Here is a 222441-nt window from a genome sequence, read left to right on the forward strand (position 1 = left end):
TGCTATCAGCGCGGTCGTTCTCAGCGGTGATCGCCAGCCGAGATGCCCGAGCAGATCGGCAAGCCTGGAGGCGGCCGAAAGGAGGAAGCCGGGAAGAATGGGGCTGAAGATCGGGGCCGGGTGCCCCTGCCACCTCCGCACGGCCGCGACGAGATCCGGAAAGCTGCGCGTCTCGTGTTCCGTAAGGTCGGCGATCGTTCCCGAAGGCACCTCGCCCCTCGCCGCGGCGACGACGGCCGCGGCGACGTCTCCGACATAGACCGTCTGGAGTCTTCCGTCCGGTAGTGCCTTGGGCAGGATCAAGGGCAGGGCGGCGGTGGCGCGAAGCAAAGCGGTTCCGCCATATGCATCTTCAGAAAACACAAGTGCAGGACGCAGGATGACCCAGTTCGCGGCCTGACCTGAAACGATCTCGTCGCCGCGGGCCTTGCCGCGGAAGAACTCGGTCGACGCGTTGGCCGACACCCCCGCAGCCGAAATCTGGATGATCAGGAGTGGCATTCCCGCGGCGGCAGCGACGAGTCTGGCGACGGACGTCACGTGAATGGCCTCCAGATCGTCCCGAGCGCCATCCTGCAGGGCGCCCGATGCGTTAACGACCACATCGACCCCAGAGAACAGGGCGCGCCATTCATCGGTCTCGACCGTCGGAATGTCCCGGATTACCCGCTTGGCGGAAGGAGCCGCCGCCATGGCAGCTTCCCTTGATCGCCCGATCCCTGTGACATCGAAGCCGGCATCGGCCAATGCCCGCATGCACGAGGACCCGATCAGCCCATATCCACCAAGAACAACTGCCTTGCGCATCATCGTCCGACCTGAAGCCCCTGGCGACGTGTCTAATCCAAACCGGGGCGGGATGACCACTGGCACCCAAAATGTTCCCGAAGTGGATCTCGCTTTCCCTCTGTCCAGCATGCGGTCCGTTCCCGGCCGAGCGTCTGCCGCTGCGATCGACGGGGCAGACCCGCATCCGCGGCGGGCGGATACCCGGGCGATGATGTTGGAGGGGGCGGCGCTGGATATACGAACCTCGGACGGTCGACGTGCGCTTTTCGCGCTCAACGGGTCGTGGAGGCAGCGCGCGAGACTTCAGAGTGCCGCACCAAGGTCCGGGAAGGAGCCCGGTCCCGCCGGTACAATGGACGTGAAAAGCAAGACGCGCCGGGTTTGCGCCGGCGCGTCTTGTTTTTTGTCAGCCTTTTAGCCGTCGAAGTTCACTTCTTCCATCAGCTTCAGCGCCTCGGGCCGTGACTTCGCGACATCCATGAGGTTGAGGCTGTCCGGGGTGAACTCGCCCCAGCTTGCGACCACTTCCGACCGCGCCACGCCCGGCTTGACCGGGAATTCGTGGTTGAGCTCGGCATAGATCTTCTGCGCCTCGTCGGAGGACAGGAACTCCATCAGCTTCAGCGCCGCGTCGTGGTTCGGCGCCGACTTGGTCATCGCCACGCCGGAGACGTTCATGTGGGTGCCTGCGCCCTCGAAGGTGGGGTAGACGATGCGCACCGAGTTGGCCCATTCGACCTGCTCGGGATCGTTCAGCATCGCGCCCATGTAGTAGGTATTGCCGAGCGAGATGTCGCACTCGCCGGCCCAGATCGACTTGACCTGCGCGCGGTCGTTGCCCTCGGGCTTGTGCGTGAGGTTGGCGCGCAGCCCCGTGGCCCATTCCTTCGCCGCCTCGGGCCCGTGATGCTCGATCATCGCCGCCATGAGTGCGAGGTTGTAGTCATGCGTTCCGGGGCGGGTACAGATCCGGCCCTTCCATTTCGGGTCGGCGAGATCCTCGTAGGTCGTCACCTCGCCATCGGCCACGCGCTCCTTCGAGGCATAGACGATGCGGGCGCGGGTGGTGAGCCCGAACCACTGGTTGTCGGGGTCGCGGAACTCGGCCGGGATGTTGGCGGCGAGCACTTCGGAGGCGACCGGTTGGGTCACGCCCGCCTCGACCACCTGCGAGAGCTTGGCGATGTCGACAGTCATCACGAGGTCGGCCGGGCTGCGGTCGCCCTCGCTCGACAGCCGCTCGACCAGGCCCTTGTCGATATGGGCGACATTGACGGCGATGCCGGTCTCGGCGGTGAAGGCGTCGAAGAGCGGTTGCACCAGCTCCGGCTGGCGCGACGAGTAGACATTGACCTCTTCGGCGAGCGCGGGTGCAGCGAGAGCGGCGAGCGAAAGGGCGAAAAGCGGTGTCCGCAGGGACATAGTCGACTCCTTTGGTCAGATATTCTGACGCCCTTATTCCCGACCTGCCGGGATGCGTCAATACCTGATTAAACTGGTCGTCTATTTGGTCGCAGGCGTCATTCCCGGCGCTTTCAGCCGCGAGCGGCGGCTTCGATCGCGGCGACGTCGATCCTGGTCATCGTCATCATCGCGTCGAAGGCACGCTTCGCGGTGTCGCCGCCCGCCGCAAGCGCCTCGGTCAGCACGCGCGGCGTGATCTGCCACGAGATCCCCCACCGGTCCTTGCACCAGCCGCAGGCGCTTTCCTGCCCGCCATTGCCGATGATCGCGTTCCAATAGTGGTCGGTTTCCGCCTGGTCGTCGGTGGCGACCTGGAAGGAGAAGGCTTCGGAGTGGCGGAAGACAGGGCCGCCATTGAGGCCGAGGCAGGGGAGGCCGAGGACCGTGAACGCGACGGTCAGGACGTCGCCCGCCTTGCCCGAGGGATAGTCGGAGGGCGCGCGAAAGATGGCGTCGACCGAGCTTTCGGGGAATGTCGCCGCGTAGAAGCGGGCGGCATCCTCCGCGTCGCTGTCGTACCAGAGGCAGATCGTGGTCTTGGCGGTTGGCATCTGCGCCCCCCATGCTCGCGTGCTCTGGCTCGGGGGCCGGAAGCGCCGGCACCGCCCCGTGCCTGGATCAACGATACCGGCTCTGCCCATCGTACCGCAAGCGATCGCCGAGGCCGGGGGCGGCCGCGAGAGCCTTCGGACGGCCGGCTATTTCGCCGCCTTCTCCAGTCGCTTCGCCTCGTCCCAGAGTGCGTCCATCTCGGCGAGGTCGGACTCCTCGGGCCGCTTGCCTCGGTGGGCGAGCGCGGATTCGATCGAGGCGAAGCGCCGGGTGAACTTGGCGTTGGCGGCCCGGAGCGCCGCCTCCGGGTCGATCCTGAGATGCCGCGCGAGGTTGGCGATGACGAAGAGAAGATCGCCGAACTCCTCGAAGATCTCGGTCTCCGTCATCGTGGCGCGGGCCTCCTGCAGTTCGCGCGCCTCCTCGGTGATCTTGTCGACGACCTCTGCGGTCGAGGGCCAGTCGAAGCCGACGCGCGCGGCGCGGTTTTGAAGCTTCACCGCCCGCGTCAGCGCCGGCAGCCCCATCGCGATACCGTCGAGCGTGCCGCGCGCCTTGGCCCCCGCGCGTTCAGCCGCCTTCATCCGTTCCCAGTCGCGGGTCTGGTCCTCGGCGCTCTTGTCGCGGCTCTCGTCGCCGAAGACATGGGGGTGGCGCGCGACCATCTTGTCGGAGATCGCGCGGACCACCTCGGCGAACCCGAAATGCCCGGCCTCGGAGGCCATCTGCGCGTGATAGACCGTCTGGAGCAGCAGGTCGCCCAACTCGCCCCGCAACTCGCCCCAGGCCTCGCGCTCGATCGCGTCGGCGACCTCGTAGGCCTCCTCGATCGTGTAGGGCGCGATGGTCGCGAAATCCTGCTCGATGTCCCAGGGACAGCCGGTCGCGGGATCCCTGAGCCGCGCCATGATCTCCAGAAGCCGCGGCAGCCCGCCCTCGGGGTCGTGTATCAGACGGTCCGAGGCGTGGCGGTCGAGGGTCATTGCGTGCTCCGGGATTTTGCGGTCATCTGAGGCGCAGTATTCGCAATAGCGCCCGAGAGTCCACATGGCCGTCCTCAACCGCATCGCCGCCTACGCCCCCGAGATGGCGGAATGGCGCCGCCATCTGCACCGCCACCCGGAGCTGCGCTTCGCCTGTCACAAGACCGCGGCCTTCGTCGCCGCGAAGCTGCGCGAGTTCGGCGTCGACGAGATCCACGAGGGGATCGCCGAGACCGGGATCGTCGCCCTGATCGACGGTCAGGGCGAGGGGCCGGTGATCGGCCTCCGCGCCGACATGGACGCCCTGCCGATCACCGAGGCGACCGGCGTCGAACACGCCTCAGAAGTGCCCGGCGTCATGCATGCCTGCGGCCATGACGGCCATACCGCGATGCTCCTCGGCGCGGCCAGGTACCTCGCCGAGACCCGCCGCTTCCGCGGCCGCGTCGCGCTGATCTTCCAGCCCGCCGAGGAGGATGGCGGCGGCGGCGAGGTCATGGTGAAGGAGGGCATCCTCGAACGCTTCGGCATCGGCGAGGTCTACGCGCTCCACAACACGCCGACCGTTCCGCTCGGCCATTTCGTGACCACGCCGGGCCCGATCATGGCCTCGGTCGATACCGCCCGCGTCACCCTGACCGGAAGGGGCGGCCACGGCGCCTATCCGCACGAGTGCGTCGATCCGGTCCCTGCGCTGGTCGGCATGGTCGGCGCGCTGCAGACCATCGCCAGCCGCAACATCGATCCCCTGGACGAGGTCGTGGTCTCGGTGACCGAGATCCATGCCGGCACCGCCTCGAACATCATCCCCGAGACCGCCTTCTTCGGCGCGACGATCCGCAGCTTCCGGCCCGAGGTGCGGGCCCGGATCCAGCAGCGGTTCGAGGAGATCGTCGCCGGCCATGCCGCCGCCTATGGCGTGCAGGCCGAGATCGACTACGAACTCGGCTACCCCGCGACCGTGAACGCCTCCGACCAGACCGCCTTCGCGGTCGAGACCGCCCGCGACGTGTCGGGCGCCGCGGCGGTCGAGGCCGAGGGCGGACGCGAGATGGGGGCGGAGGATTTCTCCTACCTCCTCGAAAAGCGCCCCGGCTGCTACCTCTTCCTCGGCCAGGGCAAGGGGGCGGGGCTGCACCACCCGGCCTACGAGTTCAACGACGAGGCCGCCCCCTATGGCGCGAGTTTCTTCGCCCGGCTCGTGGAGCGCGCCCAGCCGCTCGGGTAGATCTTCCGGCTTTCATATCGCGCCGTAACGATATGAAAATTATATGAAATACCTTACACCAAGACAGCGGCGCCGCACCTTCGGGTTTCGACATGTCCGTGATTTGATCAAATTATCTTGACAAATCGGCTGGTCTCGGCTCGATATGGGGCACCCGGATCGGCGACATCTCCGGCCCCGAACGATGTCCGAAACTTCACGGAGATGGTTCCATGGCATTGGCAGATGCAAAGACCCAGGTCGATCTGGCCTTCACCAGCGAGACGCGGCGCGGGCTCGCGTATGAAAACGTGTTCGGCGGCGCGACGAGCTTCCTTCGGCGGCGCTACAGCAAGGACCTGACCGGCGTCGACCTCGCGATCACCGGGGTGCCGTTCGATCAGGCGGTGACCAACCGCACCGGCACGAGGTTCGGGCCGCGCGCGGTGCGCGAGGCGTCCGCCCTCCAGCCCTGCGATCCACCCTATGGCTGGGGCTACTCGCCCCTGGACGAGTTCGACATCGTCGATTACGGCGACCTCGCCTTCGATTATGCCAAGGTCTCGGCCTTCCCCGACACGCTCACCGAGCACATCCGCGGCATCCTCGCGGCCGGCGCGGGCAGCGTGACGCTCGGCGGCGACCACTACATCACCTTCCCGATCCTGAAGGCCTATGCCGAAAAGTTCGGACCGATTTCGCTGCTCCATTTCGACGCCCATTCCGACACCTGGGTCGACGAGGATTTCGAGCGGATCGACCACGGCACGATGTTCTACAAGGCGATCAAGTCCGGCATCGTCGATCCGAAGACCAGCGTCCAGGTCGGCATTCGCACCCATAACGACGACTTCATGGGCGTGAACGTGATCGACGCGCGCGAGGTGCACGAGACCGGTGCCGCCGCGGTCGCTCGGAAAATCAAGGGGTTGATCGGCGACCGACCGACCTATCTCACCTTCGACATCGACTGCCTCGACCCGGCCTTCGCGCCCGGCACCGGCACCCCGGTCTGGGGCGGGCTCGCCTCGTGGCAGGTCGCGGCGATCCTGCGTGACCTCGCCGGCATCAATCTCGTCGGCGGCGATGTCGTCGAGGTATCGCCCGCCTACGACACCACGGGCGCCACCGCGATCGCCGGCGCCCATGTCGCGCACGAACTGATCTGCCTCTACTGCTGGCAGAAGCGCAAGGGGTGAGGCCGGCGCTCCTCCTCTTGGCGCTTCTCGTCGGAGCGGGGCTGGCGTGGATCCGCCTCGCCCCCTCCGATCCGGCGCGCTGGCACGTCGATCCGGCCGTACCCGGCGAACCGGACGGCGCGCGCGCCACCCTGTCCCTGCCGGGCCAGGGCCCCGCCGAGACCCTGGCACGGCTCGACGCCATCGCGCGCGCCGCCGCGCGCACGGTACGCCTCGCCGGCAGCCCGGAGGAGGGCCGCATCACCTGGATCACACGGTCTGCCGTTTTCGGCTTTCCGGACTACACGACGGCGCAGGCGGTCCGGAACGGCGCCGATGTCGATCTCACGCTCCACGCCCGCCAGCGCTTCGGCCGCCGCGATTTCGGCGTCAACGCCGCCCGGCTCCGGGACTGGACCGCGGCGTTAACGACCCCTTAGGGTCGTGATGAATTTCCGGGACCCGCCGGCCCCTGCAGCCCGACGCCCCGTCGGCCCCGCGTACCCACCCCGTGCAGCAGGCGTACACACAGCGTACCGACGCGGCCCGCCGCCCCGCCTTCTTCATTGCCGAAATACCCCACGGGGGTCCGGGGGTGTGAAACCCCCGGCCTCTCCCCCCTTGACCGCCGCCCGGACAAGAGCGAAACCGCGACGATGGTACCCTTGGACAAGCTCGCCCAGATCACCCGCCGCTTCGATTTCCTCGAAGCCAAGCTCTCGGCCGGCGCCGCGCCCGCCGAGATCGCCCAGCTCAGCCGCGAGTATTCAGAGCTGAAACCGGTCGCGGCCGAGATCGCCGCCTACCGCCAGGCGCTCGACGATCTCGACGAGGCCGAGGCGATGCTCGCCGACCCCGAGATGCGCGCCCTCGCCGAGGACGAGATCCACCGGCTCAAGGCCCGGATCCCCGAGATGGAGGGAAGGCTCCGCATCGCGCTCCTGCCGAAGGATGCCGCCGATGCCCGCCCCGCGATCCTCGAGATCCGGCCCGGGACGGGGGGCGAGGAGGCCGCGCTCTTCGCCGGCGATCTCCTCCGGATGTACCAGAAACACGCCGAGGCGCAGGGCTGGCGCTTCGAGCTTCTCGAACTCAGCGAGACCGAGCTTGGCGGCGTCAGGGAGGCGATGGCGAGGATCGAGGGCGAGGGGGTCTTCGCCCGGCTCAAGTACGAATCCGGCGTCCACCGGGTCCAGCGCGTGCCGGAAACGGAATCGGGCGGACGCATCCACACCTCGGCCGCCACCGTCGCGGTCCTGCCCGAGGCCGAGGAGGTCGATATCGAGATCCCGGCCTCCGACATCCGCATCGACACTATGCGCTCCTCCGGCGCCGGCGGCCAGCATGTCAACACCACCGATTCCGCGGTCCGGATCACCCACCTGCCGACCGGCATCGTCGTCACCTCGTCGGAAAAGTCCCAGCACCAGAACCGCGCCAACGCGATGGCGGTGCTGCGCGCCCGGCTCTACGATCTCGAACGCGGCCGCGCGGACGATGCCCGCGCCGCCGAGCGCAAGGCGCAGGTCGGCTCCGGCGACCGCTCCGAGCGGATCCGCACCTACAATTTCCCGCAAGGCCGGCTGACCGATCACCGCATCAACCTCACGCTCTACCGGCTCGACCAGGTGATGCAGGGCGACCTGACCGAGATCATCGACGCGCTCACCGCCGAGGACCAGGCGGCGAAGCTTGCGGAGATGGAGGCGTGAGACGCCTCGTTCTCGGGCCTGCGGCCCTGAACATCGGCGGCGGGGCCCGCCGGTGACCGGTGCGGAACTGCTCGCCGCCGCCGTGCGGCGGCTCGGCGCGGCGGGGATCGAGGGCGCGCCGCGCGATGCCCGCCGGCTCCTCGCACATGCGCTCGGCGTCGCGCCGGAGCGGGTGAGCCTCATCCTGCCCGACCCTGTCGGCCCGGCCGCGCGCGCCGCCTTCGAGGCGGCCGTCGCGCGGCGGATCGCCCGAGAGCCGGTGAGCCAGATCACCGGCGGGCGCGATTTCTACGGACGGCGCTTCCGGGTCACGCGCGACACGCTCGACCCGCGGCCCGAGACCGAGGCGCTGATCGCGGCGGCGCTGGAGCGACGTTTCGGCACGGTCCTCGACCTCGGCACCGGAACCGGCTGCATCCTTCTGACGCTTCTGGCGGAACGGCCGGAGGCCGAGGGGCTCGGCGCCGATCTGAGCCCGGCCGCGCTCGATGTCGCGCGCGGCAATGCCGCGGCGCTTGGGCTCGAGGCGCGCGCCCGGTTCCTGCGGTCGGACTGGTTCGCCAGCATCGAGGGGCGCTTCGACCTGATCGTCTCGAACCCGCCCTACATCGCCGCGGACGAGATGGCCGGGCTGGCCCCGGAGGTGCGCGACTGGGAGCCGCACCTGGCGCTCACGCCGGGCGGCGACGGGCTCGACGCCTACCGTGCGATCGCGGACGGCGCGGCGGCGCATCTTGTGCCTGGGGGGACGGTCATCCTCGAAATCGGCGCGACCCAGGGCCCGTCGGTCGCGGAACTCTTTGAGGCTGCGGGATTCGCAAGGGTGGTGATCCTTCCCGATCTCGATGGCCGCGACCGGATCGTGGTGGCCGAAACGTGACAACCGGGTGGTTTTTGCGCTAAGATTGCCGCGGTGACAGGGGAAATCCGCCGGCGCTGCGAGATTCCGCTTGCCGACGCCCTCGCATCATGCATTAAGGGAACCGTGACGGGTGGAGCGATTGGCGCCGCCCGGACCGCTTCGCCCAGCACGTTGAGGAACCGCAGGCCGCAGTCGGACAGATCCGGCAGAGGACGCGGAACCGGGCAAGCCCGCTCACAAGCCCTTTGGCTCGGACAGACGAAAGCACATGAGATCATCCAAATCCCGTTCGCGTTCGAAATCGAACCGTCAACGCTCGCTCGGTAACATCGTCAACCGGGTCTTCGATTCCTCCGGTCCGGAGGGCAAGGTGCGCGGCACCCCGCAGCAGATCATCGACAAGTACCTTACTCTGGCACGAGACGCGCAGCTCTCGAACGATCGCGTGGCCGAGCAGAACTTCCTCCAGCATGCCGAGCACTACACGCGCATGCTGGGCGAGGCGCAGCGCGAGATGAGCCGCGAGCAGGAGCAGCGCCAACAGCAGCCCGGCGAGGGCGGCAACGGTCCGGCCCAGCCCGGGCAGGGGCAGGGCGGCAATGGCGGCGAGCGCCAGAACCAGCGGTCGCGCTACGAGGAGCGCAACGGCCGCGATTCGGGTGAGTTCCGCTCGGGGCCGATGCCCACGGCGCGCGACGAGGCCGAGGATGACGGCCCGGGGCTGGTCGAGACGCCGGAATCGAGCGTCCGCGCGATGCCGTCGGCGACGATGATGCCGGAGATGCCGCAGCCGGCCGAGGAGCCCGCTCCGGCGGCCGAGAAGAAGACCGGCCGCGGGTCGCGCGGGCCGCGCAAGCCGCGCGAGAAGCGCGCCGCCGAGCCCAAGGCGAAGGACGACACGCCGGGCGACGATTCTCCCGCCGACGCGGCCGAATAAACTTCATCCCCGGCAGATTTTCAGACGGCCCGGCCCCCAGGTCCGGGCCGTTTGAGTCAGTGCTCAGCCTTGCGCGAGCAGCCGTGCGAGGCGGCAGAAGGCCTCGAGCGATATCTCCTCGGCTCGCGCGGTGGGCGCGATCCCGGCGGCTTCTAGCCTTGCCTCGATCCCGGGCGCCACCGATTTCAGGCTGGCCCGGAGCATCTTGCGGCGCTGGTTGAAGCCGGCCGCGACGATCCGGTTGAGGATCTTCGGATCGGCCGGGAAGCGGGGCGCGGGCAGCGCGGTGAGGTGGACGACGGCCGAGTGGATCTTCGGCGGCGGGGTGAAGGCCTCGGGCGGCAGCGTCATCACGATGCGGGCGTCGGTGAGCCACTGGGCGAGGAGCGCGAGCCGGCCGTAGGCCTTGGAGCCGGGCTGGGCGACGATCCGCTCGGCCACTTCCTTCTGGAACATCAGCGTCAGGCTGTCCCAGACTGGCGGCCAGGCGGGCGGAGTGAGCCAGCGGGTCAGAAGCTCGGTGCCGACGTTGTAGGGCAGGTTGGCGACGATGCGGATCGGCGGCGTGAGATGGGCGAGCGGGTCGATCTCGAGTGCGTCTGCATTGATGACCTCGAGCCGGCCGGGATAGGCGGCAGAGATCTCGGCCAGCGCGGGCAGGCAGCGGGCATCCTTCTCGACGGCAAGCACGCGGCGTGCGCCCTCGGCGAGGAGGCCCCGGGTAAGACCGCCGGGACCGGGGCCGACCTCGAGCACGTCGCATTTCGACAGATCGCCGGCGCAGCGGGCGATCTTGGCGGTCAGGTTGAGGTCCAGAAGGAAGTTCTGGCCGAGGTTCTTCTTGGCCGCGATCCCGTGCGTGGCGATCACCTCTCGGAGCGGCGGCAGGCCGTCTAGTGCCGCCATGTGTCGTTCCCTCCGGCTTTCGGGGTGCGATTTTTCGGCGAAAAATCGGTGAATTTTCGTAGAAAATTCGGGGTCTGCTGGAGCGGTCTCATGCGCGGTCTGCCTGACGGGCGCAGGCCATCTCCCGCGCGAGTTTCAACGCGGCGATCAGGCTTGCCGGGTCGGCGACGCCCTGTCCGGCGATGTCGAAGGCGGTGCCGTGATCGGGCGAGGTGCGGATGAACGGCAGGCCGAGGGTCACGTTGACGCCGCCGGCGAAGTCGAGCGTCTTGATCGGGATCAGCGCCTGGTCGTGGTACATGCAGATCGCGGCATCGTAGCGGGCCCGTGCGGCGGGGTGGAACATCGTATCGGCCGGCAGGGGGCCGGCGATCGCCATGCCTTCGGCGCGCAGGCGCTCGAGAACCGGGGCGATCACCCGTGTTTCCTCGTCGCCCATCGCGCCGCCCTCGCCGGCATGGGGGTTGAGCCCCGCGACGGCCAGCCGAGGCGCCGAGAGGCCGAAATCGCGGATCAGGCCGGCATGAGTGATGCGGATCGCGTCTTCGAGAAGGGCCGGCGTGAGGCGGGCGGGAACGTCCGAGAGCGGGATATGGATCGTCGCGGGCACGACGCGCAGATCGGGGCAGGCGAGCATCATCACCACGCGCGCGCCGCCGGCGAGATCGGCGAGATATTCGGTATGGCCGGGAAAGGCGAAGCCCGCGCCGTCCTTCAGCGCCTTCTTGTGGATCGGCGCGGTGCAGAGTGCCGCCGCCTCGCCGCGCGTGACCAGCCTTACCGCGCGGGCGATCACCTCGATCACAGCAGGGGCATTGGCGGGCCGGGGTGCGCCCGGGGGCGCGGCCTCGGGGAAGGCATGCGCAAGGACCGGCAGCCGGTCGGCGGGCACGGCCATTGCTTCGGCCGGGTGCGCGATCTCCTCGATGCTGGAGCCCCGCGGCAGGTGCGCCGGATCGCCGATCCAGAAGAGCGGCAGTGCGGATCCGAGCGCGGCCCGCGCCTTGACGGCGATCTCGGGGCCGATGCCGGAGGGCTCGCCGCAGCTCAAGGCGATGGGCAGATCCTGCATCCGGAGTGCGTCACGGCCGCTGGATGATCGCGGCCGACCGCAGTTCGGCGAGATAGCCGTCGGCAAGATTGCCGAGGCGCTGGCTGGTCAGTTCCTCGCGCATCTGGGCGCGGCTCGGGCCGGAGCCGAAGCCGAGATCGGGATCGATGGCCGGGGCACCTTCGGGCGCGGTCGCCGCAGGGTCGGCGACCGGGGCGCCGCCTTCGGCGATGGTCGCGTCACGGTTGCAGAGCATCAGGAAGACCTGCGCGTTGCCACGGGTGAGCGCGGTCGAGACCTCGTTCCTGTCGAGACCGGCAAGCGCCGCCGCGATGTCCGCGGGAACCTGGCCGATCGGCCGCGTCTCGCGGATCAGCTGGGTAGCGGGCGCGCCGCGGAGCACGCGGTAGAGGTCGTCGCAGGTGTCGGCGCTCGCGCGGATCCGCGCGGCCTCGGCCTGGGCGGCGGCGGTGCCGGCGCCGGGGATCAGGTACTGCGCGTAATCGACCGTGACATTTCCCGGCTTGACCTCGCCGCCCTCGTTGATGCCGCGCATGCGGAAGATCGCGATGGCGTCGCCGAGCGGGATCGGCGGGCTCACCTGGCCCTGGGCGAGGCCCGCCACGGCCGGGCGGACCTGCGCGGGCAGGTTGGTCAGGGGGATCCAGCCGATCTGGCCGCCCCGGTCGCGCGAGGGCGCGGCGGAGTGGGCGCGGGCGGCGCGGGCGAAATCGGCTTCCGAACGGATCGTCTCGGAAAGCTCGGTCGCGAGGCGGCGCATCTCGTAGGAGGTGTCCGGGCGGACCGGCAGCAGGATCTCGGACAGGAGCACGCGCGGGCCGGCGCCGCGTCCGGCCTCGACCGAGAGCGCGCGGTCGATCTCGGCTTCGGAGATGACGATCCCGGGGCCGAAGCGGGCACGCACCACCTCGCGCCAGGCAAGGCCGGAGTACACGAAGTCGCGGAACGTCTCGGGCGCGATTCCGCCCTGGCCGATCGCCCTCACGAACTCCTCGGCGCTGAGATTGGCGCGGGCGGCGAACTCGGTCATGCCGGCGGCGATCTGCTCCTCGGTCAGGGTGATGTCGGCGGCCTCGGCGGCCTGGCTGCGAAGCCGGTCGTCGATCAGGCCCTTCTCGGCCTCAACGGCCGGGTCTCCGGGCGCGCGCAGGAGCTGCAGGAAGCGGGTCCTCTGCTCGAGTTCGTACCGGGTGATCGCGGCGTCGTTGACGATCACGACCGTCGAGAACCGGCTGCCCTGAGCCAGTGCCGGCAGCGCCGTGGCCGCCGCGAGGGCGAGAGAGAGGAGGAGGGTGAAGCGCATAGTCTGTCGTCCGTCTGCTCTGTTCTTCGTTTCGATTTCCGTCCCGCGGTACTCAGTAGGTGCAACTGCGGCGATAGCGCCGCCCGTCGTTGCCGGTCCCGAAACCGTTCATGACCACCGAGACGTTGAAATCCGTGCTGGGGGTCACAGTAGTCGAGGACGTGAACCGACGCGAGAGCGAAAGATCGATCGTGGCGCATTCGCTGCGGTAGGTCAGGCCGAACCCGGCGCGTACCGCGCTCGCGGCCTCGAAGTCGTAGCGCCCCGAGACCCGGCCGCGCCAGTTTCGGCTGACATCCCAGCGGGCATTCATCAGGAGTTCCGAACTCGGCGAGGGACGGCCCTCGACGGGATCTTCGACAAGCCAGAGGTAGCTGGCCGCAAAGGAATAGCGGTCGCGCGCATAGGCGATGCCGAGCTCGTCGAGGCTGAAATCCAACCCGTCGTCGAAGAGCGCGCGGTTGACCAGGGTCAGGCCCTGTCCGGAGTCGACCCGGGCCGAGACGAGCCAATCCGACACCGCCCCGTCGAGGCCGCTTCCCGGCGTGAACTGGCCGAGATCCTCGGCCCGGAAGATTCGGCCGGCGGTCACGCCCGTCGACCAGCCGCCGGGCGCGTGGCGGGTCCAGCTGAGCCCGACATTGAGCCGCGTGCCGAGCTCGTGCCGGTCGGCGCCCGGGAAGCGGTTGAAGCCGAAGAGGTTGCCCTCGTCGAAGGCGACGACCTGGCTGTCCTCGTTTGGCACGTCCTCGGTCGTGTTCGGGCTCCAGACCAGCTGGGCCACCGGTTCGAGCACATGGCTCGCCCCGCGGTCCTCGTAGCGGACCCAGGGCCAGCGGAGCTCGACCGCGGCGGCCGGAGTGAAACGGGCCACGGTGCCCGGATAACTCGCATCCTGGCTGATCGCGTAGATATCGCCCGTGGCCTGGAGCCCGGTCGAGACGACCATGCCGTTGGCAAGGATCCAGTTGCGGCGCCAGTCGCCCTGGAGCGTTGCGCGCGCGACGTCGCGGCCGTCCGTGACGCCGTCGCCATTGGCGTCGATGTCGATATTGGAACTGCGGCGCAGGGAGTGGGTCTGGACGGTGATCTGGCCCTCGCCGCCGAGCTGGCTGGGGGCGAAGCGGCGCTTCAACGTCACGTCGCCGACCCAAGTCGGCAGCACCGAATTGTCGTCGCCCGAGCGGATCGACCAGTAGCGGAAGAGGCGCGCGTCGATGTGTTCGTTGCGCTGCGTCCGGGTCACCGCGACGCCGCTCCTGAGCCGGTCGGTATCGCTCTTGTCGTAGTCGAGCAGGTAGGCGTCATCTGTCACGCCCTGCAGCGTGAAGTCGAGCCGGAAGTCGCGCGGCAGCCGGAACTGGCCCTCGGCGAAGAGATAGCCGCGGGTCTCGTTGGGCCGGATGTCGTCGTCGGTCAGGGCGCCGTTGAACTCGATGGTCCCGGAGCGGAACGCCTCGCGGTAGCGGAATTCCAGCGTCCGGGTCCGGTTGACCGAGAGATAGGGCGTGAACGTGATGTCGCGGCTGTCGCCGAGCGGCAGGAAATAGGGCAGCTTGAAGCCGAAGCCGAGTTTCGACGTCGTGCGGAAGCGCGGAATCAGGAAGCCGGGCGCGCGGTCGAGGGTCGGGTCGGGCATCCTGAGGCGCGGCGTGTAGAAGACCGGCACGCCGGAGACGCGGAACTGCGCGTGCTGATAGTAGAGCATGCGCTTCTCGCGGTCGTGGATCACCCGGCGGGCGCGGATCTCCCAGAGCGGCACGGGATTGGTCGGGCAGACCTGGCACGAGGAGGCGACGACCTTGTCGAAGGCGGTGTAGCGGCCGCCGCCCGTGCGCCGCAGTTCGACGGCGGCGAGCTGGAGCTGCTGGTCGAGCATCATCCGCGCGCTTCGGAGCACACCCTCGGTCAGGTCGCGCGACATCTCGCCGGAATCGGCGAGTGCCACCGCGCCCTGGCCGTCGATCAGCGTGATCGGGCCGGTGATGCGGATCTGGTCGCCGGTGCTGTCGTAGACGATCTTTTCCGCGGTGAGCCGGGCGCCCTTGTAGAGCACCTCGACAGCGCCCTCGGCGGTGAGCGTGTTGTCGCCGGTAAGGTAGACCCGGTCGGCGACCAGGGTGGCCGCGGCCTGCGCCTCATCCTGCGCGGCGGCGGGAAAAGCGAGCAGAAGCGCCGCGACAAAGCCTGCGAATAGGCGCATCAGCCGTCCTCCAGATGCAGCACGAGGCTCAGCGACAGGAGGGCCGCCGCGAGCGGCGGGCTCCAGGCGGCGAGCGCGACCGGGATCTGGCCGTTCTCGCCGAGGACCTGGGCGAAGTTGCGCAGGAGAAAGATCGCGAAGCCCGAGATGATCGCCATGAGCACCATCATCCCGGTGCGGCCCGAGCGGGCGTGGCGCATCGTGAAGCCGGCGCCGACAAGCACCATCGCGACGAGCAGGAGCGGCAGCGCGAGCTCCATCTGCAGCCAGACATTGTGCTTGCGCGCCGAGAAGCCGGCGCGTTCGAGGCTGTCGATGAACGCCGGCAGTTCCCAGATCGGGATCGTCGAGGGCGCGCCGAAGCTTTCACGGATCTGGTCGGCGGTGAGATCGGAGGCGAGGCGGAAGACCTCGTAATAGGTTGCGTCGCGTTCGGGATTGGCGCCGAGCATGAAGTGCCACCGCTTGGCCTCCTTCAGGAGCCATGCGCCGTCGCTCAGCGTCGCTTCCGCCGCGTCGATCCGCGAGACCGGGCCGCTTTCGGGTGCGAAGGTTGTGAACGAGGCGCCGTAAAGCGTGGTGCCGTCGGAATTGGCGCGCGCGGCGCGGATCACGGTCTGGCCATCGGGGCCGCCCTGGCGGAGCCAGAGACCTTCGCGGGACACCGACAGCACGTTCTCTTCTCCGTGCTTGTAGCGGCTCGACTTCGCCTCGTACTGCTTTGCGGTGCCCGCGACGATCGGGTTCAGCACCGTGACGGCGATGGCGCCGATGACCAGCGCGGCGACGAGCGGCGCCCCCAGCATGCTCAGCGCCGAGCGGCCGGAGGCGCGGATGACCACCAGTTCGGAGGACCGCGCCAGCGCGAGGAAAAGCGCGATCGCGGCGAGGATCACCGTCATGGGAAGGATCCGGTAGGCCGATTGCGGCGTGTTCAAGAGCGCGAGTTCGGCCGTGGCGGCGAGGCTGAGGCCCTGGTCGGCGAAGCGGCGGATCTCCTCGACCATGTCGATCAGGAAGAGTACCGCGAAGAAGCCGGCGAAGACCATGAGGAACATGGTGAAGAAGCGCCTGGCGATGTAGAGCGACAGGATCATGACGCCACCGCCCCGACGAGATCGTGCCGCACCCGCCGGCTCCGCCCCGAGATCGACAGGAGTGCTGCGGAGGCCGCAAGCCCGGCAAGGATCGGCAGGTAGACGACCGGCCAGAGCTCGGGGTCGCGGGTGGCCATGTTGGTGGCGCCGTTTACGAGGAACTGCACGCCGATCAGCAGGAACACCGCGACCACGATCTGGCGCCAGAGCCCGAAGCGGCTGTAGCCGCCAGTCAGGAGCGTCGAAAACCCGATCAGCGCGGCCACGACGGCGAGGAACGGCTGCGACAGCCGCTCGTGCCCGGCGAAAAGCATCGCGTTCCGGCTCGCGCCGATCCGCTCGGCCATCTCGGGATCGGGCCAGAGCAGCGTCGCGGTCGAGACCTCGTCCACGGTGGGCCGGCCTTCGCCCGGCCGGCCGATCAGCGCGCCGATGTCGTAGGAGTAGTTCTCGAACCGCGTCAGCGCGAGCGTCTTGGTCTGCGTGTCGAGCGTCTGGATCATCCCGTCGAACATCACCAGTTTCGGTCCGGTCTCGGTCCGGACCAGGAGTGCGCGTTCGGCGGTATAGGCGGTGCGCTCGTCGGGCGTGCGCATGTCCGAGAGGTAGAGGTCGAGCAGCTCTCCGCTCGGGGTGATCTCGCGGATATAGGAGGTGATCTGCGGCGCGGGATGCAGGAAGTCGCCGTCGCCGAGGAACCGCGCGGCGACGTTCTCGGCGATCTCGGCGCGCCGCTCGGCGAGCTTGGCCCGGCTCGCGGGGACCAGCGCATGGACGAGGACCGCCATCATCAACCCGACGACGAGACCGAAATAGAGCACCGGCCGCGCGAGGCGGAAGGGCGAGAAGCCGGTCGCCTGCATCACCACGAGTTCGCTTTCCGACGAGAGCCGGTTGGTGACATAGACCGAGGCGATGAAGGCCGCGACCGGTAGGACGAGGCGGATCACGTTCGGCAGCGTGAGCGCGGTGAATTCGAGAAAGACCCAAGCCGACTGGCCGTCGGCGATCAGCTGGTCGAAGAGCAGAACTGCCCGGTTGACCCAGTAGACCGCCACCAGCACGAGCGCGAAGAAGCCGAAAAGCATCGTCAGCTGCGACAGCATGTATCTGTCGAATCTGGACACTTCTTCTTCTCCCGTCTTCTGTGCGCCCATCCCTAACCGAAACCTCAGGGCGGGAAAACTCCTATCTGGCCAAGCACCGGAGCCGCCTGTAGGGTCCGGCAAAACCACGCCGGAGATCCCAGATGAGCGCACCCGTCGCCGTGACCTTTACCGCCACCGATTTCGATGCCCTGACCGCGGCCACCGGCCGGATCGCGGTGATCCTCGCGCCCGATACGCGGCCCGGAACGGTCGCGCGCCGGCTCGACCGGCAGATGAAGGGGGCGATCACCCGCGCGATGGACGGCAAGGCTTGGGGCAAGCTCAAGCCCGGCGAGGCGATGGACCTCGGTTACCCGGCCGGGCTTCAGGCCGAGGCGGTGCAGCTCGTCAAGCTCGCCCGCCGCGCCACGGTCGCCGAGGCGCGCAAGGCCGGAGCCGCGATTGGCAAAGAGCTTGGCGAGGGGGGCGTGACGGTGCTTGCCGCGAACCATCCGCGCGCCGCCGAGATCGCGCTCGGCCTTGCGCTTCGGGGCTACGAGTTCGCCGAGTACCGTACCGCCGAGAAGCCCGCGAAGGGCGCGGCGGTGGTCATGGCCGACAAGCCCGAGGATGCCGGGGCCGCCTTCGCGCCGATGGCGGCGGTGGCCGAGGGCGTCTGCTTCACCCGCGATCTCGTCAACGAGCCCGCCAACGTGCTGACCACCAGCGATTTCGCCGACCGGCTGGCGGCGATGAAGAAGCTCGGCCTCGCGGTCGAGGTGCTGGAGGAGAAGGATCTCGAAAAGCTCGGGATGCGGGCGCTTCTGGGCGTGGGGCAGGGGTCGGAGAGCCCCTCCAAGGTCGTCGTCATGCAATGGCACGGCGGCAAGAAGGGCGAGGCGCCCTTCGCGCTCGTCGGCAAGGGCGTGGTGTTCGACACCGGTGGCATCTCGATCAAGCCCGCGGCCGGCATGGAAGAGATGACGATGGACATGGGCGGCGCCGGTGTCGTCGCCGGGGTGATGCGGACGCTCGCGCTGAGGAAGGCCAAGGCCAATGTCGTCGGCCTCGTCGGGCTCGTCGAGAACATGCCCGACGGCAAGGCGCAGCGGCCGGGCGATATCGTCAAGTCGATGAAGGGCGACACGATCGAGGTGATCAACACCGATGCCGAGGGGCGGCTCGTGCTGGCCGACGTGCTCTGGTACGCGCAGGAGCGGTTCAAGCCGACCGGCATGATCAACCTCGCGACGCTGACGGGCGCGATCATCATCGGGCTCGGCCACGAGAACGCGGGCGTGTTCTCGAACGACGACAAGCTCTGCGCGGCGTTCCTGAAGGCGGCGGAGGCCGAGGGCGAGGGCGCCTGGCGGATGCCGATGGGGCCGGCCTATGACGAGCTGATCAAGTCGCGGCTCGCCGATATCAAGAACACCGGCGGGCGGCCCGCGGGCTCGATCACCGCGGCGCAGTTCCTGCGCCGCTTCGTCAAGGACGAGACGCCCTGGTGCCATCTCGACATCGCCGGGGTGGCGCTGCCGCCGAAGGAGACCGTGCTCGCGCCGAAAGGGGCGTCGGGCTGGGGCGTCATGGCGCTCGACCGGCTGGTCAGGGACATGCTGGAAGGCTGATGGGCAACGCGCTCTTCTACCACCTGACGCGGTCGCCCTTGGAGGCGACGCTGCCGATGCTCCTGGCGAAGTCGCTGCAGGCGGGCTGGCATGTGGTGGTGCGGGCGCGCGCGGCGGAGCGGCTCGACTGGCTCGACCAGAAGCTCTGGCTCGGCGGCGAGGAGAGCTTCCTGCCGCACGGGATCGCCGGGGGGCCGCATGACGCTTTGCAGCCGGTGCTGCTGACCGACGGGCAGGAGGCGCCGAACGGCGCGCAGTGCCTGATGGCGGTCGATGGTGCCGAGGTCGGGCCGGAGGAGTGCCGCGCGCTGGAGCGGGTCTGCGTGATCTTCGACGGCAACGACCCGGCGGCGGTCGAGCGCGCGCGTGGCCAGTGGAAGGCGCTTACCGGAGCCGGCGTTCCGGCGCAGTACTGGAGCGAGGAGAGCGGCCGCTGGCAGAAGAAGGCCGAGAGCGGCTGAGGCCGGCGGTTACGCGGTGCGGAACTCGACGATCCGTTTTTCCGACCGGCCAAGCCCGCGCAGCCGTTTTCTGAGCAGGATGGCCGAGACGCGCAGGCGGCGGAGCTTGTAGCGGAGCCAGGTGCCGGCCGAGTCCACCTTCGGTCGCGGCGCGTTCGAAATCGAGGTCTGGGCAATCTCGGGCGTGATGCCCTCGTACTGAGGCAGGAATATCGCCTGCATCGCGCAGGCCGGCTCGACCTGGTACATGCGCAGTCCGACGGTCAGATTGATGGCGGCATCCGCCGGCGGCAGGAGACCGGGCAAGCTCGCGAGCAGCCGCCGCGCGCCGGCGGGCCAGAGCAGGTACGCCGCGGCGCCGGCCGTGTCGCGATACACTTCCGCGAGCGTGTGGCCCGTCGCGCCGATGGCCTGGCGCCGGCCGAGGAGCTTGGGGAGGGTGAAGGTCTCGAGCGTCACGCAGTCGAGATCGGATCTGTGCTTCAGCACGTCAAGCACGGCGGCGGTGGCGGGCACAAGCACCGCGTCGTCCTCGAGGATGAGCCGTGGCGCGGTGCCGGCGGCCACCTCGGTCCAGGCCTGCCGGTGGCTCAGGGTGCAGGCGATCTCGCTCGCCCTGAGCGGCCGGCACCACGCGCGTCGCAGCGTCGCGAGATCGGCGGCCGGCAACCCGGCGGCGTTCACGGCATCGAGGAACCGGTGCGGAAGCCCGAGCCGGGCCAGCTGCGCCGACTGCATCGCGCGCCGGGCGGAAGCGGAGCGCAGGCTGATGATGAGAGTTTCGACGGTCAAAGGCTGCGTCCCCTTGCGCCCCCGTGCGGGACTTGCGTCCGGGCCATATAGGCTTAGCGCGCGGCAGTCCAGTCAGCGCCGAAGGATCATCCGGTCGCCGGAGAAGGTGACCTCGTGGCGGCTGAGATAGCTCATGCCGAGAAGCGAGGTGTTCAGCTCGCCGCCATTGACGACGGCGGGCACGTTGGCGTCGCTCACGCCGCCGATCGCCAGCGTGTCGAGCCGCACTGGCGCCGTCGCGACGCGGCCGTTCGCGGTCATCGCGGTGCCGAAGTAGTTCAGGCCCTCAGGGTCGAGCCCCGCCCGCGCCGCGTCGCGCCGGGTGAGCACGATGTCGGTGGCGCCGGTGTCGACGACGAAGCGGACCGTCACGCCGTTCACCTCCGCCAAGAGGTAGAAATGCCCGTCCGCGGCCGCCGGAACCTCGATACTGTCGCCGCGGATCACCGCCTCGGCGGGGCGGGTCGAGCGGCGAATGTCGTCCCAGAGCCCGGCGACGGCGACCGCGCCGAGGAAGATCAGCCCCCAGATCGCGGCCTGCTGCGCGACCTTGCCGAGCTGCCGGCGGTTGGCCATCAGGAAATAGCCGGCGATCACGGCAAGCAGGAGCCCGAGGTAGACGAGGCGCGGTACGTCGCCCGTGTCCATCGTTCAGACCATCCCGGTTTCCCGCACGCCGTCGATGACGAACTGGACCGAGAGCGCGGCGAGGAGCATGCCGAGGAGCCGGGTGATCACCACGGTCCCGGTGCGGCCGAGCAGCCGCTCGAGCGGCGGTGAGGCGAGGAAGAAGAGGAAGGTGACCGCGAGCATCGCGAACATCAGGCCGAGCACCGTCAGCGTACCCTGCCAGCCGCCGCCCGACTGTCCCATAAGGAGGATCATCGTGGCGATCGCGCCGGGCCCGGCGATCAGCGGCGTCGCGAGCGGGAAGACCGAGGGATCGTGATGCGGGTCAGGGTGCTGGCCCTCGCGCCGCTGGGTGCGGCGTTCGAACAGCATGTCGAGCGCGGTCAGGAACAGCAGGATCCCCCCTGCGATGCGGAAGGCCGACATCGAGATGCCGATGAAGCCGAGGATCGATTCGCCGAAGAGGCCGAAGAGCGTCAGGAGGACGCCCGCGATCAGGCAGGCGCGGAGCCCGAGCCGGCGCCGGTGGTCGGCATCCATGCCCTGCGTGAGCGCGATGAACATCGGCACCAGCCCCGGCGGGTCGATGACGACGAAGAGCGTGGCGAAGGCCGTGATCAGGAACGCGGTATCCATGCACAAGCCTTAGGGCCGGGCAGGCCCCGCGGCAAGGGCTCAGACCGTTTCGGCCGCGTCGAGCCGTTCGGCCGCCGCCATCCAAAGCGCCTCGGCGCGGGCGGTCGCCTCCTCGATCTCGGCGAACTTGCGGTTCCAGCCTTCAAGCTCCTGGATGCGGGCATCCTCGTAGAGCGCCGGATCGGCCAGCTTCACGGCCAGACGCTCGCGCATCTCGGCGAGCTTTTCGAGCCGCTCCTCGCATTTTCGGACCTCGGCCTTCAGCGCCAGGACCGCGTCGCGCGACGCAGCGCGCGCCGGCTTCGCTTTCGCCTTATCGGCGGGCTTCTGGGCATCGTCGCCGGCCAGAAGCTCGCGCCGGTAGCTGTCGAGATCGCCGTCATAGGGCGCCACCGCGCCGCCCTTTACGAGCCAGAGCCGGTCGGCGACGAGGCCGAGAAGGTGCATGTCGTGGGAGACGAGGATCACCGCGCCGGAATATTCGGTCAGCGCCTCGACCAGCGCCTCGCGGCTCTCGATGTCGAGGTGGTTGGTCGGCTCGTCGAGGATCAGGAGATGCGGCGCGTCGAGCGTGGCCAAGAGGAGCGAGAGCCGCGCCTTCTGGCCGCCCGAGAGGCGGCCGACCACGGTCTCGGCCTGGTCGGCGCCCAAGCCGAAACCGGCGAGCCGGGCGCGCAGGCGCGGCTGGCCCTCCTCGGGGCGGAGCCTCTGGATGTGCTGCAGGGGCGTCTCGTCGAGATGCAGCTCGTCGACCTGGTGCTGGGCGAAATAGCCGATCCGGAGCTTCGAGGAGCGCACGACCTTGCCGTCGCACGGTTGAAGTTTGCCTGCCAGCAGCTTGGAAAGCGTGGACTTTCCCTCGCCGTTGCGACCCAGAAGTGCGATCCGGTCGTCCTGGTCGATGCGCAGGGACAGGCGGCGCAGCACCGGCGGGCCGTCATAGCCGACGGAGGTGCCCTCCATGGTGATGATCGGCGGCGAGAGCTGTTCGGGCTCGGGGAAGGTGAAGACCACCTTCTTTGCCTCCTCGGGGGCGAGGATCGGCGTCATCTTCTCGAGCATCTTGACCCGGCTCTGGGCCTGCACCGCCTTCGAGGCCTTGGCCTTGAAGCGGTCGACGAAGCTTTGCAGATGCGCGCGGCGCGCGTCCTGCTTCTTGGCCTCGGCGGCCTGCACGGCCCGCAGGGCGGCACGCTGGCGGGCGAACTGGTCGTAGGGGCCCGACCAGAACGTGAGCTTGCGGTTTTCCAGGTGCAGGATCGCGCCGACGGCACGGTTCAGGAGCCCGCGGTCGTGGCTGATGATGATGACGGTATGGGGGTACTTCGCGAGGTAGCTTTCCAGCCAGAGCGCGCCCTCGAGGTCGAGGTAGTTGGTCGGTTCGTCGAGGAGCAGAAGGTCGGGCTGGGCGAAGAGCACCCCCGCGAGCGCCACCCGCATCCGCCAGCCGCCGGAGAAGTCCGAGCAGGGCCGGCGCTGGTCGTCATTGTCGAAACCGAGCCCTTTCAGGATCGCGCTCGCCCGCGCCTCGGCCGACCAGGCGTCGATATCGGCGAGCCGGGCCTGGATCTCGGCGATGCGGTGCGGGTCGGTCGCGGTCTCGGCTTCGGCCATCAGGCCCGCGCGTTCGGTGTCGGCGCCGAGCACGGTGTCGAGGAGCGAGGTCGAGGACGAGGGCACCTCCTGCGCCACGCCGCCGATCTTCGCACGGGACGGCAGCGCGATCTCGCCGCCTTCAAGCGCGAGCTCGCCCCGGATCAGCCGGAAGAGCGTGGTCTTGCCGGTGCCGTTGGCACCCACGAGACCGACCTTGTGGCCGGCCGGAATCGTCGCCGAGGCGCCCTCGAACAGGGGGCGGCCTTCGACGGAATAGGTGATGTCGGCGATCCTGAGCATGGGCGCCGCCATAGCAGAGCCGTCCGGCCGCTGGAAGCGCCCTGCCTTCATCTTGCTGCAAATATCCCCGCCGGAGGCATCCGCATCCGACGGCCGCGCCACCTTTTCATTCGTGAAGACCCATGCTAGCAGGCGCGCGGATCATCCGACGCGCGGCAACACGCCCGGCGTCCCCCAATCAGAAGGCACATCCCATGGCGATCGAACGCACGCTGTCCATCATCAAACCCGACGCGACCAACCGCAACCTGACCGGCAAGATCAACGCCAAGTTCGAGGACGCGGGCCTCCGCATCGTCGCGCAGAAGCGCATCAAGCTCTCGATGGAGCAGGCCGGCAAGTTCTACGAAGTCCACAAGGAACGCCCCTTCTACGGCGAACTGTGCGAGTTCATGGCCTCGGCCCCGGTCGTGGTGCAGGTGCTCGAGGGCGAGAACGCGATCGCGAAGAACCGCGAAGTGATGGGCGCCACCAACCCCGCCAATGCCGACGCTGGCACGATCCGCAAGGAATTCGCGCTCTCGGTGGGCGAGAACTCGGTTCACGGCTCGGATGCGGCCGAAACCGCGGCGCAGGAAATCGCTTTCTTCTTCTCGGGTCTCGAACTCGTCGGCTGACGAAAATTCTTCAAGAATTTTCGGACGATTTTTTCTCAAAAATCGTCTCAGCGCGGGTGGAGAAGCCCGATCTCATCGAGGACCGCTTCCAGCCGGGAGCGGTCCTTTTCCTTGGAGGGCGTCGACTCGGCCTCGGCCTTGAGCGCGTCGAACGCCGCGCGGAGCGCCTGTTTCTCGGCGCCCTGGCAGTTGTTCCAGGGCCTTCCCTGAAGGCCCATGACCAGAACGTAATATCCGATGAAATGGGGGCGCGTTCCCGATTGCAGCAGCCTCAGGTAGGCGGCGTCGGCGCCCATCGCCTCGATCTCCTCTGCCGAGCCGATGCCGGCGCGGGCGAAGGCCGCCTCGGAGGCGGGGCCGAGATTGGGGATGGCGGAGACGGGACGGGGCATCGGGGCTCCTCGGTCGGGGCCCCGAGACTAGCGGTGCGGGCAAGCGGCCCGCAAGGGCTCAGATCGAGGCCCAGTCGGTGAAGATCGTGGCGCCCATCTGGCCGGAGGTACGCTCACCTTCCGACTGTTGCTGTTGCCGCGAGACCGGCTGTTCGGCGCTCTGCTGGCGGGCCTGGGGTTTGCCGATGGATGCCTGCTCCGGCCGCTCCTGGCCCGCGTCCATCTGCCTGGGATATTCCATATCTTCGTTCCTTGCAGCGCGGCCCGGGGGCCGCATTCGGTAGCCTGTCCTCATGCCATGCCAACACGTCGCGGTGGCTTTGGCGCGGCGCAGATATGGTCGCTATCTGGCACCGTCAAGTTGATTCTGCGCCTCTTCGGCCGCCACGCCTAGCCGCAGCGCGGAAAGCCGCCGAACTACGGGTCATTTCGGCAACAGTCGCTGTGACCGAAGTGTGACGATTTCCGATACGGAAACGGCTTCGGGCGCGCTGCGGGTGCCGCCCTCAACTCTCGATTGCGGGTGAGCCGCGCGGCGCAAGCCCTTCGGATTCCTCGGCAAAGCCGGGCGGTCAGGCCCGGAAGGCGGCGGCGAAAGGCTCGGGCAGGTCGAACTCGGCCAGCGCGCGGGCGCGGGCCTCGGCGGACATCTTGCGGGCGGTCTTGGCGACGATGCGTTCGAGCTCGTCCGCGTCGCGGCCCCCGGCGAAGGGGGCGAAATACCAGCGCAGGAAGGTGAAGCAGATCACGTCCTCGAGTGCCTGCACCTCGGCGTCACGCTTGATTCCCTCCTTGCGCAGCATGGTGCCCACCCGCGCGATCGCGGCGGCGTCATAACCCGCTTCGGCCATGATCTCGCCGACGCGGGTCGCATGGAAGGCAGCGAGGTCGCGGCGCCAGGTCAGGTAGCCCTCGCGGCCCTCGGGATAGCTTGCCCGCGGCGAGGTCCAGCGCTCGATATGCTGGCCGCGCGCTGCGATCCTGAGCTCGTCGGAGGCGTCGGGGAAGAGCCGGTCGAGTTCCGCCGTCATGCGCTCGCCGTAGAGCCGGGCGGCGGGCGCGCCCTCCGACCGGTCGGGGTCGGCGTCATTGGCTGCGTCGATGGCGGCGAGAGTGCGGGCGAGGCGGGTCATGGGCATCCTTTGCGTCGGTCGGTCGGGCGGGCGCACGGTGCATCGGGGGCGATGCGGCGTCAAGGCGAGCGATCGGGCGGCGAATGGCCTAGCGATACCCCGGTTTTGCCCCATTCCGGACCCATTCCGCCGGTTTACTGGTAATTGATCACGAATCCCGGGGCAATGCATGTACGCGACCGATACCGACAGCGCCGCTAGGCCGAGCGTTCTCACGCCCGTCGTCTTCACCGGCACCATCTTCCTCAGCGCTTCGCTCTTGTTCTTCGTCCAGCCGCTCTTTGCCAAGATCGTGCTGCCGCAGATCGGCGGCGCGCCGGCGGTCTGGACGACGGCGATGCTGTTCTTCCAGACGGTGCTGATCGGCGGCTATCTCTATGCGCATCTGGTGGCGCGGCACCTGCCGGTCCGGGCGCAGCTGGTGCTGCATCTGCTTTTATGGGCGGGCGCGCTGGTATTCCTGCCGCTCGCGATCCCCGAGGGCTGGCAATACGATGCCGGGCGGCCGGCGGTCTGGCAGACGCTGATGCTCTTCGGCCTTGGCGTGGGGGTGCCCTTCGCGGTTCTATCGGCCAACGCGCCGCTTCTGCAATCGTGGTATGCACGCAGCGACGGGCCGTCGGCCGAGGACCCGTATTTCCTCTATGGCGCGAGCAATCTCGGCTCGCTCGTGGCGCTTCTGGCCTTTCCGCTGGTGGCCGAGCCGCTGTTCGGCGCGACCGAGATCGGGCGGGGATGGGCGGCGGGCTTCGGTCTTCTGGGCGCGTTCCTGCTGGCCTCTGGGCTTCTGGCTGCGCGAGGGCGCGACTTCGTCACACATGCCGAGGCGTCGGTGCGCGAGGCGCGGCCCTCGGCGGCGACGATCGGGCGCTGGGTGCTTCTTGCCTTCGTGCCTTCGTCGATGATGCTGGCGGTGACGACCAAGATCTCGACCGATGTCGGGGCGATCCCGCTCGTCTGGGTGATCCCGCTCGCGCTCTACCTGCTCAGCTTCGTGGTGACCTTCACGCGCCGGTCCTTCCTGAGCCCGGTCATGTTGCGCGTCGCCTATCTCGGCGCGCTCGGCTGGCTCGGCGCGCTCTTCACCGGGCTGGCGGGGGCGCATCTCGACTTCTGGCGCATGGGCCTTCTGATCCTCAGCTTCTTCGTCGTGGCGCTTTTCGCGCATCAGAAACTGTACGCGGCGCGGCCTTCGGGAGCGCATCTGACGCTGTTCTATCTGGTCATGTCGGTGGGCGGAGCCCTTGGCGGGCTTTTCAACTCGGTCCTGGCGCCGGTCGTCTTCAAGAGTCTCGCCGAGGGCGGCGTGACGACGCTTCTGGCGACGACGCTGGTGCTCAGCGCCGAGATGCGGCTGACGCGGCCGCTGATCCGCAGGGGGCTGATCGCCGGGGTGCTGGCGGCGCTGCCGGTCGTGATCGCGGCGCGGGTCGTGCTGATCGACGACTGGCTGGTGCTGAAGCTGATCATGTTCGCGATGGCCGCCTTCGCCGCGATCGCCTTGCGCAGGACACTCCCGGCGGCGGCGCTGGCGGCGGGGCTTGTCATGGTGTCGGGAACTTATGTCCTTCCCGATGGCTACGGCTTTCGCGACCGGAGCTTCTTCGGCACCCATCGGGTGACCGACCAGGCCGGGATGCGGATGTACACCAACGGCACCACGCTCCACGGCGCCGAGCGGCTGACCGATTACGGAGCGGCCCGGCCGGAGCCGCAGTACTACTACCACCCGAACGGCCCGATGGCGCAGGTCCTGACCTCGGAGGCGGGGCTCGAGGCCGGGCGCGTCGGCATCGTCGGTCTCGGGGTGGGTGCGCTCGCCTGCTACCGGCAGGCGGGGCAGGACTGGCATTTCTACGAGATCGACCGCGTCGTCGACGATATCGCGCGCAATCCCGCGTTGTTCACCTTCATGTCGAGCTGCGCGGCTGACGCGCCCACCCATCTTGGCGATGCGCGCATGGTGCTCGCGGGGCAGGAGGGGCTGGTCTACGACATCCTGATCATCGACGCCTACGGGTCGGACGCGGTGCCGATGCATCTGACGACGCATGAGGCGATGCAGCTCTACCTCGACCGGCTCGCTCCGGACGGGCTTCTGGTCTACCACATCTCGAACCGCTACTACGCGATCGAGCGCCCCCTGTCGCGGAGCGCCGAGGCGCTGGGACTCGAGGCGCGGATCCAGGACTATGAGGGCAATGAGGAGGTCGATCCTGGCGACAGCGGCTCCCGCGTCGTGCTTCTGTCGCGGAGCGAACGCGCGCTCGGCCCGCTCGCGCGGGACGAAAGATGGCAGCCTTTGGCTTCCGATGGCGGGCGCGTCTGGACCGACGATTTCGCCAACCTGCTGACGATCTTGAAATAGGCCCGGCCGGGACGGCCGGGCCCGCGGAGGATCAGATATCCACCTCGACCCGGCCGATGGCGCGCGAGCAGCAGGCGAGGACGTAGCCGGCCTCGATGTCCTCTTCGCTGATTCCGCCGTTGTGGACCATGTGGACCTGGCCCGAGCGGGTCTTGACCTTGCAGGTGCCGCAGACGCCGAAATTGCAGCCCGAGGGAATGTTGAGCCCCGAGGACTTGGCGACCGCGAGGATCGTGTCGGTCTCGGCGCAGGTCGCGGTGATCTCGGAGCCGGTGAAGACGATCTCGGCCTTCGCGGTCTCCTGCGGCACCACGTCTTCGGGGATCTCGATGTCCTCGACCCGGAGCACCGGGGCCTGGAACGTCTCCTGGTGGTAGCGCGACATGTCGTAGCCGAGCGAATGCAGCATGTCGCGCACCGACTGCATGAAGCCTTCGGGCCCGCAGCAATAGACGTCGCGGTCGAGGTAGTCGGGCGTCATGAGGCCCAGCATCAGCTGGTTGAAGTGGCCGCGATAGCCGGTCCAGACCTCGTAGGGGTCCTCCTCGGCCGCGACGAAGTGGAGCCGCAGGCCCCGCACCCGGCCCGCCATGTATTCCAGCCGCTTGCGGAAGATCAGATCGGAGGGCCGGTTGGCGCATTGCACGAAGCTGATGTCGGGCTCCTCGCCGCGTTCCCACAGGAAGGTGGCCATCGACATCATCGGGGTGACGCCGGAGCCCGCCGAGATGAAGACGTACTTGCCGTTCGGCTGGCGCGGCAGGTGGAAGACGCCGCCCGGTCCCTTGACGTTGAGCCGCATCCCCGGAACGAGGTTCTCGACGAGCCAGCGCGAGCCCTCGCTGTCGGGCTGCGCCTTCACGGTGATCGAGAGATAGACGTTCGAGGTCGGGCTCGAGGAGATCGTATAGGTCCGGTAGATCGGCCCGCCCTTGACCGGCAGCTCAAGCGTGATGAACTGCCCGGCGCGGAACAGGAAGGTGGCGCCCGAGGGCGGACGGAAGACGAAGGTCTTCACGTTCGGCGCCTCGGGGACGACCATCACGCATTCCAGGGGTTCGCTGTCGGACCAGAGCGGCGTGTCCTCGCGTGGCATCGGGATCATGGCGATTACTCCGCCGCCATGATCTTGCGGCCGACGAGCCGGTTCTGCAGCGTCGCGACGTACCAGTCGATGAACTGGATCACGCCGCTTTCCTGAAGCTCGGAATAGGGGCCGGGCTCATAGGCGGGCGAATTGATGCCGAGCTGGTTCTGCTCGACCACGATGCGGTCCTCGTCGTTGGTCGCTTCCCAGACCTCGGTCAGGCGCTGGATGTCGTAGTCCTCGCCCTCGACCGCGTCCTTGTGGACGAGCCAGGTCGTGGTCACCTGCGTCTCGGTCGGGCTGACCGGCAGGACGCGGAAGTTCAGGACGTGGTCCGAGAGGAAGTGGTTCCAGGTGTTGGGGTAGTGGAAGAAGAGGAGCGAGCCCGCGTTGGCGAAGGGCATCTCGGGCAGCATCTTCTTCACCGCCGCCTTGCCGTCCATCGTGTAGCTCACCGCGTCGCCGACGAAGGGGATGCGGACGAGGCGCCACTGTTCGTTGGGGTCGATGATGTATTTCGAGGGCAGGCCGGCCGCCTCGCAGCGCGCGACATGGGCCGCGCCGGCGGGCGAGGAGACGGAGTCATCGGCGCCGACGAGGTTCGGGTCGTCGTTGAAGGTGCGGCAGAGCGCCGGGTGCGAGCCCGAGCAGTGGTAGCATTCGCGGTTGTTCTCGAGCACGAGCTTCCAGTTGCCGTTCTCGACAATCGTCGACTGGAACGCGACCTTGAGGTCGGACAGCGTGTGCTTGGCGGTGTATCGGTCGGCCTCGGCCTTCACGGGCGCGAAGTCGGGCGCGGTCTCGGCGAGGCAGATGAAGATCATGCCGGCGGCCATGTCGCAATGGACCGGCTTCAGCCCGTGCTTGGAGGCGTCGAAGTCCTTGCCCATGTCGCGCGCCCAGAGGAGGCGGCCGTCAAGCTCGTAGGTCCACTGGTGGTAGGGGCAGACGAGTTTCGGGTTCGAGCCCTTGGCGGTCTGGCAGATCCGGCTGCCGCGGTGGCGGCAGGAATTGTGGAAGGCGCGGACGACGTTGTCGTTGCCGCGCACGACGATCACCGAATAGTCGCCGATCTGGACGGTAACGTAGTTGCCGGGCTTGGCGATCTCGGGCGCGGAGGCGACATAGACCCAGTCGCGGGTCCAGATCAGCCGCATGTCGGCGTCGTAGACCTCGGGGGCGGTGTAGAAGTCACGGCCAAGCGAGGTCTTCGGGCGGCGCGAGAGAAGCTGCGAGAGGATGTCGGAATCGCGAAGCATGGGCGGGGTCCTTGAGGCGGCCGGCGGCCGTGGGTGAATGCCGGGCGCTTATGAGCCGAAAACGACAGGGGTGGAGCGTCGAAAGCGACATTTTGCCACCTATAATTGACGCTGTGGAAACGGGCGCCGCCGCGCCGCCCCGTACGGCCGGTGCGGCGGCCACGCCACACTTTTGCGCGATCTGGTTTCCGTGCCGTCGATTTGCCGCTAAGGAGGGCGATGAACGGACTAAGGCCTGTGCTGCCTCGCGGGGGCGGACGGCCGACGGAGATACGGAATATGACCCCTTTCGCCATTGCCGGCGTGCAGATGCATGTCAGCGCGCTCAACTCCAACGTCGAAGGCATGATCCATCGCCTCGATATCCTGATGGCGCGTTTTCCCTGGACCCAGATGGTGCTCTTCTCGGAGCTGGCGCCTTACGGGCCGCTGCCGCGCTTCGCGCAGCCCTTCGAGAACGAGGCGCTCGACCAGTTCCGCGCCGCCGCCCGGCGCCACAAGGTCTGGCTGATCCCCGGCTCGATGTTCGAGAAGACCGAGGACGGGCGGATCTACAACACCTCCGCCGTCATCGACCCGACGGGCCATGTGGTCAGCCGCTACCGCAAGATGTTCCCGTTCCGGCCTTATGAATCGGAAGTCGAGGCCGGAACCGAGTTCTGCGTCTTCGACGTGCCCGAGGTCGGCCGCTTCGGGCTCTCGATCTGCTACGACATCTGGTTCCCGGAGACGACGCGCCAGCTCACCTCGGCCGGGGTCGAGGTGCTGTTGCACCCGGTCCTGACCGGCACCACCGACCGCGATGCGGAACTGGCGATCGCGCGGGCCACGGCGGCGCAGTTCCAGTGCTACGTCATCGACGTGAACGGCCTCAGCGCCGGCGGGGTGGGGCGCTCGCTCATCGTCGATCCGGCGGCGACGGTGCTGCACCAGTCCGGGGGGCAGGAGGACATGTTCCCGATCGAGGTCGATCTCTCCTATGTCCGGCGCCAGCGCGAGACCGGAATCAAGGGGCTCGGCCAGGTGCTGAAGAGCTTCCGCGACCGCTCGGCGGAGTTCTCGGTCTATGACCGGACCAGCGGCGCGGATGCGTATCTCAAGACCCTCGGGCCGCTGGAGATGCCGCGCCAGGGGTCGCGGCTGGGGCTGGAATTACCGGTTGTGAGCGCTCACGCAATGTCGCATGCTGTTCACAATCTGGCCTTCCATTCGGCGAGATCGGATGAGGAGGACCTTCCGCCACCACTGGCGGACAAATCAGCGAGCGGCTGATCGCTCGGGTCTGCCGGGCATCCGCTGACCCGTAAATCCTCGGCCGCCGTATAAAACGGGGACGAGGCCATGCAATCGGTCAACGACTACTATTCGGCGATCCAGCTCCGCTCGGACCGGTGGAGCGCATTGCGCGCGGCGACTGCCGCGCTGGCGCGTGACCCCTCGGGCCGCAAGGCGGACGCCCAGCGCAAGGAGGTCGAACGGCTCTTCGACGCGCTGGCGCTGGTCGAGACCTACTGGGCCTTTCCGGGCGTGCAGGCTTTCGACCACCTGCGCCGGCAGTTCGAGCACGGCAATCTTGACGATCTCGCCTTCGGCACCCATCGCGCGGCGCGGGCGCTGACCACCGGCGCCTATCGCCGCCGCCACATCCCCTTGGACCGCGACAGCGCCGATGCAGAGGATCACGAGGACGAGGCCATGCTCTCGCCCGAGGCGCGGGCGCTGGCGCGGCCCTATTTCGAAGTGATGATCGTCGACGATCTGAACGAGCATCAGGAACGCTGGCTGAGGAACAACGTTCAGCGGATGCGGCGGCCTGAGGATCCGTTCATCTACGAGACCGTCGTGGTCCCAAGCCTCGAGGACGCGCTGATCGGCATCCTCTTCAACCACAACGTCCAGGCGGTGGTGGTGCGGCCCGGCCTCTCGCTGAAGTCGAAGACCGAGCTGCCGATCCTGAAACGCTATCTCAACCGCGCCGGCGGGGCGGAGGGGATCGAGGCGCTGAAGGCCGAGGATTACGGGCCGGAGCTTTGCCGGCTGATCGCCAAGGTGCGGCCCGAGCTTGACGCCTATCTCGTCACCGAACGTTCGGTCGAGGAGATCGCCGGGCTCGATCTCGGCATCTGCCGGCGGGTGTTCTACAATCAGGAGGACTTCCTCGAACTGCATCTCAACATCCTCCGGGGCGTGCAGTCGCGCTACAAGACGCCGTTCTTCACCGCGCTCGTGGAGTATTCCAAGCAGCCGACGGGCGTCTTCCACGCCATGCCGATCTCTCGCGGCAAGTCGATCTCGCGATCGCACTGGATCCAGGACATGGGGGCGTTCTACGGGCCGAACATATTCCTCGCCGAGACCTCGGCGACGAGCGGCGGGCTCGACAGCCTCCTGGAACCGCACGGGCCGATCAAGAAGGCGCAGGAACTCGCCGCGCGGGCCTTCGGTGCGAAACAGACCTTCTTTGCCACGAACGGCACCTCGACCTGCAACAAGATCGTGGTGCAGGCGCTGATGCGGCCGGGCGATATCGTGCTGATCGACCGCGACTGCCACAAGTCGCACCATTACGGCATGGTGCTCGCGGGCGCGCAGGTCGTCTATCTCGACAGCTATCCCCTGAACGAATACTCGATGTACGGCGCGGTGCCGCTGAAGGAGATCAAGCACCAGCTTTTGAAGCTGAAGGCGGCGGGCAAGCTCGACCGGGTCCGGATGCTTCTCCTGACCAACTGCACCTTCGACGGCGTGGTCTACAACGTCGAGCGGGTGATGGAGGAATGCCTCGCCATCAAACCCGACCTGATCTTCCTCTGGGACGAGGCCTGGTTCGCCTTCGCCCGCTTCGGCCCGACCTACCGCCAGCGCACCGCGATGAACGCCGCCAACCATCTGCGCGAGCGGCTGCGGAGCCCCGAACAGGCCAAGGCCTGGGAAAAGCAGCAGGAAAAGCTGAAGGACGCCGACGAGGCGACGCTTCTGAAGACCCGGCTCGTGGCGCCGCCGGATGCGCGGGTGCGGGCCTATGCGACCCAGTCGACACACAAGACGCTGACCTCGCTCCGTCAGGGCTCGATGATCCATGTCAACGACCAGGACTTCAAGGGCGAGGTCGAGCAGAGCTTCCGCGAAGCCTACATGACCCATACCTCCACGAGCCCGAACTACCAGATCATCGCCTCGCTCGACGTCGGCCGGCGGCAGGTGGAACTGGAAGGGTTCGAATTCGTCCAGCGGCAGGTCGAGGCGGCGATGTCGATGCGCAAGGCGATCGCGACCCATCCCTTGCTGCAGAAGTATTTCAAGGTGCTGGCGGCGGGCGACATGATCCCGGCCGAGTACCGCGAGAGCGGGGTCGAGAGCTATTACGATCCCCATCAGGGCTGGACCGATATCTGGGAATGCTGGGAGAAGGACGAGTTCGTGCTCGACGCGACGCGGGTGACGCTCGCGGTGGGCGGGACCGGCTGGGACGGTGACACGTTCAAGACCAAGATCCTGATGGACAAGTACGGGATCCAGATCAACAAGACCTCGCGCAACACGGTCCTCTTCATGACCAATATTGGCACGACGCGGTCCTCGGTCGCCTATCTCATCGAGGTGCTGGTCGAGATCGCCAACGAGCTCGACGAGCGGCTCGACGATGCCTCGAAGATGGAGCGGCTGGCCTTCGAGCACCGGGTCAAGGCGCTGATGGTGGACCTGCCGCCCTTGCCGGACTTCTCGCGCTTCCACGACGCCTTCCGCAGCGATCAGAGCACCACCGAGGGCGACATCCGCACCGCCTTCTTCCTCAGCTACGACGAGAACAACTGCGACTATCTCGCGCTTGACGGCTCGATCCGGCAGGCGATGAAATCGGGGCGCGAGGTGGTCTCGGCCTCGTTCATCATCCCCTATCCGCCGGGCTTTCCGATCCTGGTGCCGGGGCAGGTGGTCAGCGAGGAGATCCTCGCCTTCATGCGCGCGCTCGACGTCAACGAGATCCACGGCTACTGGCCCGACCTCGGGCTTCGCGTTTTCACCGAGGAGGCGCTCGACAATCTGGTGAAGAACAAGCTGCCGAAAGCGGCGGAATAAACAGGGGAGAGACAGATGGCGACCAGAGAACTGCAGAACATTTCCGAGATCCGCCGGCATTTCCATCGCAACGAGGATCCGGTCTATTTTATCTCGGCGACCAATTTCAACCTGCTGGGCATCGACGAATGGTGCAAGAATTTCAAATACATATGCTATATCGACTGCTATGACGGCCGCCATCCGAACGTCTTCTGCCCCTCCGAGCAGCCACATGCCGAGTTCCAGTCGATCGAGGAGATCAACAACTACCTTCTGCAGCACAAGGAGGTGATCGACCTCATCAAGCGGCGCGGCGGCAAGCCGAAGTTCGTCTTCCTGATGTTCGACGAGGAGACCGAGCGGCTGTCGAAGGAGCTTGGCGCCGAGGTCTGGTTCCCGAAGGCGAAGCTGCGAACGAAATGCGACAACAAGATCGAGACGGTCAGGATCGGCAACAAGGCCGGGGTGCCGTCGGTCCCGAACACGCTTTCCGAGGTCAAAAGCTACGAGCATCTGAAGAAGATCTGCGACAAGGCCGGGCTCGGCCATGACCTCGTGCTGCAATCGGCCTTCGGCGATAGCGGCCACACCACCTTCTTCATCAAGTCCGAGGCCGATTTCCGCCGCCACGAGCACGAGATCGTCGGCGAGGGCGAGATCAAGATCATGAAGCGGATCGACTGCCGCGGCTCGGCGATCGAGGCCTGTGCGACGAAGGAGGGCACGATCGTCGGGCCCCTGATGACGGAACTCGTGGGCTTCAAGGAACTGACCCCCTATCGCGGCGGCTGGTGCGGCAACGAGATCTTCTCCACCGCCTTCCCGCCGAAGACCCGGCAGCGGGCGCGGGAGCTAACGTTCCAGTTCGGCGAGCAGCTTCGGAAGGAGGGCTATCGCGGCTATTTCGAGCTCGATTTCCTCATCGACAAGAAGACCGGCGAGATCTGGCTCGGCGAACTCAACCCGCGCATCACCGGCGCCTCGTCGATGACCAACCACGCGGCCTTCGCCCATGCCGACGCGCCCTTGTTCCTGTTCCACCTCCTGGAGTTCTCGAAGAAGAAGTTCCACCTCGACGTCGAGGCGCTGAATGCCCGCTGGGCCGATGCCGAGATGATCGACTCCTGGTCCCAGATGGTGATCAAGCATACCGACGACACGGTCGACATCGTCACCCATGCGCCGCAGACCGGGATCTACCGGATGCTGGAGGACGGCCGCGTCGTCTATGACCGCTTCGACTATCACCGCCGCGCGGTCGAGAGCGAGAACGAGGCCTTCTTCCTCCGGATCCTGCGTCCGGGCGACTATCGCTACGAGGGCGCCGACCTCGGCATCCTCGTCACGCGCGGCCGCTCGATGACCAACGGGTTCAAGCTCAACGAACGGGCGAAGAAGTGGATCCACGGCATCAAGCAGGGCTTCGCCGCCAAGCCGTTCGAAGCGGTGCAGGCGGGGCCGGCCTTCGCCGATCCGGCCTTCAAGATCATGTAGCGCCGGCCCGGACGGGCCGGCCCTCCCGGTATGGACTTTCTCTGGCGCGCCATCGACGAGACCGAGCCCGGCCCGAAATGGGCCGCGCTCTTTCACGAGTATTGGCCCGACTACCATCGCTGGTGGCTGCGGGAGGGCGAGGAGCCGCGCCCGCCCTACTGGGAGAGTAAACAGGCGCTAAAGGAGCACATGCCGGAGCTCTTGCCGCTCTACGAGCGGCTCTGCGAGCTGGCCGGCGGCGGAGACCATGCGGCGCGGTTCCTGTCGTTCTGGAGGCCGCCGCCCTACCTTTCGGGCTGTTCGCAGGCGATCTGGCCGGGGCGCGAGCCGGTCCTGGTCCGGAATTACGACTACAGCCCGCGCGCCTTCGACCGGCTCATGCTCCGGACCGGCTGGCTTGGCCGCACGGTGCTCGGCACAAGCGACGGGCTCTGGGGGCTCGTCGACGGCATGAACGATGCCGGGCTCGCGGTCTCGCTCACCTTCGGCGGGCGGCGGATCGTCGGCGAGGGTTTCGGCGTGCCGCTGATCCTGCGCTATGTGCTCCAGACCTGCGAGACCGCCGAGGAGGCGGGCAGGGTGCTCGCCCGCGTGCCGACGCATATGAGCTACAACGTCACCGTGCTCGACGCCAAGCGCCGCTTCCTCACCGCGCTGATGGCGCCCGACCGGCCGGCGCAGATCACCCATGCGGCGGTGGCCACCAACCATCAGAAGACCGTGGAATGGATGAGCCACGCCCGGATGACCGCGACCGTGCAGCGCGAGCGGTTCCTCCTGCAAAGGCTCACGCTCCATGTCGAGCCGCAGGAGAAGTTCATCTCGGCCTTCCTGCGCCCGCCGCTCTACTCGACCGCCTATTCGCTCGGCTTCGGCACGCTTTACACGGCGGTCTACCGGCCGCGGCTCGGCCAGATGGAACTGCGCTGGCCGCAGGCGTCCTGGGCCTTCGACATAAAGGAGTTCGTCGAGGATGCACGCGCGATCTACACGCCGGATCACGGCTACCGGGTGATCTGACGGGGCCGCGCGTTTTCGCGGGTTTGCGAGGCTTCGACGTTCCTGAATTGGCAGGTGGGCCATTTCAATTGTGGGGGCTTAGGCCATTTTCCATCGCCAATGAGATACGCAAAGTCGATCTCCGCCGCATAAAGGTTCTTCGGTATTCTTCACCCCACAATTTTGTCAGGTGGGACCGGTACCTTGACCCCGCAATTGTCGATCCAAAAGAGCGCAAAATGGTTTCCAGCCACAGGCTCTGGAGGTTCGGCTGACCAATCAATTGCCGCTTCGCGCGCGAATAAAATATACCGACCGCGACCAATTAACTTATCCCACAAGCCGGGTTGCTTTATTCCGATTCGGGTATTCCCATAAATCTCATCCGGGATACGCCCTTCCGAAATAATGCCGCAGCAATCGGGAAACGCAGTCCGATACTGCACTGCGTGTGGGAATGAGCCGATTTCGCTCTCGGGGCCGCGCAACTCGCGCGCGTCATCCTTAAAGGCAGGTGAAAAAGTGGTCGGGAACAACCCCTCTATCGCGCGATCAAGGAGCACCGACTTGTGAGGGAACAACGGCCCGCCCCGGAGGCAAATACCCACGCCGCTCGCGGCTCCCGAGGCCATGTACACACCTGCGGTAGCGGCGCCCGCCAACAGCACTGCACGCGACAGTTTGCGCCCGCTATCCATCTTGCGCCTCAGTCGGTCCTGCATCAACCCTCACTCGGCCACCCCTCCGCCTCCGAAGTGGCCCGCGTCGCGCCCATCTTCTCCATCATCTCGATCTCCACAAGTGCGCCGATATGGGGGGAAGGCGCAACTCGCCTTCCTTCACCGCCAAGCGGAATTTGGCGATAACGCGGCCGGTCTTGGCGCGGCCGGGCGCGCCGCTCATTGGTTCTCAACCGAATGCCCGGCGTGTGGCGTCGAGGGTGGTGCCGAGCAGGTGGTCGGCGGCCTCCTGGTTCTCGGCCTCGGCGTAGCAGCGGAACTCCGGGGCGTTGCCGGAGGGGCGCAGATGCGCGCCCTGAAAATACTTTCTGGCCCACGAAACCGGGCGGAGCCCCCATGTCGGGGCGCACGATCCGGTTGCCACCGCTGTCAAATTCCATCTGATCTAATACCCTTTGTGAAATCGCTACTGCGGCATGTACGCGCTACTGCTGCGGCTTCGGTTCGCTGAAATGCAGCCCACTTAACACGGCCGCCTGCAGTCTCTCGGCGAAGGTGTCGGAGATGTACGTGCCCTGCCCAAACTTGTCGTGCCAGGCGTGATGGTTCCCGATCGCATCAACGGAGAAAACGACGGAGAACGGCTCACCTTTCACTGGTTCGAAGAACCCTCGCTCGTTGCGCGGGTAGGTCAGCGTGGGGTGATAGGTATCCAGCCGGTTGCAGATGTTCAGCCAGTAGCGGTCGCCGACCTTCTCGTCCTTGATGAAGATCTCCATCGGAAAGAACTGATGCACGCCGGGCTCCAGCTCCTCGAGGATGTCCTTGAAGGTCTGGTTGACGAGCAGGCAGCTCGTATAGCTGTCCACATCGAGCAGCGGGAAGATATCGAGGCCGCGGCCGATCCGCTGCAGTTTGGTCGGCATGTGGTCGGGCTTCATCGGGCGGCCGCTTTTCAGGCCACGCCGGGTGATCAGCCCCCCCCCATCCGGCGTCGGATCGACGATCTCGACTTTGTCGATATCCCCGTCCAGCGCCTTGTAGCCGGGTTGCGAGCCGAGATAGTCGGTGACGTATTTGCCGCCCGAGATGTGATAGACCATTCCTTCAACCTTTCGCTCTTCCGCGCCCTCTGCCCGGACGCCGCCGCCCAACATCGCGGCCGTCGCCCCGACCGCCACCGCCCTGCGGGTCATCAGCCCGGTCATGTCATTGCTCCGGCCCGCCCGCCTTCTCGGCCCCCATCTTCTTCAGCACCTCGGCGTCCACGAGGCGCGTCACGATCGGATGGAGCCTCAGATTCCCTTTCTTCGCCATCTGCTTGGCATTGGCGATGACCCGGCCCGTCGTTTCGCGGTTCCGCGCGATGATGTCGAGAAGCCGGTTGACGCTGCCCGGCTGCCACTCCTCAAGGTTGCGGCGCATAGGGAAGGCGCCTGACTTGATCCGGCCGCGGATGGGGCGCTTCGGCGGCGCGGGGGGCGCGCCGGGTGGCGTTCATTCGCGCTCAACCAAGGGCGCGGCGCGTGGCGTCGAGGGTGGTGCCGAGCAGGTGGTCGGCGGCCTCCTGGTCCTCGGCCTCGGCGTAGCAGCGGAACTCCGGGGCGTTGCCGGAGGGGCGCAGATGCGCGACGGCGCCGTTCGCGAAGGTCACGCGCAGCCCGTCGGTGCGGTCGATCGCGGCCTCCGGTCCGGCGGCGGCGAAGAACCGGGCGCGGGCCGCGGGGTCGTCGGCGAGGCGCTGGATGAGCGCCTGGCCCTGCGCCGGGGCGATTCCGGCGAGCCGGTCGCTCGCGGTGCGGCGGCCGGGCAGTTCGGCGACGAGGGCGGAGAGCGGGAGCCGGCGCCGCGCCGCCTCGGCCAGCGGCACGAGGATCGGCAGAACCGCGTCGCGGGTCATCAGGGGCGCGATCCGCCCCGCCGGGGTCTCGGCGGTGTAGCCGAGGAGGAAGCCGCCGTTGGCCTCGAAGCCCGCGACCCGGGGGCCGGGCCGCGCCATAGCCTCGGCCATCGCGGCGATGACATGGGGCGAGCCGATCCGGGTGCGGCGGGTGCGCGCGAAGCGGCCCGAGGTCTCGATCAGCGAGTTCGAGGTGACCGGCGTCACGACGATGTCGGCGCCGAGCGCCGCGGCGGTTAGCGTGCCGAGGATGTCGCCCGGGATGACTTGTCCGGCCGCGTCGGCGACGAGCGGGCGGTCGCCGTCGCCGTCGGTGGAGACGATCGCGTCGAGCCCAAGCGTCTCGGCCCAGCCGGCGAGGCGCGCCGCGGTGCAAGTGTCGATCGCCTCGGTGTCGAGCGGCACGAAGGTCGTGCTGCGGCCGAGCGGCACGACCTCGGCCCCGAGCGCGGCGAGGAGCCCGGCGAGGAGGTCGCGGGCGACCGAGCTGTGCTCGTAGAGGCCGAGGCTCAGGCCGGCGAGCGCGTCGGGAGCGAAGGCGGATCCGTAGCGGGCGAGATAGCCGGTGCCGGCGGCCGCGTCGGTCTCGGGGCAGGCGGGGCGCAAGGGCGGCGGCGGGCGCAGGGCGGCGCGGATCGCGGTCTCGTCGGCCTTGGTGATCTCGCCCCGCGCGGTGAAGAACTTGAGCCCGTTGCGGTCGGCGGGGATGTGGCTGCCGGTGACCATTATCGCCGGAACGCCGGCCGACATGGCGGCAAGCGCCAGTGCCGGCGTCGGCAACGCGCCGCAGTCGCGGACCGCTACGCCGAGACTCGCCGCGCCGGCCGCGACCGCAGCGGAGATGCGCGGCGAAGAGGGGCGCAGGTCGCGCGCGAGCATCAGAAGCCCGCTATGCGGCACCGCCTGGAGAAAGGCGCGCGCATTGGCGGCACAGATCGCGTCCGTCAGGTCCGCCACCGGCCCGCGGAGTCCGCTGGTGCCAAAACCGATGGTCATAGCCGTCCCACCTCGCCATCCATCCCAGAGTCCCCCGAAAGCGTTCCCACGTCAAGGTAAAGGAAAAATTAAGAAATTCGCTTCAAGTCTTGGAAAAGGCGCTTGGTGCCTGCGGTTGCGGAAAGGACGCGGGAATGGCCACGAGACGTTGGAGCGGGCGGGCGGCGCGCGCAAGCTGCCGCGGAGCGGTACGGTGATGGACGGCGGGTTCGAGGGCTTCGCCGACGCGCGGCAGGCGATCATTCCGGTGGTGCTCTGTGGCGGCACCGGGACGCGGCTCTGGCCGGTATCGCGCGCCGGCATGGCCAAGCAGCTTCTGGCGATGCAGGACGGCGAGACGCTGTTGCAGATCACGCTCCGGCGGGTCATGGGCCCCGGCTTCGCCGCACCCGTGGTCGTCGGCTCGGCACCCCAGCGGTTCACCTTGCGCGATCAGGTCGAAGGGATCGTGCCCGGCGCGCGGATCGTGGTGGAGCCGGAGCGGCGCGACACGCTGGCGGCGGTGCTGCTCGCGGCGGCGCTCATCGCCCGCGAGGATCCGGATGCGGTCGTGGCGGTCGTTCCCTCGGACCATCTGGTCCGCGACGGGGAGGCGTTTCGCAGCGCGGTCGCGCTGGCGGCGGCGCGGGTGCGGGAGGCGGGCGTCGCGGTGATCGGTATCGTGCCGGACGCGCCCTCTACCGCTTACGGCTATGTGCGGCCCGGTCATGCGAGCGGGCCGGGCTGCTTTTCGGTCGCGCGGTTCGTCGAGAAGCCCGAGGAGCCGCTCGCGCGGCGTCTCATCGCCGAGGGCTGCCTGTGGAACGCCGGCATCTTCTGCTTCCGCGCCGGCTGGCTGGTCGCGGCGATGGAGACGGTCGATCCGCAGGCGGTGGCGGCGGTCGGGGGCGCGGTCGACGGACTTCGCCGCGAGCACGGGTTCCTCGTGCCGGGGCCGGGCTTCGCCGATATCCGCGCGATCTCCTTCGACCACGGGTTCATGGAGCGCACGCGGGATGCCCATGTGGTGCCGGCCGGGTTCCGCTGGTCCGATCTTGGCGACTGGAACGCGGTCTGGGCGGCGGCCGACAAGGACGGCGACGGCAATGCGATCCGCGGCGCGGGGCTTGCCATCGACGCGCGCGGCAACATGATCCATTCCGAGGGGCGGCTGGTCTGCGCGCTCGGTGTCGAGGGGCTCGCGATCGTCGAGACGCCGGACGCGGTCATGGTCGCGCCGCGCGAGCGGGCGCAGGACGTGAAGGCGCTGGTCGGCGCGCTGGCCGAGCGGCGGCGGCCGGAGGCGACGGAGCACGCCCGCACCCACCGGCCCTGGGGCTGGTTCCAGACCACCGATCTCGGCGAAAGGTTCCGCGTCAAGCGCATCGTGGTGAAGCCGGGCGCGATGCTCAGCCTGCAGCGCCACCGCCACCGGGCCGAGCACTGGGTCGTGGTGCGTGGCACCGCCGAGGTCACGCTCGACGGCAAGGTCTCGATCCTGCGCGAGAACGAGAGCACCTATGTCGCCATCGGCGCGGTGCACCGGCTCGCGAACCGGACGGAGGGGCTGCTCGAACTGATCGAGGTCCAGACCGGCGACTATCTCGGCGAGGACGATATCGAGCGCATGGAGGATGCGTTCGGGCGGGTCTGAGTCCAGCGGCGAGGGCTGCCGGGACCGGAGTGCCCGGCGCGGATCAAGACGGAAACGTTGATTTTTCGCGTGTTCCGGGTGATCATCCTTTGAGGTTCCGGTGCGCGGGGACGTGCATCGGTGGGTAACGGGTGAGCGGAACGCGGGGTTAAACATGGGTGTCGGCCACAAGATCGAAGCCGGGAATGCGGGCTGGACCTTCGACGGCAAGACCGCCGACACTTTCGTCGAGCATATCCGCCAGTCGGTTCCGCTCTACGAGGAGGGGCATGACCTCGTCTGCCAGCTCAGCGACTTCTTCGTCTCCGACGTCTCGACCTGTTACGAGATCGGCACCTCGACGGGCGAGCTTCTGAAGAAGCTCGCGGTGCACAACCAGGCCAAGACCGGGGCCAAGTGGATCGGCATCGACCCGGTCGGGCCGATGATAGACAAGGCGCGAAACCATTGCGCCGGGATCGCGAATATCGAGCTGCTGCACGAGGATGCGCGGCTCTTCGACTACCAGAAGGCGGATCTGATCGTGTCCTACTACACGATGCAGTTCATCCCGCCGCGCGACCGCCAGCAGCTCATCGACAAGCTCTACGAGGCGCTGCACTGGGGCGGGGCGCTGATCATGTTCGAGAAGGTCCGCGCGCCGGATGCGCGGTTCCAGGACATCGTCACCACGCTCTATGCCGACTTCAAGCTGCGCAACGGCTTTTCCGGCGACGAGATCGTCTCGAAGACGCGCAGCCTGAAGGGCATTCTGGAGCCGTTCTCGACGCAGGGAAACCTCGACCTGATGACGCGGGCGGGGTTCGTCGACATCACCACGGTGCAGAAATATCTCTGCTTCGAAGGATTCCTCGCGATCAAGTGACGGGTGAGGCGGGCCGGTCCGGACCGTCGCCTGCTAATCCGTCCGTTTGGCCGCGAGGTCGCGGTAAAGCTGCTCGAACTTGCGGTGGATGAAGTCGGGCGTGAACCGGTCCTCGCGGCTGCGTTCGAGGGCGGCGGCTGACATTTCGGCGCGCAAGGCGGGATCGCCGGCGAGCCGCAGGATCTCGCTGGCGCAGGCCGCCACGTCGCCGACCGGGACGACGGCGCCGACATCGGCGTCCACGAGTTCGCTGACACCGCCCGTATCGGTGGCGATTACCGGAACGCCGGCGCGGAACGCCTCGACGATCGAGATCGGCAGCGCCTCCCAGCGCGAGGTCAGGAGATAGATATCCGCCGCGCGGAGATAGAGGTAGGGCCGGTGCGTCGCGCCGATGAAGCTCAAATAGCCATCGACCCCGTTTGCGCGCGCCGCGGCCCTGATCTCTTCCAGCAGGGGACCATCGCCCGCCACGACGAAGCAGACGTCGTCGCGTTGCTTGGCCACCTCCTTCGCGACCTCTATGAGGATGTCGAGGCCCTTCTGGTAGGAGGCGCGCGAAAGCGAGAGGACGAGCAGCCCGCCATCGGTGCCGAGGAGATCGCGGCGCAGCGCGGCGACCTCTTCGGCGTCGGTCTCGGGGGCGGGCTTGACGCCGAGGCCGACGACGCGGAGCCGGTCGGCGGGAATGCCGCCGATCTCGTGGAGCTGTCCGGCGCAAAGGTGGCTGGGCGTGACCACGACATCGGCGCCGAGGCGGCTGATGCGGCCGAAGCTGCGGATACGCTCGGGTTCTGAGCCGTGATAGGTGACCACGACCGGAATCCCGGTGCCGATCGCGGCGAGGCTGGTGACGAGGGCCGGCGCGCTTTCGTGGCAATGGATCACGTCCACCGGATGGGCGCGAAGCAGGCGCCGCAGGCGCGGGACGCAGCTCAGGAGGTTGCGCATCCGCGCCGGAACCGAGCCGCCCAGGGCGGAGACCCCGGCCAGCGGCAGCGCGTGGAACTGGTCATCCTTGCCGGCGTCGAGCAGGGCACCGGGCTCGCCGGCGAAATGCACGGTATGGCCCGCGTCGCGCAGCCAGTGCGAAAGGTCGATGACATGCCGGGCTATGCCGCCGACGCCGAACTGGGTGCAGATCTGCAGGATCCGCATCGGCCGGGCGGTTCGCGCCGGTCCGGTCACGGCGCTTTCGTGCCGCCCGGACGCGTGGCCGCCTGGTCGGCATCCGCGGCCTTGACGGCGCGGACCATGACCAGAAGCTCGAAGTCCGGGTCGTTGTGGTCGAGCTCCTCGGGATCGAGCTCGCGCGCGGCGAGGCCGTGGAGCGAGGCGATCGTGGTCAGGACGTTGCCGTAGGGCTCGACCGCGATGTTCTCGCGGCCGAAGACGTCGCCGAAGAGGCGGCGGCTCGACTGGGTGGTGAAGTGCCAGTACTCGCCCCAGTCGTCTACGCCCTCGCGCCGGGCGACCTTGGTGATGCCGTGCGAGGTGGCGAGCACGACCCCGCCGGGCTTGAGAATCCGGTGCAGTGTCGCGATCGCCTTGTCGGCCTCGAAGATCATCTGAAGCGTCTGAGTGATGACGATGCAGTCGAACGTGTTGTCCGCGATGTGCGGCGCGTCGCAGAGATCGGCGACGATGGTGGCCTTCGGATTGCCCTCGACGTAGTTCAGCACGTCGCTCCGCGTGACCTTCGCGCCCCCGAACTTCTCGGTATAGAGCGGCTCGCCCATCTCGAGCACGCGGCCTTGGATGTCGGCCTCGTGGCGCTTGAGGAAATGTTCGATGTAATAGCGTTCGACCGAGATCAGGTCTCGGTCGATGCCGAAGATCGGGCTGATGGGTGTGAGCCGCCGAAGGCCGCCGAAATCCACCGTGCCGACCGGCACCGATTGCAGCTTGAGCAGGCGCTGCTGTTTCCGGATCCATTTGCGCAGGTCGTCAGGGAGAAGCTTTGTTGCAACGCCCCGAACAATACCCGCCAGCTGCGCGCCAATGATCACTGTGAACCCTTTCGCTGCGCCTTATAAGGGTCTAGCCGTGCTTGATCTTTTCTGTCAAGCGCGGCGGTCGGGATGGCGGCTGCGCAGGTAGTCCGCCGTCGCGGCGAGGCCTCGCGCGAGGTCGTGGTCGGGCGCGTAGCCGAGCCGGGCGCGGGCATGGTCGATGCGACAGCGGCCGCGCCCGGTCATCTCGTCGAGCAGGTGGTGGCCGGGATACATCACGCCGTCGCGGTCCAGCCTTTGGCGCAGCGCTCCGGCCAGCGCCTCGAACCGGCGTTGACCGATCAGGCGGCGGGCGCGGGCGCTGATCCGGGCGGCGAGCGGCGGCGCGGCCTCGGGGCCGGCGGGAGCAGGGCGCGGGCCGAGGCGGGCGCGCAGCTCGGCCTCTGGCGCGCGGCGCAGCTCGCCCCTGCCGAGGATCGCGGCATAGCCCTCGATCAGCGCCGACCAGGCGAAGGGCTCGGGCCCCGAGACGATGAACCGCTCGCGCCCGAGGTCGGGCAGGGCGGCGGCGCGCAAGGCGGCCTGCACGACGTCGTCGACGAAGACGCCGTTGCAGAGGCCCTCGGGCTCGGGCACCACGACGGCGCCCCGCGCGAGGGCGGCGGCGAAACCGTCGGTCCAGAGCGTCGAGCCGGGTCCGTAGACGATGGTCGGCTGCAGGATCGCGGCGGGCAGCTTGCCGGCGAGGAGGCGCCGCTCCATCGCGATCTTGACCGCGCGGTAGCCGCTGCCGCCGGGGCCGCCCCAGGGGCTGGTCTCGTCGAGGTCGCGGCCGGGCCAGCCGTCATAGACGACGATCGAGCTTGCGTGGACAATCCGGCCGACCCCGGCGCGGGCCGCGGCCTCGGCGAGAAGTTCGAAGGCCGCGAGGTTGGCGGCGGGGGCGGCGCGGAGGTCATAGGCGAAGTGGAGGAGCACCTCCTGCCCGGCGAGTGCGGCGGCGAGGTCCGTCCCCGGTGCGAGGCTGCCCGAAAGGACCTGGATCCCGGGCGGCAGGCCCCGCGCGGAGGCGCGGGTGCGGGCGAGGACGGTGACCGATGCGCCGGCACTGGCGAGTGCCGGGACCAGCCGGCGCCCGATAAAGCCGGAGGCGCCGGTCACGAAGACCCGGCGCCCCCTCAGCGCATCGCGCCATCCCGTTTCCTGCACGCTTCGCCCTCCGTGATGCTTCCGGTTGACGATAACGGCCGGCGGGGCGATTGCAAACGCCCCGACGGGTGAGTGGTCAGCCGCGGCCCTTCCAGGGCACGAGCCAGCGTTCGGCCATCCGCATCAGGATGTCGATGCCGTAGCCGATGATGCCGATCAGGATGATCCCCATCACGACGATGTCGGTGAGCTGGAACTTCGAGGCGGCGATGATCATCATGCCGGCGCCCTTCTGCGCGGCGACAAGCTCGGCCGCGACCACGGTGCCCCAGCAGACCCCCATCGCCACCCGCGCGCCGGTGAAGATGTCGGGCAGCGAGTTCGGGATGATGACGTGGCGCATGATCTGCGCCTTGGTGGCGCCGAGCGAATAGGCGGCGTGGATCTTGGAGATCCGTACCCCCGAGACGCCGGAGCGCGCGGCGATGGTCATGATCCACAAGGCGGCGAGGAACAGGAGAACAATCTTGCCGGTCTCCCAGATGCCGAACCAGATGATCACGAGCGGGATCAGCGCCAAGGGCGGCACCGGACGCATGAACTCCACGATCGGGTCGAACCAGCCGCGGAACCAGCTCGACAGGCCCATCGCGTAGCCGAGGGGAATGCCGACGATCGAGCCGAGGATGAAGCCGCCGAGCACCCGCATCAGCGAGGCGCCGAGATGGCCCCAGAGCGAGGTGTTCTGGTAGCCCTTGGACGCGATCTCGGCGAGGCGGGAGGCCACGGCCTCGGGCGAGGGCATCCAGATAGGTTCCATCTGCCAGCCCTTATCGGGCTCGAAGTTGATTGATCCCTTCGAGGTCAGCGTCACCTTGCCGTTGGCGACGGTTGCGGGCACTTCGGGCGCGACCGGCTTGCCGTCGATCGCGGTGATGGTGAAGCCGTCCTCGGAGCCGCCCTCGTCGTTCGAGGCGGGCCGAAGAAGCGTGCTGCGCCAGGCCTGCATCGCCGCGCTGTCGTCCTTGGCAAAACCGGTGCCGGGCGCGACCTCCGGTGCCGCGGGTTTCTGGCCGCCCTCGTGGACGAGCACCGTGACGGTGGCGTCGTCGGTCTCGCCGGCGGCATTGGTCGCGGTGTAGGTGAAGGAGGTCTCGCCCATGAACGGGCCGGGGACGTGGAACGGCACCAGTTTCGAGCCGGTGAAGGCGCCCCAGATCAGGAAGATCGTGAGCACCGAGATGACCGAGGCCACGCGGTCGGGCGTGATCGCGCTTTCGTCGCCGAAGGTCACGGTCTTGAGGCTGGTGTAGTCGTGCCGCCCCTCGCGGTGCTTGCGGATGAAGCGCACGACGAAATAGGCGGCGGTGAAGAGCGCGACGTAGAAGATGAGGACGGTCATGCCGCGGTCTCCGATCGGCCCATGATTTCTTCTTCCATGCCCCAGATCATGCCGAGGATTTCTTCGCGGGTCTCGGCGAAGCCCTCGGATTTCTTGACCTCGCGCAGGTCGCGGCCGACGCCGCGCTCCGCGAAGGGCAGACGGTACTCCTTAAAGATCCGGCCCGGACGCGGCGCCATCACGAGCAGCCTCTCACCGAGCAGGAGCGCCTCCTCGACCGAGTGGGTGATGAGGATCACGGTCTTGCCGGTCTCCTTCCAGAGCTTGAGGACAAGGCCCTGCATCTTCTCGCGCGTGAGCGCGTCGAGCGCGCCGAGGGGTTCGTCCATCAAGATCACGTCGGGGTCGTTGGCAAGGCACCGCGCCAGCGCCACGCGCTGCTGCATGCCGCCCGAAAGCTCGTAGACGGCCTTGTCCTTGAATTCCTGCAGGCCGACGATGTCGAGCAGATGGTCGGTGATCTTGTCGCGCTCGGCCTGGGCCATGCCCTTCATGCGCGGGCCGAAATCGACGTTCCGGCGGACGCTCATCCATTCGAAGAGCGCGCCCTGCTGGAACACCATGCCGCGTTCGGCCGCAGGACCGGTGACGCGGTGGCCGTTCAGCTCGACCTTGCCCTCGGTCGGCGCGAGAAAGCCCGCGAGGATGTTGAGCAGCGTGGTCTTGCCGCAGCCCGAGGGTCCGAGGACCGATAGGAGTTCGCCTTTTTTCAGTTCCAGAGATACGTTTTTGAGCGCCTGAACGGCCGAGCCGTTGGGCAAGTCAAATCGCATCGACACGTTGTCGATGATCAATCCGGTCATGGTCCCCCCTCGCGGATCTGGTTGCGGGACGGCCCGGCCGATGGCGGCCGGGCCGCGGGGTGGGGGTGCTTACATCCCCGCTGCCGAGGAGAGCGGTGCCACGTTGACCGCGTTGTCGTAGCTGTCGAGCGCCGCCGGCACCGAGCCGGCCTGCACGAAGACGTCGGCCACGCCCTTCATGAACTCCTGCGCGCCGCCGCCGAGCCACTTGGCCGAAAGCTGGTCCTCGGCCGACGGGAACACGAAGGTGGCCATGGTCTCGGCCGTTGCGGTCTCGTCCATGCCGGCATCCTGGGCGATGACCGGCAGCATCTCGGCCTGCTTGGAGCCCTCGTTCCACATCGCGTTGGCATCGGCCGTCACCTTGAGGAACTTCGACAGCAGTTCAGGCTGTTCGGCCGCGAAGGACGCGGGCACCGAGGTCACGTCGAAGACAAGGATGCCAAGCTCTTCCTTCTCGGCGCCGGTCAGGAGCACGTTGCCACTTTCCAGCATCCGCCGCAGCGCGCCGCCCCAGCCGCAGGCCATGTCGAGCGAGCCCTGCGCGAAGGCGGCCGCGGCGTCGGGCGGCGCCATGTCGACGATCTCCATCGTCGAGATGTCGACACCGAAATGCGACATCTGCTTGAGGAAGCCGTAATGCGCCGCGGTGCCGATCGGCACGGCGACCTTCTTGCCGGCCAGTTCGGCGGCGTTGTCCTTGGTGATCTCGAGATCGGTGCGCACCACGCAGTTGTCGTTCTCGGCATAGGACACGGCGACATCGACCGCCTGCAGGTCCTGGCCCGCCGAGGTCGCGACGACGAAGGGCGGAACACCCTGGCTCACGGCGATCTGCACGTCTCCCGAGGCCATCGCCGCCGACATCGCGGTGCCGGTGTCGAAGCTGCGCCAGTTGATCTTGACGCCCATCTCCTGTTCGTAGGTGCCCATAACCTTGGCGTATTCGAACGGCATCGGCCATTCGAGGAAGTAGGCCACCGTGATCTCGTCGAGGGCGTGGGCCGCCTGGGCCCCCGTCATCAGAGCCGCCACCGCGACCGCCGTCCTGAAAGTCGTAGTTCTCATGCGTCGTTCTCCCTGATTAACCGTGGTCCTGTTCGGAATGCCTTGTTGCCCGTCACTATGGGGCGCTACCAATGGCCGGTATAGGACCAGATTCCGTGTCAGTGTTAAGTCCAGTTTTCCCGGATCCGGGCTTGTCTTGCCGGCTGCCGCCGGGCCTTTCTCCCGCGCCTGCAGTGTACCAGATGGCCTCCCGCCTTCCGACCTATTCATTCGGATCGGTGCCGGTCCTTCCGGCAAGCCCGCCGTGGCGCTTTTCGAAGCGGCGAAGGGCAGGTTTCGGAAAGTGGAATGTCGGTGGAATTCTGGTATTATCGGAGCATTGCCTCTGGCCCTACGGCCGCGGCGGCTTTCGTGATGATTTCGGCATCAAGCCCGACCCCGTCCCGGCCGAATACCGGCGCGATTCCGACGGGACGGCAGCGCACCGAGAAAAGGTAGAAACGATGAACAGCTCCGTCTATTCGAACGATATTTCCGAAGTGGTCGAGGCCGACCGCGCCCATCTCTGGCATCACCTGATCCAGCACAAGCCGTTCGAGACCTCGGACCCCCGCGTGATCGTCGAGGGCAAGGGGATGCGGGTCTGGGACGCGAAGGGCAAGGAACTGCTCGACGCCGTTTCGGGCGGTGTCTGGACCGTCAACGTGGGCTACGGACGCGAGTCGATCGCCAAGGCGGTCTATGACCAGCTGATCAAGGTCAACTACTTCGCCAACTCCGCCGGCTCGATCCCGGGCTCGATCTTCGCCAAGCGGCTCATCGAGAAGATGCCGGGCATGAGCCGGGTCTACTACACCAACTCGGGCTCGGAAGCGAACGAGAAGGCGTTCAAGATGATCCGCCAGATCGCCCACAAGCGCTACGGCGGCAAGAAGCACAAGATCCTCTACCGCGACCGTGACTATCACGGCGCCACCATCGCGACGATGTCGGCCGGCGGCCAGGATGAGCGCAACGCCCAGTACGGCCCCTTCGTGCCGGGCTTCGTGAAGGTTCCGCACTGCCTCGAATACCGCAAGCAGTGGGATGTCGAGAACTACGGCGAGCGGGCGGCCGATGCGATCGAGGAAGTGATCCTGCGCGAGGGGCCGGATACCATCGGCGCGCTCTGCCTCGAGCCGGTGACCGCGGGCGGCGGCGTGATCGTGCCGCCGGCGGGCTACTGGGAGCGGGTGCAGGAGATCTGCAAGAAATACGAGATCCTTCTGCATATCGACGAGGTCGTCTGCGGTGTCGGCCGCACCGGCACCTGGTTCGGCTACCAGCACTATGGCATCAAGCCGGACTTCGTGACGATGGCCAAGGGCGTCGCCTCGGGCTATGCCGCGATCGCCTGCATGGTGACGACCGAGGAGGTCTTCAACATGTTCAAGGACGACAGCTCGGACCCGATGAACTATTTCCGCGACATCTCCACCTTCGGCGGCTGCACCGCCGGCCCGGCGGCGGCGATCGAGAACATGCGGATCATCGAGGACGAGGGGCTCCTGGAGAACACCGTCAAGATGGGCGAGCGGACGATGAACAATCTCCGCGCGCTTATGGAGAAGCACCGGGTGATCGGCGACGTGCGCGGCAAGGGCCTTTTCTGCGGCGCGGAATTGGTGGCGGACCGCGCCACGAAGGAGCCGGCGGACGAGAAGAAGGTGCAGGCCGTGGTCGCCGAATGCGGCGCGCAGGGCGTGATCATCGGCGCGACCAACCGCTCGCTGCCGGGCTTCAACAACACGCTCTGCCTCTCGCCGGCGCTGATCGCGACCGCGGACGACATCGACCAGATCACCGGCGCGATCGACAAGGCGCTGACCAAGGTCTTCAGCTGAGGCCGGGCAGGGGGCGCTGCCCCCGTCGCCGCCGGGGCGGCGACTCCCCCGGGGTACTTGGACAATGAAGAAGGAGCGGGCGCGGCTTGACGGCGGCGCCCGTTTCGGCTTTCTGGTCTAGGTCCAGATCAGAGCGCGCATAAGGCCAGAAATGTCGATCCCGGCGGAAGCCTTTTTCCTGACGCCCGGTTTCAACGGGACGTTGCAGCAGCAGATCCAGCAGATGGTGGCCGAGGGCATCCTGCGCGGCCGCTTCCGCCCGGGCGAGAAGCTGCCGTCGAGCCGCGGGCTCGCCGAGCATCTCGGCGTCAGCCGGATCACCGTGACGCTCGCCTATACCGAGCTTGTCTCGGGCGACTACCTGACGGCGCGGGGGCGCTCGGGCTACTACGTCTCGGACACCGCGCCGATGCAGCCGGGGTTCGAGTTCGAGGAGCGGCCGCATCGCGACACCGTGGACTGGGAGCGGATCGTCGGCCGGCGGTTCTCGCGCCACGAGCTGATCGCGCGACCGCTCGACTGGCAGTCCTACGCCTATCCCTTCATCTACGGCCAGGCCGACGCCACGCTCTTCGACCACCAGAACTGGCGGCAATGCGCGCTCAGGGCGCTCGGCAAGCGTGATTTCGAGGTGCTGACGGCCGATTTCTACGAGCGCGACGACCCGATGCTGATCGAGTACATCATGCGCTCGATCCTGCCCCGGCGCGGCATCTCGGCCCGGCCCGAGGAGATTCTCCTGACCATGGGGGCGCAGAACGCGCTCTGGCTCGCGGCCGAGATCCTGCTTGGCCAGGGCAGCCGGGCGGCGGTGGAGAATCCCTGCTATCCCGGCCTGCGCGCGATTCTCGGCCAGATCGGCGCCGAGGTGCTGCCGGTCGAGGTCGATGCCGACGGCCTGCCGTCCGAGGCGGTGCCGGAGGGAATCGAGGCGATCTTCACGACGCCGAGCCATCATTGCCCGACCAATGCGACGATGCCGATCGGCCGCCGGACCGCGCTCCTGGAGCGGGCGGGGCGCGAGGATTTCCTCGTCATCGAGGATGATTACGAGTTCGAGATGTCGTTCCTGAAGCCCGCCGCTCCGGCCCTGAAGTCGCTCGACCGCGAGGGCCGGGTGATACATGTCGGCTCGTTCTCGAAGTCGCTGTTCCCGGGGCTCCGGCTCGGTTATCTCGTCGCTTCCGAGGCCTTCATCCGCGAGGCGCGCGCGCTGCGCGCGGCGATGTTGCGCCACACGCCGGGGCATATCCAGCGCACGGTCGCCTATTTCCTCTCGCTCGGCCATTATGATGCGCTTATCAACCGGCTGAACCAGGCCTACAAGCGGCGCCGCACCGTGATGGACGAGGCGATCCGCACCCACGGGCTGGAGATCGCCGGGCAGGGTGCGTTTGGCGGGTCGAGCTTCTGGATGCGGGCGCCGGCGGCGGTCGATACCGGGCTCCTTGCGGTCGGCCTGCGCGCGAAGGGCGTGCTGATCGAGCCGGGGCGCGCCTTCTTCGCGCCGGGCACGGCGCCGAGGAACTACTACCGGCTCGCCTATTCCTCGATCTCGCAGAACCGGATTCCCGAGGGCATTGCGCTGGTCGCCGAGGCGCTGCGCGAGACTGGACCTAATCAGGTGATCTGACTGGCCCTACAGGGCGCAGGTGGCGGGGCGTAGAAACGTTTCGAACCGGGGCCTGTGGCCCCGACGGACTGGCTGCGGCTGAAGGAGACGACCCATGAAGATGACCACCGAAGAAGCTTTCGTCAAAGTCCTGCAGATGCACGGCATCGAGCATGCCTTCGGCATCATCGGCTCGGCCATGATGCCGATCTCGGATATCTTCGGCAAAGCCGGCATCACCTTCTGGGACTGCGCCCACGAGGGCTCGGGCGGCATGATGGCGGACGGCTACACGCGCGCCACCGGCAAGATGTCGATGATGATCGCCCAGAACGGGCCTGGCATCACCAACTTCGTCACCGCCGTCAAGACCGCCTACTGGAACCACACGCCGGTTCTGCTGGTCACCCCGCAGGCCGCCAACAAGACCATGGGGCAGGGCGGCTTCCAGGAAATGGAGCAGATGCGCATGTTCGCGGACTGCGTCGCCTACCAGGAAGAGGTCCGCGACCCGTCGCGCATGGCCGAAGTCCTGAACCGGGTGATCCTGAACGCCAGGCGCGCCTCGGCCCCCGCGCAGATCAACGTTCCGCGCGATTTCTGGACCCAGGTCATCGATATCGAGCTGCCGCAGATCGTCGAGTTCGAACGCCCGGCCGGTGGCTACGAGGCGCTGTCCAAGGCGGCCGAGCTGCTGTCGAATGCCAAGTTCCCGGTGATCCTCAACGGCGCGGGCGTGGTCCTTGGCGGCGCCATCGGCGCGTCGATGAAACTGGCCGAGCGTCTCGATGCCCCGGTCTGCGTCGGCTACCAGCACAACGATGCCTTCCCCGGCTCGCACCCGCTCTTTGCCGGGCCCCTGGGCTATAACGGGTCCAAGGCCGGGATGGAGCTGATCGCCAAGGCCGATGTCGTGCTGGCGCTCGGCACCCGGCTCAACCCGTTCTCGACGCTGCCGGGCTACGGCATCGACTACTGGCCGAAGGATGCCGCGATCATCCAGGTCGACATCAACCCCGACCGGATCGGCCTGACCAAGAAAGTTACCGTCGGTATCATCGGCGACGCCAAAAAGGTCGCGAACTCGATCCTCGAGCGGCTTTCCGACGGCGCCGGCGATGCCGGTCGCGATGACCGCAAGGCGCTGATTGCCAAGACCAAGTCGGCCTGGGCGCAGGAACTGACCTCGCTCGACCACGAGCAGGACGATCCGGGCACCACCTGGAACGAGCGCGCTCGCGCGGCGAAGCCCGACTGGCTCTCGCCCCGGAAAGCGTGGCGCGCCATCCAGGCTGCGCTGCCGAAGAACGCGATCATCTCCTCCGACATCGGCAACAACTGCGCCATCGGCAACGCCTACCCGTCGTTCGAAGAGGGCCGCAAATACCTCGCCCCCGGCCTTTTCGGACCCTGCGGCTACGGCCTGCCCTCGGTCATCGGCGCCAAGATCGGCTGCCCGGACGTGCCGGTTGTCGGCTTCTCGGGCGACGGTGCCTTTGGCATCGCGGTAACGGAACTGACCGCCATCGGCCGCGAGGAATGGCCCGCCGTGACCCAGATCGTCTTCCGCAATTACCAGTGGGGCGCGGAAAAGCGCAACTCGACGCTCTGGTTCGACGACAACTTCGTCGGCACCGAGCTTGACACCCAGGTGTCCTATGCCGGTATCGCAAAGGCCTGCGGGTTGCAGGGCGTCGTGGCCCGGACGATGGACGAGCTGACGGCGGCCCTTTCGAAGGCGATCGAGGACCAGATGAAGCATGGCAAGACCACGCTCATCGAGGCGATGATCAACCAGGAACTGGGCGAGCCCTTCCGGCGCGACGCGATGAAGAAGCCTGTCGCGGTCGCCGGCATCGACCGCGCCGACATGCGCCCGCAAAAAGGGGCGTGATGGCGCTCCCCTTCGGGCTGGAACCGGCGGCGGCGGCGTTTCTCGCCGTCGCCGTCTTCGGCGCCGCCTTCGTGCGGGGCTATTCCGGGTTCGGTTTCTCGGCGCTGGTGATACTGGCGACGAGCCTCGTCACCAGCCCGCTCCATGCGGTGCCGGTGGTGATCCTCTGCGACATCGTGATGACGGTACAGCAGGCGCGCGGGATCTGGGCGCGGATCGACTGGCGGCGGGTCGGCACGCTGATGCTCGGCGCGCTGGTGGGCGTGCCCCTGGGCGTGACGATCATCACCTCGATCGGCACGGACCTCGCGCGGGCGGTGATCGCGCTTTTCGTGCTGTGCATGTGCGCGCTGCTCTGGATCGGCTGGAGCTTTCGCGGTCCCGTCGGCGATGCCGGCACGACCGGCACCGGCTTCGTCTCGGGCTTCGCCAACGGCGCGGGGGTGGGCGGCCTGCCGGTCGCGGTCTTCATGACCGCGCAGCCGGTCGCGGCCGCGGTGTTCCGGGCGACGCTCATCGCCTATTTCACGCTGTTGGACCTCTGGTCGCTGCCGATCATGGCGCGGGCCGGAATGGTCAGCGCCGACACGTTTCGCGCCACGGTCTTCGTGCTGCCGATGATGGTGGCGGGGATCTGGCTCGGCGGGCGCCAGTTCCTCAGGGCCGAGCCGCAGGACTTCCGCCGCTTCGCGCTTATTCTCCTTGCCGGGCTCGCGACGCTCGGCCTTCTGAAATCGGTGATCTGAGATGGAGAACGACCTGATCCTCGTCGTCAATGCCGGCTCCTCCTCGATCAAGGTGGCACTGTTCGACGGTGCGCTTCAGACCGTCGCGACGGGCGCTGTGACCGAGATCGGCGGTGCCGCGCGGCTGAAGATCGGCGTCGAGCGGGCCTGCGAAGCGCCGGACCATGACGCGGCGCTGTCTCTTTTGCTCGCAGGGCTCGCCGAGGCGGGCCATCCGGTCGCGCGGCTGAAGGCGGCGGGGCACCGGGTCGTGCATGGCGGGCGGGCGCTGACCGGCTCGGTCCGTGTCACGCCCGCGGTGCTGGCGGCGATCGAGGCCTGCGTGCCGCTCGCGCCGCTGCACAACCCCCACAATCTTGCGGCGATCCGGGCGCTCGGGCGGCTCGCGCCGGCGCTGCCGCAGGTCGCCTGTTTCGACACCGCCTTCCACGCCACCAACCCCGAGGTCGCGCTGCGCTACGCGTTGCCAGCGGCGGAAGAGGCGAAGGGCATCCGCCGCTACGGCTTCCACGGCATCTCCTACGCGAGCCTCGCGCTGCGGCTGCCGGAACTGCTCGGCGCGCCGCTGCCGGGCCGGGTGCTGGCGCTCCATCTCGGCAACGGCGCCTCGCTCGCGGCGATCCGCGACGGCCGGTCGGTGGCGACGACGATGGGCTACTCGCCGCTCGACGGGCTGACGATGGGCACGCGCACCGGCGCGATCGACGGCAACGCCGTGCTCCGGCTCGCCGAGGATCACGGCATCGATGGGGCAAAGCGGCTCCTGAACAACAGAAGCGGGCTTCTCGGCCTCGGCGGCGCCTCCGACATGCGGGCGCTGCACGCGGCGGGAACCGAGGAGGCGCGCTTCGCGGTCGCGCATTTCGGCTACTGGGCAGTGCGCCACGCCGGGTCGATGATCGCGGCGATGGGCGGGCTCGACTGCGTCGCCTTCACCGGCGGCATCGGCGAGAACGACGCCGAGGCGCGCAGGGCGATCTGCGAAGGGCTCGGCTTCATGGGCGTGGCGCTCGACCCGGCTGCGAATGCGGCGGGCGGGACGCGGCTCGACCGCGCCGGCTCGGCGGTGCCGGTGGTGATCGTGCCGGCCGCCGAGGAGCGCCACATCGCGGCCGATGTCGTGGCGGTGCTGGGGCCGGAAACGACAGATACGAAAAAATGAAAGCGGGCGCATTCCGGTTGATCTGACGGCAAATCGGGAAGAACGTTCCACGCGCGAACAGGGATAGGGAACGAAAATGGGCTTTCAAGAGCCGAAGCTGGACACTTCTCCCAAGGTCTCGGACGAGGTCAGGCGCACGACCTGCTACATGTGCGCCTGCCGCTGCGGCATCAACGTGCACCTGAAGTCCGGGCGCGTGAGTTATATCGAGGGCAACCGCGACCATCCGGTGAACAAGGGCGTGCTTTGCGCCAAGGGCGCCTCGGGGATCATGCAGGTCACCGCGCCCTCGCGGCTCCGCGCGCCGCTGAAGCGGGTCGGCCCGCGCGGTTCGGGCGCGTTCGAGGAAATCTCCTGGGAGGAGGCGTTCGAGATCGCGGTGGGCTGGCTGAAGCCCCTGCGCGAGAACGCGCCGGAAAAGCTCGCCTTCTTCACCGGGCGCGACCAGTCGCAGTCGTTCACGAGCTTCTGGGCGCAGGGCTTCGGCACGCCGAACTATGCCGCGCATGGCGGTTTCTGCTCGGTCAACATGGCGGCGGGCGGCATCTACACGATGGGCGGCGCGTTCTGGGAGTTCGGCCAGCCGGACTGGGACCGGGCGAAGCTCTTCGTGCTGTTCGGGGTGGCCGAGGACCACGATTCCAACCCGATCAAGATCGGCATCGGCAAGCTCAAGGCGCGCGGGAGCCGCGTGATCGGCGTCAACCCGATCCGTACCGGCTACAACGGGGTTGCCGATGACTGGTACGGGATCACGCCGGGGACCGACGGGCTCCTTATCCTGTCGCTGGTCCACGAGCTCCTGAAGGCCGGCAGGATCGACCTCGACTACCTCGCGCGGTTCACCAACGCGCCCTGTCTGGTGGATGGCACCGAGGGGCCGGGCAAGGGGCTCCTGCTGCGCGATGGTGATGGCAAGCTCCTGGTCATCGACCGACGGACCGGCAAGCCCACGCCCTTCGACACGAAGGGTGTCGAGCCCGATCTCGGCGCCGTCCACGAGGGCCACCGGACGGTGTTCCAGCACCTCGCCGAACGCTATCTCGCCGACGATTACGCGCCCGAGGCGGTGGCGGATCGCACCGGCATTCCGGCGGCCCGCATCAAGGGGCTCGCGGCCGAGATCGCCCATGCCGCCTTCGACGCGCCGGTCGTGCTCGACCGCGCCTGGACCGATTTCCGCGGCGACCGGCACGAGAAGATGATCGGCCGCCCGGTCGCCTTCCATGCGATGCGCGGGATCTCGGCCCATTCCAACGGCTTCCAGACCGCCCGCGCGCTGCACATGCTGCAGATCCTCATCGGCTCGGTCGAGACGCCGGGCGGGTTCCGCTTCAAGCCGCCCTATCCGAAGCCGATCGAGGCCCATCCGACGCCGCATTGCGACTGCGTTCCGGGCAAGCCCCTTGGCGGGCCGCATCTCGGCTTCGTGCGGGGGCCCGAGCATCTCGCGCTGAAGCCGGACGGCTCGCCCGCACGGATCGACAAGGGTTTCTCCTGGGAAAACCCGATGTCGGCGCACGGGCTGATGCACATGGTCATCCCGAACGCCCATGCCGGCGACCCCTACAAGATCGACACGCTCCTGCTCTACATGGCCAACATGTCGTGGAACTCGTCGATGAACACGCGCAGCGTCATGGAGATGCTGACCGAGAGGGACGAGGCGGGCGAATACAAGATCCCGCGCATCATCTATTCCGACGCCTATGCCTCCGAGATGGTGGCCTATGCCGACCTGGTGCTGCCCGACACGACCTACCTGGAGCGGCACGACTGCATCTCGCTGCTCGACCGGCCGATCTGCGAGGCCGAGGCGGCGGCGGACGCGATCCGCTGGCCGGTGATCGAGCCGGACCGCGAGGTCAGGGGCTTCCAGTCGGTGCTGGTGGAGCTGGCGAACCGGCTGAAGCTGCCCGGCTTCGTGGATGAGGAAGGCCGCGCAAAGTACCGCGATTACGCGGATTACATGGTCAACCACGAGCGCCGGCCGGGGGTCGGTCCGCTGATGGGCTGGCGCGGCAACGGCGACCAGACCGGGCGCGGGCCGGTCAATCCAGACCAGCTTCAGCGCTACATCGACAATGGCGGGTTCCATGTCGCCCATGTCCCGGACGAGGCGCAGTTCTTCAAGCCGTGGAACGCGGCGTATCAGGAATGGGCGGTAAGCCTCGGTTTCTATGACAAACCCCAGCCCTATCTCTTCACGCTCTGGTCCGAGCCGATGCAGCGGTTCCGGCTCGCCGCCGAGGGCCACGGCGACCGCCAGCCGCCCGAGCATCTGCGCGAAAGGGTGCGGCAGACGATGGACCCGCTGCCGATTTGGTACGAGCCATTCGGCGAAAGTGTGGGTGCGGAGTTTCCGGTCCACGCCCTGACCCAGCGACCGATGGCAATGTACCATTCCTGGGGGTCGCAGAACGCATGGCTCCGGCAGATCCACGGGGTGAACCCGCTCTATGTGCCGACGAAGATCTGGCAGGCGCAGGGCTTCAGGGACGGCGACTGGGCGCGCGTGACCTCGCCCTCGGGGCAGATCACGGTGCCTGTCGCGCATATGGCCGCGCTCAACGAGAACACGATCTGGACCTGGAACGCGATCGGCAAGCGGAAGGGCGCCTGGGCGCTCGACCCGGAGGCGCCGGAGGCGACGAAGGGCTTTCTTCTCAATCACCTGATCCACGAACTTCTGCCCGAGAAGGGGGATGGACTGCGCTGGTCGAACTCCGATCCGATCACCGGTCAGGCGGCGTGGTTCGACCTGCGGGTCCGGATCGAGAAGGCCGATCCGCCGGACGAGGCGCAGCCGGCCTTTCCGAGCCTCAAATCCCCCGTGCCGCCCGCGAAGAGGAACAGGCCATGACTGCGCTTCCGCCGCCCTCCAAGAAAAAGCTCGGGCTTGTGATCGACCTCGACACCTGCGTCGGTTGCCATGCCTGCGTGACCGCCTGCAAGGGCTGGAACGATCAGGGCTACGGTGTGCCGCTGTCGGACCAGAACGCTTACGGATCAGAACCTTCCGGCACGTTCCTCAACCGTGTGCACAGCTACGAGGTGCAGCCCGAACAGGGCCCTGCGCAGATCATCAACTTCCCGCGCTCCTGCCTCCACTGCGAGAACGCGCCCTGCGTCACCGTCTGTCCGACCGGGGCGAGCTACAAGCGCGCCGAGGACGGGATCGTGCTGGTGAACGAGGACGCCTGCATCGGCTGCGGCCTCTGTGCCTGGGCCTGTCCCTACGGGGCTCGTGAGCTCGATCAGGCGGCGGGCGTGATGAAGAAATGCACGCTCTGCGTCGACCGGATCTACAACGAGAACCTGCCCGAGGAGGACCGCCAGCCGGCCTGCGTCCGCACCTGCCCGGCCGGGGCGCGGCATTTCGGCGATCTCGGTGATCCCGACAGCGACGTGAGCAAACTCGTTGCCGAGCGCGGCGGCTATGACCTCATGCCGGAGATGGAGACCAAGCCGGTCAACAAGTACCTGCCGCCGCGCCCGAAGGGCAAGGCCGAGGAGATCGACGTGCTCGCGCCGCTTCTGGATGTGAAGGCCACCGGCTTCGCCGGATGGCTCGACCGGATTCTGGAGAAACTCTGATGCATCCAGCACCTTCCGTCATTGTCTTCACGGTTCTGTCCGGTGCCGGGTTCGGGCTGCTGGCCTTCCTCGGGCTCGGCGCGGTCGCGGTCACGGGCTGGGCGGCCTTCCTGCTCTGGGGGCTCGGCTACGCGCTGGCCGGGATCGGGCTTCTTGCCTCGGCCTTCCACCTCGGCAACCCGCAGCGGGCGCTCCGCGCCTTCACCCAGTGGCGGACGAGCTGGCTCAGCCGTGAGGCCTGGGCCGCGGTCGCCTCGCTCGTCCTTCTCGCGCCGGTCGCGCTGGCGGCGGTCTTCGGGGCGCAGCCGCCTGCGGCCTTGGGCGTTCTGGGGGCGGTATCCTGTCTTGTGACCATCGCCGCGACCTCGATGATCTACACCCAGCTCAAGACCATCCCGCGCTGGAACTTCTGGACCACGCCGGCTTTGTTCATGGGCTTTGCGCTCGCCGCCGGGGCGATGCTGTCGGGGCAGGCGGTGCTGGCGGCGGTGCTCTGCCTCGTGCTCGGGCTCCTGCTCGTTGCGGCCTTCCGCCTCGGTGACGGGCGGTTCGCCGACGTGGGCGCTTCGCTCGGCAGCGCGACCGGGCTCGGGTCGGTCGGATCGGTCCGGCAGTTCGCGCCGGCCCATACCGGCTCGAACTACCTCCTGCGCGAGATGATCCATGACGTGGGGCGCAAGCATGCCGCCCGGCTGCGGATGATCGCGGTCCTGGCGGCCGGGATCCTGCCGGCGGCGATCCTGCTGGTTCTGCCCGCGTCGATCCCGACCGTGGCGCTGGCTGCCCTCGTCCATCTCGCCGGGGCCTTCGCCGCGCGCTGGCTCTTCTTTGCGGAGGCCGAGCATGTCGTCGGTCTTTACTACGGGCGGCGCTGAGCGGGCGTATTCCAGTTTCCGGAAGCCGCGCTTCCATCTTGCAGAAAACGGGGGGCGACGCTTGCCGCGGCGCCCCCCGCGCCATCCTATCCGGGAAGACCCGCCCCCGGAGCCCTCCCTTGTGACCCTAGCCCTGCGCCGGAATCACCGCGAACGTATCGGCAAGCCAAGGCGCGAATTCCTTGGCCGGGCCGATCAGCCGCGCGGTCATCATCGCGCGCAGCATTTTCGCGATCTCGGCCGGGACATTGCCGGCCTCCTGGCTGAGAGCGAAGAGCGAGATCGTGCGCGACATGGCCGCAAGCGGCAGGGGATGGATGTCGATCTGCGGCAGGAAGCTGCGCGCCCTCAGAAGCGCCAAGGGCGTGGTGATCGAGAAGCCCGCGCCATTGGCGACGAGCGCGATGATCGACTGGTTGCTGTCGATCTCGATCCGGTCGGGAAGCGTGACGCGGTGGCGCGCCAGATGCGCCTCGATCTGGCGGCCCATGAGTTGGCCGCGGTCGTAGCGCAGGAAGGGCAGCGCCGAGAGCGTGTCGATCTCGCGTCCCTTCGGCAAGGCGAGGCCGCGCGGCACCGCGAGCACGTAAGGGTCGCGCAGGAGCCGGTGCTCGTGCGCGCCCGGCACCGGGTCTTGCGGCGCGGCCGCGATCACGATGTCGAGCTGACGGCTGGCGAGCATCGCCGTGACCTCGTGGCTTGGGGCAGTGGTCAGGCGGAAGCGGCAGTTCTTCAGGTTCTTGGCGAGCGCGATCACCAGTTCCGGCGTCAACTCGGCGTCGAAATCGTCGATCACGCCGAGCCGCAGGCTCTTCAGGTGCGAGATGTCGAGCACGGTGAGCTCGGCGCGGGCCTGGCGGATCTGGCTCAGCGCGTCGCGCACCCGGTGCAGGAAGACGCGCCCCGCGGGAGTGAGCCGAAGGGGGCGGTGGGCGCGGTCGAAGAGCGTGGTGCCGAGCGTGGTCTCGAGGTTCGAGATCTGCTGGGACGCGGCCGGCAGGCTCAGATCCATCAGCCGCGCGGCCTCGGCCACGGTGCCGGTCTGGGCGATCGCCTCGAACAGTTCGAGCGCGCGCAGGGTGATGCCTTTGGAGAGCATGAAGGGCAGGGCCTCATCAGGGGTCGCAAGTTTCAGAAAAGTGAACCCGCAATCGGGCCGGGTCAAGCCCGTCCGATGCGGATCGGCAATGGGATCGATAGAGAATGAGCATCAGATTCATCAAGCAGTCGGGCGGCGAGAAGGCCGAGGAGAACGCCGGCGTCCAGGCCACCGTGGCGCGGATGCTGGCCGAGATCGAGGCCGGCGGCGAGATCGTCACCCAGCGCTACGCCGAGCGGCTTGACGGCTGGACCGGCGAGATCGTGGTGCCGCGCGCGGTGATCGAGGCGGCGGCGGACGAGGTGCCGCAGCGGCTGAAAGACGATATCCGCTACGCCCATGACAATATCGCCGGCTTCGCCCGCGCCCAGCTCGAAAGCTGCCGCGAGACCGAGGTGGAGCTCAGGCCGGGGCTCAGGGCCGGGCAGCGGCTGATCCCGATCGCCTCGGCCGGAGCCTATGTGCCGGGCGGGCGCTACAGCCATATCGCCTCGGCGCTGATGACCGTGACGACGGCGAAGGTGGCCGGCGTCGGCCACATCTCGGCGGTGTCGCCGCCGCGTCCGGGCAAGGGCATCCCGGCGCCGATCCTCTACGCGCTCGACTATTGCGGCGCCGACCGGATCCTCGCGCTCGGCGGCGTGCAGGGGGTGGCGGCGATGGCATTCGGCCAATTCGGCCTGCCGCCGGCGGATATCCTCGTCGGTCCCGGCAATGCCTATGTCGCGGAGGCCAAGCGCCAGCTTTTCGGCCGGGTCGGCATCGACATGTTCGCGGGGCCCACGGACAGCATGGTGATCGCCGACGGCGACGCCGATGCCCATCTCGTGGCCTGGGATCTGGTCGGGCAAGCCGAGCACGGCCAGACCTCGCCGGTCTGGCTGGTGACCGACAGCGCCGCTCTGGCCGAGGCGGTGACGGCGCTGATCCCGGCCTGCATCGCAGAACTGCCTCAGCCCAACCGCGGTGCGGCCGAAGCGGCCTGGGCCGACCTGGGCGAGATCGTGCTTTGCGACACGCGCGAGGAAATGGCCGAACATGCCGACCGGGTGGCGCCCGAGCATCTGCATGTGCAGGCCGCCGATCTTCCCTGGTGGCGAGGCCGGCTGTCGGCGTATGGCTCCCTCTTCCTCGGTGCGCGGACGACGGTCGCGTTCGGCGACAAGGCGGCGGGCACCAACCATGTGCTGCCGACCTCGGGCGCGGCGCGCTATACCGGTGGGCTCTCGGTCCACAAGTTCCTCAAGACCGTGACATGGCAGGAGGTGGCGCCGGAGGCGCTTCGCGAGCTGGCCGCGGTGACGGCGCGCATTTCGCGTTACGAGGGGATGGAGGGCCATGCCCGCTCCGCCGATATCCGGCTGGAGAAGTTCTTCCCCGGCGAAGCGTTCGTGGTTACACCCTGAAGGCGTGAGGGGAGAGGCGCGATGCGGCTTGTCGGAGTGCTCGGGGGTATGGGGCCGGATGCGACCGTGCTCCTGATGGAGCGGGTAATCGCGGCGCGGCCGGCGGCGGACGATGCCGGCCATGTGCCGCTTCTGGTGTTCCAGTATCCACAGGTGCCGAGCCGCATCGCCGCCCTGATCGAGGGCACCGGGCCGAGCCCGGCGCCGGTCCTCGCCGACCTCGCGCAGCGGCTCGAGGCGGCCGGTGCGGAAGCGATCGCCATGCCCTGCAACACCGCCCATGCCTATGCGCCCGACATCCGCGCCGCGGTCACGGTGCCGTTCCTTGACATGATCGCCGAGACGGTCGGGGCACTTGTGGCGAAGCACGGGGCGGGGGCGCGGATCGGCATGCTCGCCTCGCCGGCGGCGCGGAAGGCGCAGGTCTTCGACGCCGCCTTCGCCGAGGCGGGGCTCACCCCGGTCTGGAGCGCAGAGGAGGACCGGCTTCTGGCGATCATCCGCGCGGTCAAGGCCGGGCGGGTGTCGGAGGACGACCGCGAAAGCCTTGCCCGGATCGGTCGTGACCTGAGCGCGGGGCAGGGGTGCGCGGCGCTTCTCGTCGCCTGCACCGAGCTGTCGATTCTCGCCCCGGACCTGCCGGGGGATCTCGTCTGGACCGACAGCCTCGACTGCCTTGCCGCGCGAATCGTGGCGTTCTCCGTAAATTGATCGGTCAATCAACTAAAAACCGAAAAATGTCGCAAAATAGTTCCAAACAGTCGTAAATGATCGCTATGCCGGCGCTAACGGCGTCTTAAGGTCTGACAATTAGGGCCGGTTTCAGGATCCGGGCCTAGGTCGGGCGATTGGGGGCGCGTGGCATGGCGGGGATCTCGAGTGTTGAGACCTTTTCGAATGAATTTGTCTGCTTCGTGAAACTCACCGCCGAGGATGGCGCCACCGGCTGGGGCCAGTGCTCCACCTACAATGCCGATATAACCGCCCAGGTCTTTCACCGTCAGGTCGCGCCGCACGCGCTCGGAGCGGGAACGGAGGACATCCTCGGGCTCGTCCAGCGGATCGAGGAGAAGGAGCACAAGTTTCCCGGGTCGTATCGCTGCCGCGCGCTCGCGGGACTCGACACGGCTTTGTGGGATCTCAAGGGCAGGCGCGAGGGCAAGCCGGTCGTGGAACTTCTGGGAGGCAGGCCGGGCCCGATCCGCGCCTATGCCTCCTCGATGAAGCGCGACATCACGCCCGAGGACGAGGCGGCGCGGCTCTGCCGGCTTCGGGACGAGCACGGCTACGACGCCTTCAAGTGGCGCGTCGGCGCGGAATGCGGCCGCGACGTGGACGAATGGCCGGGACGCACCGAGGCGGTGATTCCGGTGGTGGCGCGGGCGCTTGGGCACGACGTGGCGAAGCTCGTCGACGGCAATTCGGGCTTTTCACCGAAACGCGCGATCGAGGTCGGCAGGCAGCTCGAGGCCGAGGGGATCTCGCATTTCGAGGAGCCGTGCCCCTACTGGGAGCTGGAGCAGACCAAGGAGGTCACCGACGCGCTGGAGCTCGACGTGACGGGGGGAGAGCAGGACTGGGACCTCGCCACCTGGAAGCGGATGATCGACATGCGCGCGGTCGATATCGTCCAGCCCGACGTCATGTACATGGGTGGAATCGCGCGGACGCTTCTGGTCGCCGACATGGCCGCGAAGGCGGGCTTGCCCTGCACGCCGCACAGCGCCAATCTGTCGCTCGTGACGATCTGTACGATGCACCTTCTGGGCGCGATCCCGAATGCCGGAAAATATCTCGAGTTCTCGATCGAGGGGCTCGACTATTATCCTTGGCAGCAAGGGCTTTTCCGCGGCGATCCCTACGCGGTCCGCGACGGACATCTGCGCATTCCCGACGGTCCCGGCTGGGGCGTCGAGATCGACCCCGACTGGCTCGGCCGGGCAAAATATCAAAAGAGCACGTTAGAGGCTTGACCCCACCCGATCCGGCGGCCGTAATCAATCCAAACAAGAACACCGACAAGGAGGACAAAATGTCGAAACTGAACTCCCCGATGGGCGGCATCAGCCGCCGCGGCCTCTTGAAGGGCGCGACCGCGCTCGGCGCCGCCGGGCTGATCCTGCCCGCGAGCGTGCGCAAGGCCATGGCCGAGCCGAAGAAGGGCGGCGTCCTGCGCATCGCGCTCGCCAGCGGCAACACCACCGACAGCCTCGATCCCGCGACCTGGGATTCGACCTTCGTGCAGGCCTTCAACACCGCGCGCTGCAACACGCTGACCGAGATCGCGCCGGATGGCTCGCTGGTCGGTGAACTGGCCGAAAGTTGGGAGGCCTCCGCCGACGCCGCGACCTGGACCTTCAAGATCCGCGAGGGCGTGACCTTCCACAGCGGCAAGACGATGACGACGGACGACGTCGTCGCCTCGCTCAACTATCACCGCGGCGAGGAATCGAAATCGGCCGCGAAGCCCTATGTCGACCCGATCACCGACATCAAGGCCGAGGGTTCGAACGTCGTCGTCACGCTCTCGGGCGGCAATGCCGACTTCCCGTTCATCCTTGCGGACTATCACCTCGTGGTGCTGCCCTCGGCGGACGGCAAGATCGACCCGACGACGACGGACGGCACCGGCGCCTATGTGCTCGACAGCTTCGAGCCGGGCGTCTCGGTGAAGATGAGCCGCAACCCGAACTACTTCAAGACCGACCGCGCCTGGTTCGACGGCATCGACGCGCTGTCGATCGTCGACGCGGCGGCGCGCCAGAACGCGCTGATCACCGGCGAAGTGGACGTGATCGACGGCGTCGACCTGAACACCGTCTCGCTGCTGGAGCGCGCGCCGGGCATCAAGGTCCTGCCCGTGACCGGCAACCAGCACTTCGTCTTCCCGATGGATACGCGGCTCTCGCCCTACGACAACAACAATGTCCGTCAGGCGCTGAAATACGGTCTCGACCGCGACGAGCTGGTGGAGAAGATCCTGCGCGGCTTCGGCAGCGCCGGCAACGACCACCCGATCGGCAGCGGCCAGCGCTACTTCAACACCGAGCTGGAGCAAAAGACCTACGATCCGGACAAGGCGAAGTTCTACCTCAAGGAAGCCGGAATGGACACGCTGTCGGTCCAGCTCTCGGCCGCCGATGCCGCCTTCGCCGGGGCGGTGGATTCCGCGGTGCTCTATGCCGAGCGGGCCGCGGCCGCCGGCATCAACATCGAGGTCGTGCGCGAGCCGTCGGACGGCTACTGGGACAACGTCTGGATGAAGAAGCCGTTCTGCGCCTCCTACTGGGGCGGGCGGCCGACCGAGGACCTGATGTTCTCGGTGGCCTACAGCGCCGGGGCGCCGTGGAACGACAGCTTCTGGGATCACGCGCGGTTCAATGAACTGCTCGTCTCCGCGCGGTCGGAACTGGACGACGACAAGCGCCGCGAGATGTACTGGGAGATGCAGGCGATCTGCGCCAACGAGGGCGGCGTCGTCATCCCGATGTTCGCGAGCTACGTCAACGCGCATTCCGACAAGGTCGGCGTGCCCGAGGTCATCGGCACCAACCAGGGCCTCGACGGCCTGCGGCTCTACGAGCGCTGGTGGTTCGCCTGATACCATCGGCCCCGGCGCCTCAGCGCCGGGGCCCACACTGCCCAGTCGGGCCAATTCAACCGGCCGGAGAACCGGCAGGGCGATAATCGGGGGAGGCCTGCATGTCCATCGTGTGGGAGATGATCTTGAAGCGTCTTGGCCTCGGGCTTCTGACGCTTCTGGTCATTTCGGTGATCATCTTCAGCGCCACGGAACTTCTGCCGGGCGACCTTGCGCAGGCGGTGCTCGGGCAATCGGCGACGCCCGAGACCGTCGCGGCGTTCCGCAGGGAGCTTGGTCTCGACCTGCCGGCCTACCAGCGGTACTTCAACTGGCTCTTCGGGGCGCTGCAGGGCGATTTCGGCACCTCGCTCGCCAACAAGCGGCCCATCGCCGACCTGATCGCGACCCGGCTCGGCAACACGCTCTTCCTCGCGCTCTATGCTGCGGCGATCGCGGTGCCGCTGTCGCTGACGCTCGGCATCCTCGCCGCGCTTTACCGCAACTCGATCTTCGACCGCGCGGCCAACGCGCTGGCGCTGACCTCGATCTCCTTTCCCGAATTCTTCGTGGCCTACATCCTGATCTTCGTCCTTGCGCAGTCGGGTCTCTTCCCGTCGATGACGCGGATGGATCCGAACACCGGCTGGGGCGAGGCGCTCTACCGCGCCTTCCTTCCTGCGCTGACGCTGACGCTGGTCGTGACCGCGCACATGATGCGGATGACACGGGCGGCGATCATCAACCTGCTCGCCTCGCCCTACATCGAGATGGCGCGGCTCAAGGGTATCAACCCGATGCGGGTGATCCTGCGCCACGCGCTGCCGAACGCGCTGGCGCCGATCATAACCGTTGTCGCGCTGAACCTCGCCTATCTCATCACCGGCGTCGTCGTGGTCGAGGTGGTCTTCGTCTATCCGGGCCTCGGCCAGCTCATGGTGGACTCCGTGGCCAAGCGCGACTTCCCGGTCGTGCAGGCCGTCGCGCTGATCTTCGCCGCGGCTTACGTGCTTCTCAACCTCACCGCCGACGTGCTTTCGACCCTGTCGAACCCGCGTCTGATCCATCGCAAGTAAGGGGGCTGACATGACGATCCTCATCAAGCTCCTCTGGATCGCGGTGGCCATTGCCGTGGCGCTGGCCGCGGGCTGGCTCTTCCGCACCGCGGCCATCGCCGTGTCGCGGGGCGGTGTCCGCAAGGCGGTGCGCACCGCGCCGCTGACCGCGTCGTTCGGGATGCTCGTGATCCTTCTCTACATCCTCGTCGCGATCTTCGCGCCTGTGATCGCGCCCTTCGCCGAGCGCGAGGTCGTGGGCGGCCAGTTCCTGCCCTGGGAGGCGCCCTATATCCTCGGGACTGACAACCTCGGCCGCGACATGTTCACCCGGCTTGTCTATGGCGCGCGGAACACCGTCGGCATCGCCTTCATGACCACCGCGCTCGCCTTCGCCATCGGCTCGATCCTCGGGCTTCTGGCGGCGACCGTTGGCGGCTGGCTCGACCAAACGCTGAGCCGCGTCGTCGACATCCTGATGGCGATCCCGTCGCTTATCTTCTCGCTCCTGCTGCTGACGATCTTCGGCACCTCGGTCGTGACGCTCATCCTCGTGATCGCCACCATCGACTCGACGCGCGTCTTCCGGCTCGCGCGGTCGGTCGCCCAGGACATCGTGGTGATGGATTATATCGAGGCCGCGCGGCTTCGCGGCGAGGGACTTTGGCGGCTGATCACGCGGGAGATCCTGCCGAACGCGATGGCGCCCCTGGTGGCCGAGTTCGGCCTGCGTTTCTGCTTCGTCTTCCTGATGATCTCGGCGCTTTCCTTCCTTGGCGTCGGCGTCCAGCCGCCCACGGCCGACTGGGGCTCGATGGTGCGCGAAAACGCGGCGCTCATCACCTTCGGCGATGTCACGCCGCTTCTGCCGGCGGGCGCGATCGCGCTTCTCACGGTGGCGGTCAACTTCGTCGTCGACTGGATGCTGCACCGCGCCAGCGGGTTGAAGGAGTGAGGCGATGAAGGACATGAAGGAAAAGCCCGTCCTCCTGACGATGCGAAACATCGAGATCGAGGGCCGCTCGGACGAGACCTGGTCGCCGATCATCAAGGGTGTCGATCTCACGCTCAACAAGGGCGAGGTGCTGGGGCTGATCGGCGAGTCCGGCGCCGGCAAGTCGACGCTCGGCCTTGCCGCGATGGGCTTCACCCGTGACGGCTGCCGGATCTCGGGCGGCACGATCGACTTCGACGGGATCGACCTGATGAAGGCGTCCGAGGCGACGAAACGGGGGCTTCGGGGCAAGCGCATCGCCTATGTCGCGCAATCGGCAGCGGCGAGCTTCAACCCCGCCCACAAGCTCATCGACCAGTACAGCGAGGCGCCGGTCCAGCACGGGGTCATGGGCCGCGCCGAGGCCGAGCACGACGCGGTGGAGCTTTATCGCCGGATGCAGCTGCCCAATCCCGACGAGATCGGGTTCCGCTATCCGCACCAGGTCTCGGGCGGGCAGTTGCAGCGCGCGATGACGGCGATGGCGATGGCCTGCCGGCCCGATCTAATCATCTTCGACGAGCCGACGACCGCGCTCGACGTGACGACCCAGATCGAGGTCCTGGCCGCGATCCGCGACATCGTCGCCCAGTTCGACACGGCGGCGATCTACATCACCCACGACCTCGCGGTCGTGGCGCAGATGGCCGACAAGATCAAGGTGCTGCTACGCGGTGACGAGGTCGAGGAGGCCGACACCCGCACCATGCTGGCAAGCCCGAAGCAGGATTACACCAAGACGCTCTGGGCGGTGCGCAGCCATGCCCGCGCGACCCAGCCGCCCGTGGAAAAGGGCACGGTGCCGGTGGTCTCGGTCAAGGCGGTGACGGCGGGATACGGCCCGATCGACATCCTCAAGAACATCAACTTCGACATCCACAAGCGCCGCACCGTCGCGGTGGTGGGCGAGAGCGGCTCGGGCAAGTCGACGGCGGCGCGGGTGATCACCGGGCTCCTGCCGCCAAGGCAGGGACAGGTTCTGTTCGACGGCAAGCCCTTGCCGCCCGATTACCGCAGCCGCAGCCGAGACCAGCTCCGGCAGGCGCAGATGATCTACCAGATGGCCGATACCGCGCTCAACCCCAAGCTGCGCCTGCGCGAGCTGATCGGGCGCCCGGCGCAGATGTATCTCGGGCTGCAGGGCAAGGCGCTGACCGACCGGATCCGCGATCTTCTCCACCTCATCGAGCTTGATCCCGACAAGTTCATCGACCGGCTGCCGTCGGAGCTGTCGGGTGGCCAGAAGCAGCGGGTGGGCATCGCCCGTGCGCTCGCCGCCGAGCCGAAGTTCATCATCTGCGACGAGGTGACGTCGGCCCTCGACCAGCTCGTGGCCGAAGGCATCCTGAAGCTCCTCGACCGGCTCCAGACCGAGTTCGACCTCGCCTACATGTTCATCACCCACGACCTCGCCACGGTGCGCGCCATCGCCGACGAGGTGGTGGTGATGCAGAACGGCCGGGTGGTGGAGCAGGGTCCGAAGGACGAGATGTTCCAGCCGCCGCACGATCCCTATACCGAGCTTCTGCTGTCCTCGGTGCCCGAGATGGACCCCGACTGGCTGACGAAGCTTCTGAAGGAGCGGGCGGAAAAGGCGTCCTGATCAAAAGCGAGGCGGGGTCGAACCCGCCTCAGCCTTTCGCCGCATCGCGCATCGTCTGGCGTTTGGCGCGGATATTCGAGGCAAGTTCAGCCGTATAGGCGGAGAGGCTCGCGAGCGCCGTCTCGGCGGTTGCGGCATCCCGCGCCTCGATGGCGTCGGCGATGGCTGTGTGGAGCGCGACGATCGTTTCGCGCGACCGGGCGGTGAAGGTGATCATGTTCATCAGCGGCTGCATCGCCTCCACCGCGCCGGCGAGCTGGTAGGAGAGAACCGGGTTCCCGGCCGCATCGACTAGCGCGCGGTGGAAGGCGACGTCGGAGGCACAAAAGCCCTCGTCCGACAGCCCCGGCTGGCCCTGGCGGAAGATCTCGGTCCGCATCGCCGCGAGGTGATCGGCCTTCCGCCGTTCGGCGGCGAAGGGGACGCAGGCGCGTTCGAGCGCGTAGCGCGCCTCGCGGGCGGTGTCGAAATCCACCGCGTTCATGCTGAGAAGCAGCGTCGAGGTGGTGATCTGCTGGCTTGCCGCCTCCTCGTAGGAGATCCGGTTGACGAAGGCGCCGCCGGTGGCGCCCCTCTGGGTGCGGATCAGGCTTTGTGCCGCGAGCCGCTTCAGTGCCTCGCGCACGGTGGGGCGGGAGACGCCGAACTGCTCGGCCAGTTCCTGTTCGGAAGGAAGGCGCTGATCGACGATCAAATGGCCGGTGACGATCGCATCGCGGATCGCCTGGGCGATGCGGAGCGGAAGTTCGCCCTCGGTGCCGAGCGTCAGTTTCTCCATTTCCATCCCAATCTCAATTGTCAGACATTAAATGTTTGACATTTGCCCCGGATAGGCAGACCCTAGGCGCGACGGGGGCAACCGTCCATCCTTTTCTGTTCCGGGGGCATCCATGTCCGCACCGATTGAGCATGGTGGAAGACGCGCATTCGCGCGCCTCGCGCCGCGCGCGATGGGCTGGCTGGGCTTCTACGGCGCGGTTCTTTTCGCGTGGACCGGCGTCGCGCTGATGGCGCGCGGCCTGCCGGGGGCGGACCTCGGTTCGGTCCCGGCGGAGTTCTGGGCGGCGCTCTGCGCCTCGGCGGGCGAGGCGGAGCCCGTCGCGCTCTGGGCGATGTGGGCGCTGATGGCCTCGGCGATGATGCTGCCAACGTTCGTGCCCGCCCTCAGGACGTTCACCGACCTCGGCGCCACCGGAGCCACGACGGGGGCGGGGGCGGTAGCGCTGGTCGCGGGGTACCTCTCGGTCTGGTTCGGCGCTTCGGCCGCGGGGGCCGCGGCGCAAGCCGCGCTGGCGCGGGCCGGGATGCTGACACCGACGGGCGCGAGCCTGTCGGACTGGCTCACGGCGGCGCTGCTCGTTGGCTCGGGCCTTTACCAGTTCTCGGCGTTCAAGGCGGCCTGCCTCGCGAAATGCCGGATGCCGCTCACCTTCTTCATGCAGCATTGGCGGCCTGGCGCGCCTGCGGCCTTCGGCATGGGTCTTAGGCTCGGAGCGATCTGCCTTGGCTGCTGCTGGGCGCTGATGGCGCTCGGCTTCGTAGGCGGCGTGATGAACCTGATCTGGATGGGGGCGGCGACGCTCTTCATGACACTCGAAAAACTGCCCGAGATCGGGCGGCACCTGACCCGGCCCGCCGGCTGGGCGCTGATTGTCGCGGGGGGACTCATGTCCGCCCGTGCCCTGCAACTCGTCTGATGGAGGAAGACATGGCCGAGAGCTTGCCCGAATGGGCCATCAAGGGGGAACTGATCCTCAACTGCAACTGCACCGTCTTCTGCCCGTGCGTGATCTCGCTTGGTGAGCACCCGCCCACCGAAGGTTATTGCATGGGCTGGGCCGGCATCCGCATCGACACGGGCCACTACGACGGCGAGGATCTTTCCGGGCTCAACGTCGGCCTGCTGCTGGAGATCCCCGGCAAGATGGGCCGCGGCAACTGGAAGGCCGCCGCCTATGTCGACGAGCGTGCCTCGGACAAGGCCTATGAGGGGCTTCTCAAGGTCTTCACCGGGCAGGCGCGCGGCACGACCGGGCTCTTCAAGGTGCTTGTGAGTGAGTTCCTCGGCGCCGAGCGCGCGCCCGTGACCTACGAGACCGAGGGCAAGACCCGCCGCCTGACCGTCGGACGCGCGATCAAGGGCGAGGTGGCGCCGGTGGCGGGCAAGGGCGGCGAGGATATCGTCGTGAGCAACACCGAGTACTGGATGGGTCCGGACATCACCGTGGCCAAGGCCTCCAAGGGCAAGGTGCGCGCCTTCGGCCGGGTCTGGGATTTCGACGGCCGCTCGGCCGAGATCTGCCAGATCGACTGGCACGGGCCGAACTGAGCCGGGCAGGGAGCAAGACATGACGGTTATCACTTCCTCGCGCCGCGTGCGGCGTACCCCCTTCACGCCCGGCGTCGAAGCCGCCGGCGTGACGAGCTACACGGTCTACAACCACATGCTGCTGCCGGCGCAGTTCGGCGGCTTCGTCGAGGACTACCACCACCTGAAGCGCCATGTTCAGGTCTGGGACGTGGCCTGCGAGCGGCAGGTCAGCGTCAAGGGGCCGGACGCGCTGCGGCTGATGACGCTGATCAGCCCCCGCGACCTGACGAAGATGGCGGACGACCAGTGCTTCTACATCCCGGTCGTGGACCGGAACGGCGGCCTGCTCAACGATCCGGTGGCGGTGAAGGTCGCGGCGGATCATTACTGGATCTCGATCGCCGACAGCGATTACCTGCAGTATGTGGTGGGTGTGGCCGACGCGCTCGGGCTCGATGTCGTGGTCGAGGAGCCGGATGTCTCGCCGCTCGCGGTGCAGGGGCCGAAGTCCGACGACCTGATGGCGCGGGTCTTCGGCGACGCGGTGCGCGAGATCCGGTTCTTCCGCTACAAGCGGCTCGCCTTCGAGGGCCGCGAGATGATCGTGGCGCGCTCGGGTTACTCCAAGCAGGGCGGGTTCGAGATCTATGTCGATGACTGGGATTACGGCATGCCGCTCTGGGAGGCGCTCTTCGCGGCGGGCGAGGATCTCCATGTCCGCGCGGGCTGCCCGAACCTGATCGAGCGGGTCGAGGGCGGGCTCCTCAGCTACGGCAACGACATGACCCGCGCGAACACGCCGTTCGAGGCGGGCCTCGGCAAATACGTCAACTCGCCGGCGGACTATATCGGCAAGGCGGGGCTCGCGGCCCGGCCGGCGGAACGGATGATCCGCCCGATCGCGATCGAGGGCGATCTGCCGCGCTGCGACCGGCTCTGGCATGTCTGTGCCGGCGGCGCAAAGGTCGGACAGGTGACGAGCGCCAAGTACAGCCCGGACTTCGGGACAAACGTGGCGATCGGGATGATCGACAAGAGTCACTGGGACGCGGGCACGAAGGTCGAAGTCGAGACGCAGGACGGCATGCGCGATGCCGTTGTAGAGGCAAAATTCTGGATCTGAGGAGCGAGACGATGATCAACGCACTTGTTGTCACGAAGGACGCGGAAAGCGGCAAGACCTCGGCCTCGGTCGAGGCGATCGAGGAAAGCCGCCTGCCCGAGAGCGAGGTCCTGGTCGCGGTCGAGTATTCGACGGTGAACTACAAGGACGGCCTTTGCATCGGGCCGGGCGGCGGGCTTGTCCGCAACTACCCGCATGTGCCGGGCATCGACTTTGCCGGCACGGTCGAGAAATCCTCCGATCCGCGCTACAAGCCGGGCGACAAGGTCGTGCTGACCGGCTGGCGCGTCGGCGAGGCGCATTGGGGCGGTTACGCGCAGAAAGCCTCGGTGCGCGCGGACTGGCTGGTGCCCTTGCCGAAGGGGCTCACGACGCGGCAGGCGATGGCGGTCGGCACCGCCGGGCTGACGGCGATGCTGTCGGTGATGGCGCTCGAGGATCACGGCCTTGCGCCGGGGCACGGGCCGGTTCTGGTGACCGGGGCGGCGGGCGGCGTCGGCTCGGTCGCGACCGCGATCCTCGCCAAGCTTGGCCATGAGGTCGCGGCCGTGACCGGGCGGCCGGAGACGGCGGACTACCTCAAGAGCCTCGGCGCCACCCAGATCGTCGCCCGCGAGGAGTTGACGGAAGTCACCCGGAAGCCGCTCGAAGGCGAGCAGTGGGCCGGCTGCGTCGACGCGGTGGCGGGCGCGATGCTGGGTCGCGTCCTGAAACAGATGAAGTACGGCACCTCGGTCGCCGCCGTCGGCCTCGCCGGAGGTGCCGCGATCGAGGGGGCGCTGATCACGCCCTTCATCTTGCGCGGCGTGAACCTCCTTGGGATCGACTCGGTCATGCAGCCCTATGCCAACCGTGTCCGCGCCTGGGAGCGGATCGCGACGGACCTGCCGATGGACAAGCTCGAGGCGATGATCCAGCCAGCGGTGCTCTCGGACCTGCCGCAACTTGGCCGCGACATCCTCAAGGGTCAGGTCAAGGGCCGGGTCGTCGTCGACGTGAACGCCTGATCCTCTCGCCAATCGGCCGCAACGGGCGCCGACGCGAACGCGTCGGCGCCCGTTCGCGTCGCGATGGCACGCCCGCGCGGCAGGTGCTAGACTCAGCAGGGTTTAGCCGCTAAGACCGTCACCGTTAGCGCTAACGGGCGTTTGAAGCAACGAGGAGCACATGGTCTCACGCGTGATTCCGGTCGATCCGTTCGACCTCGTCATCTTCGGGGCGACGGGTGATCTGGCGCGCCGCAAGATCCTGCCCGGGCTCTACCGGCGTTTTGTTGCCGGGCAGATCCCCGAGACCTCGCGGATCATCGGCTCGGCGCGGACCGAGATGGACGACCCGGGCTTCCGCGCCTTCGTGGCCGAGGCGATCGCGGAATTCATCGACGCGAAGAAACGCGACGCCGAAAGCATAACGCGCTTTCTCGACCATCTGCGCTATGTCGCGGTCGATGCGAAGGGCGACAACGGCTGGCCGGAACTGGCCGCCCTGATCCGCACCGACGTGGTCCAGGCCTATTACTTCTCGGTCGCGCCGTCGCTCTTCGGCGACCTCGCCGAGCGGCTCCACCGCCACGGCATCGCAACGCCCGAGGCGCGGATCGTCGTCGAGAAGCCCTTCGGCCGCGATCTGGAGACGGCGAAGGCGCTCAACGCCACGCTGGCCGCGCATTTCGCCGAAAGCCAGATCTACCGGATCGACCACTATCTCGGGAAGGAGACGGTGCAGAACCTGATGGCGGTGCGCTTCGCCAACATCCTGTTCGAGCCCCTGTGGAACGCGCGGCACGTCGATCACGTCCAGATCACGGTTTCCGAGACCGTCGGCGTCGGCGGCCGGGGCGCCTACTATGACAAGTCGGGCGCGATGCGGGACATGGTGCAGAACCACCTGATGCAGCTTCTCTGCCTGATCGCGATGGAGGCGCCCTACCGCTTCGACCCCGACGCGGTGCGCGACGAGAAACTCAAGGTGATCCACGCGTTGCAACCGGTCGTGCCCGAGGACATCGTGCGCGGTCAGTACCGCGCGGGCACGCGTAACGGCGGCGGCTCCTATGCCGAGGATGTCGACCACCGCGACAGCCGCACCGAGAGCTACATCGCGCTCAAGGTCGATATCGCCAACTGGCGCTGGAAAGGTACGCCGTTCTACCTGCGCACCGGCAAGAAGCTCCGCGCGCGGGCGTCCGAGATCGCGGTCGTGTTCAAGGAGGTGCCGCATTCGATCTTTGGCGACGAGGAGGGCTGGCGCGAGAACGTGCTGGCGATCCGGCTCCAGCCGAACGAGGGCATGACGCTTTCGGTGATGATCAAGGAGCCGGGGCCGGGCGGGATGCGCCTGACCGAGGTGCCGCTCGACATGTCCTTCGCCGAGGCTCTGGGCGAGGATGGCGCCGACATCCCGGACGCATATGAGCGCTTGATCATGGACGTGATCCGGGGCAACCAGACGCTGTTCATGCGCGGCGATGAGGTTGAGGCGGCCTGGGCCTGGACCGATCCGATCATCGCCGCCTGGGAGGCGCGCGGCGACCGGCCTAAGGGCTATGATCCGGGCTCCTCGGGGCCTGAGGACGCGTTGATGCTTCTGCATCGCGATGGACGAAGATGGCGGGAGATGCGGGAATGAATTTCGAGGAATACCCCGACGCCGAACTGATGATGTTCGACCTGGCCGACATTCTGGCAAGCGAACTGTCGATGGCGCTGCGCCAGAACGACGAGGTTAGTTTTTGCGTTCCCGGTGGCACCACGCCCGCACCGATCTTCGACGTGCTGTCGGGGGTGAAACTGGACTGGGACCGGGTGACGGTCCTGCCGTCGGATGAACGCTGGGTGCCGGAAGGCCACGAACGCTCGAACGCACGCCTGATCCGCCAGCGCCTGCTGACCGGCCGCGCCGAGAAGGCCCGCTTCCTGCCGCTCCATGCCGATGCGCCCGAACCGGAGGCCGTGCTTGACCAGCTTGCGGCCGGCATCGAACCGCTCCTGCCGCTCAACGTACTCTTGCTCGGCATGGGTGCGGACATGCATACCGCCTCGCTTTTCCCCGGCGCTGACGGGCTTGCCGAGGCGCTCGACGACGACGCGCCGCTGCTGGTGCCGATCCGCGCGCCCGGCGCAGGTGAAACGCGGGTCACGCTGTCGGCCCGTGTCCTTGCCGACGCGATGAGCTGCCACGTTGTCATCACCGGCGCCGAGAAGCGCAAGGCCCTCGAACGCGCGCAGAATCTGTCTGCGGACGAGGCGCCGATCCTCTCGGTGCTGGCCAATGCCACCGTGCATTGGGCCCCCTGATCAACCGGAGCCACCATGACCCTTTGGGACGACCTGCGCCACCATCAGGCGCTTCACGCCGACCGGCCGATCCTCGAACTCTTCGAGGGCGTCGACCGTGCCGGGCGGTTCTCGATCCGCGCCGACGGGCTCCTTTTCGACTATTCCAAGACGTCGATCGATCCGCATGCGCGCGATCTCCTGATCCGCCTCGCCGAGGCGTCGGGCGTGGCCGGGCGCCGCGAGGCGATGTTCGCTGGCGCGAAGATCAACGAGACCGAGGGCCGCGCGGTCCTGCACACCGCGCTGCGCAATCTCGGCGCGGATATCGATGTGGACGGCGAGAACGTGATGCCCGCGGTCCGCGCCACCCATGCGCGGATGGAAGCCTTCGCCGACGCGGTCCGGTCGGGCGGCATTGTGGGGCAGGGCGGCCGCTTCACCGACGTGGTCAACATCGGCATCGGCGGCTCAGACCTCGGCCCGGCGATGGCCTGCCTCGCGCTTGGGCCCTATGCCAACGGGCCGCGCACGCATTTCGTGTCCAACGTCGACAGCGCCCATGTCCATGACGTGCTCGCACCGCTTGATCCGGCGACGACGCTGGTGATCGTCGCCTCGAAGACCTTCACCACGGTCGAGACGATGACCAACGCCGAGGCCGCCCGTGCGTGGATGGCGAAGGCGGTCGCCGATCCGGGCGCGCAGTTCGCCGCGGTCTCGACGGCCGCCGAACCCACGGCGGCTTTCGGCATCGCGCCCGAGCGGGTCTTCGGCTTCGCCGATTGGGTCGGTGGACGCTACTCGGTCTGGGGGCCGGTAGGGCTCTCGCTGATGCTCGCGATCGGACCGGAGGCGTTCACGGCGTTCCTCGCCGGCGGCGCGGCGATGGACCGGCATTTCCGCGAGGCGCCGCTGATCGAGAACATGCCGGTGATGCTGGCGCTGGTCGGCATCTGGCACAACCAGATCTGCGGCCACGCCACCCGCGCGGTGCTGCCCTATGAACAGCGCCTCAGCCGCCTGCCGGCCTATCTCCAACAGCTCGAGATGGAGAGCAACGGCAAGCGCGTCGCGATCGACGGCACCGACCTGCCGGGCAATTCCGGACCCGTGGTCTGGGGCGAGCCCGGAACCAACGGTCAGCATGCCTTCTACCAGCTCATCCACCAGGGGACGCGGGTGATCCCCTGCGAATTCTTGCTCGCCCGCGAGGGGCACGAGCCGAGGCTGGCGCATCAGCACCGCCTGCTCGCCGCGAATTGCCTCGCGCAGTCCGAGGCGCTCATGCGCGGCCGCACGCTGGCGGAGGCGCGCGCGCTCCTGACCGCGGCGGGTCGTGGCGGCGCCGATCTCGAACGGCAGGCAAGGCACCGCGTCTTTCCCGGCAACCGGCCCTCGACGACGCTGCTCTACCCGAAACTCACGCCGTTCACGCTCGGCCAGATCCTTGCGCTCTACGAGCACAGGGTCTTCGTCGAAGGTGTGATCCTGGGCATCAATTCCTTCGACCAGTGGGGGGTCGAGCTTGGCAAGGAACTGGCGCTGGCGCTGGATCCGATCCTTGCCGGCCGCGAGACGGCAGCGGGCAAGGACGGTTCCACCCGCCTTCTCGTCGATTTTCTCGCGGAGTGAGCCGGCGCTCCCCAAGGTATCGTTAAGCGAATCTTCAAGCTGCGCGCGCCATTCTCGGCTTCGCATGGCCGCGATGGCCGATGCGGGCGCTTGCGGCGGGAGATGGCGATGCGGCTTCTGGACAACCTCAGCCTGGCGGCCAAGCTGCCGATCATTCTCGGCACGCTCGCGCTCGCGGCACTCCTGGCGATGGGCTACACGAGCCACCGCGTCGCGCGCGACGCGCTCATGGACGCAGCGCACGTCCGGATCGAGACTGTGGTCGTCGCGAAGGAGACCGAGGTCTCAGCCTGGTTTTCCGTCGTGGCCTCGGATCTGGCGTCGCTTTCCGCGAGCCCGACGGCGGTCCGGGCGATCCGCGACTTTTCCATGGCCTGGGAGCGGCTCGGCAAGTCCGCTCCGGAGATACTCCAAGAACAGTTCATAACCCGCAATCCCTACCCGGACGGAGAGAGGTACCGGCTAGAGCAACCGGCCAGCGTCTCGGACTATTCGATTGCCCATAACCGCTACCACGCGGGCTTCGTCTCGATGTTGCAGCAGAAGGCCTATCATGACCTCATGATCCTCGACCACGAGGGCAACGTGCTCTACAGCGTCGCGAAGGAAGGCGACCTCGGTCAGAACATCTTCACCGGTCCGCTTCGCACGAGCCTGCTCGCCAAGACCGCCCGCCGCGCCATGCAGGCGCCGGATACGACGGTCCTCTTTTCCGATTTTGACCATTATGGCCCGTCCAAAGGGCGGATGACGAGCTTCGCGGCCGCACCGATCCGATCGGTGGATGGGCGGGTGCTCGGTGCGTTCGTGTTCCAGATCTCGGCTGAACAGCTGACCGCGTTGCTCGGTACGGAGTTCGGCAAGGAATCGGGCGCGCTGATCTATCTTGTCGGACGGGACTACCGGCTGCGCACCAATGTCGGGGGCGAGCCGACCGCGCTCACCCAGAGAAGCGCCGCCGACGTGCTTAAGTCTGCTTTTCGCGAGAACCATGCCCTTGCCCGCGAGGACGGGCTGTTCGGCGCGCCTTCGGTGCTGATGACCGGTAGGATCGCGCTGCCGGGGTTGGATCTTGCATTGATCTACGAGGAGCCGATGTCGTCGCTTCTCGCGCCGGTCGCGCTCCTGACCGAGCGAATGGTGCTGGGCGGCATCGCCTCGATGGCGGCGCTCGGCCTGGTCGTGTTTCTTCTGGCGCGCAGCCTGGCACGGCCACTTGAACGGACCGCGGCGGCAATGAGCGTGATCGCCGCCGGTGATTACTCGGTGCCGATCCGCGATACCGCCCGGCGCGACGAGATCGGCACGATCGCGCGGGCGCTTGAAACCGTGCGTGACGGGTTGGCCACGACCGCTGCCATCGCCCGCGATGCCGCATTCAAGAGCGCCGCCTTCGAGAGTTCGTCTGCCGCCCTTATGATCGCGGATCGGGATCTGCGCGTGAGCTACGTCAACCCGTCCGCCATCGCCCTTCTCGAGCGCCACGTCGAGGAGGTTCGAAAGGCAAAGCCCGGATTTTCCCCGGACGCCGTTGTCGGTCACAGCCTCGAGACACTCGGCATCCTGCCCGAGGCGGTGCGGCTCCGGCCGGAGGATGAGGCGTCTCTGCCGTTCTGTTCGGAGGTGCAGCTCGGTGATGCCCGCTTTGCGCTCGAAATAAACGAGGTCGCAATGGACGGTCAGGGCCGCATCGGAATCGTGATCGAGTGGCGCGACGTGACGGTCGAGCGGATGAACAGGGCGGTCCTGGCGGCCATCGACAGGTATCTCGCGACGGCCGAGTTCGATGCCCAAGGACGGCTCATCAGGACGAACCCAAAAATGGTCGCGCTGCTCGGCGCGCCTGAAGGTGAACTCCTCGGAAAGAATCACACCGAGGTTCTCCGGGGCGATCCGGACGCGAAGGACGATCTGGATGCGGTCTGGGTTCGTCTCCTGGCCGGGGAGTCGGTTTTCGGGCAGTTCCGAACCGGTTCCGAAGCGGGACGCGAAAGCATCATCGACGGCGGCCTCTCGCCGGTCCATGACGGGGACGGCCGACTGCTCAAGGTGTTCCTCATGGGATCCAATGTGACGGAGGCACAGAATGCGCTGCGCGCAGCCGAGATCCGCAGGCGCAACATGGAAGCCGCACAAAGCCGGGTGGTGGAGGCGCTTCGGGTCGGTCTCAGCCATCTGTCCGACGGCGACCTGACCGCGCGCATCGATAGCGAGTTCGCCGCGGATTATGAGACCTTGCGCATGGACTTCAACCAGGCCGCGGCCCGGCTTGCCGACGCGATGGGCGCGGTCATCGAGAATGCCTCCACGATCGAGGTTGATGCGCTCGAAATCGCTCAGTCGGCCGATGATCTCAACGGCCGGACCGAAAGGCAGGCCGCAACGCTGGAGCAGACGGCGGCGGCCCTCGACGAGCTCACGATGTCGGTCAGATCCGCTGCGGCCGGCGCCGCGGAAGCCAGCAGCGTCGTCGGAAATGCTCGTGCTTCGGCTGAAGCATCAGGAGCGATCGTAGAGGAGGCGGTGCGAGCGATGGGCGAGATCGAGTGCTCGTCGGAAAGAATCGCGAAGATCATATCCGTTATCGACGACATAGCTTTTCAAACAAACTTGCTTGCACTGAACGCGGGTGTGGAGGCGGCGCGGGCAGGCGAGGCCGGACGCGGCTTTGCGGTCGTGGCGGCCGAAGTCCGCGCGCTCGCTCAGCGATCTTCGGAAGCGGCTCGGGAGATCGACACTTTGATCTCGGCTTCTTCCGGCCAAGTCAAACGCGGTGTCGGTTTGGTGGCGGAGACGGGGCGTGCCCTAAAGGATATCGTGGCTTCTGTGTCCAGCATCGCTGCACGGGTGTCAGAGATCGCCATCTCAGCCCAGGAGCAGTCGGCAGGACTTGCCGAGATCAACGTAGCGGTCAACCAGATTGATCAGGTGACACAACAAAACGCCGCCTTGTTCGTTCAGGCCGCAGCGGCGGGCCAGTCCCTGACACGGGGTGCGGAAATGCTCAATGCTACAATGGCCCGGTTCCGAATTGGCGGCGCGAAGGATACCCATGAGCCAGAATACTCGATGGCCCGTAGCAACGGTGAGGCTACAGCTAATGTGAGACCGCGCCGCTCGGCCTGCCGCGGACCCCTGCGGGCCGGCAACTCGAACCTTTTCACAACGATAGCGGTCGAGAGAACGGAGGCCGAGGATTGGAGCGAATTCTGAGTGTTGGAAGGACTGTGGCGTCGGCAGTCGTAGTCAAAGAGTCCCGAGCCGCTAACACGCGACCACACGATCATGGTCGCTAGACTGCTGATCATTGATGATTCCGCGACCATGCGCGCAATCATACGCGAGGCAGTCGCGCATGATCCGCGAATCCGGTTGGTGGCCGAGGCAGCGGATCCGATCGAGGCTCGAGACAAGATCAGGAAGCACTCACCAGACGTGCTGACGCTCGATATCGAGATGCCTAGAATGGACGGGCTGAGCTTTCTCGACCGTCTCATGCGGCTTCGTCCGCTTCCGGTAGTAATGATATCCGGCGACTCTCCGCGAGGGAGTTCAGCGGCAATAGAGGCGCTCGCGCGTGGGGCGGTCGACTGTATTGGCAAGCCCGACAAAAGCTGTCGCCGCCCTTTCGACGGACTTGGGGACCGCATTTTGGCCGCGGCTCGGGCGCAGGTGCGGGTTCGCGATCCCAATCTAAAAACTGTCCCTTCATTCTCCACTACGCGATTCCGATGGAACGGGCGTTATGTTTTGATCGGTGCATCGACAGGGGGCGTAGAGGCACTGGAGATCTTGCTGTCAGGTATTCCTGCGGACGGTCCTCCGATCGTCATCTCGCAACACATGCCTGAAACAATGCTTGAGCGATTTGCGACGCGGCTTGACGCGCGGATCGCACCGCGAATGCGAATTGCTCGCGAGGGAGAGCTTATTCTGCCGGGTAATGTCTATCTGGCCCCCGGAGGAGGGGACGACCTTGTCATCGGAGCCGGGACGCCCCCGCATTGCAGGTTACGAAAGGCCGAGCTGTCGCACGGCCATAGTCCGTCAGTGGAGGCGATGTTCGCCTCAGCCTTCCACATGGCGAATGACATCGTGGCTGTGATGCTCAGCGGCATGGGGCGCGATGGCGCGCTTGCGATGGCTGAACTGCGCCGGTCCGGTGCACGATGCCTCGCCCAGGATGCAGCCAGTTCGGTGATATTTGGCATGCCGGGCGCAGTATTGTCATCCGGGGCCGCGGAGGCCGCAGTGCCGATCAACCGTATGTCGCAGGCAATTCTCGAACTCACCGGTTCCGTCTCGGGAGAGATGCTTCCACTGTAGTAAGGAGTGCGCGCATGAGTCTGGACGCGGTGCATCTGATGCCGGAGCGGTAGGCGTCCGACACCGTTTCGAAAACCTGTAGTGGCTGTTCCGCGCCCGCAGGCTGGTCAGTCAAAACCAAATCACGTCCCCCGGACGCGATTTGGCTTCTTCGCTTTCCACCCTGCCGGATTCGGCCGCTCGTCGGCGCAAGTAACTGTGCCGTCGATCCGAAATTAGCGCAGAGGTCGCCACCGTGAGGTCTTGGGGCAAATGAGCGGGTAGAGTTGCCATCAGGCGGCCGACATTGTCGAGACCTTGGCTGAGCCGGTCCAAGCCCTGCAGCTTCGCGAGCGTTTCCGGATCAGGCGGATCTGAAACGTCGCAGTGAGAGAGTGCCTCTTGGACGGATCCCGCCAGGGTCGCTAGATCTGAGAGTTCGGTGGCGACATCCTGCAAGAGTGCCGCCAGGGCGATTCCGACAGGTTGTTCGCAAAGCTCTGAAGTCACGGTCACGACCAGGCTCCAACATCCGGATGATCTGGCAGTCGCCGGTAGCACGTCACGTCGTCCGGGCGCAGCGGCAGCCCGCAATTGGTTGGGATATGTTCAGAATGACCAAGGAAAAGTCTGCCATCCGTGCCAAGTGCACCTGCGAACCGCCGCCACAGTCGGTGTTGCGTTTCGGGTGCGAAGTAGATCGCGACATTCCGGCAAACTATGATGTCGAAAGGGCGACACATCGGCCAATATCCCTGCAGGTTCAACTCGCGAAACCGGACAAGTTCGCGCACCGCCGGGATGGGTCTGCAGACGTCTCCTTCGAATGTGAAGAAGCGCGATTGCATTCCAGCAGGCACGGATGCGAGCGAGGCGGTGGAATAGTCGGCGCTGCAGGCGTTCGCGAGAGCCGCTCGGTCAATGTCGCTCGCCAGAATACGGATGTCGTGCAGACCTGCATCCGGCATCATGTCAAGAACCACCATCGCGAGTGAATATGGCTCCTGCCCGACTGCGCACCCGGCGGACCAGAGTCGCACACGCCCCCCGCGGCGTGCACGTGCGATCAGCGGCGGCAATACCTTGGCACGGAGGTGCTCGAAGTGGTGCGGCTCCCGAAAGAAGTTAGACTCGTTGGTTGTAACAGCAGAAATGAAGTGATGGCGTTCGTCACTCCAGGCAGGTGAGCGCAGCAAATCAAGATAGGCGTCGAGATCTGCGAGGCCGAGAGCGGTCAACCGGCGGCCGATGCGCGCGCCGATCATCGCGGCACCATCCGTGGGCAGGACGATCCCCGTCAAATGCTCGGCGTGCAAGGCGATCGCCGCGGCGGCCGCCGAAGTGTCTAGCAACGGTTCAGCGCGCCCGTTCATGCCAGATCGACCCGGCGGTTGGCCAGAATTGCCGACAGGTCGATCACGCGGACCATCTGGTCACCCACGAGCGCAAGCGCGGCAAGACAGTCCTCGCCCTTGCCGCGCGCGACCGGCGGCAAGGCTTCGAGCAAATCGCGTGAAACCGGACGGATCGTGTTGACCGCCTCGACGATGAGGCCCGCGGATTGCCCCGCGGAATCGACAACGATGATCACATGGCGCTCATCTATCGCCATGGCGGGAAGTCCAAGACGAGCTGCGAGGTCGACGACCGGCAGGATCGTTCCACGCAGATTGATCACGCCCGACAGGTAGGACGGCGCATGTGGCACGGGCGTCGGCGCGCTCCACGTCCGAAGCTCCCGGACAGTCATGACGTCTAGACAAAAGCTCTCTTTCCCGAGGTGGAACGTCAGGAGTTTCACCTCCTCGGGTGCCGGGTTCGTCATCCGAGCGAACCTCCGATGTGGTGAGAGGCGGCCGGGGTGGCGGCTTGTGTCTTCGACCTGATGAGATCGCCCGGGTCGAGGATGAGCGCGATCCGTCCGTCTCCCAGGATTGTCGCCGCCGAGATCCCGCGAGGTTGCGCTAAGATGCTGCGGATCGGTTTGACCACGACCTGCCTTTGATCGAGGATCGCATCGACGACCAGAGCGGACCGTACTTCGTCCTCGGCTTCGGTCAGGATCGCGATCGCGTGCAGCGGTCCCTCTTCCGCGGTGCGGTAACCGAGTGCATCTGCGACGTCACAAACCGGGACGAATTTGTCGCGGATCCGCAAGAGATCGCGCCCCGGCCCGAGGTTTCGCCGTTCGAGCCCACGGACCGCCGCGGATTCGATCACCGCCGCCACCGGCATGACCAGGACCTGCCCCGCGACGCGCACGATCATCCCGTCGAGAACCGCGAGCGTGAGCGGCAAGGACAGGCTGAAGCGCGTACCACACCCTATATCCGACTGGATCGACAGCCTCCCGCCCAAACGCGTGATTGCAGTCCTGACAACGTCCAGTCCAACACCGCGGCCAGACACGTCGTTGACCGACGTTGCCGTGGAAAAGCCGGGGTGGAAGAGCAGCTGATCGATTTCGTGGTCACTCATTTCCGTGGTCGCATCGATGAGCCCCTTTGACGCGGCCACCGCGCGGATCCGCGGACGGTCAAGCCCGGGTCCGTCATCAGAAAGTTCGACGACGAACCGCCCGGCCCGATGTGCCGCGGTGAGCGTAATCGTGCCTTCGTCGGATTTGCCGGCGCGGCGCCGTTCCTCGACCGGTTCGAGTCCATGATCTACGGCATTGCGGACCATGTGCATGAGCGGATCGGCCAGCTGCTCGACAACGGTGCGGTCGACCTCGGTCAGCTCGCCCTCTGTTCTCAGCCGCGCCGGCTTGCCGAGCGCCTCCGCCGTTTCGCGCAGGATCCGCCCCATTCGCTGGAACAGGGGCTTCACGGGTTGCGCGCGGATCGTCATGACCGTGTCCTGAATGTCGCGGGTCAGCGCCGAGAGGGCTTCGAGTCTCGGGGAGATATCGGAATGGGTGGCAAGCCCGGCATCGCGGATCGACTGACTCAGGATCGATTGAGTGATCGCCAGTTCTCCAACAAGATTCATGACGCGGTCAACGCGGTTCAGATCAACCCGAATGGAGCGAGCGGGCTCGGTCCCTGGGCGTGGTGCCTGCAACGGGGCCGCAACCGGCGGCGGGGTTTCGCAGTCGGAGGCATCCCGGTCGATCGCAAACTTGCAGACATCCTCGACGAAATCGAAGATCTCCACGATCTCCGAACGATCGCGATCTCCTGGAAGCGCCAGAGACCAACCGATATAGGCCCGATCCGGATCGAGCCCGGCGAGCGGCGGAAGCGCGGACGTGTCGCAGGTCACCCCGCTTGCACCCAGGGCGCGCAGTGCCTGCAACAGGAAGAGCGGCTCGTTGCCGGTGGCGAAAAGCGTTTCGCTCGGTCGGAACGTTACACGCCAGGCCTGATCGGCGTCGCCGGCCGCAGTCGCCCTGCCGGCTCCGGCGGGCGCGAAGTTGGCGAACGGATCGGCGGTCGCCGGGCCCTCGGTCGAAGTCGCGTCTCCAGTGGAGCAGGCCGAGACCAGGTCGGCAAGATGGTCCGTGGCGCGGACTAGCGCCTTCGTCGTCGCGCCGTCGACTGGAACCGTGCCCGATCGTAGCCCCTCGAGCGTGCCTTCCATCCGGTGGGCGAAGCTGGCGAGAGGCCCAAGCGCGAAGGCGCTCGCGCCGCCCTTGATCGTATGCACTGCCCGAAAGGCGCTGTTGACGGCCTCTGGGTCAGGCGCGCAGCCGCGGTCGCAGGCGGCCTCGACGATTCCGAGCGCGTCGCGCAACTGTTCGATCTGCTCCTCGCATTCGACATGGAAACCGGCGCGGATTCGATCCATAGGGTCGCCCGGCGTTGACATGCTTTCACCCGTCACCGGACGACCATCTGCAACGCACGGATCAGCTTCGGGGCATCGAAGGGCTTCACGATCCATCCGGTGGCGCCCGCAGTACGGGCACGGGCCTTCAGTTCCGGTGCATCCTCGGTTGTGAGGACGAGGATCGGTGTCGAGCGGTGCCGTTCGATCCGCCGCACGGCCTGGACGAATCCGAAGCCGTCGAGCCTCGGCATGTTGATGTCCGACAGAATCGCGTCGGGGCTGAAGTTCTCGAGCGTTTCGAGCCCCTGCTGGCCGTCCTCGGCCAGGCGCACCGTGTAGCCCGCGGCACCAAGCGCCAGCGCCAGCATGTCGCGCATGGTACGGCTGTCGTCGACTGCCAGGATGTTCACGCCCATGACGTGCAAGTCTCCGCCTCGTCGAGTCCGTCGCCTCGGCCAGGAACATGCGCGGCAAGGTCGCCGGGCGTGAGGCCGAAGCTGCGCAGCGCGTCCGAGAACGCCTCGGACATCGGCGTGACGTCCAGGTGCCGGCCGTCGACGCGCCACGCCGCCGCCGCTGCCAGCAGCACTTGAAGGCAGGGTGTGCCGAGATGTTCGACGGCGCCGGCATCGACGCAAAGGGCTGCACCGCGCCGTAACAGGAGTGCGTCCCGAAGCGGACCGGACGCCGTCAGGTCGAGCCGCGCCGGGAGCGGCAGGGCCGGGGCTTCGCCGACCGCCTTCGTGGGAACCACGGATTCTCGCACCTTGCCCTCGCCAGACTGAAGCGTCCCGCTCAGGCTAGGGCGAAAGCTCTTAAGAATGGTTTGACGTCTGAAGGCTCAAGCGGAGTTCGTCGTGCCGAGGCAGAGCGCGCAGCCTTCCAGGGCGGCATAGTCGTCTTCGATGATCGAGACCGGAAATTCCTGCATGAAGCCGGAGAACCGGCCCTTGTCGCGGAAGGCCTCGGCAAGGCCGAAACCTGCGTAATGCGCGGTGAAGGCGCGGGCGACCCCGCCGATCAGGTGGATGCCGCCGAAGGGCAGGTGGCTCAGCGCAAGGTCACCCGCGACGGTGCCGAGAAGGCGCACGAAGCTAGCCCCGGTCGCGGTCGCCACGGGGTCCGCGCCTTCGGCGATTGCCGCCATGATCGCCGCGGCAGCCGGTCGGTCGTCGCGTCCCGCCTCGCTGGCGTGAAAGGCGAAAAGACGCTCGAGGCCACGGCCGGACAGCACGTCCTCGATCCCCGCGAATCCATGCGCGGTCTCGACGCAACGCATAAGTCTCAGATCGGCATCGCTGCGTACCGGGATCGTCATATGGCCGCATTCCGAGGCGGTGACGATCCGGCCGGCCGGGGTCTCGTGCACCGGGGCGGCGTTGAAACCGGTGCCGATGCCGATGACGAGCTGCGCCGCGCCGGGCTTGCGCGGGCCGGCGGCGGCGATGAGCGGGCGGAGACTGCCCGGCGCCAGGTGGTCGAGCGCATGGCCCTGCGCCTGAAGGTCGTTGATGACCGCAACGCGCGTAGCACCGGTCGCGTCGGCCACCGCATCGCGGTCGATGGTCCAGTCAAGATTGGTCATCGTCGCCACCCCGTCGGCGACCGGACCCGCGACGGCGACGCAGGCGCCCTCGCAGCGCGGGTCGCCGGCAGCCGCGAGATAGGCGGCGAGCACCGGACCGAGGCCGGGATGATCGGCATTGGCGAAGCGCCGGATCGACGCGCGGTCGACAATTCCGTCAGGCGCGAGTGCCACACGGGTGTTGGTTCCGCCGATATCGGCCACGAGGGTCAGCGTCTGGGGCATGGGACGGTCTTTGGATCACGATCGGTCGGGCGATTGCCCGCACCCGCGTCATAGGACGTTTCGGCCCGCCGCATCAAGCGCCGCGCCGCATAGGGCGCGACGCGCAGGCTCACTCCGCGGCGATCTTGATCACCGGCTCCATCGAGCCGAGCACCTCGTCGGAGAGGTGGCACTTGACCTGATGCCCGTCGGCAAGCGTCCGGAACGGCGGCACCTCCTTGTCGCACAGCCCGCCCGGCACCTTGGACTTCCAGCGGCAGCGGGTCTGGAACGGGCAGCCCGGCGGCGGATTCATCGCCGACGGAATGTCGCCCTCGAGCACGATCCGTTTCTTCTCGACATGGGTGTCGGCAATCGGAACCGCCGACAGCAATGCCTCGGTATAGGGATGGTAGGGCGGTGCGAAGACCTGGTCTGTCGAACCCAGCTCCACCACATGGCCGAGATACATCACCATCACCCTGTCGGAGAGATAGCGCACGATCGAGAGGTCATGGGAAATGAAGAGCAGCGTCGTCTTGTTCTCGCGCTGGATCTCCATCAGGAGGTCGGTGACCGCGGCCTGAACCGAGACGTCGAGCGCCGAGACCGGCTCGTCCGCCACGACGATCTTGGCGCCGCCGGCGAAGGCGCGGGCGATGCCGACGCGCTGCTTCTGACCGCCCGAAAGCTGGCGCGGCATCCGCTCGGCGAAGGCGCGCGGCAGCTTCACGAGGTCGAGAAGCTCCAGCATCCGGTCGCGCCGCTCGTCGTCGGAATTGCCCTGTCCAAAGATCTCCAGCGCCCGGATGATCTGGCGTCCCACCGTCATCGAGGGGTTGAGCGTGTCGAACGGGTTCTGGAACACCATCTGCACGCTCGACACCGTCTCGGTCGAGCGATCCTGGATCGGCGTCGACTGTATCTCGTGGTTGTGGAGCAGGATCTGGCCGGAGGTCGCCGTTTCGAGCCCCATCAGAACCTTGGCGAAGGTCGACTTGCCGCAGCCGGACTCGCCGACGATGGCCAGTGTCTCGCCCTCGTGCGCCTCGAAGCTCAGGGTCTCGTTGGCCTTCACCACCTTGGTGCTGCCGCCGAAGAGCGCGTTGGCGCTGACCTCGTAGTATTTTCTGAGGTCGTCCATCTTCAGCACGACATCGCCGACGGGAGCCTTCTCGGTGGTCTTGGACGCGACGAGCGGCGCGTTCCAGTCGATCTCGGCGACCTTGAGGCAGCGGGTATCGTGGCGGTCGTGGCCCTCGACCGGGAACATCGGGATCTCGCTGGCATCGCAGCGGCCGGCCTGGAAGTAGTCGCAGCGCGGGCCGAAGTTGCAGCCGTTCGGCCGTTCGTGGGGCAGGGGGAAGTTCCCCGGAATCGCCACGAGCGGCCGTGCGTTCTTGTCCGCGCCCGGCAGCGGGATCGAGCGGAAGAGCGCCTGGGTGTAGGGATGCTGCATCTTGTCGAAGACATCCTTGATCGATCCCGTCTCCACCGCCTCGCCGGAATACATCACGCAAAGCCGGTTGCAGACCTCGAGGACGAGCCCGAGGTTGTGTGAGATGAACAGCATCGACGTGCCGTATTTCTTGCCGAGATCCTTGACGAGATCGACCACCGCGGCCTCGACGGTGACGTCGAGCGCGGTCGTCGGCTCGTCGAGGATCAGAAGGGATGGCTTCGACATCAGCGCCATGGCGATGACGATGCGCTGCTGCTGGCCGCCGGACAACTGGTGCGGGTAGCTCTTCAGGATCCGCTCGGGGTCGGGCAGGCGCACGTCGGTCACGACTTCGAGCGCGCGGTCGTAGGCTTCCTCCTTCGAAACGCCCTCATGGATCATCGGCACTTCCATGAGCTGCTTGCCGATCTTCATCGCCGGATTCAGCGAGGCCATCGGCTCCTGGTAGATCATCGCGATCTCGGAGCCGCGGATATCGCGCAGCTCCTCCTCCGACATCGTGGTGAGGTCGCGGCCCTTGAACTTGATCGTGCCGCCAACGATGCGGCCGTTCTTGCCAAGGTCGCGCATTACCGCGAGCGCGACGGTCGACTTGCCGCAACCGGATTCGCCCACGAGCCCCATCGCCTCGCCGGGCTGCACCGTGCAGGAGAAATCCATCACCGCAGGGATTTCGCGCAGCCGGGTGAAGAAGCTGATCGAAAGGTTCTCGATCTCCAGGATCGGGCCGTCATAGTCCTTTGTCGACATACCGTATCCCCCTTAATCCCTGAGGCTTTCTTCGCGAAGGCCGTCCGCGAGAAGGTTGAGGCCGAGAACCAGGCTCATCAGCGCGAGCGCGGGCACGATCGCCGGATGCGGCGCGATGGTGAGGAGCTTGCGGCCGGCATTGATCGTCGATCCCCAGTCGGGGCTTTCCGGGCTGAGGCCGAGGCCGAAGAAGCCGAGGGTCCCGAGGAGGATCGTCGTGTAGCCGATCCGGAGGCAGAAATCGACGATCAGCGGCCCCCGCGCGTTCGGCAGGATCTCCCATAGCATGATGTACCAGGGTCGTTCGCCGCGGGTCTGGGCGGCCGACACATAGTCGCGCGTCTTGATGTCGAGGACGATGCCGCGGATGATCCGGAACACGGTCGGAGAGTTCACGAACACGACCGAGACGAAGACGATCAGGATGTTGCCCGGCACATGGATGATGTCGAGCGCGTTCGGCAGAACCGCGACCTTGGTGCCGACCTCGCCGACGAGCGACAGGTAGAGATAACCACCCACCACCGCGATCACCAGCAGGACCTTGGTGCGGAACTCCGGCACTACGTAGTAGCGCGAGTTCACCAGCACCATGAGGAAGGCGATCGGGAACAGGAACAGCACCAGCGCCATGTATTGCGGCATCCCGGTCTCGACGATCTCCGGCGTGACCAGAAGGTAGAACAGCAGGATTACCGGGAAGGCGAGGATCAGGTTGGCGAGGAACGACAGGAAGGTGTCGAGCCTGCCGCCGTAGTAGCCCGCCGGCAGCCCGAGCGAGATCCCCACCATGAAGGCGAAGAGCGTCGCCAGGGGCGCGATCTGAACCACGATACGGCTTCCCTCGACAACCCGGCTGAAGACGTCGCGACCGAGATGGTCACCGCCGAGCAGGTACCAGTTTGCGCCGTCGGGCTGCACCGTGCCGGGCAGCTTGTTCTTCATCTGACTGATCTGCGCCAACGGGTCATGGGTGACGATGAGATCCGCGAAGATCGCGGTAAAGACCCAGAACATCACCAGCGCGAAGCCTATCATCGCAATCGGCGAGTCGAAGAGCTTGCCATAGAGGCCAAGCCGGCGCTTGTAGCGGATCGAGACCGCGAAAAGCACGACAAGAGAGATCCAGACCGGAAGAAAGTTCTTCAGGATCCCGACGAGAATTCCGCTCCATCCGAGGTCCTGCATGTCAGCTTATCCTGATTCTGGGATTGAGGAAGACGTAGCCAATATCGGAGATCAGCTGGGTGACGAGCACCACGAACACCGCGACGACCGAGCAGCCGAGCAAGAGTTCGATGTCGTTGTTGCCGGCGGCCGAGACCAGGGTCCAGCCGAAGCCCTTGTAGCTGAACAGGGTCTCGACGATGACGACGCCGTTCAGGAGCCAGGGGAACAGAAGCATGATCACGGTGAAGGGGGCGATCAGCGCGTTCCTGAGCGCGTGCTTGATCACGACATTGGCGAAGCTCACGCCCTTCAGGCGCGCAGTCCGGATGTATTGCGCGGTCATCACCTCGGCCATCGAGGCACGGGTCATCCGCGCGACCTGGCCGACGCCATAGAGCGCGATGGTCAGGACCGGCAGGAAGAAGTTCTCGAAGGTGATCCCGTCCATCGCCGAGGCGGCCGAGCCCTTGAACCATTTCAGCCCGGTGATCGAGGAGGCAAAGATCGCGATCAGGATGACGCCGGAGACATATTCCGGCGTCGCCGCCGTCGAGATCGAGAAGGTCGAGAGCGAGCGATCGAGCCGCGAGCCCTCGCGCATGCCCGCAAGGATCCCGATGAGGAGCGAGACCGGCACCATCGTCACCATGACCCAGAACATCAGGATGCCGGTCAGGGTCAGGCGCACGCCGATGATCTTCGAGACATCGTCCTTGAAGACGCTGGAGAAGCCCCAATCGCCCTGTAGGATGCCGCAAAAGCGGGCCGCGGTCGCCGGATCCTGACCTTTCTCGATGCAGCGGCCCGCTACGACCTTCCCGTCCGCGTCGGCCGTGGTCCAACCCGGCACCACGCCGAGCCATTCGCCATAGCGCAAGATCATCGGGCTGGCGTAGCCGTTCCGTTCCAGCCAGCTTGCGACCTCGTCGTCGGTGATCCGCGATCCCGCTTCCGATTTCGCGAGCTTCTCAAGGTTGGGTGGCAGGTTGGTGAGGTAGAACACGACGAAGGTGAGGCACAGGGCCGTCAGAATCATCGTGAAAATCCGTTTGAGCAGGAACGGCAGCATGGGTAATTCCCTTCTCGTCCGGCGCGAGCGCAGGTTGGGCGGGACGACACTGTCGATGTCGCGGGTGGGGCGCCGCGGTGGCGCGGCGCCCCCCGAGAGTCACGCTTACGCGTCGATCCACCACTTGTAGTGGTGATGCTCGAAGGTCGCGTGCATGTCGGTGGCGCGCAGGTTCTCCTTGAAGTGGCGGTAGATCGAGCGCCAGTAGGGCTGGATCAGCACGCCCTCGTCCTGCATCAGCTTCTGGATCTTGGCCATCACCTCGCGCCGGGCATCGGCATCGGCGATCGCCATAGCCTCGGCGAGGAGCGAGTCGAACTCGGCATTGGCGAAGGCGGTCTCGTTCCAGGCCGCGCCGGACGTGTAGGCGAGTGCCAGAACCTGGACACCCAGCGGGCGCATGTTCCACTCGGTGGCCGAGAACGGATACTTGGTCCAGTCGTTCCAGAAGGTCGAACCGGGAAGGATCGTCCGCTTCACGTTCAGGCCAGCGTCGCGTAGCTGCGCCGCCACGGTGTCGCAGGTCGCCGCCTGCCAGCCGTCATCAACCGAGATCAGCTCGAACTCGGTGTCGCCCTGGCCGGCTTCGTCCAGCATCGCCTTCGCCCCGGCCGGATCGACCGTCAGCGGCGGCAGTTCGGCATATTCCGGGTGGATCGGGCAGACATGGTGGTTTTCGGCCGGCGAGCCGAGATTGGCGTAGCCAAGCTCCAGCACCACCGCGTTGTCGACCGCCAGCTGCAGCGCCTTGCGAACCTGGAGATTGTCATAGGGCGCCGAGGCCTGGTTGAAGCGCACCGCGATCGTCGCCGAGGTGACGGCCTCCGACTTGGTCCAGCCGATGCTGTCGAAGATCTCGACGAAGTCGCCGTCGGTGCGGTGCACCATGTCGATCTCGTCGGCCTCGGCCGCGGCCAGGAAGGACGACGGGTCGGTGCCGAGGTCGATGTACTCGACGCGTTCGACATAGGGGCCGCCGTAGACCTCGGTGCCCCACCAGGTGACGTCCGGGTTGAGGACCAGAACCTGTTTGACGCCGACCTCGTTCGATGCGGGCATGTAGGGCCCGGTGCCGATCGGGTTGGCCGCCGGATCGCCGCCGTCGTAGCTCGAATGCACGACCGCCGCGGGGTAGTCCGCCATGCCCGGAATGACCGTGATGTCCGGCTTGTTGAGCGTCAACTTCACGGTGTGCGGATCGACAACAGTGATCGCGCCTTCGCGGGCCGTCTTGGTCGCCTCGTCGACGAGGCTGGCCATCCGGGCGGCCATCGAGTTGCCCTCGACATTGCCGTCGCACCAGCGGGTGATGTTGTTGGCCACGTCGTCGGCGGTGAAGTCGTCGCCGTTGTTCCACTTCACGCCCTGGCGAAGCTTGAGCGTGTATTCGGTGGCGTCCTCGTTGGCCTCCCAGCTTTCCAGAAGCATGCCGCGGAAGGTGCCATCATTGTTGTATTCAATGAGGTATTCCAGCCAGCCGCGGCTGAAGTTCGCCAGTTCCGACCAGTCGTAGGTGCGCGGATCCTTGAGCGCCTTGGTCTCGAGCTGGCAGCGGACCGTGCCGCCGGCCTTGGCTTCCTGCGCGATCGCCTTCGGCGCGGCCAGGCCCAGCAGGCCGTAGGCGGCGGCGCTGGAGACGCCGAGCGCGGAGGCCCGGGTCATGAACTCGCGGCGGCTCAGATCGCCCGCCTTGCATTCTTCGGCGTATTTGACGGCCGCCGGATGGATCTCCGGCGTGTGGTGCTTGGTCATTCGCTTTCCTCCCTGCGAGACTTTCACTCATCCCTACGCAACGTCTGGCCCTTTAGGCTGATCCGCAGCGCAATGAAATTGCTCACCCGCGCATTGCGCATTCTTTTTTCCCCGGCGTCAATTGCCGATTCCGTCACTTTTGGGCGAATTGCGACGCGGCGTCGCGCGTCGGTATTCAGCCGGTGCGGCGAAATGCCGAGGGCGTTTTTCCGGTCCGGTGCTGGAACGCGCGGGTAAAATAGGCAGCAGAGGCAAAGCCCAGCGTTTCGGATATATGCCCTATCGGAAGGCGGGTCTCGCTGAGCAGGACCCGCGCTTCGTAGATCACCCGGTCGTGCAGGAGGTCGGAGGCCGAGCGGCCGCAGGTCTGGTTGCAGACGCGGGTGAGGTGAGTCGGCGTCACGCCGAGTTCGCTGGCATAGGCGGCGACTCCCTTGCCCGAGCGGAAGTCGCGTTCGAGAAGGGCCGCGAACCGTCCCGCGAGCCGGCGCGCGGCGTCGGGTTTCGTGGCCGCCGCCTGGGTATCGGCATGGCGTTCGAGCCACACGCTGAGCAGGCCGACATGGTGGTGCGCGGCACGGGCCGCGGCGGGTTTGCCGCTGTCCAGCTCGCGCTGAATGTTGTCGATCAGGCCCGAAAGCTCGGCCTGAGGGCTGGCATCGCGGATCCTCAGGTGCTGTGTGTCTGCGGGCAGCACGAGATCGCGGCCATGTCCGAAGAAGACGGCGGTGCCGAAGCTCTGGCCGCCGACCTCGAAGCCGTGCATCGCGCCGGCCGGGATGAAGATCGCATTGTGGGCGCCGTAGCCCCGCGTCACGCCGTCGACGGTGATCCGGCCCTGGCCGCGCGTGAACCAGAGCAGGAGCGGCTCGCTCAGCGACCGCATCGCCTCGACCCGCCAGCGCCCGCCCGCTACGAGCCGCGCGATCGACACGACCCGCACCGACGCTTCCCGCGATCTGGACGGCACCGTGTCCGGGGCGGCGGGGCGTCGCTCGGGGTCGGCGCCATCCGCCCGCGGCCGGTCCGGGGGCGGCGGGTCGGCGAACTGCGACAGTGGTGTTCCGCTAAACAGTTTCAACGGCTGGGTTCCCGGGGTCGACACGGCTGCCCCGGCGGCGGCTGCGGAGCGGTCCCGAGGCGTTGCGGAGTTTAGGCATCCGGGCCGACCATCCCAAGGAAAAAAGTTCGCATACCGCCCGTTTCGGCGGTCCGTAGCCGAACGGTCACGGCCGCGCCAGCCAGCGCCATGCCTTCATCCGGCCGCGAAACCAGCTGCGCTGGCGCTTGGCGTATTGCCGGCTCGCCGCCTGCGCGAGGCCTATGGCGGTGTCCAGATCGGTCTCGCCGCGCAGATGCGCGACGAGTTCCGGTGCGCCGATCGCGCGGGCCCAGAGCGCGGCCGGATCCCAGTCCGCGAGCACGCTGCGCACCTCGTCGAGCGCGCCCTCCGCCACCATCGCTTCGAAGCGCCGGTCGATCCGGTCGGCCAGCCAGTCGCGGTCGGCGTCGAGCACGATCGGCACCGTGTGTTCCAGCGGCAGGAGCGGCGGGCCGGTCTCGTCCTGCCAGGCCGCGAGGCCGCGGCCGGTGGCGCGGGCGACCTCCCAGGCGCGTTGCACCCGTGCCGGGTTCCTCCGGTCGATCCGCGCCGCGGTTTCCGGATCCAGCGCGGCCAGCATAGCCTCGAAGCCGCCGCCGGCGAGGAATCGGTCGGCTTCCGCGCGGACCTCCGGCGGCACGGGCGGGATCTCGGCCAGCCCCTCGGTCAGGGCGCTCAGATAAAGACCCGTTCCGCCGACGATGATCGGCCGCGCGGGCCCGGAAAGGATCGGTGCCACCTCGCGCAGCCAGTGGCCGACCGAATATGGAGCGCCGCGCGGCAGGTGCCCGTAAAGCCGGTGCGGCGCGCGCGCCTCCTCCTCGGGCGCGGGGCGGGCGGACAGACTCCGCCAGCAGTCCCAGACCTGCAGCGCGTCGGCATTGACGATGACGCCGCCCTGCAAGGCAGCGATTTCGATCGCCAGCGCGGATTTGCCCGACGCGGTCGGTCCGGCGATCAGAACCGGCTTGTCTGGATCTATTTCGTTTAGAGAAAACAGTGTGTTGCCTGCCGTTCTTGCGGTTTTCCCGGGCGCGCGCCCGGTTTAGCGCCGGGTTTCGGGCCGACCGAGGTTGAACCTGCCGCCGAATTCCTCCATTTTGCGTCGGAACGATCGGGGCGGCAAGCGGAGCGGAATATGGAAGGGGCGCAAGAACCCAGGGTCACTTACAAGCGTGTGCTTCTGAAGATATCGGGAGAGGCGCTGATGGGTGATCAGGGCTACGGACTTCACCCTCCCACCGTCAATCGCATCGCCGCCGAGGTCAAGTCGGTCCACGATCTTGGCGTCGAGATCTGCATGGTGATCGGCGGCGGCAACATCTTCCGCGGGCTTCAGGGCTCCGCTCAGGGGATGGAGCGGGCGACGGCCGACTACATGGGCATGCTCGCCACCGTGATGAACGCGCTCGCGATGCAGGCGGCGCTCGAGGCGCTGAAGATCCATACCCGCGTGATCTCGGCCATCCCGATGGACCAGGTCTGCGAGCCCTATATCCGCCGCCGCGCGATCCGGCACCTCGAGAAAAAGCGGGTCTGCATCTTCGCCGCCGGCACCGGAAACCCCTATTTCACCACCGACACCGCCGCGACGCTCCGCGCCAACGAGATGGGCTGCGAGGCGATCTTCAAGGGCACCAAGGTCGACGGCGTGTACGACAAGGATCCCAAGAAGCACGCGGACGCCAAACGCTACGACCGGGTGAGCTACGACGAGGTGCTGCAGAAGCATCTCGGCGTGATGGACGCCTCGGCGATCGCGCTCGCGCGGGACAACCACCTGCCGATCGTCGTCTTCTCGCTCGACGAGCCGGGCGGCTTCCGCGGCATACTGGCCGGCGACGGGACCTATACGCTGGTCGCCGCCTGACCCTATATCATTATGCGCGCCCTGCGGGTACAAAGGGCGCGACGCACAGTTGACGACATTACCAACGGGATAACCCATGTCCGACGACATCGAGATCGACATCGACGACCTTGAACGCCGCATGGACGGCGCGATGACCGCGCTGCGCCATGAATTCGCGAGCCTACGCACCGGCCGCGCCTCTGCGTCGATGGTCGAACCGGTAATGGTCGACGCTTACGGCGCGATGACGCCGATCAACCAGGTCGGCACGATCAACGTGCCCGAGCCGCGCATGGTCACGATCAACGTCTGGGACAAGGCGCTGGTCTCCAAGGTCGAGAAGGCGATCCGCGACTCGGGCCTCGGCATCAATCCCCAGCTCAACGGCACGATCATAATGCTGCCGATCCCCGAGCTGAACGAGGAACGCCGTCGCGAACTGACCAAGGTCGCCTCGAACTATGCCGAACATGCCCGCGTCGCGATCCGCAACGTGCGCCGTGACGGCATGGACCAGATCAAGAAGGCTAAGGGCGACGGGATGAGCGAGGACGACCAGAAGTTCTGGCACGACGAAGTCCAGGGGCTGACCGACAAGCACATCGCCTCCGTCGACAAGGCGCTCGAAGAAAAGCAGGCGGAGATCATGCAGGTCTGAGGATCTGCTTGGGGGCGGAAAGGGCAGGGCCGATGGCCGCTAAGGACATCACGGGCAGCGCGCCGGCGCATGTGGCCATCATCATGGATGGCAACGGTCGCTGGGCCACGAGCCGCGGTTGGCCGCGGCTCGTCGGCCACCGCCGCGGCGCCGAGCGGGTGCGCTCGATCGTCGAGGCCGCGCCGGGGCTCGGCATCCGCTATCTCACCCTCTACGCGTTCTCGACAGAGAACTGGAAACGCTCGACTGACGAGGTCATCGGGCTGATGACGATCTTCGCGCGCTACATCCAATCCGAGGCCGAGCGACTGTCGGCCGAGGGCGTGCGCCTGCGTTTCATCGGCGGGCGCGAACGGCTCGACAAGAAGCTGCAGAAGCTGATGGCGGGAATCGAGGAGAAGACCGCCGGCAACGACCTCCTGCATCTCACGGTCGCGATCAATTACGGAGGCCGCGACGAGTTAGTGCGCACGGCGCGCAAGCTCGCCGAGGATGTCGCCGCGGGTCTTCTCGCGCCCGAGGACATCGACGAGGCGGCGCTCGCGGCGCGGCTCGACACCCATGACCTGCCGGACCCGGACCTGGTGATCCGCACTTCCGGCGAGACGCGGATCTCGAACTACCTGCTGTGGCAGTCGGCCTATGCCGAGTACGAGTTCACCGACACGCTCTGGCCCGATTTCACGCCGGCCGAACTCGACACGATCGTGTCGCGTTTCATCCGGCGCGAACGGCGCTTCGGCGGCGCGCTGCCGGCATGAGTGGCGCTGCTGGAAAATGGGGCGACCTCGCGCCGCGTCTGATCTCGGGCGCTGGCATGGCGGTTGGCGGGCTGACGCTGGTGTGGCTCGGCGGGTTCTGGTTCGCGGCCCTGGCCACGGTTGCCGCCGCGCTGATGGTCTGGGAACTGGCGGCGATGACCGATCGTGCCCGCCCGATGGAGGCCGTGGCGCTCGGCGCGCTCGCCGCGATCTCGCTGTCGATCGTGCTGGCGCGGCATGAAAACCCTTACCTGCCGCTGCTTCTGCTTCTGCCGTCGGTGGCGGGATTCCTGCGGCCAGGCCGGCCGATGCGGCTCGAATACGGCCTCTACTCGCTGATGATCATGCTCGCGAGCTACGGGCTCGTCGCCTTCCGCGACGGCTACGGCATGCTGTGGCTCATGTGGCTCGTGCTTGTCGTGGTGGTCACCGATATCGCCGGCTATTTCGCGGGCCGTATGCTCGGCGGGCCGAAGTTCTGGCCGCGCGTGAGCCCGAAGAAGACATGGTCGGGCACCGTTGCGGGCTGGATCGCGGCCGCGGCGGTCGGGCTGATCTTCTTCGGGATATCGACGGCGGGGATCGACCTGCTCTGGATTTCGGCCATGCTGGCGTTTTTCTCGCAGCTTGGCGACATCGCCGAAAGCGCGATCAAGCGGCGGGCAGGGGTCAAGGACAGCTCGAATCTCATCCCCGGCCACGGCGGGTTGATGGACCGCTTCGACGGGCTCCTCGGCGCGGCGATCTTCATGCTCCTCGTGGCGCAAGTCGTCGACGTGCCCGTGGTCCGGTTCTGACGCATGCGCAGCGTCTCGGTTTTCGGCTCGACCGGGTCGATCGGCGAAAGCACCATCGACCTTCTGACCAGGCAGGGCGGGACCGAAACCTACCGGCTGGTCGCACTCACCGCCGGTCGCAATGTGCGCCGCCTCGCCGAGCAGGCGCGCGCGCTCCGGCCCGAGGTGGCGGTAATCGCAGAAGAGGCGGCGCTGCCCGCGCTGCGCGACGCCCTAGCCGGCACTGGAATCGAAATCGCCGCCGGGCCGGAAGCTGTGGCCGAAGCGGCACTCAGGCCGGCCGATTGGGTGATGTCCGGCATCGTCGGCGCGGCGGGGCTCGTCCCCGGCTTCCGGGCGCTTGCCCACGGCGGCACGCTCGCGCTCGCCAACAAGGAGAGCCTCGTCACCGCCGGGCCGCTGCTGATGGCCGAGGCGCGCCGCCACGGCGCCCGGATCCTGCCGGTGGACAGCGAGCATTCGGCCGTCTTCCAGGCGCTCGTCGGCGAGGAGATGGACGCGGTCGAGCTTATCACGATCACCGCGAGCGGCGGCGCGTTCCGCGACTGGCCGCTCGAGCGGCTGGCGCGGGCGACAGTGGCGGAAGCCTCGACCCATCCCAACTGGGCGATGGGGCAAAGGATCACGATCGACAGCGCCTCTATGTTCAATAAGGCGTTGGAAGTCATTGAAACACGAGAGTTCTTCGGCGTGGCGCCTGAGCAGATCGATGTCCTCGTCCATCCCGAATCCCTCGTCCATGCGCTGGTGACCTTCCGCGACGGCGGCATGATCGGCCATCTTGGCGCGCCCGACATGCGGCACGCGATCGGCTACGCGCTGAATTGGCCGGCGCGCGCGCACCTGCCGGTGGCGCGGTTGAACCTCGCCGAGATCGGCCGGCTGACCTTCGCGGCGCCCGATCCCGCGCGCTACCCCGCCATGCGCCTCGCGCGCGAGGTTATGGCTGCGGGCGGTCTTGCCGGCGCGGCGTTCAACGCCGCGAAGGAAGCGGCGCTGGACGGCTTCATCGCCGGTCGCATCGGATTCACGGCGATGGCCGGGGTCGTCGAAGAGGTGCTGTCGCGGCTTTCCGGCTCCAGCGGGGTTGGCAAAACGCCGTCGAGCCTTGATATGGTGCTTGAAACGGATCGCGAAGCGCGCCGCGTGGCGTGCGAGGTGATCGCAAAGATCAGCAGGACCTGACACTTGGATATTCCCGGCCTCATCAGCAGCTTCGGCGACACGCTTCACACGGTGGTGGTTTTCGTCATCGCATTGTCGATCATCGTTTCCGTGCACGAATACGGCCATTACATCGTCGGCCGCTGGTCGGGCATCCATGCAGAGGTCTTCTCGATCGGCTTCGGCCCGCGGCTCTGGAGCCGGGTCGACAAGCGCGGCACCCGCTGGCAGGTCGCCGCGTTCCCCTTCGGCGGCTATGTGAAGTTCCTCGGCGACGCCAATGCCGCCTCCGCCGGCGCGGACGAGACGACGATGTCGCAGCTCTCCGATGCCGAGCGGCGCCACACGATGCATGGCGCGCCGCTGTGGGCGCGTGCGGCCACGGTCTTTGCCGGGCCGCTGTTCAACTTCATCCTTTCGATCCTCGTCTTCGGCGGCATGCTCTTTGCCAGCGGTATCGCGACCGACGCGCCTGAGATCGCGTCGCTCCGGCCGGTACCGGTCGAGAACGGCCTGGCACCCGGCGACCGGATTCTGGCGGTCGAAGGGGTCGCGACGCCCGACTATCCGGCGCTCGCGGATCTCGTGGACAAGATGCCCGCCGCCGCCACCGTCGACTACCGGGTGCTGCGCGACGGGCGCGAACTGACGGTGGTCGGGCCGACGCTGTTCCCGACGCTGGTAATGGGCGTGCTGCCGCGCGGCGCGGCGATCGACGCGGGTCTTGAGGAGGGCGACGTCATCACGGCCGCGAACGGCACGCCTACACCGCGCTTCCTGGACCTTCAGGCCGTGGTCAAGGCGAGCGGGGGCAACGCGCTCACGCTGACCGTCTGGCGCGACGGCAACGAGTTCGAGACCGTGCTCAGCCCGCGCCCGCGTCCGGTCACCGCCGAGGATGGCGGGTTCGAGACCGGCTACCAGATCGGCATCTCGGGCGGCTTCATGTTCAACCCCGCGACCCGACGCCCCGGTCTCGGCGAGGCATTGAATACTGGACTGCTCCAGACCTGGAGTGTCGTCGACACCACGTTCACTGCGCTCGGCAGCATGATCGTGGGGAGCATCTCCACCTGCAACCTCAGCGGTCCGGTCGGGATCGCGCAGGCCACCGGCGCGGCGGCGAGCGCGGGGCTCATCTCCTTCATCGGCCTCGTCGCGGCGCTCTCGACGGCGATTGGGCTTCTGAACCTCTTTCCGATCCCGGTCCTCGATGGCGGGCACCTGGTGTTCCACGCCTATGAATGGGCGCGCGGACGGCCGCCCTCGGACCGGTTCATGAACATCGCGATGGCCGCGGGACTGGCGCTGGTCCTGACGCTGATGGTGTTCGGCCTCTCAAACGACCTCTTCTGCCGCTGAACTGGGCGCGGAGGGGCCGCGACCGTTCGCCGCTGGCGCGGCGCCCCATTGCCGCCTTATTTCGCGGCTAGGATCTTCACCAACGAAAGAACTTGAGCGAGGCGTTGATCATGCAACTCATCGAAAGCGGAGTCCGTGGGTTCTCTATGGTCTACCAGCTCGGTGTGGACCGGATCCTGATTCCCCTTGCCATCGTCGTCGGCCTTGCGGGCGGGGCCATGATCGGCTCAGAGATTGCGCAGCTCCACGCTCCCGAGAGCCCCTACATGCACTGATCGCCAGAGGCGTGGCACGGCATCCGGAATTGTGCGACGCGGCCCCTTCGGGCCGCGTCGCGCCTTTTGACAAGCCCCCCCTTTCCCGGTAGTGACGTGCCAGAGGACAGTGGCAAAGAACACCGGGAGCAGAGCATGTTGGCGGAGCGGCGCGACGGAGCAATTGTCGGCGGCAGCAAGCGGAGTCGTGTGCGGGCCACGCTTTTGGTAACTGCCGCAGCGGCTTGTGGCTTGTTCTTCAGTCAGGCGCTGGCGCAGAGCTACGCCTTCTCGAATGTCGTGGTCGAAGGCAACCAGCTGATCGATCCGGCCACAGTCGTGAAGGTTGCCGGAATCGCCCAGGGCGAAGCGGTCAGCGATGCCGCGTTGAACGACGCGGTGCAACGCCTCACCGCCTCGGGCTTGTTCGCAACCGTTGAACTTGTTCCCTCGGGCAGCACGCTCGTGATCAAGGTGACCGAGAATCCGACGATCGCCGTCATCAGCTTCGAGGGCAACAAGCGCATAAAGGACGAGGATCTCGAAAAGGTCGTGAAGTCCGAATCGCGCCGCGTCTTCTCGGCCGCCCAGGCCGAGGCCGACGCTGCCGCGATCACCGAGGCCTATTCCCAGGCCGGGCGCCTCGCCGCGCGGGTCGAGCCGCGGATCATCGACCGCGGCAACAATCGCGTCGATCTCGTCTTCGAGATCCGCGAAGGCCGCGTGACCGAGGTGGAACGGCTCGGCTTCACCGGCAACCGCGCCTTTTCCGACCGGCGGCTTCGCCAGGTTCTCGAAACCAAGCAGGCCGGTCTTCTGCGCAACATCATCCAGCGCGACACCTATGTGGCCGACCGGATCGAGTTCGACAAGCAGCTCCTGTCCGACTTCTACCGCTCGCGAGGCTATATCGACTTCCAGGTGTTGTCGGTCGCGCGCGAGTTCTCGCGAGAGCGCGATGCCTTCTTCCTGACCTTCAACGTGCGCGAGGGGCTTCAGTACAAGTTCAACCGCATTACCACGGTCAGCGAATATGAAGGCGTCGATGCGGCCGCCTATGCCGATGTCGTGAAGATCCGCTCCGGCGCGACCTACTCGCCGGTATCGATCGACACAACGATCAACCGGATGGAGGCGATCGCCCTTCGTCAGGGCATCAACTTCATGAACATCGAGCCGCGCATCACCCGCAACGAGCGCAACCAGACGCTCGACGTGACCTTCGCTCTGACCAAGGGACCGCGCGTTTTCGTCGAGCGGATCGACATCGAGGGCAATGCCACGACGCTCGACCGCGTGATTCGGCGCCAGTTCAAGACCGTCGAGGGCGACCCGTTCAACCCGCGCGCGATCCGCCAAGGCGCCGAGCGGATCCGTGCTCTTGGCTACTTCGAGACCGCCGACGTCGATGCCCGTCCGGGAACCGCGGCCGATCAGGTCATCGTCGACGTCAACGTAGAGGAAAAGCCTACGGGTTCGCTGACCTTCGGCGCGAGCTACAGCGTTTCGGATGGTGTCGGTTTCCGGATCGGCCTGTCGGAAGACAACTTCCTCGGCCGCGGACAGTTCGTCAGCCTCAACCTCGCCGCCGGGGCCGATACGCGCGACAGTTCTTTCACATTCGTCGAGCCGGGGCTTCTCGGGCGTGACCTGCGGTTCCGCTTCACCGGCTTTTACAACACCTCGGAGAACAACAACTCGTTCTACTCGACCAAGCGGGTCGGCATGTCGCCGTCGCTCGAGTTTCCGGTCAGCGAACTCGGCCGTTTCGAGGTGCGCTACAAGATCTCGAACGACAAGGTCTACAGGGTCTCCCCCAACTCCTCGAGCCTCCTGAAGGCCGACGAGGCGCGCGGCTCCGAACTCACCTCGGCGCTTGGCTACGGCTATCGCTACGACACGCGGATCGGCGGAATCGATCCCAACCGCTCGTTCTCGCTGCGCTTCGATCAGGACTTTGCGGGTGTTGGCGGCGACATCCAGTCCGTCACCTCGACGGGCCTCGCCTCCTACCAGATGAAGGCGTTCCGCGAGGAAGTGACGCTCAGGGCCGAGGTTGAGGGCGGCGCTGTCGTAACCCAGAGCAACGACAGCCGCGTCATCGACCGCTTCAGCGGCAACGGCAAGGTGCGCGGCTTTGAGTCGAACGGCTACGGCCCGCGTGATCTGACGGTGCCGAACCAGGACGCGCTCGGCGGCAACTTCTTCGCCGCGGCGCGGCTCGAAGCCGAATTCCCGATCGGCCTGCCGGAGGAATACGGCATCACCGGCGGTCTCTTCGCCGATATCGGCTCGGTCTGGGGGCTCGACAACACGCTAGGCGGTGCGATCGACGACAGCATGCGGCTGCGCAGCTCGATCGGCTTCTCGGTCTTTTGGGACACGATCCTTGGCCCGCTGCGCTTCAACTTCTCCAAGGCGCTGCAGAAGGAAAACTACGATCAGGAGCAGAACTTCGACCTGACGGTTTCGACCCAGTTCTGATGCGCGGGCTGCGGGCGGCGATTCTTGCGGTGCTCCTGACGGCGGGCGGCCAGCCCGCGCCGGCTCAGGAGGCGATTGCCGAACCGGTCGCGAGCCCTGTCCTGACGCTCGATCAGGAGCGGCTCTTCGCCGAGTCGCTCTGGGGCAGGCGCGCCACGGATCGGATCGAGGCCGCGTCGACCGAGCTCGGCGCGGAGAACCGCCGCATCGAGGCCGAACTGACGGCTGAAGAGCGGGCGCTGACGGAACGCCGCCCGACGATGGCGGTCGAGGAATTCCGCGCTGCCGCCGATGCCTTCGACGCCAAGGTGACGGAGATCCGCCGTACGCAGGACGCCAAGGCGCGCGAGATCGGCCGCTTGCATGATGTCGAACGCCAGCGGTTCTTCGCCGCTGCATTCCCGGCCCTGCGCGAAGTGTTGCGCGGAAGGGGCGCGGTGGTGATCCTCGATTCCCGGGCGATCTTCCTTGCCGCCGACGTGATTGACGTCACCGACGAGCTGATTGCGCGCGTCGATGCCGACCTCGGCGCCGGCACCGACGCGCCCGTGCCCGAAGCGGTGCCCGACGCGCCAGGGTCCGACGGTACGGCCCAGGGCGGCAACTGAGCGGTCGCGCTTGCCAGTGAAAGGCCGAGTTGCTAGCAAGGCCGGACCAGTCCAGCCGTGCGGGGAGACAGATAATGACCGGCGAAGCGATCACCGAAGCCGATATCCACATGATCCAGCGGATCATCCCGCACCGCTACCCGTTCCTGCTGATCGACAAGGTCAAGGACATCGTCCCGAGCGTCTCCTGCACCGGGATCAAGAACGTCACCTTCAACGAGCCGCATTTTCAGGGCCATTTCCCGCAGACCCCGATCATGCCCGGCGTCACCATCATCGAGGCGATGGCGCAGACCGCGGCGGTGCTCGTGGGCGTGTCGCTCGACCTGATCGGGCGCGACCTGTTGGTTTATTTCATGTCGATCGACGGCTGCAAGTTCCGCCGCAAGGTGGTGCCGGGCGACGTGATGGAGCTGAGGATGACGGTGAAGCGCGGCGGCGGCAAGATCTGGAAGTTCCACGGCGCGGCGGTGGTCGAGGGCCAGCTCGCCTGCGAGGCCGAGGTCACCGCAATGCTGGACGTTCGGGACTGAGATGACGATCGCCGCGAACGTCCAGATCCATCCGGCCGCGATTGTCGAGAGCGGCGCAACGATCGGCGAAGGGTGTCGTATCGGCCCGTTCTGCCTGATCGGCCCCGAGGTGACGCTCGGTCGCGACGTCGAGGTCAAGAGCCACGCCGTGATCACCGGCCGGACCGAGGTCGGTGACGGCACGGTGATTTTCCCTTTCGCGACGCTGGGTGAGGTGCCGCAGGATCTCAAGTTCAAGGGCGAGGCGACGCGGCTCGTGATCGGCGCGCGCAACCGGATCCGCGAACATGTGACGATGAACACCGGCACCGCCGGTGGCGGTGGCGTGACCCGGGTGGGCGATGACGGCCTTTTCATGGCGGGCGCCCATGTCGCCCATGACTGCCAGATCGGCAACCGTGTCATCCTCGTCAACAATGCGGCGCTGGCCGGGCACTGCGTGCTCGAGGACGAGGTCATCGTTGGCGGCCTCTCCGGCGTCCACCAGTTCGTCCGGATCGGCCGCGGCGCGATGATCGGCGCGGTGACGATGGTCACCGCCGACGTGATCCCGCACGGACTTGTTCAGGGGCCGCGCGGCGTGCTTGACGGGCTAAACCTCGTGGGGCTCAAGCGCCGCGGCGCTGGCCGCGCCGATATCGCCGCGCTGCGGGATCTCGTCTCGGCGCTCGGCCAGGGAACCTTCCGCGATACCGCGCGTGCGCGCGCCGAGAGCGGCACCGACAGCCAGCTCGTGCAGGAGGTTCTCGATTTCATCCTCGGGCCCTCCGACCGCTCGTTCCTCACGCCCAGATGACGAAGACCGCGCTTATCGCCGGGCAGGGCGGACTGCCCGTCCACCTTCTGAATGCGCTGCGCCGGAGCGGTCAGGACCATGTGGTCGCCGAACTGGACGGCTTTCCCTCCGAACTGGCAGATGCCGATCCGGTGCGGTTCCGGGTCGAAAGGCTCGCGCCGTTCCTCGACCGGCTCGCGGATCAGGGCGTGGACCGCGTGGTCTTCGCCGGCGCGATCCGGCGGCCGCGGCTGGAGCCGGGTCTCATCGATCCCAAGACCGCGACGTTGGTGCCACGCCTGCTCGGCCTGATGCAGAAGGGCGATGACGCGCTCCTGCGCGAGGTGATCGCGATCTTCGAGGAGTGGGAGTTCGAGGTGGTGGGCGCCGACGCCGTCGCGCCCGACCTCGTGCCGGGGCCGGGGCTTCTCGCGGGCGCGCCGTCCGAGGATGACCGCAAGGACGCGGCCCGCGCTGCCGAGATCGTCGCCGGACTCGCCGCACTCGATCTGGGGCAGGGGGCTGTCGTGGCGCAGGGCCTCTGTCTTGCGGTGGAGACGCTGCCGGGTACCGACGCGATGCTTGCCTTCGTGGCCGGCCACGCGGCCGGGCTGCGCAGCGATCCAGCCAAAGCGAAGGGCACCTTCTACAAGGCGCCGAAATTCGGGCAGGACCGACGCATCGACCTGCCGACACTCGGACCAGCGACGGTGCGTGCCGCGGCCCATGCGAGTCTCGCCGGAATCGCCTGGGAGGCGGGCGGCGTCATCTGCCTCGACCGCGCGGGTATGGTTGCCGAGGCCGAGGCGGCGGGCCTCTTCCTCTGGGCACGCGAGCCGTGAAGATCTTCCTTGTCGCCGGCGAGGCGTCGGGCGACGCGCTCGGTGCCGCGCTGATGGCGGGCCTGAAGGAACTGGCGCCGGGGGTCGCGTTCCACGGCGTCGGCGGCGCGAAGATGGAGACCGAGGGCCTCGAAAGCCTGTTTCCGATGGAGGATCTCTCGGTCATGGGCCTGATCGAGGTGCTGCCGAAGTATCGCCAGCTAAAGCGCCGCATCGCCGAAACCGCGGAAGCGGTGACCCGGATCCGGCCCGACGCGCTCGTCACCATTGACAGCCCGGATTTCTGCCTCCGGGTCGTCAGGGCCGCGCGTGCCGCCAACCCGGACATCCGGACCATGCACTATGTGGCGCCCACGGTCTGGGCCTGGCGGCCGGGGCGCGCTGCGGCGATGGCGCCCATCGTCGATCATGTGCTGGCGCTCTTTCCGTTCGAACCACCCTACATGGAAGCCGCCGGGATGACCTGCGACTTCGTCGGCCACCCGGTCGTCGCCGAGCCGGTCGCGCCGGCCGACGCTGCGGCGAAGTTCCGCGAAACCCACATGATCGGCCCCGAGCAGCCGCTTCTTCTGTGCCTGCCCGGCTCGCGGCGCGGCGAGGTCAGCCGGCTCGCCCCGCGTTTCGAGGAGGCGATTGCCCGGCTCCGGGACCGCGAGCCAGCCTTGCGCGTGGCGATCCCGACGGTGCGCGGCGTTGCCGCCCTCGTGCGCGAGATGGCGGCGCGCTGGAAGGTCGTTCCGCTGGTCCTCGATGAGACCGCCGACAAGCGCGCGGCCTTCGCGGCCGCCGATCTCGCGCTCGCGGCTTCCGGCACGGTCAGTCTCGAACTCGCGGCAAACCGGGTGCCGATGGTGATCGCGTATGACTTCAACCGCTTGACCTGGTGGATGATGAAACGCGCCGCACTCATCGACACGGCGACGCTCGTCAACATCGTGACCGAGACCCGGGCGATCCCGGAGTTCCTGGGTCCCGCCTGTCAGCCCGGCCCGATCGCCAATGCGCTCGGCCGGCTGATCGACGACGATGAAGCCCGAGCCGCGCAACTCGCGGCGATGGACGCGACGATGGATCTCCTCGGCCGGGGCGGGGAGGCGCCGGGTCTGCGCGCCGCGCGCTCGGTCCTCGCGCATCTCTGAGGCCATTCTTTCTTCTTTCTCCGGGTATCGCTGCCGGACGCACCCACGGCGGGTGCGGGGCGTTTCACGGGGGATAACTCGAACAAGATCAAGGGTGTCAGGCGCCGCGCCAGATCCAGCCGCCGCCAAGGATGCGGCTCGTGCCCGGTTCGTAGAAGACGCAGGCCTGGCCTGGGCTGACGCCTTCCTCAGGGTCGAGGAGTTCCACCGCCGCCTCGGTCGCAGACAGCGGCCGGATCACCGCTGGCCGAGGTGGCCGAGTGGAGCGGATGCGGACATTGACGGCCCGTTCGCCGGCGCCCTCGAAGGCGCCGTCGCCGAGCCAGTTGATCTCGCGCACCGGCACGACGCGGGTGGCGAGCGCCTCCTTCGGGCCGACAACCACATGGCGCGCTTCGGGGTCGAGCTTGACCACATAAAGCGGGTCGGCAAGCCCGCCGATTCCGAGGCCGCGGCGCTGGCCGATCGTGTAATGGATCACGCCCCGGTGCTCGCCGAGGACATTGCCCTCCATATCGACGATCTCGCCCGGATCGGCCGCGCCGGGGCGCAGCTTTTCGATCACGCTCGCGTAGTTGCCGTTCGGCACGAAGCAGATGTCCTGGCTGTCGGGCTTGTCCGCGACGGAAAGCCCGTATTTCGCGGCGAGCGCCCGGGTCTCGGCCTTGGAGGCGAGATGGCCGAGCGGAAAGCGCAGATAGGCGAGCTGCTCTGGCGTGGTCGAGAACAGGAAATAGGACTGGTCGCGGTTCGGATCGGCCGCGGCGTGCAGTTCCGGTCCGTTCGGCCCTAGTTTACGCTGGATGTAATGCCCGGTCGCCATGCAGTCGGCATCGAGATCCTTCGCGGTCGCCAGGAGATCCTTGAACTTCACCCGCTCGTTGCAACGGATGCAGGGCACCGGCGTCGCCCCGGCGAGGTAGGCGTCGGCGAATTCGTCGATCACTGCCTCGCGGAACATGTTCTCGTAATCGAGCACATAATGCGGGAAACCCATCGCCTCGGCAACGCGACGGGCGTCGTGGATGTCCTGACCCGCGCAGCAGGCGCCCTTCCGGGCGAGTGCGGCTCCGTGGTCATAGAGCTGCAGCGTCACGCCGACCACGTCGTAACCTTCCTCGGCCAGCATCGCGGCGACGACGGAACTGTCGACGCCGCCTGACATGGCGACCACGACCCGCGTGTCGGCGGGGCGCTTCGGCAGGCCGAGCGAGTTCAAGTGGTGTGTGTCAAGTGCCATGGCGCCTCCGGAGGTCGGGAGGAATATAGGAAAATCCTCGATACTCTCAAGTCACGGTTTCACCGCGCGTTAAGCCCGTGGGCACAGGCTTGTGGCGGGTGAAGACCGAGGGGTGAGACATGTTCCTGAAGAAGATAGACGGGCCAAGGGCCGTAAACTTGCCGGATGGCACGGTACTGACGCGGGCGGACCTGCCGCCGCCCGAGACCCGGCGCTGGGTCGCGAGCCGAAAGGCCAGGGTGGTCAAGGCAGTCGGCTACGGCCTGTTGCCGCTTAAGGAGGCGCTGGAACGCTACCAGCTCAGTGAGGAGGAGTTTGAATTGTGGCGCGCCGCGGTGGAGCGTCACGGAGAAAAGGGCTTGAAAGTCACGGCGATCCAGAAATACCGTCAACTTTAAGTTGATAGATCGGATCAGGGCTCCACAGTAACGCGCAGTTAACCATTCTGCGCCAGAGTTTCGGTGATCGAAGGATTAAAGCGGAGTACGCCTGATGCGAATCCTGTTGGTGGAGGATGACCCGACCACGTCGCGCAGCATCGAACTGATGCTGACCCATGCCAACCTCAACGTCTATTGTACGGATCTTGGCGAAGAGGGGATCGACCTGGCGAAGCTCTACGACTACGACCTGATCCTGCTCGATCTGAACCTGCCTGACATGAACGGGCACGAGGTGCTGCGCCAACTTCGCCTGGCGAAGGTCGATACGCCGATCCTGATCCTCACCGGTGCCGACGATACCGAGAACAAGATCCGGGGCTTCGGATTCGGTGCCGACGACTACATGACCAAGCCCTTCCACCGCGAGGAGCTTGTCGCCCGCATCCACGCGATCATCCGCCGGTCCAAGGGCCACGCGCAGTCGATCATCCGCACCGGCAAGATCGGCGTCAATCTCGACGCCAAGACCGTCGAGGTCGAGGGGCAGACGGTGCATCTGACGGGCAAGGAATACCAGATGCTGGAGCTTCTCTCGCTCCGCAAGGGTACGACCCTGACGAAGGAGATGTTCCTCAACCATCTCTACGGCGGCATGGACGAGCCGGAATTGAAGATCATCGACGTCTTCATCTGCAAGCTGAGAAAAAAGCTCGCGGAGGCCACCGGGGGAGAAAACTATATCGAGACGGTCTGGGGACGCGGCTATGTGCTGAGGGAACCCGCGCCGACCGAAGCGGGCCGAAAGCTCGCCGTCGGCGCCTGACAGACCGGCCTGCGCGCCGGAGTCTTCGGCCGCGGCAAGGACTGGACCTCTACGGGCCGGCACCCTAACACTTGCGGGAACGGTTCGGGGAGGGGTGTGGATGACGGCCGGGAAGCGATCTTCTGCTGACGCGGGGCGTGGCGGCGGTGGCGCCGAAATGCCGGTCGAGGCGCTTGGCGCCAACGCCGCGGCGGCCGAATGGCGGCGACTGGCCGATGCGGTCGCGCGGGCCAACCGCGCCTACCACGCCGAGGACGCGCCGGAGATATCGGACGCCGAATTCGACGCGATGAAACAGCGGCTCCTGGCGATCGAGGCGCGTTTTCCCGACCTCGGCAGCGCCGGAAGCCCCACGGCACAGATCGGCGCGGCGCCCTCCGAGACCTTCGCGAAGGTCCGCCATGCGGTCCGCATGCTCAGCCTCGAGAACGCCTTCGCGGCCGAGGAGATCGCCGAGTTTGACGACCGGATCCGCAAGTATCTGAACCTCGGGGCTGATGCCCGGCTTGCCTATACGGCGGAGCCGAAGATCGACGGTCTGTCGCTTTCGCTGCGCTACGAGGGCGGCAGGTTGGTGCAGGCTGCGACCCGCGGCGACGGCGAGACCGGCGAGAACGTGACCGGGAACGCGCTCACGATCGGAGATATTCCCGATGGGATCGCCGGCGCGCCCGACCTCCTCGAAGTGCGCGGCGAGGTCTACATGAGCCATGCCGACTTCGCGGCACTCAATGCGCGCCAGGCCGAGACCGGGGGCAAGACCTTCGCCAATCCGCGCAACGCCGCCGCCGGATCCTTGCGCCAACTCGACGCCACGATCACCGCCGCGCGGCCCTTGCGGTTCTTCGCCTATGCCTGGGGGGCGCATTCCGAACCGCTGGCGGAGACCCAGACGGACGCGATTCACCGCCTTGCGGCGCTCGGTTTCGCCACCAACCCGCTGACCCGGCGATGCGAGGGGCCCGACGCGCTTCTGGACGCCTATCGCGAGATCGAGCAGAAGCGCGCGACACTCGGCTACGACATCGACGGCGTCGTCTACAAGGTCGACGACCTCGCGCTGCAACGCCGTCTCGGCTTCCGCTCCACGACCCCACGCTGGGCCATCGCCCACAAGTTCCCTGCCGAACTTGCCTGGACCCGTCTCGAGGCGATCGACATCCAGGTCGGCCGCACCGGCGCGCTCTCGCCCGTCGCGCGGCTGACCCCTGTCACCGTTGGTGGTGTCGTCGTTTCGAACGCGACCCTGCACAATGAAGATTACATCGCCGGGCGCGACGCCAAGGGCAATCCGATCCGGGAGGCAAAGGACATACGCGTCGGCGACTGGGTCCAGGTCTACCGCGCCGGTGACGTGATTCCGAAGATCGCCGATGTCGATCTGTCGAAACGTCCCATCGACGCCGTACCCTACGACTTTCCGACAACCTGCCCCGAATGTGGATCGGAGGCGGTACGCGAGGAGGGCGACGCGGTTCGTCGCTGCACGGGCGGTCTCATATGCCCTGCGCAGGCCGTTGAAAAACTGAAGCATTTCGTCTCGCGCGGGGCGTTCGACATCGAGGGCCTGGGCGTCAGGCAGGTCGAGATGTTCTACGCCGACCCCACGCTCCCGATCCGTGAGCCTGCAGATATCTTCACGCTGGCCAAGCGCGACGCGGCCAATCTCGCCAAGCTCAGGAACCGCGACGGCTTTGGCGAGAAGTCGGTGAGCAATCTCTTCCAGGCCATTGAAGAACGGCGGAAAATCCCGCTGGATCGGCTGATCTTCGCGCTCGGCATCCGCCATGTGGGTGAAAGTGCTGCAAAGCTCCTCGCGCGGCACTACGGCACCTGGGCGGCCTTCGAGGCCGCGATGACCGAGGCACGGATCGGTGAGGGGCCGGAATGGGCCGACCTCATCGCGATCGACGGGGTCGGCGGCGTGCTCGCGGCGTCGGTCGTCAATGCCTTTCACCAGGACGCTGAACGGGCCTCGATCGACCGTCTCGTCGCCGAGCTCGAGGTTCAGGAGGCTGCGCGGCCGCAGACCGAGGGCAGCCCGGTCGCAGGAAAGACCGTGGTCTTCACCGGCACGCTCGAGAAGATGACCCGCGCCGAGGCAAAGGCGCGGGCGGAGGCGATGGGGGCCAAGGTCGCGGGTTCGGTCTCGGCCAAGACCGACCTCGTCGTCGCCGGACCCGGCGCGGGGTCGAAGGCGAAACAGGCCGAGGCCTTGGGTATCGAGATGATCGACGAGGACGCCTGGCTGAGGCTCATCGGCTCATGAGCCGTCCGGCCGTCCTCTTTCCGCTCTTTGCCGAGCTGGAGACGCTCGAGGGCGTCGGCGCCAAGACCGCGAAGCATTTCGCGCAGATGGGAGTCGAAAAGCCGCGCGACCTCCTCTTCACTCTGCCCCATTCCGGGGTCGACCGGCGCCTCCTGCCGACGATCCGTGCCGCACAGCTACCGGCGGTGGTGACGGTCGAGGTCGAGGTCGGTGCCCATGTCCCGGTGCGTCGCAAGGGAGCGCCGGCCAAAGTCTTCGTCCGCGACGCCGAGACGGAGTTCCAGCTCGTCTTCTTCCATGCTCGCGGAGACTTCCTGCAAAAGCAGCTGCCGACAGGGCAGCGTAGGATCGTCTCGGGCAAGGCCGAGATTTTCGACGGGATCGCCCAGATCGTCCATCCTGACCACGTCCTGCGCCCCGAGGAGGCGGGCGAACTGCCGGCGTTCGAGCCGGTCTATCCGCTGACCGCGGGCGTCACCCAGCGCCTGATGCAGAAGTCCGTCGCCGCGGCTCTGGCGCGGTTGCCGGAGCTGGCCGACTGGATCGATCCGGCGCTGAAGGCGCGCGAGGGCTGGCCCGGTTGGGCTGCCGCGGTTCGCGCCGCGCATGCACCGTCACATCTGGCCGACCTCATACCCGAGGCGCCGGCACGGCAGCGGCTCGGCTATGACGAACTTTTCGCGCACCAGCTCACGCTCGCGCTCGCCCGCGCCTCGCTGCGGCGCGGGAAGGGCCGGGCGAGCCACGCGACCGGCCGTTACCAGCTCAAGGTGCTGGCCGCGCTGCCCTACCAGCCTACGGGTGCGCAGGAGCGGGCATTCCGCGAGATCGCTGCGGACATGGGCTCCGACAAGCGGATGAGCCGGCTCCTGCAGGGCGATGTCGGCTCGGGCAAGACGCTGGTGGCGTTCATGGCGCTTCTCGTCGCTGTCGAGGCGGGCGGGCAGGGGGTGATGATGGCCCCGACCGAGATCCTCGCGCGCCAGCATCTGGAGGGCCTGCGCCCCCTGGCCGAGGATGCGGGCGTGGTGCTGGAGATCCTGACCGGCCGCGACAAGGGCGCGGAACGCGCGGCGAAACTCGCGGCCCTGGTCGAGGGGCGAATCCAGATCCTCGTCGGCACCCATGCGGTGTTCCAGAAGGATGTCGCGTTCCACGACCTCCGCCTCGCCATCGTCGACGAGCAGCACCGTTTCGGCGTCGCCCAGCGGATGGAACTGGGCGCCAAGGGGTTGACGGCGGATGTGCTGGTGATGACCGCGACGCCGATCCCGCGGTCGCTGAGCCTCGCGCAGTACGGTGACATGGATGTCTCGGTGCTTGACGAGAAGCCGCCGGGACGCAAACCGGTGAAGACCGCGCTGGTCTCGGCAGGGCGGTACGACGAGGTGGTCGGCCATCTGCGGCAGGCGGTGGCCGAGGGACGGCAGGCCTACTGGGTCTGCCCGCTCGTGGAGGAGAGCGAAGTCGTCGATCTCACCTCCGCCGAGGAACGGTTCAAGATCCTGCGCGCCGCTTTCGGGGAAGCCGTCGTGGGGCTCGTCCACGGCCAGATGGCGGCGGCGGACAAGGATGCCGCGATGGCCGATTTCGTCGCCGGTCGGACCAAGGTGCTCGTCGCGACCACGGTGATCGAAGTCGGCGTGAACGTCCCGAACGCGTCGATCATGGTGATCGAGCGGGCCGAGATCTTCGGCCTCGCCCAGCTTCACCAGCTCCGGGGCCGGGTCGGGCGCGGATCGGCCGAATCGACCTGTCTCCTGATGTACCAGCCGCCCCTGGGCGAGGGAGCCGAGCGACGCCTCTCGATCCTGCGCGAGACAGAAGACGGGTTCCGCATCGCCGAGGAGGACCTCGCGATGCGCGGCGCGGGCGACCTTATCGGCACCGCGCAATCCGGCCTGCCGAAGTTCCGCATCGCCGATCTCGAACGCCAGGCGGCGTTGATGGCGGTGGCGCAGAGCGATGCGCGCAAGCTCTTGCACGACGATCCGGGCCTGACCTCGCCGCGCGGCCAGGCGGCGCGGGTGCTCTTGTGGCTGATGGAGCAGGACCGCGCGATCAGACTCATCACGGTCGGTTAAGGGTAGTTCTTCATGCGTTCTTGAATGTTCCTAAAAAGTTCTTTACATCGCGAACGCAATGTGAGAACAAATAGGCAACATAGACGCATTCGAGGGAGTTGCCCGATGAAGACCGATCTGAAATCCGTCCTGATGCGCGCCCGCGGAACGCTGGTTCAGGACATGGCGGGCCTGTGCTCGCTCGTGGTGATGCTGCTTGTCGGGCTGCACCTGCCCAGTTTGATCTGACCTGTTACTGCCTCGCGGTTCTCCGCCCGGAAACGCGCCTGTCCCCAACCCCGCGGCTCCCCAAGCCCACGCGCCCGGACACCGGAAATCGCCTCCTGCCGCCGCATCCGTGAGGATTGCGGCGGTTTTTTTTGCGGAAGGCCGGCCTACGGCGCAAAAATCCTCAAGGATTTTTGCCAAGAAAATTCAAATTTTCTTGGCGCCCGGCCGAACCGCGTCTCATTGACTCTTCCTCGGTCAGGCAGCCGCCTCGGCCTGGGCCATCGCCTCAGCCGTGGCCTCGAGTGCCAGCAGGATAGAGGCATGGCGGTTCTTGAAGTCGCGCGCGGGCAAGAGGGCCTCGTAGCCGGTAAACGGGTCGGACGGGGCCGGGCCGCCATCCTTCAGCATCGCCCGCAGTTCATCGCGGGCGCGCTCGACCTCGGCCCGTGTACGGCCGATCATCGCCGCACCCGAGAGGGCGGCCGAGGCCTGGCCGAGCGCACAGGCCTTCACGTCCTGGCCGTAATCGGTAATCCGGCCGTCGCGGACGACGATATCGACCGTAACGGTGGAGCCGCAAAGCGGCGAGCGCTTGCGCACGGTCGCGGTCGGGGACTCGAGGCGCCGCATGTGGGGAATGTCGGCCGCGAGGGCGAGGATGCGCTGGGAATAGAGCTTGATCAGGTCGGTGTCGCTCATGGGCGTACTCGGGCTTTCCTCGGGCGGCGTTCCCCCCTAGATAGGCCGAACGGCAGGCATTGCAAAGGTGGCACGATGCGTTTCGATCCCGCAACCCTGGTCTATGACGGCCGTGGCCTGATCCCGGCGATCGCGCAGGATCATCGCTCGGGCGAGGTCCTGATGCTGGCCTGGATGAACGCCGAGGCAGTGGCAAGGACGCTGGAGACGGGGCGCGTGACCTATTGGTCGCGCTCGCGCCGGGCCTTCTGGGTGAAGGGCGAGAGCTCGGGTCACGTGCAGCGGCTTGTCGAGATGCGGCTCGACTGCGACCGCGATTGCCTGCTGGTGCTGGTCGAGCAGGCGGGACCGGCCTGCCATACCAATCGCCGCTCGTGCTTCTATACCGGGATCCGGGACGGGGCGGAGACGGAGTTGATGACGCCCGAGGCCTGAACCGGGCCCGGATGTCTCCGGCGGGACTATTTCGGGCAAGATGACGGGACGCGCTCAGGCGAGTCCGACCATGCGGCGGATGTCCCCGGGGCTGGCGCCATCGTCGCGATAAGTACGGATCGCGCGGGCATCGTCGCGTTTGGCGAGGCGCTTGCCGTATTCGTCGCGGATCAGACGGTGGTGGTGGTAGACCGGTGTCGGCAGGCCAAGGAGGCGTTGCAGCAGGACATGGATCCTCGTCGCCTCGAAAAGGTCCTCGCCTCGGGTGACATGGGTGATGCCCTGCGCGGCGTCGTCAATCACCACCGAGAGGTGGTAGGAGGTGCCCATGTCGCGGCGGGCAAGGACGACGTCGCCGATGCGGTTTCGATACTCTTCATCTGACGTGAACACGTCGCCGGGACGATTCAGCCCGATCTCGAGAAAAGCCAGCCCGAAAGTGCCGCCCGTAGGGGCGTCGAAGTGGTGGTCGAGGTAGCCGCGGGTCTGGCCGATATCCAGCCGCAGGTGCTTGTCGCTGGCGCGCGCGCTCATGGAGCACGGCAGGCCGCCGCAATGCTCGCCCCGGCATGTGCCGGGGTAGACGGGGCCGTCCGGTCCTGTGACCGGGGTGCCTTCCTGCGGCGCCGAGAGGGCGATGTCGATGTCTCGGCGAGTGCATGTGCAGGGATAGAGCAGATCATTTTGCCACAGCGTATCCAGTGCCGTCTCGTAGGCGTGCATCCGCTCGGACTGGCGCATGACCGGCGTTTCCCAGGAAAGGCCGAGCCAGCGGAGGTCGTCGTAGATCATCTCTTCCCATTCCGGGCGTGCGCGGCTCCGGTCGATATCCTCGGTCCTGAGGAGGAAGTTGCCGCCCGCCGCCCGCGCCATGTCATGGGCGAGGATGGCGGAGTAGGCATGGCCGAGATGCAGGGGGCCGGTCGGAGAGGGCGCGAAGCGGGTGCGCATCAGTCTTGGCCGTCAAGCCAATTCCGGAAAGCGGTTTTCGCCCGGTCGGTATAGGCCTTGTAGCGGTCCTTGCGGCCGCGGCGCCCACCCTTGGCCTCTATCGGCGGGAAGAGGCCGAAGTTCACGTTCATCGGCTGGAAGGTCTTCGCCTCCGCCCCGCCGGTGATGTGGGTGACGAGCGCGCCCATCGCGGTGTCCGGCGCGGGTGGCGGAAGATCGCGTCCGAGGATCTCCGCCGCCGCCATGCGGCCGGCGAGAAGACCCATCGCCGCGCTTTCCACATAGCCCTCGACGCCGGTGATCTGGCCGGCGAAGCGGATATGCGGTCGCGACTTCAGTCGCATCCGCGCGTCGAGCAGCGTCGGCGAGTTGATGAAGGTGTTGCGGTGGATCCCGCCGAGACGCGCGAATCTCGCGTTTTCAAGGCCAGGTATGCGTTTGAAAACATCTGTTTGGGCGCCGTACTTCATCTTGGTCTGGAAGCCGACGATATTGTAGAGTGTGCCGAGCGCGTTGTCTCGGCGCAGCTGCACGACGGCATAGGGCTTCACCTCGGGGCGATGCGCGTTCGTCAACCCCACCGGCTTCATTGGCCCGAACCGCAAGGTCTCGCGGCCGCGTTCGGCCATGACCTCAATCGGCAGGCAGCCGTCGAAATAGCTGGCCGTCTCGCCCTCGTGGAACTCGGTCTTGTCGGCGGCGAGAAGCGCGTCGATGAAGGCCTCGTACTGGTCCCGCGACATCGGGCAGTTCATGTAGGCGGTGCGCTCGTCCTCGGTCTCGCCCTTGTCGTAGCGCGACTGCATCCAGGCGACCGACATGTCGACGCTCTCGGCATAGACGATCGGCGCGATCGCGTCGAAGAAGGCGAGCGCCTCGGCCCCGGTCTCGGCGCGGATCGCCTCGGCCAGCCGGCCGGAAGTGAGGGGGCCGGTGGCGATGATCCATTTTCCGGATGAGGGAAGCTCTGCAACCTCCTCTTCGGAAACGGTAATCAGCGGATGGTCGCGGAGCCGCCCGGTGACGCTTTCGGCGAAGGGATCGCGGTCGACCGCGAGCGCGCCGCCCGCGGGAAGGCGGTGGTGGTCGGCCATTTCCATGATCAATCCGCCGGCCGCGCGCATCTCCCAGTGCAGGAGGCCGACGGCGTTCCGTTCGTCGTCGTCCGAGCGGAACGAGTTGGAGCAAACCATCTCGGCCAGCATCCCGGTCCGGTGGGCGAAGGTGCCGACCTTCGGCCGCATCTCGTGGAGGGTGACCGGCACGCCGAGGCTTGCCGCCTGCCATGCCGCTTCGGATCCGGCCATGCCGCCGCCGACGATGTGAAGTGTCTCGACCATGGCGGGGATTTAGGCCGATTGCGCGCGAAGGAAAAGGGGCAGCCGCATGGCTGCCCCCGGAAACCTCGAAATCGCTTGGTTCAGGCGATTGCCTTGCGGCTTGACATCAGCGCATCGACCGACCAGGCGCCGGCGCCATGGGCGGCGAGCATCACTAACCCGCCGGCGAGGCCGAGATTCTTCATGAACATGATCATCTGCATCTGATCGGCGGGAACGTAGTGGAAGAGCACGGCCGCAACGATGCTGAACCCGGCCAGCGCCAGTGCCGCGAGGCGGGTCTGGAACCCGGCGAGGATCGCGAGGCCGCCAAGAAGTTCGAGCCCAATGACCGGCCAGGCGAGGAAGGCGGGCACACCTCCGGATTGCATGTAGCCGGCGAAGCCGGCGACGTCGCCAAGCTTTCCATAGCCGGCGGTGATGAAGATGACGCTCAGCAGGATGCGGGCAAGGAGCGAAGCGAGGGGGCGGTGGTCGGTCATGATCTGTCTCCAATCGGCCGGGATGCGGCGTTGAAGAAAATCTAGACTGTGCGAATGTTAAAGAGAATGACGTTTTGAAAACATAATATGTGCTAATGTGCACAGGCCGGATCGGAAGCCGGAGGTCACGCCCCCGTCGCCGGTTGGCGGTGGGGGCATTTGGGATCAGAGGCCCGGAAGCAGTTCGAACAGGCCGCGGCGGCCGAATGTCGCGCCACGGTCGGCGCCGAAGGTCATCGCCGCGCCGATGCCGAAATAGGGCTCGCTGTTGGAGAATCCGAAGGCGCTGGCCTTGACGGTCCCGAGTTCCGCATAGACGTCGAAGGCCGGGTTGACGGTGTATGTGCCGGTCGCGCCGAGCCGGGTGACATCGAGGCCGCCGTCGAAATCGGCATACTGGAGCGAGCCGCCCAGCGTGAAGCCGTGATCGAAGCCGTAGCTGCCGGAAAGGCCGGTGATGTTGACATCGAATCCGGAGTCTTCGGCATGCGCGATATAGAGCTCGCCATTGGCGGCGCCGGCTTCGAAGCCCGTCTCGAGCCCATAGAAATCCTGATTGTCGCCGAAGAGCCTGTCATTGCCATAGAAGCCGCCGAACGAGACCTGCTCGTTGGCGTGGTAGATGCCATGAAGCGTGAGGTTGGTCCCGGTCTCGTCGATGAGATTGAAGGCATGCGCGCCAGCGTCGAACTGCAGCGCGAGGTTCGGAGTGAAGCCGATCTCGACGGCGCCGGTCACGGCGAACTTCGAAACGTCGGTGTCATCCGTGTACGTGGAATAGCCGAAGGCGACATCGCCGCCCGTGACCTCGACGGCCTGGGCAGAGGAAAATGCAAGGGCGCTCGCGATTGCTGCGAGCGTGGCAAGGAATTTCATCTTTTGCTCCATGGTTCTGAATTATGGGTATAAACCTGCCTTCGCCATCCGTCTCATGTGGCGCGGGCCTCGGCAACCGGAGCGGAGAAAGTTGCCGTGGGCGGTGCAGGAAAGGCACATCCCTTCCGTGCATGGCCCGAACTTCATGCGCGTTTCGGTGGTGCGGGGAGGGCCTTGTTTTCGGGCCCGATCACGTCAGGGCCCGATACGCCGGGCTGGCTGAAACGGGATACCCGACAGGGGTAGTCCCTCGGTTCGACCTCGTGGAATTGGGACGCTTGGTGGCGCGCCCGTCAGAAGTCCACCTCGATATCGATGTCGCGCAGATAGTCTTGCTCGACTGCGGTGCGGTGATCCTCGGCGGCGTCGTCTTCCGAATCCATCTCGTCGAGTTTTACGGAACGAAAACGTAGCCATGAGGGAAGCCACGAGACGAGCCCGCTGGGCTGGGTGAAGATTTCTGGCAGGCTCATGACATTCTCCCGACTCGTCCTCAATGTAGGCAGATTTCCGCTCAAATGTGGCGGATGTACGGAAGATCGGCGGCAATGTGCTGGCGCCGGGGCGGGGCGTGACGGATGCCGGAACGGTTTCGGGCGGGACAGCCGGGACCGGAACAGACGCGCGGCATCCGGCCCGCCGGCGTTCGGGGCGGCGGATCACTCCGCCGCGTCGTCCTCCTCGCCCTGATCGGCGATTCGTGCGACCGAGACGACTTCCTCGCCCTTTGCCGTGTCGAAGACCTTGACGCCCCCGGCCGAGCGCGAGCGGAAGCTGATGCCCTCGATCGGGCAGCGGATCGACTGGCCGGTCGAGGTGGCGAGCATGATCTGGTCGTCGGTCTCGACCGGGAAGCAGGCCACCAGCGTACCGCCGCGCGAACCGGACGAGATCGCCTTGACGCCCTGGCCGCCGCGCCCACGCACCGGATAGTCGTGCGACGACGAGAGCTTCCCGAGGCCCGTGGCGGTGATGGTCAGGATCAGGTCTTCGGCCGCCGACATCGCGGCATAGCGTTCGGGCGAGAGCTGGCCCCCGGCCACGGCTTCCTCGTCGTCCTCCTCGACCTCGTCGTCGGGCGTGCCTGCCATCAGGCGGCGCTGCTTCAGATAGGCGGCGCGTTCGGCCGGGTCGGCCTCGAAATGGCGGATGATCGACATCGAGACGACGCTGTCGCCGGCGGCAAGGCGGATGCCGCGCACGCCCGTGGAGTCGCGGCCCTTGAAGACGCGGACCTCGGTGGTCGGGAAGCGGATCGCGCGACCGAGCGCCGTCACCAACATGACGTCGTCGTTTTCATCGCAGATACGGGCATTTACGAGGGAAACTTCATCGGGAAGCTTCATCGCGATTTTGCCGTTGCGCATGACATTGGTGAAGTCGGAGAGCGCGTTCCGGCGGACGTCGCCCTCGGACGTTGCGAAGAAGATCTGCAGGGCTTCCCATTCCTCCTCGGGCACGTCGACGGGCATGATCGCCGCGATCGAGACGCCCACCGGGATCGGCAGGATGTTGATGATCGCCTTGCCCTTGGCAGTGCGGCCGCCCAGGGGAAGCCGCCAGGTCTTGAGTTTGTAGACCATGCCGTCGGTGGTGAAGAACAGAAGTTGGGTATGCGTGTTGGCGACGAAGAGGGTGGTGACGACGTCATCCTCCTTCGTGGCCATGCCGCTGAGGCCCTTGCCGCCGCGTCGCTGGGCGCGGAAATCGGCCAAGGGCGTGCGCTTGATGTAGCCGCCGGAGGTGATCGTCACGACCATGTCCTCGCGCTCGATCAGGTCCTCGTCGTCCATGTCGCCGGCCCAGTCGACGATCTCGGTGCGACGGGGGACGGCGAAAGCCTCCTTCACTTCGCGCAACTCGTCCGAGATGATCGCCATGATCCGTTCGCGCGACCCCAGGATATCCAAATAATCCCGGATCTTTGCGGCGAGTTCCTGAAGCTCGTCGGTGACTTCCATCACGCCCATCGCGGTCAGGCGCTGAAGACGCAGGTCGAGGATCGCGCGGGCCTGAGTTTCGGAGAGGTTGTAGGTCCCGTCCTCGTTTATTGGGTGGGTGGGATCGTCGATCAGGCGGATGTATTCGACGATCTCATGCGCCGGCCAGCGCCGTGTCATCAGCTTTTCGCGCGCCTCCGCCGGGTCCGCCGAACTACGGATCGTCGCGACGACCTCGTCGACATTCGAAACGGCAACCGCGAGGCCGCAGAGAATATGGCTGCGCTCGCGCGCCTTCCGGAGCTCATAGGCGGTGCGGCGCGCCACAACTTCCTCGCGGAAGCTGATGAAATGCGTGAGGAAATCACGCAAGTTCAGCGTTTCTGGGCGGCCGCCGTTCAGGGCAAGCATGTTGCAGCCGAACGAGGTCTGCATCGGCGTGAAGCGGAAGAGCTGGTTCAGCACCACTTCCGGCGTGGAATCGCGCTTGAGCTCGATCACCACCCGGACGCCGACGCGGTCGCTCTCGTCCTGGACATGGGCGATGCCCTCGATCTTCTTGTCGCGGACCATCTCGGCGATCTTCTCGATCATCGAGGCCTTGTTGACCTGGTAGGGAATCTCATCAAGAACAATGGCGTAGCGGTCTTTCCTGATTTCCTCGACGCGGGTCTTGGCGCGGACGATGACCGAGCCGCGACCCTCCAGATAGGCTTTCCGCGCGCCCGAGCGCCCGAGGATCATGCCGCCGGTCGGGAAGTCCGGCGCCGGGATGATCTCCATCAACGCTTCCATCGACAGGTCCGGGTTCTCGATCAGCGCCAGCGTGCCGTCTATGACCTCGCCGAGATTATGCGGCGGGATGTTGGTCGCCATGCCGACCGCGATGCCGCCCGCGCCGTTGACGAGCATGTTGGGGAAGCGCGCCGGCAGGACCGTCGGTTCCTTGTCCTTGCCGTCGTAGTTGTCCTGGAAATCCACCGTCTCCTTCTCGATATCGGCGAGAAGCGAGGCGGCGGGCTTGTCCATGCGGACCTCCGTGTAGCGCATGGCCGCCGCGTTGTCGCCGTCCATGGAGCCGAAGTTGCCCTGGCCGTCGAGAAGCGGCAGCGACATGGAGAAATCCTGCGCCATCCGCACCAGCGCGTCGTAGATCGCCGCGTCGCCATGCGGGTGGTATTTACCCATCACGTCGCCGACGGGGCGGGCGGACTTGCGGTAGGGCTTGTCGTGCGTGTTGCCGGTCTCGTGCATCGCGTAGAGGATGCGTCGGTGTACCGGTTTAAGCCCGTCTCGCAGGTCCGGAATCGCGCGGCTCACGATTACGCTCATCGCGTAGTCGAGATAGGCGGTCTTCATCTCCTCCGCGATGTCGACCGAGGGGCCGTCGTAAGAGGGGCGCTTCGGGAATCCATCTGCGTTTTCAGGAGTTTCCGGCGTGTCGTTCACGGATGCTCGCCCTTTTTCTTGTCGCCGTGCGATCGGCCTAGATATTGTTGCGCGAGACTATACTCCATGCCATCCATTGGGTGCAATGGCGGCGCGCCCGGTTTCGGACCGTGCTGGTAACACAATCATAACATATTGTTTTCATTGTCGTTAACCGCGAGTCGTGTAGCATGGTGTCGGAAGGCAGTGACGGAGGCAACCATGCGCGCGAGCGAACCGGGCGCCGAAACGGAGCTGATGCTGAAGGGCTACGGGCTCACGACGGCGGAACTTTACTACCGGATGCCGGACTACCGGCATGTACTCAACAGCTTCATCTGGCAGGAATATGACCTCGCCCCGGATTACCCGGAGCTGTTTCGGTTCATCGAATTCTGGCAGGAGAAGATTGAGGGGCCGCTGCATTCGGTGCGGTTTTGCCACCGCAAGCTGATCGGGCCCGGCGAGTGGCGAAACGTCGTCGGCGAGTTCCGGCTTCACTGAGCGGAACTGCTCCTGCGAGGGCCAAGGAAATTGGAATTTTCTTGGCAAAAATCTTTGAAGATTTTTGTGGCGCCCTTGGTGGCGGTCGGCGTGTTGCCGGGGGTCAGACGCCGCGCTTGTTGCCCCAGATCAGCACATGCAGCTGTGGCAGGATGCGCGGGCGGAACCATCCGTCGGCGAGCGTCCGCTCCACCAGCCACTCCATCCGCGCAAGAACCCCGTCCATGTCGATGACGGCATCCTGCTCCTCCGGCGGGGGCGGGGTGTGGTTGCCGGGCTGGAGATAGAGCGGCAAGTCGGGATAACGATCCGCAGCCTCGCGGGCCCAGAGATAGTCGGCCTCGTCGAAAACCACGATCTTCATCGCCGCGGCGGCCGTGTCCGCGGCCGTCACGCAGGCATCGAACCGCACCCAGTCCACCACCTCGCCGGACGAGGGCGGCTTGGGGCTGAGGATCAGCATGTCGAGTGCGGCGAACCAGTCCTGTGCGACCGAGCCCTGCGTCTCCAGCGCGAAGCGGTAGCCTTCGGCCTTGCCCATCGTGATCAGTGGCGCAAAATCCTGGATCGCCGGATTGCCGCCCGAGAGTGAGACCGTGAGCGGCCGGCCGCCCGAAAGCGCGGTCACCCGCGCCCAGACTTCCGCCGCCGTCATCGGTGTCCACTCATGCCGGAACCGGCTCTCGACCGCGTGGAGGCTGTCGCACCAGGCACAACGGTAATCGCAGCCGCCGGCGCGGACGAAGACCGTTGGCGCGCCGATCAGCGCGCCTTCGCCCTGGATGGTCGGGCCGAAGATCTCTGCGATGCGCAAGGTCACGGCCGGTACTCGGCCCAGGTCTTCGGTGTCTCGCTCACCCGGACGGCGCTGACTTCCGGCCAGCGCGCTTTGCACCAGTCGTACAGCACGCGCGCGATGTGTTCCGAGGTCACGCGGTCGTCGCCGAAGACATCGTTGAGATGGCGGTGGTCGAGGGTCTCGTCGATATGCGCCTTCAGGGGTGCCAGCTCGCGGTAGTCGCGCACGAAGCCGTTCGCATCCAGCTCGGCCGCGGCAAGCTCGACCTCGACGACGTAATTGTGGCCATGAAGCCGCGCGCAGGGATGGTCCCCGGGCAGGTGCTTCAGCTGGTGCGAGGCCGAGAAGGCGAATTCCTTGGTGATCCTGTACATCAGCGCCCTGCCGCCGCGACCGCGGCTTTCCAGAAATCGGGATCGGCGTAGGTCGTGGGGTCCGCGACACCGGCGAGGTGGAACGCCTCGCGCCGCTCGACGCAGGTGCCGCAGCGGCCGCAATGGGTCTCGGCCCCCTTGTAGCAGGACCAGGTTTCGGCAAATGGCGTGCCATGCTTCGCGCCCGCCGTGACGATCGCCGATTTCGGCAGATGCACGAAGGGTGTGAAGAGGCGCACCGCGGCATAGCCGTCGAGCGCGTGGCGCTGCATTTCCTCGAACGCTGAGACGAAGCCGGGGCGGCAGTCGGGATAGATAAAGTGGTCGCCCCCGTGGACGGCGGTCGCCACCGCATCGGCCTTCTGGGCGGCGGCGATGCCGAAGGCGATGGCGAGCATGATCGCGTTGCGGTTCGGCACGACGGTGATCCGCATCGTCTCTTCGGCGTAGTGCCCGTCGGGCACGTCGACATCGTCGGTCAGCGCCGAGCCGGAGAGATGCGCGCCGATCGCGCGCATGTCGATGAGGTCGTGCGGAACGCCAAGGCGGGCGGCGCATTTGGCGGCGAAGTCGAGCTCCTTTCGGTGCCTTTGGCCGTAATCGAAGGAGACGAGGCGGACGAGCTCGTGCTCGGCCGCGACCATGTGGGCGAGCGATACGGAATCGAGCCCGCCGGAGCAGATGACGACAGTCTTCATTTCGGACCCTTGTTTTAGCGAACCGGGTAGGCTGCGACCGGTGCTCCGGGTTCGCCCCGGAGCGGCGGCTTCCTAGCAGGTGTCGGGTCCGAAGGGAAGCCGGTTGCTACCCTTGAAGGCGCGCGGAAGGCGACGCATGATGCGGCCGATTCCGCATGGGAGACGACATGAAAGCGCGCGTGAAATGGGCCGAGGCCCGCACCTTCGTCGGCGAGGCGACGACCGGTCACAAGATCGCCTTCGGCACAGCGCATGGCGAGGGCGCCAAGCCGGGGCCGAGCCCGATGGAGCTGGTGCTGATCGGCACCGGGGGCTGTTCGGCCTATGACGTGGTCTCGATCCTCGAGAAGGGCCGGCAGCGGATCGAGGATTGCGTGGTCGAGCTCGACGCCGACCGGGCCGAGACCGATCCCAAGGTCTTCACCCGCATCCACATGCATTTCATCGTCAAGGGAAGGGGGCTCGAGCCTGCGAAGGTGGAGCGGGCGATCAACCTTTCGGTCGAGAAATACTGCTCGGCCTCGGCGATTATGGCTAGGAGCGCGACACTCACCCATGATTTCGAGGTGATCGACACGACGGAATGATGCGGACCGCGCTTGTCCTCTACCGCGCCGCGCGGGCACCATCAAGGCCAGCCCGCCTTTCGATGCGCTTCTGTCGCAGCCCGTTGGAGCTGCAACGCCTATCTTTGCGAGAGGCCAGAGGCGCGCTTCTCTCGGGCCGGATGCGACATGGCGCCCGGCACGGATGGACGTCTTGCTGTCATTAGAACGGTCAGGACCGCGCGCGCATCTGCCGTGCGGTCCTGGTCCAGGCGTGGCGCCTCAGCCGGCCTTGGCCTGGCGCTTGCGCTCGTGCGGGTCGAGGAAGCGTTTCCTCAGCCGCACGATCTTCGGCGTGACCTCGACAAGCTCGTCATCCTCGACATAGGCGATGGCCTCTTCGAGGCTCATCCGCACCGGCGGCGTCAGGCGCACCGCCTCGTCCGTGCCCGAGGCGCGGATGTTGGTCAGCTTCTTGCCCTTCAGGGGGTTCACCTCGAGGTCGTTGTCGCGGCTGTGCTCGCCGATGATCATGCCCTCGTAGACCTGCTCCTGCGCGCCGATGAAGAGCTTGCCGCGCTCCTCGAGGTTCCAGAGCGCATACGCCACCGAAACGCCGTTCTCCATGGAGATAAGCACGCCGACACGGCGCCCCTCGATCGCGCCCTTGTGCGGCGCCCAGCCGTGGAAGATGCGGTTGAGAACGCCGGTGCCGCGGGTGTCGGTGAGGAACTGGCCGTGATAGCCGATGAGCCCGCGCGAGGGCACATGGGCGACGATCCGGGTCTTGCCGACGCCGGCGGGCTTCATCTCGACCAGATCGCCCTTGCGCTGTCCGGTGAGCTTCTCGATCACGACGCCCGAGTATTCGTCGTCGACATCGACGATGACCTCCTCGATCGGCTCCATCCGCACGCCGCTCTCCTCGCGGAAGATCACGCGGGGGCGCGAGATCGAGAGCTCGAACCCCTCGCGGCGCATGTTCTCGATCAAGACGCCCATCTGGAGTTCGCCGCGGCCCGAGACGATGAAGGCCTCGCCGCCCGGCGTGTCCTCGATCTTGATCGCGACGTTGGATTCGGCTTCCTTCATCAGCCGCTCGCGGATCACCCGCGACTGGACCTTGTTGCCGTCCTTGCCGGCCAAGGGGCTGTCGTTGATGCCGAAGGTGACCGAGATCGTCGGCGGGTCGATCGGCTGCGCGGGCAGCGGCACGTCGATCGCCGGATCGCAGAGCGTGTCGGCGACGGTGGCCTTGGTCATGCCGGCGACGGTGACGATGTCGCCCGCCTGCGCCGCATCGATGGGGGTCTGGGCGAGGCCACGGAAGGCGAGGATCTTGGTCACGCGGAACTGCTCGATCCGCTCGCCTTTACGCGAAAGCGCCTTGACCTGGTCGCCGACCTTGAGCGTACCGGATTCGACCCGGCCGGTCAGGATGCGGCCGATGAACGGGTCGGCGGACAGCGTCGTCGCGAGCATCCGGAACGGCTTCTCCGCGTCGGCGATCTGGCGCGGCGCGGGGACATGTTTCACAATGAGATCGAAGAGCGCGGAGAGATCCTTGCGCGGCCCGTCCAAGTCCGCGTCCGCCCAGCCGGCGCGGCCCGAGGCATAGAGATGCGGGAAGTCGAGCTGCTCGTCATCGGCGCCAAGGTTCGCGAAGAGGTCGAAGACCTCGTTCAGTGCCCGGTCGGGCTCGGCGTCGGGCTTGTCGACCTTGTTCAGCACCACGATCGGGCGGAGGCCCAGCGCCAGCGCCTTCGAGGTCACGAACTTCGTCTGCGGCATCGGCCCTTCGGCGGCGTCGACCAGAAGCACCACGCCGTCGACCATGTTGAGGATCCGCTCGACCTCGCCGCCGAAATCGGCGTGGCCGGGCGTGTCGACGATGTTGATACGGGTGCCGCCATGCTCGACCGAGGTGCATTTGGCGAGGATGGTGATGCCGCGTTCGCGCTCGATGTCGTTGGAATCCATCGCCCTTTCGGAGACCTGCTGGTTCTCCCGGAAGGCGCCGGATTGCTTGAGAAGCTCGTCCACGAGCGTGGTCTTGCCGTGGTCAACGTGTGCGATGATCGCGATGTTGCGAAGGTCCATGGGGTCCGCCAATTCCTGAGGTTGGCGCCCCGATAGAGGAAAACCGGCCCGATGGCCAGTGCCAATCAAGCCGCGACGTAGCGGTCGCGGCGGTGATTGACGGCGATGACGAGGTTCACGACCAGCGCCCCGAGCGCCGAGATCGCGACGGTTCCCACGTCCCTCAGCGTCAGCGCGGCGGCGAAGACGCCGATGTCGAAGGCAAGCTGGGTCCAGCCGGCACGGAAACCCGTTCTGTCCTGGAGATACAGCGCGACGATGCCGACGCCGCCGAGACTCGCGCCATGCCGGAAGAGCGCCAGGAGTGCGGCGCCGGAGATCGCGCCGAACAGGATCGCGCCAAGCACCGGGTCAAGGGCGGCGAAACTCAGCCAGCGCGGCAGGACCATGGCAAAGCCCGACATCAGCGCCACCGCGACGAAGGTCTTGACGACGAAGCGCCCGCCCATGCGCCGATAGCCGAGCCAGTAGAAGGGCAGGTTGATCGCAAAGTAGACAGGGCCGAATCCCCAGCCCGTCGCATAGGAGATCAGAACCGCGAGCCCCGCGGTCTGGCCGGTGACGAGGCCGAGATGGGTCAGGATCGTGATTCCGAACGCCGCCATCCCGGCCCCGAAGAGGATGCCCTGGGCGTCGTCGAGCGTGCTGTGATGAGTGGTGTCGGTCATGGTCCTGCAATGCGTCCGCGCGCGCGGTCGGTCCATTGATCAAGGTGTCGCAGGGCGCACCGGACCGGCCGGATGACCGCGCAAGGTGAGGCGCCCACTTACCCCTTGGCCGGATCAGCTGCAACGGGGCGTTCACTTACTTTAATCTTATCTTTCAGCAAGTATCCCTGCCGGACGCAGGCCGCGTCAGCGGTCCCTGGACGGCAGCCGTGCGCGCTCGGTCAGGTGTGAGATTGCGAGGCTCGCGAGAATGCAGGCGGTGAAGAGGTAAAGACCCCATGCGGTCTCGACCCGGCCGACGCCGACGCCCTTGGCGATGACGATATAGAGCGCGATGAGGAAGATGTCGGCCATTGCGAGGCGGCCGAGCAGGTGGAGAACGGTGAGGACGCGCGGCGAGGCGAGGCGGAACTGCACCAGCGCGAGGCCGATCGTCTTGAGGTACGGGGCGAAGATCGCAAGGAAGGTCACGAGGAGCGCGAGGACCACGTCCTTTTCCCAAATCGCCTGGAGGCCGGTCACGACCGAGATTGCGTCGAGGTCGAAGAAGGGCAGAAGGCCCGCGCGCAGGAGCGGCGCGAACCAGGATATCGGAAACAGGATCAGAAGCGACAGGTTCGCGACGCGCAGCATGAAGCCCGTGATACAGGATCGCGCGGGTGGCACCAAGGGGGCGTGTCCGCCGCGCTTGCGGTTCAGCGGACGGCCTCGATCGGACCTTCGGCGCGACCGTGTATGAACTGCTGGACGTAAGGGTCCGACGTTTCGTCCATTTCCGCGATTGGCCCGGTCCACTGGATGACCCCGTCATGCAGCATCGCCACCCGGTCCGCGATGGCGCGAACCGAACTCATGTCGTGGGTGATCGCCATCGCGGTCGCGCCCATCTCGGTCACGATCTCGCGGACAAGCTCGTTGATCACGCCGGCCATGATCGGGTCGAGCCCGGTCGTCGGCTCGTCGAAGAAGATGATCTCTGGTTCCGCCGCGATGGCACGGGCGAGGCCGACGCGTTTCTGCATGCCACCCGACAGTTCGGCTGGGAAGAGGTCGGCGACCTCCGGTTTCAGCCCGACGCGGCGGAGCTTCTCGATCGCGATCTCGCGCGCCTCGGCCTTCGGGCGCTTCAGCGAGCCGCGCAGGAGCCGGAAGGCGACGTTCTGCCAGACTGGCAGGCTGTCGAAGAGCGCACCGCCTTGGAAAAGCATCCCAAACCGGGCGAGGAAGGCGTCGCGCGCGGCCGTGGTCACATCCTCTCCATCGAGTTCGATCGTGCCGCTCTCAGGTTGAACAAGCCCGAGGATGCATTTGAGAAGAACAGATTTTCCGGTGCCTGAGCCGCCGATGATCACCATGCTCTCACCTGTCGGCACGGTCAGGTCCACGCCCCTCAGGACGCGGTTGTTGCCGAAGGCCTTGTGAACTTGGGACAGCGTGATCATGCCGAGAAGAAGAGCTCCGTCATCAGGTAGTTGGTGGCGAGGATCAGCACCGAGGCGGCGACCACCGCCGATTTCGTAGCGCGCCCCACGCCTTGTGCGCCGCGTGCCGAGTTCATGCCGAAATAGCAGCCCATGAGCGCCACGATGAAGCCGAAGGCCGCGCCCTTCCAGAGGCCCGAGACAATGTCCCAGAGTTCAAGGAACTCGCGGGTGTTCTTGAGATAGGTGGCGGGGTTGAAGCCGAGCCGGTTCACGCCGACGAGATAGCCGCCGAAGATGCCGATGCTGTCGCCGACCGCGACGAGAACCGGCACCGCGAGCGTCGCGGCGAGGACCCGCGGCACGGTGAGGTATTTCATCGGATGGGTGGACAGCGTCGTCAGAGCGTCGATCTGCTCGGTCACCTTCATCGTGCCGATCTCGGCCGCGATAGAGGAGGCGACGCGGGCCGCGACCATGAGCCCACCGAGGACCGGGCCCAGTTCCCGCACCATGCCGATGGCGACGATCGAGGGCACCACCGCCTCGGCCGAGAACCGGGCGCCGCCGGCATAGATCTGCAACGCCAGCGCGCCGCCGGTGAAGAGCGCGGTGAGGCCCACGACCGGCAGGCTGAACCAGCCGATCTGCATCAGCGCCGCGAGGAATTCCTTCGGGTAGAAGGGCGGGCGGAAGAGGTGGCTCAACGTCTCGGCCCCGAAGATCGCCATCCGGCCGAGCGTCGCGAGCCCGGCGAGGACCAGCCGGCCGAGTGCGCCGAGCGGAGCCAGGAGGATCATCCCGCACCGCCTTCGTAGGCCCGCGCATAGCGATGGCCGAGCGAGGTCAGGATCTCGTAGCCGATCGTGCCGGCGGCGGTGGCGAGCGCGTCGACACCCTGCGACGGGCAAAGGATGTCCAAGGTCTCGGGTGCGTGGTCGAGGTCGGTGACATCGACGCCGATCATGTCCATCGACACGCGGCCGGCGAGCGGGCAGGGCGTGGTTCCGGCATAGAGCGTGGCGCGGCCGGTCATGGCGCGGATGAGCCCATCGGCATAGCCCGCGCCGAGGGTGGCGATGCGGCTCGGCCGCTTCGCCGCCCAGCGGTCGCCATAACCCACCGTCTCGCCCGCGGCGATGTCTCGGATCTGGATCACCGGCAGCGAGAGCCGCACCACCGGCCGGGCCGCGGCGAAGGGCAGGCCGCCATAGAGGCCGACGCCGGGGCGGGTGAGGTCGAAGTGATAGTCGGGGCCGAGGAGGATGCCGCCCGTCGCGGCCAGCGAGCGCTTCACGCCGGTACCGTCGGTCATGCGGCGGAACGTGGCGAGCTGGGCCGCGTTCATCGCGTGCTCCGGCTCGTCGGCGCAGGCAAGGTGCGACATCAGAAGCACAGGACCCTCGGCCAGCACCGAGGGCGCGAGCGTGCGCCAGTCGGCCTCTTCGAGCCCGAGCCGGTTCATGCCGCTGTCAAGCTGGATGCCGAAGGCGCGGCCGGGCAGGACGTTGCGCTGGCGGATTACCTGTTCGGTCGAATTCAGAAGCGGGATCAGGTCGTTGCCGGAAATGGCCTCGGCGTCCCCCGCCATATGGCCGGAAAAGACGAAGATCTCGGGTGCGGGGCCGGCTGCCGCGCGCAGGGCAACGCCCTCGCTGCATTCGGCGACGAAGAAGCGGCGCACGCCGGCCGCGGCGAGCGCCCGTCCGACCCGTGCCGCGCCGAGCCCGTAGGCATCCGCCTTCACGACCGCGGCGGTTTCGACCGGGGACGCCGAAAGGGAAGCGAGCGCCCGCCAGTTCGCGGCGATCGCGTCGAGGTCGATGGAGAGGATTGCCTGTGCCATGCGCCGGGTTTTGCCAGCTTGCCCTGCAAGGTCAAGCGCAAACGTCGTCAGAACCCTTCGCCACCCTGCTGCCAGGCCTTCACGAGGTTGCCGAAGCGGGTGAAGCGGCCCTCGAAGCTGAGTTCCACCGTGCCGATCGGCCCGTGGCGCTGCTTGCCGATTATGACCTCGGCCTTGCCGTGGACTTGCTCCATGATCTCCTGCCAAGCGGCCATCTTCTCCAGCTCGTGGTCGGCCGGCTTCTCCCGTTCCTTGTAGTATTCGTCCCGGTAGACGAACATCACGACGTCGGCGTCCTGTTCGATCGAGCCGGATTCCCGGAGGTCCGAAAGCTGCGGCCGCTTGTCCTCGCGGCTCTCGACCTGGCGCGAGAGCTGGGACAGGGCGACGACGGGGATCGACAGTTCCTTGGCGAGCGCCTTCAGCCCCATCGAGATCTCGCCGATTTCCTGTACCCGGTTGTCGCCCTTGCCGGTGCCGCGCAGGAGCTGGAGGTAGTCGACGAAGACGACATCGAGCCCATGCGTGCGCTTCAGGCGCCGGCAGCGGGCGGTGACCTGGCTGATCGGCAGGGCGGGCGTGTCGTCGATATAGAGCGGGCAGGTCTCGAGCGCCTTCGCGGCCTCGACGAAGCGGCGGAACTCATGCTCGGACATGTCGCCGCGGCGGATCTGTTCGGAGGGAACCTCGGAGGCCTCTGAGAGGATCCGCGCGGCGAGCTGCTCGGCCGACATCTCGAGCGAGAAGAAGCCTACAACGCCGCCCTCGACCGCACCTTCGGTTCCATCGTGACGGCGGCCGCGCTTGTAGGCCTTGGCGATGTTGAAGGCGACGTTGGTCGCGAGCGAGGTCTTGCCCATGGAGGGGCGGCCGGCGAGGATCAGGAGGTCCGAGGGATGCAACCCCCCGAGCTTCTTGTCGAGATCGACGAGCCCGGTCGAGACGCCGGAAAGCCCGCCGTCACGCTGATAGGCGGCGAGCGCGGACTGAACCGCCTCGGTCGTGGCCTTGAGGAACGAGACGAATCCCTTCTCGGCCGTGCCCTGCTCGGCCAGCGTGTAAAGCCGTTGTTCTGCCTCGGTGATCTGGTCCTTGGGGTCGTTGTCGACCTCGATCGCCTTGGCGCGAGTCGAAATGTCTTGGCCGAGCCGGATCAGTTCGCGCCGGACCGCGAGCTCGTAGATCATCTGCGCATAGTCGCGCGCCGCGAAGGCGGAAATTGCGGCGCCGGCGAGCCGCGCCAGATAGGCGGGCCCGCCGAGCGCCATCAACCCCTCGTCTTCCTCGAGATAGCCCTTCAGCGTCACCGGCGAGGCGAGCGCGTTCTTCTGGATGCGCGCGACGGCGATCTCGAAGATGCGCTGGTGGACGGGTTCGAAGAAGTGCTCGGCTTTCACGAGCGCCGCGATCCTGTCGTATATGTCGTTGTTGGTCAGGATCGCGCCGAGGAGTTGCTGCTCGGCCTCGATATTGTGCGGAAGCGTATCCGTCTCGGGGGCGTTCTTAACCGCCCGAATGGTCGCCACGTCGTTCATCACTGTCCCTCGTTGTTGGCGACGGGGTATGCGCCATCGCCCGGGCCGGCGCAAATTGTATATCGCTGTGGATGGATTGTGGAAAACGCCGCCGCGCATATATTGCGACGCGGCGACTCCTCAGGTCAATATCTTGACGGATTTTACTTGCGGTTGCGGCACTCTACCGCCAGTGACCTTGCGTCAGCTTTTGGCGCGCGCGTCCTGCCAGGCACGCGGCGCGGTGAGGAAGGCCTCGACCTCGGTCAGTGTCGCAGAATCGAAGGCGCCCGATTCGCGCGCCTCGGCCAGCACGTCCCACCAGGTGCACAGGTGATGCAGGCTGACGCCGTGGCGCCCGAGCGTCTCGATCGTTTCGGGGAAGATGCCGTAGTAGAAGATCACCGCGGTATGGGCGCAGGTGGCGCCGGTCTCGCGGATCGCGTCGACGAAGCTCAGTTTCGATCCGCCATCGGTCGTGAGATCCTCGACGAGAAGCACACGCTCGCCCTCCGTCATCGCGCCTTCGATCCGCGCGTTGCGGCCGTACCCCTTCGGCTTCTTGCGCACATAGGTCATCGGCAGGGCGAGGCGCTCGGCCACCATCGCGGCGAAGGGAATGCCTGCTGTCTCGCCGCCGGCGATGTTGTCGAAGGCCTCGAAGCCCGCCTCGCGCATCACCGTAACGGCGAGGAAATCCATCAGCGTCGACCGGATGCGCGGATAGGAGATGAGCTTGCGGCAGTCGATATAGGTCGGCGAGGGCAGGCCCGAGGCGAGCGTGAAGGGCTCGGCCGCGTTGAAATGCACCGCCTTGATCTCCAGAAGCATCCGCGCGGTAAGGCGCGCGATCTCTTCTTTCGGGGGGAAGGACGTGGGGATCATGGGCGTTCCTCTTCAGCTTCATCCTGCCCCGAATATCCCCGCCAAAGGCAACACTTGGCGAGGCCGGGAGCCTCCGGCGGGGATATTTGGGGCCGGATGAATGGTCAATCCTCGACTTTCCAGTTCAGCGGAAAGCCCGGGTCGAACACGGTGACAGGCCCCGCGCCGGTTTCGATCTTGGCCGGGTAGTTGATTGCCGGGCCCTTGGTGAGGCGGATCCGCGCCTCGCTCGGCGCGAGCCGGTAGAAGGCGGCGCCGTTCAGCGAGGTAAAGGCTTCGAGCCGGTCCAGCGCGTTCTCCTCCTCGAAGACATGGGCGAGGATCGAGAGCGTGTTGGTCGCAGTGAAGCAGCCGGCGCAGCCGCAGGCATGTTCCTTCAGGTGGTCGGCATGAGGGGCGCTGTCGGTGCCGAGGAAAAACCGCGGCTCGCCGCTCGTCGCCGCTTCGCGGAGCGCCAGCCGGTGTTTCTCGCGCTTGGCCACCGGCAGGCAGTAGTAGTGCGGCTTGATCCCGCCCGCGAGGATGTGATTGCGATTGATGACGAGATGATGGGTGGTGATCGTCGCGCCGAGGTCGTCTCCGCCGGCACGGGCATAGGCGACGCCCTCCTCGGTGGTGATGTGTTCCATCACGACGCGCAGGCCCGGCGTCTTGCTGCGGACCGGGTCGAGAACGCGCTCGATGAACACCGCCTCGCGGTCGAAGATGTCGACCTCCGACGCCGTGACCTCGCCGTGGACGCAGAGCGGCAGGCCGATCTCTGCCATCGTCTCGAGCACGCCGCGGACCTTGTCGAAGTTCCGCACGCCCGACTGCGAATTCGTGGTGGCGCCGGCCGGATAGAGCTTCACCGCCTTTATGAGCCCCGAAGCATGGGCGGCGGCGACGTCCTTCGGATCGGTCGCCTCGGTCAGATAGAGCGTCATCAGCGGCTCGAACGCCATTCCGGCGGGAAGGGCGGCCATGATGCGATCACGATAGGCCGCGGCGTCGCGCGCGGTCACGACCGGCGGCACGAGGTTCGGCATGATGATGGCGCGGCCGAAGTGGCGCGCGGTTTCGGGCAGGACGGCCTCCAGCATCGCGCCGTCGCGCAGGTGCAGGTGCATGTCGTCGGGGCGGCGGAGCGTGATTGTTTCGGTCATTCCGTTGGCCTACACTGAAGCGATACTGGATGCTAGAATTGTCTGTGGAGCATGCCTCGGCAAAGATGCGCTCGCCTGCCCATCCTTAACCGTGCGTCATGATCTTGAGACAGTCACGGGCGATCCCTTGGATGGCCAGACCCCATCGAGGTACCTGTCATGCGCAACCCCTGCTCGCCCTTCGAGTTCTTACGCATCGGTATGACCTTGGGCACGATCGCCGTCGAGGCTCAAATGGTCATCGCCATGCGCCTGATGGGGCTTGCGGGCTTCTGGACGCTTGGCCGGGGCGAGACCCGTCGCATGGTTGCCGAAAAGACCGCGGCGTTTCGCGAGGGCTTGGTTGCCTCTGGACGCGCCGGGATGGCCGGTCGCGGACCGCTCGCCCAGACGCGGGCCGCGCTCGCTCCGGTGCGGCGGCGGACGAAGTCCAATAGCAGGCGGCTGGGCCGGAAGGGGCCGCGCCTGCCGCGCTGAAGCGCGGCTCTCCCGATTGTGTGAGTCGTCGCCGTGCGCCCGTGCTATGCTGCGGGTGTCGGAGCTGTGCAGTCTCTGACCCAGACGAGCCGGGCCAGGGGGCAGTGCCGCCACGGATCAATGTGCGGGAGGGCACCATGGCCAACACAATCGGAAATCCCCTGTCGTGGGGCGCGCGTATCCTTGGCGCCGCGGGCCATGACGTGGGCGAGGTCGCGCGCGAACTCGGCGGCACGGATCATGCCGTGCCCGTCGCTCGAAAGATCGGGATCGAGGATATCAGGGCTGCGCTGAGGCTTGGCCTGAGTGACTTCATGGCGCTTAGGACGGATGTGATCGTCGCCTGCCTGCTCTATCCGATCATCGGTGTCTGCCTAGTATGGGCCGCGTTCAACCGCAGTCTTCTGCCGCTGGTGTTTCCGTTGGTCTCGGGCTTCGCGCTGCTTGGGCCGGCGGCTGCCGTGGGGCTCTACGAGATGAGCCGGCGCCGGGAGCAGGGCAGGCCCGCGGGCTGGTCGACCGGCTTCTCGGTTCTCGCGTCGCCGCGCTTCGGCGCGATCCTCGTGCTTGCCATCGCGCATTTCTTCGTCTTCTTCCTTTGGATCCTCGTCGCGTACGGCATCTTCCTGATCACGATGGGGCCCGAGATACCGGCCTCGGCGACGGTCTTCTTCCGGGATGCCATGACCACCGCCGAAGGTTGGGCGATGATCATGATCGGCATTCCGGCAGGCTTCCTGTTCGCGGTCTTGGTGCTCGCTACGAGTTCGGTGTCGTTCCCGATGCTGATCGACCGCAGTATCGGCCTGCCCGTCGCCGTCCTGACATCGGTCCGGGTGGCAAGGACCAATCCCGCGACGATGGCGCTTTGGGGCCTGATCGTGGCCGGGGCGCTGGTGCTCGGTTCCCTGCCGCTGCTGCTCGGGCTCACGGTGGCGATGCCGATCCTCGGCCATGCGACCTGGCATCTCTACCGTCGCGCTGTCACCCCGGGCTGAGCGGTCAGGCGGGCCGGAGGGATCATGCGAAGAAAGCCGCCGATCCGGATCGGCGGCATGTGGCAAAGCTTGCGCCGGCTTTCGCAAACGCGCAGACTCCGCCCCAAGGGCGCGGCAATGCGCTCATGAGAGATCGAGCAGTCTGATGAAATTCCTACTTGCAGCCGCGGCGACCGCGGCGCTTCTGGCCGGCTGCGCCCAAGATCCCGGTTTCTTCGGGACGGCGGGTGTGCGCGACGCGAGTGCGGCCGAGGTCGTGCAATGCGCATATGTCACCAACATCCGCATGGCGCCGGCCGCCTACGGGCCGCTTGCGGGGCAGGGCGTGAAATATGCGCGCAACCGCATGATGGCCGATGCCCGCGACGCTGGCGCGAACGCGATCGTCTTCGATCCGGTGACCCCCGGCGCGGATGTCTACGAGTTGAACGCCGCCGCCTATCGCTGCTGAACGATCCGCCGGCGGCACTTCTTGTCGCCGGAAGGATTTCCTGCCATGCCTGCTTTCATGATGAGCAGGAGCGGCATGTTCGGCATCGTGCAGTCACAACGCGCGTCCTTCATGGCGCTCGCCTTGGCGGCATTTTCTGCGGGCCAGGCAATGGCGGCCGATTGTCCGGTCGCTGCCGATCTGACGACCGGCATCGCGGCCGAGTATGCCGATGGTGGCCGGGTCGAATATCGCAGCGCCGGGGAGGGCCGCATCGCAATCTTCGAGCCGAACGAGGACGATGCCGCGCGCGGCCTGTACTTTCTCAGCGTGGCAGGGCTTTACGATCTGGCGGTCGCGCACCGGCTGAACGGCGCCAACGATCCTGACCGCAGCCTGACCCTTGTCTATTCCGAGCCGGAAGAAGACCTGCCGATCCCGGTGCCCGGCGGGTCGTGGCTCGGCACGGTCGACACCGTTTTTCCCGACGGCACCGTCGATACCGACACTGCGATCTACGTCTTCGGCGCGGCCTCCGACCGCGAGATCGGCGGCTGCCGGTATGCCACGCTCCCGGTCAAGGCGAGCTTCGTCGGTCCCGTCGACTGGGTGGCGCAGGACTTCATCTATTTCAGCGATCTCGGGATTGCCGTGCCGACCGCCCGCATGGTTTCGGGCGCAGAGCGGCCGTCGGGGCGGGCGCTTGCCGGGTTGAGAAGCTTACCGCGCTGACCCAGTTCAGCGCCTGCGGCGCGGCAGCTTCCGACCCTGGGCTTCAAGGTCCTGGCGAAGCCGGGCGAGGCGCATGGCGAAAGCCGGAACATTGAGGCGCTCGGCAACCGAGCGGCACAGGAGAGCGGCAAGGAGGGGGCGCCCGTCCCTGTCGAGCCGGGCGAGAAGATTTTGCAAGTAGGGAATGTAGTTGCGACGCGCGCGGTAGATGGTCCGGAACAGCGTTGCATCGAACTTTCCGGTTCCGATCGCGGACAAGATGGATCGGATGATCCGCATCTCCTCGAGCGCGCGGCCGATGTCGCGGCCGAGATTGCGGCAGGGCAGCAGGGTGACATGGGCGCGGGCGAACAGCGCCGCATGCATGGCGTCGAGATTCTGTTCGGGATCGAAGATCACATAGACGTCGCCGGCTCCCTCGGTCATGTCGGGCGCGTAGCCATAGCGGTCGGTGAAGGACAGGCGCCGGTATTCAGTGAAGCGCGGATCCCAGCTGGCGATGCGCGGGTCGAGCGTCGCCTGCGGCGCGGCGAGGATCACGGTGGCGCCCGGCGCGGTGGCTGAATATGCCGCCGCCGCATAGCCGGCCATATTGGCGCCATAGAAGACGACCCTGTCGAATTCCTCGAAGAAGGCCTCGTCGACGAGCTGGTCGAAATATGCGTAGACGGCCCTGTCGCGAAACCAGGTGTCACCACGGGCGACAAGGCACAGATGCGACCATCCGCGCTCCTGCGCCAGATCGAAGCCGAGCGGCTGTCCATGGGGGCGGCGGAGTCCGATGGCTCCGGATGTCTCGAAGGTAACGATCAGGGTCGGGCCGCGGTCGAGGAACAGCGCGGCGTGCGCATGACCAAGGCGGCGACAGTTCCCCTCCGCCGTGCCCAAAGTGCTGATCCCGGCAAGCCATTCCACATCGGACAGGGATCGCAAGTCCGATGGGCCTGCGCCGATGTCCTGCATTTACATTACATCCGTACTCGTCCCGTTCACAGTTTGCGCGCCGATCGGTCCCTTGCGCAAGGTGTCAGAAAGGACATGCTGTTTTTGTTGGATTTTCGCTGCCGGACTGTTTCGCATTGAATTCGAACGGCCCGGATGATTAACGGTCTGTTTCCATTCGCGGCAGGACGCGCCGCCGTCAATCGCGCCGACGCCTCGGCCCACGGCGTCCGACGAGCGGTGCCACAAGGATGACGACGAAGATCCGTGTCAGGTGGTGGGCGACGACGAAGCCGACATCCGCCTCGGCGACGATCGCGATCACCGCCATCTCGGCCTGTCCGCCGGGCAGGAACGACAGGAGGATATCGGGTAGCGGCGCCGTCGAGACGCTGGCCGCGACTGCGATGAACCCGGTTGAGACGAGTGCGAGCAGCGCCGTGAAGCCGATCCCGGCGCTGACGGTCACGCGCAGTTCGCGCGCCGTGATGCCGGAGTATTTCGCCCCGACCGCGATACCGATGAAGAACTGCGCCGCCCAGATCATCTCGGCGGGCGGGCGGTGCTGGATGAGCCCTGCAAGGCTGAGGCCCGCGGTCATTATCAGCGGCCCGAGGATCGAGGCGCCGAAAAGGCGGGCGCGTTCGGCGAGCTTCCAGCCGGCCGGGCCCGCGATCAGCATCAGGAACAATTCCGCCGCCGGGATGTCGCCAAGGTGAAGCCCGGGCGGGCGGCTGAGGTCCGTGCCCCATGCCGCCATCAGAAGGAACGGCGCGACGGTGACGATGACGAGGACGCGCGTGGCGTGGATGAGGCTCATGGCGCGGACCTCGCCGCCGGCTTCCTCGCCAAAGACCAGCATGTCCTGCAGTCCGCCCGGCATCGCCGCATAGAAGGCGGTTGGCCGGTCGAAGCCCGCGACGCGGCGGAAGTACGGATAGCCGATCGCGCCGATCGTGGCGACGTAGAGCGGTATGAGCGCGAGCGACAGGCCCTGCGCCGGCAGGGAGCCGATCAGCCCGGGAGTGACGGTCGATCCGATCGCGACGCCAAGATAGCTGCGCAGGAAGGTGCCGAAGCCCCCCATCCCGGCGAGCGGGGCGCGGAGGAGCGCCGCGGCGAGACAGCCGAGCATCGGGCCGAGGAGAAGCGGCAGCGGCCAGCCCGCCAGCAGGAACCCGCCTGCCCCGAGAAAGGCGGCCGCGAGCGTGCGCAGTCTGGCGCTGCGGACCGGCATCGTGTTACCGCTCTGTACCATCGTCCGCCTTGCATGCGCCGAGCCTGACAGGAGCCTGACACGGCTGGATCGGCGGAGCGTCGCGCGATGACGCAAGCGTGATGCCGAGGGGCGATCGGCACGACCGGGATTGGTTTAATAGAGGGCTGACAGCGGCTGGAACGCTGCAGATTCGAGGTAGAAATGCGAAGCAGACTGAACACCACAACCGCCCTGATCGCGAGTCTCTCGCTGATCGCGCCGGCACCCGCGATGTCGCAGGAAACCGGCGCCGAGACGGCCCTGATCTGCCCCGACGGCTCGGCGCTGCCCTGCCCGGAGGGTGTGGAGCCGATCCCGGCGCCCGTAGACGCGGCGACCGGTGCCGAAGCGCCTGCGGCCGATGTGGTCGTCGAGGAGCCTTTTGCCGAGGAGCCCGCCGCCGAGGTGGTCGTCGAGGAGCCAGTTGCCGAGGAGCCCGCGGCCGAGGTGGTCGTCGAGGAGCCGGTTGCCGAGGAACCCGCCGCCGAAGTGGTCGTCGAGGAGCCGGATGCCGAGGAGCCCGCGGCCGAGGTGGTCGGCGAGGAGCCGGTTGCCGAGGAACCCGCGGCCGAGGTGCTCGTCGAGGAGCCTGTTGCCGACGAGCCCGCCGCCGAAGTGGTCGTCGAGGAGCCGGATGCCGAGGAGCCCGCGGCCGAGGTGGTCGGCGAGGAGCCGGTTGCCGAGGAACCCGCGGCCGAGGTGGTCGTCGAGGAGCCGGTTGCCGAGGAGCCCGCGGCCGAAGTGGTCGTCGAGGAGCCGGTTGCCGAGGAACCCGCGGCCGAGGTGGTCGTCGAGGAGCCGGTTGCCGAGGAGCCCGCCGCCGAGGTGGTCGTCGAGGAGCCCGCAGCCGCTGAACCCGCCGCCGGGGAAACCGCTGCGGAGTCCGGCGCCACGATCAGCGACGACGATCTCGCGAAGGCGCTCGAGGCCGAGGCCGCGGCGGCTGCCGCCGAAGCGGCGCCGGTGCCGGAACTGCCGGTCCAGCCCGACGCGGCCTCCGGCGCGGCGCCGGTTGCGGCTGCGGCCTCCGCCCCGGCTGCGGCCGAAGCCACCGCCGAGGTCAGCGAGGAGGTCGTGACCGAGGCGACGGCGCGGTCCTCGGACGAGGATTTCGCCAACAAGGTCAACGAGACGGCCGCCGCCGCGGCGCCGGCTGCCGAGAAGAAGAAGGGCCTCTCGAACACCGAGAAGGCTATCCTGCTCGGCCTCGGCGCGGTCGCGGTCGGCGCGATGCTGTCGAACAACCGCAAGGTCGAGCTCAACTCGGGCGACCGGGTGGTCGTCACCCGCGATGACGGCAGCTACCAGATCATCAAGGACGACAACGCGCTCCTGCGCCAACCGGGCTCGACGGTGCGCAACGAGACCTTCGCCGACGGTTCGACCCGGACCACGGTGACGCGTCCCGACGGCTCGCGGATCGTCACGATCCGCGATGCAGAGTACCGGGTGCTGCGCCGTTCTCATGTCGCGCCGGACGGCTACGAGACGCTCCTGATCGACGATACCGCCGCCTATGAGCCGGTCGATGTCCGGCTGCTGCCGCCGCCGGCGGAACAGCGGGTGATCTCGGCCGATGCCGGCGACGCGGAGCTGCGCGCAGCACTCGCCCGACAGTCCGCGCTCGACCGCCGCTTCTCGCTGGCCCAGGTGCGCGACATAGCCGAGGTGCGGGCGCTGGTCCCGGTGATCGACCTCGATGCGATCACCTTCGAGACCGGCTCCGCGGCGATCCGGCCCGACCAGGCCAAGGCGCTGTCGCGGCTTGGCAAGCTGATCCAGAGCTACGTCGCCGACAACCCGCGCGAAGTGTTCCTGATCGAGGGCCATACCGACGCGGTGGGCTCGGCCGCCTACAACCTCGCGCTGTCGGACCGGCGGGCGGAATCGGTGGCGCTGGCGCTGACCGAGTATTTCGCGGTGCCGCCGGAGAACATGGTGGTGCAGGGCTACGGCGAGGAGTTCCTGAGGATCGACACGCAGGAGGCCGAGCGCGCCAACCGCCGGGCCAGCGTGCGGCGCATCACGGACCTGCTGCGCCAGGCGTCGAACTGAACCGTGCATGGACGCCGGGCCGCATTTCTTCTGCGTGGCCCGGCGCGATCCGATCGCGGCCCCGTTCCGGGGCCAGGATCCTGCCTCGCGCCCCTTTCTTGTGAAAGGGGCGCTCAGGTGCCTTAGGCGAGGATATTTCCGGCAAGATGAAGTGGCGGAGAGCGCCTTTGACGCTGGCGTGGGTCGGGCCCGCCGCGCATAGTGGCGCCGGAGGTGCGGCATGGGCAATGGCGACCAAGAATGGATCCCGGAGATCGCGCTTGGCTGGCATCGCGCCGGTCGCGGCGCCGCGTTTGCGACGGTGATCGAGACCTGGGGCTCTGCGCCGCGGCCGGTGGGCAGCCAGCTCGCCGTGTCGGGCGCGGGCGAGATGATGGGGTCGGTCTCGGGCGGCTGCGTCGAGGGGGCGGTCGCCGAGGAGGCTCTCGCTGCAATCGGCGACGGGCGGTCGCGGATCCTGACCTTCGGGGTGAGCGACGAAGACGCCTTCGCGGTGGGCCTCGCCTGTGGCGGCACCATCAGGGTGCTGGTGGAGCCGGTCGGGGAAGCGATGCCCGAGGCGCTTCTGGCCGATCTGGTGGCGGCGCTGAGCGAGCGGCGGCCGGTGGCCTATGTCGTCGACCTCGACGCCTGGACGCGGCGGCTCGTGCCCCCCGACGCGGTGCTCGCCGAACGGTTCAGGGCCGACAAGTCGGGGGTCGACGAGGGGCGGTTCGTCGCAATCCACAATCCGCCGCTCAGGCTCGTTGTCGTGGGAGCGGTCCATATCGCCCAAGCGCTTTTGCCGATGGCGCGGGCCTGCGGCTACGATCCGGTCCTGATCGATCCGCGCGAGGCGTTCGGTTCGGCGGCGCGGTTTCCCGGCGAGGCGATCTCGCACGACTGGCCCGACGAGGCGATGGCGGCGCTCGGGCTCGATGCGCGAACCGCCGTGGTGACGCTGACCCATGACGCGAAGATCGACGATCCGGCGATCCGGGCGGCGCTCGGGTCCGAGGTGTTCTACCTCGGCTGCCTAGGCTCGACCCGGACCCATGCGAAGCGGGTGGAGCGGTTGCGGGGCGCGGGAGTCTCCGAGGCGGCGATCGCGCGGATCCATGCACCGGTCGGTGCTGATATCGGTGCGCGTTCGCCCGCCGAGATCGCGGTCTCGATCATGGCCGAGATGACCGAGGTGCTTCGGCGGGGTGGCGTCAGCTGAGACGGGCGAGCCGCGTCGCGATGTCGCGCGCGGCGTCCTCGGTGCCGAAGGGGGCGTTGACGACGAACATGCCCGAGCCGACCATGCCGTGACCCTCGCGCGCGGGCGGAAAGCTGACCTCGTGGCGGAGCGCCTTCGGCAGGCCCGCCGCCTCCAGCGCGGCGAGCATCGGCGCATGGGCGCCGGTCTTCAGGATCGGATACCAGAGCGTCAGGGCGCCGACATTCCACTTCGCATGGAGCTTCGCGACGAGCGGCGGCAGGGCGGCATAGTCGGCCTTCACCTCGTAGCTCGGGTCGATCAGCATCAGGCCTCGGCGAGGATCGGGCGGTGTGCGGGCCAGCGCGAAGCCAAGGCCGTCCTCTTGCCGGCAAAGGGCGCCGTAGGGCGCCATGGTCGCCTCGAGTGCTGCGAATTCGCGGGGGTGAAGCTCGGCCAGTTGCATCCGGTCGCCGGGTCTGAGAGTGAGTGCGGCCACGAGCGGCGAGCCGGGATAGGCGGCCGCGCCGTGGGCGTCGCGGATCCGGTCGAGCGCCCGGCGATAGGGATGGTCGGGCGGAAACAGCGCTTCGGCGCGGCCGATCCCGGCCGCCGCCTCTCCGGTCTTCACCGCCTCGGCCGCGTCGAGCGCGTAGAGCCCGCGGCCGGCGTGGGTCTCGAGGTAGCTCAGCGGCTTGTCCTTGCGGGTCAGGTAGTCGAGCATCACCGCCAGAAGCGCGTGCTTGTGGACGTCGGCAAGGTTCCCGGCATGGTAGATGTGCTGATAGGAGAGCATGACGTCTTCCGGAAATGAAAAAGCCCTCCCGCGGGGGAGGGCCCATCTTGATCAGGCGATGGCGGCCTATTTCGGGCCGATCATCATCACCATCTGCCGACCTTCGAGTTTCGGCATATTCTCGATCTTGCCGATCTCCTCGACATCGGCGGCAACTCGCTTCAGAAGATCGAGACCCAGTTCCTGGTGCGCCATCTCGCGGCCGCGGAAGCGCAGGGTGACCTTGACCTTGTCGCCACCTTCGAGGAACTTGATCACCGAGCGCATCTTGACCTCGTAGTCATGCGTGTCGGTGCCGGGGCGGAACTTGATTTCCTTGATCTCGATGATGTGCTGCTTCTTGCGCGCCTCGGCCTCTTTCTTCTGCTGTTCGTACTTGAACTTGCCGAAGTCCATGATCTTGCAGACCGGCGGCACCGCGTTCGGCGAGATCTCGACGAGATCGAGCCCGGCTTCTTCGGCCATGGCCATGGCGCGGGCCGGGGTGACGACTCCGACGTTCTCGCCATCGGCACCGATAAGGCGGATTTCCGGGGCGCGGATGCGGTCGTTGACGCGGGGTCCGGTGTCGCGTTGCGGCGGGGCGTTGTGCGGTCTGCGGGCTATGGTGGCACTCCTTCGGTCGTTGCCATTTCGGTGGGCGGCAAACTAGTCGTGCGGAAGGTCTGATTCAAGCAGGATTCCGCGCCGTACCGCCGCGATGCTTCCCTAATCGACGGGATTCTGTCATAGCATCTAGGTACATATCCTTGTCCCGAATAGCGAAGGATCATGCCATGAACAGAAATCTCATCATCGCGGTGATCGTCGGCGCTCTGGTCGTCGGCGGCTACTGGTACTACTCGGCCGCTCAGAAGGCCGCCGAGGAAGCCGCCGCCGCCGCCGCTGACGCCGCTGACGAGGCAGCCGCCGCCGCGGAGGCAGCCGCCGCCGAAGCCGCCGCCGCCGCCACCGAGGCCGCGGAAACTGCGACCGAAGCCGCCACCGAGGCCGCGGAAACTGCGACCGAAGCTGCCACCGAGGCTGTGGACACCGCGACCGAAGCGGCCGCTGAAGCAACCGAGGCGGCGGGCGCCGCCGGTGAAGCCGCTGCCGACATGGTCGCCGACATCTTCGACCCGGCGACCTACGACGCCGAGGCGGTCAATGCCGTGATCGACGGCTCGTCGCTGGACGATGCCACGAAGGCGACGCTGAAGGCCGCCGTGGAAACCGCCAAGGACAGCCCCGAACTGCTCGGCGCCGCGCTTTCCGAGGTCAAGTCCGCGCTCGGCCTCTGAAGCCGCTCTCGACGTGAGCCGGGTCGCGCGCCACCGCGCGGCCCGGACATCCTCCGGTGCGACCAGCGCGCACCGATCCGGTCATCGGGCTCAGGCGGGATAGATACGGTCTATCTCGGCCGCGACGAGCGCCTGCAGCGCCCAGAGGTTCCGGTCGCGGATCCCGTGCTCCTCGAGCGACAGCACCGTGTTGCGCAGGTATTCAGCCGAGGACCCGCGATAGCCGCAGGCGCGCGCCAGTTGCCGTGCCACATGGTCGAGCGGCAGGCGCCGGCGGATGGACGGCCCGGTCGGTCCGGCCCAGAACACCAGCGACCGGGCTTTGCCGCCCTCGGTGTCGACAGTGATCCACCGCCAATCCGGGTCGTTCTCGACAAACGGTGTTTCCCGGCGCACGAGGCTGTCGACGACCGTATCTACGTCCGTCTCCGGAACTTCGAGCGCGACGCCCGAGCACCGGCCGCCAGCCATCAGGGCCATCATCAGGCCCGGCGTGTCCGGCGTGCCGCGAAAACCTCTGGTTTCAATGCAGAACTGCCGGTGCCAGCCGCGCGCCACGGCTGGATGGCGTTCCCTCGCCGCGAAGGTCGGGTTCCAGATCAGCGAGCCATAGGCGAAGACGAGGAGCGGCCCATCGGGCCTGCTTTCGAGGATGCCCCGTGTCCTCGCAGCGAAATCATCGTCGCCGCAGCGCGTGAACGTTGTCGAGGACAGGCTTTCGGGAACCTCGCGCGTGGCGCGGGCGACATGGTCTTCGGTCAGGGACAGCATGCGCATGGCGGGATTCCGCCACACGCCGGAGCGACCGTCAAGTCAGATGCCGTCGCCGACGAAGGCCTTCTCGACCACATATTCGAGCGGCTCGGAATTCGCGCCCTCGCGCAGGCCAAAGCCTTCGAGCACCGCCTTCACGTCGATGTTGAAGGCCATCGAGCCGCAGACCATTGCCCGGTCGTTCTCGGCCGACATCGGCGGGATGCCGAGGTCCTCGAAGACCTTGCCCGAGGCGAGGTTGTCGGTGATCCGGCCCATGCGATCGCTCTCTTCCCGCGTCGTGGTCGGGTAGTACTTGAGCTTGTCGCCGACCATCTCGCCGATCAGCGGGTCGTCCTTCAGGCTCTCCACGAGCTGGCGGCCGTATTCGAGCTCGGCCTTCTCGCGGCAGGTATGCATCATGATGACCTGGTCGTATTTCTCGTAGGTCTCCGGGTCGCGCATGAGCGAGGCGAAGGGCGCGATCCCGGTGCCGGTGGCGAGGAACCAGAGCCGCTTGCCGGGCAGGAGCGCGTCAAGCACCAGCGTGCCCACCGGCTTCGGGCGCAGGATGATCTGGTCGCCCGGCTGGATGTGCTGGAGCTTCGAGGTCAGGGGGCCGTCCGGCACCTTGATCGAGTAGAATTCCAGCTCCTCGTCCCAGGAGGGCGAGGCGATGGAATAGGCGCGCAGCAAGGGTTTGCCGTTCTCGCCGAGAAGCCCGATCATCACGAACTCGCCCGAGCGGAATCGCAAGCTCTGCGGCCGCGTCACGCGGAAGGAAAAGAGCCGGTCGGTCCAGTGCTGAACCGAGGTGACTTCCTGAGCGTCCGGCAGCATGCGGACGGGGGTGGCCTGGACATCGTTCACGGTACTGGCGTCGTTCATCTGTTACAGGGGCGCGCGTTCGCACCCCTCCTTCTATTGGCGTTTCGGTGTGGGGAAAACCCCCCGTGATCAGGCTTTCAGTCGCGCCCGGTAATCGTGCTCCTGCCAGTCGGCGCGGAAGATCCACTGCTCGGCCGGCTGGCGGGCGGCCAGATCGTCTGAAATCTCGACTTCGTCGAAGCCGCAGCGCCGCGCCATCGCGTATTGGTCGGCGATCACATGGCCCCTGGCGCGGAGCCGTCCTGCATAGCCCCTCGCGCGGAGCTGGCGGGCAAGGCTGAAGCCGCGCCCGTCGGAGGCGGCGGGGAAGGCCACGCGGATCAGATCGACGCCGTCGAAGCTGTCCGGCAACGCCTCGGGCCTGGTGTCCTGGGCAATGTCGATGACGGCCTCCCCGGTGTAGTCCTCGGCGTGAAAGCCGTCGTCGCGCACGATCACGCTCATGCTGCCGTCTCCTTCGTGTCGTCGTCCTGCGGCACGGGGCCGCGCACGGCCTTCCCGTTGATGAAATGAATGCCGCATTCCTGTTTCTGCGTTCCGCGCCAACGTCCTGCGCGGGGATCTTCACCTTCCTTGACCGGGCTCGTGCAGGGCGCGCAGCCGATCGAAGGATAGCCTTTCGCGACCAGGGGGTGGCGCGGCAGGCGGTTGTTGACCATGTACTCCTCGAGATCCTCGCGGCCCCAATGGGCAAGCGGGTTGACCTTGAGGCGCTTGTTCTCCTCGTTCTCGAAGAACTCGAGTGCGGCGCGGGTGCCGGCCTGGAACCGCTTGCGACCGGTGATCCAGCCGTCGAAGCCCTGCAGCGCACGTTCCAGCGGCACGACCTTGCGCAGCGCGCAGCAGGCGTCGGTGCTGAACTGGTGCAGCGTCCCGTCCGGATCCTCGAAATCGGTGTCGCGCCGGTCGGCGCGGATCGTGCGGATGTCCGTCAGGTTCAGTTTCTCGGCCAGCTCGCGCTGGTATTCCAGCGTCTCGGGAAAAAGCATCTGGGTGTCGATGAAGATCACCGGCGTGCCCGGCGCGATCACCGAGACGAGGTGCAGGAGTACCACCGATTCCGCCCCGAAGGACGAGACCAGCGCCACGTTGCCCACCTCGGGATCGTAGAGCGCGCGCTCGAGGACCGCCGTCGCCGAATGGTGGCGATAGCGGTCGTTGAGCGCGGCCGCGCGCGCGTCGAGGCAGGGACGCGGCGCCTCAAGCGGCATCGCGTTCGGCCTCGGCCGGATAGAGCGCGGCCTTAAAAGGCGCGGGCCCGAGCCGGCGATAGGCGTCGAGGAAGGTCTCGGACGCGTCCTCGCGGACCTCGAGATAGGCGCGCAGCAGCCGCTCGATCGCCGGAACGATCTCGTCATAGGCAAAGCCGGGGCCCGCGCGCTCGCCGATCACCATGTTCTCGGTGTGGTCGCCGCCGAGCGTGATCTGGTAGTTCTCCACGCCGGCCCGGTCGAGGCCGAGGATGCCGATATGGCCGACATGGTGATGGCCGCAGGCGTTGATGCAGCCCGAGATCTTGATCTTGAGCTGGCCGATCGCCTCCTCGAGGCCGATCGCCTTGAAATGCGAAGAGATTTCCTGCGCGACCGGGATAGAGCGGGCGGTGGCCAGCGCGCAGTAATCCATGCCGGGGCAGGCGATGATGTCGGAGACGAGGCCGATGTTCGCGGTGGCGAGGCGCTCCGTCTTGAGCGCGGCGTGAAGCGCCGGCAGGTCCGACTTGTGGACATGCGGCAGGATCACGTTCTGCTCGTGGCTGATGCGCAGCTCGCCGTGGCCGTACTTGTCGGCGACGTCGGCGAGAAGCCGCATCTGGTCGGCCGTCGCGTCGCCCGGCGTCTCGCCATGCGCCTTCAGAGAGACGGTGACGATCGCGTAGCCCGGCGCGCGGTGCGCGGTCAGGTTGGTGTCGGTCCAGGAGCGGAACACCGGATCGGCGTTGAGCGCGGCGTCGAAGGCGTCTTCCGGCGCGTTGCGGAAGGCCGGTGCGGCGAAATGCGTCTCGATCTCGCGCAGCACGTCCTGATCAGCGCCGGAGAATTCCTGGCGCGTGACCTTGAACCGCTCCTCGACCGAGTCGCGGAACTTCTCCATGCCGTTCTCGAAGACGGTGATCTTGATCCGCGCCTTGTACTTGTTGTCGCGGCGACCCCAGAGGTTGTAGGTCGAGACGATGGCCTCGAGATAGGGCAGGAGATCGGCCTTCTTCAGGAAGGGCCGGATCACCTGGGCCACCATCGGCGTGCGGCCGAGACCGCCGCCCACCAGCACCTCGTAGCCGGTCTGGCCGGACCCGCCCCGGACGATCCGAAGGCCGATGTCATGCGATTTCGTGACCGCACGGTCGTTGGGCGAGCCGGTGACGCCGATCTTGAACTTGCGCGGCAGGGCCTGGAACTCCGGATGGTCGGTCGACCACTGACGGACGAGCTCCGCCGTCGGCCGCGGATCCTCGATCTCGTCGGCGGCGGCGCCGGCGAAATGGTCGGCGGTGACGTTGCGGATCGTGTTGCCGGAGGTCTGGATCGCGTGCATCTGCGCGTCGCCGAGCGCGTCGAGCATGTCGGGCACATCGGTCAGTTTCGGCCAGTTGTACTGGATGTTCTGGCGCGTGGTGAAATGGCCGTAGCCCTTGTCCCAGCGCTCGGCGATCATCGCGAGCTGGCGCATCTGGTCGGAGCGCAGCGTGCCATAGGGAATGGCCACGCGCAGCATGTAGGCGTGAAGCTGAAGGTAGAGCCCGTTCATCAGGCGCAGCGGCTTGAATTCGTCCTCGGTGAGCGAGCCATCGATGCGGCGCTCGACCTGGGCGCGGAACTGCTTGTTGCGGCTCCGGATGAAGGCCTCGTCGAAGTCGTTGTACTTATACATTCGAGGTCTCCTGCTTGCCGTGGGCGTAGTTCGAAGGGCCGCGGGTGCGGAAGGCTTCGCGGAAATGGATCGGTTCGGGGCCGTTGGGGCCGGATTTCGCATCGGCGAGATAGGCACCGACGATGATGCCGCGCTGCTTTTCGGCCTGCAGAAGCCGGAGCTGGGCATGGGCCTCGTCCTGGATCAGCTCGGCCTCGCCATGCTCGCGCGTCCAGCGGTCGTCGGCGGTCAGATAGACGACATCGCCCTCGATCAGAGCGTTCGCGGTGACGACTTTCGGCGTGTAGGCGCGGCTCATGGGGATGTCCTTTCGGGCAGGCTGTGTTCGCGACGCTGAATTTCTTCCTCTATATAGGAAACTTTCCCACATATACGCCATATGCTCTTGCCAATAAGGACATATGTTCTGTATCTGGCATCGACAGAAACCCGTGTTCCGAGTTCGGAGGAAAAAGCGAATGTCAGTCCGTCTGGATGAGATGGATCGGAAAATCCTTGGCGAACTGCAAGAGGACGCCAGCCAGTCGCTCGACGAGATCGCGGGCAAGGTGGGGTCGTCGAAGACCCCGGTCTGGAATCGAATCCGCAAGATGAAGGAGGCCGGCGTGATCGGCCGGCAGACGGTCCTGCTCGATCCCGAGGCGCTCGGGCTCGAGGCCTGTTTCTTCGTGCTGATCCGCACCAGCGAACACGAGGCTGAATGGCAGAAGAAGTTCCTCGCCACGCTGCGCGCTCGGCCCGAGGTGATGGAGGCGCACCGGCTCGCGGGCGATATCGACTATATCCTCAAGGTCCGGGTGAAGAACGCCCGCGCCTACGACACCTTCTACCAGGCGCTGATTTCCGAGGTGAAGATCTACAACGTTACGGCCCTTCTGAGCATGGAGGAGATCAAGTCGACCACTTCCATGCCGCTGCAGCCCTGAGGCCGGCGCCGCCGGTCTCAGGGGCTCCGGGCGACGCGGCGCGGCTCAACACCGAGCCGCTCCAGGCCGCGAAAGTGGTAGAGGTTGGCGTAGCGTGGCGGCTCGGCGATGGCGAGGCCAGGCAGGCGATCGAACAGGATCGGCAGCGCGGTCTGCAACTCGAGCCGGGCGAGCGGTGCGCCGACGCAGAAATGCAGGCCCGCGCCGAAGGTCAGGTGCGACTTGACCGGGCGGTCCGGGTCGAACCGTCCGGGCGCGTCCCAGGCCTTCGGGTCGCGGTTGGCGGCGGCCAGCAGGCAGCCGACCTCGTCGCCGCGGCGGAAGGTGTGGCCGGCGATCTCGACATCCTCGTAGGCGTGGCGGGTGAAGAGATGCAGCGGCGGGTCGTAGCGCAGGATCTCCTCGACCGTGCCCTCGATCCGGTCGGGGCCGAGAACTCCGGCGCCGAGGCCGTTTTCCAGAAGCGCCTTGATGCCGTTGCCGAGCGTGTGGACGGTTGCCTCGTGGCCGGCGTTCAGGAGCAGGATGCAGTTCGCGATCAGCTCGTCGGTCGAGAGCGTCTCGCCCTCCATCTCGGCGGTGATGAGATGGGTGATGAGGTCGTCGGCCGGTTTGGAGCGGCGCTCCTCGACATGGGACCGCAGGAACGCCGTGAATGCTTCGGTCGCGGCGACGGCGGCATCCTCGGTCGCGCGGCTTCGGCGGGCCTGGTACATCGACACCATCGCGTTCGACCAGGCGAGGAGGTCGTCCGCGCGCTCTTCCGGCACGCCGAGGAGGCGGGCGATGATGATGACCGGCAGCTTCCGCGCGAAGGCGTCGAGAAGGTCGAACTCGCCGGCCGGGAAGGCGTCGATGAGATTGTGGCTGAGGGCCGCGATCTCCGGCGCGAGGGCCGCGATCCGGCGCGAGGTGAAGGCGCGCAGAACCAGCGACCGCAGCCGGGCGTGGCGGGGCGGTTCCAGCTCCAGCATCGAATGGGCTTCGACCGCATAGAAGGGCGCGAGGTGGTCGGGGACGGGCTTGCGGTTTTCGGGCGGCACTTCGCGGCCGAAGCGTCGATCGCGCAGGATCGCACCGACCGTGGTGGCGGAGGTGGCGCAGACCAGACCGTAGTCCCGCCAATGAAACAGCGGTCCGCCCGCCCGGGCGCAGTCGTAGAAAGGGTAGGGGTTCTGGACAAACCCGTCATCTGTCGGCGATTGGCTGAGGTGCTGCATCCGGTGAGCTATACAGAGGCACACTTCGGGTTCAAGGAGCCCGGTTGCCGCGGCCCTGCGCCACTATCACGCCGAGGACGACGAGTGCGGCGGCTGCGACCTGTCCCCAGTTCCAGCCTGCGCCGAAAGCGAGCGAGAAGACCATGACGTAGAACGGGGCAACGTTGTGGTGCATCGTGGCGACGGCGACGCCGAGGGTTGCGACACCCGTCAGGAACAGAAGCTGTGCGATGGCGAGGCTGCCGACGCCATAGATCGCCAGATAGAGCCATTCACGCGCACCGATAAGGTGCCAGGGAACGGCCGCGCTTCCGGTAAGATCAAGGAACGCCTGCACCACCACGGCCACTATGGCGCCGCCGGTCAGCGTTATGGTCGTGCGACCAAGCGCAGACAGGTCTGGCAGCGCCTTGACCGAGGTGCGCGCGCCCCAGGCGAAGATCACAACCGATACCAGTGCGGAGAGCGCCCCGAGGCCCATGTTTAGATGGCCCATGCGCGCCCCGTAAACAGCGATGCCGCCGATCGTGGAGAGGATGATCCCCGCGATCAGTCGCCATGTCAGGCGCCGACCGTCGAAGAGGCATTCGAGCGCGATGCCGGCGATCGGCATTGCGGCAAAGATGACCGCGATAGTGATGCCGTCTGTCCGTTCCTGAGCGTAGATGAGCAGGAGAGCACTGATACCGGAACCCATAGCGCCAATGACGAGCGCGCGTGCCCAAGCGGCTGACCGCCATTCGCGCCCGGCGTCCGACAGATACCAGAAGGGGAGCAGGGCCAGGGCGGCCATCGACAAGCGAAGGGTCGCGATTGCAATCGGCGGCAGGACTTTCAGCAGTTCATCCGCGACCGGAAAGCCAACTGCCCAGACCAGCATCGAGGCGACGCAGGCCATGTTGGCAGCCAGTGGAGACCCGCCCGGCGAGGGAACGATCGACGCTGTCGGCAAGCCGGTCGAGCTCCACGCTGAATACACCCGCGGGATGATGGACGTATGTGCCCGGCGTCGCGCGCCCGGCAGCGACCTTTCTGTCGGAAACGGTCAGGCGGCCTCGAGCGCGGCGATGATCGGGCCGAAATCGGCGGCCTTGAGGCTCGCGCCGACCGCCGTGGCGGAGGTGGCACAGACGAGGCCGTAATCCTCCCAGAAGAACAGCGGTCCACCCGCCCGCGCGCGTTCGTAGAACGGGTAGGGGTCCTGGACGAAGGCGGGTTCGGTCGGCGTTTGGCTGAGGTGAAGCATCGGCTCTCCCCGGGGCGTGATTGGGGCGAGCTAAGCCCAGCCCCGCCCGGGTTTCAAGCCGTGCGCCTGCCGTTCCGACCCTGGGATATGATCACGCCCGCGGCGACGATCGCGGCGCCGACACCCTGGCCCCAGCTCCAGCCGCCGCCGAGCGCGAGCGCGAAGAGCATGACGTAGAAGGGCGCGATGTTCATATGCATCGAGGCGATGCCGATGCCGAGCCCGGCGACCCCGATCAGGAAGAGAAGCTGCGAAAGCGCCAGCGAGCCGATGGCATAGATGGCGAAGAGGTTCCACTCGCGCATCCCGATCCGCTCCCAGGCGACCGGTTCGCCGCCGAAGGCCTGCCAGGCGAGCTGGGCCGCGGCGATGCCGAGTGCCGCTCCGATGATCGTCAGAGCGCTGCGCGCCATCGCCGAATGGCCGGGAAGCGCGGTGACCGAGGCGCGCGAGCCCCAGCAATAGACAAAGATCGAGACGAGAGCGGCGAGCGCGCCGAGCCCGAAGTCGATATGGCCCATCCGGGCGGCATAGACGGCCACCCCGCCCATGACGCTGAGGATCAACCCCGCGACGATGCGCCAGGTCAGGCGGCGCCGATCGAACAGGCATTCTAGCGCGATACCGGCGACCGGCATGGCCGCGCAGATGACCGCGACGGTCACGCCGTCGGTGCGGCTCTGGGCGAAGATCAAAAGGAACGAGCCGAGCCCGAACCCGACCGCGCCGACCCAGAGCCCGCGGCCCCAGGCCGCGCCGCGGACCCGGCGCGGACCGTCGACGACGACCCAGACCGGCAGAAGGAACAGCGCGGCAAGCGACATGCGCAGGAGCGTGACCGTCAGCGCCGGCAGCGTCTTCAGGAGTTCGTCGGCGATCGGGAAACCCGCCGCCCAAACCAGCATCGAGACGATGCAGGCGAGGTTGGCGCTGACCCGGTCGTTGCGGGGCGAAGGAACGAAGGCGGCAGTCGTCACGTACGGGGGGCTCCGCAATACGGGGTTCTGCGGCGCAGGGTCTCATCGGGCGGGGCGGATGGCGCGTTCGGGCGCGACATCGAAGTCGCGAATGGAACGTCCGCGCCCTAGCTGGTGAAATGGGCGCGCGCGCCCGGCGTGGGCCCGCGTTTCAGCCTGCGGCTTCGAGTGCCGATATGATCGGGCCGAAATCGGCGGCCTTGAGGCTCGCGCCGCCTACGAGCGCGCCGTCGACGTTGGAGACGGCGAAGATCTCGGCGGCATTGCCGGGTTTGACCGAGCCGCCATATAGGAGCCGCATGCCATCGGCCTCTGCCCCGAAGCGGTCGGCGAGGCGGGCGCGGAGGAAGTCATGGACCTCGGCGATCTGCTCGAGCGTCGGCGTCCGGCCGGTGCCGATGGCCCAGACCGGCTCGTAGGCGATCACCGTATCGGCCGCCGTCGCGCCGTCGGGGACAGAGCCCTGAAGCTGGGTGCCGATCACGTCGAGGGTGCGGCCCGCGTCGCGCTCGGCCTCGGTCTCGCCGACGCAGATCACCGCGACGAGGCCGGTGGCGCGCGCGGCTTCCGCCTTGGCGCGGACCGCGGCGTCGGACTCGCCGTGGTCGGCGCGGCGCTCGGAATGGCCGAGGATGACATGGGAGGCGCCGGCGTCCTTCAGCATACCCGCCGAGATGTCGCCGGTATGGGCGCCCGAGGTGGCGGCGTGGCAATCCTGGCCGCCGAGCGCGATCGGTGCCTCGCCCAGCGCTTCGGCCATGCGGGCGAGAAGGGTGGCGGGCGGACAGATCAGGATGTCGCAGGCGGGCGCGGAGCGGGCCTCGGCCAGCGCGCGGATCTCGGCAAGGCTCGCCGCGGTGCCGTTCATCTTCCAGTTGCCCGCCGCAAGTTTCCGCCGCATCCGCCGCTCCCTAGTCCAGATGTGAAATCGCTTCCCTTGCGAGATTGCAGGCGAGCGCGGGATCGTCAAGCGCCGCGTCGGGAAGCCGCCAGTACGGCATTGCCGTGACCTTGCCGCCGTCGCGCTGGTAGGTCCAGTGCTCCCAGCCTTCGGCCGCGATCTTATCGGCAAAGCCGCCGGCGCCCTTGAGCCAGATCGAGCCGTCGCCGTGCAGGATCGCGAAGATCGTGCCGTCGCGATAAAGGCAGAGCCCGCCCATCATCTTGCGGGTGGTCAGCGGACCGAGCGCGTCGAACAGTTCGAGCGCGAAGGCGATGTCGGCGTCGGAGACGCTCATGCGCGGGACGCGCTGTCGGCCGGAATGTCCTTGAACTTGATCGACTCCCCGCAACCGCAGGCCTCGGAGACATTGGGGTTGTTGAACTTGAAGCCGGATTCGAGCAGCGACGTCTCGTAGTCGATCTCGGTGCCGAAGAGGAACATCTGCGCCATCGGCGCGATCATCACCCGCGCACCGTCCTGTTCGACGACCTCGTCGTGCGGCGCCGCCTCGGCGGCGACCTCCATCGTGTATTCCATGCCCGCGCAGCCGCCCTTCTTGACGCCGAGCTTCAGCCCGTAGGCGCCATCGCGGGCCATCAGCCGGGTGATCTGCGCGACCGCTCGCGGCGTGAGCGTCACCGGGGCCTTGCCGGGAATGCCGAACATGTTCCGTCTCCGTATCCTGTCCCCTTAATCTAAGGCGCGGAGCGGGCGATCTCAAGCGGGGGCAGGTGGCCCATGAGCCAGAGCGTCGCGTAGGCGAAGACCAGCGCCCAGCCGAAGGAGGCAAGCGTGCCGATGATCACGTATTCGCCGGCGCGCTGGTCCTTCGATGTGGTCTCGAACCGAAGTACAGACTTGGCGGCGATGAGAAACCCGATGCCGGCGGGCTCGCCGACGATCACCAGAAGGAAGATCAGCCCGCGTTCCAGAAGCCCGATGAGCCTGCCGCCGTCGGTTAGGCCGGTCGGCAGCTCGACATCGGCCCAGGGCCGCATCAGGAGCCCGACCGCGAAGCCGCCGGCGCGGGTGGCGAGGATGAAGCCGGCCCCGAGCGCCATCAGGCCGGGAAGCCAGACAAGGCCGCTCCAGATCCCGCCCGCCCAGAGGTCTGGGCGGAGGGCGGCGAGGGCGGCAAGCGTCACCAGATGCGCTGCCTGATCGGCAAGGAAGGGGCCAAGGCCGGAGGCGCCGGCTTTCGTCTTGGTCCAGTCGATGGCGACATGAAGCACCGCGAGCGCCAGAAGCTCCGGCGCGTCGATGCGTCCGGTCGCGGCCTGAGCGGTGGCAAGGACGATGGCGCCGTGCAAGAGAAGCGTGGCCGGGCTGCGCTTGGTCTCGGCGATGCTCCGGGTCTGGAGCACGAAGTCGGCGAGCACATGGGCGAGGAGGAGGGCGGCGAAGGTCTCGATCATGCCTGTTCTACCATTCGTAATGCTCGATCGCTGCGAGGGCGTTCTCCATCGCCTGATAGCCCGCACCCGTTAGCCGCGAATGCATGGCCTGCCGCGTGATGCCGAGGCGCCGGGCCAGCTCGTCCTGGGTTGTCCAGCCATCACCGAGCGCCATCGACATGGCTTCGGCCTGTGGCTGCGACCACCGCGAGGAAATCCATTCCGCCATGTCGAAGATCGCCGCCTGCCAGTCGCGGTCAGCCGTGCCGTGCGCGGCCGTATCGCGGCCGCCGGCGATGGCGAGCCGCCGGTGCCGCGGCATCGCTTCGAGAAGGTCGCCCGAGACGGAGAACGCCGGGCCGGACGCGTCGGAGAGGTTTGCGGTGCCGAGGCTCTCCCAAGGCCCGATGCCTGCCGAGATCCGGGTCTCGATCCCGGATCCGCTGGTCTTCAGGTCGGCGATGAGGATGAGGGCCGCGCGCAAGGCCCAGCCCGCGCGCCCGAGGACGATCTGCCAGCCGTCGCCGCGAAAGCGGGTGAATCTTGAATCCGCACCAGCCATCTGGCCGAAGCCGGCTGCGGTCTTGGCGATCCGCGCCATCGCGGTGTCGACTTGCGACCTGTCGTGTTTGCGGGAAGCGACGATATCGCCGGTCAGGACCGCGACGACCGGCGCGTATCCCGTACAGCGTTTTGACTTGCTTTCCATAAAGCAAATCATATGGCTTTCTTTTTTGAAAGCAAGCCTTTTGGCTTGACTACATGAAGCCGAGTTCGAGCCGGGCTTCGTCGGACATCATGTCCATCCCCCATTGCGGTTCGAAGGTCATCTGCACGTCGACCTGCTTGACGCCGTCGAGGGGTTCCACCGCGTCGGCGACCCAACCCGGCATCTCCCCGGCCACGGGGCAGCCCGGCGCGGTCAGGGTCATGACGATGCCGACCTCGTTCTCGGGCGAGATGTCGATCGTGTAGATCAGGCCGAGGTCGTAGATGTTGACCGGGATTTCGGGGTCATAGACGCTCCGGCAGGCCTCGACGACGGCCTCGTAAAGCGGGTGGTCGGTGGTCGAGGGCTTGATCAGGGGGGCGCCCTCGATCGGGTTCGTGGCTTCGGCGGTCATGGGCGTCTCGCTGAGTTGTTGAGGGATTATATAAGGAATGGGCCCGGCGAGGTCCAGTGCCGGGACTCCGCCCGCGCCGGTCTGCCGCAGGCCTGCGCGGCTTTGCACAACGGCTGCGGACCCGCGCACCGAGGTCACGCCGGTTCACGTCCCGTCGCGAAGTGGTGTTTTTGCGTGGGCCGCGCATTGGTCTACCCCGATACCCGGGGCCCGCTTCTGGGCCGGACAGACAAGGGAGAACACGGATGACCTCGATTTTCCGCAAACTGGCGATGGGTTCGGCGCTGGCGGTGACGCTTGCCGCCTCGGCGATGGCGGCGGACGTGTCGGTGAACGCGACCACGACGGGGCTCGCGCTGCGCGGCTACGACCCGGTGAGTTATTTCACCGCAGGCGCGCCGGCGAAGGGCGATTTCCAGATCACCTCGGAATACGGAGGTGCCGTCTACCGCTTCGCGAGCGAGGACAACAAGGCGATGTTCGACGCCGAGCCCGCGAAATTCGCGCCGCAGTATGGCGGCTACTGCGCGATGGGCGCGGCGATGGGGATCAAGCTCGACGGCGATCCCGATCTTTGGAAGATCGTCGGCGACAAGCTCTACCTCAACGTCGCGCCGCCGGTCGCCGAGAAATGGTCGAGCGATCCGGCGACCTATATCCAGCAGGCCGACGCCAGATGGTCCGAGATCGTCGACACGGCGCCGGCAGACCTCCAGCCGTAACCCGTGACGGCGGCGGCCATGCCGGCCGCCGCCCGCGACACTCTGGCCAAGGCCGCGCCGCTTCTGTATCAGCGCGCTCCATGAGCCAGCGCATCACATTCACGCTTGCGGCCACAGATGGCCGCGCCCGGACCGGCACGATCTCCACCCCGCGGGGCGAGATCCGCACACCGGCCTTCATGCCGGTCGGAACCGCCGCCACGGTCAAGGCGATGCTGCCCGAGAGCGTGCGCGCCACCGGCGCAGACATCCTTCTGGGCAACACCTATCACCTGATGCTGCGCCCCACCGCCGAACGCGTCGCGCGGCTCGGCGGGCTCCACCGCTTCATGAACTGGGAGCGGCCGATCCTGACCGATTCCGGCGGCTTCCAGGTGATGAGTCTCGCCTCCTTGCGCAAGATGAGCGAGGAGGGGGTGACCTTCTCCTCCCATATCGACGGTTCGAAGCACAAGCTGACGCCCGAACGCTCGATGGAGATCCAGCGGCTGCTCGGCTCCGACATCGTGATGGCCTTCGACGAATGCCCCGCGCTGCCCGCAACCGAGGCCGAGGTGGCCGCGAGCATGCGGCTTTCGATGCGGTGGGCGCAGCGGTCGCGCGACGCCTTCGGCGACCGGCCGGGCCATGCGCTCTTCGGCATCATGCAGGGCGGGGTGACGAAGGAGCTGCGCGCCGAGAGCGCCGAGGCGCTGCGCGCGATCGGCTTTGACGGCTATGCGGTCGGCGGCCTTGCGGTGGGCGAGGGGCAGGAGGCGATGTTCGGCGTTCTCGACTATGCGCCGGGCTTCCTGCCGGAGGACCGGCCCCGCTACCTGATGGGCGTCGGCAAGCCCGACGACATCGTCGGCGCGGTCGAGCGCGGCATCGACATGATGGACTGCGTGCTCCCGTCACGCTCGGGACGCACCGGTCAGGCCTGGACGCGGCGCGGACAGGTCAACATCAAGAATGCCCGCCACATGGACGACCCGCGCCCCCTGGACGAGCACTGCAGCTGCCCGGCCTGCCGCTCTTACTCGCGTGCCTATCTGCACCATGTCTTCCGCGCCGGCGAGATGATCTCGGGCATGCTCCTGACCTGGCACAATCTGCATTACTTCCAGGAGCTGATGCAGGGGCTGACGGAGGCTATCGCGGTCGGGCGGCTCGCCGATTTCGTGCGCGACTTCCATGCGCTGCGGGCCGAGGGCGATATCGAGCCGGTCTGAGTCCGCGTCTCAGCCGTGGGTCAGGTAGATCGAAAGCTGCTTCAGCGTCTCATGGACCGAGGGGGAGAGCTTTTCGGCCGTCGCGGTGAGACCGTGCAGTTCCGCGAGATCGGCGGCGAGTCCGGAAATCTCCGCGTCGGTCGGTTCGCGGTCAGAGCGGGCGAAGCTTGCCATGCTGCGGGAGCCTTCCGCCGTGTAGGCGACGCAGACCCCGAATCGCAGCCCATGCGCTGCCGCCTGCTCTAGAACTCCCTTGTCGTCGTCGTCGGCCAGGTCGCTCCAGCGGATGGCACCGGTATGCTCGAATCCCCACCGCACGGTGGGGTCGTGCAGCACCAGTCCCTTGCGCGAATAGGTGTCGAGCCAGTCCCTCTCGTAGGACTGAAAAAGATAACGCGGGGCGGTGTACTTGACGTGAAGGGCAATTGCGAAGCCGGCCGGGCTCGCCTGGTGGAGGCGGGTCAGAATCGCGCTGATCTTTTCCTGCCTTGCCATCGGGCCCTCGTACGCACGACTTTCATCCTTACACGTTCCATGTCATACCGCAATTGATGGTACAACTCTGGGGAGCTTTGCAGAAGGCAAATCCCCGCGCGAGACAGGAAGTTGCTACGATGTCAGGCCCGAGGGAAGGACGCGAGTTTTCCCTTCTGGCTCCAGCCGGGTATTACATCGCGTTGCGCGTTGGTTTCGCGTTTCCCGTGGCCGAGCACAATGCGCTGCCGGAGGCTTGGGTCGCTCTCTACACCCAGCGCGGCTACATGCTTTACGACCCGGTGGTGCGCTGGTCCTATGAGAACTCCGGCGCCGCTCGCTGGAGCGAGATCCCGCTGCCAGACCCCCGAAACGTTTTGGCTCAAGCCGCGCTGCACGGGTTGCGTTACGGCGTCGCGATCGCTTGTGCTCCGTCGGGACGGGAGGGCCAGCGCAGCTTCGGTTCCTTCGTGCGGAGCGACCGCGAGTACGAGGACGAGGAAATCGAGATCCTGCAGTCCAAGCTCCTGCGCCTTCACGAGGCGACCGCGCCGCCGAACAATCTCACGCGGGCTGAGCTCGAAGCCCTGTCGATGGTGCGCGACGGCCTCTTGCTGAAGGAGATCGCCAATCGGCTCGGCGTGACCGAGGGCGCGATCAAGCAGCGCCTGAAGAGCGCCAAGTTGAAGCTGGACGCCAAGACCTCGAGCCAGGCGGTCTCGGTGGCGGTCGGATACGGGCTGATCTGAAGTCTCGGAGCTGTCTCGTGTCGGTGAAACGGACTTTACCAAAACCCAAGTCGCGGCGCGCTCTCCCTATGGGGGAAAAATTTTCTTCAGCTCTCCGATAACGTTTCATAAACCTTGTTTCGTGGTGCCTAATTTCCCCGCCATTAGGAGGGGCAAAACCATGCAAAACATGCACAACATCACGTTCGACATGTCGGAACTGCATCGTCACGGCACCGCGTTCTACGACTACCTGAAGCTGCGCAAGCAGTTCTTCGTGGACACGCTCGGCTGGGATATTCCGCACAACGACCTTGTCGAGATGGATCAGTACGACAATCCGCTCGCGCATTACTCGCTGGTGCTGCGCGACGGGGCCGTCGTGGGCGGGGCGCGGACGATGCCCACGACCTCGCACTGGGGCGGCCACACGTACATGCTGCGCGATGCGGTGGCCGGAAAGCTCGCCGACATTCCGAGCCAGGTTCTGGGCCTTGAGATCGACACGCCCCGGGTCTGGGAGTGCACCCGGCTGGTGATGTCGGACGAGGTGCGGTCGCAGGCCGACCGCGCGCGGTGCCTGTCGCTGATCGTCGAGGGGCTGGCCGACGTGGCGCGGCGGCACGGGGCGCAGGAGTTGATGTCGCTCTCGCCCGTGTCGCTTATGCGGGCCCTCAGGCAGCTCGGCTGGCAGGCGGACCGGATCGGCGAGCCCTACTGCAATCCCGGAGACGGGCGAAGATATGCGGTCCTGAGCATGCCGGCGGAACGCTCGGCACGCGCGCCGATGCCGCACTAGGGCGGGCTTCGGAACTGGCTTCCGGGCGCGAAGGGAGGCGCGACCCGGCAGCAGTCCGCGGATGGGCAATCTTGCGTTCTTGCCCTTGCCGTAAGGGCGGGGCATTGTGCGGTCATGCCGGACGAGCGTCCGGTTGAAGCTCTTCGTGTGCCTACTTAGATAAGGCGCTGAACGGGGAATGCCGGTGGCCGCCGAAGACCGGGGCCGGAGCGTTCCTGCCATGAACAAGGAAAGCGCATGACTGATATTCTTGCCTCCAGCTACCCGGTGCTGCCGCTGCGCGACATCGTGGTGTTTCCGCACATGATCGTGCCGCTCTTCGTCGGGCGCGAGAAGTCGGTGCGGGCGCTGGAAGAGGTGATGCGCGAGGACAAGCAGATCCTGCTGTCCTCGCAGATCGATCCGACGATCGACGATCCGACCACGGACGGGATCTACCGCGCGGGCGTGCTCGCCAACGTGCTGCAGCTTCTCAAGCTGCCCGACGGCACCGTGAAGGTGCTCGTCGAGGGCAAGAGCCGGGTGCGGATCGTCGAATTCATCGAGAACCCCTCCTACTTCGAGGCCAGCGCCGAGGCGCTGACGGAGCTGCCGGGCGATTCGGCCTCGGTCGAGGCGCTCTTGCGCTCGGTCGCGGCGGAGTTCGAGCGCTACGCCAAGATCAAGAAGAACGTGCCCGAAGAGGCGCTCTCGGCCGTGGTCGAGGCGCGCGAGCCGGCGCGGCTCGCCGACCTCGTGTCGGGCCATCTCGGCATCGAGGTGAACCAGAAGCAGGAGCTTCTGGAGACGCTCGACGTGGCCGAGCGGCTGGAGAAGGTCTACGGGCTGATGCAGGGCGAGATGTCGGTCCTGCAGGTCGAGAAGAAGATCAAGTCCCGCGTCAAGAGCCAGATGGAGCGCACCCAGCGCGAGTACTACCTGAATGAGCAGATGAAGGCCATTCAGAAGGAACTCGGCGACGGCGAGGACGGCCAGAACGAGATCAACGAACTGGCCGAGAAGATCGCGAACACGAAGTTCTCCAAGGAGGCCCGGGACAAGGCGGAGGCGGAGCTGAAGAAGCTCAAGTCGATGTCGCCGATGTCGGCCGAGGCGACCGTGGTCAGGAACTACCTCGACTGGCTCCTCAGCCTGCCCTGGGGGGTGAAGTCCCGCGTCAAGAAGGACCTGAGGAAAGCCCAGGAAGTCCTTGATAACGATCACTATGGCTTGGAGAAGGTCAAGGAGCGGATCGTCGAGTATCTCGCCGTGCAGCAGCGCAGCCAGAAGATGAAGGGACCGATCCTCTGCCTTGTCGGGCCTCCGGGCGTCGGCAAGACCTCGCTTGGCAAGTCGGTCGCGAAGGCGACGGGGCGCGAGTTCATCCGCATCTCGCTCGGCGGCGTGCGTGACGAGAGCGAGATCCGCGGCCACCGCCGGACTTATATCGGCTCGATGCCGGGCAAGATCATCCAGTCGCTGAAGAAGGCCAAGACCACGAACCCGCTCATCCTGCTCGATGAAATCGACAAGATGGGGCAGGATTTCCGTGGCGACCCGGCCTCGGCGATGCTCGAAGTGCTCGATCCGGAACAGAACAACACCTTCATGGATCACTACCTCGAGGTCGAATACGACCTTTCGAACGTGATGTTCCTGACCACGGCGAACAGCTACAACATGCCGTCGCCGCTTCTGGACCGGATGGAGATCATCCCGCTCGCGGGCTACACCGAGGACGAGAAGCGCGAGATCGCCAAGCAGCACCTGATCCCGAAGCAGGTGAAGAACCACGGGCTGAAGAAGACCGAGTTCAAGCTGACCGATGGCGCGTTGCAGGAGATGATCCGCACCTATACCCGCGAGGCGGGGGTGCGGAACCTCGAACGAGAGATCTCGAAACTCACCCGCAAGGCCTTGACGAAGATCGTCAAGAAAGATGCGGACAAGGTCGAGGTGACGCCAGAGAACCTCGAGGACTTCCTCGGCGTGAAGCGGTTCCGCTACGGGCTGGCCGAGAAGGAGGACCAGATCGGCGTCGTGACGGGTCTGGCCTGGACGTCGGTCGGGGGTGACCTCCTGTCGATCGAGGCGCTGAAGCTCCCGGGCAAGGGCCGGATGAAGACCACCGGCAAGCTCGGCGAGGTGATGAAGGAATCGATCGACGCGGCGTCCTCGTTCGTGCGTGCGATCAGCCCCGAGATCGGCGTGAAGCCGCCTCTGTTCGAAAAGATCGACATCCACGTCCACGTCCCAGAAGGCGCGACCCCGAAGGACGGCCCCTCGGCCGGCGTGGCGATGGTAACCTCGATCGTTTCGGTGCTGACCCAGATTCCGGTCCGCAAGGACATCGCGATGACCGGTGAGGTTACGCTCAGGGGCAACGTGCTGGCGATCGGCGGGCTGAAAGAGAAGCTTCTCGCCGCGCTCCGCGGCGGCATCAAGACGGTGTTGATTCCCGAGGAAAACGCCAAGGACCTGCCGGAGATACCGGACAACGTGAAGGCCGGCCTCGAGATCATCCCGGTATCCCATGTCCGCGAGGTCCTTCGCCAGGCGCTGGTCCGCACCCCGGAACCGATCGTCTGGGACGCGGAGGCCGAGGAGGCCGCCGCGAAGGCCGCGCTCTCCGACAAGGGCGAGGGCTCGGGCGCCACGGCGCACTGAACCGAGGCTCGTATGGGGGCAGACGGGGCCCGCCGCGTTGTTCGCGGCGGGCCCCGGTTTTTTCCGGGAGCTGCGAGGTGGGAAGACCCCTTGCGAAGGTCGGCGAATGCGTTTAGGAACCCGGCCGGACGGGTGATTAGCTCAGTGGTAGAGCGCTTCGTTCACATCGAAGATGTCGGGGGTTCAAATCCCTCATCACCCACCATCCTATCTCTTTGATATGAAAGAAAACCCTTGCAGCGCAGGGGTTTCTGCCATTTCGTGGTTACAGTTTTGGTTACAAACGGTAGGCGGATCATGGCAGGCAAGGTCAGGCATTTGGTGAATCGGTCCGGGCGCTATCACGCTCGCATCGTGGTCCCGAAAGAGCTGCGCTCGGTGATCGGCAAGACTGAGCTGCGGCGGCCGCTCGGTGGCGACTACCGGCAGGCGATACGCATGCTACCTAGCGCCGTGGTGCAGCTTCAGCACCAGATCGCACTCGCAGAGCGCCAGATCGTGTCGACGAGTTCCACGTCGCGCCCCGCTCGCTACCAGCTCGCGCCGGACCAGATCGCGCTCAGTCACTACATGCAGCGCCTCGCGTTCGACGACGAGCTTCGCAACTATGCGCCCTATGCGAGCATTCCTGTTGATGACCTATTGGTGGCGCGGCTGCGCCGGGCCATCGCCGGAACACTGAGCGACGAAGAGCTGGCAGATCTGGTCGGCGATCAGGTTGAGCGGTTCCGCGCCGCCGGCAACCTCTCTGCGGAACCCGGCTCCGACGAATGGCGCGTCATCGCCCGTGCTCTGTGTAGCGCTGAGCTGGAGGCCCTTGAGCGGGTCACTGAGCGCGACGAGGGCGATTTCACCGGGCAGCCCAAGGCGCCCATACTTGCCAATGCACGGCCCCCGGAGGAGCCACGGGAGCCGGTCAGTCTTAAGAAGCTCTGGGATGACTACGTTAAAAGCCGCACCCAAGCCGGCTTCATGAAGGACGGCGGCAGTCGCCAGGCTCCGGTCATCAAGAGCTTGCGCACCTTCCTGAAACACGACGACGCGCGGCGGGTGACGAAGAAAGACCTACTGGCATGGCGCGATCACCTCATGACGACGCTCAGCGCGAAGACGGTGAACGATATCTACCTGTCGACCGCGCGTTCCTTGTTCTCGTGGTCAGTCGAGAATGAACGTCTTCCTGAGAACCCGGCTGCGACGGTCCGGCAGCCGAAACCGCGCAAGGTGAAGGGCCGCGAGAAGGGGTTCACCGACGAAGAGGCGCTGGCCGTCCTGCGGCTCTCACGGTCCTACGAACCGAATGCGGATCAGTGGGGCTACGTCCGCGAGAAGGCGCATCTCGTCGCGGCGAAACGATGGGCGCCGATCCTCTGCGCATTCACCGGCGCGCGGATCAGCGAGATCACTCAGCTCCGGAAAGAGGACGTTCGCCAGGAGGGGGATCGGTGGATCATCCGTATCACCCCCGACGCCGGCACCGTGAAGGCAGGGGGCTATCGCGACGTTCCTCTGCACCGTCAGATCATTGAAGAGGGCTTCATTGACTTCGTGAAGGCTGCGAAGCCCGGCCCCCTGTTCCACGGCGGCACCGATCCCAAGGATTATGCGATGAAAGCGATGCGGATATCAAACCAGATCGCCGATTGGCTGCGGAAGAGTGGGGCGATCCCCGACGACATCGATCAGCCGAACCACGCCTGGCGGCACCGCCTCAAGACGAAGGCGAGCGAGCTAGGGATCGACTCGCGCGTGATCGACGCCATACAGGGGCACGCTGGCCGGACGGCCGGTGATGACTACGGCGACGTGACGGTTACGGCCAAGATGAGGGCCATTGATCAGTTGCCGTCCCAAGCGGTTACTAAGCACCGACCTTTAGCAGCGCCCATTGGGACTACTTGCTAGCGCCTGCGCAGTCGCCGGCCCAAATATCCCGTCGGGTATAAGACCGTAGGCTCGCTGAAACCTAATCAAGGCTCGTTTGGTGGCGGGACCGTTGATTCCATCTGCAAAATTGGCCGACAGGCCAGAGCAGTGGCGCTGTAGCTGAATTTGCAGGTTCAGGACTCGCACGGCCGGCTGCGTCGATCGAACCCCAGTGCACTCCCGAGAACGGCTGCCGAGGTCGCACCGCAGCCGGTTACGGCCATCCTGCGTTCGAACCATCTCCGAAGGCTCCCGATGACAATGGTATGGCTGGCTTCCGCCATGACATCCGCTCGCATTCAGCCCTCCTGAATGCGCATATAAATCGCCCCCTGATCCGAGTGGCAGAAGCGAAACGATTGCGGCGAGCAAGAACGATGGCTGTCTTAAGCAATACATCGCGGGCCCCATGTAATTGAGAGGCGGAACTAACTCAAAACCTTCGCACGACAGAACTGGTGTCGAAATCGAACCCCACGCGGATAGGACTATTAACAGTTTGTGAAGCAAAATCCAAACCATCCCGAACTGGTTTGGACCTCATGGCCTTCGACACCTTCAAGGACAGGGTGAAGGGCGCTCTCGGATTCAAGAACGAGCGCAAGACCTTCACCCTGACCGCCCCCGAAACTCTCGCGCTCTTCGGCGTGATCCCCTCCGCGACCAGCCTTCAGATCGGGCCGGGCACCGCCATGCGCGTTCCTGCCGTGGCCTGTGCCGTCTCGCTTATCTCAGAAACCATCGGCGCCCTACCTGCCAAGCTCTTCGAGCACGAGACCAAGGCCGCCGCCCGGATCCATCCCGCCTATCGCCTAATCCATGACGAAGCGAACGAATGGACCTCTGCCGCGCAGCTCCGCACCCAGCTCACCCTTGACGCCCTGACCCACGGCCACGGCTACGCTCAGGTTGTCCGCGTCGGCGACGGCACGCCGTTCGAACTGCACCGGCTCGACCCGTCCAAGGTGCAACAGCGCGCCGAACCGGACGGCGAGCCGTTCTTCTTGGTGCAGGGCGAGCGCGGTCAGGTCCGCTTCTCGCATACCGAGATCCTGCACATCGAAGCCTTCGGTGGCGTCTCGCCGATCACGCTCGGCCGCGAGGCAATCGCCCTCGCGCTCTGCTTCGAGACCTATATGACGAGCCTCTTCGCCAATGGCGGCCGCCCGTCCGGCATCATCAAGTCCGGCAAGGTGCTCGACGTCGACGCGAAGAAGAAGCTCGCGGCGAGCTGGTTCAACACCCATTCCGGCCGGAACGCCGGCGGCACCGCCATTCTCGACGAGGGGATGGACTATCAGCAACTCTCCATGACGCTCGCCGACAGTCAGTTCGCCGAGAATCGCCTTGAACAGATCCGCGAGATCGCGCGCGTCTTCCGCGTCCCGCCGACGATGCTCTTCGAACTCACGCGCGGCACCTGGTCGAACACTGAGGAAATGGCGCGCCAGTTCTACACGGTGACGCTCAAGCCGTGGCTCGCGGCGTGGTCCTGGGCCTATGCCCACGTCCTTCTAACGTCCGACGAGCGCCGCGAGCTCTACGTCGAATTCGTCACCGACGACCTCCTGACCACCAACGCCGCCGCACGTGCGACCGCCTATGGCCAGTATCGCAGCATGGGCGCCATGACGGCGAACGAGGTGCGGAGCGGTCTCAACCTGCCGCCGCACCCGGAGGGCAGCACCCTGCAGAACCCCTACACCACGACCGGCGCCCCCGCCGCGCAACCCGAGGACACCCCGGAATGATCTCCCACACTGCCTTCTTCGGCGACCGCGAGCGCACGTTCGCCCTTACCGACGAGATGATCCGCGAGCTTGAGCGTCTGACCGGCGTCGGGATCGGCGCGCTCTACCTCCGCGCCGTCGCGATGCAGTTCGCCATCGCCGATATCGTCGAAGTCATCCGGCTCGGCCTGATCGGCGGCGGTGCGACCCCGGAAGAGGCGCAGCGGCTGACGCACACCTACGCCCGCCGTCGCCCCATCGCCGAGACCTTCCCGCTCGCGCTCGACATTCTCGACGCCCGTTGGAACGGCACACCGGCGGGATCCGAGGTGACGGCATGACCGAGCACCTGGAGCTGAAGGCCGCGCTCGCCGTCGACGACGCCGGCACGATCACCGGCATAGCATGGCCGTTTGGTTCGCCGGATCGCGTCGGCGACGTAATCGAAAAGGGCGCCATCACCGCGCCCGCTTCGCTGCCGATGCTCTTCGCCCATGATCAGGGCCAGGTCATCGGCGTCTGGGACCAGATCGCCGAGACCGACGACGGCCTGACCGTGAAGGGCCGGCTCCTGATCGACGACGTTTCCCGCGCCCGCGAGGTTCGGGCGATGATCCGCGAGAAAGCCGTGACCGGCCTCTCGATCGGCTTCGTCACCAAGTCGGCGAAGCCCCGCCAGCGCGGCCGCACGATCACCGCGCTCGACCTCCACGAAATCTCTGTTGTCGCCGTCCCGTGTCATCCGGGCGCGCAGATCACGTCAATCAAGGCCGCTGATGACACGGCAACCTCAACACAGGAAAGAACCATGAGTGAAGACCCCAAGACCCCGGTCGCGAACGCGCCGGAGATCGACACGAAAGCCTTCGACGAGATCAAGGCCCGGCTCGACAAGATCGAAGCCAAGGGCAACCGCTTCGGCGTCACTGTCACCGGCCCCGAGGGCGACGGTGCCGAACGCAAGGCCTATGAAGCCTATCTGCGGCGCGGCGTGGAGCGGATCAGCCCGGAAGAGATCAAGGCGCTGACCGTCTCGACCGACGCCAGCGGCGGCTACCTGGCGCCCGAGGAATTCGGCAACGAGCTGATCAAGCTCCTGAACGAGTATTCGCCGATCCGCAGCTATGCGCGCGTCGTGCAGATCAGCGCCCCCGAGATCAAGTATCCGCGCCGCGTCACCGGCACGTCGGCGACCTGGGTCTCGGAGATCGCCGACCGCTCCGAGAGCGGCATGACCTTCGAACAGATCACGCTCACGCCGCACGAGCTGGCGACGTTCACCGACGTGTCGAACGCGCTCCTCGAAGACAACGCCTACGGACTCGAAGCGGAGCTTCTGTCCGACTACGCGGAATCCTTCGGCAAGACCGAGGGGCTGGCCTTCGTGAAGGGCACCGGCACCGGCCAGCCGACCGGCATCATGACCGCCACCGGCATCACCGAAGTGACGACCGGCGTGGCCGATGACTTCCCGGCGAACCCGGCCGACGTGCTGATCGGCATGTTTCACACCATCGCCACGACCTACGCGCAGTCCGGCGTCTGGATGATGAATCGCAACACGCTCGGCACGATCCGCCAGTGGAAGGACGGCAACGGCCGCTATCTGGTTCTCGATCCAATCAGCAACGGCGCCCCGTCCACGCTTCTCGGCCGCCCCATCGTCGAGATGCCCGACATGGACGACATCTCGGCCGGCACCAATCCGATCCTCTTCGGCGATATGTCAGGTTACCGGATCGTGGATCGCGTCGGCCTCTCCACTTTGCGCGACCCGTTCACGCTCGCGACCAAGGGCCAGGTTCGCTTCCACGCCCGGAAGCGCGTCGGCGCCGATCTGACGCACCCGGATCGCTTCGTGAAGCTGAAGGTGGCCGTGTAATGACCCTGCCCGCAGCCCACGGGATCGTGCTATCATACAACGGTGGCACCGTGCGACTTCGACCGACGCTGCGGGCAGCCATAACCCTTGAACGGCTGCACGACGGGTTTGCCGGTCTCTTCCGGCAATTGCGCGATTTCAACATGACAACGATCACCGCCGTGATCGAAGTCGCCGCAACCGACCACGGGCAGGTCCGCTCCCTCCGCGCCACGGTGGAAAATGCGCCGCTCAAGGGTTTCTACCAGAGCGCTCAGGCACCGCTCGCCGCCTTCTGCCAGGCGCTCATTCCGACGCCGCGCAAGGCGGACGAAACCGCACCTGTTCCGGCCAAGCCGATGCCCTGGGCCGAGGTCTACCGCGAGCTTTACCGCATCGCGACGGGCTGGCTGCAATGGCCGCCCGAGACCGCGTGGAATGCGACACCCGACGAGATAACCGAGGCCTTCGACGGCCTCTTGGCGAAGCTAAAGGCTATTCATGGCGCGGCTGACGAAGACCGTGATGACCGCACTCAAGAGAAACGTGATCGGAACCTCGCGGCCGGTCTCGACCCCGAATTCGACCGCGAGGGGCTGCGTGCCCTCAAGGCCAAGATAACCGAGGGCCGACCCCGATGACGAGCACGACGCGCCGTCCGCCCCATCTCTGCACCTGCGGAAAGGTCGTGCCCCACGGCACGCTCTGCGCCTGCCAGGTGGCCAGCCGCCGCGCCCGGAATGCCCGGCACGACGCGCGCCGGCCCTCTGCGCGGCAACGGGGCTATGACCGGCGCTGGGAGAAGGCACGGGCCGACTTCCTCGCCCAGCACCCGTGCTGCGCCATGTGTGAAGCACCGGCCACCGTGGTCGATCACGTCATCCCGCACCGTGGCAACGCCCGGCTCTTCTGGGATCCGACGAACTGGCAATCGCTCTGCGAGCACCACCACAACAGCACCAAGCAGCGCCAGGAACGCGAGGGTCAGCCATGAACCCTTATGCCTGCGCGAACCTCTGGCGCGAAGTCCTTCTGCTGACAATCAGAGATGCACTCTTCGGTGTGCGTCAGGGTAATCTCAAGAAGCCGATGCGGATCATCGAAACGAAGGCCGCGCGCGACTTCCTGACCAAGCCGAGCCGGGATTTCGATATTGTATGTGCCTTCGCTGGCATCGACCCCGACGCTGCGCGGGAACGGCTGAGTGCGGCGATCAGGAAAGCGCCGCCTCCTGAAGAACTACTGAGCGTGAGTGCTGCGCCGGGAAGACCCCGTAAACGGAGGCAGAAATGACGGCTATTCTACGGCCGATCGTTGCCCTCTATCAGGTGAACGTAGGCAAGCATCTCCTGATTTCGGACTTCGGCATCTCGCCCGAAATGTGCCCGGCGGTGGCAGTTCGGGCAAAGAGCGATCATGAACCGCGGATCGTCAGGGCCTCCATCGGTCAGCCGGCGAATGTGGTGGGCTTCCAAGAACGGCTCACCCTTCGCAGTGACAAAGGGTGCTCCGTGTCCGCAGTCCTCGCACTTGCCCTTCGCGCGGGCGAAGACGTAGCTCCGTATCACCCTGCTACGCTCAAACACATTGGCGGCACGCTCACCTCGCGCCGGTTCGGCCCGCGACGCGGCCAGGGCTCTTTCCCGAAGCGCAGCGAGAGAACCTTCGATCGTCGGGATTGCTTCTGCTTCCACTGTCTCAATCACAGATTCCAGTGGCCGCAGCTCGAAGACGATCGCGTCGCGCATGTTCCCTTCGGTATCTGGCGCGCGCTCAATGTGGTGGCCCTCATAAACAAACTGGCCGTCGAACCTGTAGCCTTCTTTGGTCTGTGCGAACAGCAACAAGTCCTTACCGTTCTCAGCGTGTTCCCGGATCGCCTTGTTACCTGCCCGCATTTGCATGTCGCCGCGCTGCCCCTCGCCGAAGTATTCGAACACACCGTCGGACCTTCGGCGATCGGAATACCCGTGCGCCTCACCCTTCTCGCCGGTGACGATAATGACCAGGTTGTGCTCGGCCGGCGTGATGATCCCGCCCTGCTGCTGGCCCTTAAAGCGCGCGTGTATATCCGCGCGACGGTTGTAGGTTCGACCCTTCTCAAATCCCCACGACATATTTCTTTCCGTTCTCTGTCTGCCTCACCGCGCACCATCTCCGCTTCCCCTGCGGAAGTCGAGATGGAGCATAGGGGGGTAGTTGTTGACTTTTCGTTAACCAAGGGGACCGGCGCGGGGACAACCGCACAAGAGAGACCGAATATAACTTTTCCGACCAAGGACGCCTGCCAATGATCACCGCGACCCCGCTCGCTCTTCTGAAATCGCACCTGAACGTCGATCACGACCTGGACGACGCCTTGCTCGAGCACAAGCTCGCGGCGGCCGAGACATGGGTGACGTGCACGATTGAACCGACCTATCTCGGCGGCGGTCTTCCCGCGCCGGTAACGGAAGCGATCCTGCAGCTCGCCGCGCTCTGGTATGAGCAGCGCGAGGCGGTGGCCATCGGCGTGTCGGTCGCGCCGATCCCCTTCAGTGTTCATGATCTTCTGCGCCCCTACCGTGAAGCGGTGACTGGCCATGTCGCTCAGTAACCAGTCGCTCGCGCTTCAGAAGCGCCTCAGGGAGATCCCGGCGGAGATCCTGGACGACCTTCGTCCGGTGCTGATCAAGAGCGGCGAAGAGATCGCGGACGGGATGCGCGCCCTCGCGGAAGGCTCCCGCGACACCGGCGCGCTGATCGACTCCATCGCCGTCACCGGCCCCGGCGAGACGACGCCGGCCTATGCGGCGGGCGGCGGCAAGCGAACCGCTGGCGCGAACCAGGTGCTGATCACCGTGGGCAACCCGGACGTGCGGTATGGCCACATGGTCGAATTCGGCACCGTCAGCACCGAGGCGAAGCCCTTCATGCGGCCGGCCTTTAGGCTCGCCCGTGCGCGCGTCACGCGCCGGATCACGCGCGCCATCGGGCAGGCGGTCCGCCGTCTCGGAGGCAAGGCATGATCGAACCGAGCCTTGCTTACCAGACCGCAGTTCGCGCGGCGCTGATCGCCTCGCCGGACGTGTCCGCCCTTGTCCCGGTCGACCATATCCGGGCCGGCTCTACGCGGCCGGACAAGTTGCCCTGCATCATCCTGGGCGACGGGCAGACCGAATTCCTTGGCCGTGCGTCGGGATCGCAGTTCCTCGCGCGCGTGTCTCTCACGGTTCATATCTGGGCGATTGAGGACGGGGCCGACACCGCGAAGGCCATCGGCTTCGCCGTCTGCAATGCGCTTGCCGACGCACCGGCCACCACCGGCTTCGCCATCGATGAACACGCGATGCCGAGCACGATCTGGATCCGCGACCCCCAGCCGGAACGCACCCATTGTCACGGCGTCGCTCAACTCGAAGCCGTAGTCCGGTGGAGCGTCTGACATGCGCGCCGGCACACTCGACCGCTTCATTTCCATCGAACGCCTGACCGAGAACGTCGCGGCCTCTGGCGCCGTGTCGACCACCTGGACCGAGATCGCCGCGGTGCGCGCCGAGTTGGTGCAACAGTCGGAGACCGAAGCCCTGACCGGCTTCGGCGAAGGCGAAACAACTTCGGTGATCTTCCGCATCCGCTACCTGCCGGGCATGACTCTGGCGGATCGTGTCATCTATGCCGGCAGCGCCTACGGCCTTCAGGAGATTGCCGAGATCGGCCGCAGGCGCGGCCTTGAGCTGCGCGCGGCGAGGCGATGACCCACCTGCGCGGCATCAAGCCGGCTCTGGCGCCTGATCGCGAACCGCTGACCAAGGTTCCGCCGGTGCCGAAGCACCTGAGCACCCATGCGCGCGAGGAGTGGCGGCGGATCCTGCCTCGCCTGATCGAAGATCGGATCATCACGAGGGCCGATCTGGGCGGGATCGAAGACCTCTGTATCGCGCGCGGCTATGTCCGCGAGATCGAAGCGATGCGCCGGCAGGCGGGTGGTCCGCCCGACAAGGTGCTCTTCGGGATGCTGAACCGCGCCATGCAGACCGCGCGCCAGCTCGCCGCCGAATACGGCCTTTCGCCGACTTCGCGCGCCCGTGTGGCGAGCGGTGCCGCCGACGATGACGATGACAACCCGCTGGCGGTGACGTGATGGCCGCGAGCACTTACCCGTCGTGGATCTTCGACGGCAGCGCCATTCCCGACCCGTTCGGATACGGTGACCGTGCTGTGCGGTTCCTGCGGATGCTGAAGCACCCGAACTCGTCGGCGCCTAAGCGCGCCTTCCAACTCTATGACTGGCAGGAACGGATCGTTCGCCGCATCTACGGGCCGCGTCATCCGGACGGTCGCCGGATCGTGAAGAACGTGTTCCTCCTGATCCCGCGCGGCAACCGCAAGACGTCGCTCGCGGCTGCGCTGGCGCTGCTGCACACCATCGGCCCGGAACGTGTTCCGGCCGGCCAGGTGATCTTTGCCGCCAGTGACCGCGAACAAGCCGGGATCGGCTTTCGCGAGGCCGCGAACATCGTGCGGATGGACAAGCGGCTGATCGCGGCGACACGGATCTATGACGCCCACAACTCGGCCAAGAAGATCGTCTTCAAGGTCGACGACGTGACGCTAACCGCCGTCTCAAGCGATGGCGGCGCGCAGCACGGCAAGACGCCGAGCTTCACCCTGATCGACGAGATCCACGTCTGGAAGGGCCGCGACCTCTGGGAAGCGCTGAAGAGCGGCACGTCGAAGATCGACGACAGCCTGACCGTGATCGCGACGACCGCCGGGCGCGGCACCGAGAACCTGGGCGCAGAACAATACGACTACGCCCGGCGCGTGGCACTCGGCGAGATCGACAACCCGGCCTTCCTGCCGATCATCTTTGAGGCAGGCGCTAACGACGACTGGCAGGACGAGGATCTGTGGCACCGCGTTAATCCCGGCCTTCGCCACGGCTTCCCTAGCCTCGACGGCCTGCGGACGCTCGCGAAGGAGGCCGAGCACCGGCCGTCAGATCGCTATGCCTTCCTGCAGTTCAACCTGAACGTCTGGCAGGCGCACAGCCGCGATCCGCTCTTCGAGATGGCAACCTATGACGCCCGGTGCTTCGACATCGACCTCGCCGACCTCGAAGAGCTGCCGTGCTGGATCGGCGTCGATATGTCGGTGAACGGCGACCTGACCGCCATCGTCACCGCCTGGCGGCACCCGGACGGGCAGATCACGATCTTCCCGTGGTTCTTCCTTCCCGGCGACGACCTCAAGGCGCGCGGCGAGCGTGACGGTGTTCCGTATGAGCGCTGGCGTGATGAAAGGCATATCGAGATCGTCGAAGGTCCGGTGATCAACCCCGAAGCCGTCGAAGACCAGATCCGCGAACTCTGCGCCCGGTTCGACGTGCAGGAGGTTGCCTTCGACCCCCATCTCGCGCGCGTCACGATGCAGCGGCTCTTCGATGACGGGATCCCGACCGTCGAAATGCGCCAGGGACCGCTCACGATGGGGCCGGCCATCGGAGATCTGGAAAGGACCGTCAACGGCAGGATGATCCGCCACGACGGCCACCCGGTTCTTCGCCATCACTTCGACAGCGTCGTGGCGAGCCGGAACGACACCGGCCTTGTCCGAATGCACAAGGGCAAGAAAACCGATCGCATTGACGGCGCCGTGGCCGCCGCGATGGCCGTGTCGCGCGCCTGTGCCGCCGAAACCCAACTCTCCGCCTATAACGCGCCCGAAGCGGACGGGCTTTTTACATTCTGAGGTAGCCCATGAACTCCGCACTCCCCGGTCTTGTCATCGATGTCGAAGCCCGCGTGGATAAGCTCGAAAAGTCGCTCGCGAGGGCGAACGCCGCGCAGCGCCGCGCCTCCGATCAGATGGAGCGCCGGGCGAAGCAATCGGCCGACAAGTTGCGCGATACCTATGGCAAGGCCGGCGACGGCATCACCGCGAGCTTTCGCAAGTTGGGGGCGCTGAGGGGCGGCGGGCTCGTCGGCCTCATCGGAGGCGCGACCGTCGCCGGACTGGTCGAGACGGCCAGGAAGGTGAACGAGGTTGCGCTCGGCATTGCTGAGATCGGCGACCAGGCGAAACGTGCCGGCGTCTCGACGAAGGTGTTTCAGGAATGGGCGCATGTCGCTCGGCAGAACCGGATCGGCGTTGACGAGCTGATCGACGGCCTGAAGGAGCTGAACCTTCGCGCCGACGAATTCGTCATCACCGGCAAGGGCAGCGCCGCTGAGGCATTCGCCCGTCTCGGCTACAGCGCCGAGGAGTTGAAGACCAAGCTCGCGGATCCGTCCGCCCTCATGCTCGAGATCGTCGGGCGCCTGGGTGAACTGGACCGCGCCGCGCAGATCCGGATCGCCGACGAGATATTCGGCGGCACCGCCGGCGAGCGCTTCGTCGAACTGATCGATCAGGGCGAAGACGGCCTGCGCCGCACCATCGACCGGGCGAACGAGCTTGGTCTCGTCATGAGCGACGACCTGATCGGGAAGGCCGACGAGATCAATCGGCGCTTCAACGAGATCAGCAACACGGTGGGGATGACCCTGAAATCGGCCATCGTGAGCGCGGCCGACAGTCTCGCCGACTTCCTCGACGGCTTCCGGTCCTTCGAGAACCAGCGCAACGAGTCGCTTCAGAACCGCGTGAACGAGATCATCCGCGAGAAGGTCGAGACGAACCAGCGCCTGACGGACGCGCGTTCCGGCAACCTGCCCGAGCGGAGCAAGAACCGCGTGGTCGCGCAGATGAACCAGCGGATGCGCGAGCTGGACGACGAGGAGAACCAGATCATCGGCGTCCTTCAGGATCGCACCGAGGCCACCTGGAGACCGTCGAACCGCACCTGGACACCGCCGGCATCCGGCACGGGCACCGGCAGCGGAGCGGCGGGCGGAGGTAAAGGCGGATCGTCCCGAAGCGTCGACGACTTCGCCCGTGCTGTGGCGTCGATCAAGGACGAGACGGCGGCACTTCAGGCCGAAGCACTCGCGATGGTGGCGGCTGCGGCAGCCGGCGATGACTACAGTCTCGCCGTCGCCATCGCGCGCAAGGAGGCCGAGCTGTTGAACGCGGCACAGCGCGAGGGAAAGCAGATCACGCCCGAGCTGCGCGCCGAGATCGAAGCACTGGCACGCGGCTACGGCATGGCGACCGAGGCGACTGCGGAAGCCGAGGGCGCACAGGACCGGCTCAGGGCCGCGCAGGACGACGTGAAGACGGCATTCGATGGCGCGTTCACCGGCTTGATCACCGGGGCGCACAGTTTCCACGACGCGCTCGGCCAGATCCTCGACCGGCTGGCCGAGATGGCCGCGAGCAAGCTCTTCGAGATGGTTCTCGGCGGCAGTATGGGTGACGGCGTGACCGACTTCCTGGGCAAGATCATCGGCTTCTCGAACGGTGGCTACACCGGGGCGGGCCGCAAGCATCAAGTCGCCGGTGTCGTCCATGCCGGCGAGTATGTGATGCCCAAGGAGGTTGTGCAGAGGCTCGGCGTCGGTAGCCTTGCAGGACTCCATGCGGCGGCCCTACAGGGCTATGCCGACGGTGGCCTTGTCACCCCCTTGCCGAGCCTCACCATGCCCTCTCTGGCGCCCTCTACGCGCGCCAGGCATGGGGATCAGAACGTGACCATCTCCGCACCCATCACCGTCAACGGCTCGGCCGGCACACCGGAGCAGAACGCAGATCTGGCGCGGCGGATGGCGCGCGAGATCGAAGGCACGATGCGCGGCGTCGTGGTGGACGAGCTGCGCCGGCAGATGCGACCGGGGAATCTGCTCAAAAAATAACCGCCGGCGACATCACCAATCTTCGAATTCTAGAATATCTTCGAGGTGCTCAATTGATACGTTTGAGCTTATATGCTGCTTCCAGAACTTTTCTCGAAGATCATGTCGACCTGACCCAATCCATTCCACCACGCGAATTGATTTACCATGAGCATAGTTTGACACCAGATCGTTTAGATGGCTATCGTCGCCAGAGTATCCGAACAATACCACTTCGTCCGACTCCTTTATCGCGCGATCAAGAAATTCCCAATACACATTTAATAACGGTGATGCCGTTATAACTTCCGGCTTGTGCTCAACACTTGTCAACACAAGATGTGGACTCTCCGACAGAATCCGGCCTTCAACTTTCTTTCTCTGAATCTTGACAGGGTTCCCTTTAACGTCATCGCAAAATATTGGCGACCCGTGAAGGTGAAGATACCACGAAAATTCTGCCGTTTTTTTGCGAAACAAATTGTTTCGGCTAAATCTACGCTTCTTAAAGCCATCAAGCAGTAACGACTGCTCGCCACCCATAAGTCCAGAATTTTGGAGTGAGTTATACAAGAGTCCATCATAATTGAGGGTCGCAACATGTGATTTGGATTGTTTAATGAAGGCTGCAAATTTTTCTGAAAATGCCCCAGGTAATACGACTGGCTCTCCTCGTTCATCCCTTGCATCAAATATCTCACATGCAACAGCATAGAGATATTTCTTTATCGCACCAGGAAATTGCTGTCCGTCTGGGGACAGCCAGTGCTTCTCATCAGCTAACTTGATACCGTTCAACACGTCACACGCCGCAACCGCCCGCTGCAATACGCTAAGGTCATTTTCTTTTGACGGACCATTGGGGCGCTCACTTGGAATGCAACCCGATATAAGTTTCTTTATGGTAGGCGAAAGTAGTGTTTCAGATTCCCAAACCGCCGCAAGAACCAAGGTCAAGTCATAGGCGGGAGGATGTAATGCCATCCCCAAACCGTTGCCAAAAACTATAGTCTTTCTGGTCGCTGCGTTACTCAAGATCAGACACCATGTTATTAATTTTCTTGAGATCTGTTTTAGCAATTATACTTGTTGAGTTGGTAATTTGACTTTCTGAGTAAATGCGTCCTGCCGCCAAATCTGCAAAATAAAATTTCGAATTTGCAAGCGCGCTATTCTTATAGGCCTCCCTTTGCAAGTAACAGGCAACCGCTCCATATTTCTGAGTTAGCTCTGGCTTTTGATTTGCCCAAATTGAATAAACATGAATTCCGCTCGAGTCTTCGATGGAAAAAAGTGGATCAAATACAATGGCAATTCCGCCAGTAAAGAATGTGTTTGTCTTTTTTTTATTAAGAATAGACATATTCTTTTTTTTGCCGAATCGCTTTATAAAGTTTTCATAGGCGGCCGTGTTGTAGGTTTGTTGACTGGGACTCGAGGAGGAGAGGAGAATATCATTAATCTCGTCATCGCTCTTACCATCGATATACGCTGCAATTGCCTTCGAAAGAGTCCAGTAAAAATCAAACCCTCCCGTCGAGCTTAGCTTTTTTTGAATCTCTGATATTTGCCTCCCGGTATCTAAGAGGCACAGTTTTATGTATGTAGATAACGAAAACTTCATCAGTCGCACCCTTGATCATCTCGCGCCGACAATGTGCTGAACTGACGAACGAGTAAAGACCGAAAACAACTCTAGGTTCAGTTGCGTCGAGTGACTCGCCACGCGCCATCTAGTTGTTGCTTGAGTTGGCTCACCTTTAGTGGTATAACCAGTAATATCACTATAGAAAAGGCTGTTATGGCAAGCATTATCAAACTCCCCTCCGAGCGCGTGGAACAGCTGCGGATCCTCTCAAAGAATCTAGACATGACCATCGCCGATTGCATCGGGATGTTCATCAATGAGCAGATCGCGAAGGGAAACCTCGCCTGCGATCTGCCCGGCCTTGAGGTTCGGCCGGAACCCAAGACCAACACCGTCACTCTCAACTTAGACGAGGAGCACACAATCTTGACCAAGGAGGCAGCCGACCGCCTCTCGAAGAGCATTCGTGCGTTGCTCACGCCGTCCAAGGACAATCCGTTCGTGCCGGTTCCCGATCTTGACCTGACCCGGCGCGGCACGTCGCTCAAGCTCTTCGATAAGAAGTCCGGCGCCGAGAAAACCCTGGCTCCATCGATAGCCGCAGAACTTGCTGAAAATTTGGCGCGAGCCTCGAAGGTGTAGCGCTATATAGGGTAAGGCCGGGCGCGCGAACGCCCGGCCTTGTGGTCTCAAGGAAGATACATGTTACAGTATAACGCATCGTCATGGACGATGGAAGGCATTCGTGACGCCGACGGAATCGTGCGGCCATTTCCTACGCTCGGCTATCACCGCATACTGACCGAGGAGGAGCTTGACCTCATCGGAGGGCTTGACGCTCAGGAAGCCGGCCATTCTGCGACAGCGTTCACTCGTGAGAACAGCGTTTTTCCTACGTCTTTTCAGCGCGTTGACGTCTCATCGGCAGTGCCTTGTGCAGTAACGCCCCCACAACCCCACCAGATCCATCTCACCACCCCTACCAAGACGCCCCCGGCACGCCTCTCTGACCGCACCGCTAAGAAGGACCCTTCACGTAGGCAGGCGGCCGCGCGGCACCGCGTCCCATCCGCCACTCCATCACCCCAGCCTCTCCGCTGGAAGGACATGACCGAGGCGCAGCGCTTCAGGCAGGCGGTCAGGACGGCCGGCGCGATGGACGGCCTCGCTCTGTCCCTGAACCTCTCTATCGGCCGCGAGGGGGCGCTATTCGATAACGACGAGCCGCTGCGCCGCATCACCCACTACATCAACCGCGAGCTGAAGAAGGACGGTCTGTCCGGGCTGCCTTACGCGCTTAAGGTCGAGATCTGCCGGACGAGCCGCAAACTCCACCTACACGGCGTCATCATCCCCGGTGACGAGTCCCTGGACGCCATCAAGGGCGCTCTGCGTCGCGCGGCCGGTGAGTGGCAAGGCCGCGCAAAGGCGCGCCAGATCGACCTCAAGCCAATCTCGGACGCGGACGGTTGGGCTGACTACCTTATGAAGGCTGAGCGCGACACCGATGAGGCGATCCGGGGCGACCGCCTGACGTTCAACAACACGGCGATCAAGCGCATTGCGAAAGAGTTTTCGTCTGACCGCAGAATGTCCGCAACCTCGTCGAGCGGTTGCTATAGCTGATCCAGGCGCCGTCGTGGCATTCGGCGCCTGACCACCGCCCCCGCACCGGCCTTCTTCCTCCTGGTGCGGGGGAACCTTGCTCTCCAGAGGTAAGTAGTCGCTGACTTACTTATTAAAATCAATAAGTTATCTTTGTTTCCTCTTGCGAAGCGAATCTCGGTTGTGCGAGTCTCCGCGCACTAGAAACCTGTGGAGCAGACATGACTACGCCACCCGAAACCTACCTGCCGGACGTCACCTACTTCGGCCTCGTTGACGAGCTGCTGAACGTCGCCGGCAGCTTCGATCCCCGTTCGCGCGTGATCGAACTTCTCGGCGAGATCGCGAACGTTTGGCCCGAGAGCTGTCATTCTGATCGCGATTGATCTTGCAATCTAACGAAAACTACGTTAGATACGACGTTATTGATAGGAAAGGTCGCTCCCAATGTCAGACGCACCAAACCGAAGTGCCGAATACCAGCGCAGGTATCGCGAACGTCAGAAGGCCAAGAGGCTTGATGACCTCAAAAAACCCGAAGCGAGCGCGGACGTGTTCAAAAGCCCCTTCTTCGAATGGGCGAAGGACGACGCCAACTATAGTGACTTCGAACTCTATCTCGCTTTGGCGGGCATCGAAGCGCCTCGGTTTGACGACGACAGCGGACCCACCGACCATGCGTTGCCTCATGCGATCGACGGAGTTGATAATCCATTCCCCGGCGCCGAGAACTCACTGGCGCGCGCGGAAGTCGTCGTGGGCTGTCTGATCGACGCCGCCGCCACGCTCGCGGGGATCATCAACAAATTCAAGGATAGGGAGATCAGCAAACAGATAGCGAAGATCGAAGAGTCCGACTTGTCGGACCCCGACGAACGGAAGGCCGCGCTTCAAGAGATCGTGCGGCTCAACAAGCTACAGGATCAGCTTTCAAAGCAGATCAGGTGGTCCTTCCAGCAATGGAGGGTGACTGGCGCATAGCGCCGGGAAGAGCGGCAGGACGGTCATTCGAAGTTTGGTCACCTAGATGACCGCCCCGCCAACGTGAACTCAATCGCAAACAAGGAGATTTCGCGATGAATACACCCAGTAACGATAGCACCTCTAGTGCTGAAACGACAACGCTCACGAAGTCCCAGCTTTTTGAGCGGTTCCTTGAGACCGAGCGCAGGTTCCCGAGCGGTCACGTCAGCAGGCCCGAGGATGTTTTCGATTTCTGCGACGCCGTGCTCAATGACCAATCTATCAACCTCACCGTGGAACTGCCTGCCTCGGATGATCCGGAGTGGCAGCTTGAAGAGATCATCGCACAGATCACGGGCTGCGTGCGCGATTTGGAAGAGATACTGGCGGAATTCCGGCGGTTCGCGCCCAAAATGGAGGATGCGGCATGAGAAAGCGCATCTGCATTCAGCACCCCACCAAGGGCACGACCTGCGGTGCATACGAAGAGCGTGACGGCATGGTGCATGTGCATTTTGATGGCCGCAAAAAGTCAACGCAGATCGGCAATCTGCGGGCCGAGAACCTTGCCGTGACGATCCTTCGTGAGATGGTAGCGAGCGCCGCGTAGGCTTGATCGCTTCTGAACAACGTGCCCGCCGGTCTCGCCGGCGGGCTATTCGCTTTCTAGGACACGTTGCAGCTCGCCAAGATCGGTGGCACTGACATACTGTCGCTTCATCTGGTCCTGATCGTTCAACGTCATTAGTCGCACCACCACTTTGTCATTCGACTGTTGAATGTAGAGAGTGTGCACTAATCCTGACGCCTCTCGTCTGAGCGAGAAGTCACTTAATTCGCCTGGCTCCAAGTAGTCGGCATGATCCATGACAAAGCCAAGTCGTTCTGCGTTCTTCACCAGCGCGGAAACCGCTTCGCGGCCTGATTGATGCCGACTGCGTTTTTGCAATTCGCTAAGGACAATCAGAAGCAATCCAGTCGGCAAAAGGACGGCCAAAACAGATAAGTATGTGCTCAAGGTGGATTCTCGCCTTTTTGCAGATGGGCTACCGCAACCACTCGTTGCCGGCAACTGTCATGATTCCGTCGAGCGCCTCAGACACCACCGCCACATGCAGACCCGCGTTTCTTGACGTCACGTCATTAGGCCCATTTCTAGGCTGGTTACACGGTTACAAAATGTCTTGTAAGATATTGAAAATAATCGAAATTGTTAGAGTTCAAATCCCTCATCACCCACCATCCCAATCAATGTGACCTGGCGGCGCGCGGACCCTTCATCAGGTCTGAACCGCGCCGTGGTGTGATCCTGCGGCATTCAACTGCCTTCGGAGGTCCGGCCCATGATTCCCTTGCGCAAATACGTAAAGCCGATGTCCCTGACCTGGCTCGCCTCGGTCTTGCCGCTTCTGGCCGGGCTCTTCATCGCCTTCGAGCCGGTCCATCACCTCGCCGACTGGGCGAAGGCCGTGAGCGTGACCTTCGGCGCCACCTCGCCCTATCTGCTGATCAATGCCGGACTCGTCGGAATCGGTCTCAGGGGGGCTATGCGGACCTGACCTGCGCGGATGGGGCACAACCGGGCAGGGGACCGAGGCGCCGGGGCCTGTACAGGGCATCCCGATTCGTATTTTACACGGCGCGGGCGCGACAGCGGCGTGTGGTCTTCCACCTGATCGCGTTTTGCTCGGCGCCTGTCTGACGCGGGGCTTGCCCCGCGCCGCCACAGGCGCTAAATCCGGGCGCGGCGGGTCGTTAGCTCAGTTGGTAGAGCGCTTCGTTTACACCGAAGATGTCGGGAGTTCGAGCCTCTCACGACCCACCATTCCTGCTTTCCCCGCGCGCATGACCCAGATCGAAAAATCGTGTCCGAAATCGCAACGGGGCTGCTTGACGGGGGGGCGGGAGATGCCTATTACGCATCCCACGCTCGGGCGGCGATCCGGGCGGGTGGACACGCGGTTGTAGCTCAGTCGGTTAGAGTACCGGCCTGTCACGCCGGGGGTCGCGGGTTCGAGCCCCGTCAACCGCGCCACCACCCGGATCGCCCGAGAGCGCCCCAATGCGCGGTTGTAGCTCAGTCGGTTAGAGTACCGGCCTGTCACGCCGGGGGTCGCGGGTTCGAGCCCCGTCAACCGCGCCATTTCGCCCCAGTGCGGGCCTTCGCCGTCAGGACAGTTCAACGTCGATCACGCCGGGGGAAACGTGAAAATCCTGGATCGCATCCCGATGTCCGTCGCCGTGCTTGCCGCATTGACGCTGGGACTCGCCCCCTTCGTTCCCGAGCCGCATCTTTGGGAGAAGCTGAAGATGCTTGCGGCGGGCACGCTCGTCCGGCCGGTCGATGTCTTCGATCTGGTGCTACATGGCGCCCCATGGGCGATTCTGATCGCCAAGCTGGCGCAAAAGGCGCGCGCGGGCTGACGCCAGCGGAAATCAGAGCTGGATCCGGTAGCGGATGTGACCGTCGCTTTGAACGAACCGGTCGTACAGGGACCGCGCCCTGGTATTGGCGGCGTCCGTCTGCCAGTAGAGCCGCCTCCATCCTCGTGCCTGGGCCAGCCCGATCAGGTCGTTGATCAACAGCGTCGCTACGCCCCGTTCACGCTCGGACTCAGCCACGAACAGGTCCTCCAGATAGCAGTCGTCGCCCATCACCCAGGTCGACGGGTGATGCTGGTGAATCGCGAATCCGGCGACGCGACCCCGGTTGATCGCGAGCCGGGCGGTCAGGGGGGAAGACGGATCGAGCAGCCGCGCCCAGGTGAAGTCCGTCACTTCGGGCGCCAGCTCCACACCGTAGCCGTCGAGATAGCGTTGCCAGAGCCCGCGCCATTCGGATTCGTCGCCGGGCGAAGCGTCACGGACCTCGTATGTCGTGCTGCGCATGGCGCCTCTCTTCAGGACAGAAGGCCGAGCAGTGCCTCGGCGGTCGCTTCGGGAGCGGTGTCTATGAAGAAATGGCCGCCGGGCAGGGCGCGGGCGTCCATCTCGCACAGCCTGCCGCGCCAGGTGGCCGGCACGTCATAGGCCCGCGCCATCGCGCCGTCGGCGCCGTAAAGGACATGGGCGGGAAGCGTGAGCGTCCGGCCCGCCTCGTCCCTGTCCATCGCGAAGTCATGCTTCAGGGTCGCCCGGTAGTCGTCGCACATCGCGCCAACGGTGTCTGGGTCGCGCCAGGCTTCTCGATAGGCGGCCAGTTGGTCAACGGCGAAGTCCGAGAGCCTGGCGCCGCCCCAGCCCAGAAGGCAGGATTCGAAGAAGTAATCCGGGTCGGCGAGGATCAGCGTCTCGGGAAAGGGCTTCGGCTGGGCGAGGAAGAACCAGTGGTAGTAGGCCGTGGCGACATTCCGGTGAAGCGGGTCGAGCAGATGGTCGGTGGAAACGATGTCCATCAGGGTCAGGCTCATGAGGCGCGCCTCGTCGTCAAGCGCCATGCGGTAGCCGGTGCGGGCGCCGCGATCATGACCGGCGAGGTGGAAGCGGTCGAAGCCGAGACCCGACATCAGGCCAAACATGTCGTTGCCCATCTCGCGAAACGTGTAGTGCTCGGCGCCTTCCGGCTTGGAAGAGCCGCCATAGCCGCGCAGGTCGGCCGTAACCACCGTGAAACGGTCGGCAAGCACGGGCGCCACGCGCCACCAGAGCGCGCGGGTTTGCGGAAAGCCGTGCAGTAAAAGCAGGGGCGGACCGGAGCCGCCGAGCGAGAAGGCGATTCTCTGCCCGTTCGCCTCGGCGAAGCCGTCGGTGAAGCCGCCCATCAGTCCAGCGCCGCGAGTATCCTGGCCCAGGAGCGGATGCCCTTGTGGAAGCTCTTCACGTCGTATTTCTCGTTCGGCGAGTGGATCGCGTCGTCGTCATTGGCGAAGCCCACGAGCATCGCATCCATGCCCAGCACCTCCTTGAAGAAGCCCGCGATCGGTATTGAGCCGCCCATGCCGACGAAGACCGCCTCGCGGTTCCATTCGTCCGAGAGCGCCCGGCGCGCGGCTTCGAATTCCGGCCGGGTGGTGTTCATCACCGCTGCAGGGGAGCCTTCGAGGTCATTGTCCCAGGTCACGCGCGCATCTGTTGAGAGCCGCGCCTCGACATGGGCGCGAACACGCTCGCGCAGCTTGTCGGGGTCCATGTCGCCGACGAGCCGGCAGGTCAGCTTGCAATGCGCCTCCGCCGGGATCACGGTTTTCGAACCGGCGCCCTGGTAGCCGCCCCACATGCCGTTGATCTCCAGCGTCGGACGCGCCCATTGCTGGACCAGCGTAGAATGGCCCTTTTCGCCGTGCGGCACGGTGTAACCGACGGAATTGAGGTACTCCTTCTCGTCGAAGCCGCAGTTCTCCCACTGTTTCAGGAGGTCCGCCGGCACCTCGTGCACACCCTCGTAGAACCCGTCGACGGCGACGCGTCCGGTCTCGGGGTCGTGGAACGAGGCGACGATGCGCGCCAATTCGCGCAGCGGATTGAGGCCGGGGCCGCCGTAATGGCCCGAATGCAGGTCGATGCGCGGCCCTTGGATCGTGAACTCGTCCTTGAGCATGCCGCGCAGCTGCGAGGCGATCGAGGGGATGCCGGGCGAGACCATCGAGGTATCGCAGATTAGCGCGAGGTCCGCGGTGAGCTCGGCGGCATTCTCCCGCATGAAGGGGATGAGCGAGGGCGAGCCCGATTCTTCCTCACCCTCGAGGAAGACCGTGAGCCGGCCGGGCAGGGTGCCGTGCACCGCTTTCCAGGCACGGCATGCCTCGATGAAGGTCATCAGCTGGCCCTTGTCGTCCGACGATCCGCGGCCGCGGATCACCTTGCCGTTCGGCGTGTCCTCGATGGCCGGGTCGAAGGGATCGCGGTGCCAGAGGCTCAGGGGATCCACCGGCTGGACGTCGTAATGGCCATAAAAGAGAAGGTGCCGGCCGCCGTCGCCGGCATGCCCGACAACCATCGGATGACCGGGCGTGGGCCGGGCGGCCGCGGCGAATCCCAGTCCGGCGAGGTCCTTTGCCAGCCAGTCCGCGGCCTTTGCGCAGTCCGCCCGGTAGGCAGGGTCGGTCGAGATCGAGGGGATGCGCAAGAGCTCGAACAGCCGCTCCATCGCCTCGGGCAGGGTTGCGTCGATCTTTTCCAGTACGGTCTCCAGGCTCATCGCGCGGTCTCCACCATTGTTCGGCGCGAAGCGTAGCAGCGGGAGGCCGCTTGTCCACAATCACGTCGGTAATGGCGAAAAAGAGGGTGGGGGGCGGCAAATTGTACCCTCGCCATCGCTGGTATTGACCTTTATCAAGGACCGGCGCGGACAGGGGCCCTAGGTCTTTTCTGTGACCGAAGAAGAGCCGGGGAGATGGATATGGACTACGAAGCTCAACTCGACGCGGCGCTTTCGCGGCTGCATGAGGAAGGCCGCTACCGGACCTTCATCGATATCGAGCGGCAGAAAGGCCAGTATCCAAAGGCCGTGTGGCGCCGTCCCGACGGAACGGAAAAGGATATCACGGTCTGGTGCGGCAACGACTACCTTGGCATGGGTCAGCATCCGGCGGTGCTGACTGCGATGCACGAGGCGCTGGAGGCGACCGGCGCCGGCTCGGGCGGGACGCGCAACATCTCCGGCACAACGATCTATCACAAGGCGCTCGAGGCAGAGCTTGCGGACCTGCACCGCAAGGAAGCGGCGCTCGTATTCACGTCGGCCTATATCGCCAACGACGCGACGCTTTCGACGCTGCCGAAGCTCTTTCCGGGCCTGATCACCTATTCCGACGAGCTGAACCACGCCTCGATGATCGAAGGCATCCGCCGCAATGGCGGCGCCAAGCGCGTGTTCCGCCACAACGACCTGGCGCATCTGCGTGAACTGCTCGCGGCCGACGACCCGGCCGCGCCGAAGCTCATCGCCTTCGAATCGGTCTATTCGATGGACGGCGACATTTGCCCGATGGAGGAGATCTGCGATCTCGCCCGCGATTTCGGCGCGCTGACCTATCTCGACGAGGTTCACGCGGTCGGCATGTACGGCCCCCGCGGCGGCGGCGTGGCCGAAAAGCTCGGGCTGATGGGCCGGATCGACATCATCAACGCAACGCTGGCAAAGGCCTACGGCGTGATGGGCGGCTACATAGCCGCGACCGCGAAGATGGTCGATGCGATCCGCTCCTACGCGCCGGGCTTCATCTTCACGACCTCGATTCCGCCGGCCGTGGCGGCGGGCGCGGCGGCAAGCGTGCGGCATCTCAAGACCGACCAGTCGCTGCGCGACAAGCAGCAGGAACACGCGCGGGTGCTGAAGATCCGTCTCAAGGCGCTCGGTCTGCCGATCATCGACCACGGCACCCATATCGTGCCGGTACATGTCGGCCATCCGGTGCACTGCAAGAAGATCTCGGACATGCTGCTTCAGGATTACGGGATCTACGTCCAGCCGATCAATTTCCCGACCGTGCCGCGCGGCACCGAGCGGCTGCGTTTCACGCCTTCCCCTGTGCATTCGATGGATGACATCGACAGGCTGGTCCGAGCGATGGATAAACTTTGGTCACACTGCGCGCTGAATCGTGCGGAGCTGACGGCCTGAGGGCATCCACAGTCGCAATCCTCCTTGCCCTGTGCTATGGAATCTTCAATAGGACAACGCGCGGACCGACGAATCGGTTCTCGGGCGGACACAAGAGACGGGGCAGCGGGTATGATCGGGCGGAGGACACCTCCTTCCACGCAGGACGAGGACAAACCCAAGGGGTTTGACGATTTCGAACTGCGGCTCGGCGACGTGATGCGAGGCGAGCGTGCAACGCTTTCGAAGTCACTTCTCGACGTGCAGCGCGAGCTCAAGATCAAGGCGAGCTATATCGCCGCGATCGAGAATGCCGATATTTCGGCCTTCGAGACGCCCGGTTTCGTCGCGGGCTATGTGCGCTCCTATGCGCGCTATCTCGGGATGGATTCCGAATGGGCCTTTAAGCGGTTCTGCCAGGAGGCGAATTTCACTGTCGCCCACGGCATGTCGATCGCGGCGTCGGGTCCGAAGCCCACGCGCAAGAAGATCGAATACAGCGAACCGCTCGCCAATCCCAATGCGCTGTTCGTGCCGCGCGGCGGTCCGGCGCTGTCGGGGGTGGAGCCCCGCGCAATCGGCTCGATCATGGTGCTCCTGACGCTGATCGGCGGCATCGGATACGGCGGCTGGACGGTTCTGCAGGAAGTGCAGAAGGTGCAGCTTTCACCAGTCGACCAGGCGCCCGGCGTGACGGCCGAGCTTGATCCTCTGGCGGGTGTCGGCGGCGCGGATCAGGACGAGGACGGCGAACTCGCGCTCGCGGCACTTCCGGGGCAGGAAGCGCTTCCGCCGGCGCCCGAGGCTTTTGACCGGCTCTACCGGCCAGAGGCGCTCGATGTGCCTGTGCTCGTGGCGCGCGATGGGCCGATCGCCTCGATTGACCCGCGCACCGTGGGCGCTCTTGCAGACGTGGCGCCTGCGCCCGAGATGGCTGTTGCGGCCGCCACTCCGGCGAATGCCTGGGCTCCGGTCGCCTCGCCCGCTTCCTCAATCGACGCCGCGGTGACGGCCGCACTCGGCGAAACGCCAGTTCAGGTCATCGCGGCCGATGCGCCTGCGGTCGAACTTCTGGCGGTCCGCCCGGCCTGGGTACGCGTCCAGGCCGCCGACGGCAGCGTGATCTTCGAGAAGATCCTCGATTCCGGCGAACGCTTCGCGCTGCCGAAGCTCGAAGAGGCCCCGATCCTTCGCGTCGGCGAGTCCGGGGCGCTTTATTTTGCGGTCAATGGCCAGACCTATGGCCCCGCCGGTCGCCAGGGCGTCGTCACCAAGAATGTCGAGCTGTCACCCGAGGCGCTGACCGCGAAATTCGCGCTCGCCGATCTCACGCAGGACGCCGATCTCGCGCAGTTCGTCGCCGTCGCCGATGCCGGTGCGGCGGTCACCGCGGAACCCGCCACGGAGTGACGCGGTTATTGCCGAGGGGCGCCGTGCGGTCTATCTAGAGCGCGACCCCCGCGAGCCAGAGCCGAGGCTGACATGTCCCACAATCCGATCCGCCCTTGGCGCGACATCGCCCGGCGCAAGGCACGCCGGATCATGGTCGGCGATGTCCCGGTCGGCGGCGACGCGCCGATTACGGTCCAGACCATGACCAACACGATCACATCGGACGTGAAGGCGACCGTGGAGCAGGTGCAACGCGCCGCCGCGGCGGGTGCCGACATTGTCCGCGTCTCGACGCCGGACGAGGCCTCCACGCGCGCGCTGCGCGAGATCGTCCGCGAAAGCCCGGTGCCGATCGTGGCCGACATCCATTTCCATTACCGCCGTGCCATCGAAGCGGCGGAAGCGGGCGCGGCCTGCCTCCGGATCAACCCCGGCAATATCGGTTCGGCCGAGCGGGTGCGCGAGGTAGTCAAAGCGGCGAAGGACCACGGCTGCTCGATCCGGATCGGGGTCAATGCCGGCAGCCTCGAAAAGCACCTTCTCGACAAGTATGGCGAGCCCTGCCCAGAGGCGATGGTGGAAAGCGGGCTCGACCATATCAAGCTCCTGCAGGACAACGACTTTCACGAGTTCAAGATCTCCTGCAAGGCCTCCGACGTCTTTCTTGCCGCCACCGCCTACCAGCAACTGGCCGAGGCGACTGACGCACCGATTCATCTCGGCATCACCGAGGCTGGCGGTCTGGTCTCAGGCACGGTCAAGTCGGCGATCGGGCTCGGCAATCTTCTCTGGATGGGGATCGGCGACACGATCCGGGTCTCGCTTTCGGCCGATCCGGTCGAGGAGGTCAAGGTGGGCTACGAGATCCTGAAGTCCCTCGGCCTAAGGACGCGCGGGGTGCAGATCATTTCCTGCCCGTCTTGCGCGCGGCAGGGATTCGACGTGATCAAGACGGTGGAGGCGCTGGAAAAGCGGCTTGAGCACATCAAGACGCCGATAAGCCTGTCGATCATCGGTTGTGTGGTGAACGGGCCGGGCGAGGCGCTGATGACCGATATCGGCTTCACCGGCGGCGGCGCCGGATCGGGTATGGTCTATCTTGCCGGCCGGCAGGACCACAAGATGACGAATGAGAAGATGATCGACCACATAGTCGACCTCGTGGAGGCGCGCGCGGCCGAGATCGAGGCCGCGAAGGCGGCGGCGGAGTAGGGGGGCGACGCCCCCCGCGTGGGTCGCCCCGGCGCAGCCGGGGCGAAACCTTTCAGGCCAGCGCCTTGTTCAGGTATTCGTCGACTTTCTCGAGATAACCCATCGTGGTCAGCCACTTCTGGTCCGGCCCGACGAGGAGCGCGAGATCCTTGGTCATGAACCCGTCCTCCACGGTCTGCACCGTCACCTTCTCCAGCGTCTCGGCGAATTTCTGCAGCGCCGCGTTGCCGTCGAGCTTGGCGCGGTGCTTGAGGCCGCCCGACCAGGCGTAGATCGAGGCGATCGAGTTCGTCGAGGTCTCCTTGCCGGCCTGGTGCTGGCGGTAGTGCCGCGTCACCGTGCCGTGCGCCGCCTCGGCCTCCACGGTCTTGCCGTCGGGCGTCATCAGCACCGAAGTCATCAGACCCAGGGAGCCGAAGCCCTGCGCGACCGTGTCCGACTGCACGTCGCCGTCGTAGTTCTTGCAGGCCCAGACATATCCGCCCGACCATTTCAGCGCCGAGGCGACCATGTCGTCGATCAGCCGGTGCTCGTAGGTGATGCCGGCGGCCTTGAACTTGTCGGCGAACTCCTCGTCGTAGACCTTCTGGAAGAGATCCTTGAAGCGCCCGTCATAGGCCTTGAGGATCGTGTTCTTGGTGGACAGATACACCGGCCAGCCCTTGACGAGGCCATAGTTCATCGAGGCCCGCGCGAAGTCGATGATCGACTGGTCGAGGTTGTACATCGCCATCGTGACGCCGGCTCCGGGGGCGTCGAAGACCTCCTTCTCGATCACCTCGCCGTCGTCGCCGACGAACCTGATCGTCAGCTTGCCCTTGCCGGGAAAGCGGAAGTCGGTGGCTCGGTACTGGTCGCCGAAGGCATGGCGGCCGACGACGATCGGCTGGGTCCAGCCCGGAACGAGCCGCGGCACGTTCCGGCAGATGATCGGTTCGCGGAAGATCACGCCGCCGAGGATATTGCGGATCGTTCCGTTCGGGCTCCGCCACATCTGCTTCAGCCCGAATTCCTCGACGCGCTGCTCGTCCGGCGTGATCGTCGCACATTTCACGCCGACGCCATGCTGCTTGATCGCATTCGCGGCATCGATGGTGATCTGGTCGTCGGTGCGGTCGCGCTCCTCGATACCGAGATCGTAGTACTTCAGATCGATGTCGAGATAGGGCAGGATCAGCTTCTTCTTGATGAAGTCCCAGATGATCCGGGTCATCTCGTCGCCGTCGAGTTCGACGACGGGGTTTTCAACCTTGATCTTCGACATTCTCTTCTCCGCTTGAGGGCTGACTCGTTGCCGGTGACATAGCGGAAATCACGGGGTCTGGAAAGATGGTATGCGGTGGTATACCGAAAATTGGAAAAAAATCGGATGGCCGGGCAGGGGCTGCCCGGCCTGGCGGGTCAGTGCCCCGCGTGCTCGGGGGCCGAAATCGTCAGCCCGACGGCCGGATGGTCGAGCTGCGCCTCGGGATTGGCGGGGTCCGGCAATTCCGACCACGAGACTTCACCTTCGGCACAGGTCTGGGTGACGACGAAATAGAGTGTCGTGCCGGGGTCCAGTTCGGGGTCGATCGTGCCGCGGAAGCTGAACTCGTCGAACCACTCGTCGGGCAGCATGCCCGTCCAGGTGATCTCGGTGACGCCCTCGCTGACCGGCTTGCCATGATTCATGTAGGTCTTGGCATGGCTCGCCTTGACGGTCTCCAGCCCCCAGCCGGCCTTGGGCATCGGCTTGACCGAGAAGACGCCCTCCGGAAGCCGGACATGGACCTTCTCGGTCGCCTGGCCCTCGCAGCCATGCGGGATGCGCAGCACGGCCTTGTAGGTGGTGCCGGCCGCGGCCTCGGGTGTCTCGAAGCTGGCATGAGCGAGCGCGGCGGAGCCGGGGATGAGGGCAGCGAGCGCGAGGGCCGCCGCGGTGATGCGGGTGACGTTCATGTCTGTACCTGATGTCTTGAGTTTTGGGTCGCGCCGTGGCGCGGGATGGATGCCGTCAGGTATGCCGTGGCGGTGCGTTCGACGGGGGACGGTGCCAGCGTCGAGGGCTGACGAGTCGCCGTGCGGCCGCGCGGCGGGTCGTGCTGATCCGGCGGCGCGCCTGCCGAAGGGGAATTGCGGGCGCCGTGAGCATGCCGGGCGCCGCGATCTGGCAATAGTCGCAATGCGCGTGGGTGCCGGTTCCCGAGGGACCGTCTCCACAGACCTCGCCGATGGCGGCAACCGGCGACGGCACGAGCGCCGTGCGCGCGAGATCCACCGCCATCCGCCCGGCCGCAAGCGGCCCGATGGCAAGTCCGAAAAGCAGAAGAATGCGGACAAGACGATGAAACAAGGAGGTTTTTCCGGGCTGCTCTATTGGATGCCAATCACGCAAAACGCCCGGGAATGTCCAGCGCCATTCTGTCGCAGGCAGCTACGACAGATCGGGGAAGAAGGCCTGAAGCCGCGCCCGGACATAGGTCCAGATCGACGGCGCGCCGCGCGCGACCTTCTGGCCGACACGGGCTTCAAGCTGATCGAAGGTCACCTCGTATTCGGTCCAGCTGCCGCCGCCCGAGGCGAGGTTGTGCAGGACCGGCTGCACCCGGTCGAGCGACTTGGCGAAGATCGCATCGGGCGTGACCGCCGCCTCGAACTCTTCCCAGAGCGCGCGGAGCTCGGTGCCGAGGTCGGCGGGCAGCAGGCCGAAGATCCGGTCGGCGGCGCGGGCCTCGGCCGCGGCCACTTCGGCCGAGCCATGCGCCTCGCCATTCGCGGAATGGATCGGCACGTCGCCCACGTCGATTTCCACCAGATCGTGCAGGAGCAGCATCTTCACCACCCGGTCGATGCTTACGCCGGGACCGGCATGATCGGCGAGCACCAGCGCGTAGAGCGCCAGATGCCAGCTGTGTTCGCCAGACTTCTCGCGTCGCGAGCCGTCGGCCAGCGTGGTGGCGCGGATCACCTGCTTGAGCTTGTCCGCCTCCATCAGGAAGGCGAACTGGGCATCGAGCCGGGCACTCATCCGTTTCTTGCGGCCCGCGCCTTTCGAAGCCGCGCTTCAAGGAACTGGCGCGCCTTGGCGTCGGCGCGCTGCGCCCGCACGGCGGCCATGTAGGCCTCCTGCAGCGCCGAGGAGGCGGCTTCGACGATCTTGTTGACGTCGCTCACCAACGCTTCGTCGCCGGTCTCCTCGACCGCCGCGAGCACGTCTGCGGCAAGCGCAATCCCGAGCTCTTCGGTCGTATGCATGGTCTCACCGGGTCTGCTCGCCGAGCCGGCGGCGCACATAGGCCTGCACGGTGGCGATCATCGGGTTCATCTGCTCTTCCTCGTTCTCGAAGAAATGCCCTGCGCCCTCGATCTGTTCGTGGGTGATGGTGATGCCCTTCTGCTCGCGCAGCTTGGCGACCAGTGTCGCGGTGTCCTTGGGCGGCGCCACCCGGTCGGCAGTGCCGTTGATTATCAGCCCCGAGGACGGGCAGGGCGCGAGGAACGAGAAGTCGTACATGTTGGCGGGCGGCGACACGCTGATGAAGCCGGTGATCTCGGGCCGGCGCATGAGAAGCTGCATGCCGATCCAGGCGCCGAAGGAAAAGCCCGCGACCCAGCAATGCTTGGAATTGGGGTTCATGGCCTGCAGGTAATCGAGCGCCGAGGCCGCGTCGGAAAGCTCGCCGATGCCCTGGTCGTATTCGCCCTGGCTGCGACCGACGCCGCGGAAGTTGAAACGCAGGACCGTGAAGCCAAGCTCGTGGAAAGCGTAGTGCAGCCGGTGCACGACGCGGTTGTTCATCGTGCCGCCGAACTGGGGATGCGGATGCAGGATGATCGCTATCGGCGCGTCGGGCTGCTTTTGCGGATGGTAGCGTCCTTCGAGGCGGCCTTCCGGGCCGGCGAAAATGACTTCTGGCATCGCCTGTCTTCTCTCTGCGGGAGCCCGTCGCGTCAATTCTGGGCAAGCCATTCTTGACGATTTTGCTCAGGCACCCTAGAACTGTTCTAAATACCGGCGGATGCCGGTGACCGGGTGGAATGGAGTTAAGCGGCCTTCCGCCTGTCGTCAATCTCTTTGCGGAGCGCGCGCGATGAAACTCTCGACCAAGGGACGCTATGCGATGGTGGCGCTCGCCGATCTTGCGACGGTTCGGGACGACCAGCTCACCTCGCTGGCAGAGATTTCGCACCGTCAGGATATCTCGCTCCCGTATCTCGAACAGCTCTTCGTAAAGCTGCGTCGGGCGGGGCTGGTCGAATCGGTGCGCGGCCCGGGCGGCGGCTACAAGCTGGCGCGCGATCCCTCCGACATCCGTGTCAGCGAGGTGCTCGAGGCGGTGGACGAGACGGTGAGCGCGCTTCATACCGGCGCGGGCGCCTCGGGCGGGGTCTCGGGCAGCCGCGCGCAGTCGATGACCAACCGGCTCTGGGAAGGGCTCTCGGCGCATGTCTATGTGTTTCTTCACCAGACCCGGCTCTCCGACGTGATCGGCAACACGCTGAAACCCTGCCCGGCGGTGCCGGCGCTGTTCCAGGTGGTGGACGAATGACCAGCCGCGTCTATCTCGACTGGAATGCGACCGCGCCGCTCAGGCCCGAGGCGCGCGCGGCCATGGACGCGGCGCTCGATCTCGTCGGCAACCCATCCTCGGTCCATGCCGAGGGGCGCGCGGCAAAGGCGGTCGTGGAGGCCGCGCGCGAAAGCGTGGCCGAGCTGGTCGGCTGCCGCCCGGCCGAAGTCATCTTCACATCGGGAGCGACCGAGGCGGCGGGCGTGCTTTCGCGTCTGCCGGAAGGCCACAACGTCTTCGTCGAGGATACCGCGCATGACTGCCTGATGGCGCATTGGCGGATGGACGGCGCCCGGGGCGATGGCCACACGCTCGCGATGGGTCTGGCCAACAGCGAGACCGGGGTGATCACGGAACCGCCCGCGAAGGGCGAAAATGGCTACGCCTATGGTGAGCGGCGGGCCGATTGGCTCCTGCTCGACATCGTGCAGGCCGCGGGCCGCGTGCCGTTCGCCTTCTCCTGGAGCGGTGCGGATTTCGCGATCGTCTCGGCGCACAAGCTCGGCGGACCGAAGGGTGTCGGCGCGCTGATCGTGCGCGAGGGCATCGAGATCGAGCCGCTGCTGCGCGGTGGCGGCCAGGAGATGGGGCGGCGCTCGGGCACCGAGAACGTCGCCGGGATCGCCGGCTTCGGCGCGGCCGCCAGGGCGGCGCTCGCGGATCTCGACGCCGGGCGCTGGCAGGGCGTCGCCGAGTTGCGGGACCGAATGGAGGCCCGCATTGCCGATGCGGCGCCGGAGACTATCTTTGTCGGACGGGACGGGGCGCGTCTGCCCAACACCGCGTGCTTCGTGACGCCCGGCTGGAAGGGCGAGACCCAGGTGATGCAGATGGACCTCGCCGGGTTCGCAGTCTCGGCCGGCTCGGCCTGTTCGAGCGGCAAGGTCAAGGCCAGCCGGGTGTTGAAGGCGATGGGATTTGACGACGTGGCGGCGGCCTCGGCGCTCCGCGTGTCGCTCGGGCCGCAGACGCGGCGCGAGGATGTGGACCGTTTCACCGCGGTCTGGGCTGCGGCATACGCGCGCTTCCGCGCAAGGGCTGCGTGAGGGGGCGCTGGCAAGTTATGGACAGGACGAAAGAAAAGGCGATGGCATTGGATCAGGATCGGGTTGAGGTCGAGTTGGAAGTGCGCGAAGGCGTCGACCGCGAGACGGTCGAGGCCGTCCAGAACATGGGCGCCTACAAGTACGGCTGGGAAACCGAGATCGAGATGGAGTTCGCGCCGATCGGCGTGAACGAGGACATCGTGCGGCTGATCTCGGCGAAGAACGAAGAGCCGGAGTGGATGACCGAGTGGCGCCTCGCCGCGTTCCGTCGGTGGCAGGAGATGGAGGAGCCCCGCTGGGCGATGCTCCACTATCCCAAGATCGACTACCAGTCCCAGTACTACTACGCCAAGCCAAAGAGCATGGCCGAGAAGCCGAAGTCGCTCGACGAGGTGGATCCGAAACTGCTCGCAACCTACGAGAAGCTCGGGATTCCGCTCAAGGAACAGATGATCCTCGCCGGGGTCGAGGGCGCCGATGAGGCGCCCGCCGAGGCGCGCAAGGTGGCCGTCGACGCGGTCTTCGACTCAGTGTCGGTCGGCACCACCTTCAAGGAGGAACTGAAGAAGGCGGGGGTCATCTTCTGCTCGATCTCGGAGGCGATCCGCGAGCATCCGGATCTGGTGAAGAAGTACCTCGGCAGCGTCGTGCCGCAGTCCGACAACTTCTTCGCGACGCTGAACTCCGCGGTCTTTTCGGACGGATCCTTCGTCTACATCCCGCCGAACACCCGCTGCCCGATGGAACTGTCGACCTATTTTCGCATCAACGCGGAGAATACCGGCCAGTTCGAGCGGACGCTGATCATCGCCGACAAGGGCAGCTATGTGAGTTACCTCGAAGGCTGCACGGCGCCGAAGCGCGACACGGCGCAGCTTCATGCTGCCGTCGTCGAGATCGTCATCCTCGAAGATGCCGAGGTGAAGTATTCCACGGTGCAGAACTGGTTCCCCGGCGACGAGGAAGGCCGCGGAGGCATCTACAACTTCGTCACCAAGCGCGCCGACTGCCGGGGCGACCGCGCCAAGGTGATGTGGACGCAAGTCGAGACCGGCAGCGCGATTACCTGGAAATACCCCTCCTGCATCCTGCGCGGCGATGACAGCCAGGGCGAGTTCTACTCGATCGCCATCGCCAACAACATGCAGCAGGCCGACACCGGCACCAAGATGGTGCACCTGGGCAAGAACAGCCGCTCTCGCATTGTTTCCAAGGGGATTTCCGCCGGCAAGGCGCAGAACACCTATCGCGGGCTGGTGTCGATGCACCCGAAGGCGAAGAACTCGCGCAACTACACCCAATGCGACAGTCTTCTCATCGGCGACAAGTGCGGGGCGCACACGGTTCCCTATATCGAGGTGAAGAACAACTCGTCCCGCGTCGAGCACGAGGCGACGACCTCGAAGGTCGACGACGACCAGCTCTTCTACTGCCGCTCGCGCGGCATGGACGAGGAGGAGGCGGTGGCGCTCGTCGTCAATGGCTTCTGCCGCGAGGTGCTGCAGGCGCTGCCGATGGAATTTGCGATGGAGGCGCAGAGCCTCGTCGCGATCTCGCTCGAAGGGAGCGTGGGGTGACGAGCGCGGCGGTCTTCATCGATGTCGGGTTGACGCCGTTGGCGGGTGGCGTCGGTGCTTGGCTCGGCGTCCGGGCCGTTGCCCGGAAGAAAGCCGCAGCCGGTGAAGTAACCGCCGCGCCGCCCGCGTTTGTCGGGGGCGTTGTTTGTGCCGCGTTGCTGGCAATGAAACGCATTCCCTTGCTTCAAGCCAGCTGAGTCAGGATTCCGGAGGCTTGCCATGATCGTAACAACCACACCCAACGTCGAAGGTCGGACAATCGCCCGCTACCACGGCATTGTCACGGGCGAGGCGATCCTTGGGGCCAACATCTTCCGCGATATCTTCGCGGGCATCCGCGACATCGTCGGCGGCCGTTCGGCGGCTTATGAGAAGGAACTCGGCCGGGCGCGGGAAACCGCGCTCGCCGAGATGGAGGAGCGGGCGGAGGCGATGGGCGCCAATGCGGTCGTCGGCGCCGATCTCGACTACGAAGTGATCAACAACATGCTGATGGTCTCGGCCTCAGGAACTGCGGTGGAACTGAAATGAAACCTGTCGTTCTTCTTGTCGGAAAACTGCCCGGTATCGTCGGTCACCTCGCCGATGAGCTCGAGGACATGCCGATCCGCTGGCTCGGCGCGCATGATCACGGCGAGGTCGTGCGCCAGCTCGAAACCGAGCCGGAGATCTCCTGCGTAATCATGGGGGCGGGGCTCGATGACGGGATTCGCGGCGATCTGATCGGAATCATCGCCGCCATACGGCCCGACATCTCGATCCACCTCAAGGACCGGGCTTCCGGGCCCGACGGCATGGCGGCCTTCGTGCGGCGCGTCGCCGCGGCGATGGTTCTGGGCGAAATCTAGGACCAAAACCGATGCAAACCGCGATCCGATCCGCAGGCGGCAGAAACGCCGCTCCAGCAATGGCCGACGCGCCCGAACAGCGCGCCGCCAGCGCATTGCGGCGGAAGGGTGGCGGCATTGCCGCGAAAAACCCTCTTTCTGAACCTGAATTCGGCCGCATCTCCTCTTCACGGTGGCTCCAAAAGGGTACCAACGGCGAGGCGAGCGATGAACGCGGTGATCGACCAGAAGGCGGCGTTCGCGGAGCGGCTGAACCGGATCAGCACCGGTTGCCAGTTCGAACATGCGGACGTGATCGGGCATCACACGCAGCGTCGCTACAACAAGGTTGCCGCGCGTCTCGCCAAGCGTCCGAAGCGCAGTTTCGCGGCCACAGCGATGATCGTGATCGCCTTCATGTGTGGCATGACAGCGGTTCTCGTAGGGCGGGTGTCCTACTTCCACCTTGCGAATATGGAGGGCTTCCCCCCGGCCTTCTACGATCTCGGCGGGCGTGGCATGGCGCTCTTTGCCTTCGTACTGTCGGCTGTATTCTTCCTAATCTTTCCGCTCTCCACCCGGCCCCGCGTCATCGCGCTGCTGACCGGGTGCATGGTTATGCACTATGGCGAGATCGCGGTCGCCGCGAATGCCCCGGAGGTTTGGTCGCAGATCTTCTCGCCCGACTACGCGTCCGCGCTGGCCGAGCAGGGCAAGGACTATCGCCTGACGCCCGCCGGCTGATCCGACATCCATCCGAAACCCCTGCGGCCCGGGCTTCGCGCCCGCGGGCCGCCTTTGCCGTTTGAAAGAGGAAAAGATGCTTAATATCAAGAACCTGCAGGTCAAGCTCGAGGAAGAGGACAAGCAGATCCTCAAGGGTGTCGATCTGACCGTCGAGGCCGGCAAGGTCCATGCGATCATGGGACCGAACGGGTCAGGCAAGTCGACGCTGTCCTATGTGCTCTCGGGCCGGGATGGCTACGAGGTGACCGGCGGCAGCGCGACGCTCGACGGCGAGGATCTCCTGGAGATGGAGCCGGAGGAGCGCGCCGCGGCCGGTCTCTTCCTCGCCTTCCAGTACCCGGTGGAGATTCCGGGCGTCGGCAACATGACCTTCCTCAGGACCGCGCTCAATTCCCAGCGCAAGGCGCGCGGGCAGGACGAGGTCAGCGCGGCGGAGTTCCTCAAGCTCGTGCGCGAGAAGGCCAAGACGCTGAAGATCGACGCCGACATGCTGAAGCGGCCCGTGAACGTCGGCTTCTCGGGCGGCGAGAAGAAGCGCAACGAGATCCTGCAGATGGCGGTCCTCGAGCCGCGCATGTGCATCCTCGACGAGACCGACTCCGGGCTCGACGTCGATGCGATGAAACTCGTCTCCGACGGGGTCAACGCGCTGCGCGACGAAGGCCGGGCCTTCCTCGTCATCACCCATTACCAGCGGCTTCTCGACCATATCCAGCCCGACATCGTCCATATCATGGCGGCCGGGCGGATCGTGAAGACCGGCGGCCCGGAGCTTGCGCTCGAGGTCGAGAAGAACGGCTATGCCGACATCCTGGCGGAGCTGGCCTGATGGCGTCCCCGATGCGAAAGGATGAGGCGCGCGTGGCCGCGACCGAAGCGCGGATCGCCGCGCTCGACCTGCCGAGGGGCGGATTCACCGCCTATGCCCGCGCCAACGCGCTGGCGCGGCTGAGAGAGATGGGCCTGCCGGGGCGGCGGGACGAGTACTGGAAATTCACCGACCCCTCCGCGTTCAACGCGGCCGAGGCGGCGAAGGCCGCGCTGTTCGATGCGAAGGAAGCGCCGCTGTTCGGCGGCGTCGACAGCGTGAAGATCGTGTTCGTCGACGGTGTCTTCGACGCGGGCGCGTCGGACGACCCCGCACTCGCGGGCGTCGAGATCGTGCGGCTGGCGGAGATTGGCGCCTCCGATATCCACTGGGCGCAGGAGCTTTACGGCACCCTCGAGGACAGGGGGCAGTCGCCGGTGGCCAGGCCGTTCGCCGCGCTCAACACGGCGGCCGCAACCGATGGTGTGCTGATCCGCGCGACGGGGCAGGCGGAAAAGCCTGTGCATCTGGTTTATCGCCACGAGTCAGAAGCTTCCGACGCGATTCTGCATCACTGTGTGAAGATCGAGCCGGGCGCGGAGCTGACGCTTCTGGAAACCGGGCCGGCCTCGGCGCGGTTCAATAAGGTGATGGAGGTCGACGTCGCCAAGGGTGGCCGCTTCCACCATGTCCGAGCCCAGGGCCGTGACCACGAGCGCCGGGCGATCACCCACATCTTCGCCCGCGTCGCGGAGGAAGCGTCGTTCAAGAGCTTCACGCTCACCGTCAACGGTCAGATGACGCGCAACGAATGCGTGATCGAGATCACCGGAGACGATGCCGTCGCCCATGTCGCGGGCGCGGCCCTCGGCGACGGCAGCTACGGCCGGTTCCATCACGACGACACGATCTTTGTCACCCATAACGCCGAACGCTGCGAAAGCCGGCAGGTGTTCAAGAAGGTGCTGAAGAACGGCGCGGTGGGCGTCTTCCAGGGCAAGATCCTCGTGAAGCCCGGCGCGCAGAAGACCGACGGCTACCAGATCAGCCAGTCGCTGCTGCTGGACGACGACAGCCAGTTCCTCGCAAAGCCCGAGCTGGAGATCTATGCCGACGACGTGAAGTGCTCGCACGGGTCCACGACCGGTGCGATCGACGAGACGGCCCTGTTCTACCTGCGCTCGCGCGGGGTCGGGAAGCAGGATGCGACGGCACTTCTGGTCCTGTCCTTCCTCGCCGACGCGATCGCGGAGATCGAGGACGAGGCGCTCGCCGCAGAGATCGTCGAGCGGCTCGAAGCCTGGCTCCAACGCCGGAAGAAGTGATGGCCGTTACCGACGATATCGTCGCCACCTACCGGGGGCCGCGCAGGGTGATGCGCCGTCTCCTCGCGGGCGAGCGCCACGAGGCGCGCGCGCTCACCTATCTGATCGCGGCGCTCGTCGTGATCTACATCGCGCAGTGGCCCGGGCTGAGCCGGGCTGCGCATTTTGAACCAGAGGTGCCGCTCGTCCAGCGGATGGTGGCGTCCTTCCTCGCGGTCATGGCGCTCTTGCCGGTCGTCTACCTGCTCGCGGCGCTCGGCCATCTCGTGGCGCGGGCGTTTGGCGGAAAGGGCGATTTCTTCGGGGCCCGAATCGCGCTTTTCTGGGCGCTTCTGGCGGTGTCGCCGCTGATGCTCCTGCAGGGCATGATCGCGGGCTTTATCGGGCCGGGGCTGCAGGCCGGCGTCGTGGGCGGTATCGTCTTTGTGGTCTTCCTGTGGTTCTGGTTGAGCGGGCTGGCCGTCTCGGAAAGCGGAGCGAAGTCATGACGGCGATCGGTCCCCTCATCGTAGATCTCGTGGCGCACACGCTGCGCCACCCGCGCGAGGCCGCGCGGCGGCTGATCGGATTCGACCTGCCGATGGAGGCGCGCTGGCTCGGGCTCTTGCTGGTCGCGGTGGTGGCGCTTCTGGAGACCCGGATCGCGCTTCTCTTCATGCCCGCCGACCAGCAGGCCGCCGTCTTCGCCATTCTTGCCGATCCCTGGCTCGGGGTGGCGTTCCAGATCCTGTCGCTGGTGATCATCGCCGGGGCGATGGCCTACGTCGGCCGCGTCTTCGGCGGGCAGGGCAGTTTCGCGGACGCGCTGCTTCTTGTCGCCTGGCTCGAGTTTCTGCTGACCCTGGCGCAGGCCGTGCAGATGCTGGTGATGTTCGTGGCGCCGCCGCTCGCCACGCTCATCGCCTTCGCGGCGCTGGGGATGTTCCTGTGGCTTCTCGCCCAGTTCACCGCGGCACTGCACGGCTTTCGCGACCTCGCCAAGGTCTTCGTCGGGATGGTGGCGAGCTTCTTCGTCATTGTCGTTGTCCTTGCCGTCCTGCTTTCGATGCTGGGCGTCCTCCCTCCGATCGAGAAGTTCTGACCATGTACGACGTCGCCAAGATCCGAACCGATTTCCCGATACTTTCGCGCGAGGTGCACGGCAAACCCCTAGTCTATCTCGACAACGGCGCCTCGGCGCAGAAGCCGCGCGCGGTGATCGAGGCGATCACGCAGGCCTACGAGATGGAATACGCCAACGTCCATCGTGGCCTGCACTACCTGTCGAACCTCGCAACCGAGAAATACGAAGGCGTCCGCGCCATCGTCGCCCGCTTCCTAGGCGCCCCCGATCCCGAGGAGATCGTCTTTGCCTCCGGCACCACGGAGGCGATCAACCTCGTCTCCTACGCCTGGGCCGCGCCCAGGATGCAGCCGGGCGACGAGATCGTGCTCTCGGTCCTTGAACACCATGCCAACATCGTGCCCTGGCACTTCCTGCGCGAGCGTCAGGGCGTGGTGCTGAAATGGGTGGAGCCGGAACCGGACGGCACGCTCGACCCCGAAAGGGTGATCGCCGCCATCGGCCCCCGGACGAAGCTCGTTGCCGTCACCCAGATGTCGAACGTGACAGGAACCCTCGTCGATGTCGCCGCGATCTGCCGCGGCGCGCGCGCGAAGGGTGTGCCGGTTCTCGTCGACGGCTCGCAGGGCGCCGTGCACCGGCCGGTGTCGGTGGCAGAGATCGGCTGCGACTTCTACGCGATCACCGGCCACAAGCTTTACGGGCCGACCGGGTCTGGCGCGATCTGGATCTCGAAGGAGCGGATGGCCGAGATGCGCCCGTTCCTAGGCGGCGGCGACATGATCCGCGACGTCTGCCGCGACGCCGTGACCTACAACGACCCGCCGATGAAGTTCGAGGCCGGCACACCCGGCATCGTCCAGCAGATCGGCATGGGCGTCGCGCTGGAATACCTCATGGGTCTCGGCATGGACAATGTCGCCGCGCACGAGGCGGATCTGCGCGATTACGCGCTGAGCCGGTTCAAGGGGCTGAACTGGCTCAACCTGCAAGGCACCGCGCCGGGCAAGGGGGCGATCTTCTCCTTCACGCTGGAAGGGGCGGCGCATGCCCACGACATCTCGACCGTGCTCGACAAGAAGGGCATCGCGGTGCGCGCGGGCACGCATTGCGCGATGCCGCTGCTGGAGTTCCTCGGCGTCACTGCGACCTGCCGTGCCTCCTTCGGGCTCTACAACACCCGCGCCGAGGTCGATGCGCTGATCGAGGCGCTGGAGCTTTGCCACGAGCTATTCGCCTGAGCCGCGGCTGCGGGGCAGGGGTGGCGCCCCTTCAGAACGAGAAGGTGATCGCCACTACGCCCGCCGTGTCCGTGACACCTGCGCGGTTGCCGAAGTTCTCGGCGCGGGCGAGTTCGGCGAGGAATTCCAGTCCCGGCGCCATCGGCCGCTGGTAACTGATCGCGAGATCGACCTGCCGCTCGGACGGCGCGAGGTCGAGCTTCACCGGCTCGAACGCGGTTCTTCCGGCGCTTCTGACGACCGGCAGCACTATCTCGGCGCGCCCCGAGGTCACCGCCATCGGCATCGACGCGCGCAAGCTCAGCCGGTCGCCGGAGGCGAGGACACCGCGCCGGCCGAGGTCGAAATCGAGGCTGGAGAAGCGCGCCGTCGACACACCCGACAGGTAGGCCGGCGCGCCGAGATCGGCGATTCCGGTCTCGCCCGATACCGGGATGAAGCTGCCGTTCGCGGCCTCGCCCTTCAGACCGAGTCGCAGGGCGACGAGGTCGCTCGCCGGAAGCCCGTCGTCGGCGGCGCCAAGCCCAAGCGCGCCACGGTCACGCGCGACCTTCACGCCGATGTGAGCCCGACCGGCCCGTAGATCATCGCGTGGCTGGCGCTGAACCCGTATCCGGCTTCCGCATCGCCGCTTGCCGGGACGAGGAGCGCGCCGGAAAGACCGCCATCGGGGCTCGCGAAATCGAGCGTCCGGCCGCTGAACGCGCGGAACGGATCCGCCAGCGTTTGCGCGATGGCGGCGCGGCGGGCAGCGAGATCGCTGGACGTCGCCCGCGCCAGAAGGGTTTCGGCCATCGGCCGCGGCGCGGCGCTCGCGGTCAGCGCCTCGGCCGGCATCCTGAACCCGCCGGCGAGGCGGTCGGTAACCTCGACCTCGATCACGCCGAGACTGCGCTCGACGGCGTCGCCGAGCGCCGCGCCGGCAACGATCACCGGCCCGGAGGTGTTGACCTCGCCCCCGCCGGGCAGGCTCATGCTGGTCGCGCCGATCGGCAGCAGGGCCGCCCTGAGGTCCAGAAAACCATGGCCGTAGACGTCGCTTTAGCCATGCGCGAAGCCGGGCGCGAGTTCGACCGCGCCGTCGGGCGCTAAGAACCCGTTGTCGGCCGATGCGAGCAGGCGAAGCCGCAGCTGATGCGGCGTCAGGTTCGGGAATGCCTCGGCCAGCAGCGCCAGCGCGCCGGCGACCTGGGGCGCGGCGAACGAGGAGCCGATCGTGAAACTGTACGAGCTGTTGGAGGCCGCGGTGGCCGCGTTCCAGCTTCCGTCGGCGACGAGGCACCATCTGGCGGTGTCGAGGCACGAGGCCGACTGCATGCGCGCCGATTGGATGCCGGCGCCGTCGAATGCGGGTGTCGCGTTGCCGACCGCGAGCCAGCCTGGCTCCAGGCTCGATCGCAGGGCGGGCAGACCCTCCATGAGCTCGGAGGCGGTCGTGGTCTTGTCGTTCGACAGTGCGAAGACGACGACGCCCCTGGCGGCGTAGGCGTCGAGTGCGGCGAGGTAGGCGGCTCCGTCCGTCGTGCCGAAGACGGTGTCGAAGCTTGCCGAGGTCGCGGGCACCGGGAAGCCCCAGGAATTGTTCTGGGCAACGGCGCCACGCTGCAGGGCCGTGTAGGCCGACGCCGTCAGAGCGGAAGCCGAGCCGGAACTGCCGAGAGCAAGGCTCGCGCCCGGCGCGACGCCGATCATTCTGGTCGAGGATCCGGCCGCGACCGAGGCCACGGCGGTTCCATGATCCGCAACCGGCAGCGCCCCCGATGTGGCGACGATCCTGCCGGCGATGGTGTCGTGCGTTTGCCGGAAGCCCTCGTCGACGATGGAGATCGTCTGCCCGGACCCCGTCAGGCCGACGGCGTGGGCGTATTCGGCGCGGCTCGATGCCAGGGGGTAGCTCGAATAGGTAGTGCCCGGAGCGGCGCTGAACCGCCATTCGGTCCTCTGGAACAGGTAGCGTGCCGTGGTGTCGCGGAGTGCCGTCGCGACAGCCTCGTAGGGGTCGAAGGACTGCACGAAGTAGGAGCCGAACGTTCCCGCGCCGCCCGGCACCGGGACCGGCAACGAAGCGACGGTGTCGCCGCCCTTGCAGGCCGCCAGCACGAGAATGGCGCCGGTACAGATAAGCAGGACGTGCCGTTTGGGCGGCCTTGCACGACCTCGACGGTTCTTTGGAACCACGATCGAGCGAATGGTGGGAGGGAGACGTTTGGCCATTGTCCTGATTCCACCTTCCGGGCTGCCGCCCCCGTGGTTTCTAACCGGGAAGATTGCTTTGGTTAGGGGCGGATTTCAGCTCAATTTCAGATGGAGTCGCAGTGCGGTCGTCAGGACGCAGGTTGCAGCGCGTGGACACTCCCGATCCCGGCACTTGCCGTGCAAAGCCCCATTGCGGGACGTGAAACTTGTCGCTATAGAGACTTCGACCGCGCACCCGTAGCTCAGCTGGATAGAGTGCTGCCCTCCGAAGGCAGAGGTCACAGGTTCGAATCCTGTCGGGTGCGCCAGAATATTCTTTTGATTGCAGTCATTTAATGTTCCGGCGGGGTTGCCGCTCCGGTTCGGCGGCGTAATACGGATGCTTTCGGGAAAGCGTGTGAAGGCGAGCCGTTGATCCGTCTTCACCATGGCCCTGACTGCCTTGCCAGCAGGATCGTGCGGGACGTGCTAGCCCGAGGGGATTCGCGACATGCCCTGAACCGCCGTAGCCGAGTGGTTTGCCAATGCGACCGCCAAGAGAACCACTTGGGTGCCTCGGTTCCCCGCCGCGCTGTCGTCCAACCGGGTATTTCGGGTGTCGGTACGGCCTGCGGTCGAAGGCCGACTCAAGGGTGCCGCTTTCGGCAAAGCTTCCGGCTTGCGCGCGGCAAAAAGTACGCGGGATTGCGGCGCCGCGCCGCGGCAGTAACAGGCGGATATCGTGGATCGAAAGCTTCTCCTCATCATCATCGACGGCGTTCCCTATGACAACTGGCGCGGCTTCTTCGGAAACCTCGAAGGCTGGGTCGCCTCCGGCGAGGCGCGGGTCTGGCGGATGCGGTCGGTCATGCCGTCCACCTCGGCGTCCTGCTATGCCTCGATCCATACCGGGGTCAGCCCCCAGGTGCATCGCGTGACATCGAACGAGTCGATCTTCCGGGTGGCCGAGCCCGATATCTTCTCCGAGGTGGCAAAGGCCGGTGGCCGCACCGGTGCCGTCGCCCACAGCTTCTGGTCGGAGTTCTTCAATCGCGCGCCCTTCGACCCGGTCCGCGACATCGAATACGACGAGCCGGGACAGGGTCCGATCAGCCACGGCCGCTTCCACACGATGACGGGCTATGGCCATGACAACCAGATGACGCCCTGCGACGCCGACCTCTTCGCGACGCTCTCCATGCTCGCCGAAAGGCACGGGATCGACTACGGCATGCTCCATACCTGCACCCTGGACAGCATGGGCCACCGTTTCGGCCACGACTGCATCCAGATGGATCTTGCCTGCTTCAAGCTCGACGGCCAACTCGCGCCCTATGTCGAGCGCTGGCGCAAGGCGGGTTACGAGGTCATCGTGACCGCCGATCACGGCCAGTCCAAACGCGGCCATCACGGCGGGGCCGAGGACATGCAGCGCGACTTCGCGCTCTATTATTTCGGCCCGGCCGAAGGGCCTGCGCCCGATACGCTGCTGAACCAGACCCAGCTCGCGCCGACAATCCTCGCGCGCCTCTGCGTGGAGATACCGGAGACGATGCGCGACGAGCCGTTCCTGGTGTAAGCCGGATCGCATTGCGAGCCCGACACGAGCTACGGATCGTCACCGCCCGTGATGGTGGGGGCTTGTCTTGGCGTCGCCCCCCAATCCTCGACCGGCGGACGCCGTCCCGTCGCCCCGGAAGCGCAGGCCGCCATTGACCTTTCCGGCGTGAAGGCGTTTTAACTGGGCCGCACAGTTTCGCGCGAAAGGAACAGAACCATGGCCTTCACCCTTCCCGATCTTCCCTATGCCCACGACGCGCTGGCGGCGCTCGGCATGTCGAAGGAAACGCTCGAGTATCACCACGACCTGCACCACAAGGCCTATGTCGACAACGGCAACAAGCTGATTGCCGGGACCGAGTGGGAGGGCAAGTCGCTCGAGGACATCATCACCGGCACCTATCAGGCCGGTGCGGTCGCGCAGAACGGCATCTTCAACAACGCCTCGCAGCATTGGAATCACAACCAGTTCTGGGAGATGATGGGGCCGGGCGGCAAGGCGATGCCGGGCGAGCTGGAAAAGGCGATCACCGAGGCGTTCGGCTCGGTCCAGAAGTTCAAGGACGACTTCGCCGCCGCCGGCGCGGGCCAGTTCGGCTCGGGCTGGTGCTGGCTCGTCAAGGACAAGGACGGCAGCCTCAAGGTCACCAAGACCGAGAACGGCGTGAACCCGCTCTGCTTCGGCCAGACCGCGCTTCTGGGCTGCGACGTGTGGGAGCACAGCTACTACATCGACTTCCGCAACAAGCGCCCCGCCTATCTCACGAACTTCCTCGACAAGCTCGTGAACTGGGAAAACGTCGCCTCGCGTCTCTGAGGTGAACTCGCGGCGCGGAGTATTGAGGGGCCTGCTGGGGGTATTCCTGGCGGGCCTCTTCGCCTCCGCCTATGCCTTCCTCATCGAGCCGGCGCTGCGGCTTAGGGTGCGGCGCTGGCAGGTGAGGTCCGAGGGCTGGCGCGGGGCGCCGCTGAGGATCGCCGTCGTGGCGGATCTCCACATGGGCGAGCCCTTCGTGCCGCTGCGCCGACTCAGGCGGATCGTCGCGCGGACCAATGCGCTTGGCGCCGATCTCGTCGTCGTGCTCGGCGACCTCGCGGCCGGGCACCGCTTCGTCACGAAGGAGGTCCCGGTGGCCGAGACGGCTGCGGCGCTCGGCCGGCTCGTCGCGCCGCTCGGCGTTTACGGGATCCTCGGCAATCACGACTGGTGGGATGACCGGAGTGCCCAGCGCCGCCGTGCCGGTCCGGTTCTCGCCGGTACTGCGCTCGAAGCGAACGGTGTTCCGATCCTGGAGAACCGCGCCCTGAAGATCGGTCGCCCGAACGGGGATTTCTGGCTCGCCGGGCTCGGCGACCAATTGGCGCTCGTCGACGGACAGGGCCGCTACACCGGCGTCGACGATCTCGAAGGCACGCTCGCCCAGATCGACGGCGACGAACCGGCGATCCTGCTCGCCCATGAGCCGGACATCTTTCCGCGCGTGCCGGGGCGGATCGCGCTCACGCTGTCGGGTCATACGCATGGCGGGCAGGTAAGGTGCTTTGGCTACTCGCCGCTCGTGCCCTCGGCCTACGGCAACCGCTTCGCCTACGGACATGTGCGGGAGCAGGACCGCGACCTCGTCGTCTCGGGCGGGATCGGCTGCTCGATCCTGCCGCTGCGCCTTGGCGTCGTGCCGGAGATCACGGTTGTGGAGATAGGCGCATGAGCGAGGCGGTCAAGGGTGTTCTGGCGATGGTCCTGGCCTGCACGGTCTGGGGCCTGTCGGGGATCTTCTACAAGGCGGTGGCCCATGTTCCTCCGCCCGAGGTCCTGGCCCATCGCACACTCTGGTCTCTGGTCTTCTTCCTCGTCGTCCTTGCCGTGCAGGGCAGGCTTCGGCTCCTGCCCGCGCTCGTTGCCGGGCGCTCGGTCCTCCTGGTCGCCGTCGCCGCGCTGATGATCTCCGCCAACTGGTTCGGCTTCATCTGGTCGATCCAGAACGGGCGCGCGATCGAGGCGTCGCTCGGCTACTACATCTTCCCGCTGGTCGCGGTGATGATCGGCCGCGTGATTTTCAGCGAGACACTCAGCCGGGGCCAGTGGGCGGCGGTGGCACTGGCCGCGCTGGCGGTCACGGTGCTGACCGGCGGGCTTGGTGCCGCCCCCTGGATCGCGCTTTTTCTCGCCGCGACGTTCGGTATCTACGGTCTGCTCAAGCGCCGGATCGAGGCGGGGCCGGTCGTGTCGGTCGCGGCCGAGGTGGCACTCCTCGCGCCCGTGGCCGCGCTCTGGCTCTGGGGCGTCCATTCCGGGCACTGGGGCAGGGGCGGCGGCGCCTTTGGCGCCAATTGGCACGACAGCGTGATCCTCGCGCTGTCGGGTATCCTGACCGGAGGCCCGCTGATGCTCTTTTCCTACGCCACCAAGCGGGTGCGGATGGCTACCGTGGGCCTCGTCCAGTACCTCAACCCGACGCTGCAGTTTGCCGTCGCCGCGTTGATTTTCGCCGAGCCGGTGACGCTCTGGCACATGATCGCCTTCCCGCTGATCTGGACCGCACTTGCCGTCTATTCGCTGAGCGCGCTGCGGCAGGAGCGCCGGCGCCGGCAGGTGCCGGTCGCGGTCTAGCCGCGCGTTGCGAAGCCGCGCCGAAGCACCGCCTCGAGCGCCTCGACCGTCGAAGCCACCTCGACGAAGTCCCGCAGCGAGGCGTCGGCAAACCCTTCGTCGACGATCCCGTCGATGAGCGCGACGAGCCGGTCCCAGTAGCCCCCGGTATTCAGGAGCACGATCGGCTTCGCGTGGAGCCCGAGCTGGCGCCAGGTGAGCACTTCGAAGAACTCGTCGAGCGAACCGCCGCCGCCGGGCAGCACCACGACGGCGTCTGCGTTCATGAACATGACCTTCTTGCGTTCGTGCATCGTCTCGGTGACGACGAAGGTCGAGAGGTCGCGCTTGCCGACTTCGAGCGACAGAAGATGCGTCGGGATGACGCCGAAGGTTTCGCCCCCGGCGCCTTGAGCGGCGCGGGCAACCTCGCCCATCAGGCCGACATCGCCGGCTCCGTAGACCAGCCGCCAGCCGTTCGAGGCCAGCATCACCCCGGTCGCACGCGCCGCCTCGCCATAGGCCGCTCGCGCGCCCATGCGCGAGCCGCAGTAGACACAGACGGACTGCCGGTTTCTGGACATGGGATCCTCGCGCAGGGTTGCTTTGACCCCTGATAACGGCGTTGCTATGGTCGCTCAAGCGCGACGGAAGGATGCGCATCCGAGGGGAAATGCATGGAAGACAAGTCGGTAGCCCGGAGCGACGGCGCCGCTACTTTTAAGTGGGTCGGCGGTGTGCTCGGCGGGCTCGCCTTGGCGGCAGTGATCGGCCATTTTCTGCTGCCACCGGTCGGGTTGCCGACCGGGTCGCCGGACGAAGAGACGGCGACGGTATCCCAGCCGGCTCCAGCCGTGCAGGCGCCAAACGCGCCGGAGCCGCCCGAACCGGCAGCGGAATCGCCGTCGGTACCGACTTTCGACACGGTGCGGGTCGATGCGGGGGGATCGCTGCTCGTGGCCGGGCGCGCCGAAGCCGGGGCGTCGGTTACGATCCGTATCGACGGCGCTGAAGCCCAGACCGCGGTCGCGGACTCGAAAGGGAGCTTCGCGGCCTTGCTTTCGTTGCCAGCGAGCGACGAGCCACGCGTGCTGACGCTGGAGACGGCCCTCAAGGACGGCAGCGTGCTGGCTTCCGAGGCGGCGGTAGTGGTCGAACCATTCGGCGAACCTGTCGGTGAACCCGACCAAGTCGTCGAAGCCGCACCGGAGGAGGAAGCGCCCGCCACGGCCGAAGCCGAGGCGGCTGAACCGCCCGCCACGGCCGAAGCCGAGGCGGCTGAACCGCCCGATGTCCTGATCGTCGATTCCGAGGGCGTGCGCCGGCAGTCGTCGCCGGCATCACTCACCGATATCGTGATCGACACGATCGGCTACGCGCCGTCCGGCGCCGTCCGCGTGGCCGGACATGGCGCTTCGGGCAGCTTTGCCCGAGTCTATCTCGACAACCGAGAGATCCTCACGGTTCCGGTCGAAACCGGTGGACGCTGGACGGCAGAACTCTCGGATCTGTCTCCGGGGCTCTATACGATGCGGATCGACCAAATCGACGGGGGCGGCAAGGTCACGGCGCGGTTCGAGACTCCGTTCCTGCGCGAGGCGGCCGAAACGGTCGCGGCGGCGCTTCGTTCCGGTGCCGTCCCCGAGCTTCCCGCCGCGACCGCGAACGGGAGTGCGACGGTCGACGGGTCCGTGACTGTTCCGGACGCTCGTGCCGCTCCGGCAGTAGGAACCGCCCCGACCGCCATGGCGACGGAGGGCGACGCGCCGCGTACACCGGCGACGCAAGCTTCGATCGTCACCGTGCAGCCGGGTTTCACGCTCTGGCGGATCGCGCGCGAGAACTATGGCAGCGGCATTCTCTATGTGAAGGTCTACGAGGCGAACAAGGAGCAGATCCGCGATCCGGACCTCATCTATCCCGGTCAGATATTCACCGTGCCGGCGACGGCCCAATAGCCTGCTCAGAGACCCGGCGGCAGGCTTCCTTGGGTCTCGGGCGTACAGCAGGCGCGGATCTCGGGATGCGCGCAGCAGCAGTCGTTGAGCAGATAGGCGATGACCTGTCCGATCACCGTGGCGTCCGCCATGTAGAAGACATGGCGCGATTCCCGGCGCGATGTGATCAGCCCGGCCTGTTCGAGCGTCGAGAGGTGGAACGAAAGCCGCGACGCGGAAACGTCGAGGCGGCGCGCGATATCGCCTGCCGCGAGCCCCTCGGCACCCGTTCCGATCAGGGCGCGCACGAGTTCCAGCCGGGTCCCGTTGGCCAGCGCCGACAGCGCGTTCAGGGCTTTACTCTGCTCCACGGTTCAACTACTCATGAAACGTTGAAATATGATCTTGATACCCGAGACCGCCGCTGCGATCAACCGGGTATGGGCGCGGCGTGAGAGGCGGTAACCGGATGGCGGGCAACCACGGAACAACAGCGGATGGCTGGCGGCGAAGCGCGCGCACGCTGAAGCGCGTGGCGCCCTATCTCTGGCCCGAGGATCAGGCCTGGGTCAAGCGGCGGGTCGTGCTGTCGCTGACGGCGCTGGTGGTGGCGAAGATCGTCTCGGTCCTGACGCCGTTCTTTTATAAGGCAGCCGTGGATTCGCTCTCGGGCGAAGCGCGGGGCGACGCCTGGCTTCTGGCTATGGGGGCGATCGGGCTGACCGTCGCCTACGGGATGGCGCGGATCGGCACGATCGGGTTCAACGAGCTCAGGGACGTGATCTTTGTTCGCGTGGGGCAACGTGCGCTGAGAAAACTCGCGCTCGAGACCTTCACCCATATCCACCGCCTGTCGATGCGCTACCACATCACCCGAAAGACCGGCGGCCTGAGCCGGGTGATCGAGCGCGGCGTGAAGGGGGTCGAGTTTCTTCTGCGCTTCATGCTCCTGTCGGTCGGTCCGCTGATCCTCGAACTCAGCATGGTGACGGTGATCTTCGCGCTGCTGTTCGACTGGCGCTATGCGGCCGTCGTGCTGGTCACGATCACGCTCTACGTCACCTACACGTTCAAGATCACCGAATGGCGGGTGAAGATCCGCCGCAAGATGAACGAGCAGGACACCGACGCGAACCAGAAGGCGATCGACAGCCTCCTGAACTTCGAGACGGTTAAGTATTTCGGCGCCGAGGCGCGCGAGGCGCACCGCTACGACGAGGCGATGCGCGGCTATGAAGGCGCCGCCATCAAGACCGGCCAGTCGCTGTCGCTCCTGAACTTCGGCCAGGCGCTGCTGATCACCGCCGGGCTCGTGATCGTGATGGTCATGGCCGCCTTCGGGGTCCAGGCTGGAACGCTGACGGTGGGCGATTTCGTGATGGTCAACGCCTACATGATCCAGATCACCATGCCGCTGAACTTCCTCGGCACCGTCTACCGCGAGATCCGCCAGGCGCTGGTCGACATGGGCGAGATGTTCGACCTGCTCGAACAGCCGGCCGAGGTCACCGACAAGCCGGGCGCCAAGCCGCTTGCCGTGGCCGGCGGCGAGGTCAAGCTCGACCGGGTGAAGTTCGGCTACGATGCCGCCCGGCCGATCCTCAAAGGTGTCAGCCTGACCGTAGGGGCCGGCGAGACGGTGGCGATCGTCGGGCCGTCGGGCTCGGGCAAGTCGACGATCGGGCGGCTTCTCTTCCGGTTCTATGACGTGACCGGCGGGGCGCTCCGGATCGACGGGCAGGACCTGCGCGACGTCACTCAGGATTCGCTCCATGCGCTGATCGGGGTGGTGCCGCAGGACACGGTGCTGTTCAACGACACGGTCCTTTACAACATCGCCTACGGTCGCCCCGAGGCCAGCCGCGGGGAATTGATCGCGGCGGCGAAGGCCGCGAAGATCCACGACTTCATCATGTCCCTGCCAGAGGGCTACGAGACGAAGGTCGGCGAACGCGGCCTCAAGCTTTCGGGCGGCGAGAAGCAGCGGGTCGGGATCGCTCGCACGCTCCTGAAGAATCCGCCGATCCTGCTTCTGGACGAGGCGACCTCGGCGCTGGACACCCAGACCGAACGCGACATCCAGGAAAGCCTGAAGGCGATGGGCAAGGGGCGTACTGTTATCACGATCGCGCACCGCCTTTCGACGATCGCCGACGCGGACCGGATCGTCGTGCTCGAAAAAGGCGAGATCGCCGAGATCGGGCGCCATGAGGAGCTTCTGGCCAAGGGTGGCCGCTACGCCGCGATGTGGGCGCGCCAGTCGGCCGAGGAGGACGATGCGGCGTCCCCGAGCGGACAGCTGGCCGTCGGCGCGGAAATGGATCTCGTCACCGACTTGCCGCCGGATCGGGAGTGGCACTACGCGCCGAAGAACTGACGTACCGGCGGATACCGGCGCGCGGCGCATCCGGCGCTCGCTGGCTCCGGGCTTGGCAAGGGCTCGGGCTTGCGTGTAAGACGGGCCGCAGATCGGGTCCGTCGCGGGCCTCGGCACGAGGGAGATCGGCGTGAGCGAAACCGACAGTTTCATCGACGAGGTGACCGAGGAGGTCCGTCGTGACAAGCTCTTCGCGCTGATGCGCAAGTACGGCTGGATCGGTATCGCGCTCGTCGTGCTGATCGTCGGCGGCGCGGGATATTCCGAATGGCAGAAGGCGCGCCACAAGACCGCCGCGCAAGGCTTCGGCGACAGTATCGTAGCCGCGCTCGAATCCGACGATGCCACGGCGCGGCTCGCGGCTTTGGAGGCGATCGGTGCGGACGGCGTCGGCGATGGCGCCGGGCAGCGCGCGATGGTGACCCTCCTCGCCGCGCACGAGGCGCTGCGGTCGGGCGATCGCGACGGGGCGCGAGACCGGTTCGAGGCGCTGGCCGCCGATCCCGCGGTTCCGGCCGGCTACCGTGATCTTGCCCGGCTCAAGGCGGTGGTCCTGGCCGGAACCGGGATGGATGCCGCCGAGCGCGACGCCGCGCTCGAGGAGCTGGCCCGGCCCGGCGCGCCGTTCCGGGTTCTCGCGATGGAGCAGCAGGCGCTGGTGCTGATGGCGGAGGCCAAGGATGACGAGGCGCTCGGGCTACTGCGCCGGATCCTCGAAGAGCCGGACGTGACCGCGGGCTTGCGCCGGCGCGTGACGCAGTTGATTGTAATTCTGGGCGGCGATCCCGAGGCGGCTTGACCGGCTGGAGGGGTGCCGTCGCGCACGTCCCCAGGGGATGCAACGAACGAAGAGGCAGGCAGGTGATGATTTCCCGAGCGATAGGTGCGGCAGGCATTCTCGTGCTGGTTTCGGCCTGCACGGATCCGGAAGTGATCCTCGAAGGCGAGCGCCAGGACGTGCGGGCGGCCGCGATCGGAACCGATGCCACGGCCATCGCGCCGGCACCGGTCACCGCGGCGCCGATCTCGCTGCCGGCGATGCAGCGGAACGCGGACTGGACCCATCGCGGCGGTTCGGCCACCCACCGGATCGGGCATGTCGCGCTCTCGGCGTCGCCGACGCCGGTCTGGAGCGCGCGGATCGGCGCCGGGGACGGCCGCAGGAACCGCATCACGTCCGATCCTGTCGTCGCGGCGGGGCGGGTCTTCACGCTCGATTCCAAGGCGATGGTGACGGCGACTGGCACCAACGGAGCGACGCTGTGGCAGGCCGACCTGACGCCGCCGTCCGAGCGGAGCGGCGACGCCTCCGGCGGTGGCCTCGCCTATGGCGAGGGCCGGGTCTTCGCGACCAGCGGCTATGGAGAACTCATTGCGCTCGATCCGGCGAGCGGTGCGACCATCTGGCGCCAGCGTTTCGATGCGGCCGTCGGCGGCGCGCCGGCGGTCTCGGACGGGCGCGTCTATGTCGTTGCGCGGGACGCTTCGGCCTGGGCCGTGCGCGCTTCGGACGGCAAGGTCGAGTGGGTGCTGCCAGGGGCGCCCTCGAATGCCGGGGTGATGGGGGCCGCCGCTCCGGCGGTCGACGCGCGGCAGGTGGTCTTCCCCTTCGCCTCGGGCCAGATGGTCGCGGCCGCGAAGGACAGCGGTGTCGGTCTGTGGAACGCCAGTGTCGCGGGTCAAAGACGCGGCCGCGCCTATGCGACGGTCTCTGACCTGACCGGAGATCCGGTGATCGCGGACGGTGTCGTCTATGCCGGAACCTCGGCAGGCCGCCTTTCTGCGGTCAATGCGGATACCGGCCTCACCCTGTGGTCGGCCCGTGACGGCGCGATGAGCCCCGTCGCGGTGGCCGGGGGGGCGGTGTTCTTCGTCAACGACGAGGATCAACTGATGCGGCTCGACGCGTCGAGCGGCGCCGAGGTCTGGCGCGTCGACATGCCCTATTTCACCAAGGACCGCGACAAGCGCCGCCGCGACATCGTCGCACACTACGGCCCGGTGCTGGCGGGCGGTCGGCTCGTCATTGCCTCCTCCGACGGATTGATCCGAAGCTTCAGTCCCGCCTCGGGGGCGCTCGTCGCGACGACGGAACTGCCGGGCGGCGCGGCCTCGGCGCCGGCCGTCGCGGGCGGTGTGCTCTATGTGGTGAGCAAATCGGGCACGCTTCAGGCTTTCCGCTAGGCGAAAGCTTGTGTAAGAGGGCGGCTTCGGCCCTCAAGGATACGCATATGAGCTTCACCCTCGCCATTGTCGGGCGCCCCAATGTCGGCAAGTCCACGCTGTTCAACCGGCTCGTGGGCAAGAAGCTTGCGCTCGTCGACGACCAGCCCGGCGTTACCCGCGACCTGCGCGAGGGCGAGGCGCGTCTTGGTGATCTGCGCTTCATCGCGATCGACAGCGCCGGGCTCGAGGACGTTGCCGACGACAGCCTTCAGGGCCGGATGCGGCGGCTGACCGAGCGCGCGGTCGAGATGGCCGATATCTGCCTCTTCGTGATCGACGCGCGGGCCGGGGTCACGCCGACCGACCAGGTCTTCGCCGAGATCCTGAGGAAGAAGAACGCCCATGTGATCCTCGCCGCCAACAAGGCCGAGGGCAAGGCGGCCGATGCCGGGGTGATCGAGGCCTATGCGCTCGGCCTCGGCGAGCCGCTGCGGCTCTCGGCCGAACATGGCGAGGGGATGGACGAGCTTTACCACATGCTGCGTCCGCTGGCCGAGGAGTTTGCCGCCCGCGCCGCGCTGGATGCGCCCGAGGTCGATGTCGACGTCAGCGACGACGAGGCCGACGAGGGCCCGCGCAAGCCGACCCGCGAGAAGCCCCTGCAGATCGCCGTGATCGGGCGGCCGAACGCCGGCAAGTCCACGCTGATCAACAAGATCATCGGCGAGGAGCGCCTGCTCACCGGCCCCGAGGCCGGGATCACCCGCGACGCGATCTCGGTGACCGCCGACTTCATGGGCACGCCGATGCGGATCTTCGATACCGCCGGCATGAGGAAGAAGGCGAAAGTTACTGAAAAGCTTGAAAAACTTTCCGTTGCCGATGGCCTGCGCGCAGTCCGCTTCGCCGAGGTCGTGGTCGTGCTTCTCGACGTCGGCATCCCGTTCGAGCAGCAGGACCTGCGGATCGCCGACTTCGCAGAGACCGAGGGCCGCGCGGTTGTGCTGGCCGCCAACAAGTGGGACCTCGAAGAGGACAAGACCGAGAAGCTGAAGGAACTGCGCGAGGCGTTCGAGCGGCTCCTGCCGCAGCTCAAGGGCGCGCCGATGGTGACCGTCTCGGCCAAGACCGGCAAGGGGCTCGACCGGCTCCATGCCGCGATCCTGAAGGCCTACGACGTCTGGAACCGGCGGGTGACGACGGCGAAGCTGAACCAGTGGCTCGGCGCCATGACCGAAGCGCATCCGCCTCCGGCGCCGGGTGGGCGTCGGATCAAGCTCAGATACATGACCCAGGTGAAGACGCGGCCGCCCGCATTCGTCGTCATGTGCAAAAATGCTGACCAGTTGCCCGACAGCTATTCGCGGTATCTTGTCAACGGGTTGCGTGCCGACTTTGATATGCCGGGAACGCCGGTCCGGCTGACCTTCCGCGATCAGGGCGACAAGAACCCCTTCAAGGACAAGAAGTTCCACACGCCGTCGCGGCTGAGAAAGCACGTCGGAAACCCGGTGAAGAAGTGATGGTGCGGGGGCCGAGCCCTCAGCGCGTCACGCCCCATTTCGCCTCGTTGGCCTCGATCGCGGCGATGCGGTCGGCGGATTTCGGATGGCTCATCAGCCAGGCCGGGGCGCTGCCGCCCATGCCGGTGAGGGTTTCGAGCTTCGAGAACAACGACTTCTGCGGGCCGGTGCCGATCCCCGCCTTGACGAGCAGCGCCGAGGCCCATTCGTCGGCCTCGTATTCGTCCTGACGGCTCAGCCGCGCGGCGAGCAGCGAGGTGAGAAACCCTGCGACATAGATGCCGATCCCGGGCAGGAACCGGCCGAGAACCGTCGCCAGCACCACCCGGATCGCGTTCTGGCCGGAAAAGTCGATCATCCGCCGTCGCGTGTGGCCAAGTGCTACATGGCCGAGTTCGTGGGCGATGACGCTCGCCATTTCCTCGGCCGTAACCGCGCCCTCGCGGAACTTCTGGTAAAAGCCCCGCGTGAGGAAGATGCGGCCGTCCGGTGCGGCGAGGCCGTTCACGGGAGCGATCTCGTAAAGATGGACCGGGACGCGCTGGATGCCGAGCGCGGTCGCGAGGCGGGCGGTCACGGCGAGAAGCTGCGGATCGGCGAGCGGCGTCGATTGCGCGTCGAGCGTCCGCGCCGTCCGCCAGGCGGAGAAGCGGTAGATCACGACGCCGTAAAGCAGCGCAAGGAGGATCGGGGTCAGCTTCAGCACGGGTTCAATATGGGGGCGGGACGGGGCGGTTGGAAAGGGCGGCCGAGTTTCCTCTTCTCAGGGACTCTCGAAAAAGGCCAGCACGTCGTCGAAAACGCGAGGGCCGGTCAGGAACATGAGATGCCCCTGCCGGGGATAGGCGTAGACCCCGCCGTCGCCGGCCTTCTGCGCCACGGCGAGGGTCTGGTCGAGCGAGAAGATCGGGTCCTCGCGGCCGAGATAGATGCGAACGCGCGGCTGGAGCCAGTCCGGCACCGGCTCTAGTCTCCATTGGCGCAGGTCGCGGGTGTGCGCGCGCGCCATTTCCCGGTCGGGGACGAGGATCTTTCCGCGCTGTTCCGCCGCGATCCTGCGCGAGAGTTCGGCAAGCTCGGGATCGGCAAGCCCTGCGCGGCCGAAGAGGAGAACGCGGTAGTATTCCTCCCAGACCGCGTCGCGGTCGAACGTTCCGGCGCGTCTCGCCGCGCCGATCAGGTCGAGCGTTCCGCGCAGCGTGGTCCGGATGCCGCCGGCGTGATCCGGCGACGGGGCCAGGGCGGCGGCGCGGATGTCGCGGCCTTCAAGGCGGCGGGCGGCCTCGATGACGATCGGCCCTCCGGCGGAATAGCCGAAGAGCCGGATCTTCTTGTCGGGGTGCTGTCGCGCGAACTCGGCGATCGTGTCGGCCGCCGTCTCGATCCGCAGCGCGTGATCGAGCGGCAGGCCGTCGAGACCGGGCAAGCGGTAGTATACCAGCGCATAGCCTGCGTCGCGCCAGGTCCCGGCGGGGGCGAAGATCGACCCGGAGGCGAAGGCGCCGGGGACGAGGATCGCGAGCTTGGGCGCCCGCGCGACGTCGGCGCGGTCGTAGGCCAGGGGGGACTCCGCCCCGCGCGGCGGGAGCGCGGGCGCCCCGCAGCCGGTGAGGGCGAGGACGATGAGGACGAGAAGGAAACGCGGGGTCATGGCGCCTGATCGGTAATGGAGGCCCAGACTCCGGCATCGTGCGATTCAGATCAAGCGGCACCGTCCCGCCCGGGTCAGGTCATCGCCTTCATCGCCCGCCCGATCCCCTCGAGCGTCAGCGGGAACATCCGGCCCTCGAAGATCTGGCGGACCATGCCGACCGATTGTGTGTATTGCCAGTGCCGCTCGGGCAGGGGGTTGAGCCAGACATTGGAGGGCCAGTGCTCGCGTGCGCGGGTCAGCCAGACCTGCCCGGCCTCGGCGTTCCAGTGCTCGTTCGCGCCGCCGGGATAGGCAATCTCGTAGGGTGACATCGAGGCGTCGCCGACGAAGATCGCCTTGTAGTCGCCGCCATAGGTCCGAAGCACCTCGCAGGTCGGGGTCTGCTGGTCCCAGCGGCGCCAGTTGTCACGCCAGACGCCCTCGTAGAGGCAATTGTGAAAGTAGTAGTATTCCAGATGCTTGAACTCGGCGCGGGCGGCCGAGAACAGCTCCTCGACAACGCGGATATGGGGATCCATCGAGCCGCC

Annotated in this window: 228 protein-coding genes and 5 tRNA genes (2 of these 233 running past the window's edge); 125 read left to right on the top strand and 108 right to left on the bottom strand. The window is 66.4% G+C overall.

What is annotated here, in order from left to right; genetic code table 11:
• The 4 genes from R5H32_RS04820 to mazG form a co-directional block, all read right to left on the bottom strand.
• Positions 1-810: the 5' portion of an NAD(P)H-binding protein gene (locus tag R5H32_RS04820; protein WP_318337546.1), read on the bottom strand. The gene continues 249 nt to the left of window position 1, outside the view; the window shows 810 of its 1059 coding nt (coding positions 1-810); its start codon is at positions 808-810; its stop codon lies beyond the left edge, outside the window.
• Positions 811-1203: 393 nt separating this feature from the next.
• Entirely contained in the window at positions 1204-2211 is a 1008-nt protein-coding gene (locus tag R5H32_RS04825; RefSeq protein ID WP_318337547.1) for a Fe(3+) ABC transporter substrate-binding protein, read from the bottom strand.
• A 113-nt stretch (positions 2212-2324) separates the two neighbouring features.
• On the bottom strand, positions 2325-2804 hold the full coding sequence (locus R5H32_RS04830) for a VOC family protein (RefSeq protein ID WP_318337548.1): 480 nt from the start codon (positions 2802-2804) through the stop codon (positions 2325-2327).
• 147 nt (positions 2805-2951) lie between these two features.
• Positions 2952-3788, bottom strand: coding sequence for a nucleoside triphosphate pyrophosphohydrolase (gene mazG / locus R5H32_RS04835; RefSeq protein WP_318337549.1), 837 nt, complete (start codon positions 3786-3788; stop codon positions 2952-2954).
• A gap of 64 nt (positions 3789-3852) precedes the next feature.
• On the opposite strand from mazG, the gene R5H32_RS04840 reads away from it, so the two are divergent.
• The 6 genes from R5H32_RS04840 (at position 3853) to R5H32_RS04865 (ending at position 9684) form a co-directional block, all read left to right on the top strand.
• A complete protein-coding gene (locus R5H32_RS04840; RefSeq protein ID WP_318337550.1) occupies positions 3853-5016 on the top strand; it encodes a M20 aminoacylase family protein in 1164 nt (387 codons plus the stop codon).
• A 212-nt stretch (positions 5017-5228) separates the two neighbouring features.
• Positions 5229-6194, top strand: coding sequence for an agmatinase (speB, locus tag R5H32_RS04845; protein ID WP_318337551.1), 966 nt, complete (start codon positions 5229-5231; stop codon positions 6192-6194).
• A complete protein-coding gene (locus tag R5H32_RS04850) occupies positions 6191-6613 on the top strand; it encodes a DUF1499 domain-containing protein (RefSeq protein WP_318337552.1) in 423 nt (140 codons plus the stop codon). Before speB ends, R5H32_RS04850 begins: the two co-directional genes overlap by 4 nt.
• 216 nt (positions 6614-6829) lie before the next feature.
• A complete protein-coding gene (prfA, locus tag R5H32_RS04855; protein WP_318337553.1) occupies positions 6830-7885 on the top strand; it encodes a peptide chain release factor 1 in 1056 nt (351 codons plus the stop codon).
• 52 nt (positions 7886-7937) lie between these two features.
• Positions 7938-8765: a peptide chain release factor N(5)-glutamine methyltransferase gene (gene prmC, locus R5H32_RS04860; protein ID WP_318337554.1), complete on the top strand. Its 828-nt coding sequence runs from the start codon at positions 7938-7940 to the stop codon at positions 8763-8765.
• Between the two features lie 250 nt (positions 8766-9015).
• Positions 9016-9684, top strand: a complete 669-nt coding sequence (locus R5H32_RS04865; protein WP_318337555.1) for a DUF4167 domain-containing protein — start codon at positions 9016-9018, stop codon at positions 9682-9684.
• Between the two features lie 63 nt (positions 9685-9747).
• Here the strand turns inward: R5H32_RS04865 and rsmA are convergent, their stop codons facing one another.
• From rsmA to lptF, 6 genes are all read right to left on the bottom strand, one after another.
• Positions 9748-10590 (bottom strand): 16S rRNA (adenine(1518)-N(6)/adenine(1519)-N(6))-dimethyltransferase RsmA, encoded by an 843-nt coding sequence (rsmA, locus tag R5H32_RS04870; protein ID WP_318337556.1) that lies wholly within the window; start codon positions 10588-10590, stop codon positions 9748-9750.
• Positions 10591-10678: 88 nt separating this feature from the next.
• Complete coding sequence (gene pdxA, locus R5H32_RS04875) at positions 10679-11662, bottom strand: 4-hydroxythreonine-4-phosphate dehydrogenase PdxA (protein ID WP_318337557.1); 984 nt, start codon at positions 11660-11662, stop codon at positions 10679-10681.
• A 10-nt stretch (positions 11663-11672) separates the two neighbouring features.
• A complete protein-coding gene (locus R5H32_RS04880) occupies positions 11673-12965 on the bottom strand; it encodes a peptidylprolyl isomerase (RefSeq protein ID WP_318337558.1) in 1293 nt (430 codons plus the stop codon).
• A 52-nt stretch (positions 12966-13017) separates the two neighbouring features.
• The gene (locus R5H32_RS04885) at positions 13018-15168 is read right to left on the bottom strand and encodes an LPS-assembly protein LptD (protein WP_318337559.1); all 2151 of its coding nucleotides are present in this window, start codon (positions 15166-15168) and stop codon (positions 13018-13020) included.
• Positions 15168-16265 (bottom strand): LPS export ABC transporter permease LptG, encoded by a 1098-nt coding sequence (gene lptG, locus R5H32_RS04890; RefSeq protein WP_318337560.1) that lies wholly within the window; start codon positions 16263-16265, stop codon positions 15168-15170. Before lptG ends, R5H32_RS04885 begins: the two co-directional genes overlap by 1 nt.
• Positions 16262-17392, bottom strand: coding sequence for an LPS export ABC transporter permease LptF (gene lptF / locus R5H32_RS04895; protein WP_318337561.1), 1131 nt, complete (start codon positions 17390-17392; stop codon positions 16262-16264). Before lptF ends, lptG begins: the two co-directional genes overlap by 4 nt.
• A 122-nt stretch (positions 17393-17514) precedes the next feature.
• Between lptF and R5H32_RS04900 the strand changes: the two genes are divergently transcribed.
• Both R5H32_RS04900 and R5H32_RS04905 read left to right on the top strand, forming a co-directional pair.
• Positions 17515-18984, top strand: coding sequence for a leucyl aminopeptidase (locus R5H32_RS04900; protein WP_318337562.1), 1470 nt, complete (start codon positions 17515-17517; stop codon positions 18982-18984).
• Positions 18984-19445, top strand: a complete 462-nt coding sequence (locus R5H32_RS04905) for a DNA polymerase III subunit chi (protein ID WP_318337563.1) — start codon at positions 18984-18986, stop codon at positions 19443-19445. Before R5H32_RS04900 ends, R5H32_RS04905 begins: the two co-directional genes overlap by 1 nt.
• A 9-nt stretch (positions 19446-19454) precedes the next feature.
• Here the strand turns inward: R5H32_RS04905 and R5H32_RS04910 are convergent, their stop codons facing one another.
• From R5H32_RS04910 to R5H32_RS04925, 4 genes are all read right to left on the bottom strand, one after another.
• Positions 19455-20237 carry a glycosyltransferase family 25 protein gene (locus R5H32_RS04910; RefSeq protein ID WP_318337564.1) on the bottom strand — a complete coding sequence of 261 codons (783 nt, stop codon included), beginning with the start codon at positions 20235-20237 and terminating at the stop codon, positions 19455-19457.
• Positions 20238-20309: 72 nt separating this feature from the next.
• Positions 20310-20885, bottom strand: coding sequence for a TIGR02281 family clan AA aspartic protease (locus tag R5H32_RS04915; RefSeq protein ID WP_318337565.1), 576 nt, complete (start codon positions 20883-20885; stop codon positions 20310-20312).
• 3 nt (positions 20886-20888) lie between these two features.
• A complete protein-coding gene (locus R5H32_RS04920; protein WP_318337566.1) occupies positions 20889-21503 on the bottom strand; it encodes a MarC family protein in 615 nt (204 codons plus the stop codon).
• A gap of 39 nt (positions 21504-21542) precedes the next feature.
• Positions 21543-23399 (bottom strand): ABC-F family ATP-binding cassette domain-containing protein, encoded by a 1857-nt coding sequence (locus tag R5H32_RS04925; protein ID WP_318337861.1) that lies wholly within the window; start codon positions 23397-23399, stop codon positions 21543-21545.
• Positions 23400-23593: 194 nt separating this feature from the next.
• Between R5H32_RS04925 and ndk the strand changes: the two genes are divergently transcribed.
• Positions 23594-24016 (top strand): nucleoside-diphosphate kinase, encoded by a 423-nt coding sequence (ndk, locus tag R5H32_RS04930; protein WP_263332117.1) that lies wholly within the window; start codon positions 23594-23596, stop codon positions 24014-24016.
• A 47-nt stretch (positions 24017-24063) separates the two neighbouring features.
• Here the strand turns inward: ndk and R5H32_RS04935 are convergent, their stop codons facing one another.
• The 3 genes from R5H32_RS04935 to R5H32_RS04945 all read right to left on the bottom strand — a co-directional run bounded on the left by R5H32_RS04935 (position 24064) and on the right by R5H32_RS04945 (position 25541).
• Positions 24064-24408, bottom strand: a complete 345-nt coding sequence (locus R5H32_RS04935) for a TfoX/Sxy family DNA transformation protein (protein ID WP_318337567.1) — start codon at positions 24406-24408, stop codon at positions 24064-24066.
• Positions 24409-24466: 58 nt separating this feature from the next.
• Entirely contained in the window at positions 24467-24649 is a 183-nt protein-coding gene (locus R5H32_RS04940; RefSeq protein ID WP_318337568.1) for a hypothetical protein, read from the bottom strand.
• Positions 24650-24980: 331 nt separating this feature from the next.
• Positions 24981-25541 (bottom strand): DUF4202 domain-containing protein, encoded by a 561-nt coding sequence (locus R5H32_RS04945; protein WP_318337569.1) that lies wholly within the window; start codon positions 25539-25541, stop codon positions 24981-24983.
• Positions 25542-25710: 169 nt separating this feature from the next.
• Here R5H32_RS04945 and R5H32_RS04950 point away from each other — a divergent pair, with 169 nt between their 5' ends.
• The gene (locus tag R5H32_RS04950) at positions 25711-27909 is read left to right on the top strand and encodes a transporter (protein ID WP_318337570.1); all 2199 of its coding nucleotides are present in this window, start codon (positions 25711-25713) and stop codon (positions 27907-27909) included.
• 31 nt (positions 27910-27940) lie between these two features.
• On the opposite strand, the gene R5H32_RS04955 is transcribed toward R5H32_RS04950, so the two are convergent.
• Entirely contained in the window at positions 27941-29014 is a 1074-nt protein-coding gene (locus R5H32_RS04955; protein ID WP_318337571.1) for a hybrid-cluster NAD(P)-dependent oxidoreductase, read from the bottom strand.
• 5 nt (positions 29015-29019) lie between these two features.
• On the bottom strand, positions 29020-30255 hold the full coding sequence (locus R5H32_RS04960; protein ID WP_318337572.1) for an aromatic ring-hydroxylating dioxygenase subunit alpha: 1236 nt from the start codon (positions 30253-30255) through the stop codon (positions 29020-29022).
• A 279-nt stretch (positions 30256-30534) separates the two neighbouring features.
• On the opposite strand from R5H32_RS04960, the gene R5H32_RS04965 reads away from it, so the two are divergent.
• The 4 genes from R5H32_RS04965 to R5H32_RS04980 all read left to right on the top strand — a co-directional run bounded on the left by R5H32_RS04965 (position 30535) and on the right by R5H32_RS04980 (position 36831).
• Positions 30535-31527, top strand: coding sequence for a carbon-nitrogen hydrolase family protein (locus R5H32_RS04965; protein WP_318337573.1), 993 nt, complete (start codon positions 30535-30537; stop codon positions 31525-31527).
• A gap of 69 nt (positions 31528-31596) precedes the next feature.
• Complete coding sequence (locus R5H32_RS04970) at positions 31597-34335, top strand: aminotransferase class I/II-fold pyridoxal phosphate-dependent enzyme (RefSeq protein WP_318337574.1); 2739 nt, start codon at positions 31597-31599, stop codon at positions 34333-34335.
• A 15-nt stretch (positions 34336-34350) separates the two neighbouring features.
• Entirely contained in the window at positions 34351-35811 is a 1461-nt protein-coding gene (locus tag R5H32_RS04975) for a biotin carboxylase (RefSeq protein WP_318337575.1), read from the top strand.
• Positions 35812-35841: 30 nt separating this feature from the next.
• Positions 35842-36831: a C45 family peptidase gene (locus R5H32_RS04980; RefSeq protein WP_318337576.1), complete on the top strand. Its 990-nt coding sequence runs from the start codon at positions 35842-35844 to the stop codon at positions 36829-36831.
• A 149-nt stretch (positions 36832-36980) separates the two neighbouring features.
• Here the strand turns inward: R5H32_RS04980 and R5H32_RS04985 are convergent, their stop codons facing one another.
• The 5 genes from R5H32_RS04985 to R5H32_RS05005 form a co-directional block, all read right to left on the bottom strand.
• Positions 36981-37532, bottom strand: coding sequence for a hypothetical protein (locus R5H32_RS04985; protein ID WP_318337577.1), 552 nt, complete (start codon positions 37530-37532; stop codon positions 36981-36983).
• Between the two features lie 187 nt (positions 37533-37719).
• On the bottom strand, positions 37720-37914 hold the full coding sequence (locus tag R5H32_RS04990; protein ID WP_318337578.1) for a hypothetical protein: 195 nt from the start codon (positions 37912-37914) through the stop codon (positions 37720-37722).
• Between the two features lie 61 nt (positions 37915-37975).
• A complete protein-coding gene (locus R5H32_RS04995) occupies positions 37976-38698 on the bottom strand; it encodes an imm11 family protein (RefSeq protein ID WP_318337579.1) in 723 nt (240 codons plus the stop codon).
• A gap of 1 nt (position 38699) precedes the next feature.
• Entirely contained in the window at positions 38700-38915 is a 216-nt protein-coding gene (locus R5H32_RS05000; RefSeq protein WP_318337580.1) for a hypothetical protein, read from the bottom strand.
• A gap of 82 nt (positions 38916-38997) precedes the next feature.
• On the bottom strand, positions 38998-40386 hold the full coding sequence (locus R5H32_RS05005; protein WP_318337581.1) for a phosphomannomutase: 1389 nt from the start codon (positions 40384-40386) through the stop codon (positions 38998-39000).
• Between the two features lie 115 nt (positions 40387-40501).
• On the opposite strand from R5H32_RS05005, the gene R5H32_RS05010 reads away from it, so the two are divergent.
• Both R5H32_RS05010 and R5H32_RS05015 read left to right on the top strand, forming a co-directional pair.
• The gene (locus R5H32_RS05010; RefSeq protein ID WP_318337582.1) at positions 40502-42019 is read left to right on the top strand and encodes a mannose-1-phosphate guanylyltransferase/mannose-6-phosphate isomerase; all 1518 of its coding nucleotides are present in this window, start codon (positions 40502-40504) and stop codon (positions 42017-42019) included.
• A 154-nt stretch (positions 42020-42173) separates the two neighbouring features.
• Positions 42174-42884: a methyltransferase domain-containing protein gene (locus R5H32_RS05015; protein ID WP_318337583.1), complete on the top strand. Its 711-nt coding sequence runs from the start codon at positions 42174-42176 to the stop codon at positions 42882-42884.
• Between the two features lie 33 nt (positions 42885-42917).
• On the opposite strand, the gene R5H32_RS05020 is transcribed toward R5H32_RS05015, so the two are convergent.
• From R5H32_RS05020 to R5H32_RS05045, 6 genes are all read right to left on the bottom strand, one after another.
• Positions 42918-44042: a glycosyltransferase family 4 protein gene (locus R5H32_RS05020; protein ID WP_318337584.1), complete on the bottom strand. Its 1125-nt coding sequence runs from the start codon at positions 44040-44042 to the stop codon at positions 42918-42920.
• Positions 44043-44068: 26 nt separating this feature from the next.
• A complete protein-coding gene (locus R5H32_RS05025; RefSeq protein ID WP_318337585.1) occupies positions 44069-44779 on the bottom strand; it encodes a methyltransferase domain-containing protein in 711 nt (236 codons plus the stop codon).
• A 168-nt stretch (positions 44780-44947) separates the two neighbouring features.
• Positions 44948-46045, bottom strand: coding sequence for an NAD-dependent epimerase/dehydratase family protein (locus R5H32_RS05030; RefSeq protein ID WP_318337586.1), 1098 nt, complete (start codon positions 46043-46045; stop codon positions 44948-44950).
• Positions 46046-46121: 76 nt separating this feature from the next.
• Positions 46122-47387, bottom strand: coding sequence for an ABC transporter permease (locus R5H32_RS05035; protein ID WP_318337587.1), 1266 nt, complete (start codon positions 47385-47387; stop codon positions 46122-46124).
• Positions 47384-48190, bottom strand: coding sequence for an ABC transporter ATP-binding protein (locus R5H32_RS05040; RefSeq protein ID WP_318337588.1), 807 nt, complete (start codon positions 48188-48190; stop codon positions 47384-47386). Before R5H32_RS05040 ends, R5H32_RS05035 begins: the two co-directional genes overlap by 4 nt.
• Before the next feature lie 69 nt (positions 48191-48259).
• Positions 48260-49258 (bottom strand): ABC transporter substrate-binding protein, encoded by a 999-nt coding sequence (locus R5H32_RS05045; RefSeq protein ID WP_318337589.1) that lies wholly within the window; start codon positions 49256-49258, stop codon positions 48260-48262.
• Positions 49259-49701: 443 nt separating this feature from the next.
• Between R5H32_RS05045 and R5H32_RS05050 the strand changes: the two genes are divergently transcribed.
• The 8 genes from R5H32_RS05050 (at position 49702) to R5H32_RS05085 (ending at position 60967) form a co-directional block, all read left to right on the top strand.
• Positions 49702-51081 (top strand): aspartate aminotransferase family protein, encoded by a 1380-nt coding sequence (locus R5H32_RS05050; protein ID WP_318337590.1) that lies wholly within the window; start codon positions 49702-49704, stop codon positions 51079-51081.
• A gap of 151 nt (positions 51082-51232) precedes the next feature.
• Entirely contained in the window at positions 51233-52714 is a 1482-nt protein-coding gene (locus R5H32_RS05055; protein ID WP_318337591.1) for a PLP-dependent aminotransferase family protein, read from the top strand.
• A gap of 94 nt (positions 52715-52808) precedes the next feature.
• A complete protein-coding gene (xsc, locus tag R5H32_RS05060) occupies positions 52809-54587 on the top strand; it encodes a sulfoacetaldehyde acetyltransferase (protein ID WP_318337592.1) in 1779 nt (592 codons plus the stop codon).
• The gene (locus R5H32_RS05065; RefSeq protein ID WP_318337593.1) at positions 54587-55333 is read left to right on the top strand and encodes a sulfite exporter TauE/SafE family protein; all 747 of its coding nucleotides are present in this window, start codon (positions 54587-54589) and stop codon (positions 55331-55333) included. The genes xsc and R5H32_RS05065 overlap by 1 nt, the downstream gene beginning before the upstream one ends.
• Position 55334: 1 nt before the next feature.
• A complete protein-coding gene (locus R5H32_RS05070; protein ID WP_318337594.1) occupies positions 55335-56495 on the top strand; it encodes an acetate/propionate family kinase in 1161 nt (386 codons plus the stop codon).
• A 76-nt stretch (positions 56496-56571) separates the two neighbouring features.
• The gene (locus R5H32_RS05075; protein ID WP_318337595.1) at positions 56572-59358 is read left to right on the top strand and encodes a molybdopterin oxidoreductase family protein; all 2787 of its coding nucleotides are present in this window, start codon (positions 56572-56574) and stop codon (positions 59356-59358) included.
• On the top strand, positions 59355-60092 hold the full coding sequence (locus R5H32_RS05080; protein ID WP_318337596.1) for a 4Fe-4S dicluster domain-containing protein: 738 nt from the start codon (positions 59355-59357) through the stop codon (positions 60090-60092). Before R5H32_RS05075 ends, R5H32_RS05080 begins: the two co-directional genes overlap by 4 nt.
• Positions 60092-60967, top strand: a complete 876-nt coding sequence (locus R5H32_RS05085; protein ID WP_318337597.1) for a dimethyl sulfoxide reductase anchor subunit family protein — start codon at positions 60092-60094, stop codon at positions 60965-60967. The genes R5H32_RS05080 and R5H32_RS05085 overlap by 1 nt, the downstream gene beginning before the upstream one ends.
• Positions 60968-61094: 127 nt before the next feature.
• Here the strand turns inward: R5H32_RS05085 and R5H32_RS05090 are convergent, their stop codons facing one another.
• Complete coding sequence (locus R5H32_RS05090) at positions 61095-62066, bottom strand: LysR family transcriptional regulator (RefSeq protein ID WP_318337598.1); 972 nt, start codon at positions 62064-62066, stop codon at positions 61095-61097.
• Between the two features lie 104 nt (positions 62067-62170).
• Between R5H32_RS05090 and hisD the strand changes: the two genes are divergently transcribed.
• The 7 genes from hisD to R5H32_RS05125 all read left to right on the top strand — a co-directional run bounded on the left by hisD (position 62171) and on the right by R5H32_RS05125 (position 70704).
• The gene (gene hisD / locus R5H32_RS05095) at positions 62171-63472 is read left to right on the top strand and encodes a histidinol dehydrogenase (protein ID WP_318337599.1); all 1302 of its coding nucleotides are present in this window, start codon (positions 62171-62173) and stop codon (positions 63470-63472) included.
• A gap of 21 nt (positions 63473-63493) precedes the next feature.
• Positions 63494-64183, top strand: coding sequence for an aspartate/glutamate racemase family protein (locus R5H32_RS05100; RefSeq protein ID WP_318337600.1), 690 nt, complete (start codon positions 63494-63496; stop codon positions 64181-64183).
• Between the two features lie 152 nt (positions 64184-64335).
• Entirely contained in the window at positions 64336-65445 is a 1110-nt protein-coding gene (locus R5H32_RS05105; RefSeq protein WP_318337601.1) for a mandelate racemase/muconate lactonizing enzyme family protein, read from the top strand.
• A 59-nt stretch (positions 65446-65504) separates the two neighbouring features.
• Entirely contained in the window at positions 65505-67073 is a 1569-nt protein-coding gene (locus R5H32_RS05110) for an ABC transporter substrate-binding protein (RefSeq protein WP_318337602.1), read from the top strand.
• 101 nt (positions 67074-67174) lie between these two features.
• Positions 67175-68128 (top strand): ABC transporter permease, encoded by a 954-nt coding sequence (locus R5H32_RS05115; RefSeq protein WP_318337603.1) that lies wholly within the window; start codon positions 67175-67177, stop codon positions 68126-68128.
• A gap of 10 nt (positions 68129-68138) precedes the next feature.
• Positions 68139-69062 (top strand): ABC transporter permease, encoded by a 924-nt coding sequence (locus tag R5H32_RS05120; protein WP_318337604.1) that lies wholly within the window; start codon positions 68139-68141, stop codon positions 69060-69062.
• Positions 69063-69075: 13 nt separating this feature from the next.
• Positions 69076-70704, top strand: coding sequence for an ABC transporter ATP-binding protein (locus tag R5H32_RS05125; RefSeq protein WP_412098997.1), 1629 nt, complete (start codon positions 69076-69078; stop codon positions 70702-70704).
• Positions 70705-70732: 28 nt separating this feature from the next.
• On the opposite strand, the gene R5H32_RS05130 is transcribed toward R5H32_RS05125, so the two are convergent.
• Positions 70733-71482, bottom strand: a complete 750-nt coding sequence (locus tag R5H32_RS05130) for a FadR/GntR family transcriptional regulator (RefSeq protein WP_318337606.1) — start codon at positions 71480-71482, stop codon at positions 70733-70735.
• A gap of 112 nt (positions 71483-71594) precedes the next feature.
• Here R5H32_RS05130 and R5H32_RS05135 point away from each other — a divergent pair, with 112 nt between their 5' ends.
• The 9 genes from R5H32_RS05135 (at position 71595) to cheB (ending at position 83374) form a co-directional block, all read left to right on the top strand.
• A complete protein-coding gene (locus tag R5H32_RS05135) occupies positions 71595-72401 on the top strand; it encodes a DUF2182 domain-containing protein (protein ID WP_318337607.1) in 807 nt (268 codons plus the stop codon).
• Positions 72402-72412: 11 nt separating this feature from the next.
• Positions 72413-73033 carry a DUF1326 domain-containing protein gene (locus R5H32_RS05140; protein WP_318337608.1) on the top strand — a complete coding sequence of 207 codons (621 nt, stop codon included), beginning with the start codon at positions 72413-72415 and terminating at the stop codon, positions 73031-73033.
• 19 nt (positions 73034-73052) lie between these two features.
• Complete coding sequence (locus R5H32_RS05145) at positions 73053-74138, top strand: dimethylsulfoniopropionate demethylase (RefSeq protein ID WP_318337609.1); 1086 nt, start codon at positions 73053-73055, stop codon at positions 74136-74138.
• A gap of 11 nt (positions 74139-74149) precedes the next feature.
• Positions 74150-75145, top strand: coding sequence for an acryloyl-CoA reductase (gene acuI, locus R5H32_RS05150; protein ID WP_318337610.1), 996 nt, complete (start codon positions 74150-74152; stop codon positions 75143-75145).
• 160 nt (positions 75146-75305) lie between these two features.
• The gene (gene zwf, locus R5H32_RS05155; RefSeq protein ID WP_318337611.1) at positions 75306-76766 is read left to right on the top strand and encodes a glucose-6-phosphate dehydrogenase; all 1461 of its coding nucleotides are present in this window, start codon (positions 75306-75308) and stop codon (positions 76764-76766) included.
• Entirely contained in the window at positions 76763-77434 is a 672-nt protein-coding gene (gene pgl, locus R5H32_RS05160; RefSeq protein ID WP_318337612.1) for a 6-phosphogluconolactonase, read from the top strand. Before zwf ends, pgl begins: the two co-directional genes overlap by 4 nt.
• Before the next feature lie 15 nt (positions 77435-77449).
• On the top strand, positions 77450-79048 hold the full coding sequence (pgi, locus tag R5H32_RS05165) for a glucose-6-phosphate isomerase (RefSeq protein ID WP_318337613.1): 1599 nt from the start codon (positions 77450-77452) through the stop codon (positions 79046-79048).
• Between the two features lie 369 nt (positions 79049-79417).
• The gene (locus R5H32_RS05170) at positions 79418-82261 is read left to right on the top strand and encodes a methyl-accepting chemotaxis protein (RefSeq protein ID WP_318337614.1); all 2844 of its coding nucleotides are present in this window, start codon (positions 79418-79420) and stop codon (positions 82259-82261) included.
• A gap of 72 nt (positions 82262-82333) precedes the next feature.
• Positions 82334-83374 carry a chemotaxis-specific protein-glutamate methyltransferase CheB gene (cheB, locus tag R5H32_RS05175; RefSeq protein WP_318337615.1) on the top strand — a complete coding sequence of 347 codons (1041 nt, stop codon included), beginning with the start codon at positions 82334-82336 and terminating at the stop codon, positions 83372-83374.
• A gap of 111 nt (positions 83375-83485) precedes the next feature.
• Here cheB and R5H32_RS05180 read toward each other — a convergent pair whose 3' ends face one another.
• The 13 genes from R5H32_RS05180 to miaA all read right to left on the bottom strand — a co-directional run bounded on the left by R5H32_RS05180 (position 83486) and on the right by miaA (position 97218).
• Positions 83486-83869, bottom strand: a complete 384-nt coding sequence (locus tag R5H32_RS05180) for a hypothetical protein (RefSeq protein ID WP_318337616.1) — start codon at positions 83867-83869, stop codon at positions 83486-83488.
• Positions 83866-84726, bottom strand: a complete 861-nt coding sequence (locus R5H32_RS05185; protein WP_318337617.1) for a CheR family methyltransferase — start codon at positions 84724-84726, stop codon at positions 83866-83868. Before R5H32_RS05185 ends, R5H32_RS05180 begins: the two co-directional genes overlap by 4 nt.
• Positions 84723-85178 (bottom strand): chemotaxis protein CheW, encoded by a 456-nt coding sequence (locus R5H32_RS05190; RefSeq protein WP_318337618.1) that lies wholly within the window; start codon positions 85176-85178, stop codon positions 84723-84725. The genes R5H32_RS05185 and R5H32_RS05190 overlap by 4 nt, the downstream gene beginning before the upstream one ends.
• Entirely contained in the window at positions 85175-87238 is a 2064-nt protein-coding gene (locus tag R5H32_RS05195; RefSeq protein WP_318337619.1) for a chemotaxis protein CheA, read from the bottom strand. Before R5H32_RS05195 ends, R5H32_RS05190 begins: the two co-directional genes overlap by 4 nt.
• The gene (locus R5H32_RS05200; RefSeq protein WP_318337620.1) at positions 87175-87540 is read right to left on the bottom strand and encodes a response regulator; all 366 of its coding nucleotides are present in this window, start codon (positions 87538-87540) and stop codon (positions 87175-87177) included. The genes R5H32_RS05195 and R5H32_RS05200 overlap by 64 nt, the downstream gene beginning before the upstream one ends.
• Positions 87531-87878: an STAS domain-containing protein gene (locus R5H32_RS05205; RefSeq protein ID WP_318337621.1), complete on the bottom strand. Its 348-nt coding sequence runs from the start codon at positions 87876-87878 to the stop codon at positions 87531-87533. Before R5H32_RS05205 ends, R5H32_RS05200 begins: the two co-directional genes overlap by 10 nt.
• 87 nt (positions 87879-87965) lie before the next feature.
• On the bottom strand, positions 87966-88934 hold the full coding sequence (locus R5H32_RS05210; RefSeq protein ID WP_318337622.1) for a glucokinase: 969 nt from the start codon (positions 88932-88934) through the stop codon (positions 87966-87968).
• Between the two features lie 109 nt (positions 88935-89043).
• Positions 89044-91125, bottom strand: a complete 2082-nt coding sequence (locus tag R5H32_RS05215; protein ID WP_318337623.1) for an ABC transporter ATP-binding protein — start codon at positions 91123-91125, stop codon at positions 89044-89046.
• Positions 91126-91137: 12 nt separating this feature from the next.
• Complete coding sequence (locus tag R5H32_RS05220) at positions 91138-92313, bottom strand: ABC transporter permease (protein ID WP_318337624.1); 1176 nt, start codon at positions 92311-92313, stop codon at positions 91138-91140.
• A 1-nt stretch (position 92314) separates the two neighbouring features.
• Complete coding sequence (locus tag R5H32_RS05225; RefSeq protein WP_318337625.1) at positions 92315-93364, bottom strand: ABC transporter permease; 1050 nt, start codon at positions 93362-93364, stop codon at positions 92315-92317.
• 105 nt (positions 93365-93469) lie between these two features.
• Positions 93470-95116: an ABC transporter substrate-binding protein gene (locus R5H32_RS05230; RefSeq protein WP_318337626.1), complete on the bottom strand. Its 1647-nt coding sequence runs from the start codon at positions 95114-95116 to the stop codon at positions 93470-93472.
• A gap of 175 nt (positions 95117-95291) precedes the next feature.
• Positions 95292-96059 carry an AraC family transcriptional regulator gene (locus tag R5H32_RS05235; protein ID WP_318337627.1) on the bottom strand — a complete coding sequence of 256 codons (768 nt, stop codon included), beginning with the start codon at positions 96057-96059 and terminating at the stop codon, positions 95292-95294.
• Positions 96060-96342: 283 nt separating this feature from the next.
• Positions 96343-97218, bottom strand: coding sequence for a tRNA (adenosine(37)-N6)-dimethylallyltransferase MiaA (gene miaA / locus R5H32_RS05240; RefSeq protein ID WP_318337862.1), 876 nt, complete (start codon positions 97216-97218; stop codon positions 96343-96345).
• A gap of 138 nt (positions 97219-97356) precedes the next feature.
• Here miaA and pyrH point away from each other — a divergent pair, with 138 nt between their 5' ends.
• From pyrH to lpxB, 13 genes are all read left to right on the top strand, one after another.
• A complete protein-coding gene (gene pyrH, locus R5H32_RS05245; protein ID WP_318337628.1) occupies positions 97357-98088 on the top strand; it encodes a UMP kinase in 732 nt (243 codons plus the stop codon).
• Between the two features lie 76 nt (positions 98089-98164).
• Positions 98165-98728, top strand: a complete 564-nt coding sequence (gene frr / locus R5H32_RS05250; protein WP_318337629.1) for a ribosome recycling factor — start codon at positions 98165-98167, stop codon at positions 98726-98728.
• A 32-nt stretch (positions 98729-98760) separates the two neighbouring features.
• Positions 98761-99489: a polyprenyl diphosphate synthase gene (gene uppS / locus R5H32_RS05255; RefSeq protein WP_318337630.1), complete on the top strand. Its 729-nt coding sequence runs from the start codon at positions 98761-98763 to the stop codon at positions 99487-99489.
• Entirely contained in the window at positions 99486-100286 is an 801-nt protein-coding gene (locus tag R5H32_RS05260; protein WP_318337631.1) for a phosphatidate cytidylyltransferase, read from the top strand. Before uppS ends, R5H32_RS05260 begins: the two co-directional genes overlap by 4 nt.
• A 3-nt stretch (positions 100287-100289) precedes the next feature.
• Positions 100290-101471, top strand: a complete 1182-nt coding sequence (dxr, locus tag R5H32_RS05265) for a 1-deoxy-D-xylulose-5-phosphate reductoisomerase (protein ID WP_318337632.1) — start codon at positions 100290-100292, stop codon at positions 101469-101471.
• A 3-nt stretch (positions 101472-101474) separates the two neighbouring features.
• The gene (gene rseP, locus R5H32_RS05270; protein WP_318337633.1) at positions 101475-102812 is read left to right on the top strand and encodes an RIP metalloprotease RseP; all 1338 of its coding nucleotides are present in this window, start codon (positions 101475-101477) and stop codon (positions 102810-102812) included.
• Positions 102813-102922: 110 nt separating this feature from the next.
• Positions 102923-103087, top strand: coding sequence for a hypothetical protein (locus R5H32_RS05275; protein WP_318337634.1), 165 nt, complete (start codon positions 102923-102925; stop codon positions 103085-103087).
• A gap of 135 nt (positions 103088-103222) precedes the next feature.
• On the top strand, positions 103223-105550 hold the full coding sequence (gene bamA / locus R5H32_RS05280) for an outer membrane protein assembly factor BamA (RefSeq protein WP_318337635.1): 2328 nt from the start codon (positions 103223-103225) through the stop codon (positions 105548-105550).
• On the top strand, positions 105550-106158 hold the full coding sequence (locus tag R5H32_RS05285; RefSeq protein WP_318337636.1) for an OmpH family outer membrane protein: 609 nt from the start codon (positions 105550-105552) through the stop codon (positions 106156-106158). The genes bamA and R5H32_RS05285 overlap by 1 nt, the downstream gene beginning before the upstream one ends.
• A 74-nt stretch (positions 106159-106232) precedes the next feature.
• Positions 106233-106691 (top strand): 3-hydroxyacyl-ACP dehydratase FabZ, encoded by a 459-nt coding sequence (gene fabZ / locus R5H32_RS05290; RefSeq protein ID WP_318337637.1) that lies wholly within the window; start codon positions 106233-106235, stop codon positions 106689-106691.
• 1 nt (position 106692) lies between these two features.
• On the top strand, positions 106693-107487 hold the full coding sequence (gene lpxA / locus R5H32_RS05295) for an acyl-ACP--UDP-N-acetylglucosamine O-acyltransferase (RefSeq protein WP_318337638.1): 795 nt from the start codon (positions 106693-106695) through the stop codon (positions 107485-107487).
• On the top strand, positions 107484-108308 hold the full coding sequence (locus R5H32_RS05300) for an LpxI family protein (RefSeq protein ID WP_318337639.1): 825 nt from the start codon (positions 107484-107486) through the stop codon (positions 108306-108308). The genes lpxA and R5H32_RS05300 overlap by 4 nt, the downstream gene beginning before the upstream one ends.
• Positions 108305-109447 (top strand): lipid-A-disaccharide synthase, encoded by a 1143-nt coding sequence (lpxB, locus tag R5H32_RS05305; RefSeq protein ID WP_318337640.1) that lies wholly within the window; start codon positions 108305-108307, stop codon positions 109445-109447. Before R5H32_RS05300 ends, lpxB begins: the two co-directional genes overlap by 4 nt.
• Positions 109448-109544: 97 nt before the next feature.
• On the opposite strand, the gene mnmA is transcribed toward lpxB, so the two are convergent.
• Positions 109545-110687, bottom strand: a complete 1143-nt coding sequence (mnmA, locus tag R5H32_RS05310; protein WP_318337641.1) for a tRNA 2-thiouridine(34) synthase MnmA — start codon at positions 110685-110687, stop codon at positions 109545-109547.
• Between the two features lie 119 nt (positions 110688-110806).
• Here mnmA and R5H32_RS05315 point away from each other — a divergent pair, with 119 nt between their 5' ends.
• The 5 genes from R5H32_RS05315 to R5H32_RS05335 all read left to right on the top strand — a co-directional run bounded on the left by R5H32_RS05315 (position 110807) and on the right by R5H32_RS05335 (position 116474).
• Positions 110807-111085, top strand: coding sequence for a DUF1153 domain-containing protein (locus R5H32_RS05315; RefSeq protein ID WP_318337642.1), 279 nt, complete (start codon positions 110807-110809; stop codon positions 111083-111085).
• 94 nt (positions 111086-111179) lie between these two features.
• Positions 111180-111893 carry a response regulator transcription factor CtrA gene (gene ctrA / locus R5H32_RS05320; protein WP_318337643.1) on the top strand — a complete coding sequence of 238 codons (714 nt, stop codon included), beginning with the start codon at positions 111180-111182 and terminating at the stop codon, positions 111891-111893.
• A gap of 157 nt (positions 111894-112050) precedes the next feature.
• On the top strand, positions 112051-114162 hold the full coding sequence (ligA, locus tag R5H32_RS05325) for an NAD-dependent DNA ligase LigA (protein WP_318337863.1): 2112 nt from the start codon (positions 112051-112053) through the stop codon (positions 114160-114162).
• Positions 114159-116246: an ATP-dependent DNA helicase RecG gene (gene recG / locus R5H32_RS05330; RefSeq protein ID WP_318337644.1), complete on the top strand. Its 2088-nt coding sequence runs from the start codon at positions 114159-114161 to the stop codon at positions 116244-116246. Before ligA ends, recG begins: the two co-directional genes overlap by 4 nt.
• A gap of 105 nt (positions 116247-116351) precedes the next feature.
• Positions 116352-116474 carry a hypothetical protein gene (locus R5H32_RS05335; RefSeq protein WP_263332280.1) on the top strand — a complete coding sequence of 41 codons (123 nt, stop codon included), beginning with the start codon at positions 116352-116354 and terminating at the stop codon, positions 116472-116474.
• 237 nt (positions 116475-116711) lie between these two features.
• Here the strand turns inward: R5H32_RS05335 and R5H32_RS05340 are convergent, their stop codons facing one another.
• Positions 116712-117155 carry an iron-sulfur cluster assembly scaffold protein gene (locus R5H32_RS05340; protein WP_318337645.1) on the bottom strand — a complete coding sequence of 148 codons (444 nt, stop codon included), beginning with the start codon at positions 117153-117155 and terminating at the stop codon, positions 116712-116714.
• Positions 117156-117230: 75 nt separating this feature from the next.
• On the opposite strand from R5H32_RS05340, the gene hisI reads away from it, so the two are divergent.
• Positions 117231-117590 carry a phosphoribosyl-AMP cyclohydrolase gene (gene hisI, locus R5H32_RS05345; protein WP_318337646.1) on the top strand — a complete coding sequence of 120 codons (360 nt, stop codon included), beginning with the start codon at positions 117231-117233 and terminating at the stop codon, positions 117588-117590.
• A 54-nt stretch (positions 117591-117644) separates the two neighbouring features.
• On the opposite strand, the gene gluQRS is transcribed toward hisI, so the two are convergent.
• The 6 genes from gluQRS to gyrA form a co-directional block, all read right to left on the bottom strand.
• Positions 117645-118541, bottom strand: a complete 897-nt coding sequence (gluQRS, locus tag R5H32_RS05350) for a tRNA glutamyl-Q(34) synthetase GluQRS (protein WP_318337647.1) — start codon at positions 118539-118541, stop codon at positions 117645-117647.
• Positions 118541-119881, bottom strand: coding sequence for a methylenetetrahydrofolate--tRNA-(uracil(54)-C(5))-methyltransferase (FADH(2)-oxidizing) TrmFO (gene trmFO / locus R5H32_RS05355; protein WP_318337648.1), 1341 nt, complete (start codon positions 119879-119881; stop codon positions 118541-118543). The genes gluQRS and trmFO overlap by 1 nt, the downstream gene beginning before the upstream one ends.
• Before the next feature lie 80 nt (positions 119882-119961).
• Positions 119962-120363, bottom strand: coding sequence for a DoxX family protein (locus tag R5H32_RS05360; RefSeq protein ID WP_318337649.1), 402 nt, complete (start codon positions 120361-120363; stop codon positions 119962-119964).
• A gap of 165 nt (positions 120364-120528) precedes the next feature.
• Positions 120529-121239 (bottom strand): hypothetical protein, encoded by a 711-nt coding sequence (locus R5H32_RS05365; RefSeq protein WP_318337650.1) that lies wholly within the window; start codon positions 121237-121239, stop codon positions 120529-120531.
• 293 nt (positions 121240-121532) lie between these two features.
• Positions 121533-121712, bottom strand: a complete 180-nt coding sequence (locus tag R5H32_RS05370; protein WP_318337651.1) for a hypothetical protein — start codon at positions 121710-121712, stop codon at positions 121533-121535.
• 186 nt (positions 121713-121898) lie between these two features.
• Positions 121899-124628 (bottom strand): DNA gyrase subunit A, encoded by a 2730-nt coding sequence (gene gyrA / locus R5H32_RS05375; protein WP_318337652.1) that lies wholly within the window; start codon positions 124626-124628, stop codon positions 121899-121901.
• Between the two features lie 201 nt (positions 124629-124829).
• Here gyrA and R5H32_RS05380 point away from each other — a divergent pair, with 201 nt between their 5' ends.
• Complete coding sequence (locus R5H32_RS05380) at positions 124830-125111, top strand: usg protein (protein ID WP_318337653.1); 282 nt, start codon at positions 124830-124832, stop codon at positions 125109-125111.
• A 103-nt stretch (positions 125112-125214) separates the two neighbouring features.
• Here R5H32_RS05380 and queE read toward each other — a convergent pair whose 3' ends face one another.
• The 3 genes from queE to queC are packed head-to-tail and all read right to left on the bottom strand — an operon-like array spanning position 125215 to position 126982.
• Positions 125215-125931, bottom strand: coding sequence for a 7-carboxy-7-deazaguanine synthase QueE (gene queE / locus R5H32_RS05385; RefSeq protein WP_318337654.1), 717 nt, complete (start codon positions 125929-125931; stop codon positions 125215-125217).
• The gene (gene queD, locus R5H32_RS05390) at positions 125928-126284 is read right to left on the bottom strand and encodes a 6-carboxytetrahydropterin synthase QueD (protein ID WP_318337655.1); all 357 of its coding nucleotides are present in this window, start codon (positions 126282-126284) and stop codon (positions 125928-125930) included. Before queD ends, queE begins: the two co-directional genes overlap by 4 nt.
• The gene (gene queC, locus R5H32_RS05395; protein ID WP_318337656.1) at positions 126284-126982 is read right to left on the bottom strand and encodes a 7-cyano-7-deazaguanine synthase QueC; all 699 of its coding nucleotides are present in this window, start codon (positions 126980-126982) and stop codon (positions 126284-126286) included. The genes queD and queC overlap by 1 nt, the downstream gene beginning before the upstream one ends.
• 167 nt (positions 126983-127149) lie before the next feature.
• On the opposite strand from queC, the gene R5H32_RS05400 reads away from it, so the two are divergent.
• On the top strand, positions 127150-127569 hold the full coding sequence (locus R5H32_RS05400; RefSeq protein ID WP_318337657.1) for an OsmC family protein: 420 nt from the start codon (positions 127150-127152) through the stop codon (positions 127567-127569).
• Positions 127570-127809: 240 nt separating this feature from the next.
• On the opposite strand, the gene typA is transcribed toward R5H32_RS05400, so the two are convergent.
• The 9 genes from typA to pyrC form a co-directional block, all read right to left on the bottom strand.
• The gene (typA, locus tag R5H32_RS05405) at positions 127810-129627 is read right to left on the bottom strand and encodes a translational GTPase TypA (RefSeq protein WP_318337658.1); all 1818 of its coding nucleotides are present in this window, start codon (positions 129625-129627) and stop codon (positions 127810-127812) included.
• Between the two features lie 65 nt (positions 129628-129692).
• Positions 129693-130295 carry a YitT family protein gene (locus R5H32_RS05410; RefSeq protein WP_318337659.1) on the bottom strand — a complete coding sequence of 201 codons (603 nt, stop codon included), beginning with the start codon at positions 130293-130295 and terminating at the stop codon, positions 129693-129695.
• A gap of 186 nt (positions 130296-130481) precedes the next feature.
• The gene (locus R5H32_RS05415) at positions 130482-130928 is read right to left on the bottom strand and encodes a paraquat-inducible protein A (protein WP_318337660.1); all 447 of its coding nucleotides are present in this window, start codon (positions 130926-130928) and stop codon (positions 130482-130484) included.
• A 62-nt stretch (positions 130929-130990) separates the two neighbouring features.
• Positions 130991-131737 carry an ABC transporter ATP-binding protein gene (locus R5H32_RS05420; protein ID WP_318337661.1) on the bottom strand — a complete coding sequence of 249 codons (747 nt, stop codon included), beginning with the start codon at positions 131735-131737 and terminating at the stop codon, positions 130991-130993.
• Positions 131734-132516: an ABC transporter permease gene (locus R5H32_RS05425; protein WP_318337662.1), complete on the bottom strand. Its 783-nt coding sequence runs from the start codon at positions 132514-132516 to the stop codon at positions 131734-131736. Before R5H32_RS05425 ends, R5H32_RS05420 begins: the two co-directional genes overlap by 4 nt.
• Entirely contained in the window at positions 132513-133562 is a 1050-nt protein-coding gene (alr, locus tag R5H32_RS05430) for an alanine racemase (RefSeq protein ID WP_318337663.1), read from the bottom strand. The genes R5H32_RS05425 and alr overlap by 4 nt, the downstream gene beginning before the upstream one ends.
• A gap of 47 nt (positions 133563-133609) precedes the next feature.
• Positions 133610-135097, bottom strand: coding sequence for a replicative DNA helicase (locus R5H32_RS05435; RefSeq protein WP_318337664.1), 1488 nt, complete (start codon positions 135095-135097; stop codon positions 133610-133612).
• A gap of 183 nt (positions 135098-135280) precedes the next feature.
• Positions 135281-135961 carry an orotate phosphoribosyltransferase gene (locus tag R5H32_RS05440; RefSeq protein WP_318337665.1) on the bottom strand — a complete coding sequence of 227 codons (681 nt, stop codon included), beginning with the start codon at positions 135959-135961 and terminating at the stop codon, positions 135281-135283.
• 104 nt (positions 135962-136065) lie between these two features.
• Positions 136066-137106, bottom strand: coding sequence for a dihydroorotase (gene pyrC / locus R5H32_RS05445; RefSeq protein ID WP_318337666.1), 1041 nt, complete (start codon positions 137104-137106; stop codon positions 136066-136068).
• A gap of 159 nt (positions 137107-137265) precedes the next feature.
• On the opposite strand from pyrC, the gene R5H32_RS05450 reads away from it, so the two are divergent.
• The 4 genes from R5H32_RS05450 to R5H32_RS05465 all read left to right on the top strand — a co-directional run bounded on the left by R5H32_RS05450 (position 137266) and on the right by R5H32_RS05465 (position 139743).
• Positions 137266-137583: an antifreeze protein gene (locus tag R5H32_RS05450; RefSeq protein ID WP_318337667.1), complete on the top strand. Its 318-nt coding sequence runs from the start codon at positions 137266-137268 to the stop codon at positions 137581-137583.
• A gap of 137 nt (positions 137584-137720) precedes the next feature.
• Positions 137721-138581 (top strand): DUF2189 domain-containing protein, encoded by an 861-nt coding sequence (locus R5H32_RS05455; protein ID WP_318337668.1) that lies wholly within the window; start codon positions 137721-137723, stop codon positions 138579-138581.
• 145 nt (positions 138582-138726) lie between these two features.
• Positions 138727-139032 (top strand): hypothetical protein, encoded by a 306-nt coding sequence (locus R5H32_RS05460; RefSeq protein ID WP_318337669.1) that lies wholly within the window; start codon positions 138727-138729, stop codon positions 139030-139032.
• A gap of 57 nt (positions 139033-139089) precedes the next feature.
• Positions 139090-139743, top strand: coding sequence for a hypothetical protein (locus R5H32_RS05465; RefSeq protein WP_318337670.1), 654 nt, complete (start codon positions 139090-139092; stop codon positions 139741-139743).
• Between the two features lie 6 nt (positions 139744-139749).
• Here the strand turns inward: R5H32_RS05465 and R5H32_RS05470 are convergent, their stop codons facing one another.
• Both R5H32_RS05470 and R5H32_RS05475 read right to left on the bottom strand, forming a co-directional pair.
• Positions 139750-140676: a phosphoadenosine phosphosulfate reductase gene (locus tag R5H32_RS05470; RefSeq protein WP_318337671.1), complete on the bottom strand. Its 927-nt coding sequence runs from the start codon at positions 140674-140676 to the stop codon at positions 139750-139752.
• A gap of 208 nt (positions 140677-140884) precedes the next feature.
• On the bottom strand, positions 140885-141943 hold the full coding sequence (locus R5H32_RS05475; protein WP_318337672.1) for an AbrB family transcriptional regulator: 1059 nt from the start codon (positions 141941-141943) through the stop codon (positions 140885-140887).
• Between the two features lie 162 nt (positions 141944-142105).
• Between R5H32_RS05475 and R5H32_RS05480 the strand changes: the two genes are divergently transcribed.
• Together R5H32_RS05480 and R5H32_RS05485 are read left to right on the top strand one after the other, a co-directional pair.
• The gene (locus R5H32_RS05480) at positions 142106-143998 is read left to right on the top strand and encodes an OmpA family protein (RefSeq protein WP_318337673.1); all 1893 of its coding nucleotides are present in this window, start codon (positions 142106-142108) and stop codon (positions 143996-143998) included.
• Between the two features lie 220 nt (positions 143999-144218).
• Entirely contained in the window at positions 144219-145199 is a 981-nt protein-coding gene (locus R5H32_RS05485) for an XdhC/CoxI family protein (protein ID WP_318337674.1), read from the top strand.
• Here R5H32_RS05485 and rlmJ read toward each other — a convergent pair.
• Both rlmJ and infC read right to left on the bottom strand, forming a co-directional pair.
• Entirely contained in the window at positions 145192-145974 is a 783-nt protein-coding gene (rlmJ, locus tag R5H32_RS05490) for a 23S rRNA (adenine(2030)-N(6))-methyltransferase RlmJ (protein WP_318337675.1), read from the bottom strand. The genes R5H32_RS05485 and rlmJ overlap by 8 nt on opposite strands.
• A 66-nt stretch (positions 145975-146040) precedes the next feature.
• A complete protein-coding gene (infC, locus tag R5H32_RS05495) occupies positions 146041-146580 on the bottom strand; it encodes a translation initiation factor IF-3 (RefSeq protein ID WP_412098998.1) in 540 nt (179 codons plus the stop codon).
• Positions 146581-146750: 170 nt separating this feature from the next.
• Here infC and R5H32_RS05500 point away from each other — a divergent pair, with 170 nt between their 5' ends.
• Positions 146751-147254 (top strand): hypothetical protein, encoded by a 504-nt coding sequence (locus R5H32_RS05500; protein ID WP_318337676.1) that lies wholly within the window; start codon positions 146751-146753, stop codon positions 147252-147254.
• A 90-nt stretch (positions 147255-147344) separates the two neighbouring features.
• Here R5H32_RS05500 and R5H32_RS05505 read toward each other — a convergent pair whose 3' ends face one another.
• From R5H32_RS05505 to R5H32_RS05530, 6 genes are all read right to left on the bottom strand, one after another.
• Positions 147345-148031 (bottom strand): gamma-glutamylcyclotransferase, encoded by a 687-nt coding sequence (locus R5H32_RS05505; protein WP_318337677.1) that lies wholly within the window; start codon positions 148029-148031, stop codon positions 147345-147347.
• A 36-nt stretch (positions 148032-148067) separates the two neighbouring features.
• Entirely contained in the window at positions 148068-148895 is an 828-nt protein-coding gene (locus R5H32_RS05510; RefSeq protein ID WP_318337678.1) for a ferredoxin--NADP reductase, read from the bottom strand.
• 69 nt (positions 148896-148964) lie between these two features.
• Entirely contained in the window at positions 148965-149339 is a 375-nt protein-coding gene (locus R5H32_RS05515; RefSeq protein WP_318337679.1) for a DUF934 domain-containing protein, read from the bottom strand.
• On the bottom strand, positions 149336-150106 hold the full coding sequence (locus R5H32_RS05520; protein ID WP_318337680.1) for a phosphoadenylyl-sulfate reductase: 771 nt from the start codon (positions 150104-150106) through the stop codon (positions 149336-149338). Before R5H32_RS05520 ends, R5H32_RS05515 begins: the two co-directional genes overlap by 4 nt.
• Positions 150096-151766 carry a nitrite/sulfite reductase gene (locus tag R5H32_RS05525; protein WP_318337681.1) on the bottom strand — a complete coding sequence of 557 codons (1671 nt, stop codon included), beginning with the start codon at positions 151764-151766 and terminating at the stop codon, positions 150096-150098. The genes R5H32_RS05520 and R5H32_RS05525 overlap by 11 nt, the downstream gene beginning before the upstream one ends.
• Positions 151759-152064, bottom strand: a complete 306-nt coding sequence (locus R5H32_RS05530; RefSeq protein WP_318337682.1) for a DUF2849 domain-containing protein — start codon at positions 152062-152064, stop codon at positions 151759-151761. The genes R5H32_RS05525 and R5H32_RS05530 overlap by 8 nt, the downstream gene beginning before the upstream one ends.
• Positions 152065-152224: 160 nt before the next feature.
• Here R5H32_RS05530 and R5H32_RS05535 point away from each other — a divergent pair, with 160 nt between their 5' ends.
• Entirely contained in the window at positions 152225-152692 is a 468-nt protein-coding gene (locus tag R5H32_RS05535; protein ID WP_263338929.1) for an Lrp/AsnC family transcriptional regulator, read from the top strand.
• 17 nt (positions 152693-152709) lie between these two features.
• On the opposite strand, the gene R5H32_RS05540 is transcribed toward R5H32_RS05535, so the two are convergent.
• The 10 genes from R5H32_RS05540 to R5H32_RS05585 all read right to left on the bottom strand — a co-directional run bounded on the left by R5H32_RS05540 (position 152710) and on the right by R5H32_RS05585 (position 159596).
• A complete protein-coding gene (locus R5H32_RS05540) occupies positions 152710-153912 on the bottom strand; it encodes a cytochrome P450 (RefSeq protein ID WP_318337683.1) in 1203 nt (400 codons plus the stop codon).
• Between the two features lie 31 nt (positions 153913-153943).
• The gene (locus tag R5H32_RS05545; RefSeq protein ID WP_318337684.1) at positions 153944-154810 is read right to left on the bottom strand and encodes a DMT family transporter; all 867 of its coding nucleotides are present in this window, start codon (positions 154808-154810) and stop codon (positions 153944-153946) included.
• A gap of 147 nt (positions 154811-154957) precedes the next feature.
• Positions 154958-155158 (bottom strand): hypothetical protein, encoded by a 201-nt coding sequence (locus tag R5H32_RS05550; RefSeq protein ID WP_412098992.1) that lies wholly within the window; start codon positions 155156-155158, stop codon positions 154958-154960.
• Between the two features lie 53 nt (positions 155159-155211).
• A complete protein-coding gene (locus R5H32_RS05555; RefSeq protein ID WP_318337685.1) occupies positions 155212-156135 on the bottom strand; it encodes a DMT family transporter in 924 nt (307 codons plus the stop codon).
• A gap of 151 nt (positions 156136-156286) precedes the next feature.
• Positions 156287-157036 carry a triose-phosphate isomerase gene (gene tpiA / locus R5H32_RS05560; protein ID WP_318337686.1) on the bottom strand — a complete coding sequence of 250 codons (750 nt, stop codon included), beginning with the start codon at positions 157034-157036 and terminating at the stop codon, positions 156287-156289.
• Positions 157037-157046: 10 nt separating this feature from the next.
• Positions 157047-157373 carry a TfoX/Sxy family protein gene (locus tag R5H32_RS05565; protein ID WP_318337687.1) on the bottom strand — a complete coding sequence of 109 codons (327 nt, stop codon included), beginning with the start codon at positions 157371-157373 and terminating at the stop codon, positions 157047-157049.
• Entirely contained in the window at positions 157370-157744 is a 375-nt protein-coding gene (locus R5H32_RS05570) for an iron-sulfur cluster assembly accessory protein (RefSeq protein ID WP_318337688.1), read from the bottom strand. The genes R5H32_RS05565 and R5H32_RS05570 overlap by 4 nt, the downstream gene beginning before the upstream one ends.
• A 29-nt stretch (positions 157745-157773) precedes the next feature.
• Positions 157774-158493: a DUF3307 domain-containing protein gene (locus tag R5H32_RS05575; RefSeq protein ID WP_318337689.1), complete on the bottom strand. Its 720-nt coding sequence runs from the start codon at positions 158491-158493 to the stop codon at positions 157774-157776.
• A gap of 7 nt (positions 158494-158500) precedes the next feature.
• A complete protein-coding gene (locus R5H32_RS05580) occupies positions 158501-159181 on the bottom strand; it encodes a hypothetical protein (RefSeq protein ID WP_318337690.1) in 681 nt (226 codons plus the stop codon).
• A gap of 49 nt (positions 159182-159230) precedes the next feature.
• Positions 159231-159596: an SUF system Fe-S cluster assembly protein gene (locus R5H32_RS05585; protein WP_263338911.1), complete on the bottom strand. Its 366-nt coding sequence runs from the start codon at positions 159594-159596 to the stop codon at positions 159231-159233.
• Between the two features lie 245 nt (positions 159597-159841).
• On the opposite strand from R5H32_RS05585, the gene R5H32_RS05590 reads away from it, so the two are divergent.
• Together R5H32_RS05590 and tgt are read left to right on the top strand one after the other, a co-directional pair.
• Positions 159842-160318, top strand: coding sequence for a YHS domain-containing (seleno)protein (locus tag R5H32_RS05590; protein ID WP_318337691.1), 477 nt, complete (start codon positions 159842-159844; stop codon positions 160316-160318).
• An 80-nt stretch (positions 160319-160398) separates the two neighbouring features.
• Positions 160399-161529 (top strand): tRNA guanosine(34) transglycosylase Tgt, encoded by a 1131-nt coding sequence (gene tgt / locus R5H32_RS05595; RefSeq protein ID WP_318337692.1) that lies wholly within the window; start codon positions 160399-160401, stop codon positions 161527-161529.
• A 9-nt stretch (positions 161530-161538) separates the two neighbouring features.
• On the opposite strand, the gene R5H32_RS05600 is transcribed toward tgt, so the two are convergent.
• Positions 161539-162024, bottom strand: a complete 486-nt coding sequence (locus tag R5H32_RS05600) for an autoinducer binding domain-containing protein (protein ID WP_318337693.1) — start codon at positions 162022-162024, stop codon at positions 161539-161541.
• A gap of 206 nt (positions 162025-162230) precedes the next feature.
• Here R5H32_RS05600 and R5H32_RS05605 point away from each other — a divergent pair, with 206 nt between their 5' ends.
• From R5H32_RS05605 to R5H32_RS05625, 5 genes are all read left to right on the top strand, one after another.
• Positions 162231-162752: a helix-turn-helix transcriptional regulator gene (locus R5H32_RS05605; protein ID WP_318337694.1), complete on the top strand. Its 522-nt coding sequence runs from the start codon at positions 162231-162233 to the stop codon at positions 162750-162752.
• A gap of 169 nt (positions 162753-162921) precedes the next feature.
• The gene (locus R5H32_RS05610; RefSeq protein WP_318337695.1) at positions 162922-163530 is read left to right on the top strand and encodes an acyl-homoserine-lactone synthase; all 609 of its coding nucleotides are present in this window, start codon (positions 162922-162924) and stop codon (positions 163528-163530) included.
• 237 nt (positions 163531-163767) lie between these two features.
• Positions 163768-166176: an endopeptidase La gene (gene lon / locus R5H32_RS05615; protein ID WP_318337696.1), complete on the top strand. Its 2409-nt coding sequence runs from the start codon at positions 163768-163770 to the stop codon at positions 166174-166176.
• Positions 166177-166306: 130 nt separating this feature from the next.
• Positions 166307-166381, top strand: a tRNA-Val gene (locus R5H32_RS05620).
• Between the two features lie 92 nt (positions 166382-166473).
• Positions 166474-168081, top strand: a complete 1608-nt coding sequence (locus tag R5H32_RS05625; RefSeq protein ID WP_318337697.1) for a DUF6538 domain-containing protein — start codon at positions 166474-166476, stop codon at positions 168079-168081.
• Here R5H32_RS05625 and R5H32_RS20970 read toward each other — a convergent pair.
• A complete protein-coding gene (locus R5H32_RS20970; protein WP_412098993.1) occupies positions 168052-168624 on the bottom strand; it encodes a peptidoglycan-binding protein in 573 nt (190 codons plus the stop codon). The two genes, R5H32_RS05625 and R5H32_RS20970, sit on opposite strands and share 30 nt — an antisense overlap.
• A gap of 20 nt (positions 168625-168644) precedes the next feature.
• Between R5H32_RS20970 and R5H32_RS05630 the strand changes: the two genes are divergently transcribed.
• Genes R5H32_RS05630 through R5H32_RS05655 form a run of 6 tightly spaced genes read left to right on the top strand, consistent with a single transcriptional unit; the run spans position 168645 to position 172986 of the window.
• A complete protein-coding gene (locus tag R5H32_RS05630; protein ID WP_318337698.1) occupies positions 168645-169853 on the top strand; it encodes a phage portal protein in 1209 nt (402 codons plus the stop codon).
• Complete coding sequence (locus R5H32_RS05635; RefSeq protein ID WP_318337699.1) at positions 169850-170173, top strand: gene transfer agent family protein; 324 nt, start codon at positions 169850-169852, stop codon at positions 170171-170173. Before R5H32_RS05630 ends, R5H32_RS05635 begins: the two co-directional genes overlap by 4 nt.
• On the top strand, positions 170170-171714 hold the full coding sequence (locus tag R5H32_RS05640; protein ID WP_318337700.1) for a phage major capsid protein: 1545 nt from the start codon (positions 170170-170172) through the stop codon (positions 171712-171714). Before R5H32_RS05635 ends, R5H32_RS05640 begins: the two co-directional genes overlap by 4 nt.
• A complete protein-coding gene (locus tag R5H32_RS05645) occupies positions 171714-172334 on the top strand; it encodes a hypothetical protein (protein WP_318337701.1) in 621 nt (206 codons plus the stop codon). The genes R5H32_RS05640 and R5H32_RS05645 overlap by 1 nt, the downstream gene beginning before the upstream one ends.
• Complete coding sequence (locus R5H32_RS05650; RefSeq protein WP_318337702.1) at positions 172331-172687, top strand: HNH endonuclease signature motif containing protein; 357 nt, start codon at positions 172331-172333, stop codon at positions 172685-172687. Before R5H32_RS05645 ends, R5H32_RS05650 begins: the two co-directional genes overlap by 4 nt.
• Positions 172684-172986, top strand: coding sequence for a hypothetical protein (locus R5H32_RS05655; protein ID WP_318337703.1), 303 nt, complete (start codon positions 172684-172686; stop codon positions 172984-172986). The genes R5H32_RS05650 and R5H32_RS05655 overlap by 4 nt, the downstream gene beginning before the upstream one ends.
• An 8-nt stretch (positions 172987-172994) precedes the next feature.
• On the opposite strand, the gene R5H32_RS05660 is transcribed toward R5H32_RS05655, so the two are convergent.
• A complete protein-coding gene (locus R5H32_RS05660) occupies positions 172995-173810 on the bottom strand; it encodes an HNH endonuclease (RefSeq protein ID WP_318337704.1) in 816 nt (271 codons plus the stop codon).
• A 173-nt stretch (positions 173811-173983) separates the two neighbouring features.
• On the opposite strand from R5H32_RS05660, the gene R5H32_RS05665 reads away from it, so the two are divergent.
• The 7 genes from R5H32_RS05665 to R5H32_RS05695 are packed head-to-tail and all read left to right on the top strand — an operon-like array spanning position 173984 to position 179468.
• Positions 173984-174289, top strand: coding sequence for a head-tail connector protein (locus R5H32_RS05665; protein WP_318337705.1), 306 nt, complete (start codon positions 173984-173986; stop codon positions 174287-174289).
• Complete coding sequence (locus R5H32_RS05670) at positions 174276-174701, top strand: HK97-gp10 family putative phage morphogenesis protein (RefSeq protein WP_318337706.1); 426 nt, start codon at positions 174276-174278, stop codon at positions 174699-174701. The genes R5H32_RS05665 and R5H32_RS05670 overlap by 14 nt, the downstream gene beginning before the upstream one ends.
• The gene (locus tag R5H32_RS05675) at positions 174698-175117 is read left to right on the top strand and encodes a DUF3168 domain-containing protein (RefSeq protein ID WP_318337707.1); all 420 of its coding nucleotides are present in this window, start codon (positions 174698-174700) and stop codon (positions 175115-175117) included. Before R5H32_RS05670 ends, R5H32_RS05675 begins: the two co-directional genes overlap by 4 nt.
• A gap of 1 nt (position 175118) precedes the next feature.
• Positions 175119-175430, top strand: a complete 312-nt coding sequence (locus R5H32_RS05680) for a head-tail adaptor protein (protein ID WP_318337708.1) — start codon at positions 175119-175121, stop codon at positions 175428-175430.
• On the top strand, positions 175427-175816 hold the full coding sequence (locus R5H32_RS05685; RefSeq protein WP_318337709.1) for a P27 family phage terminase small subunit: 390 nt from the start codon (positions 175427-175429) through the stop codon (positions 175814-175816). Before R5H32_RS05680 ends, R5H32_RS05685 begins: the two co-directional genes overlap by 4 nt.
• The gene (locus R5H32_RS05690; protein WP_318337710.1) at positions 175816-177426 is read left to right on the top strand and encodes a terminase large subunit; all 1611 of its coding nucleotides are present in this window, start codon (positions 175816-175818) and stop codon (positions 177424-177426) included. Before R5H32_RS05685 ends, R5H32_RS05690 begins: the two co-directional genes overlap by 1 nt.
• A 53-nt stretch (positions 177427-177479) precedes the next feature.
• On the top strand, positions 177480-179468 hold the full coding sequence (locus R5H32_RS05695; RefSeq protein ID WP_318337711.1) for a hypothetical protein: 1989 nt from the start codon (positions 177480-177482) through the stop codon (positions 179466-179468).
• A 12-nt stretch (positions 179469-179480) separates the two neighbouring features.
• On the opposite strand, the gene R5H32_RS05700 is transcribed toward R5H32_RS05695, so the two are convergent.
• Together R5H32_RS05700 and R5H32_RS05705 are read right to left on the bottom strand one after the other, a co-directional pair.
• A complete protein-coding gene (locus R5H32_RS05700; protein ID WP_318337712.1) occupies positions 179481-180482 on the bottom strand; it encodes a hypothetical protein in 1002 nt (333 codons plus the stop codon).
• Positions 180475-181071 (bottom strand): hypothetical protein, encoded by a 597-nt coding sequence (locus R5H32_RS05705; protein WP_318337713.1) that lies wholly within the window; start codon positions 181069-181071, stop codon positions 180475-180477. The genes R5H32_RS05700 and R5H32_RS05705 overlap by 8 nt, the downstream gene beginning before the upstream one ends.
• Before the next feature lie 246 nt (positions 181072-181317).
• Here R5H32_RS05705 and R5H32_RS05710 point away from each other — a divergent pair, with 246 nt between their 5' ends.
• The 6 genes from R5H32_RS05710 to R5H32_RS05735 all read left to right on the top strand — a co-directional run bounded on the left by R5H32_RS05710 (position 181318) and on the right by R5H32_RS05735 (position 184213).
• Complete coding sequence (locus tag R5H32_RS05710; RefSeq protein ID WP_318337714.1) at positions 181318-181677, top strand: hypothetical protein; 360 nt, start codon at positions 181318-181320, stop codon at positions 181675-181677.
• A gap of 465 nt (positions 181678-182142) precedes the next feature.
• On the top strand, positions 182143-182661 hold the full coding sequence (locus R5H32_RS05715; RefSeq protein ID WP_318337715.1) for a hypothetical protein: 519 nt from the start codon (positions 182143-182145) through the stop codon (positions 182659-182661).
• A 200-nt stretch (positions 182662-182861) separates the two neighbouring features.
• Complete coding sequence (locus R5H32_RS05720) at positions 182862-183026, top strand: hypothetical protein (protein WP_318337716.1); 165 nt, start codon at positions 182862-182864, stop codon at positions 183024-183026.
• A 61-nt stretch (positions 183027-183087) separates the two neighbouring features.
• Entirely contained in the window at positions 183088-183621 is a 534-nt protein-coding gene (locus R5H32_RS05725; protein WP_318337717.1) for a hypothetical protein, read from the top strand.
• A gap of 95 nt (positions 183622-183716) precedes the next feature.
• Positions 183717-184034: a hypothetical protein gene (locus R5H32_RS05730; protein ID WP_318337718.1), complete on the top strand. Its 318-nt coding sequence runs from the start codon at positions 183717-183719 to the stop codon at positions 184032-184034.
• Positions 184031-184213 carry a hypothetical protein gene (locus R5H32_RS05735; RefSeq protein ID WP_318337719.1) on the top strand — a complete coding sequence of 61 codons (183 nt, stop codon included), beginning with the start codon at positions 184031-184033 and terminating at the stop codon, positions 184211-184213. Before R5H32_RS05730 ends, R5H32_RS05735 begins: the two co-directional genes overlap by 4 nt.
• Positions 184214-184258: 45 nt before the next feature.
• Here the strand turns inward: R5H32_RS05735 and R5H32_RS05740 are convergent, their stop codons facing one another.
• On the bottom strand, positions 184259-184576 hold the full coding sequence (locus R5H32_RS05740; protein ID WP_318337720.1) for a hypothetical protein: 318 nt from the start codon (positions 184574-184576) through the stop codon (positions 184259-184261).
• A 400-nt stretch (positions 184577-184976) separates the two neighbouring features.
• Between R5H32_RS05740 and R5H32_RS05745 the strand changes: the two genes are divergently transcribed.
• The 5 genes from R5H32_RS05745 (at position 184977) to R5H32_RS05765 (ending at position 186027) form a co-directional block, all read left to right on the top strand.
• Entirely contained in the window at positions 184977-185162 is a 186-nt protein-coding gene (locus R5H32_RS05745) for a hypothetical protein (protein WP_318337721.1), read from the top strand.
• Between the two features lie 190 nt (positions 185163-185352).
• A tRNA-Val gene (locus tag R5H32_RS05750) sits at positions 185353-185428 on the top strand.
• 133 nt (positions 185429-185561) lie between these two features.
• A tRNA-Asp gene (locus tag R5H32_RS05755) sits at positions 185562-185638 on the top strand.
• A gap of 31 nt (positions 185639-185669) precedes the next feature.
• Positions 185670-185746 (top strand) — tRNA-Asp (locus tag R5H32_RS05760).
• A 62-nt stretch (positions 185747-185808) separates the two neighbouring features.
• On the top strand, positions 185809-186027 hold the full coding sequence (locus R5H32_RS05765; protein ID WP_318337722.1) for an RND transporter: 219 nt from the start codon (positions 185809-185811) through the stop codon (positions 186025-186027).
• Between the two features lie 12 nt (positions 186028-186039).
• Here the strand turns inward: R5H32_RS05765 and R5H32_RS05770 are convergent, their stop codons facing one another.
• From R5H32_RS05770 to R5H32_RS05780, 3 genes are read right to left on the bottom strand one after another with little or no spacing between them, the layout of a single operon-like run.
• Entirely contained in the window at positions 186040-186492 is a 453-nt protein-coding gene (locus R5H32_RS05770) for a GNAT family N-acetyltransferase (protein ID WP_318337723.1), read from the bottom strand.
• Between the two features lie 11 nt (positions 186493-186503).
• A complete protein-coding gene (locus R5H32_RS05775) occupies positions 186504-187364 on the bottom strand; it encodes an alpha/beta hydrolase (protein ID WP_318337724.1) in 861 nt (286 codons plus the stop codon).
• Entirely contained in the window at positions 187364-188740 is a 1377-nt protein-coding gene (locus R5H32_RS05780) for a M20/M25/M40 family metallo-hydrolase (protein WP_318337725.1), read from the bottom strand. Before R5H32_RS05780 ends, R5H32_RS05775 begins: the two co-directional genes overlap by 1 nt.
• 201 nt (positions 188741-188941) lie before the next feature.
• On the opposite strand from R5H32_RS05780, the gene hemA reads away from it, so the two are divergent.
• The 3 genes from hemA to ispG all read left to right on the top strand — a co-directional run bounded on the left by hemA (position 188942) and on the right by ispG (position 192748).
• Positions 188942-190165 (top strand): 5-aminolevulinate synthase, encoded by a 1224-nt coding sequence (gene hemA, locus R5H32_RS05785; protein ID WP_318337726.1) that lies wholly within the window; start codon positions 188942-188944, stop codon positions 190163-190165.
• A 111-nt stretch (positions 190166-190276) separates the two neighbouring features.
• The gene (locus R5H32_RS05790) at positions 190277-191554 is read left to right on the top strand and encodes a helix-turn-helix domain-containing protein (protein WP_318337727.1); all 1278 of its coding nucleotides are present in this window, start codon (positions 190277-190279) and stop codon (positions 191552-191554) included.
• 72 nt (positions 191555-191626) lie between these two features.
• On the top strand, positions 191627-192748 hold the full coding sequence (gene ispG / locus R5H32_RS05795; RefSeq protein WP_318337728.1) for a flavodoxin-dependent (E)-4-hydroxy-3-methylbut-2-enyl-diphosphate synthase: 1122 nt from the start codon (positions 191627-191629) through the stop codon (positions 192746-192748).
• A gap of 52 nt (positions 192749-192800) precedes the next feature.
• Here ispG and R5H32_RS05800 read toward each other — a convergent pair whose 3' ends face one another.
• From R5H32_RS05800 to R5H32_RS05825, 6 genes are all read right to left on the bottom strand, one after another.
• A complete protein-coding gene (locus R5H32_RS05800) occupies positions 192801-194012 on the bottom strand; it encodes an NADP-dependent isocitrate dehydrogenase (protein ID WP_318337729.1) in 1212 nt (403 codons plus the stop codon).
• A 137-nt stretch (positions 194013-194149) separates the two neighbouring features.
• Complete coding sequence (locus R5H32_RS05805; protein WP_318337730.1) at positions 194150-194686, bottom strand: YcnI family protein; 537 nt, start codon at positions 194684-194686, stop codon at positions 194150-194152.
• A gap of 55 nt (positions 194687-194741) precedes the next feature.
• Positions 194742-195011, bottom strand: coding sequence for a hypothetical protein (locus tag R5H32_RS05810; protein ID WP_318337731.1), 270 nt, complete (start codon positions 195009-195011; stop codon positions 194742-194744).
• A gap of 150 nt (positions 195012-195161) precedes the next feature.
• Positions 195162-195755, bottom strand: coding sequence for an HD domain-containing protein (locus tag R5H32_RS05815; RefSeq protein ID WP_318337732.1), 594 nt, complete (start codon positions 195753-195755; stop codon positions 195162-195164).
• Positions 195752-195982: a hypothetical protein gene (locus tag R5H32_RS05820; protein WP_318337733.1), complete on the bottom strand. Its 231-nt coding sequence runs from the start codon at positions 195980-195982 to the stop codon at positions 195752-195754. The genes R5H32_RS05815 and R5H32_RS05820 overlap by 4 nt, the downstream gene beginning before the upstream one ends.
• Positions 195983-195986: 4 nt before the next feature.
• Positions 195987-196646, bottom strand: a complete 660-nt coding sequence (locus tag R5H32_RS05825) for an alpha/beta hydrolase (protein WP_318337734.1) — start codon at positions 196644-196646, stop codon at positions 195987-195989.
• Positions 196647-196818: 172 nt separating this feature from the next.
• On the opposite strand from R5H32_RS05825, the gene R5H32_RS05830 reads away from it, so the two are divergent.
• The 12 genes from R5H32_RS05830 to R5H32_RS05885 all read left to right on the top strand — a co-directional run bounded on the left by R5H32_RS05830 (position 196819) and on the right by R5H32_RS05885 (position 205932).
• Positions 196819-197277: an Rrf2 family transcriptional regulator gene (locus tag R5H32_RS05830; RefSeq protein ID WP_318337735.1), complete on the top strand. Its 459-nt coding sequence runs from the start codon at positions 196819-196821 to the stop codon at positions 197275-197277.
• Complete coding sequence (locus R5H32_RS05835) at positions 197274-198344, top strand: cysteine desulfurase family protein (protein WP_318337736.1); 1071 nt, start codon at positions 197274-197276, stop codon at positions 198342-198344. Before R5H32_RS05830 ends, R5H32_RS05835 begins: the two co-directional genes overlap by 4 nt.
• 41 nt (positions 198345-198385) lie before the next feature.
• A complete protein-coding gene (gene sufB / locus R5H32_RS05840) occupies positions 198386-199921 on the top strand; it encodes a Fe-S cluster assembly protein SufB (RefSeq protein ID WP_318337737.1) in 1536 nt (511 codons plus the stop codon).
• Positions 199918-200118: a hypothetical protein gene (locus tag R5H32_RS05845; protein ID WP_318337738.1), complete on the top strand. Its 201-nt coding sequence runs from the start codon at positions 199918-199920 to the stop codon at positions 200116-200118. Before sufB ends, R5H32_RS05845 begins: the two co-directional genes overlap by 4 nt.
• Before the next feature lie 22 nt (positions 200119-200140).
• On the top strand, positions 200141-200452 hold the full coding sequence (locus tag R5H32_RS05850) for a heavy metal-binding domain-containing protein (protein ID WP_318337739.1): 312 nt from the start codon (positions 200141-200143) through the stop codon (positions 200450-200452).
• Positions 200449-200769 carry a hypothetical protein gene (locus tag R5H32_RS05855; protein ID WP_318337740.1) on the top strand — a complete coding sequence of 107 codons (321 nt, stop codon included), beginning with the start codon at positions 200449-200451 and terminating at the stop codon, positions 200767-200769. Before R5H32_RS05850 ends, R5H32_RS05855 begins: the two co-directional genes overlap by 4 nt.
• A gap of 207 nt (positions 200770-200976) precedes the next feature.
• Positions 200977-201492 (top strand): hypothetical protein, encoded by a 516-nt coding sequence (locus tag R5H32_RS05860; RefSeq protein ID WP_318337741.1) that lies wholly within the window; start codon positions 200977-200979, stop codon positions 201490-201492.
• Between the two features lie 76 nt (positions 201493-201568).
• Positions 201569-202324: a Fe-S cluster assembly ATPase SufC gene (sufC, locus tag R5H32_RS05865; protein WP_318337742.1), complete on the top strand. Its 756-nt coding sequence runs from the start codon at positions 201569-201571 to the stop codon at positions 202322-202324.
• Positions 202325-202335: 11 nt separating this feature from the next.
• Entirely contained in the window at positions 202336-203628 is a 1293-nt protein-coding gene (locus tag R5H32_RS05870) for a SufD family Fe-S cluster assembly protein (protein WP_318337743.1), read from the top strand.
• On the top strand, positions 203628-204116 hold the full coding sequence (locus tag R5H32_RS05875) for a YIP1 family protein (RefSeq protein WP_318337744.1): 489 nt from the start codon (positions 203628-203630) through the stop codon (positions 204114-204116). Before R5H32_RS05870 ends, R5H32_RS05875 begins: the two co-directional genes overlap by 1 nt.
• Positions 204113-204709, top strand: coding sequence for a YIP1 family protein (locus tag R5H32_RS05880; RefSeq protein WP_318337745.1), 597 nt, complete (start codon positions 204113-204115; stop codon positions 204707-204709). Before R5H32_RS05875 ends, R5H32_RS05880 begins: the two co-directional genes overlap by 4 nt.
• Before the next feature lie 2 nt (positions 204710-204711).
• Positions 204712-205932 (top strand): cysteine desulfurase, encoded by a 1221-nt coding sequence (locus tag R5H32_RS05885; protein WP_318337746.1) that lies wholly within the window; start codon positions 204712-204714, stop codon positions 205930-205932.
• Positions 205933-205963: 31 nt separating this feature from the next.
• On the opposite strand, the gene R5H32_RS05890 is transcribed toward R5H32_RS05885, so the two are convergent.
• The 3 genes from R5H32_RS05890 to R5H32_RS05900 form a co-directional block, all read right to left on the bottom strand.
• Positions 205964-206488 carry a hypothetical protein gene (locus R5H32_RS05890; protein WP_318337747.1) on the bottom strand — a complete coding sequence of 175 codons (525 nt, stop codon included), beginning with the start codon at positions 206486-206488 and terminating at the stop codon, positions 205964-205966.
• Positions 206485-206907, bottom strand: coding sequence for a hypothetical protein (locus tag R5H32_RS05895; RefSeq protein ID WP_318337748.1), 423 nt, complete (start codon positions 206905-206907; stop codon positions 206485-206487). The genes R5H32_RS05890 and R5H32_RS05895 overlap by 4 nt, the downstream gene beginning before the upstream one ends.
• Before the next feature lie 66 nt (positions 206908-206973).
• A complete protein-coding gene (locus R5H32_RS05900; protein ID WP_318337749.1) occupies positions 206974-208032 on the bottom strand; it encodes a S8 family peptidase in 1059 nt (352 codons plus the stop codon).
• 327 nt (positions 208033-208359) lie between these two features.
• Here R5H32_RS05900 and R5H32_RS05905 point away from each other — a divergent pair.
• The 5 genes from R5H32_RS05905 to rarD all read left to right on the top strand — a co-directional run bounded on the left by R5H32_RS05905 (position 208360) and on the right by rarD (position 212278).
• Positions 208360-208436: transfer RNA gene (locus R5H32_RS05905), tRNA-Arg, on the top strand.
• 413 nt (positions 208437-208849) lie between these two features.
• Positions 208850-209686 carry an alkaline phosphatase family protein gene (locus R5H32_RS05910; protein ID WP_318337750.1) on the top strand — a complete coding sequence of 279 codons (837 nt, stop codon included), beginning with the start codon at positions 208850-208852 and terminating at the stop codon, positions 209684-209686.
• A gap of 198 nt (positions 209687-209884) precedes the next feature.
• Positions 209885-210484 (top strand): superoxide dismutase, encoded by a 600-nt coding sequence (locus R5H32_RS05915; protein WP_263332379.1) that lies wholly within the window; start codon positions 209885-209887, stop codon positions 210482-210484.
• 22 nt (positions 210485-210506) lie between these two features.
• Positions 210507-211376, top strand: coding sequence for a metallophosphoesterase (locus R5H32_RS05920; RefSeq protein WP_318337751.1), 870 nt, complete (start codon positions 210507-210509; stop codon positions 211374-211376).
• The gene (rarD, locus tag R5H32_RS05925; protein ID WP_318337752.1) at positions 211373-212278 is read left to right on the top strand and encodes an EamA family transporter RarD; all 906 of its coding nucleotides are present in this window, start codon (positions 211373-211375) and stop codon (positions 212276-212278) included. Before R5H32_RS05920 ends, rarD begins: the two co-directional genes overlap by 4 nt.
• Here the strand turns inward: rarD and R5H32_RS05930 are convergent.
• Positions 212275-212841 carry a TIGR00730 family Rossman fold protein gene (locus R5H32_RS05930; RefSeq protein ID WP_318337753.1) on the bottom strand — a complete coding sequence of 189 codons (567 nt, stop codon included), beginning with the start codon at positions 212839-212841 and terminating at the stop codon, positions 212275-212277. The genes rarD and R5H32_RS05930 overlap by 4 nt on opposite strands.
• 93 nt (positions 212842-212934) lie before the next feature.
• Between R5H32_RS05930 and R5H32_RS05935 the strand changes: the two genes are divergently transcribed.
• Positions 212935-214215, top strand: a complete 1281-nt coding sequence (locus R5H32_RS05935; RefSeq protein ID WP_318337754.1) for a LysM peptidoglycan-binding domain-containing protein — start codon at positions 212935-212937, stop codon at positions 214213-214215.
• Positions 214216-214220: 5 nt separating this feature from the next.
• On the opposite strand, the gene R5H32_RS05940 is transcribed toward R5H32_RS05935, so the two are convergent.
• On the bottom strand, positions 214221-214565 hold the full coding sequence (locus R5H32_RS05940; protein ID WP_318337755.1) for a metalloregulator ArsR/SmtB family transcription factor: 345 nt from the start codon (positions 214563-214565) through the stop codon (positions 214221-214223).
• A gap of 98 nt (positions 214566-214663) precedes the next feature.
• Here R5H32_RS05940 and R5H32_RS05945 point away from each other — a divergent pair, with 98 nt between their 5' ends.
• From R5H32_RS05945 to der, 4 genes are all read left to right on the top strand, one after another.
• Positions 214664-216571: an ABC transporter ATP-binding protein/permease gene (locus R5H32_RS05945; RefSeq protein ID WP_318337756.1), complete on the top strand. Its 1908-nt coding sequence runs from the start codon at positions 214664-214666 to the stop codon at positions 216569-216571.
• Between the two features lie 130 nt (positions 216572-216701).
• Positions 216702-217370, top strand: a complete 669-nt coding sequence (locus R5H32_RS05950; protein ID WP_318337757.1) for a tetratricopeptide repeat protein — start codon at positions 216702-216704, stop codon at positions 217368-217370.
• 65 nt (positions 217371-217435) lie between these two features.
• Complete coding sequence (locus tag R5H32_RS05955; RefSeq protein WP_318337758.1) at positions 217436-218755, top strand: PQQ-binding-like beta-propeller repeat protein; 1320 nt, start codon at positions 217436-217438, stop codon at positions 218753-218755.
• Between the two features lie 47 nt (positions 218756-218802).
• Positions 218803-220260, top strand: a complete 1458-nt coding sequence (gene der, locus R5H32_RS05960) for a ribosome biogenesis GTPase Der (RefSeq protein WP_318337759.1) — start codon at positions 218803-218805, stop codon at positions 220258-220260.
• A gap of 19 nt (positions 220261-220279) precedes the next feature.
• Here der and R5H32_RS05965 read toward each other — a convergent pair whose 3' ends face one another.
• The 3 genes from R5H32_RS05965 to R5H32_RS05975 form a co-directional block, all read right to left on the bottom strand.
• Positions 220280-220966 (bottom strand): M48 family metallopeptidase, encoded by a 687-nt coding sequence (locus R5H32_RS05965; protein WP_318337760.1) that lies wholly within the window; start codon positions 220964-220966, stop codon positions 220280-220282.
• A 57-nt stretch (positions 220967-221023) separates the two neighbouring features.
• Positions 221024-221911, bottom strand: coding sequence for an alpha/beta hydrolase (locus R5H32_RS05970; protein WP_318337761.1), 888 nt, complete (start codon positions 221909-221911; stop codon positions 221024-221026).
• 74 nt (positions 221912-221985) lie between these two features.
• A protein-coding gene (locus R5H32_RS05975) for a VWA domain-containing protein (RefSeq protein WP_318337762.1) crosses the window boundary here: on the bottom strand, positions 221986-222441 show its 3' end. The gene runs 726 nt beyond the window's last position; only the last 456 of its 1182 coding nucleotides appear in the window; its start codon lies beyond the right edge, outside the window; its stop codon occupies positions 221986-221988.

It is taken from the genome of Defluviimonas sp. D31 (assembly GCF_033436765.1).
GTDB lineage: Bacteria > Pseudomonadota > Alphaproteobacteria > Rhodobacterales > Rhodobacteraceae > Albidovulum.

Excerpts from the sequence above, each read along its gene's own strand:
- R5H32_RS05520 (WP_318337680.1), bottom strand. The coding sequence starts at position 150,106 with ATGCCGCTTGAGGCGCCGCGTCCCTGCCTCGACGCGCGCGCGGCCGCG.
- tpiA (WP_318337686.1), bottom strand. The coding sequence starts at position 157,036 with ATGCGGCGGAAACTTGCGGCGGGCAACTGGAAGATGAACGGCACCGCG.
- R5H32_RS04830 (WP_318337548.1), bottom strand. The coding sequence starts at position 2,804 with ATGCCAACCGCCAAGACCACGATCTGCCTCTGGTACGACAGCGACGCG.
- R5H32_RS05415 (WP_318337660.1), bottom strand. The coding sequence starts at position 130,928 with ATGCTGCGCGTCGCGAACCTGTCGCTTCTGATCCTGTTTCCGATATCC.
- R5H32_RS05955 (WP_318337758.1), top strand. The coding sequence starts at position 217,436 with ATGATTTCCCGAGCGATAGGTGCGGCAGGCATTCTCGTGCTGGTTTCG.
- R5H32_RS05835 (WP_318337736.1), top strand. The coding sequence starts at position 197,274 with ATGACCAGCCGCGTCTATCTCGACTGGAATGCGACCGCGCCGCTCAGG.
- R5H32_RS05140 (WP_318337608.1), top strand. The coding sequence starts at position 72,413 with ATGGCCGAGAGCTTGCCCGAATGGGCCATCAAGGGGGAACTGATCCTC.
- R5H32_RS05885 (WP_318337746.1), top strand. The coding sequence starts at position 204,712 with ATGTACGACGTCGCCAAGATCCGAACCGATTTCCCGATACTTTCGCGC.
- R5H32_RS05725 (WP_318337717.1), top strand. The coding sequence starts at position 183,088 with ATGTCAGACGCACCAAACCGAAGTGCCGAATACCAGCGCAGGTATCGC.
- fabZ (WP_318337637.1), top strand. The coding sequence starts at position 106,233 with ATGACCGGCGAAGCGATCACCGAAGCCGATATCCACATGATCCAGCGG.
- R5H32_RS05225 (WP_318337625.1), bottom strand. The coding sequence starts at position 93,364 with ATGCTGCCGTTCCTGCTCAAACGGATTTTCACGATGATTCTGACGGCC.
- R5H32_RS05815 (WP_318337732.1), bottom strand. The coding sequence starts at position 195,755 with ATGAGTGCCCGGCTCGATGCCCAGTTCGCCTTCCTGATGGAGGCGGAC.
- R5H32_RS05275 (WP_318337634.1), top strand. The coding sequence starts at position 102,923 with ATGCAACTCATCGAAAGCGGAGTCCGTGGGTTCTCTATGGTCTACCAG.
- R5H32_RS05735 (WP_318337719.1), top strand. The coding sequence starts at position 184,031 with ATGAGAAAGCGCATCTGCATTCAGCACCCCACCAAGGGCACGACCTGC.
- R5H32_RS05770 (WP_318337723.1), bottom strand. The coding sequence starts at position 186,492 with ATGCGCAGCACGACATACGAGGTCCGTGACGCTTCGCCCGGCGACGAA.
- R5H32_RS04985 (WP_318337577.1), bottom strand. The coding sequence starts at position 37,532 with ATGCAGGACCGACTGAGGCGCAAGATGGATAGCGGGCGCAAACTGTCG.
- R5H32_RS04960 (WP_318337572.1), bottom strand. The coding sequence starts at position 30,255 with ATGCTTCGCGATTCCGACATCCTCTCGCAGCTTCTCTCGCGCCGCCCG.
- R5H32_RS05680 (WP_318337708.1), top strand. The coding sequence starts at position 175,119 with ATGCGCGCCGGCACACTCGACCGCTTCATTTCCATCGAACGCCTGACC.
- R5H32_RS04900 (WP_318337562.1), top strand. The coding sequence starts at position 17,515 with ATGAGCGCACCCGTCGCCGTGACCTTTACCGCCACCGATTTCGATGCC.
- R5H32_RS05800 (WP_318337729.1), bottom strand. The coding sequence starts at position 194,012 with ATGTCGAAGATCAAGGTTGAAAACCCCGTCGTCGAACTCGACGGCGAC.
- cheB (WP_318337615.1), top strand. The coding sequence starts at position 82,334 with ATGGTCGCTAGACTGCTGATCATTGATGATTCCGCGACCATGCGCGCA.
- R5H32_RS05970 (WP_318337761.1), bottom strand. The coding sequence starts at position 221,911 with ATGACCCCGCGTTTCCTTCTCGTCCTCATCGTCCTCGCCCTCACCGGC.
- R5H32_RS05005 (WP_318337581.1), bottom strand. The coding sequence starts at position 40,386 with ATGACCATCGGTTTTGGCACCAGCGGACTCCGCGGGCCGGTGGCGGAC.
- sufC (WP_318337742.1), top strand. The coding sequence starts at position 201,569 with ATGCTTAATATCAAGAACCTGCAGGTCAAGCTCGAGGAAGAGGACAAG.
- R5H32_RS04920 (WP_318337566.1), bottom strand. The coding sequence starts at position 21,503 with ATGGATACCGCGTTCCTGATCACGGCCTTCGCCACGCTCTTCGTCGTC.
- frr (WP_318337629.1), top strand. The coding sequence starts at position 98,165 with ATGTCCGACGACATCGAGATCGACATCGACGACCTTGAACGCCGCATG.
- R5H32_RS05850 (WP_318337739.1), top strand. The coding sequence starts at position 200,141 with ATGATCGTAACAACCACACCCAACGTCGAAGGTCGGACAATCGCCCGC.
- lon (WP_318337696.1), top strand. The coding sequence starts at position 163,768 with ATGACTGATATTCTTGCCTCCAGCTACCCGGTGCTGCCGCTGCGCGAC.
- R5H32_RS05575 (WP_318337689.1), bottom strand. The coding sequence starts at position 158,493 with ATGATCGAGACCTTCGCCGCCCTCCTCCTCGCCCATGTGCTCGCCGAC.
- R5H32_RS05020 (WP_318337584.1), bottom strand. The coding sequence starts at position 44,042 with ATGCGGATCCTGCAGATCTGCACCCAGTTCGGCGTCGGCGGCATAGCC.
- R5H32_RS05335 (WP_263332280.1), top strand. The coding sequence starts at position 116,352 with ATGAAGACCGATCTGAAATCCGTCCTGATGCGCGCCCGCGGAACGCTG.
- R5H32_RS04950 (WP_318337570.1), top strand. The coding sequence starts at position 25,711 with ATGTACGCGACCGATACCGACAGCGCCGCTAGGCCGAGCGTTCTCACG.
- R5H32_RS04945 (WP_318337569.1), bottom strand. The coding sequence starts at position 25,541 with ATGACCCGCCTCGCCCGCACTCTCGCCGCCATCGACGCAGCCAATGAC.
- R5H32_RS05050 (WP_318337590.1), top strand. The coding sequence starts at position 49,702 with ATGAACAGCTCCGTCTATTCGAACGATATTTCCGAAGTGGTCGAGGCC.
- R5H32_RS05000 (WP_318337580.1), bottom strand. The coding sequence starts at position 38,915 with ATGCGCCGCAACCTTGAGGAGTGGCAGCCGGGCAGCGTCAACCGGCTT.
- R5H32_RS04975 (WP_318337575.1), top strand. The coding sequence starts at position 34,351 with ATGGCGACCAGAGAACTGCAGAACATTTCCGAGATCCGCCGGCATTTC.
- R5H32_RS05110 (WP_318337602.1), top strand. The coding sequence starts at position 65,505 with ATGTCGAAACTGAACTCCCCGATGGGCGGCATCAGCCGCCGCGGCCTC.
- R5H32_RS05880 (WP_318337745.1), top strand. The coding sequence starts at position 204,113 with ATGACGGCGATCGGTCCCCTCATCGTAGATCTCGTGGCGCACACGCTG.
- sufB (WP_318337737.1), top strand. The coding sequence starts at position 198,386 with ATGGCATTGGATCAGGATCGGGTTGAGGTCGAGTTGGAAGTGCGCGAA.
- R5H32_RS05015 (WP_318337583.1), top strand. The coding sequence starts at position 42,174 with ATGGGTGTCGGCCACAAGATCGAAGCCGGGAATGCGGGCTGGACCTTC.
- R5H32_RS05260 (WP_318337631.1), top strand. The coding sequence starts at position 99,486 with ATGAGTGGCGCTGCTGGAAAATGGGGCGACCTCGCGCCGCGTCTGATC.
- hisD (WP_318337599.1), top strand. The coding sequence starts at position 62,171 with ATGAGCATCAGATTCATCAAGCAGTCGGGCGGCGAGAAGGCCGAGGAG.
- R5H32_RS05670 (WP_318337706.1), top strand. The coding sequence starts at position 174,276 with ATGTCGCTCAGTAACCAGTCGCTCGCGCTTCAGAAGCGCCTCAGGGAG.
- R5H32_RS05535 (WP_263338929.1), top strand. The coding sequence starts at position 152,225 with ATGTCAGTCCGTCTGGATGAGATGGATCGGAAAATCCTTGGCGAACTG.
- R5H32_RS05820 (WP_318337733.1), bottom strand. The coding sequence starts at position 195,982 with ATGCATACGACCGAAGAGCTCGGGATTGCGCTTGCCGCAGACGTGCTC.
- tgt (WP_318337692.1), top strand. The coding sequence starts at position 160,399 with ATGAGCCAGCGCATCACATTCACGCTTGCGGCCACAGATGGCCGCGCC.
- R5H32_RS04905 (WP_318337563.1), top strand. The coding sequence starts at position 18,984 with ATGGGCAACGCGCTCTTCTACCACCTGACGCGGTCGCCCTTGGAGGCG.
- R5H32_RS05650 (WP_318337702.1), top strand. The coding sequence starts at position 172,331 with ATGACGAGCACGACGCGCCGTCCGCCCCATCTCTGCACCTGCGGAAAG.
- R5H32_RS05580 (WP_318337690.1), bottom strand. The coding sequence starts at position 159,181 with ATGGAAAGCAAGTCAAAACGCTGTACGGGATACGCGCCGGTCGTCGCG.
- R5H32_RS05810 (WP_318337731.1), bottom strand. The coding sequence starts at position 195,011 with ATGGCGGTGGATCTCGCGCGCACGGCGCTCGTGCCGTCGCCGGTTGCC.
- typA (WP_318337658.1), bottom strand. The coding sequence starts at position 129,627 with ATGGACCTTCGCAACATCGCGATCATCGCACACGTTGACCACGGCAAG.
- R5H32_RS04915 (WP_318337565.1), bottom strand. The coding sequence starts at position 20,885 with ATGGACACGGGCGACGTACCGCGCCTCGTCTACCTCGGGCTCCTGCTT.
- R5H32_RS04885 (WP_318337559.1), bottom strand. The coding sequence starts at position 15,168 with ATGCGCCTATTCGCAGGCTTTGTCGCGGCGCTTCTGCTCGCTTTTCCC.
- R5H32_RS05185 (WP_318337617.1), bottom strand. The coding sequence starts at position 84,726 with ATGAACGGGCGCGCTGAACCGTTGCTAGACACTTCGGCGGCCGCCGCG.
- R5H32_RS05665 (WP_318337705.1), top strand. The coding sequence starts at position 173,984 with ATGATCACCGCGACCCCGCTCGCTCTTCTGAAATCGCACCTGAACGTC.
- R5H32_RS05530 (WP_318337682.1), bottom strand. The coding sequence starts at position 152,064 with ATGAGCCGCGCCTACACGCCGAAAGTCGTCACCGCGAACGCTCTGATC.
- R5H32_RS05135 (WP_318337607.1), top strand. The coding sequence starts at position 71,595 with ATGTCCGCACCGATTGAGCATGGTGGAAGACGCGCATTCGCGCGCCTC.
- R5H32_RS05190 (WP_318337618.1), bottom strand. The coding sequence starts at position 85,178 with ATGACGAACCCGGCACCCGAGGAGGTGAAACTCCTGACGTTCCACCTC.
- R5H32_RS04925 (WP_318337861.1), bottom strand. The coding sequence starts at position 23,399 with ATGCTCAGGATCGCCGACATCACCTATTCCGTCGAAGGCCGCCCCCTG.
- R5H32_RS05875 (WP_318337744.1), top strand. The coding sequence starts at position 203,628 with ATGGCCGTTACCGACGATATCGTCGCCACCTACCGGGGGCCGCGCAGG.
- R5H32_RS05465 (WP_318337670.1), top strand. The coding sequence starts at position 139,090 with ATGATGAGCAGGAGCGGCATGTTCGGCATCGTGCAGTCACAACGCGCG.
- gluQRS (WP_318337647.1), bottom strand. The coding sequence starts at position 118,541 with ATGCGCACCCGCTTCGCGCCCTCTCCGACCGGCCCCCTGCATCTCGGC.
- ligA (WP_318337863.1), top strand. The coding sequence starts at position 112,051 with ATGCCGGTCGAGGCGCTTGGCGCCAACGCCGCGGCGGCCGAATGGCGG.
- alr (WP_318337663.1), bottom strand. The coding sequence starts at position 133,562 with ATGGCACAGGCAATCCTCTCCATCGACCTCGACGCGATCGCCGCGAAC.
- ispG (WP_318337728.1), top strand. The coding sequence starts at position 191,627 with ATGTCCCACAATCCGATCCGCCCTTGGCGCGACATCGCCCGGCGCAAG.
- R5H32_RS05125 (WP_412098997.1), top strand. The coding sequence starts at position 69,076 with ATGAAGGAAAAGCCCGTCCTCCTGACGATGCGAAACATCGAGATCGAG.
- R5H32_RS05145 (WP_318337609.1), top strand. The coding sequence starts at position 73,053 with ATGACGGTTATCACTTCCTCGCGCCGCGTGCGGCGTACCCCCTTCACG.
- R5H32_RS05410 (WP_318337659.1), bottom strand. The coding sequence starts at position 130,295 with ATGACCGACACCACTCATCACAGCACGCTCGACGACGCCCAGGGCATC.
- pgl (WP_318337612.1), top strand. The coding sequence starts at position 76,763 with ATGAATTTCGAGGAATACCCCGACGCCGAACTGATGATGTTCGACCTG.
- dxr (WP_318337632.1), top strand. The coding sequence starts at position 100,290 with ATGCGCAGCGTCTCGGTTTTCGGCTCGACCGGGTCGATCGGCGAAAGC.
- R5H32_RS05080 (WP_318337596.1), top strand. The coding sequence starts at position 59,355 with ATGACTGCGCTTCCGCCGCCCTCCAAGAAAAAGCTCGGGCTTGTGATC.
- R5H32_RS05590 (WP_318337691.1), top strand. The coding sequence starts at position 159,842 with ATGACCTCGATTTTCCGCAAACTGGCGATGGGTTCGGCGCTGGCGGTG.
- R5H32_RS05230 (WP_318337626.1), bottom strand. The coding sequence starts at position 95,116 with ATGACCAAGCACCACACGCCGGAGATCCATCCGGCGGCCGTCAAATAC.
- R5H32_RS05855 (WP_318337740.1), top strand. The coding sequence starts at position 200,449 with ATGAAACCTGTCGTTCTTCTTGTCGGAAAACTGCCCGGTATCGTCGGT.
- R5H32_RS05825 (WP_318337734.1), bottom strand. The coding sequence starts at position 196,646 with ATGCCAGAAGTCATTTTCGCCGGCCCGGAAGGCCGCCTCGAAGGACGC.
- R5H32_RS05480 (WP_318337673.1), top strand. The coding sequence starts at position 142,106 with ATGCGAAGCAGACTGAACACCACAACCGCCCTGATCGCGAGTCTCTCG.
- R5H32_RS04940 (WP_318337568.1), bottom strand. The coding sequence starts at position 24,649 with ATGGAATATCCCAGGCAGATGGACGCGGGCCAGGAGCGGCCGGAGCAG.
- R5H32_RS05070 (WP_318337594.1), top strand. The coding sequence starts at position 55,335 with ATGGAGAACGACCTGATCCTCGTCGTCAATGCCGGCTCCTCCTCGATC.
- R5H32_RS05100 (WP_318337600.1), top strand. The coding sequence starts at position 63,494 with ATGCGGCTTGTCGGAGTGCTCGGGGGTATGGGGCCGGATGCGACCGTG.
- R5H32_RS05730 (WP_318337718.1), top strand. The coding sequence starts at position 183,717 with ATGAATACACCCAGTAACGATAGCACCTCTAGTGCTGAAACGACAACG.
- R5H32_RS05475 (WP_318337672.1), bottom strand. The coding sequence starts at position 141,943 with ATGGTACAGAGCGGTAACACGATGCCGGTCCGCAGCGCCAGACTGCGC.
- R5H32_RS05645 (WP_318337701.1), top strand. The coding sequence starts at position 171,714 with ATGACCCTGCCCGCAGCCCACGGGATCGTGCTATCATACAACGGTGGC.
- R5H32_RS05505 (WP_318337677.1), bottom strand. The coding sequence starts at position 148,031 with ATGCGCATGCTGTCCCTGACCGAAGACCATGTCGCCCGCGCCACGCGC.
- R5H32_RS05715 (WP_318337715.1), top strand. The coding sequence starts at position 182,143 with ATGACCGAGGCGCAGCGCTTCAGGCAGGCGGTCAGGACGGCCGGCGCG.
- R5H32_RS05195 (WP_318337619.1), bottom strand. The coding sequence starts at position 87,238 with ATGGATCGTGAAGCCCTTCGATGCCCCGAAGCTGATCCGTGCGTTGCA.
- R5H32_RS05935 (WP_318337754.1), top strand. The coding sequence starts at position 212,935 with ATGGAAGACAAGTCGGTAGCCCGGAGCGACGGCGCCGCTACTTTTAAG.
- R5H32_RS05945 (WP_318337756.1), top strand. The coding sequence starts at position 214,664 with ATGGCGGGCAACCACGGAACAACAGCGGATGGCTGGCGGCGAAGCGCG.
- lptG (WP_318337560.1), bottom strand. The coding sequence starts at position 16,265 with ATGATCCTGTCGCTCTACATCGCCAGGCGCTTCTTCACCATGTTCCTC.
- R5H32_RS05720 (WP_318337716.1), top strand. The coding sequence starts at position 182,862 with ATGACTACGCCACCCGAAACCTACCTGCCGGACGTCACCTACTTCGGC.
- R5H32_RS05200 (WP_318337620.1), bottom strand. The coding sequence starts at position 87,540 with ATGGGCGTGAACATCCTGGCAGTCGACGACAGCCGTACCATGCGCGAC.
- hisI (WP_318337646.1), top strand. The coding sequence starts at position 117,231 with ATGCGTTTCGATCCCGCAACCCTGGTCTATGACGGCCGTGGCCTGATC.
- R5H32_RS05085 (WP_318337597.1), top strand. The coding sequence starts at position 60,092 with ATGCATCCAGCACCTTCCGTCATTGTCTTCACGGTTCTGTCCGGTGCC.
- hemA (WP_318337726.1), top strand. The coding sequence starts at position 188,942 with ATGGACTACGAAGCTCAACTCGACGCGGCGCTTTCGCGGCTGCATGAG.
- mnmA (WP_318337641.1), bottom strand. The coding sequence starts at position 110,687 with ATGGCACTTGACACACACCACTTGAACTCGCTCGGCCTGCCGAAGCGC.
- R5H32_RS05220 (WP_318337624.1), bottom strand. The coding sequence starts at position 92,313 with ATGCAGGACCTCGGATGGAGCGGAATTCTCGTCGGGATCCTGAAGAAC.
- R5H32_RS05425 (WP_318337662.1), bottom strand. The coding sequence starts at position 132,516 with ATGATCCTCCTGGCTCCGCTCGGCGCACTCGGCCGGCTGGTCCTCGCC.
- R5H32_RS05660 (WP_318337704.1), bottom strand. The coding sequence starts at position 173,810 with ATGTCGTGGGGATTTGAGAAGGGTCGAACCTACAACCGTCGCGCGGAT.
- R5H32_RS05830 (WP_318337735.1), top strand. The coding sequence starts at position 196,819 with ATGAAACTCTCGACCAAGGGACGCTATGCGATGGTGGCGCTCGCCGAT.
- R5H32_RS05435 (WP_318337664.1), bottom strand. The coding sequence starts at position 135,097 with ATGAACGACGTGGCGACCATTCGGGCGGTTAAGAACGCCCCCGAGACG.
- R5H32_RS05460 (WP_318337669.1), top strand. The coding sequence starts at position 138,727 with ATGAAATTCCTACTTGCAGCCGCGGCGACCGCGGCGCTTCTGGCCGGC.
- R5H32_RS05710 (WP_318337714.1), top strand. The coding sequence starts at position 181,318 with ATGACCATCGCCGATTGCATCGGGATGTTCATCAATGAGCAGATCGCG.
- rarD (WP_318337752.1), top strand. The coding sequence starts at position 211,373 with ATGAGCGAGGCGGTCAAGGGTGTTCTGGCGATGGTCCTGGCCTGCACG.
- lpxA (WP_318337638.1), top strand. The coding sequence starts at position 106,693 with ATGACGATCGCCGCGAACGTCCAGATCCATCCGGCCGCGATTGTCGAG.
- R5H32_RS05065 (WP_318337593.1), top strand. The coding sequence starts at position 54,587 with ATGGCGCTCCCCTTCGGGCTGGAACCGGCGGCGGCGGCGTTTCTCGCC.
- queD (WP_318337655.1), bottom strand. The coding sequence starts at position 126,284 with ATGTACAGGATCACCAAGGAATTCGCCTTCTCGGCCTCGCACCAGCTG.
- R5H32_RS05635 (WP_318337699.1), top strand. The coding sequence starts at position 169,850 with ATGATCTCCCACACTGCCTTCTTCGGCGACCGCGAGCGCACGTTCGCC.
- R5H32_RS05115 (WP_318337603.1), top strand. The coding sequence starts at position 67,175 with ATGTCCATCGTGTGGGAGATGATCTTGAAGCGTCTTGGCCTCGGGCTT.
- R5H32_RS05365 (WP_318337650.1), bottom strand. The coding sequence starts at position 121,239 with ATGAAATTCCTTGCCACGCTCGCAGCAATCGCGAGCGCCCTTGCATTT.
- R5H32_RS05600 (WP_318337693.1), bottom strand. The coding sequence starts at position 162,024 with ATGGCAAGGCAGGAAAAGATCAGCGCGATTCTGACCCGCCTCCACCAG.
- R5H32_RS05360 (WP_318337649.1), bottom strand. The coding sequence starts at position 120,363 with ATGACCGACCACCGCCCCCTCGCTTCGCTCCTTGCCCGCATCCTGCTG.
- R5H32_RS05370 (WP_318337651.1), bottom strand. The coding sequence starts at position 121,712 with ATGAGCCTGCCAGAAATCTTCACCCAGCCCAGCGGGCTCGTCTCGTGG.
- R5H32_RS05685 (WP_318337709.1), top strand. The coding sequence starts at position 175,427 with ATGACCCACCTGCGCGGCATCAAGCCGGCTCTGGCGCCTGATCGCGAA.
- pyrC (WP_318337666.1), bottom strand. The coding sequence starts at position 137,106 with ATGACCGAAACAATCACGCTCCGCCGCCCCGACGACATGCACCTGCAC.
- R5H32_RS05440 (WP_318337665.1), bottom strand. The coding sequence starts at position 135,961 with ATGATCCCCACGTCCTTCCCCCCGAAAGAAGAGATCGCGCGCCTTACC.
- R5H32_RS05130 (WP_318337606.1), bottom strand. The coding sequence starts at position 71,482 with ATGGAGAAACTGACGCTCGGCACCGAGGGCGAACTTCCGCTCCGCATC.
- bamA (WP_318337635.1), top strand. The coding sequence starts at position 103,223 with ATGTTGGCGGAGCGGCGCGACGGAGCAATTGTCGGCGGCAGCAAGCGG.
- R5H32_RS04955 (WP_318337571.1), bottom strand. The coding sequence starts at position 29,014 with ATGATCCCGATGCCACGCGAGGACACGCCGCTCTGGTCCGACAGCGAA.
- R5H32_RS04865 (WP_318337555.1), top strand. The coding sequence starts at position 9,016 with ATGAGATCATCCAAATCCCGTTCGCGTTCGAAATCGAACCGTCAACGC.
- rlmJ (WP_318337675.1), bottom strand. The coding sequence starts at position 145,974 with ATGCTCTCCTATCAGCACATCTACCATGCCGGGAACCTTGCCGACGTC.
- R5H32_RS05870 (WP_318337743.1), top strand. The coding sequence starts at position 202,336 with ATGCGAAAGGATGAGGCGCGCGTGGCCGCGACCGAAGCGCGGATCGCC.
- R5H32_RS05745 (WP_318337721.1), top strand. The coding sequence starts at position 184,977 with ATGTCCCTGACCTGGCTCGCCTCGGTCTTGCCGCTTCTGGCCGGGCTC.
- R5H32_RS05705 (WP_318337713.1), bottom strand. The coding sequence starts at position 181,071 with ATGAAGTTTTCGTTATCTACATACATAAAACTGTGCCTCTTAGATACC.
- R5H32_RS05545 (WP_318337684.1), bottom strand. The coding sequence starts at position 154,810 with ATGGCCTGCGTCGCCTCGATGCTGGTCTGGGCAGTTGGCTTTCCGGTC.
- der (WP_318337759.1), top strand. The coding sequence starts at position 218,803 with ATGAGCTTCACCCTCGCCATTGTCGGGCGCCCCAATGTCGGCAAGTCC.
- R5H32_RS05690 (WP_318337710.1), top strand. The coding sequence starts at position 175,816 with ATGGCCGCGAGCACTTACCCGTCGTGGATCTTCGACGGCAGCGCCATT.
- R5H32_RS05090 (WP_318337598.1), bottom strand. The coding sequence starts at position 62,066 with ATGCTCTCCAAAGGCATCACCCTGCGCGCGCTCGAACTGTTCGAGGCG.
- R5H32_RS05550 (WP_412098992.1), bottom strand. The coding sequence starts at position 155,158 with ATGCTTCACCTCAGCCAAACGCCGACCGAACCCGCCTTCGTCCAGGAC.
- R5H32_RS05510 (WP_318337678.1), bottom strand. The coding sequence starts at position 148,895 with ATGAACGACGCCAGTACCGTGAACGATGTCCAGGCCACCCCCGTCCGC.
- R5H32_RS05525 (WP_318337681.1), bottom strand. The coding sequence starts at position 151,766 with ATGTATAAGTACAACGACTTCGACGAGGCCTTCATCCGGAGCCGCAAC.
- rsmA (WP_318337556.1), bottom strand. The coding sequence starts at position 10,590 with ATGGCGGCACTAGACGGCCTGCCGCCGCTCCGAGAGGTGATCGCCACG.
- queC (WP_318337656.1), bottom strand. The coding sequence starts at position 126,982 with ATGAAGACTGTCGTCATCTGCTCCGGCGGGCTCGATTCCGTATCGCTC.
- R5H32_RS05515 (WP_318337679.1), bottom strand. The coding sequence starts at position 149,339 with ATGAGCGTGATCGTGCGCGACGACGGCTTTCACGCCGAGGACTACACC.
- R5H32_RS05585 (WP_263338911.1), bottom strand. The coding sequence starts at position 159,596 with ATGACCGCCGAAGCCACGAACCCGATCGAGGGCGCCCCCCTGATCAAG.
- R5H32_RS05610 (WP_318337695.1), top strand. The coding sequence starts at position 162,922 with ATGCACAACATCACGTTCGACATGTCGGAACTGCATCGTCACGGCACC.
- speB (WP_318337551.1), top strand. The coding sequence starts at position 5,229 with ATGGCATTGGCAGATGCAAAGACCCAGGTCGATCTGGCCTTCACCAGC.
- R5H32_RS05045 (WP_318337589.1), bottom strand. The coding sequence starts at position 49,258 with ATGAGAACTACGACTTTCAGGACGGCGGTCGCGGTGGCGGCTCTGATG.
- R5H32_RS04825 (WP_318337547.1), bottom strand. The coding sequence starts at position 2,211 with ATGTCCCTGCGGACACCGCTTTTCGCCCTTTCGCTCGCCGCTCTCGCT.
- R5H32_RS05300 (WP_318337639.1), top strand. The coding sequence starts at position 107,484 with ATGACGAAGACCGCGCTTATCGCCGGGCAGGGCGGACTGCCCGTCCAC.
- ndk (WP_263332117.1), top strand. The coding sequence starts at position 23,594 with ATGGCGATCGAACGCACGCTGTCCATCATCAAACCCGACGCGACCAAC.
- R5H32_RS05500 (WP_318337676.1), top strand. The coding sequence starts at position 146,751 with ATGAACAGAAATCTCATCATCGCGGTGATCGTCGGCGCTCTGGTCGTC.
- R5H32_RS05315 (WP_318337642.1), top strand. The coding sequence starts at position 110,807 with ATGTTCCTGAAGAAGATAGACGGGCCAAGGGCCGTAAACTTGCCGGAT.
- R5H32_RS05055 (WP_318337591.1), top strand. The coding sequence starts at position 51,233 with ATGTCGATCCCGGCGGAAGCCTTTTTCCTGACGCCCGGTTTCAACGGG.
- R5H32_RS05285 (WP_318337636.1), top strand. The coding sequence starts at position 105,550 with ATGCGCGGGCTGCGGGCGGCGATTCTTGCGGTGCTCCTGACGGCGGGC.
- R5H32_RS05805 (WP_318337730.1), bottom strand. The coding sequence starts at position 194,686 with ATGAACGTCACCCGCATCACCGCGGCGGCCCTCGCGCTCGCTGCCCTC.
- R5H32_RS05040 (WP_318337588.1), bottom strand. The coding sequence starts at position 48,190 with ATGACCGGATTGATCATCGACAACGTGTCGATGCGATTTGACTTGCCC.
- R5H32_RS05380 (WP_318337653.1), top strand. The coding sequence starts at position 124,830 with ATGCGCGCGAGCGAACCGGGCGCCGAAACGGAGCTGATGCTGAAGGGC.
- zwf (WP_318337611.1), top strand. The coding sequence starts at position 75,306 with ATGGTCTCACGCGTGATTCCGGTCGATCCGTTCGACCTCGTCATCTTC.
- R5H32_RS04995 (WP_318337579.1), bottom strand. The coding sequence starts at position 38,698 with ATGACCGGGCTGATGACCCGCAGGGCGGTGGCGGTCGGGGCGACGGCC.
- R5H32_RS05655 (WP_318337703.1), top strand. The coding sequence starts at position 172,684 with ATGAACCCTTATGCCTGCGCGAACCTCTGGCGCGAAGTCCTTCTGCTG.
- R5H32_RS05420 (WP_318337661.1), bottom strand. The coding sequence starts at position 131,737 with ATGATCACGCTGTCCCAAGTTCACAAGGCCTTCGGCAACAACCGCGTC.
- uppS (WP_318337630.1), top strand. The coding sequence starts at position 98,761 with ATGGCCGCTAAGGACATCACGGGCAGCGCGCCGGCGCATGTGGCCATC.
- pgi (WP_318337613.1), top strand. The coding sequence starts at position 77,450 with ATGACCCTTTGGGACGACCTGCGCCACCATCAGGCGCTTCACGCCGAC.
- R5H32_RS05895 (WP_318337748.1), bottom strand. The coding sequence starts at position 206,907 with ATGAGCCTGCCCGGCGGGGGCGAGGTCAACACCTCCGGGCCGGTGATC.
- R5H32_RS05780 (WP_318337725.1), bottom strand. The coding sequence starts at position 188,740 with ATGAGCCTGGAGACCGTACTGGAAAAGATCGACGCAACCCTGCCCGAG.
- prfA (WP_318337553.1), top strand. The coding sequence starts at position 6,830 with ATGGTACCCTTGGACAAGCTCGCCCAGATCACCCGCCGCTTCGATTTC.
- ctrA (WP_318337643.1), top strand. The coding sequence starts at position 111,180 with ATGCGAATCCTGTTGGTGGAGGATGACCCGACCACGTCGCGCAGCATC.
- R5H32_RS04970 (WP_318337574.1), top strand. The coding sequence starts at position 31,597 with ATGCAATCGGTCAACGACTACTATTCGGCGATCCAGCTCCGCTCGGAC.
- recG (WP_318337644.1), top strand. The coding sequence starts at position 114,159 with ATGAGCCGTCCGGCCGTCCTCTTTCCGCTCTTTGCCGAGCTGGAGACG.
- R5H32_RS04935 (WP_318337567.1), bottom strand. The coding sequence starts at position 24,408 with ATGCCCCGTCCCGTCTCCGCCATCCCCAATCTCGGCCCCGCCTCCGAG.
- R5H32_RS05790 (WP_318337727.1), top strand. The coding sequence starts at position 190,277 with ATGATCGGGCGGAGGACACCTCCTTCCACGCAGGACGAGGACAAACCC.
- R5H32_RS05775 (WP_318337724.1), bottom strand. The coding sequence starts at position 187,364 with ATGGGCGGCTTCACCGACGGCTTCGCCGAGGCGAACGGGCAGAGAATC.
- R5H32_RS05450 (WP_318337667.1), top strand. The coding sequence starts at position 137,266 with ATGCGCAACCCCTGCTCGCCCTTCGAGTTCTTACGCATCGGTATGACC.
- R5H32_RS05630 (WP_318337698.1), top strand. The coding sequence starts at position 168,645 with ATGGCCTTCGACACCTTCAAGGACAGGGTGAAGGGCGCTCTCGGATTC.
- R5H32_RS20970 (WP_412098993.1), bottom strand. The coding sequence starts at position 168,624 with ATGGTTTGGATTTTGCTTCACAAACTGTTAATAGTCCTATCCGCGTGG.
- R5H32_RS05565 (WP_318337687.1), bottom strand. The coding sequence starts at position 157,373 with ATGAGCGTCTCCGACGCCGACATCGCCTTCGCGCTCGAACTGTTCGAC.
- pdxA (WP_318337557.1), bottom strand. The coding sequence starts at position 11,662 with ATGCAGGATCTGCCCATCGCCTTGAGCTGCGGCGAGCCCTCCGGCATC.
- R5H32_RS05105 (WP_318337601.1), top strand. The coding sequence starts at position 64,336 with ATGGCGGGGATCTCGAGTGTTGAGACCTTTTCGAATGAATTTGTCTGC.
- R5H32_RS05570 (WP_318337688.1), bottom strand. The coding sequence starts at position 157,744 with ATGTTCGGCATTCCCGGCAAGGCCCCGGTGACGCTCACGCCGCGAGCG.
- R5H32_RS04880 (WP_318337558.1), bottom strand. The coding sequence starts at position 12,965 with ATGCGCTTCACCCTCCTCCTCTCTCTCGCCCTCGCGGCGGCCACGGCG.
- pyrH (WP_318337628.1), top strand. The coding sequence starts at position 97,357 with ATGGAAGGGGCGCAAGAACCCAGGGTCACTTACAAGCGTGTGCTTCTG.
- R5H32_RS05675 (WP_318337707.1), top strand. The coding sequence starts at position 174,698 with ATGATCGAACCGAGCCTTGCTTACCAGACCGCAGTTCGCGCGGCGCTG.
- R5H32_RS05340 (WP_318337645.1), bottom strand. The coding sequence starts at position 117,155 with ATGAGCGACACCGACCTGATCAAGCTCTATTCCCAGCGCATCCTCGCC.
- R5H32_RS04965 (WP_318337573.1), top strand. The coding sequence starts at position 30,535 with ATGACCCCTTTCGCCATTGCCGGCGTGCAGATGCATGTCAGCGCGCTC.
- R5H32_RS05400 (WP_318337657.1), top strand. The coding sequence starts at position 127,150 with ATGAAAGCGCGCGTGAAATGGGCCGAGGCCCGCACCTTCGTCGGCGAG.
- acuI (WP_318337610.1), top strand. The coding sequence starts at position 74,150 with ATGATCAACGCACTTGTTGTCACGAAGGACGCGGAAAGCGGCAAGACC.
- R5H32_RS05540 (WP_318337683.1), bottom strand. The coding sequence starts at position 153,912 with ATGCAGCACCTCAGCCAATCGCCGACAGATGACGGGTTTGTCCAGAAC.
- xsc (WP_318337592.1), top strand. The coding sequence starts at position 52,809 with ATGAAGATGACCACCGAAGAAGCTTTCGTCAAAGTCCTGCAGATGCAC.
- R5H32_RS05485 (WP_318337674.1), top strand. The coding sequence starts at position 144,219 with ATGGGCAATGGCGACCAAGAATGGATCCCGGAGATCGCGCTTGGCTGG.
- R5H32_RS05170 (WP_318337614.1), top strand. The coding sequence starts at position 79,418 with ATGGCCTGGGAGCGGCTCGGCAAGTCCGCTCCGGAGATACTCCAAGAA.
- R5H32_RS04980 (WP_318337576.1), top strand. The coding sequence starts at position 35,842 with ATGGACTTTCTCTGGCGCGCCATCGACGAGACCGAGCCCGGCCCGAAA.
- R5H32_RS05915 (WP_263332379.1), top strand. The coding sequence starts at position 209,885 with ATGGCCTTCACCCTTCCCGATCTTCCCTATGCCCACGACGCGCTGGCG.
- R5H32_RS05640 (WP_318337700.1), top strand. The coding sequence starts at position 170,170 with ATGACCGAGCACCTGGAGCTGAAGGCCGCGCTCGCCGTCGACGACGCC.
- R5H32_RS05120 (WP_318337604.1), top strand. The coding sequence starts at position 68,139 with ATGACGATCCTCATCAAGCTCCTCTGGATCGCGGTGGCCATTGCCGTG.
- R5H32_RS05210 (WP_318337622.1), bottom strand. The coding sequence starts at position 88,934 with ATGCCCCAGACGCTGACCCTCGTGGCCGATATCGGCGGAACCAACACC.
- mazG (WP_318337549.1), bottom strand. The coding sequence starts at position 3,788 with ATGACCCTCGACCGCCACGCCTCGGACCGTCTGATACACGACCCCGAG.
- R5H32_RS04840 (WP_318337550.1), top strand. The coding sequence starts at position 3,853 with ATGGCCGTCCTCAACCGCATCGCCGCCTACGCCCCCGAGATGGCGGAA.
- R5H32_RS05035 (WP_318337587.1), bottom strand. The coding sequence starts at position 47,387 with ATGACCGTCCTCATCTTCTACGTCGCGCTCTTCACCGCCGCCTATTTC.
- R5H32_RS05455 (WP_318337668.1), top strand. The coding sequence starts at position 137,721 with ATGGCCAACACAATCGGAAATCCCCTGTCGTGGGGCGCGCGTATCCTT.
- R5H32_RS05075 (WP_318337595.1), top strand. The coding sequence starts at position 56,572 with ATGGGCTTTCAAGAGCCGAAGCTGGACACTTCTCCCAAGGTCTCGGAC.
- R5H32_RS05930 (WP_318337753.1), bottom strand. The coding sequence starts at position 212,841 with ATGTCCAGAAACCGGCAGTCCGTCTGTGTCTACTGCGGCTCGCGCATG.
- R5H32_RS05860 (WP_318337741.1), top strand. The coding sequence starts at position 200,977 with ATGAACGCGGTGATCGACCAGAAGGCGGCGTTCGCGGAGCGGCTGAAC.
- R5H32_RS05625 (WP_318337697.1), top strand. The coding sequence starts at position 166,474 with ATGGCAGGCAAGGTCAGGCATTTGGTGAATCGGTCCGGGCGCTATCAC.
- R5H32_RS05215 (WP_318337623.1), bottom strand. The coding sequence starts at position 91,125 with ATGTCGACAAAGGACTATGACGGCCCGATCCTGGAGATCGAGAACCTT.
- trmFO (WP_318337648.1), bottom strand. The coding sequence starts at position 119,881 with ATGGTCGAGACACTTCACATCGTCGGCGGCGGCATGGCCGGATCCGAA.